This window comes from Nocardia alba NBRC 108234, from assembly GCF_001612665.1.
In the GTDB taxonomy this organism is placed as follows: domain Bacteria; phylum Actinomycetota; class Actinomycetes; order Mycobacteriales; family Mycobacteriaceae; genus Nocardia; species Nocardia alba.
This window is the reverse complement of sequence record NZ_BDAX01000013.1, coordinates 1-178,602: the sequence shown is the minus strand read 5'-3', so window position 1 is coordinate 178,602 and position 178,602 is coordinate 1. Positions and strand designations below refer to the sequence as shown.

At 68.3% G+C, this 178,602-nt stretch carries 164 protein-coding genes; 80 read left to right on the top strand and 84 right to left on the bottom strand.

All coding sequences use genetic code 11. The features are described from left to right. The 4 genes from NA12_RS15910 to NA12_RS15895 form a co-directional block, all read right to left on the bottom strand. The coding region (locus NA12_RS15910; protein WP_157106394.1) for an ABC transporter ATP-binding protein at positions 1 to 1,682 on the bottom strand (1,682 nt) is incomplete at its 3' end. Next, positions 1,682 to 2,467: an ABC transporter permease subunit gene (locus NA12_RS15905; protein ID WP_067450943.1), complete on the bottom strand. Its 786-nt coding sequence runs from the start codon at positions 2,465 to 2,467 to the stop codon at positions 1,682 to 1,684. The genes NA12_RS15905 and NA12_RS15910, both read right to left, overlap by 1 nt. After that, positions 2,464 to 3,426 carry an ATP-binding cassette domain-containing protein gene (locus tag NA12_RS15900; RefSeq protein WP_243654715.1) on the bottom strand — a complete coding sequence of 321 codons (963 nt, stop codon included), beginning with the start codon at positions 3,424 to 3,426 and terminating at the stop codon, positions 2,464 to 2,466. The genes NA12_RS15905 and NA12_RS15900 overlap by 4 nt, the downstream gene beginning before the upstream one ends. Further along, positions 3,423 to 4,142, bottom strand: coding sequence for a hypothetical protein (locus NA12_RS15895; RefSeq protein ID WP_067451011.1), 720 nt, complete (start codon positions 4,140 to 4,142; stop codon positions 3,423 to 3,425). Before NA12_RS15895 ends, NA12_RS15900 begins: the two co-directional genes overlap by 4 nt. 174 nt (positions 4,143 to 4,316) lie before the next feature. On the opposite strand from NA12_RS15895, the gene NA12_RS15890 reads away from it, so the two are divergent. Together NA12_RS15890 and NA12_RS15885 are read left to right on the top strand one after the other, a co-directional pair. Further along, entirely contained in the window at positions 4,317 to 5,111 is a 795-nt protein-coding gene (locus NA12_RS15890) for an enoyl-CoA hydratase/isomerase family protein (protein ID WP_067450939.1), read from the top strand. A 79-nt stretch (positions 5,112 to 5,190) separates the two neighbouring features. Next, positions 5,191 to 6,420: a class I adenylate-forming enzyme family protein gene (locus tag NA12_RS15885; protein ID WP_067450936.1), complete on the top strand. Its 1,230-nt coding sequence runs from the start codon at positions 5,191 to 5,193 to the stop codon at positions 6,418 to 6,420. 14 nt (positions 6,421 to 6,434) lie between these two features. On the opposite strand, the gene NA12_RS15880 is transcribed toward NA12_RS15885, so the two are convergent. After that, complete coding sequence (locus NA12_RS15880; protein ID WP_067450934.1) at positions 6,435 to 7,178, bottom strand: tyrosine-protein phosphatase; 744 nt, start codon at positions 7,176 to 7,178, stop codon at positions 6,435 to 6,437. 314 nt (positions 7,179 to 7,492) lie between these two features. Between NA12_RS15880 and NA12_RS15875 the strand changes: the two genes are divergently transcribed. After that, the gene (locus tag NA12_RS15875; protein ID WP_255284086.1) at positions 7,493 to 8,029 is read left to right on the top strand and encodes a TetR family transcriptional regulator; all 537 of its coding nucleotides are present in this window, start codon (positions 7,493 to 7,495) and stop codon (positions 8,027 to 8,029) included. 47 nt (positions 8,030 to 8,076) lie between these two features. Then, on the top strand, positions 8,077 to 9,255 hold the full coding sequence (locus NA12_RS15870) for an alanine racemase (RefSeq protein WP_067450931.1): 1,179 nt from the start codon (positions 8,077 to 8,079) through the stop codon (positions 9,253 to 9,255). A gap of 8 nt (positions 9,256 to 9,263) precedes the next feature. Here NA12_RS15870 and NA12_RS15865 read toward each other — a convergent pair whose 3' ends face one another. Together NA12_RS15865 and NA12_RS15860 are read right to left on the bottom strand one after the other, a co-directional pair. Beyond that, on the bottom strand, positions 9,264 to 9,884 hold the full coding sequence (locus NA12_RS15865; RefSeq protein WP_067450928.1) for a phosphoribosyltransferase: 621 nt from the start codon (positions 9,882 to 9,884) through the stop codon (positions 9,264 to 9,266). Positions 9,885 to 9,895: 11 nt separating this feature from the next. Further along, positions 9,896 to 10,753 carry a carbon-nitrogen hydrolase family protein gene (locus NA12_RS15860; RefSeq protein WP_067450925.1) on the bottom strand — a complete coding sequence of 286 codons (858 nt, stop codon included), beginning with the start codon at positions 10,751 to 10,753 and terminating at the stop codon, positions 9,896 to 9,898. A 62-nt stretch (positions 10,754 to 10,815) separates the two neighbouring features. Between NA12_RS15860 and NA12_RS15855 the strand changes: the two genes are divergently transcribed. Both NA12_RS15855 and NA12_RS34640 read left to right on the top strand, forming a co-directional pair. After that, complete coding sequence (locus tag NA12_RS15855; protein WP_067450922.1) at positions 10,816 to 12,618, top strand: DEAD/DEAH box helicase; 1,803 nt, start codon at positions 10,816 to 10,818, stop codon at positions 12,616 to 12,618. Positions 12,619 to 12,749: 131 nt separating this feature from the next. Then, positions 12,750 to 16,526 (top strand): bifunctional RecB family nuclease/DEAD/DEAH box helicase, encoded by a 3,777-nt coding sequence (locus tag NA12_RS34640; protein ID WP_243654821.1) that lies wholly within the window; start codon positions 12,750 to 12,752, stop codon positions 16,524 to 16,526. A gap of 12 nt (positions 16,527 to 16,538) precedes the next feature. Here NA12_RS34640 and NA12_RS15845 read toward each other — a convergent pair whose 3' ends face one another. From NA12_RS15845 to NA12_RS15830, 4 genes are read right to left on the bottom strand one after another with little or no spacing between them, the layout of a single operon-like run. Next, the gene (locus NA12_RS15845) at positions 16,539 to 17,243 is read right to left on the bottom strand and encodes an ESX secretion-associated protein EspG (protein WP_067450916.1); all 705 of its coding nucleotides are present in this window, start codon (positions 17,241 to 17,243) and stop codon (positions 16,539 to 16,541) included. Further along, positions 17,240 to 18,562 carry a WXG100 family type VII secretion target gene (locus tag NA12_RS15840; protein ID WP_067450913.1) on the bottom strand — a complete coding sequence of 441 codons (1,323 nt, stop codon included), beginning with the start codon at positions 18,560 to 18,562 and terminating at the stop codon, positions 17,240 to 17,242. The genes NA12_RS15845 and NA12_RS15840 overlap by 4 nt, the downstream gene beginning before the upstream one ends. Then, the gene (locus tag NA12_RS15835; protein WP_243654714.1) at positions 18,549 to 18,947 is read right to left on the bottom strand and encodes a hypothetical protein; all 399 of its coding nucleotides are present in this window, start codon (positions 18,945 to 18,947) and stop codon (positions 18,549 to 18,551) included. The genes NA12_RS15840 and NA12_RS15835 overlap by 14 nt, the downstream gene beginning before the upstream one ends. 18 nt (positions 18,948 to 18,965) lie before the next feature. Then, entirely contained in the window at positions 18,966 to 19,571 is a 606-nt protein-coding gene (locus NA12_RS15830; RefSeq protein ID WP_067450910.1) for an alpha/beta hydrolase, read from the bottom strand. 211 nt (positions 19,572 to 19,782) lie between these two features. Between NA12_RS15830 and NA12_RS15825 the strand changes: the two genes are divergently transcribed. Further along, positions 19,783 to 20,646 carry an SMP-30/gluconolactonase/LRE family protein gene (locus NA12_RS15825; RefSeq protein WP_132369679.1) on the top strand — a complete coding sequence of 288 codons (864 nt, stop codon included), beginning with the start codon at positions 19,783 to 19,785 and terminating at the stop codon, positions 20,644 to 20,646. Positions 20,647 to 20,785: 139 nt separating this feature from the next. Here NA12_RS15825 and NA12_RS15820 read toward each other — a convergent pair whose 3' ends face one another. Continuing rightward, positions 20,786 to 21,595 carry a hypothetical protein gene (locus NA12_RS15820; protein ID WP_067450904.1) on the bottom strand — a complete coding sequence of 270 codons (810 nt, stop codon included), beginning with the start codon at positions 21,593 to 21,595 and terminating at the stop codon, positions 20,786 to 20,788. Between the two features lie 197 nt (positions 21,596 to 21,792). Between NA12_RS15820 and NA12_RS15815 the strand changes: the two genes are divergently transcribed. Together NA12_RS15815 and NA12_RS15810 are read left to right on the top strand one after the other, a co-directional pair. Next, positions 21,793 to 22,965 (top strand): acyl-CoA dehydrogenase family protein, encoded by a 1,173-nt coding sequence (locus NA12_RS15815; protein WP_067450901.1) that lies wholly within the window; start codon positions 21,793 to 21,795, stop codon positions 22,963 to 22,965. Between the two features lie 9 nt (positions 22,966 to 22,974). Then, positions 22,975 to 24,102 (top strand): acyl-CoA dehydrogenase family protein, encoded by a 1,128-nt coding sequence (locus NA12_RS15810; RefSeq protein ID WP_067450898.1) that lies wholly within the window; start codon positions 22,975 to 22,977, stop codon positions 24,100 to 24,102. Positions 24,103 to 24,153: 51 nt separating this feature from the next. On the opposite strand, the gene NA12_RS15805 is transcribed toward NA12_RS15810, so the two are convergent. Next, on the bottom strand, positions 24,154 to 24,777 hold the full coding sequence (locus NA12_RS15805; RefSeq protein WP_132369678.1) for a hypothetical protein: 624 nt from the start codon (positions 24,775 to 24,777) through the stop codon (positions 24,154 to 24,156). A gap of 258 nt (positions 24,778 to 25,035) precedes the next feature. Here NA12_RS15805 and NA12_RS15800 point away from each other — a divergent pair, with 258 nt between their 5' ends. Continuing rightward, the gene (locus NA12_RS15800; protein ID WP_067450892.1) at positions 25,036 to 25,314 is read left to right on the top strand and encodes a hypothetical protein; all 279 of its coding nucleotides are present in this window, start codon (positions 25,036 to 25,038) and stop codon (positions 25,312 to 25,314) included. Positions 25,315 to 25,367: 53 nt separating this feature from the next. Further along, a complete protein-coding gene (locus NA12_RS15795) occupies positions 25,368 to 26,270 on the top strand; it encodes a GNAT family N-acetyltransferase (RefSeq protein WP_067450889.1) in 903 nt (300 codons plus the stop codon). Here NA12_RS15795 and NA12_RS15790 read toward each other — a convergent pair. From NA12_RS15790 to NA12_RS15780, 3 genes are all read right to left on the bottom strand, one after another. Next, positions 26,215 to 28,164, bottom strand: a complete 1,950-nt coding sequence (locus NA12_RS15790; protein ID WP_307188351.1) for a serine/threonine-protein kinase — start codon at positions 28,162 to 28,164, stop codon at positions 26,215 to 26,217. The genes NA12_RS15795 and NA12_RS15790 overlap by 56 nt on opposite strands. Continuing rightward, positions 28,140 to 29,918: a serine/threonine-protein kinase gene (locus NA12_RS15785; protein WP_067450886.1), complete on the bottom strand. Its 1,779-nt coding sequence runs from the start codon at positions 29,916 to 29,918 to the stop codon at positions 28,140 to 28,142. The genes NA12_RS15790 and NA12_RS15785 overlap by 25 nt, the downstream gene beginning before the upstream one ends. Before the next feature lie 137 nt (positions 29,919 to 30,055). Then, entirely contained in the window at positions 30,056 to 31,252 is a 1,197-nt protein-coding gene (locus NA12_RS15780) for a serine/threonine-protein kinase (protein ID WP_084472795.1), read from the bottom strand. A gap of 120 nt (positions 31,253 to 31,372) precedes the next feature. Here NA12_RS15780 and NA12_RS15775 point away from each other — a divergent pair, with 120 nt between their 5' ends. From NA12_RS15775 to NA12_RS15750, 6 genes are all read left to right on the top strand, one after another. After that, the gene (locus tag NA12_RS15775) at positions 31,373 to 32,143 is read left to right on the top strand and encodes a deoxyribonuclease IV (protein WP_067450883.1); all 771 of its coding nucleotides are present in this window, start codon (positions 31,373 to 31,375) and stop codon (positions 32,141 to 32,143) included. 102 nt (positions 32,144 to 32,245) lie between these two features. Next, complete coding sequence (locus tag NA12_RS15770) at positions 32,246 to 33,175, top strand: TauD/TfdA dioxygenase family protein (protein ID WP_067450881.1); 930 nt, start codon at positions 32,246 to 32,248, stop codon at positions 33,173 to 33,175. Positions 33,176 to 33,231: 56 nt separating this feature from the next. Next, complete coding sequence (locus NA12_RS15765; RefSeq protein ID WP_067450878.1) at positions 33,232 to 34,443, top strand: CaiB/BaiF CoA transferase family protein; 1,212 nt, start codon at positions 33,232 to 33,234, stop codon at positions 34,441 to 34,443. A 163-nt stretch (positions 34,444 to 34,606) separates the two neighbouring features. Continuing rightward, entirely contained in the window at positions 34,607 to 35,521 is a 915-nt protein-coding gene (locus tag NA12_RS15760) for a hydroxymethylglutaryl-CoA lyase-like TIM-barrel protein (RefSeq protein WP_067450874.1), read from the top strand. Between the two features lie 74 nt (positions 35,522 to 35,595). Then, entirely contained in the window at positions 35,596 to 36,372 is a 777-nt protein-coding gene (locus tag NA12_RS15755; protein WP_243654713.1) for an ABC transporter ATP-binding protein, read from the top strand. After that, on the top strand, positions 36,369 to 38,900 hold the full coding sequence (locus tag NA12_RS15750; RefSeq protein ID WP_067450868.1) for an ABC transporter permease: 2,532 nt from the start codon (positions 36,369 to 36,371) through the stop codon (positions 38,898 to 38,900). Before NA12_RS15755 ends, NA12_RS15750 begins: the two co-directional genes overlap by 4 nt. A gap of 93 nt (positions 38,901 to 38,993) precedes the next feature. On the opposite strand, the gene NA12_RS34420 is transcribed toward NA12_RS15750, so the two are convergent. The 5 genes from NA12_RS34420 to NA12_RS15725 all read right to left on the bottom strand — a co-directional run bounded on the left by NA12_RS34420 (position 38,994) and on the right by NA12_RS15725 (position 49,366). Further along, complete coding sequence (locus NA12_RS34420; RefSeq protein ID WP_207905558.1) at positions 38,994 to 41,324, bottom strand: ADP-ribosylglycohydrolase family protein; 2,331 nt, start codon at positions 41,322 to 41,324, stop codon at positions 38,994 to 38,996. A gap of 121 nt (positions 41,325 to 41,445) precedes the next feature. Next, positions 41,446 to 42,609: a VWA domain-containing protein gene (locus NA12_RS15740; RefSeq protein WP_067450864.1), complete on the bottom strand. Its 1,164-nt coding sequence runs from the start codon at positions 42,607 to 42,609 to the stop codon at positions 41,446 to 41,448. Between the two features lie 184 nt (positions 42,610 to 42,793). Beyond that, a complete protein-coding gene (locus NA12_RS15735; protein WP_243654712.1) occupies positions 42,794 to 45,229 on the bottom strand; it encodes a DUF5682 family protein in 2,436 nt (811 codons plus the stop codon). A gap of 49 nt (positions 45,230 to 45,278) precedes the next feature. Further along, positions 45,279 to 46,379 (bottom strand): ATP-binding protein, encoded by a 1,101-nt coding sequence (locus NA12_RS15730; protein WP_067450861.1) that lies wholly within the window; start codon positions 46,377 to 46,379, stop codon positions 45,279 to 45,281. Beyond that, positions 46,376 to 49,366 carry an SWIM zinc finger family protein gene (locus NA12_RS15725; protein WP_067450858.1) on the bottom strand — a complete coding sequence of 997 codons (2,991 nt, stop codon included), beginning with the start codon at positions 49,364 to 49,366 and terminating at the stop codon, positions 46,376 to 46,378. The genes NA12_RS15730 and NA12_RS15725 overlap by 4 nt, the downstream gene beginning before the upstream one ends. A gap of 394 nt (positions 49,367 to 49,760) precedes the next feature. Between NA12_RS15725 and NA12_RS15720 the strand changes: the two genes are divergently transcribed. From NA12_RS15720 to NA12_RS15705, 4 genes are all read left to right on the top strand, one after another. Continuing rightward, on the top strand, positions 49,761 to 52,271 hold the full coding sequence (locus NA12_RS15720; protein WP_067450855.1) for an AAA family ATPase: 2,511 nt from the start codon (positions 49,761 to 49,763) through the stop codon (positions 52,269 to 52,271). Next, positions 52,268 to 52,693 carry a hypothetical protein gene (locus NA12_RS15715; RefSeq protein ID WP_067450852.1) on the top strand — a complete coding sequence of 142 codons (426 nt, stop codon included), beginning with the start codon at positions 52,268 to 52,270 and terminating at the stop codon, positions 52,691 to 52,693. Before NA12_RS15720 ends, NA12_RS15715 begins: the two co-directional genes overlap by 4 nt. A 70-nt stretch (positions 52,694 to 52,763) precedes the next feature. Further along, on the top strand, positions 52,764 to 53,153 hold the full coding sequence (locus tag NA12_RS15710; RefSeq protein ID WP_067450994.1) for a YchJ family protein: 390 nt from the start codon (positions 52,764 to 52,766) through the stop codon (positions 53,151 to 53,153). 17 nt (positions 53,154 to 53,170) lie between these two features. Then, positions 53,171 to 53,446, top strand: a complete 276-nt coding sequence (locus NA12_RS15705; protein WP_132369677.1) for an Rdx family protein — start codon at positions 53,171 to 53,173, stop codon at positions 53,444 to 53,446. Positions 53,447 to 53,461: 15 nt separating this feature from the next. Here NA12_RS15705 and NA12_RS15700 read toward each other — a convergent pair whose 3' ends face one another. Further along, a complete protein-coding gene (locus NA12_RS15700) occupies positions 53,462 to 53,683 on the bottom strand; it encodes an FmdB family zinc ribbon protein (protein WP_067450849.1) in 222 nt (73 codons plus the stop codon). Positions 53,684 to 53,789: 106 nt separating this feature from the next. On the opposite strand from NA12_RS15700, the gene NA12_RS15695 reads away from it, so the two are divergent. The 7 genes from NA12_RS15695 (at position 53,790) to NA12_RS15665 (ending at position 64,664) form a co-directional block, all read left to right on the top strand. After that, positions 53,790 to 54,917 (top strand): ROK family transcriptional regulator, encoded by a 1,128-nt coding sequence (locus NA12_RS15695; RefSeq protein ID WP_165914751.1) that lies wholly within the window; start codon positions 53,790 to 53,792, stop codon positions 54,915 to 54,917. 172 nt (positions 54,918 to 55,089) lie between these two features. Then, entirely contained in the window at positions 55,090 to 56,133 is a 1,044-nt protein-coding gene (locus NA12_RS15690; RefSeq protein WP_243654711.1) for an ABC transporter substrate-binding protein, read from the top strand. Continuing rightward, positions 56,130 to 56,981 carry an ABC transporter permease gene (locus NA12_RS15685; RefSeq protein ID WP_067450840.1) on the top strand — a complete coding sequence of 284 codons (852 nt, stop codon included), beginning with the start codon at positions 56,130 to 56,132 and terminating at the stop codon, positions 56,979 to 56,981. The genes NA12_RS15690 and NA12_RS15685 overlap by 4 nt, the downstream gene beginning before the upstream one ends. Next, positions 56,957 to 57,697, top strand: coding sequence for an ABC transporter ATP-binding protein (locus NA12_RS15680; RefSeq protein WP_067450837.1), 741 nt, complete (start codon positions 56,957 to 56,959; stop codon positions 57,695 to 57,697). Before NA12_RS15685 ends, NA12_RS15680 begins: the two co-directional genes overlap by 25 nt. Before the next feature lie 12 nt (positions 57,698 to 57,709). Continuing rightward, positions 57,710 to 59,053 carry an LLM class flavin-dependent oxidoreductase gene (locus NA12_RS15675; RefSeq protein WP_067450834.1) on the top strand — a complete coding sequence of 448 codons (1,344 nt, stop codon included), beginning with the start codon at positions 57,710 to 57,712 and terminating at the stop codon, positions 59,051 to 59,053. Continuing rightward, positions 59,050 to 62,796 carry an ABC transporter ATP-binding protein gene (locus NA12_RS15670; protein WP_067450831.1) on the top strand — a complete coding sequence of 1,249 codons (3,747 nt, stop codon included), beginning with the start codon at positions 59,050 to 59,052 and terminating at the stop codon, positions 62,794 to 62,796. Before NA12_RS15675 ends, NA12_RS15670 begins: the two co-directional genes overlap by 4 nt. Positions 62,797 to 63,086: 290 nt before the next feature. Further along, positions 63,087 to 64,664: a carboxylesterase/lipase family protein gene (locus tag NA12_RS15665; protein WP_067450827.1), complete on the top strand. Its 1,578-nt coding sequence runs from the start codon at positions 63,087 to 63,089 to the stop codon at positions 64,662 to 64,664. Between the two features lie 58 nt (positions 64,665 to 64,722). Here the strand turns inward: NA12_RS15665 and manB are convergent, their stop codons facing one another. The 3 genes from manB to rfbD form a co-directional block, all read right to left on the bottom strand. After that, the gene (gene manB, locus NA12_RS15660; protein WP_067450824.1) at positions 64,723 to 65,802 is read right to left on the bottom strand and encodes a mannose-1-phosphate guanylyltransferase; all 1,080 of its coding nucleotides are present in this window, start codon (positions 65,800 to 65,802) and stop codon (positions 64,723 to 64,725) included. 111 nt (positions 65,803 to 65,913) lie between these two features. Beyond that, positions 65,914 to 66,816 (bottom strand): glycosyltransferase family 2 protein, encoded by a 903-nt coding sequence (locus NA12_RS15655; protein ID WP_067450819.1) that lies wholly within the window; start codon positions 66,814 to 66,816, stop codon positions 65,914 to 65,916. A gap of 11 nt (positions 66,817 to 66,827) precedes the next feature. Further along, positions 66,828 to 67,679 carry a dTDP-4-dehydrorhamnose reductase gene (gene rfbD, locus NA12_RS15650; RefSeq protein ID WP_067450814.1) on the bottom strand — a complete coding sequence of 284 codons (852 nt, stop codon included), beginning with the start codon at positions 67,677 to 67,679 and terminating at the stop codon, positions 66,828 to 66,830. A gap of 225 nt (positions 67,680 to 67,904) precedes the next feature. Between rfbD and NA12_RS15645 the strand changes: the two genes are divergently transcribed. The 3 genes from NA12_RS15645 (at position 67,905) to NA12_RS15635 (ending at position 71,476) form a co-directional block, all read left to right on the top strand. Beyond that, positions 67,905 to 69,323, top strand: coding sequence for an LCP family protein (locus NA12_RS15645; protein ID WP_067450811.1), 1,419 nt, complete (start codon positions 67,905 to 67,907; stop codon positions 69,321 to 69,323). 3 nt (positions 69,324 to 69,326) lie between these two features. Beyond that, complete coding sequence (locus NA12_RS15640; RefSeq protein ID WP_067450809.1) at positions 69,327 to 70,040, top strand: TIGR03089 family protein; 714 nt, start codon at positions 69,327 to 69,329, stop codon at positions 70,038 to 70,040. Between the two features lie 104 nt (positions 70,041 to 70,144). Continuing rightward, positions 70,145 to 71,476 carry a cytochrome P450 gene (locus NA12_RS15635; protein ID WP_067450988.1) on the top strand — a complete coding sequence of 444 codons (1,332 nt, stop codon included), beginning with the start codon at positions 70,145 to 70,147 and terminating at the stop codon, positions 71,474 to 71,476. A 56-nt stretch (positions 71,477 to 71,532) separates the two neighbouring features. Here NA12_RS15635 and NA12_RS15630 read toward each other — a convergent pair whose 3' ends face one another. The 3 genes from NA12_RS15630 to NA12_RS15620 all read right to left on the bottom strand — a co-directional run bounded on the left by NA12_RS15630 (position 71,533) and on the right by NA12_RS15620 (position 74,381). Continuing rightward, positions 71,533 to 72,231: a response regulator gene (locus NA12_RS15630; protein WP_067450806.1), complete on the bottom strand. Its 699-nt coding sequence runs from the start codon at positions 72,229 to 72,231 to the stop codon at positions 71,533 to 71,535. Next, entirely contained in the window at positions 72,228 to 73,715 is a 1,488-nt protein-coding gene (locus NA12_RS15625) for an ATP-binding protein (RefSeq protein WP_243654819.1), read from the bottom strand. The genes NA12_RS15630 and NA12_RS15625 overlap by 4 nt, the downstream gene beginning before the upstream one ends. A gap of 249 nt (positions 73,716 to 73,964) precedes the next feature. Beyond that, positions 73,965 to 74,381 carry a DUF4267 domain-containing protein gene (locus NA12_RS15620; protein ID WP_067450803.1) on the bottom strand — a complete coding sequence of 139 codons (417 nt, stop codon included), beginning with the start codon at positions 74,379 to 74,381 and terminating at the stop codon, positions 73,965 to 73,967. A 109-nt stretch (positions 74,382 to 74,490) separates the two neighbouring features. On the opposite strand from NA12_RS15620, the gene NA12_RS15615 reads away from it, so the two are divergent. Continuing rightward, positions 74,491 to 75,078 (top strand): TetR/AcrR family transcriptional regulator, encoded by a 588-nt coding sequence (locus NA12_RS15615; RefSeq protein WP_067450801.1) that lies wholly within the window; start codon positions 74,491 to 74,493, stop codon positions 75,076 to 75,078. Positions 75,079 to 75,319: 241 nt separating this feature from the next. Then, positions 75,320 to 76,789, top strand: a complete 1,470-nt coding sequence (locus tag NA12_RS15610; RefSeq protein WP_067450798.1) for a phytoene desaturase family protein — start codon at positions 75,320 to 75,322, stop codon at positions 76,787 to 76,789. Here the strand turns inward: NA12_RS15610 and NA12_RS15605 are convergent. The 8 genes from NA12_RS15605 to NA12_RS15570 form a co-directional block, all read right to left on the bottom strand. Next, positions 76,780 to 77,733 (bottom strand): cation diffusion facilitator family transporter, encoded by a 954-nt coding sequence (locus NA12_RS15605; RefSeq protein ID WP_067450795.1) that lies wholly within the window; start codon positions 77,731 to 77,733, stop codon positions 76,780 to 76,782. The genes NA12_RS15610 and NA12_RS15605 overlap by 10 nt on opposite strands. A gap of 300 nt (positions 77,734 to 78,033) precedes the next feature. Further along, complete coding sequence (locus NA12_RS15600; protein WP_067450791.1) at positions 78,034 to 78,948, bottom strand: cation diffusion facilitator family transporter; 915 nt, start codon at positions 78,946 to 78,948, stop codon at positions 78,034 to 78,036. A 129-nt stretch (positions 78,949 to 79,077) separates the two neighbouring features. Continuing rightward, positions 79,078 to 80,295 (bottom strand): mannose-6-phosphate isomerase, class I, encoded by a 1,218-nt coding sequence (manA, locus tag NA12_RS15595; RefSeq protein ID WP_067450788.1) that lies wholly within the window; start codon positions 80,293 to 80,295, stop codon positions 79,078 to 79,080. After that, positions 80,295 to 81,515, bottom strand: coding sequence for an amino acid adenylation domain-containing protein (locus NA12_RS15590; protein ID WP_067450785.1), 1,221 nt, complete (start codon positions 81,513 to 81,515; stop codon positions 80,295 to 80,297). Before NA12_RS15590 ends, manA begins: the two co-directional genes overlap by 1 nt. Before the next feature lie 151 nt (positions 81,516 to 81,666). Next, the gene (locus tag NA12_RS15585; protein ID WP_067450781.1) at positions 81,667 to 83,046 is read right to left on the bottom strand and encodes a phosphomannomutase/phosphoglucomutase; all 1,380 of its coding nucleotides are present in this window, start codon (positions 83,044 to 83,046) and stop codon (positions 81,667 to 81,669) included. 52 nt (positions 83,047 to 83,098) lie between these two features. After that, a complete protein-coding gene (locus NA12_RS15580; RefSeq protein WP_132369676.1) occupies positions 83,099 to 83,485 on the bottom strand; it encodes a DUF3499 domain-containing protein in 387 nt (128 codons plus the stop codon). 343 nt (positions 83,486 to 83,828) lie between these two features. Further along, on the bottom strand, positions 83,829 to 84,311 hold the full coding sequence (locus tag NA12_RS15575) for a metallopeptidase family protein (RefSeq protein ID WP_194826429.1): 483 nt from the start codon (positions 84,309 to 84,311) through the stop codon (positions 83,829 to 83,831). 119 nt (positions 84,312 to 84,430) lie between these two features. Further along, positions 84,431 to 84,664 carry a WhiB family transcriptional regulator gene (locus NA12_RS15570; RefSeq protein ID WP_133733920.1) on the bottom strand — a complete coding sequence of 78 codons (234 nt, stop codon included), beginning with the start codon at positions 84,662 to 84,664 and terminating at the stop codon, positions 84,431 to 84,433. 539 nt (positions 84,665 to 85,203) lie between these two features. Between NA12_RS15570 and cofD the strand changes: the two genes are divergently transcribed. The 15 genes from cofD to hpf all read left to right on the top strand — a co-directional run bounded on the left by cofD (position 85,204) and on the right by hpf (position 100,181). Further along, positions 85,204 to 86,190 (top strand): 2-phospho-L-lactate transferase, encoded by a 987-nt coding sequence (cofD, locus tag NA12_RS15565; protein ID WP_067450773.1) that lies wholly within the window; start codon positions 85,204 to 85,206, stop codon positions 86,188 to 86,190. Then, positions 86,187 to 87,557, top strand: a complete 1,371-nt coding sequence (locus NA12_RS15560) for a coenzyme F420-0:L-glutamate ligase (protein ID WP_067450770.1) — start codon at positions 86,187 to 86,189, stop codon at positions 87,555 to 87,557. The genes cofD and NA12_RS15560 overlap by 4 nt, the downstream gene beginning before the upstream one ends. Beyond that, positions 87,554 to 88,087 (top strand): NUDIX hydrolase, encoded by a 534-nt coding sequence (locus NA12_RS15555; protein WP_067450767.1) that lies wholly within the window; start codon positions 87,554 to 87,556, stop codon positions 88,085 to 88,087. Before NA12_RS15560 ends, NA12_RS15555 begins: the two co-directional genes overlap by 4 nt. A gap of 200 nt (positions 88,088 to 88,287) precedes the next feature. Next, positions 88,288 to 89,523, top strand: coding sequence for an alkane 1-monooxygenase (locus NA12_RS15550; RefSeq protein ID WP_207905579.1), 1,236 nt, complete (start codon positions 88,288 to 88,290; stop codon positions 89,521 to 89,523). Continuing rightward, positions 89,520 to 89,693, top strand: a complete 174-nt coding sequence (locus NA12_RS15545; RefSeq protein WP_067450761.1) for a rubredoxin — start codon at positions 89,520 to 89,522, stop codon at positions 89,691 to 89,693. The genes NA12_RS15550 and NA12_RS15545 overlap by 4 nt, the downstream gene beginning before the upstream one ends. After that, entirely contained in the window at positions 89,690 to 89,872 is a 183-nt protein-coding gene (locus tag NA12_RS15540) for a rubredoxin (RefSeq protein ID WP_067450758.1), read from the top strand. The genes NA12_RS15545 and NA12_RS15540 overlap by 4 nt, the downstream gene beginning before the upstream one ends. Then, positions 89,869 to 90,528, top strand: coding sequence for a TetR/AcrR family transcriptional regulator (locus NA12_RS15535; RefSeq protein WP_067450755.1), 660 nt, complete (start codon positions 89,869 to 89,871; stop codon positions 90,526 to 90,528). Before NA12_RS15540 ends, NA12_RS15535 begins: the two co-directional genes overlap by 4 nt. Positions 90,529 to 90,659: 131 nt before the next feature. Next, positions 90,660 to 91,817 carry an alkane 1-monooxygenase gene (locus NA12_RS15530; protein ID WP_067450752.1) on the top strand — a complete coding sequence of 386 codons (1,158 nt, stop codon included), beginning with the start codon at positions 90,660 to 90,662 and terminating at the stop codon, positions 91,815 to 91,817. 58 nt (positions 91,818 to 91,875) lie between these two features. Beyond that, a complete protein-coding gene (ahcY, locus tag NA12_RS15525) occupies positions 91,876 to 93,360 on the top strand; it encodes an adenosylhomocysteinase (protein WP_067450749.1) in 1,485 nt (494 codons plus the stop codon). Between the two features lie 106 nt (positions 93,361 to 93,466). Beyond that, complete coding sequence (locus NA12_RS15520; RefSeq protein ID WP_067450746.1) at positions 93,467 to 94,114, top strand: dTMP kinase; 648 nt, start codon at positions 93,467 to 93,469, stop codon at positions 94,112 to 94,114. A gap of 77 nt (positions 94,115 to 94,191) precedes the next feature. Next, the gene (mtrA, locus tag NA12_RS15515) at positions 94,192 to 94,869 is read left to right on the top strand and encodes an MtrAB system response regulator MtrA (protein ID WP_056813049.1); all 678 of its coding nucleotides are present in this window, start codon (positions 94,192 to 94,194) and stop codon (positions 94,867 to 94,869) included. 70 nt (positions 94,870 to 94,939) lie between these two features. After that, positions 94,940 to 96,805 carry an MtrAB system histidine kinase MtrB gene (mtrB, locus tag NA12_RS15510; protein ID WP_243654818.1) on the top strand — a complete coding sequence of 622 codons (1,866 nt, stop codon included), beginning with the start codon at positions 94,940 to 94,942 and terminating at the stop codon, positions 96,803 to 96,805. Then, positions 96,802 to 98,619 (top strand): MtrAB system accessory lipoprotein LpqB, encoded by a 1,818-nt coding sequence (lpqB, locus tag NA12_RS15505; RefSeq protein ID WP_067450742.1) that lies wholly within the window; start codon positions 96,802 to 96,804, stop codon positions 98,617 to 98,619. The genes mtrB and lpqB overlap by 4 nt, the downstream gene beginning before the upstream one ends. Positions 98,620 to 98,652: 33 nt before the next feature. Then, positions 98,653 to 99,297: a ComF family protein gene (locus NA12_RS15500; protein ID WP_067450740.1), complete on the top strand. Its 645-nt coding sequence runs from the start codon at positions 98,653 to 98,655 to the stop codon at positions 99,295 to 99,297. 254 nt (positions 99,298 to 99,551) lie between these two features. Continuing rightward, the gene (hpf, locus tag NA12_RS15495; protein ID WP_132369772.1) at positions 99,552 to 100,181 is read left to right on the top strand and encodes a ribosome hibernation-promoting factor, HPF/YfiA family; all 630 of its coding nucleotides are present in this window, start codon (positions 99,552 to 99,554) and stop codon (positions 100,179 to 100,181) included. A gap of 47 nt (positions 100,182 to 100,228) precedes the next feature. Here the strand turns inward: hpf and bluB are convergent, their stop codons facing one another. From bluB to NA12_RS15465, 6 genes are all read right to left on the bottom strand, one after another. Then, complete coding sequence (gene bluB / locus NA12_RS15490; protein ID WP_067450734.1) at positions 100,229 to 100,870, bottom strand: 5,6-dimethylbenzimidazole synthase; 642 nt, start codon at positions 100,868 to 100,870, stop codon at positions 100,229 to 100,231. 14 nt (positions 100,871 to 100,884) lie between these two features. Beyond that, positions 100,885 to 102,129 (bottom strand): fatty acid desaturase family protein, encoded by a 1,245-nt coding sequence (locus NA12_RS15485; RefSeq protein ID WP_067450731.1) that lies wholly within the window; start codon positions 102,127 to 102,129, stop codon positions 100,885 to 100,887. Between the two features lie 97 nt (positions 102,130 to 102,226). After that, positions 102,227 to 103,627, bottom strand: coding sequence for a fatty acid desaturase family protein (locus NA12_RS15480; RefSeq protein WP_067450728.1), 1,401 nt, complete (start codon positions 103,625 to 103,627; stop codon positions 102,227 to 102,229). Positions 103,628 to 103,766: 139 nt separating this feature from the next. Then, a complete protein-coding gene (locus tag NA12_RS15475; protein ID WP_371856000.1) occupies positions 103,767 to 104,924 on the bottom strand; it encodes a ferredoxin reductase in 1,158 nt (385 codons plus the stop codon). A 100-nt stretch (positions 104,925 to 105,024) separates the two neighbouring features. Then, positions 105,025 to 105,567 (bottom strand): DUF6912 family protein, encoded by a 543-nt coding sequence (locus NA12_RS15470; RefSeq protein WP_067450982.1) that lies wholly within the window; start codon positions 105,565 to 105,567, stop codon positions 105,025 to 105,027. 10 nt (positions 105,568 to 105,577) lie between these two features. Beyond that, the gene (locus NA12_RS15465; protein ID WP_067450722.1) at positions 105,578 to 106,990 is read right to left on the bottom strand and encodes a WS/DGAT/MGAT family O-acyltransferase; all 1,413 of its coding nucleotides are present in this window, start codon (positions 106,988 to 106,990) and stop codon (positions 105,578 to 105,580) included. 226 nt (positions 106,991 to 107,216) lie between these two features. Between NA12_RS15465 and secA the strand changes: the two genes are divergently transcribed. The 3 genes from secA (at position 107,217) to NA12_RS15450 (ending at position 110,815) form a co-directional block, all read left to right on the top strand. Further along, entirely contained in the window at positions 107,217 to 110,015 is a 2,799-nt protein-coding gene (secA, locus tag NA12_RS15460) for a preprotein translocase subunit SecA (protein ID WP_084472791.1), read from the top strand. Positions 110,016 to 110,132: 117 nt separating this feature from the next. Continuing rightward, complete coding sequence (locus NA12_RS15455; protein WP_067450717.1) at positions 110,133 to 110,399, top strand: hypothetical protein; 267 nt, start codon at positions 110,133 to 110,135, stop codon at positions 110,397 to 110,399. Between the two features lie 2 nt (positions 110,400 to 110,401). Then, entirely contained in the window at positions 110,402 to 110,815 is a 414-nt protein-coding gene (locus tag NA12_RS15450; RefSeq protein WP_243654710.1) for a type II toxin-antitoxin system VapC family toxin, read from the top strand. 25 nt (positions 110,816 to 110,840) lie between these two features. Here NA12_RS15450 and NA12_RS15445 read toward each other — a convergent pair whose 3' ends face one another. Together NA12_RS15445 and NA12_RS15440 are read right to left on the bottom strand one after the other, a co-directional pair. Next, positions 110,841 to 111,164, bottom strand: coding sequence for a hypothetical protein (locus tag NA12_RS15445; RefSeq protein WP_056813020.1), 324 nt, complete (start codon positions 111,162 to 111,164; stop codon positions 110,841 to 110,843). Further along, entirely contained in the window at positions 111,161 to 111,439 is a 279-nt protein-coding gene (locus tag NA12_RS15440) for a hypothetical protein (RefSeq protein WP_067450710.1), read from the bottom strand. The genes NA12_RS15445 and NA12_RS15440 overlap by 4 nt, the downstream gene beginning before the upstream one ends. Before the next feature lie 132 nt (positions 111,440 to 111,571). On the opposite strand from NA12_RS15440, the gene NA12_RS15435 reads away from it, so the two are divergent. Continuing rightward, positions 111,572 to 112,852: a phthiocerol/phthiodiolone dimycocerosyl transferase family protein gene (locus NA12_RS15435; protein ID WP_067450707.1), complete on the top strand. Its 1,281-nt coding sequence runs from the start codon at positions 111,572 to 111,574 to the stop codon at positions 112,850 to 112,852. A gap of 90 nt (positions 112,853 to 112,942) precedes the next feature. Here the strand turns inward: NA12_RS15435 and NA12_RS15430 are convergent, their stop codons facing one another. The 6 genes from NA12_RS15430 to NA12_RS15405 all read right to left on the bottom strand — a co-directional run bounded on the left by NA12_RS15430 (position 112,943) and on the right by NA12_RS15405 (position 118,601). Further along, entirely contained in the window at positions 112,943 to 114,493 is a 1,551-nt protein-coding gene (locus NA12_RS15430) for a class I adenylate-forming enzyme family protein (protein WP_243654709.1), read from the bottom strand. After that, on the bottom strand, positions 114,490 to 115,242 hold the full coding sequence (locus NA12_RS15425) for a glycosyltransferase (protein WP_067450704.1): 753 nt from the start codon (positions 115,240 to 115,242) through the stop codon (positions 114,490 to 114,492). The genes NA12_RS15430 and NA12_RS15425 overlap by 4 nt, the downstream gene beginning before the upstream one ends. Then, positions 115,239 to 116,258: an NAD-dependent epimerase/dehydratase family protein gene (locus NA12_RS15420; protein ID WP_067450701.1), complete on the bottom strand. Its 1,020-nt coding sequence runs from the start codon at positions 116,256 to 116,258 to the stop codon at positions 115,239 to 115,241. Before NA12_RS15420 ends, NA12_RS15425 begins: the two co-directional genes overlap by 4 nt. A gap of 118 nt (positions 116,259 to 116,376) precedes the next feature. Further along, entirely contained in the window at positions 116,377 to 116,703 is a 327-nt protein-coding gene (locus tag NA12_RS15415; protein WP_243654708.1) for a hypothetical protein, read from the bottom strand. Then, positions 116,700 to 117,566, bottom strand: a complete 867-nt coding sequence (locus tag NA12_RS15410) for a hypothetical protein (protein ID WP_067450698.1) — start codon at positions 117,564 to 117,566, stop codon at positions 116,700 to 116,702. The genes NA12_RS15415 and NA12_RS15410 overlap by 4 nt, the downstream gene beginning before the upstream one ends. Before the next feature lie 6 nt (positions 117,567 to 117,572). After that, complete coding sequence (locus NA12_RS15405; protein ID WP_067450695.1) at positions 117,573 to 118,601, bottom strand: 3-oxoacyl-ACP synthase III family protein; 1,029 nt, start codon at positions 118,599 to 118,601, stop codon at positions 117,573 to 117,575. A gap of 110 nt (positions 118,602 to 118,711) precedes the next feature. Here NA12_RS15405 and NA12_RS15400 point away from each other — a divergent pair, with 110 nt between their 5' ends. Continuing rightward, entirely contained in the window at positions 118,712 to 119,923 is a 1,212-nt protein-coding gene (locus NA12_RS15400; RefSeq protein WP_067450692.1) for a cytochrome P450, read from the top strand. A gap of 47 nt (positions 119,924 to 119,970) precedes the next feature. Here the strand turns inward: NA12_RS15400 and NA12_RS15395 are convergent, their stop codons facing one another. The 7 genes from NA12_RS15395 to NA12_RS15365 all read right to left on the bottom strand — a co-directional run bounded on the left by NA12_RS15395 (position 119,971) and on the right by NA12_RS15365 (position 127,438). Then, positions 119,971 to 120,690: a DUF8020 domain-containing protein gene (locus NA12_RS15395; RefSeq protein WP_067450689.1), complete on the bottom strand. Its 720-nt coding sequence runs from the start codon at positions 120,688 to 120,690 to the stop codon at positions 119,971 to 119,973. 212 nt (positions 120,691 to 120,902) lie between these two features. Beyond that, entirely contained in the window at positions 120,903 to 122,300 is a 1,398-nt protein-coding gene (gene dprE1, locus NA12_RS15390) for a decaprenylphosphoryl-beta-D-ribose oxidase (RefSeq protein WP_067450686.1), read from the bottom strand. Between the two features lie 52 nt (positions 122,301 to 122,352). Then, positions 122,353 to 122,994: an ABC transporter ATP-binding protein gene (locus tag NA12_RS15385; protein WP_084472790.1), complete on the bottom strand. Its 642-nt coding sequence runs from the start codon at positions 122,992 to 122,994 to the stop codon at positions 122,353 to 122,355. Beyond that, a complete protein-coding gene (locus NA12_RS15380) occupies positions 122,994 to 124,019 on the bottom strand; it encodes an ATP-binding cassette domain-containing protein (RefSeq protein ID WP_084472789.1) in 1,026 nt (341 codons plus the stop codon). The genes NA12_RS15385 and NA12_RS15380 overlap by 1 nt, the downstream gene beginning before the upstream one ends. Next, positions 124,016 to 124,870: an ABC transporter permease gene (locus NA12_RS15375; protein ID WP_067450680.1), complete on the bottom strand. Its 855-nt coding sequence runs from the start codon at positions 124,868 to 124,870 to the stop codon at positions 124,016 to 124,018. Before NA12_RS15375 ends, NA12_RS15380 begins: the two co-directional genes overlap by 4 nt. After that, positions 124,863 to 125,894 (bottom strand): ABC transporter permease, encoded by a 1,032-nt coding sequence (locus NA12_RS15370; RefSeq protein ID WP_067450676.1) that lies wholly within the window; start codon positions 125,892 to 125,894, stop codon positions 124,863 to 124,865. Before NA12_RS15370 ends, NA12_RS15375 begins: the two co-directional genes overlap by 8 nt. After that, a complete protein-coding gene (locus tag NA12_RS15365) occupies positions 125,855 to 127,438 on the bottom strand; it encodes an ABC transporter substrate-binding protein (protein WP_067450673.1) in 1,584 nt (527 codons plus the stop codon). Before NA12_RS15365 ends, NA12_RS15370 begins: the two co-directional genes overlap by 40 nt. A gap of 93 nt (positions 127,439 to 127,531) precedes the next feature. Here NA12_RS15365 and NA12_RS15360 point away from each other — a divergent pair, with 93 nt between their 5' ends. Continuing rightward, complete coding sequence (locus tag NA12_RS15360) at positions 127,532 to 127,864, top strand: ArsR/SmtB family transcription factor (RefSeq protein WP_067450670.1); 333 nt, start codon at positions 127,532 to 127,534, stop codon at positions 127,862 to 127,864. Positions 127,865 to 127,868: 4 nt separating this feature from the next. Here the strand turns inward: NA12_RS15360 and NA12_RS15355 are convergent, their stop codons facing one another. The 3 genes from NA12_RS15355 to NA12_RS15345 all read right to left on the bottom strand — a co-directional run bounded on the left by NA12_RS15355 (position 127,869) and on the right by NA12_RS15345 (position 129,314). Further along, a complete protein-coding gene (locus NA12_RS15355) occupies positions 127,869 to 128,315 on the bottom strand; it encodes a hypothetical protein (protein ID WP_067450667.1) in 447 nt (148 codons plus the stop codon). Positions 128,316 to 128,389: 74 nt separating this feature from the next. Then, the gene (locus NA12_RS15350; protein WP_067450664.1) at positions 128,390 to 128,848 is read right to left on the bottom strand and encodes a MarR family winged helix-turn-helix transcriptional regulator; all 459 of its coding nucleotides are present in this window, start codon (positions 128,846 to 128,848) and stop codon (positions 128,390 to 128,392) included. A 148-nt stretch (positions 128,849 to 128,996) separates the two neighbouring features. Continuing rightward, positions 128,997 to 129,314 carry a hypothetical protein gene (locus NA12_RS15345; protein WP_067450971.1) on the bottom strand — a complete coding sequence of 106 codons (318 nt, stop codon included), beginning with the start codon at positions 129,312 to 129,314 and terminating at the stop codon, positions 128,997 to 128,999. Between the two features lie 208 nt (positions 129,315 to 129,522). Here NA12_RS15345 and NA12_RS15340 point away from each other — a divergent pair, with 208 nt between their 5' ends. After that, positions 129,523 to 130,371 carry an Ig-like domain-containing protein gene (locus NA12_RS15340; protein ID WP_255284085.1) on the top strand — a complete coding sequence of 283 codons (849 nt, stop codon included), beginning with the start codon at positions 129,523 to 129,525 and terminating at the stop codon, positions 130,369 to 130,371. Between the two features lie 24 nt (positions 130,372 to 130,395). Here the strand turns inward: NA12_RS15340 and rsgA are convergent, their stop codons facing one another. Both rsgA and aroA read right to left on the bottom strand, forming a co-directional pair. Beyond that, positions 130,396 to 131,421, bottom strand: a complete 1,026-nt coding sequence (rsgA, locus tag NA12_RS15335) for a ribosome small subunit-dependent GTPase A (RefSeq protein WP_371856001.1) — start codon at positions 131,419 to 131,421, stop codon at positions 130,396 to 130,398. After that, complete coding sequence (gene aroA, locus NA12_RS15330) at positions 131,397 to 132,689, bottom strand: 3-phosphoshikimate 1-carboxyvinyltransferase (protein ID WP_132369674.1); 1,293 nt, start codon at positions 132,687 to 132,689, stop codon at positions 131,397 to 131,399. Before aroA ends, rsgA begins: the two co-directional genes overlap by 25 nt. Positions 132,690 to 132,800: 111 nt before the next feature. On the opposite strand from aroA, the gene NA12_RS15325 reads away from it, so the two are divergent. After that, the gene (locus NA12_RS15325; RefSeq protein WP_067450961.1) at positions 132,801 to 133,568 is read left to right on the top strand and encodes an SOS response-associated peptidase; all 768 of its coding nucleotides are present in this window, start codon (positions 132,801 to 132,803) and stop codon (positions 133,566 to 133,568) included. Beyond that, positions 133,565 to 134,794 (top strand): enterobactin transporter EntS, encoded by a 1,230-nt coding sequence (entS, locus tag NA12_RS15320; RefSeq protein ID WP_067450658.1) that lies wholly within the window; start codon positions 133,565 to 133,567, stop codon positions 134,792 to 134,794. Before NA12_RS15325 ends, entS begins: the two co-directional genes overlap by 4 nt. Here entS and NA12_RS15315 read toward each other — a convergent pair. The 6 genes from NA12_RS15315 to ybaK form a co-directional block, all read right to left on the bottom strand. Next, positions 134,791 to 135,774 carry an ABC transporter substrate-binding protein gene (locus NA12_RS15315; protein ID WP_067450656.1) on the bottom strand — a complete coding sequence of 328 codons (984 nt, stop codon included), beginning with the start codon at positions 135,772 to 135,774 and terminating at the stop codon, positions 134,791 to 134,793. The two genes, entS and NA12_RS15315, sit on opposite strands and share 4 nt — an antisense overlap. Positions 135,775 to 135,803: 29 nt before the next feature. Continuing rightward, positions 135,804 to 136,619 (bottom strand): ABC transporter ATP-binding protein, encoded by an 816-nt coding sequence (locus tag NA12_RS15310; RefSeq protein WP_067450653.1) that lies wholly within the window; start codon positions 136,617 to 136,619, stop codon positions 135,804 to 135,806. Continuing rightward, positions 136,616 to 137,704, bottom strand: coding sequence for a FecCD family ABC transporter permease (locus NA12_RS15305; RefSeq protein ID WP_067450649.1), 1,089 nt, complete (start codon positions 137,702 to 137,704; stop codon positions 136,616 to 136,618). The genes NA12_RS15310 and NA12_RS15305 overlap by 4 nt, the downstream gene beginning before the upstream one ends. Beyond that, the gene (locus NA12_RS15300; RefSeq protein WP_084472787.1) at positions 137,698 to 138,717 is read right to left on the bottom strand and encodes a FecCD family ABC transporter permease; all 1,020 of its coding nucleotides are present in this window, start codon (positions 138,715 to 138,717) and stop codon (positions 137,698 to 137,700) included. The genes NA12_RS15305 and NA12_RS15300 overlap by 7 nt, the downstream gene beginning before the upstream one ends. A gap of 184 nt (positions 138,718 to 138,901) precedes the next feature. Beyond that, positions 138,902 to 139,204, bottom strand: coding sequence for a hypothetical protein (locus NA12_RS15295; RefSeq protein WP_067450630.1), 303 nt, complete (start codon positions 139,202 to 139,204; stop codon positions 138,902 to 138,904). A gap of 87 nt (positions 139,205 to 139,291) precedes the next feature. Further along, on the bottom strand, positions 139,292 to 139,768 hold the full coding sequence (gene ybaK, locus NA12_RS15290; RefSeq protein ID WP_067450627.1) for a Cys-tRNA(Pro) deacylase: 477 nt from the start codon (positions 139,766 to 139,768) through the stop codon (positions 139,292 to 139,294). Positions 139,769 to 140,011: 243 nt separating this feature from the next. Here ybaK and NA12_RS15285 point away from each other — a divergent pair, with 243 nt between their 5' ends. Together NA12_RS15285 and rsrA are read left to right on the top strand one after the other, a co-directional pair. Further along, positions 140,012 to 140,647 carry a sigma-70 family RNA polymerase sigma factor gene (locus NA12_RS15285; RefSeq protein WP_165914750.1) on the top strand — a complete coding sequence of 212 codons (636 nt, stop codon included), beginning with the start codon at positions 140,012 to 140,014 and terminating at the stop codon, positions 140,645 to 140,647. Between the two features lie 20 nt (positions 140,648 to 140,667). Continuing rightward, positions 140,668 to 140,925 carry a mycothiol system anti-sigma-R factor gene (gene rsrA / locus NA12_RS15280; protein WP_067450959.1) on the top strand — a complete coding sequence of 86 codons (258 nt, stop codon included), beginning with the start codon at positions 140,668 to 140,670 and terminating at the stop codon, positions 140,923 to 140,925. A gap of 80 nt (positions 140,926 to 141,005) precedes the next feature. On the opposite strand, the gene NA12_RS35060 is transcribed toward rsrA, so the two are convergent. Next, the gene (locus NA12_RS35060; protein WP_022597109.1) at positions 141,006 to 141,080 is read right to left on the bottom strand and encodes a 50S ribosomal protein bL37; all 75 of its coding nucleotides are present in this window, start codon (positions 141,078 to 141,080) and stop codon (positions 141,006 to 141,008) included. Between the two features lie 85 nt (positions 141,081 to 141,165). Between NA12_RS35060 and NA12_RS15275 the strand changes: the two genes are divergently transcribed. After that, the gene (locus NA12_RS15275) at positions 141,166 to 141,381 is read left to right on the top strand and encodes a biotin/lipoyl-binding carrier protein (RefSeq protein WP_067450621.1); all 216 of its coding nucleotides are present in this window, start codon (positions 141,166 to 141,168) and stop codon (positions 141,379 to 141,381) included. Between the two features lie 31 nt (positions 141,382 to 141,412). After that, positions 141,413 to 142,927, top strand: coding sequence for a sensor histidine kinase (locus NA12_RS15270; protein ID WP_067450618.1), 1,515 nt, complete (start codon positions 141,413 to 141,415; stop codon positions 142,925 to 142,927). A gap of 134 nt (positions 142,928 to 143,061) precedes the next feature. Here the strand turns inward: NA12_RS15270 and NA12_RS15265 are convergent, their stop codons facing one another. Then, on the bottom strand, positions 143,062 to 143,316 hold the full coding sequence (locus NA12_RS15265) for a WhiB family transcriptional regulator (RefSeq protein WP_022567051.1): 255 nt from the start codon (positions 143,314 to 143,316) through the stop codon (positions 143,062 to 143,064). A 251-nt stretch (positions 143,317 to 143,567) separates the two neighbouring features. Beyond that, positions 143,568 to 144,512 (bottom strand): diacylglycerol/lipid kinase family protein, encoded by a 945-nt coding sequence (locus NA12_RS15260; protein ID WP_067450614.1) that lies wholly within the window; start codon positions 144,510 to 144,512, stop codon positions 143,568 to 143,570. 147 nt (positions 144,513 to 144,659) lie between these two features. On the opposite strand from NA12_RS15260, the gene NA12_RS15255 reads away from it, so the two are divergent. After that, positions 144,660 to 145,058, top strand: a complete 399-nt coding sequence (locus tag NA12_RS15255) for a hypothetical protein (RefSeq protein WP_067450956.1) — start codon at positions 144,660 to 144,662, stop codon at positions 145,056 to 145,058. A 1-nt stretch (position 145,059) separates the two neighbouring features. Here NA12_RS15255 and NA12_RS15250 read toward each other — a convergent pair whose 3' ends face one another. Genes NA12_RS15250 through NA12_RS15230 form a run of 5 tightly spaced genes read right to left on the bottom strand, consistent with a single transcriptional unit; the run spans position 145,060 to position 149,875 of the window. Continuing rightward, positions 145,060 to 145,737 carry an endonuclease V gene (locus NA12_RS15250; RefSeq protein WP_067450611.1) on the bottom strand — a complete coding sequence of 226 codons (678 nt, stop codon included), beginning with the start codon at positions 145,735 to 145,737 and terminating at the stop codon, positions 145,060 to 145,062. 3 nt (positions 145,738 to 145,740) lie between these two features. Further along, the gene (locus NA12_RS15245) at positions 145,741 to 146,226 is read right to left on the bottom strand and encodes a GNAT family N-acetyltransferase (RefSeq protein ID WP_067450608.1); all 486 of its coding nucleotides are present in this window, start codon (positions 146,224 to 146,226) and stop codon (positions 145,741 to 145,743) included. Then, on the bottom strand, positions 146,223 to 146,840 hold the full coding sequence (locus NA12_RS15240) for an acid phosphatase (RefSeq protein ID WP_067450606.1): 618 nt from the start codon (positions 146,838 to 146,840) through the stop codon (positions 146,223 to 146,225). The genes NA12_RS15245 and NA12_RS15240 overlap by 4 nt, the downstream gene beginning before the upstream one ends. A 23-nt stretch (positions 146,841 to 146,863) precedes the next feature. Then, positions 146,864 to 148,099 carry an Rv3212 family protein gene (locus NA12_RS15235; RefSeq protein ID WP_067450603.1) on the bottom strand — a complete coding sequence of 412 codons (1,236 nt, stop codon included), beginning with the start codon at positions 148,097 to 148,099 and terminating at the stop codon, positions 146,864 to 146,866. 48 nt (positions 148,100 to 148,147) lie between these two features. After that, positions 148,148 to 149,875: a DEAD/DEAH box helicase gene (locus NA12_RS15230; protein ID WP_067450600.1), complete on the bottom strand. Its 1,728-nt coding sequence runs from the start codon at positions 149,873 to 149,875 to the stop codon at positions 148,148 to 148,150. 487 nt (positions 149,876 to 150,362) lie between these two features. On the opposite strand from NA12_RS15230, the gene NA12_RS15225 reads away from it, so the two are divergent. Together NA12_RS15225 and NA12_RS15220 are read left to right on the top strand one after the other, a co-directional pair. Further along, positions 150,363 to 151,409 (top strand): alpha/beta fold hydrolase, encoded by a 1,047-nt coding sequence (locus tag NA12_RS15225; RefSeq protein WP_067450597.1) that lies wholly within the window; start codon positions 150,363 to 150,365, stop codon positions 151,407 to 151,409. A 28-nt stretch (positions 151,410 to 151,437) separates the two neighbouring features. After that, positions 151,438 to 152,127: a ferritin-like fold-containing protein gene (locus NA12_RS15220; RefSeq protein ID WP_067450594.1), complete on the top strand. Its 690-nt coding sequence runs from the start codon at positions 151,438 to 151,440 to the stop codon at positions 152,125 to 152,127. Between the two features lies 1 nt (position 152,128). On the opposite strand, the gene NA12_RS15215 is transcribed toward NA12_RS15220, so the two are convergent. Beyond that, complete coding sequence (locus tag NA12_RS15215; protein ID WP_067450591.1) at positions 152,129 to 153,001, bottom strand: helix-turn-helix transcriptional regulator; 873 nt, start codon at positions 152,999 to 153,001, stop codon at positions 152,129 to 152,131. A gap of 100 nt (positions 153,002 to 153,101) precedes the next feature. On the opposite strand from NA12_RS15215, the gene NA12_RS15210 reads away from it, so the two are divergent. Together NA12_RS15210 and NA12_RS15205 are read left to right on the top strand one after the other, a co-directional pair. After that, the gene (locus NA12_RS15210; protein WP_067450588.1) at positions 153,102 to 153,635 is read left to right on the top strand and encodes a YceI family protein; all 534 of its coding nucleotides are present in this window, start codon (positions 153,102 to 153,104) and stop codon (positions 153,633 to 153,635) included. A 108-nt stretch (positions 153,636 to 153,743) separates the two neighbouring features. Then, positions 153,744 to 153,971: a DUF3107 domain-containing protein gene (locus NA12_RS15205; RefSeq protein ID WP_067450585.1), complete on the top strand. Its 228-nt coding sequence runs from the start codon at positions 153,744 to 153,746 to the stop codon at positions 153,969 to 153,971. A gap of 56 nt (positions 153,972 to 154,027) precedes the next feature. On the opposite strand, the gene fasR is transcribed toward NA12_RS15205, so the two are convergent. Continuing rightward, on the bottom strand, positions 154,028 to 154,711 hold the full coding sequence (gene fasR, locus NA12_RS15200; RefSeq protein WP_056812916.1) for an HTH-type transcriptional activator FasR: 684 nt from the start codon (positions 154,709 to 154,711) through the stop codon (positions 154,028 to 154,030). A 194-nt stretch (positions 154,712 to 154,905) separates the two neighbouring features. On the opposite strand from fasR, the gene NA12_RS15195 reads away from it, so the two are divergent. The 8 genes from NA12_RS15195 (at position 154,906) to NA12_RS15160 (ending at position 163,944) form a co-directional block, all read left to right on the top strand. Then, positions 154,906 to 155,994 (top strand): DUF3152 domain-containing protein, encoded by a 1,089-nt coding sequence (locus tag NA12_RS15195; RefSeq protein WP_371855999.1) that lies wholly within the window; start codon positions 154,906 to 154,908, stop codon positions 155,992 to 155,994. Positions 155,995 to 156,072: 78 nt separating this feature from the next. Next, positions 156,073 to 157,296, top strand: a complete 1,224-nt coding sequence (gene moeZ, locus NA12_RS15190; protein ID WP_174551094.1) for an adenylyltransferase/sulfurtransferase MoeZ — start codon at positions 156,073 to 156,075, stop codon at positions 157,294 to 157,296. A gap of 112 nt (positions 157,297 to 157,408) precedes the next feature. After that, positions 157,409 to 158,260: a TIGR02569 family protein gene (locus NA12_RS15185; RefSeq protein ID WP_067450582.1), complete on the top strand. Its 852-nt coding sequence runs from the start codon at positions 157,409 to 157,411 to the stop codon at positions 158,258 to 158,260. 131 nt (positions 158,261 to 158,391) lie between these two features. Then, a complete protein-coding gene (locus NA12_RS15180; RefSeq protein ID WP_067450579.1) occupies positions 158,392 to 158,874 on the top strand; it encodes a GNAT family N-acetyltransferase in 483 nt (160 codons plus the stop codon). A gap of 224 nt (positions 158,875 to 159,098) precedes the next feature. Continuing rightward, entirely contained in the window at positions 159,099 to 160,940 is a 1,842-nt protein-coding gene (locus NA12_RS15175) for an SCO2524 family protein (protein WP_067450577.1), read from the top strand. Between the two features lie 4 nt (positions 160,941 to 160,944). Further along, entirely contained in the window at positions 160,945 to 161,907 is a 963-nt protein-coding gene (locus tag NA12_RS15170) for an SCO2523 family variant P-loop protein (protein WP_067450574.1), read from the top strand. Between the two features lie 3 nt (positions 161,908 to 161,910). Beyond that, positions 161,911 to 162,966 (top strand): SCO2522 family protein, encoded by a 1,056-nt coding sequence (locus tag NA12_RS15165; RefSeq protein ID WP_255284084.1) that lies wholly within the window; start codon positions 161,911 to 161,913, stop codon positions 162,964 to 162,966. Between the two features lie 9 nt (positions 162,967 to 162,975). Continuing rightward, entirely contained in the window at positions 162,976 to 163,944 is a 969-nt protein-coding gene (locus NA12_RS15160) for an SCO2521 family protein (protein ID WP_067450569.1), read from the top strand. Positions 163,945 to 163,949: 5 nt separating this feature from the next. On the opposite strand, the gene NA12_RS15155 is transcribed toward NA12_RS15160, so the two are convergent. The 6 genes from NA12_RS15155 to NA12_RS15130 all read right to left on the bottom strand — a co-directional run bounded on the left by NA12_RS15155 (position 163,950) and on the right by NA12_RS15130 (position 170,018). Next, positions 163,950 to 164,804: a hypothetical protein gene (locus tag NA12_RS15155; RefSeq protein WP_132369673.1), complete on the bottom strand. Its 855-nt coding sequence runs from the start codon at positions 164,802 to 164,804 to the stop codon at positions 163,950 to 163,952. A 27-nt stretch (positions 164,805 to 164,831) separates the two neighbouring features. After that, positions 164,832 to 165,371: a GNAT family N-acetyltransferase gene (locus tag NA12_RS15150; RefSeq protein WP_165914749.1), complete on the bottom strand. Its 540-nt coding sequence runs from the start codon at positions 165,369 to 165,371 to the stop codon at positions 164,832 to 164,834. A 302-nt stretch (positions 165,372 to 165,673) separates the two neighbouring features. Further along, a complete protein-coding gene (locus NA12_RS15145) occupies positions 165,674 to 166,858 on the bottom strand; it encodes a PrsW family intramembrane metalloprotease (RefSeq protein ID WP_067450561.1) in 1,185 nt (394 codons plus the stop codon). Beyond that, entirely contained in the window at positions 166,855 to 167,517 is a 663-nt protein-coding gene (locus tag NA12_RS15140) for a hypothetical protein (RefSeq protein WP_067450558.1), read from the bottom strand. The genes NA12_RS15145 and NA12_RS15140 overlap by 4 nt, the downstream gene beginning before the upstream one ends. Positions 167,518 to 167,655: 138 nt before the next feature. Beyond that, positions 167,656 to 169,140, bottom strand: coding sequence for an MFS transporter (locus tag NA12_RS15135; protein ID WP_067450555.1), 1,485 nt, complete (start codon positions 169,138 to 169,140; stop codon positions 167,656 to 167,658). 206 nt (positions 169,141 to 169,346) lie between these two features. Next, positions 169,347 to 170,018, bottom strand: coding sequence for a FadR/GntR family transcriptional regulator (locus tag NA12_RS15130; RefSeq protein WP_067450552.1), 672 nt, complete (start codon positions 170,016 to 170,018; stop codon positions 169,347 to 169,349). Positions 170,019 to 170,368: 350 nt separating this feature from the next. Between NA12_RS15130 and NA12_RS15125 the strand changes: the two genes are divergently transcribed. The 6 genes from NA12_RS15125 to NA12_RS15100 all read left to right on the top strand — a co-directional run bounded on the left by NA12_RS15125 (position 170,369) and on the right by NA12_RS15100 (position 178,289). Next, positions 170,369 to 171,514 carry an MFS transporter gene (locus NA12_RS15125; protein WP_084472799.1) on the top strand — a complete coding sequence of 382 codons (1,146 nt, stop codon included), beginning with the start codon at positions 170,369 to 170,371 and terminating at the stop codon, positions 171,512 to 171,514. 324 nt (positions 171,515 to 171,838) lie between these two features. Continuing rightward, positions 171,839 to 173,293, top strand: coding sequence for an MFS transporter (locus NA12_RS15120; protein WP_084472798.1), 1,455 nt, complete (start codon positions 171,839 to 171,841; stop codon positions 173,291 to 173,293). Between the two features lie 30 nt (positions 173,294 to 173,323). Then, a complete protein-coding gene (gene nirB, locus NA12_RS15115; RefSeq protein WP_067450546.1) occupies positions 173,324 to 175,873 on the top strand; it encodes a nitrite reductase large subunit NirB in 2,550 nt (849 codons plus the stop codon). A 63-nt stretch (positions 175,874 to 175,936) separates the two neighbouring features. Beyond that, the gene (gene nirD / locus NA12_RS15110) at positions 175,937 to 176,317 is read left to right on the top strand and encodes a nitrite reductase small subunit NirD (RefSeq protein WP_067450542.1); all 381 of its coding nucleotides are present in this window, start codon (positions 175,937 to 175,939) and stop codon (positions 176,315 to 176,317) included. Then, positions 176,314 to 177,558, top strand: coding sequence for a uroporphyrinogen-III synthase (locus tag NA12_RS15105; RefSeq protein ID WP_067450539.1), 1,245 nt, complete (start codon positions 176,314 to 176,316; stop codon positions 177,556 to 177,558). The genes nirD and NA12_RS15105 overlap by 4 nt, the downstream gene beginning before the upstream one ends. Beyond that, the gene (locus tag NA12_RS15100; RefSeq protein ID WP_443093717.1) at positions 177,555 to 178,289 is read left to right on the top strand and encodes a sirohydrochlorin chelatase; all 735 of its coding nucleotides are present in this window, start codon (positions 177,555 to 177,557) and stop codon (positions 178,287 to 178,289) included. Before NA12_RS15105 ends, NA12_RS15100 begins: the two co-directional genes overlap by 4 nt. Positions 178,290 to 178,602 lie beyond the last annotated feature (313 nt).

The following is a 178,602-nucleotide window of genomic DNA, read 5'->3' as shown; positions in this document are numbered from 1 at the left end:
GTCGGCGCCACCGCGCCGGTGGGCGCGGGCAGCCGGATGACGCGGTCGGCCTGGGCCAGCGTCGATTCGCGGTGCGCCAGGATCAGCGTGGTCCGCCCGCCCGGATCGGGCAGCCGCCGGAAGATCTCGGCTTCGGTGACGGCGTCCACGGCGGAGGTGGCGTCGTCGAGCACCAGCACGCGGGGTCGGGTGAGCAGCACCCGAGCCAGGGCGATGCGCTGGCGTTGGCCACCGGACAGTGTCAGCCCGCGTTCGCCGATGACGGTGTCGTAGCCCTGCGGCAAGGCGGCGATGAAGTCGTCCGCGGCGGCGGCCGTCGCGGCGGCGGCGATCTCGGCGTCGGTGGCGTCGGGTCTGCCGAGCGCGATATTGGCGGCGATGGTGTCGGAGAACAGGAACGGATCGTCGAAGACGACGCCCACCGCCCCGCGCAGCTCCTCGGCGCGCAGTTCGGCCAGGTCGACGCGGGTGCCATCGGCGCCGACGAGGTTGATGCGGCCCGTCTCGGGGGCGTAGAAACGGGGGAGTAGCAGCGAGAGCGTGGACTTGCCCGAGCCCGCCGGGCCGATCACCGCGACCGTCTCGCCGGGTCGCACGGTGAGATCGAGCTCCCGCAAAACCGGTCGATCGGGCTCGAAACCGAAACTGACAGCATCGAATTCGATGCCGAGCGGGCCCGGTGGCAGCTCGGTGGGGTCGTCCGGATCGACCAGTACCGGGGCCGCGTCGATCACCCCGAAGACTCGATCGACGGCGGCCTTGGTGAGCTGACCCATGATCACCACCGAGGTGATCGTGCGGGCCGAGGACGTCATGGTGGCGAGGTAGGCGGTGAACGCGAGGAAGGTGCCGATGCCGATCGCGCCGTGCGAGGCGAGCACCCCGCCCACGATGATCACCGCGACCAGCCCGGCTTGTGGCAGCGCCGACACGACCGGCGCGAACCTGGCGTTGATTCGCGCGGCGCGCATCCGCTCGGCGAACAACAGCCTGCCGTGGTCCTCGAGGACGTCGACCATCCGGGATTCCTGCCCGAACCCCTTCACCACCCGGACCCCGGTCACCGTCTGCTCGACATGTTCGGCCAGGTCGGCCGCGCGCTGCTGGGCCGACCAGGTCGCCGCGTAGAGCCGGGGCCGCATCCGCAACACGATCACCGCCATCGCGGGCGCGACCAACAGCGCGGCCAGCGCCAGCGGCGGGCTCAACCACACCATCACCACCGCCGACAGCACGAACTGCAGCACCGCCAGGCCCGACCACGGCACCATCGCCAGCAGGCCCTGCACCAGCTGTAGATCGGTGATGGACCGCGACACCACCTGTCCGGTGCGGATCGTGTCCTGACCCGCGCCGTCGAGTCGCTGGAGGGCGGCGAGCAGTGAGATCCGCAGACTGTGTTGCGCCTCCAGCGACAGCTTGCCCGCCCAGAGCCTGCGCGCGAACGTGACGAAGAACCGGGTCACGGCCAGCGCGGCGAGCGTGACGGCGGCGCTGCCGATCACCGCGGTGTCGCCCACCTGCGCGGCGTCGACCGCGCGTTTGGTGGCCAGCGGTGCGGCGATCGCGACGGCCGCACCCGCCAGCACAGAGACCGCGATGCCCGCCAGCAGCCGGGGATGTTCCAGACACAGGCGCCAGAGCCTGCGAATCCAGCCCGACGAACCCGCGCTCGCGGGCACTACAGGTCTCGGTTGCGCAGGTCCCACCACCCCGCGGCGCCGACCGCTGCGGTCCACAGCAGCAGTACCACCAGTGCCGCCGGGGTCGGCGCGAAGACCTCGGCCTCGTCGAACGAGCCGGCGCTCACCCCGGCCACCGTCGCCGAGACGGGCAGTAGCGCCGCGATTCCACCCGCTCCGAAACCCTTGGCCACCACCCAGATCAGTGGCTCGAGCGCGAACGCCCACCCCAGCACCAACCACACCGCGCCGCTGAAGGTGCGCAGCAGCAGCCCGATGCCCGCGCCGAGCACTGCCCAGCACATGGCAACCAGCAGACCGGCGGCGAGCACCTCGATCAAGCGCCAGCCGAATTCGAATTTCCCGCGCGCCGCGACGAGCAGCACCAGCAAGCTCACCAGCTCGGCGGCCAGCGCGACAACGAAGGCGACAGCGGCGGTGGCGAGGTATTTCGCGATGACCAACCGGTCGCGATCGGGTGCGAACAGCACGCTCAGCGCCATGGTCCGGTGCCGGTACTCACCGCCGGTGGCGGCGATGCCGACCAGCGCGGCGACCACGAAGACCGCGATCATCGCGAGGTAGAGCCCCACCGTGGCGGCGCCGGTGGCGGGCTGACCCTTCGGATCGGCCGGCCCGGACATGATCGCGGTGATCAGCGTTCCGACCAGCGCCAGCGCGATGGGCGCGGCCAGCAGCAACCGGGTCTGGCGCAGCGCGACGATCTTGCGCGCCTCGGTGTCGATACCGGGAACGAGATCGGCGGGCAGCACGGAGGTGGTCATCGGGGCATCCCATACGAGGTCGGCGCCGGGGCGTACGCGGCGGGATTCGGCGTGGGCACGGTGTGCCGGTGACGGCGGGGTTTGGTGAGCGAGGCGAGCACCCGATCGGGATGGATGGGATCGGCCACGATGCTGCCGAGCCGGACCTGCGCGAGCTCGGCGATGGAACGAATGGTCGCCTCGTCGGCCTCGGCGACGGCCAGGCGGCCGTCGGGGCGCATGACGGCATCGGTGAATCCCCGCCCCGCCAGCGCGGTCGCCAGCGCGATGGACGGCGACGCGGCGACGACGAGCCGGTCGGGATGGCCGCGGCGCAGCTTGGCCGGGGTGCCCTGCCAGACGACCGTGCCTTCGCTGAGCACCACCAGTTGATCGGCGCTCGCCACCACATCGGCCAGCGCGGCCGAACTCACCAGCGCGGTGCCGCCCCGGTTCACGTGGCGGCGCAGCAGCTCGTGCAGCCAGCCGCGTTCGATGCCGTTGGCACCCGCGAACAGATCGTCGAGCACCAGCAGCGGGGGATCGGCCAGCAGCGCCATCGCCAAGGCCAGCCGGGTCTGCTGGCCCGGATGTAGCTGGGCCACTACGGTTTCCGCGACAGCGGCGAGTCCGGTCTCGTCCAGCACCGCCGCCACCCGGCGCCTGGACGCGCCCGCGACCGGCGCGTAACACCGCAGCTGATCACGCACGGTCCTGGCCGGATGTAGTCCCCGCGGATTCAGGACCGCCCCGACCGCGGCGGGTCCATGGTGCACGCCGTCGATGGTGCCGGTGCTCGGCTGACCGAGCCCGAGCACCATCCGCAGCACCGTCGACTTGCCCGCCCCGGCGGGACCGACGAGCGCGGTGACCGACCCGGTCGGCACCGCGAAGTCGATCTCGTGGACCGCGCTCACCGCGCCGAATTGTTTGCCGACGCCACGCATCAGCACGGCGTCACCGCCGCGGCCGTCGCTCACTTCTTGTTCACCTTGCGGGTGCCGATCGCGGGCAGCGGATCGGCGTCGATCACGTTGTGCAGCGGGGTGAGCCACCGCGCGGGCGCGGGCCCGAAGGCCTTGTGCGCGTTCTCGATGGTGACCTTGCCCAGTGCCCGGTTACCCGCGCCACCGATGGCGGCGCCGATGCCGGCGGGCAGCACCTTGCCCATCATCAGCGCGGCGCGCTTGGTGATGAAGCGCTTCATGAACTGTTGCAGCAGTTTGCTGTTGATCCCGCCGAGGCCGGGAACCTTGCCCGCCAGCGCGCCGGCCCAATTCTTCGACTGGGTGCTCAGCCCCTTCTGCACGATCGCCATCCCGGCGTCACCGAGTACGACCGCGAGCACCAGCGCGCGCCGGGCTTCCTTGTCCGCGGGCTCGATGCCGTGCACCGCGGCCTGCGCGAGGGTGAACAGGGCCGACGCCTCCATGAAGAACACGGTCTCGGCGCTCACGGCCCCGAGCGCGGTGAGCGTGCCGATGCCCGGCACCGCCGCGGTGGCGCCGACCGCGGCGCCGCTACCGGTGACGGCGAGCAGATACTGCTTCTCGAGCCGTGTCACGATCTGGGCCGGGCTCTCCCCGGGATGACGTTCACGCAGGAACTCGACATAGCGGCGTACGGCCGGCGCCTGTAGCTTCGAACCGGTGTCGAGCACATCGACCACGGCTTTTTCGATCGCGTTCTTGAACACGGCGTCGTCCTCCTCTTCGCCCCAACGAGTCGAACTGTAGGGCACTTCCGTACCTCAGAGCTCATCATGCCAACGAGTACCGACAGCCCACGGTTCCGTGACGTGGGTGACCGTTTCCAACCGGTCGGTCCGACTAACTCCGTCGGCCGGAGGCCGGGGTTCTACGCTGACCCGATGAGCGAAACCCAGCCAACCCGACTCATCCGCGAGTTCACCGAAGCCGGTGCCGAGTTCGCGACGATCACCCTCGACCACCCGCCGCTGAACCTGTTCGACCGCGCACTCATCGCGTCGCTGATCGCCGATATCGCCGCGGTGCGCGATGTGGCGCCGCGCGCGCTGCTGATCAGGGCCGAAGGCAAGGTCGTCTCGGGTGGAGTCGACGTGAACATCTTCGACGGCCGCACCGTCGAGGAGGGCGCGCAGCTGTGGCGCGAGCTGTTCGAGCAGATCATCCACCCGCTGGAAGCGCTGCCGTGCCCGGTGGTGTTCGCCGCGCACGGGCTCACCCTGACCGCCGCCTTCGAGATCTCGCTGGCCTGCGACATCATCCTGGCCGCGCCGAAGGCGAAGTTCGGGCTGGTGGAGACGGTGGTTGGCCTCACGCCGTCGATGGGCGGGCCGCAGCGACTCGCCGAGCGGGCCGGGTCGGGTCGCGCCCGCGAGTTCGTGATGACCGGCGACCTGTACCCCGCCGCGACGATGGCCGAGTGGGGAGTGGTCAACGCGATCCACGAGGACCTGGAGACCGAGGCCCGCGCGCTGGTCACCCGGCTGGCAGACGGCCCGACCCGCGCGCACGCCGCGACCAAGCGGATCATCGAGGCATGGCGTTCCGGCGGTGTGGCACACGCGGATTCGGTGACGCCGGAGGTCTCGGGCGAGTTGTTCGACACCGCGGATCTGCGCGGCGCGGTCCGCAGTTTCCTCGATATCGGACCGGGTAAGGCGACCTATCGCGGCGAATGAGCCCGCCGAGTGCCTGACAGCGGTGTGATCCACGTCATATAGTCACGGGTGCGGTGAGTATCGACGTACGGAGGTCCGGATGGGTCATGGCGAGCACGAACCGGGCGCGGACGTCTTCGAGTTCCCCGCTGTCGGCGCGGCGACGCAGCTGCGGCGGGGCGCCGACGGCGTGCTGCGCTACGGCGACCTCAGTCCGGCCCTCACCGAGCTGCTGGACCTGCGGGTGCACTCGTTCGCGAACCGGGAGGCGGTCGTCGAGGTCGGCGGGCCTACGCTGACCTACCGCGAACTCTGGCACAGCGCCTCGCGGATCGCGGGTGGTCTGCAGGGCCACGGCATCGGTTACGGCGATCGGGTCGCCGTGCACATGCCGACCAGCGCACGGTGGGTGCGGGCGTTTCTCGGCGCGTTGCTCTCGGGCGCGGTGCCGGTGCTGGTACCCGAAGCCCTGCCCGCCGCGATCGCCGAACGCGTGATCGCCGACAGCAGAGCCGATTTCGTGCTCGGCCCCGACGGGCCGCTGCCCGACAGCACCGCCTTCATCGACGACGGCGCGGCACTGGATGATCCGGCGCTGCTCTGCTACACCGGCGTCCGCCGGTCCATGCCGACGGGCGTGGAGCTGTCCAACGAGAACCTGCTGTCGGCGGTGTCGTCGGTGGTCGGCGCGCTCGGCCTGCCCGCCGACGGGTTGCGCAACCTGGTGTTGCTGCCGCTGGCCCATGCCAGCGGATGCGTCGACCAGTTGCTGCCCACCTTCGCGGTGGGCGGCACCGTTGTGCTCGCGCCCGGTGCCCGATGTCTGGCCGACGTGCTGGTACGCGAGCGGATCGACACCGTGTCCGGCACGCCGCGGATCTTCGCCGCGCTGGTCCCCGAACTCGGCGCCCGGCGCGCCGGGGCGGGTGTGCGCCGGATCAGCAAGGCCTGTCACCGCTCCGAACGCGCCGCCGCGGCGGCCCCCGTCGCGCTCACCACCGCGCTGCGGGGGCTGTTCCCCGCGGCCAACCAGTGGTCGGTCTGGGGAGCGACCGAAACCAGCGGAATCGGCCTGATGGTCGACGACACCGAGCTCGCCGACGCCGGATCCACCCTCGGATTCGCCTTCGGCGGAACCGAATTGGCGTTGGCGGGCCCGCGAGCACGCGCCGGGCACGGCGAATTGCTGTGCCGCGGGCCGAATGTCAGCCGCCGATACTGGAACAACCCCGATGCATCGGCGGCGCGCTTCAGCGGAAGCTGGTTCCACACCGGCGATTTCGTGAGCATCGATGCCGACGGTCTGGTGCGGGTGGACCAGGGCGGCTGATCCCGGGGTTGCGATCAGATCAGGCGGGCCCGCAGCGCCGCGCGCAGATCGCCGGTGAGGCCGACCGTGGCGAGGTAGTTCTCGATGCCGCCGTGGGTCTCGCGCATGCCTGCGTCGGCGGTGCGCAGGTATTCCTCGCGGACGCCGAGTAGGTCGTCGGAGAGCGCGTCGCCGTTGCCGATCTTCGGCTCCAGCAGCCTGCGCAGCGGTTCGACCGCGGCGTTGCTGGCGAGGAAGTCGGCGTAGACGTCCTCCTCGGTGACGCCGACCGCGCGCAGCACGGTGGCGACGGCCCAGCCGGTGCGGTCCTTGCCCGCGGCGCAGTGCACCAGGACGGCGCCGTCGCCGCGCACGATCGAACCGGCCAGCTCGGCGATCGCGGTGTGGGCTTCGGGCAGCGTCGGGAAGGCGCGGTAGACCTCGATCATGTGGGCGAACGCCGAGACGGTCGTGGCCTCGTGCGGCGGCGCCTCCTCCATCCGCGAATCGAACGGCGTCACGTGCAGGCGCACGTCGCTGGGCAGGGTGTCGTGGCCGATGTGGTCGATCTCGACGATGCCGCGCAGGTCGTGCACATCGGTGACCCGCAATTCACGCAGGGTGTCGTGCCCCTTGTCGTCCAGTCCGCTCAGTTGAGCGGATCGCAGCAGGACGCCGGGGCGAACTGTGGTGCCGTCGGCGGTGCGAAGGCCGCCCACATCGCGGAAATTGAAGGTGCCGCTGAGCGCGAACTGGTCGGCAGGAGGAGAGAGAGTCACCTGACCAGGTTATCGGCGACTCCGCCGTCGCCGCGCTGAGTTCGCCGATCGGTCACCGGATGTGTCGCGCCCGTTTCGGCAGGTGGCACTGTGTTGTCGCCCACACCCGACGGGGCTGACCAGCGCAGACTTGTACGCTTGACCAGGTGCGCGGATTATGGCACGGGGGTGCTGGATATCGACGAATGCGACAAATTGAGGCCGTATGGTCGGTTTTACAAAAGGTCGCATTCGGATAACAAAACAATCTTTCAGTCTGAAAAGGATGGCTGAACCAGTTCGTGAATCCTGAAAACCTTCTAAGATCGAGCTCGGTGACCACCAAGCTCGCATCGCCGCGGGCAGCGATATTTGTTGCCGAGGAGTCGTCGTTGAGCGCCAGCCGTGAACTAACTGAAATTTCGCTACGGCCCGCCGTATGTGATGCCGTCGAACAAGCCGCCGCCAGTTGTGACGCCGGTGGCGTGCGCGCGCTGCGGGTGTTCCTGCATGCCGGGCTCAGCACCTACTGGCCGTTGATCAAGGCCGCCCCGACCAAGCGCATAGCCGCCTACGAGGCCGCGTTGCAGACCCTGCGGCTGCGATGGGCGCCCAGTGGTGACACCATCGGCGACCCGACCGCCGTCGCGATGTTCCGCGAGATGGACGACGAGGCCGCCGACTTCCTCGGGTTGTGCGCGCGGCTGTCGGGCACGCAGTGGCTGGAGCCGGTCGACTCGGTGGCGGGCTATCTCGTCTCGGTGTTCCACGGCGCGGTGTTGCGCTGGCTCGCCGACGGCAACGACGAGACGATCCTCGTGGTGATCGACGACCTGGTCGGCTGCCTGACTCTCAAGGCCGTCGAAAGCTGACCCCCACGGTACTGGACGACTGACCAAATAGGTGGTTCAGTAGTCGTGTGACCTCGACGAAATCGTTGCCCGTACTGCACGCGGCGACCGCGGAGCTCGACCCGCCGCTGGCCGCCGTCGACCTGACCGCGCTCGACCGCAACGCCGCCGACCTGGTCCGGCGCGCGAACGGCATCGCGGTCCGGGTCGCCAGCAAGTCCGTGCGCTGCCGGGCCGTGCTCGAGCGCGTGCTCGGCGACGGGCTGACCGCCCGCGACGGCTTCGCCGGAATCATGGCGTACTCGTTGCGCGAGGCCATCTGGCTGGCCCGCCTCGGCGCCCGTGACGTGCTGCTCGGGTACCCGACCCTCGACCGCGCCGCGCTGGCCGAACTGGCCGCCGCCCCCGCCCTGCGCGCGGCGATCACGCTGATGATCGACGATGTCGCCCAGCTCGAACTCACCCGCGCGGCGCTGGGCACCGACCTGGCCCACCCCCGTATCTGCCTCGACGTGGACGCCGCCCTGCGCATCGGCCCGCTGCATCTGGGCGCGCGCCGCTCGCCGGTGCGCAGCCCCGAGGAGGCCGCCGATCTGGCCGCCGAAGCGCTGCGGCGCGGGTTCGATGTGGTCGGCGTGATGACCTACGAGTCGCAGATCGCCGGCCTGCCCGACAGCAACCCCGCGGTTCGCGTGGTCAAGCGCCTGTCCGCGCTCGAGATCGGGCGTCGACGCTCCAGGGTGCTCGCCGCGGTCCGCGCGGTGACCGGCCCGCTCGAGATCGTCAACAGCGGCGGCACCGGTTCGATCGAAGTCTCGATCACCGATCCGGAGGTCACCGAGGTGACCGCCGGTTCCGGCCTCTACGTACCGACCCTGTTCGACCACTACCGCTCGTTCACCCCCCGCCCCGCGCTGTTCTTCGCCACCCCGGTCCTGCGCAAACCCGCCCCGACCATCGCGACCGTCTTCGCGGGCGGCTACATCGCCTCGGGCCCCGCGGGGCCCAGCCGCGTCCCCGCGCCGGTGTGGCCCACCGGACTGAAGCTGCTCGGCTCCGAGGGCGCAGGCGAGGTACAGACGCCGCTGGCCGGTGGCGCGGAACTCGAGATCGGCGATCGCGTCTGGTTCCGGCATGCCAAGGCCGGCGAACTGTGCGAACGCTTCGCCGAGATCCATCTGGTCGACGAGGCGGGCACCCGCACGACGGTTCCCACCTATCGTGGCGAAGGCCAGTGCTTCGGCTGACGGCCGCCTCAGCGCAGTAGTTCGATGACCTCGTCATCGTCGAGCTGATGAAAGTCGCTGTACGCCATGCCGACTCCGCCGAGGTCCGCGGGCGTCCACGGGCAGACGAACTCGTCACACTCGCGCTCGACCCGGCGCGCGGCCTCGGGTGAGGACACCGGCACAGCCACCACCAACCGATCGGGCCGCTGGGCGCGCGCCACCCGGCACGCGGCCACCACCGTGGCGCCGGTCGCTATCCCGTCGTCGACGATCACCACCACGCGCCGCGCCAGGGGAATCGGTGCGCCCACCCGCAGAATCGCCTGCCGACGGCGGAGCTCGGCCCGCTCGGCCAGCTCCACCTCGTCGAACGCCTCGGCGCTCACCCCGCTGTGGTCGATGACATCACGGTTGAGCACCAGCAATCCGCTCTCCCCGAGCGCCCCCATCGCCAGCTCCGGCTGCCACGGCAGCCCCAGCTTTCGCACCAGCAGCACATCGAGTTCCCCACCGATCGCCGTGCTCACCGCCGCCGCCACCGGCACACCTCCGCGCGGCAACCCGAGCACCAGCGGGCGGGTAGCCCGCAGGTGTTCCAGGGCCGTGCCGAGGGCGCGGCCCGCCGCCGTGCGATCCGGGTACACCATCGCCTCGAACGCTACTCCGCTCCCGACCCCGCGGAAATGGTGAAGCGGCGCAGCGAGAGACTGGGATTGGCGGTGCGCACCCGGCTCAGATGCGCGGTGTCGACCGTGGCCGTGGCCACGCCGGGTTCGTCGCCGAGCTGGGTCAGCACCGTGCCCGCCGGGTCGACGATCATCGACGAGCCCGCGCCGTAGGGGGCGCACTGATCGGCGGCCGCCACGTACACCGTGTTCTCGATGGCCCGCGCCCGCAACAACGTCGTCCACTGGTCGACTTTGGCCGGTCCCGGAATCCACTGCGCAGGCAGCAGTAACACGTGCGCGCCCGCCGCCGCGACACGCCGACACCCTTCCGGAAATCGCAGATCGAAACAGGTCTGCATGCCGAATATCACACCGTCGACGGTGAATGTCGCAGGCGCGACGAGCGGGCCGGCTTCCACCACATCCGATTCCAGATGTCCGAACGCGTCGTACAGGTGCACCTTGCGATACACCGCGATCCGCGCGCCGTCGGGCCCGTGCGCGACGAGAGTGTTGCTGATTCGGGTCGCCCGCGGTGACGGCAACTCCACCACACCGGCGACCAGGAATACGTTGAATTCGGCCGCGAGCGCCGCGAGTCCACTGGTGAACGGACCGTCGAGCGGTTGCGCGATCGCCACCACTCGCTCGTCGAGACGAGTGACAGCGAACATCGAGTACTCCGGCGCGAGCACCACGCGAGCACCCGCCTCGGCCGCCGTGCGCACGTGTTCGCGCAGGGTCGACAGGTTGGTTTCGGGGTCGGTTCCCGCGGCGAATTGGACCACCGAGATCCCCATCGTCACCGGCTGAAGTTCCTGATGTGTCGACCCGTCGCGCAGTTGCATAGGTCTCACCGTATTCACCTGGTGGTTGGGACAGCTACCGCCAGGCAGTAAACTCGTGGTCAATGAGTACAAATGAGGTCGACAGCGTTCCTGCCGACGACGACAGGAACGACAACGGCCCGACTTTCGCCGATCTCGGGATCGATGACCGCGTGCTGCGGGCCATCGCCGATGTGGGCTACGAGTCGCCGTCCCCGATTCAGGCGGCGACGATTCCCCCGCTGCTCTCCGGCGCCGACGTGGTCGGCCTGGCCCAGACCGGTACGGGCAAAACCGCGGCATTCGCGATCCCGATCCTGATGAACCTGGATACCGCGCAGAAGAAGCCGAGCGCCCTGGTGCTCGCGCCGACTCGTGAGCTCGCGATCCAGGTCGCCGAGGCGTTCGGCAAATACTCCTCGCACATCCCGGGTCTGCACGTGCTGCCGATCTACGGCGGACAGAGCTACGGCGTCCAGTTGTCCGGTCTGCGTCGTGGCGCGCACGTCGTGGTCGGTACGCCCGGCCGGGTGATCGACCACCTGGAGAAGGGCACGCTCGACCTGACCGAGCTGCGCTACCTGGTGCTCGACGAGGCCGACGAGATGCTCAAGATGGGCTTCCAGGAAGACGTCGAGCGGATCCTGCGCGACACCCCCAAGGACAAGCAGGTCGCGCTGTTCTCGGCCACCATGCCGGGCGTGATCCGCAAGATCTCCAAGCAGTACCTCAACGATCCGGTCGAGATCACGGTCAAGTCCAAGTCGCAGACCAACACCAACATCACCCAGCGGTATGTGCAGGTGTCGCATCAGCGCAAGCTCGACGCCCTGACGCGCGTGCTCGAGGTCGAGGCCTTCGAGGCGATGATCATCTTCGTGCGCACCAAGCAGGCCACCGAGGAGCTGGCCGAGAAGCTGCGTTCGCGCGGGTTCTCCGCGGCGGCGATCAACGGCGACATCGCGCAGAACCAGCGTGAGCGCACCATCGGGCAGCTCAAGTCGGGCTCGATCGACATCCTGGTCGCGACCGACGTCGCCGCGCGCGGACTCGATGTGGATCGCATCTCCCATGTCGTGAACTACGACATCCCGCACGACACCGAGTCGTATGTGCACCGCATCGGCCGTACCGGTCGCGCCGGTCGCTCGGGCCAGGCACTGCTGTTCGTCGCCCCGCGCGAGCGGCACCTGCTCAAGTCGATCGAGCGGGCGACCAAGAGCGCGCTCACCGAGATGCAGCTGCCCTCGGTCGACGACGTCAACGCGACCCGCGCCGCCAAGTTCGGTGACTCGATCACCGAGAACCTGTCCTCGGACAACATCGCGCTGTTCCGCAAGCTGATCGAGGACTACGAGGCCGAGCACAACACCCCGCTGGCCGATATCGCCGCGGCGTTGGCCGTGGGCGGCTACGACGGCGACAACTTCTTCATGGCGCCCGAGCCGGAGCCCGCCCCGCGTCGCGAGCGTGACTACGACCGCGACCGTGAGCGCGCACCGCGCCGCTACGACGACGAGGACCGCGCCCCGCGTCCGCCGTCGTTCAACCGGGAGAACGGCGAGGAACTCGCCACCTACCGGATCAGCGTCGGCAAGCGGCACCGCGTGGTGCCCGGCGCGATCGTCGGCGCCATCGCCAACGAGGGCGGCCTGCGCCGCAGCGACTTCGGTCACATCAGTATCCGGCCCGACTACAGCCTCGTCGAGCTGCCTGCCAACCTGCCCAACGAAACGCTGGAAGCCTTGCGGCGCACCAGGATCAGCGGCGTGCTGATCCAGCTGACGCCCGACCAGGGCGCTCCGGCACAGCGATTGAACGCTCGTGGCCCGCGCCGCGACCGCGAGGCACGTCCGCGCACCGAACGGCGTAAGCCGCGCACCTAGTCCCACTCGGTGCGCCGGGGGCCGAGGTCAGGCGCGTTCGGCTGGCCGTGGGTAGTGCCCTGGTCGCCCGCGACGCTGGTTAAGGTGTTGGGCGTCGGGTGTGCGTGAACACAGGAGGGCCGCGCTTGTTCGTGTCCGGTGATCGGGTGGTCGGTGCCGTCGGCGATCTCGCGCGCGCGGCGAACTGTGAGTTCGCGGTGCTGCGCGGCATCGACGCCGCCCTCGGCAATCTGCCCGGGGTTCCCGACACGACGGCTCCGCTGGTGCGCACGGCCGAACCCCGCGCCGAACTGCTCGCTCATTTCGGTGACCGGCTGGTCCGAGTCCCGTCGCCCGAGGTGGTCGGCACGGATTCGGCTGCCCGGATCGCCGCGCTGACCCGCGCCGCCGAGCACACCGGGCGAGCGCTGAGCTCCGGGGCCGAGGCGATCTTCGGCGCGGTGTTCTTCGACGGTCGATTCGCCTGCGGGGCAGACCTTCTGGTCCGCGGTCGCGCCGCGTACACCGTGCACACCGCTCTCGGTGAGAATTCGGTGGGGGTGCCCGGTACGCCGCATCGTGGCAACGTGTCGTCACGGTCGTATCGCGAGGACGACGCGATGTCGACAGGTCCGGCGGGATCGCCGCAGGGGCCCGGCGATACTGCGGCGAACGAGGAGTTCACCGACTTCGCCGGCGGAATCGTCGCGGCGACCCCCGCCGACAGCCGGGTGCTGCGCCGCGAATTGGCCGCGGGCCGCACGCCTTTCGAGCGGATCGCGGCGTCGGTGCAGGCGGTGAAGGTCGATCCGGCCCGCGAATCGCTGAGTGCCCGACTGGGATTCGCGGCATGCGCGCTGGCACTCGCCGACGCGGGCGTCGATGCCGATCCCTCGGCGTATCTGTGGACAGCCGAGGGTGTGCGGCGCGAGTCGAGCGTGGAACTGGCGCCGGTGTATTCGGCGCGGCGGGCTCGCGTGGAGCACATCATCGAGGACAAGCTGGCCGAACTGCTGCCGGTCCAGTGGGGTGACCCGCGATATCTGGCCTGTGGGCGGTGCCCGACTTGCCGTGCCGCGGCGGCGAACGCGCGAGACCTGTTGCTGGTCGCGGGGATCCGGCCCACCCAGCGGGCCAGGCTGCGGGAGTCGGGCGTGCTCACGATCGACCGTCTCGCCACCACCGATACCCCTGTCCCCGGCCTCGCTCCGCGCACGCTGGCGGCCCTGCGCAGCCAGGCCGATATCCAACTCGTCCGCGAACGCACCGGCCGCCCGGCCTTCGCGCTGCGCGATGCCACCGCGCTCGGCGCCCTGCCTGCCCCGCGTCCCGGCGACCTCGCCCTGATCATCGATCTGGATCGGCACGGCGCCATCACCGGCCTCGAACTCGCCGACGCCGCCGGTATCGTCTTCCGGCCGGTCCTAGCGGATATCGCAGCGCCGAACAGCATCCGGCCGAGTGCATCGTTCGGTCCGAGGGACACCAACGCCGTGGTCTTCGGGCCCGGCGGAGTGGAACCCGCGAACGCGGCGGGCTATCCCAGCGCCGATCCGGCCGAGGCGGACACGATCTCGTTCGGGCGCATAGTCATCGGCGCCGACCCGGCCATCGGCGATGCCGCGACGGAGGTGCAGGCCGACCCACACCCCGTCGGTATCGACGCGGCGCCGCGCGGCCCGCTCGGCGGCGTGCGCGCGGGTTCGCCGACGCAGGACGGGGGAGTGCTGGAGGAGCTGCTGGAGATCATCACCGATCACCGGGCGGTGGATCCGAATGTGCGTGTGTACCACTACGGCTCGGATATTCGCACGGCACTGCTCGATGGGGCCGGTCGGCTCGGGACCGGCGCCGAGCTGCTGGATGAGCTGTTGGCCGAAGGCGCGCTGGTCGACCTGGCGCCGATCGTGCGCACCGCACTGCTGATCGGCGAACAGTCCTACGACGCAGCGGGACTCGCCGCGTTGCTGCCGAACGCGCCCGGACGGGCGGCGACGGTGCTCGGTATCCGCGACTGGCTGCTCGACCGCGCGGCCGACGCGGGGATCGCGGTGCCGGGCACCCGGTTCGCTGTGGCGGAATCCGATGTGCCGCCCTCGCTGCACCCCGGCTCGGTGGAAGCGGCGCTGAGCGAGTTCGCCGCGGACGCGCACGGCGATGCCGCTCGCGCCGCGGCCCTGACGGCCGCGGTCCTCGGCTATCACCGGCGTGAGCGGCAGCCGCGCTGGTGGGCCCATATCGATCGGCTGGGCCATCCGGTCGGCGATTGGGCCGACGCGCCGGGCGTGCTCGTCGTCGAATGGGGCACTGTCGACACCAAATGGCATCGCACACCGCAGCTTCCGATGATGCGCCGCTACCTCACGCTCACCGGCAGGTTGGGCACGGGCGCCACGCTCACCCCGGGCACCCAGATGGTCACCATCTACGACGGCGCCGCCGCGGCGGGCATGACCCAGACGCTCGGCCGCCGTGCCACCGCCACCGCCACCGTGCTCGGATGCGCCGTCGACCCGAACTTCGACGACACCGTCCGCCTGGAAGAGCTGCTCCCGGCGGGCTGCCCGCCCTACGACGACCTGCCCGCCGCGATCGCCCCCGGCCCGCCCGACGGGGAGGCCGAGGTCGAGGCCGCGCTGGAGTACACCGCCCAGGATCTGCTGATGAACCTGCCGTGGGTGCCGGAGAACGCGGTCTACGATGTGCTGCTGCGGCGCGCGCCCCGGTTGCGCGATGCGATGGCGTTGCCACAGCCCCACGACGACCTCGGCGCCGTCCTCGCGCACGCGGTGGGGGCGCTGGACGCCTCGTATCTGGCCGTGCACGGGCCGCCCGGCACCGGCAAGACCGGCATCACCGGGCGCGCGCTCGAGCGGCTCGTCACCCGCCACAAATGGCGGATCGGGGTGGTGGCGCAGTCACACGCGGTGATCGAGCGGATCTTCGACGCGGTCGTGGAAGCCGGTCTGCTCCCCGAACTCGTGGCGAAGAAGGACGTCGCCTCGGTCGGTCCGGAATGGTCGGCGATCGAGGCCGCCCGGTATCCGCGCTTTCTCGACAACGCCGTCAACGGGTGCGTGATCGGCGGCACCGCAGCGGATTTCGTCGACGAACGCCTGATCGCGCCCGGCGCCCTCGACCTGCTGGTGATCGCCGACGCGGGCGAATGCTCGCTGGCCGACACCGTCGCGGTCGCGGTGAGCGCGCGCAATCTACTGCTGATCGGCGATCCGGTGCCGGCTCGGGCGCAGGCGAAACACCCAGAACCCGTGCAGGTCTCGGCCCTGGAATGGCTGTGTGAGGGCGCGGCGACCCTGCCCGTCGAACGCGGCTACTTCCTCGACCGGACCTGGCGCATGCACCCCGCGATCTGCGAGCCCGTATCCGCCTGCTGCTACGACGGGCGACTACGCGCGGACGAGGTGGTCACGCTGACCAGGGATCTGGCGGGTATCGCGCCCGGGGTGAGTACGGTGCTCGTCGAACATCGCGGCAGCGCTACCGAATCCGACGCGGAGGCGCGCGAAGTGGTGCGCCGGGTGCGGATTCTGCTCGGCGAGACGTGGACCTCGGACGGGGGAACCCGCAAACTCCACCCGCACGACATCTTCGTGGTCACGCCCTATGCCGCGCAGGTGGCGCGCATTCGAACGCTGCTCGCTCGCGCCAAGATCGAGGATGTGCTGGTGGGCACTCCTGATCGGTTCCGGGGGCGAGAGGCCGCGGTGGTGCTGCTGTCGATGACCACGTCCACCCCTGCCGACGCGCCGTTCGGAATGCGGCCGTTGTTGTCGCGCACTGTTATTCACGCGACGCTGTGTCGGGCTATGTGGAAGGCGATCGTTATTCGCTCTCCGCTGCTCACCGAGTATCTTCCTGAGACTGCGGAGGAATTGGCTGATCTGGTGGGGTTTCTTCAGTTGGGGTAGGTGGGGGAGGGTTCAGGCGCTGCGGAGTAGGCGGCGTAGCCATTCGACGGTGGAGTCGGGGGTGGCGGGGGTGATGTCTATGTGGCGGCTGGCATGGACCAGGTAGCGGCCGTCGTCGGGAATGTCTATCCAGGACAGGACGCCCGCGGGGGTGGGGTCGGTGCCTGCCGCGACGAGGATCTGGCCGATGCCGGTGCGGGGGCGTTGGAGGAGTCTGCGGATGCGGGCGGCGTCGGACGGGCCCGCTACGGGGGCGGTCACCAGGTCGCGGCTGTCTTCCTCGACTCGGGTCGCCGGTGCCGTGATGCGGGGGGTCAGGCCGGGGCGTTGGGCGGGTAGTCGGGAGAATATCTGGGCGGCAAGACGTTTGGTGCTACCTACCTGGACGTGTACTGGGCCGCCGCGGTCGGCGGCTGTCCCTGGTTCCTGCACCGCGAGAACGGCGACGTCGGCGGTGACCGCGCCGAGCATCCGTACCGGTGCGGGCGCGTGGCCGCAGACCTCGACCCGGATCTCCGGTTTCGCCAGGACCCGCAGGGCGGCAGCGAGGTCGGCGTCGAGGGTGCGGGCGCACCAGGCGTCGAGCGCGGGGCGCTGGGCGGCCTGCTCGACGGTGTCGCGCGCGGACGCGCGGACGGCGAGCGGATAGGGGATCCGGTCGCCGTCGGTGCGCGCCCAGGTCAGCGCGAACTGGTCCGGGGTGAAATGCCAGTTCACTCCCGTTCGGTCCACTCGCCGAGCACGGCGGGACTGGTCGGCTCCATCTTCCCGATCAGCGCGTTCACCTCGTCGGCGGGTTCGAGATAGGTCGGCTCGTCCTCGAGGAACCGCAGGAAATCGTCCTCCTCGTCCTCGTCCTGCTCCACCGGCGCGGCGGGCCGCGGACCGCCGGATGGCCGTGCCTGATCGGCGGCGGCGATCGCCCCGCCCATCATGCCGCCGATCGCGCCCGCACCCATCCCGGTCGCGGCCTCGCCACCGGACACCGAGGAGTCGCGTTCGTGGCGGACCTCGCTCGCCGCCTCGGTGTCGGTATCGCCGGGCGCCGTGTTCGCCGCGTGGGTCTGGTCTGTCGGCGGTGTCACACCGACAGCTGCGGATCGGGCGGAGGCCGCGCGGCGAGTGCGGGCGCCTACCGGCATCGCGCCGAGAGCGGCCGTGGTCGACGTCGGCGGGGTGCTCGCCCGGCCCGCGTCGGCAGGCGGCCGGTTCGGGGTTGTCGTCGCGGCTGCCGACACAGTCGTGGGCGTCGGCCCGTTCGCCGCCGCACCGGGGGTCGCGGCGGTCGCGCTGGTCGGGAGCCCGCCGTTGCCGGCCGAGGTTGTGCTCGCAGTGCTGACGACCGGCGAGGATCCGGCGGCCGTCGTGGCGGCGGTGACGGTCTCCGCTGTCGCAGTCGAGGCGACGACGGCGGGCGTCTGCGCGACGCCGACCGAGGACACGGTGCCCGATGGCGTTACCGTGGCGGCAGTCGCTGTCTCGGTGGCGATTCCGGTGAAGGCGGGCACACCGGAGCCGGTCGGCAGAAAGGCGCCGGCGTAGATCGTCTCCATCGACCGCACCGCGTCGAGGCGGGCGTTCTCGGCCTCGCGGGTGATCGTGGCATTGTTCGCGGCCTGCTCGGAGTCGAGCAGCGCGGCAGTCGGATCAGGCTGCGTCCCATCGGGTTCCGCGATGGCGGCGCGCAGGGACTCGGCGGCATCACCGGCCTGGCACAGCCGCACGCCGACCGCGGTCAGGACATCGGCGATGCGCCGACCAGCCTGTTCGAAGTCGCGTACGGCATCGCTGGCCTGCTGAGCGGCCGCACCGCGCCAGCCGTCGGCGATGGCTGCCCGGATCTCACCGTGCGCGATCTCGACACCGTCGCCGAGACCGGTGGCGGTGGTGAGGAAGGTCTCGCCCGCGCCTGCCAGCGCAGCGGGGTCGAGTTGCCTTACCGCGCTGTGGATCTCGGTATGGGACAGGTGGTCGAAGACTTCGACGACGGAAACGTAGTCCGCGTCGGTGCGGCCGGAGATGCTACGCAACGCCATCACCGGGTACCTCGATCGCGGCGACCACGCCCGCCAGCGCCTGGTCGGCCTCGTGGAAGCTCGCGCCGGCGGCGCGGAACACGGCGGCCAAGTCGCGCGCGGTACTCGCGTAGGCGCGCAGTTCGTCGAGTGCCGCGGTGGCCTTCGACTCGAAACCGGTGCGCAGGGCGCCACCCGAGTCGAGGCCGCCGAAACCGGGGATGACAGCGGTCCGGCTCAGCGCCAGCACCTGGGCGTCGACTTCATCGGCCAGCCGTTCGTAGCGCAGCGCGCAGCGTTCGGGCGCGCCGTCGGCGACGAGCACCCCGTCGATCCACAGCCCGCCCTCGTCGACAGCTTGGCCGAGTGCCGCCGTATTCGGCAGCCCCGTTCGATTCGGTTGCACCGGTTCCCCCTTCGTCGTTCATCGCACCGCGGTGAGTACCCATTGCGCGATATCGGCCGCCACACGCAGCTGCACCGGTTCGTGCAACAGGTCGTGTCCCGCGTCGGCGTACTCGCGCAAATCTACCGATCGGTGCCGTGCTGTCCATAGCCGGATTACATCGATGGGCGCCCTTCGGTCGTCGACGCCGTGCACCGCGAGCAGCGACAGACCGGGCGCGGGCGCGCTGTCGGCGACGCGGCGCGGCGTCCCGCACAGGATGAGTCCGGCCAGGTCGACGGAGTTTTCCCGGGCGAGGTGCGCGGCGGTCGCGGCGCCGAGGGAGTGACCCATCAGCACCGGCGGGTCCGGGTGATCGGCGCGAACGAGTTCGAGAAAACCGCGCGCGTCGGCGGTGAGTTCGTCGATGGTGCCCGGCGCGTCGGGATCGCCCTCGCTCAGTCCCTGCCCCGCGGTGTCCAGGGTCCACAGCTCGATTCCGGTGGGGCGCAACGCCGCGGCGAAGCGGTGATAGTGCCCGCTGTGCTGACCGGTACCCGGCAGTAACGCCAGCCTCGCCGCGGGTCGGTCGACGGACCAACACCGGCAGTGCAACCGTCCACGCTCGCTGTCGAAATAGGGCACCCGTCGATTATCGCTGTTGGACCGGTCGAATTGTGATGGGAGACAGCACTAGTACGGGGTGGTCCGAGATGGGAACCGCAGGTGATGTGGGCTGCACATGTGGGCCCGCAGCCGTTAGACTTCGCGCGTCGAGCTGGGTCAACAGAGTCGAGGGTTACAGATGTTGTCGTTCCGTCGTTGCGTCGTCCGTGTTGTGGTCGGTGCGGCTGTCGTGAGCAGCGCCTCGCTCGGTTCCGGCGCCGTCGTTGGCGCCGCGCCACTGTCTTCGTGCGGACAGGCGCGCCAGGATGTCGCGATCAGCTCGAGTGTGCCGCTGCTGGACTGGTCGGAGAACTTCGGCATCGACGCTCAGGGTGATCTATGGGTATCGCGGGTGATGCGCGGGGAGGTGCAGCGCTACGACCGCGAGGGGCGCCTGACCGCCACGGTGGCCGTGCCATCGCCCGGCGCCGTGCGGCTCGGTCCCGACGGGCTGCTCTACGTGGTCACCGGTAACTCGCCGCTGGCCGGTTCGGGCGGCATCGTCCGCTTCGACCCGGCGGCCGCGAACCCGAACCCCGTCGCGTTCGCCATCGGCTTCCCGCAGCCCAACGGCGCCGCGTTCGACGCCGACGGCTATCTCTATGTGACCACCGCGAACGGCCTGCACCGCCTGCGCCGCGACGGCAGCGAGGACATGGACTGGTGGACGGCCGTCAGCGTCGATGGGCCCAATGGTGTCGCGGTGTCGGGTGACTCGGTCTATGTCACCGCGAACTTCGTCGGTGCCGGTGGCCCTGTCGGTCGGGTGCTGCGACTCTCGCGGACCCATCCAGGCGCCGCGACGACCCTCGCCGATCTGACCTCGGTCGGTACGCTGCCCGATTTCGTCGACGACCTGGTCGTGCGCGATGGCGTCCTGTACGTCACGACGCTGGCCGGGCACCTCGTCCGCGTCGACCCGAACACCGGCGCCGCCTGCACCATCGTCTCCACCCAACCGCTCACCGCCGTCGTCGCCGACCCGGCCGACCCCTCGGCTCTGCTCGCGGGCTCCGAGGAGGGCACGGTCCTGCGCATCCGCCCGGTCGGCTGATGTAACCGTCGGGTGGGCTGGTCATCCGCTGACCGAAACAGGGCTGCCGCGGCGTCGCCTCGGGTGCGCAATAGCCGGTACACGCGGATCCATTGTCCGGTCGGCGAATTCGTCTGCCGACCGTCGCGATCGCGCGGCCTCAGCCGCCGACGTTGGTCGCGGCGGGCGGGGTCGGGGTCGGCGGTGCGGGAACAGGGGCGGGCTGCGGTGTTTCGACCGGAGCGGGCGCCGGAGCGTTCGACGTCGGCGCGCTGGAGGAGGATTCCCCCTGGCCCGGGCTCACGGCCCGTGGTTCGGGAGCCGGCGGGGCCGCGGGGGCTTCGGGGAGCACCACCGGCAGCTCGGGCACGACGAACGTGCCGACGGTCGGGGTCATCACGCAGCGCGCGCCCGCGTAGTCGATGGTGCCCCACATGGAGGCCACGACGGTGCCCGCACCGCTGTGCACGGTCTTCGACAGCGACGGCAGATTGAACTCGGTCTGGTCGTCGAGGCCGACGATGCCGCTCTGACCGTTGTTGACGTTGACCCACGCGACGCTCAGACCCGAGGCCAACGGAACGCCCGTGTGGCGTGGGCTCGCGCTGAACCGCACATCGCCCGGCGTCAGGCTGGACGCGGTGCGCGGGCCCGGACCTTCGAACGACGCCGCGGCGATGATCGTGGTGATCGGGCCGTTGCTGCCGCAGCCGAACGTGGGGGCCGCGTAGGTGAAGGGCGTGAACTGCGTCGAGATGGCACGCAGCGCGTCGCCGCCGACGAGGCCGGTGAAGTTCGCGATCGCCGCCACGCCCGCGTTCGACTCGGCGTCGTCGCCGGCGAGGTGGGTGAGGTGGCCGATCGCGTCCTCGATGGGGGTCGCGACCGCGCTCGGGGCCAACAGGGCCAGCGCGCCGATACTCGCCGCGGTGACGACCGCTGCTCTACCTGCGATGGATCTGCCGTTCACCCGTGGCTCCTCGATGGATGCTCGCCGCCGGATAGTCCGGCTCGTCTGGCAACGTACCAGGTCGCGGCACGGGTCGCTGCGTCACCGACGCCGGGGTGAGCGCCGGTGGGACGCCTATCGCGGGCGCGATGGTCGACACCGAGGATTACCGAAGGGTAGGTTTCTCTGCAACGGCTACGAGTGACTGGGAGACCCGTATGAAGTTAGCCCTGTCCCCGGAAGAGATCGCTTTCCGCGACGAGCTCCGGCATTTCTACGTGACCGAGATCCCGGCCGACATCCGCGACCGGGTCAAGCACGGCCAGGACCTGTCCCGCGAGGACATCGTCACCGCGAACAAGATCCTCAACGACAACGGTCTCTGCGTGCCGAACTGGCCGACTGCCTGGGGCGGCAAGGACTGGACCCCGATGCAGCGCCACATCTGGCTCGACGAGATGCAGCTGGCCTCGGTGCCGGAGCCGCTCACGTTCAACGCCTCGATGGTCGGTCCGGTGATCGCCCAGTTCGGTTCCGAGGAACTCAAACAGCGCTTCCTGCCGCCCACCGCCGCGCTCGACATCTGGTGGTGCCAGGGCTTCTCCGAACCCGACGCGGGTTCGGACCTCGCGTCGCTGCGCACCACGGCGGTGCGCGACGGCGACTCCTACATCGTGAACGGTCAGAAGATCTGGACCACGCTCGGCCAGTACGCCGACTGGATCTTCTGCCTCGTGCGCACGGACCCGACCGCGCCGAAGAAGCAGGCAGGCATCTCCTTCCTGCTCTTCGATGTGAAATCGCCCGGTGTCACCATGCGCCCGATCAAGCTGATCGACGGCAGCTATGAGGTCAACGAGGTGTTCTTCGAGAATGTCCGGGTGCCCGCCGATCAGCTCGTCGGCGAGGAGAACCAGGGCTGGACCTACGCCAAGTATCTGCTCGGCAACGAACGCACCTCCATCACCGGCGTCGGCAAGACCAAGGTCAAGCTCGGTCTCGCGAAGGACTACGCGCGCGCGACCAGGACCGGGCGCGGCACGCTGCTCGACGATCCGGTGTTCGCGGCGCGGGTGGCCGAGCTGGAGAACGAACTGCTCGCCCTGGAACTCACCCAGCTGCGCGTGGTCTCCAACTCCGTTGAGGGCAAGCCCAATCCGGCCTCCTCGGTGCTCAAGCTCAAGGGCACGGAATTGCAGCAGGCCGCCACCGAACTGCTGCTCGATATCGCCGGCGCCGACGCGCTGGCGGTAGACGCCGACGACATCGCCTCGCCCGCGTGGGCCCAGCACACCGGCCCCGGCTACCTGAACTACCGCAAGGTGACCATCTACGGAGGCTCGAGCGAGGTCCAGCGCTCGATCATTTCCTCCACGATCCTCGGATTGTGAGGCGCTGACATGGAACTCGCACTGACCGAAGAACAGACGATGTTGCGTGACACGGTGCGCGAACTGCTGCACCGGTTCTACGACGGCGAAGCCCTCACCAAGAGCGGTGACACCGACCCCGGCTGGAATCGCACGGTCTGGAAGCAACTCGCCGACCTCGGGGTACTCGGGCTGACCATTCCCGAAGAGGACGGTGGCGTCGGCGCGGGCCCGGTCGAGGCGATGCTGGTGCAGGAGGAGCTCGGTCGCGCGCTGGCGCCGGAACCGGTACTCGACTCGGTGGTGATCCCGGCTGAACTACTGCGCCTGGCAGGCAGTGCCGAGCAGCGCCAACGGCTGCTGCCCGCGCTGTCGGAGGGCACCCGTCTGCTCGCCTTCGCGCACACCGAGCCCGGTCTGCGGTGGCCGTCGACCGAGCTCGCCACCACCGCCGTGGCCGAAGGCGACAAGTACGCGCTGACCGGCGTGAAGAATCCGGTGCTGCGCGGTGACGTGGCCGACGAGGTGATCGTCAGCGCGGCACTGCCCGACGGCGGAACCGGACTGTTCCTGGTCGACCCGGAACAGGATGGCGTGCGACGACGGTCCTATCGCACCTTCGACGGCCGTCGCGCCGCGCAGTTCGACTTCGACAACGCCACGGGCGAACTGCTCGGCGACACCACCGACGCCGCCGAGAAGATCGCCCTGACCCAGGGCTACGCCCAGGCGGCGCTGTGCGCGGAGTCGGTCGGGGCGATGGAGGTCGCGCTCACGCTCACCACCGAATATCTCAAGACCCGCAAGCAGTTCGGGGTCACGCTGTCGAAGTTCCAGGTGCTCACCCAGCGGGCGGCGGACTGCTACGTCTCGCTGGAGCTGGCCCGCAGCATGAGCCTCTATGCCACGGCGGCGCTGGCCGACGGCGGCAACGATCCGGTGATCGGGTCACGGGCGCGGTTGCAGGTGGGTAGATCGGCCGAACACATCGGCCAGGAGGCGATCCAGATGCACGGCGGCATCGGCGTCACCGCGGAGTACCCGGTGAGCCACTACGTGGCCCGGCTGACAGCGATCGGGCAGACGCTCGGTGGGGCGCTGGAACACCGGCGCGAGCTGGCCGATCGGATCGGCGAGTACGACCTGATCGAGCTCTAGCTTTTACGGCGATGGTGCGTGCCCGGGGTGCGGGTGCGCACCATCGTTGTGTCAGCCCGCTGCGGTTGCGGGGGCCGGGGTTTCGGTCGTCGTCGCCTCGGTCGTCGTCGCAGTGGTCGGGGTGGCGCCGGTGTCGGCCGGAACGACGGTTGTCGGCGCGTGGTCGAAGACGTGGGTCGGCGGATAGTCGTCGGACGCTTCGTCGTCGCCGACGCGGGGCGGGGTGACGGTGCGGGTCGGGTTCTGCCGAGTGGGGAGCTGCGGTCGGGTGGTCGTCGGCTCGTCTTCGGTGGTCGTCGGCGGACGCGGCGCTGTCTCGGCGGGCCGGGATTCCGTCGTCAACTCGGCGGGGCCGGGCTCGGGAGCCGGTTCGCCTTCGCGCGGCGGCGTCTCCGACGGCGAGGTCTCGGTGGAACTGAGGCTGAACGGTTTCCGCGGCGACATGTACGGCGCGATCCGCCAACTGGGCGACGGCGGGATCGGGATGTGCACCGTCGTCGAGGTGGAGTTGTCGGTCGACCGTGCGGGTGCCGCAGCCAGGTCGGCGCTCAACGGTGGTGCCGGCACGTAGACGTCCTGCTGCCCGACACCGCACGCACCGATGATGATCAGTCCGAGCGACACCGCGCCAACAGCGACTGCCGGACCTACTAACTTGGCCCTGCTGTTATCCATCGCCCTGTTACTCCTCGTCGGCTTCGAGATCGCCTCACAGTAGTTCAGGTAGCGCGAAAGAGCGCATTTTAAATGCTAGTGGTCCAGATATCGGATTGATTAATTCGGCGTGTCGTGGGGACGTGTCGCGCACGTTCGACGTCGCCGAGTCGTAGCGTATGTGAGCAAAGTTACGCATGAGACGTCCGGCAACGTTTACCCCTGACGCGCGATATCGCGCGGCGCAAGTATCCGATCGGCGTCATCGAGGAGAATCTCATGGGAGCACTCTCGACACCCCGGCTGGAAACCGCGGCGGCGAACACCGATTCGGCCGCCGACGGGCAACTTTCGTCGACACCGCCGGGCAACCGCACGCTCACGGTGGTCGCGCGGATCATGGGCTGGGTGTTCTTCGTCGGCGGTCTCGTCGGAGCAGGCCTCGGGATCGCGGGCCTGCACGTGGAGATCACCGTCGCCGGGCTGATCCTGGCCTGTACTGCAGGACTCATTCTATTGAAACTGCGCACCGATCGGGACGTGCCCGAAACAACCTGAGATACCTCATAATTCGAATGCGGTCGCGGGTGTGAAGACTTACCGTTCGACCCGTGCGCATCGAAATCACCAGTGACGCTGCCCGGTTCATGCATGACGTGCGACCGTTGCTTCGCCGTGATCCGTTGCGGCACACGGTCATCGCCACCGTTCTGGTCAACACGGTCAACGGCAGGTCCGGACTGCCCACGCTGTTCCTGAGCGTTCGCGACGACGCCGATCAGGTCGTCGGCATCGCACAGTGCACCGACGGCGCCGCCTACCTCGGTGAGCTACCCGCGCACAGTATTTCGGCCGTTGTCGACGCCTTCGCCACGCACGCGATCGCGCTGCGCAGTGTCGAGGGCGGGCATGCCGATGCCGTCGCCTTCGCGACACGATGGTCGGAGACCACCGGCGGCACCTACCGCCGTCGGCACTCGGCCAGGCTGTTTCGCCTCGACACCCTGCGGGTCCCCGCCGCCCCCGGAGCGCCCCGGCAGGCCACTGTCGACGACGTGGACACCTGCATCGCGATGATCGAGGAGTTCCGCGTGGAGACCGACGGGCCGCGCCGCTTGGACGAGGCGACGGTGCGCAGGCGAGTCGAGGCCGCGAGCACGTGGTTGTGGGAGCACGACGGCTTGCCGGTCACCCTGGTCGCACGCCAGCCCGCCGTTCTCGGCTGGGCCAGGATCGGCCCGGTCTACACGCCACCGCTGTTCCGGGCCAACGGCTTCGCGAGCGCGCTCACGGCGACGGTCGCCGGTCGAATTCGCGCGGAGGGCGCCGACGCCTGCCTGTTCACGGACCTGGCCAATCCGACCTCGAACAAGATCTATCAGCGCATCGGCTTCGAGCCGGTGCGCGACTTCGTGCACTACACACTGAGCGGCGCGGGCGTCGACCAGGCGAACACGCCTAGACCAGTGGGGCGGCGCGCCACCAATCCAGCATCTGGGCCTCGTCGGCGATGAAACCGCGGCTGTACATGAGCATGGCGCCGCGGGCCGGGTCGCTGTCGAAGCGGGTGACCATGCGCGGTGATCGCGGCTGGCTGCCGTGCAGGACGAAGTTCGTGTAGGAATGGCCGGTATGGGTCGTGGGGCGCGCGTCGTTGGCGGGCAGACCCGAAATCGCCTGCGCGGCCGAGTCCGCGGAGGGGTAGAGGAAGAACTCGTAGGTGGCCTTGTTGCCGCCACCGAAGCAATGCCACATCACCGACCAGTCGCCCATGTCCGCGTCGTCGGCGTCGCGGCTCGCGCTCGCGCGGTCGTAGGCGAAGCAGCCCGCGTTGCCCAAACCCGAACCGGCGTGGACCAGGTTGCTCGTCGAGGTGGCGGGCAGCATGCTGGGGAACTCGTTGCTGAGCTTGACCGCGTTGGCGCCGACGACCTGTCGATCGGTCGTCGGACGCGTGGTCGTCGTCGGGCGCTGGTAGGCGGAGGTCGGCGCGTCGACCGATGATGGTGCGACCGTGGAGGTTTCGAGACCGGGCGTGCCCGACGCTCCGGTGTCGCCGTTGTCGCCGAAGGACATCAGCAGAATCCAGCCGAGGAAGACCACGATGGCGATCATCGCGAGCCAGGCGATCGGCGACGCTTGCCAGCGCGAGTTCCGCTTCTTGCCCAGGTACTCCTCGGCGACCGACGAACGCCCGCCCGTCTGCCGGGAACCCCCGGCGTCGCGCGGACGCTGCGCGAGGGCGTTCGGGGCGCTCGCGGGTGCCCCGTTCGACCACGAAGGACCGGACTGCGCGGCCCCCGATCGGCCATCCGGCCATCCCTGGCCGGAGCTCGCTCCCCACTGCGCGCCGTAACCCGCGGGCGTGGGTTGTTGTCCCGCCGCGGCCCACGGCTGATCGGCGCCGGTCGTGCCAGGCCATGGCGACCCACCGCCGAACGAATTCGGGTTGGTGTGGCCGGCGATCGGGTAGCCGGCACCGGGGGTATACGGCGAGTTCACCGGGTAGGTCCTGGTCGGACCCGAGACGTGGGCCTGCGGCGGGGGAGCGTGACCGCTCAGGGCGTGGAGCGCGGCGGCGGCGAACTCGGCGCAGGTGGCGAAGCGTTCCTCGGGGCGCTTGGCCATGCCCCTGGCGATCACGGCGTCCAGTGCCGGGGTGATGCCCGAGTGCAGGGCGCTCGCGCGGGGTGGGGGTTGCTGGAGGTGGCCCTGGATCACCGCGACGGGATTGGTGGCGTCGAAGGGGGTGGATCCGGTGAGTAGGCGAAAGAGCGTGCAGGCCAGCGAATACTGATCGGCTCGGCCATCGAGGGTGATGCCGGAGAGTTGCTCGGGGGAGGCGAAAGCCAGGGTGGCGGTGAAGGTTCCGGTTTGGGTCAGCTTCGCCGCGTTGTCGTCGTGCAGGCGGGCGATGCCGAAGTCGGTGAGGTAGACGCGTTCGGTGCCGTCGACCGGTTCGATCAGGATGTTGGCGGGTTTCACGTCGCGGTGCAGCACGCCCCGACTGTGCGCGAAGTCCAGTGCCGCGGCGGTTTCGGCGACGATGCGGACCGCGCGCGCCGGGTCGACAGGTGCGGGCAGCGACGACGCGTCGGCGCCGTCGATGTAGCGCATCGAGATCCACAGCTGGTCGTTCTCGACGCCCCGGTCGTACACGGTGACGATGTTCGGGTGCTCGAGCTGCGCCACGAGATCGGCCTCGCGTTCGAACCTGGCCTTGATCTCGCTGTCGAAGAACAGCTCTCGGTTCAGCAGCTTCATCGCGGTGCGCCGGGGTAGCCGCGGATGGCGCGCCAGATACACCGAGCCCATGCCGCCACGGCCCAGCAGTCGTTCGATCGTGTATCCGGCGAAAACGCCGCCCTCGTCATACATCGCGGTCAGTTCAGCGGTGCCGAGCGCCACCAACGCAGCACCTCGTCGGCGGTGCCGTAGCCGTCGGTGTACATCAGGAACTGGGAGCGGGCGGGATTGCCGGTGAAACTCGTGATGATCTTGTTCCCGTTGTCGGTGTACTTGTAGTTGGTGTGCTGCTTGCCGCCGTTGCTGTCGGTGGACTTGGTGTTGGTCGGCAGGCCGTCGAGCACCGCCTTGACGTCGGCGGCCGAGTCGAAGGCGTAGATCCGGTAGAACGGGTCGTCGCTGTCGCCGCCGCCGAAGCAGCTCCACAGGTGCACCCAGGCGCCGAAATCCGGTTCGCCTTCCGCGGGCGACGGCGGATTGGTGTTGTCGGTCTCCCAGCAGGTGGCGCCGTTGTATCCGGTGGAGTCGTCGACCGTGGCCGGCACGATCCGGCCGAACTCGGCGCTGATGGCGTCGGCGCTCGGGGTGATGTGGGGGCCCGCCGACGTGGTCGTGCGATCGCCGCCCGCGTCATCGCCGCTGGCCGCGACACCGATGGCGATCAGCAACACGATCACCAGGATCACCGCGACGACGATGCCGATGATCAGCCCGGTATTCGACTTCGACGGTGGTCGCTGTGGATACTGGGCGAAACCGCCGGCCTGTGGCCGCGGCGCGGACTGGTACTGCGGACGCGACTGCTGGGTGTACGGCTGGGAAGTGCCGGTGGGCGACTGGGTCATCGGTCGCTGGGCGCCCATCGGACTGCCGGTCTGGTGGCCCTGTGCCGTCCCCATCGGGCCACCGGTCATCGGTCCCTGTGCCGTACCGAGCTGGCCGCCGGTGATCGGGCCGTGGGTGGCGACGGGATACGGCAGGCCGGTCTGCGGGATCGCGCCACCCGTCGTCGGCCGTCCGGCGATCGGCAGCGACCCACCGGTGCCCGGTCGCGGACCGACGATCGGCAACGCGGGCGCGCTGGGGCTGTTCAATGCCTCGATCGCGGCCTCGGCGAAATCCGAACAGGAGTCGAACCGGTCATCGGGCCGCTTGGCCATCGCCTTGGCCAGCACCCGGTCGAGCGCGTAGGAGAGTCCGGGCCGGACAGTGCTCAACGTGGGCGGCGGCTGCTGGAGGTGGCCCTGGATCACCGCGGCGGGGTTGGTCGCCGCGAACGGTCCGGAACCGGTGAACAGCCAGAACAGCGTGCAGGCCAGGGAATACTGGTCGGACCGGTGATCGAGCGCGGCGCCGGTGAGCTGTTCTGGGGAGGCGTAGGCCAGCGTCGCCGTGAAGGTGCCCGTCTGGGTGAGGTTGCCGGTGTCGTCGCGCAAGCGGGCGATGCCGAAGTCGGTGAGGTAGACGCGTTCGCCACGGCCCGCGCCCGAGCGGGCGAGCAGGATATTGGCGGGCTTCACGTCGCGGTGCAGCACGCCCATGCCGTGCGCGTAATCCAGCGCGTCGGCGGTTTCCTTCACGATCTGCAGCGCGCGAGCGGGCGGCAGCGTCTGCGGATCCACCGATGCCGCGTCGACGCCGTCGATGAACTGCATGGAGATCCACAGCTGTTCGTCGTCGTGCCCGCGGTCGTAGACGGTGACGATGTTCGGATGGTCGAGGCGCGACACGAGATCGGCCTCCCGCTCGAACCGCGCCCGCACCTCGGCGTCGAAGAACATCTCGCGATTGAGCAACTTCAGCGCCGTCATGCGCGGTAGCCGAGGATGCTTGGCTAGATAGACCGAACCCATGCCACCGCGGCCGAGCTGCCGTTCGATGACGTAGCCGGCGAAGACATCTCCGTTGGCCAGCATGTCTGCTCCACTTCCCGCCGGGCGCCGGGACCCACCAGCGCACGCGCGTACAGCATAAAAGCCGCGGCCGAGGTTGCCCGCCACGGGAAAATCAACGAAACCTTAGCAGTCGGCGACGGCGCCGACGCCTCGCACGATCACGGCGGACGCCGCTGCTGAGGTGGCACGATATAGCCGGGATGGTTACGGCCACCAGGGAAATCGATGGTGCCGGGGCGAGTGGATCCGCGTCGCGGCGGCGGAATGGTCGGACCGCCCGCCGACGGCCGCGGCGCATGGGGATGCGGCTGCGCGGGCGTGGTCGGCTGCACGTGTGGGTGCGGCTGCGCGGGCGTGGTCGGCCGCACCTGAGGGTGTGGCTGCGCGGGGGTGGTCGGCGGGGGCGCGTTCCGGTAGGGCTGCGCCGGGGTGTGACGGCCCGGCGCCTGCGGGTAGGACTCGCGAGCACGAAGCACCACGCCCGCCGCGGTGTACTGCTGCTGCTGATGCCACGGACCCGGCGCCGCGAACAGCGCCGCTCTGGCCGCGTGCGCGAACTCGGCGCAGCTGGCGAAACGGGACTCGACGCGCTTGGCGGTGGCCCTGGCCAGTACGGCGTCCAGGGTCGCGGGCAGGTCGGGGCGCAGGCTGCGCAACGGCGGGATGGGCTTGCTCAGGTGCGCCTGGATCACCGCCCCTGGGCTCGGCCCGGGGAAGGGCACCGAGCCGGTGAGCATCCAGAACAGTGTGCAGGCGAGCGAGTACTGATCGCAGCGATGATCCAGGGGCGCGCCCGCCAGATGCTCGGGCGCCGCATAGGCCAGGGTCGCGGTGATCGTGCCCGCCGAAGTCAGGGTGGTCTCGCTGTCGCGCACCGCCGCGATGCCGAAGTCGGTGAGCACCACGCGTTCCGGGCGCCCGATCGGTGGCTTGGCGAGCAGGATGTTCGCCGGTTTCACATCGCGGTGCAGCACTCCGCTCGCGTGCGCGAAATCCAGCGCGGTGGCGGTCTCGGCGACGATCTGCACCGCCCGGCCCGGTGTCAGCACGTTCACGTCGGCGGTCGCGACATCGGTGCCCGCCACGAACTGCATGGAGATCCACAGCTGATCGTCGTCGGTGCCGCGGTCGTAGACATTGACGATATTGGGGTGCTCGAGCTGGGCCACCAGATCGGCTTCGCGTTCGAAGCGCAGCCGGATCTCCTCGTCGGCAGACAGCTCGCGGCTGAGCAGTTTCAGCGCGGTGAGCCGGGGCAGCCGTGGGTGTCGGGCCAGGTAGACCACGCCCATTCCACCCTGGCCGAGCACACGCCGGATCGTGTATCCGGCGAACACGTCGCCTTTGCGCAGCACGCGAAGTCACCCCCTCCAGGGCAGAGCACCCGTTTGAAATTCTACCGATGTATCTCCCGAACCCACCGCCGCGCAACATCGCGGGCGAAGTTGTCGGTGCCTGATATTAGGGTGGCGGCTATGCGCATTGGAGCACACGTTCGCGACGAGAGCGATCCGATCGGCTTCGGCGAGAAGCTCGGCGCCGAGGTCGTGCAGTTGTTCGTGGTCGATCCGCAGAGCTGGGACAAACCCCAGCCCCACCCCAAGGCCGCCGAGATCCTGGCGAGTCCGATCGAAGTGGTCGTGCACTCGTCCTATCAGATCAATGTGGCGAGTCTGAACAACCGGTTGCGGATGCCCTCGCGCAACGCGGTGGCCCAGCAGGCGAAGGCCGCGGCCGAGCTCGGCGCGTTCGGCCTGGTCGTGCACGGGGGACACGTGCGCTCCGACGCCGAGCTCGACACCGGAATCGACAACTGGCGCAAGCTGTTCGAACGTCAGCAGGACAAGGGCGGGTTCGCCGTGCCGATCCTGATCGAGAACACCGCCGGTGGCAACCACGCGATGGCCCGGCGCTTCGATTCGATCGCGCGACTGTGGGACGCGGTCGGCGACTACGACGCGGGCTTCTGCCTGGACACCTGCCACGCGTGGGCGGGTGGTGAGGAACTGGTCGGGGTGGTCGAGCGGATCAAGGCCATCACCGGGCGCATCGACCTCGTGCACCTGAACTCCTCGCGCGACGAATTCGATTCCGGCGCCGACCGGCACGCCAACTTCGCCGACGGCACCATCGACCCGCAACTGCTGGCCGAGGTCTGCCGCACGGCCGGTGCGCCCGTCATCCTGGAAACCCCGGTCGACGGGGTCGCCGAGGACCTGGCCTACCTGCGGGAGCATCTCGGCTGACGCCGTTGGGATCACCGCGACGCAAACCCTGTCTGTCGAACCGGATTCACGGTGTGCTTGATGCGTACCAACCGATCGAGAACGACAGTGAAGGTGATCCCAATGCCGGTCGACCACGCCCTCCCCACCACCCTGACGGTGACCAAACTCGGCGCTCACATCGGCGCCCAGATCGATGGTGTCCGGCTCGGTGGCGATCTGGACGCGGCGACCGTGGCGAAGATCCGGCGCGCGCTCAACGAGCACAAGGTGATCTTCTTCCGCGGTCAGGACCACCTCACCGAGGACGGCCAGTACGAATTCGCCGAACTGCTCGGCAGCCCGACCACCCCGCATCCCACGGTGAAGTCGGCCGGTGTGAAAAGCCTGGCCATCGACTCCGAGCGCAGCCGCGCCAACTCCTGGCACACCGACGTGACATTCGTAGACCGCGTGCCGAAGGCATCGATCCTGCGCGCCGAGCACCTACCCTCCTACGGCGGCTCGACCACCTGGGCGTCCACGGTCGCGGCCTACAACTCGCTGCCCGCGCCGCTCAAGGCACTGGCCGAGAACCTGCGCGCGGTGCACACCAACCTCTACGACTACGTCGGAGCGGTCGACAAGGTGCGTCCGTCGCAGGTCGAGTACTCGGCAGAATTCCAGTCCGATGTGTACGAGACCGAGCACCCCGTGGTGCGGGTGCACCCGGAAACCGGCGAGCGGGCGCTGCTGCTCGGGCACTTCGTGAAGCAGTTCGTGGGGATTCCGACCCGCGAGTCCGACCAGCTGTTCCGGTTGTTCCAGGATCGGGTCATCCGGTTGGAGAACACGACGCGCTGGAACTGGGCTGACGGTGATGTGGCTATCTGGGACAACCGGGCCACTCAGCATTACGCGATCGACGATTACGACGATCAGCCGCGGCGGTTGACCCGGATCACTCTGGCCGGTGACATTCCGGTCGGTGTCGATGGGCGCGCCAGCACGGTGTTGAAGGGGAATGCCGAGGAGTACTCGGTGATCGAGGAAGTGGAGTTGCTCGCCAGTTGAGAGGTGGTGCGCGGTGTGGCTGAGGGGTGTGGGAGGCCGCCCGCCATACTGGGCGCATGAGTATTCGGCCGTTGGACGGTGTGCGCGTCCTGGAACTCGGTAATTATGTTGCCGCGCCCACTGCCGGACGTATTCTGGGCGACTTCGGCGCCGAGGTGATCAAGGTGGAGCGCCCTGGTACGGGCGACGAATTGCGCAATTGGCGGTTGTACGGCGGCGATACCTCGATGCTGTATCGCACGGTCAATCGCAACAAGAAGTCGATCGTGCTGGATCTGCGGACCGAGGCGGGGCGGGCGATCGTGCTCGACCTGGTGAAGCAGTGCGATGTGCTGCTGGAGAACTTCCGGCCGGGAATGCTGGAGAAGTGGGGGCTGGGACCCGAGGCGCTCGAGGAAGCGAACCCGAAGCTGGTGATCACGCGGATCTCGGCGTACGGCCAGACCGGTCCGATGGCCGCGCGGCCGGGATTTGCCGCGGTCGCGGAGGCGGTCGGTGGGCTGCGTGAGCTGGTGGGCGATCCCGATCGGCCGCCGGTGCGCACGGGGGTGTCGATCGGTGACTCGATCGCGGGCATCTACGCGGCGTTCGGGACCGTGATGGCACTGTTCCAGCGGGAACGGGTCACCGGCCCGGTGCCGCAGGCGGAGCGGATCATCGATGTCGCGCTCAACGAGTCGATCCTGTCGGTGATGGAATCGTTGATCCCCGACCATCTCGCCTACGGCATCACTCGGGAACGGGTCGGCGGCCGGATGGAAGGCATCGCGCCGTCCAACGCCTATCCGACCAGCGACGGTTACTCGATCATCATCGGTGGCAACGGCGACGCCATCTTCCAGCGGTACATGCGGGTGATCGGCCGCCCTGACCTCGCCGACGATCCAGAACTCGCCGACAACGCGGGCCGCTGGCGCAACCGCGAACGCCTCGACGCCTCGATCGCGCAGTGGTCGAGCAAGCACACCCGTGCGCACGCGCTGAAAGTGCTCGACGACGCGGCCATCCCGTGCGGCCCGATCTACACCGCCGCCGACATCGTGGCCGACGAGCAGTACCGCGCACGCAATATGATCCAGATGTTCCCGGTCGACGTGGGCGAGGCCGAACCCAAACAGGTGGGTTTCGGTGGCATCGTCCCGGTGATCGGGGACGCATCGCTGCCGATCCGCAATGTCGGCCCCGACCTCGGCGAGCACACCAGAGAAGTGCTCGGCGGGCTGCTCGGGATGAGTGAAGATCAGATCGACGCGTTGGAGGCACTGTGACGAGGCGAGTACACGGCAGGCGCCGCCCGCCGGTGCGCAACAAGTGGGAGCCGCGCGGTCCGGGTCATGTGCGTCCGACGGTCCACCCCACCCCGGCCAGCGTGGGCGACAAACCGTGCGGTGGCGTGATGTGCGTGCCCGCGCGGGAACCGGAGCAGCGGCGGTGAGCGCACCGCTGTTGCGTGATGTGACGCTGCGCGACGGTTTGCAGCTCACCGGCAAGGTGCTGCCCGTCGAACAGAAGATCGATGTGGTGCGCAAGTTGCTTGCCGTGGGAGTGCCCGCGCTGGAGATCGGGTCGATGGCGCGGCCCGATCTGGTGGCGCCGATGGCCAATTCGCTCGAGTTGATCGCGGCGCTCACCCCGGATGAACTGGCGAAATGCTGGGTCTGGGTCGCTACCCCGCGCCATGTCGAGAAGGCCGCCGCGGCGGGCGCGCGCAATTTCCAGTACTGCTTCTCGGTGTCCGACGCGCACAACAGGGCCAATATCGGCCGCGATACCGAGACCTCGGTGGCGGCCATGCCCGACGCGATCCGGCTCGCCCACGAGGCGGGCGGCGAGATCCAGCTGTGCCTGGCCACCGCGTTCACCTGTCCTTTCGACGGTCCCGTCGATCCCGACCGGGTGCTCGCCATCGCGAACGACCCGCGCACCGACGGCGCCGCCGATATCGTCCTGGCCGATACGCTCGGCCAGGCCCACCCCGGTCAGGTGCGTGCCCTGGTCACCGCGGTGCGCGAGACCACCGTGCCGCGCCGCATCGTTTTCCACGGTCACGACACCTGGGGCATGGGCGTGGCCAATACGCTCGCGGCCGTCGCCGCGGGCGCGAGCATGGTCGACGGTGCGCTCGGTGGCCTCGGTGGCTGCCCCTTCGCGCCTGGTGCCAGCGGCAATACCGCGTCCGAGGACATCCTCTTCGCCACCAGACCCGACTGGTTCACCCCGGCCTCGCTGGCCGACCTGGTCGGACTCACCGAGCAACTTCTCACCGATCTGGGCGAACCCAACCGCTCCCGCGCGCTGGAAGGCGCGCGATCGGAGGCCGAGGCCTTCGAATGGGTCGTTCGCTGAGAGGTCGGTAAGACCTGCGGTATCGGGGGGATCCCGGATGGCGCGGTTTTCCGTCGACCGCCAGACTGGACGACATGACTTCGCACGCCATGGGGACCGAGGCCGTCGACGCGGCGGCCGCCACCGACATCGCGGCCGCCGCGCTCGATCTGGTGAAGCTCTACGGATCGGGAGATACACAGGTCAAGGCATTGGACGGGGTATCGGCTGACTTCGCGAAGGGCGAATTCACCGCGATCATGGGCCCGTCGGGTTCGGGTAAATCGACGCTGATGCACTGCCTGGCCGGGCTCGACAGCGCCAGCACAGGCGAGGTACGCATCGGCGACACCGCGCTCACCGGCCTGTCCGACAAGCAGATGACGGCGCTGCGCCGCGACCGGATCGGGTTCGTCTTCCAGGCGTTCAACCTGGTCCCGACGCTCACCGCGCTCGAGAACATCACCCTTCCGCTCGATATCGCGGGTCGCAAGGCCGATCAGGAATGGCTCGAGACCGTCGTCAAGCGCCTCGGTCTCGGCGACCGCCTCGACCACCGGCCCTCGGAGCTGTCCGGTGGCCAGCAGCAGCGGGTGGCGTGTGCGCGTGCGCTGGTGGGCAAGCCGGAGATCATCTTCGGTGACGAGCCGACCGGCAACCTGGACTCGCACTCCTCGGGTGAGGTGCTCTCGATTCTGCGTGCCTCGGTCGACGAATTCGGCCAGACCGTCGTGATCGTGACCCACGACCCGCGCGCGGCCGCCTACGCCGACCGCGTCGTGTTCCTCGCCGACGGTCGCATCGTCGACGAGCTGCGTGACCCGACCCAGGATTCGATCCTCGACCGGATGAAGGCGCTGGAAACCCGATGAGCTCACCGATGCGCAGGGTCGCCCTGCGCAACCTCGCCGCGCATAAGGTGCGCCTGGCATTGACCCTGTTGTCGGTGGTGCTCGGCACCGCCTTCATCTCCGGATCGTTCGTCTTCACCGATACCTTGCAGCGCACCTTCGACGGCATTTTCGAAGGCCAGGCGCAGGGCGTGGACGTGCGTGTCGGCCCCTCGGCCCGCCAGGCACAGGGCGTGCCGACCAATATCGTCGACGCGCTGGCCAAGACTCCCGGCGTCGCCAGGGTCGCGCCCGCCGTGAACGGTCCGGTCGTGCTGCTAGAGCCCGATGGCAAGAAAGCCGTGCAGACCGGTGGCGCACCGAGTTTCGGCCTGTCCTATCTGCCGCCGGACAAGGCTGTCGAGGACCCGGAGAAGTTCGTGGCGGGCGCCCCGCCCACCCAGCCGAACGAGATCGCGCTCAATGTCGGCGGCGCCGAGAAGGCCGGGCTGAAGGTCGGCGACAAGACCAAGGTGCTGATTCCGTCCAGGGGCAACCCGTTCGAGGTGACGCTGTCGGGCATCTACGAGATGCCGGGCGCCGAGGGCGGCGGTGTGGTCGCGGTGATGTTCACCGAACCGCAGGGCCGCAAGTTGTTCACCGACGGCACGCACGTCGCCTACGCCGATATCGCCGCGGCGCCCGGTGTCTCGGCCGATGAGCTGCGCGACCAGCTCGCCGCGGGCCTGCCCAACTTCAAGGTGCAGAACTCCGACGAGGTCCGCGAGGACATGAAGAAGGAGGTCTCCGAGGCGCTCACCTTCATCAACTACTTCCTGCTCGCCTTCGGCGCGATCGCGCTGATCGTCGGCACGTTCATCATCTACAACACCTTCTCGATGATCGTGGCCCAGCGTTTGCGCGAACTCGCGTTGCTCCGCGCGATCGGGGCGAGTCGTCAGCAGGTCGGGCGGTCGGTCGTCTCCGAGGCGATCGTGATCGGGCTGATCGGTAGTGCGCTCGGGTTGGCCGCGGGTATCGGGTTGGCGTACGGGTTGTCGGCGTTGCTCAACGCGTTCGATCTCGGGCTGCCGACCGGGTCGCTGACCGTGCTGCCGCGTACCGCGATCGTCGCGTTGCTCGTCGGTCTGATCGTCACCGTGGCCAGTGCCTACGCTCCCGCTCGCCGGGCCGCGAAGGTGCCGCCGGTGGAGGCGATGCGTTCGGAATTCGCCAGTACGGGTGATTCGTTGCGGTTGCGCACGATCATCGGCGCGGTGATGGCCGTCGCCGGTGGCGTGCTCGTGTACGTGGGTGCGCAGGGCACCGGCAAGGGCTCGGCGGTGACGGTCGGGGTCGGCGCGCTCGGGCTCATTCTGGCGGTGCTGCTGGCGGCGCCCGCGTTGTCGCGGCCGATGGTGCTCGTGCTCGGGGTGCTCACCAGGCCGTTCGGTGCGATCGGGCAGATGGCGCGCAACAACGCCACGCGTAACCCGCGACGCACCGCCGCCACCGCGTTCGCGCTCACCCTGGGTCTGATGCTGGTTTCGGCGATCGGCATTCTCGGCGCTTCGGCGAAGACGAGTGTCGCGGTGCTCATCGACAAGGGCGTGAAGGCGGAGTACGTGCTCGCCGGTCCGCAGATGATCGGTGCGCCGATCGGTGCGGTCGACGCCGTGCGCACCGACGTTCCCGGCATCAGCGATGTCACCGGGATCAGGCTCGTCACGTTCAAGGTCGGCGACGAGCAGATCGGCGCCACCTCACCGGACGGTCCGATCGATCCGGTGATGGACGTCGACATGATCAGCGGCACCACCACGATTCCCGTCGGCGGTGCGATCGTCGACGAGACCGAGGCGAGCGATCGTGGGTGGAAACTCGGCGACAAGGTCACCATCACCAGCCTCGACAATCGGCAGCTCGAACTCACGATCGGCGGCGTCTACGCCGATACGCCGCTGCTCGGCCCCATGGTGGTCGATCCGGGTATCTACGAGCAACTGATGCCGCAGAGTCTGCGTACCAATGTGTACGTGCTGGTGAAAGCCGTGCCGGGTACCGATCTCACCGCGATGCGGGCGAATCTGGAGAAGGCCACCGAACCGTTCGTGGTGGTGCAGGTGCAGGACCACGAACAGTTCAAGGGCGCGCAGGGCAAGCAGATCAACACCCTGCTCGCCATCCTCTACGGGCTGCTGGCGTTGGCGGTGGTGATCGCGGTGCTCGGCATCATCAACACCCTGGCACTGTCGGTGGTGGAGCGTCGGCGCGAGATCGGCATGCTGCGCGCGGTCGGCACCCAGCGTGCGCAGGTACGTCGCACGATCTACCTGGAGTCCATGCTGATCGCCATCTTCGGCGCGATCGTCGGGTTGGTGCTCGGCATCGCGCTCGGTGTCGGATTCCTGCGCACGCTGCGTGACATGGGGATCGACCAGATCACCATTCCGTGGTCGCAGCTGGTGTTCGTGCTGGTGGCTTCCGGTGTGGTCGGTGTGCTGGCCGCGGTGTGGCCGGGTGTGCGGGCCGCGCGGACACCGCCGTTGGCGGCAATCGCGGATCTGTAGGCGGTACAGGGATTCTCGACCCCCGGTGAATATTCACCGGGGGTCGAACTGTGGCGGGCGGTCGAAGTGCGCCGCACCCACGCCGAGGATCGATCAATCCGACGGTGACCGGCCCGGGTAGCGGTTCCACCAGTCGCTGGGCGGAACTCCGAAGGAATCGCTGGGCGGAGCAAGGCCGAATTCGGTGCAGTATCCGTCGGCCAGGAGTTCGAGGATCGGACGAGCGTCGACACTGCGCGCCCAGGTCCGGGGGAGCGCGGGGTGGCCGTAGCGGGCGCCGAGCAGGCTGCCCGCGATCGAGCCGGTGGCATCGCTGTCGCCGGAGTGGTTGACCGAGAGGAGGAGTCCGGTGCGGACGATGTCGTGGTGCGAGCCGCCCAGGCCCGCCGCGGCGAGGGTGGCGAAGACCGCGATCGACAGTGCCTCGGGGCCGATCCATCCCTGGCCGAGCGATTCGACGTCCTCGGCTGTGGGATAACGTCGTTCGCGCTCGATCCGGGCCGCCAACCGGTGCGCGGCATTGAGGGCCGCCGAGGTTTCCTCGTGCTCGGGATAGTTCGCCAGCTCGGCCCGTGCGCGCGAGAGCGCGGTGGCCATATCGGCGCCGCGCGTGAGCTGATAGACCAACGCGGACAGGGTGCCCGCGGGCAGCCAACCGCTGGGGTGGCCGTGGGTGAGCGCGGCGGCGTCGCAGCCCAATTCGAAGACCGCGTCGGTGGCGGCCCCGGAGCGGTCCGCGGCGTAGCCGAACCCACAGGGGGCGGCGCGCATCACCGCGCCGCTGCCCTTGGAGTGATTGATGGGCTGTTCGCGCGTCCCGAGCGGTTCGGTCGGCGCTCGCCGCTGCGCCGCCTGCCGCAGCGCCGTGTAGACCGGAATGGCCACGCCACGTTGCTCGGTGAGCGCGGGATAGCCGCTGAGTGAGCTGTACAAGGCGAACGGTTGCTCGGGGATCTCGGCGACCTGCCCGCGCAGCCACACGAGCAGACCCTGCTGGAGCAGGCCCATCGTCGCCCCGCCGATGCCCTTCGCCCTGGCTCGCACCGAGCCCCGGATCAACGCCTCGACGGTGAACGCGGTCAGCTGGGTCTCTTCGGAGATGCGAAGGGGATCCGTATCGGTCACGCCCGCCGGGCCGTATTCGGCGCGAATACGTTGCAGGGAAAGGGTTTCCACCGGGGCGCCGAGGGCGTCGCCGATCGCGCCGCCGAGCAGGCATCCGCGCACGCGCTGCGTCCACTCCGATGCGGCGCTCGCTGTGCGCGCGGCTTTGCCCGGCTCGCCATGGCGAACCATGGAGCGCCACTGGTCTCGCGAGTTGGGGTGCGCTGCCTCCGTGTTGCGAGTCGCCCCCGGCGCTCGCGCTTCCGATTCGGGTGGGTGGCGCACAGCTGTTGTGTCGTGCCGTCGGGCGGCACTGCGTCGACTCGAGCTGTCGCGCGGTTCGGTTTCGGAACTGGTGCCCGGCGCGAGCGCGACGAATGGTGTCGCGATCGAGTGTGATTCGGCGCTGGCGGGTTGGGAGGTGGTTCGTGGGAGCGCGGGGTGGCCAGTGAGGATCGAGGCGCCGGCGGAGTGCGATGAGTGGCCCAGCGCCTGCGTGAGCGCGGCGGCGAAGTCGGCACAGGTGGGGAAGCGATGGGCGCGATCTTTGGCCATGGCCTTGGACAGGACCGTGTCGACCGCGTGGGTGAGTCCGGTGCGACGGGTGCTGGCGGCGGGAGGCGGGGCGTTGAGGTGGCCGAGCATGACGGTGGCGGGGTTGGGGGCGTCGAAGGGGCCGGTGCCGGTGAGGAGCCGGAAGACCGTGCAGGCCAGGGAGTATTGATCGCCGCGCCCGTCCAGCGGTGCGCTGCTGAGTTGTTCGGGGGAGGCGTAGGCGATGGTGGCGGTGAACTGGCCGGTGCGGGTGAGGCCGCCGGTGTCGTCGAGGAGTTTGGCGATGCCGAAGTCGGTGAGGATCACGCGTTCGTCGAAGCCCGCGCCGACCCCCGAGGTGCGCGACAGCAGAATGTTGGCCGGCTTCACGTCTCGGTGCAGGACGCCCATGCGGTGTGCGTAATCGAGGGCGCTCGCGGTCTGGGTGACGATCTGGGCGATTCGTTCTGTCCCGAGCTGCTGCGCCGGCACCGCTGAGGCATCGACGCCGTCCACGAACTGCATAGCGATCCAGAGACTTTGTTCGTCGATGCCTCGGTCGTAGACGGTGATGATGTTCGGGTGGTCGAGCTGGGCCACCAGGTCGGCTTCGCGTTCGAATCTGGCCCGGATCTCGACGTCGGCGAACAGGTCACGATGCATCAACTTCAACGCGATCAGGCGTGGCAGCCTGCGGTCCCTGGCCGCGTACACCGCCCCCATCCCGCCGCGCCCCAGCTCACGCTCGATGACGAAACCGGCGAACACCGCCCCGCGCCGCAACATCGCCTCACCCCGTTCACCGAACCCGATCGTCGGTAGCCTAGTTGGCTCAGGCGCGACACGCCCCTGAGCTTCCGGCGGAAGTACCGCGACTTCTCGCAACGAACGCGGCGGCCCCGGCCGGTCACACCGCCGGGGCGTGAGTGTCGGCCCAGCGGGTGATGTCGCCGCGGTCGAGGGCGGTGGCGAGCAGGTCCGGGAATTTGTCGGGGGTACAGGCGAAGGCGGGAATGCCGAGGGCCGCGAGTGCTGCCGCGTTGTCGTGATCGTAGGCGGGTGCGCCCTCGTCGGACAGCGCGAGCAGCACGACCACCTGGACGCCGGCCTCTTTCATGGCGTTGCAGCGGCGCAGCATCTCGTTGCGCACGCCGCCTTCGTAGAGGTCGGAGATCAGCACGAACAGGCTGTCGGTGGGCCGGGTGATCAGCGTCTGCGAGTAGGCGATGGCGCGATTGATGTCGGTGCCGCCGCCGAGTTGCGTGCCGAACAGGACGTCGACCGGGTCGCTGAGTTGCTCGGTGAGATCGACGATCTCGGTGTCGAACACGACCAGTGAGGTCTTCAGCGATCGCATGGACGCGAGCACGGCGCCGAACACCGAGGCGTAGACGACGCTGGCCGCCATCGAGCCGGATTGGTCGATGGCCAGCACCACATCGCGCTGGATCGACTGCGACTTGCGCCCGTAGCCGACGAGCCGCTCGGGCACGATGGTGCGGTGTTCGGGCAGGTAGTTGGCGAGATTCTTGCGGATGGTCCGGTTGAAATCGATGTCGCGCAGTTTCGGGCGATGGGTGCGAGCGGCCCGGTTGATGGCACCCGAGACCGCGGCCACGGTCTTGGCGGCGATGCGCTGCTCGATCTCGCGCACCACCTTCTCGACCACCATCCGCGCGGTGGCCTTGGTGGTTTCGGGCATCACCCGGTTGAGGCCGAGCAGGGTACCGACCAGGTGCACATCGGGCTCGACCGATTCGAGCAGCTCGGGCTCCAGCAGCAGTTGGGTGAGGTTGAGCCGGTCCACGGCGTCGCGCTGCATCACCTCGACCACGGTCGCGGGAAAGTAGGTGCGGATGTCGCCGAGCCAGCGCGCCACCCGGGGCGCCGAACCACCCAGTCCGCCGGATCTTTTCGTCGACCCGCCTGCTTCACCGGTGTTGTAGAGGGCCGACAGTGCCTGGTCCATCGCCTGGTCGGCGCCGGAGTTCAGTCCGCCGAGCTGTTCCTCGGCGGCTGCTCCCAGCACGAGACGCCAACGGCGCGAATGGGTTTCGTCGGGTTCGGTCATCGGTGCTCCTGATGGTCGAGCGGGCGAGCTGGACGCGGGGTCGAGTGAGTGTCGGGCGCGGCCACCGTGACGATCGCCCCGCACGCGAATCGCGGTGGGTGATCCTGGCGCGGCGGCGACCGGTGGATCCGATATCGCGCACGGCCCGGCCGTTGGCTCGGTGTCGAACGTCTGCGGCGGCGGGTCACCCAGCGGCCCCCAGGATGGCGGTCGCCGCGCGCAGCGCCAGTTGCCCGCGGATCGGATCGATCTCGGGGTGGCCGACGGAGGTGGCCGGCGCTGAGCCGGTGTCGCGCAGGGCCTGGCTGATGGCCCGGCGTTCGCCGGATTCGAAGGAGCCGAAGGTGCGGCGCAGCAGCGGCAGGGTGGCGACGAACTGGTCTTCGTTGAGGTCGCGTAGCCATTCGTCGATGCGGCGCAACAGCTCTCGGTCGTGGACCAGGAGTAGGCCGCGACCGCCGAGGAACCCGTCGATCCAGGCGGCCTTGGCGGCGGGGGTGTTGCCGACCGACAGCGCGGCGGCCAGTCGACGGGCGGAATCGGCGTCGTCGATCCGCTCGGCGTCGCACAGCAGACGTACCGCGCGGCCGCCGATCGCGCCGTGCACATCGTCGCGGTCGGCGATGCGTTGCAGGGTGGCCAGCCATTCGGTGCTGGTGTGCTCGTCGTCGCGGGTGCTGATGGCGGTGTGCGCGGCGTCGATCTGGGTGCGCAGAGCCTGTGCGGCATCGATGTCGAGGCCGGTGACGGCGCCGGGCAGGCCCGCGCAGATCCGCACCAGTAGTCCGTCGGCGACGTGGGCGAGGGCCTTGGTGTCGGTGCCGCGGACATCGCCGTAGCGCAGCGTGCGGGTCAGGCCGGGGAGGGCGCCGAGCAGATGGGTCACGTCGTGATCGAGCGCGGCGGCGGCCTCGAGCCTGGTGATCAATCCCTCGGTGGCGCCGCCGAGGTCGGCCAGCAGGGCCGTTTCCAGCGCGTCGGCGAGCGCGGTGACGGTGATGTCGTCGCGGCTCGCGGTGTCGAGGATCTTCGTCTCGGCGGCGGTGCGCAGGGTCGTTCCCCATACGGCCGCTTCGACGATGCGAACTTCGAACTCCGGTTCCCAGCGCAAGGTCCAGGTCTCGCGGAAGGTGCCGGTGCTGCGCACCTCGCCGGTGGTCGGCGTGCCCCAGCCGATGCCGAGCAGGCGCAGTCGATGTAGCAGGTGGGAGCGTTCGACGTCGCGTTCCTTGCGCAGGTCGAGGTCGATATTGCGGGCGAGCGCTTCCGGCTTGAGCCGCAAGGTCTTACAGCGCGCTCGCAGATCGGCCGCAAGGGGGACGGTCGGGGTGTCCTCCGGGACACCGCCGAGCGTCTCGCCGACGATGAGTTCATCGACGACGAGGCGCAGCATGGTCTCGTCGCCACCGCACATCACCGACCGCACCGCCTCGGTGACCTCGGACAATCCCGGCAGCGGCCTGCCCCGCAACGCCGCGAGCGTGTCCGCCAGCCGCACCGCCTCGATGATGTGCGCACTCGACACCGGCAGATCGTGCGAGCGCAGCACCCCGGCGACCTTGGTCAGCCAGCGCGCCACCGGCCGTTGAGTCTCGGTGAACAGATGGTGGTACCAGCCCGGCGAGGTAACGCCCGCGCCGTAACCCGACCCTGCCGCCAGCCGCGAATGCGTCCACGGCACCCAGGTCAAGGCGGCCTTCGTCTTCGGTAGTCCCTTGAGCAGCCGCGTATCCGGCGCGGCGGGGCCGAGCGGCTCGACCAGCGCCGGTGCGTGCCAGGCGCCACACACCACCGCCAACCGCTTCGCGCCGCCCTTGAGCACCTGCCGCATCACCTGCCGCATATGCGCTTCGCGGACCAGGGTGTGCTGGTCGACGATCAGCGGTGCGGCCGGAGTTGCCGCCTCGGGTGGCGTGGTCTCGCTCGCCGAACCCGGAGCGTCCTCGCGCAGGGCTGCCATCGCTTCGGTGATGGCGTCGAAAGCCGCACTGTCCGGCACGGATTCGACAATGGCGTCCCACCAGCGTTCGGCGTCGTCGTAGCCGGCGGCCGAGGCGAGGGCGGCCAGCGGGTCGGAGCCGCCGCCGCGGGCATCGTCGTCGGCGGCGAGCACGTGCGCGGCGGGCAGGTCGCAGAAGCGGACGGGGACGGCGTGGTCGACGCCGTAGCGCATGGCCTGCCACTCGGGGGAGAACACGGCGAAGGGCCAGAATGCCGCGCGCGCGGGCGAATCCGGAACGTAGGCGAGCAACGCGACCGGTGGCGTCATCGTGTCGGCGGCGACGAATCCGACGAGCGGATCAGCGTCGGCGGGACCTTCGATGAGGATGGCGTCGGGCGCGAACTCCTCGAGCGCGTGGCGCAGCGAGCGGGCCGACCCGGGCCCGTGGTGGCGGATGCCGAACACCCGTGTCACCGCTGCCGCGCCGACCGAGGAATCGCTCGCACCCGGGTTCGTGTCGCCGGCCGAATCCACAGCGGCTGCCGCGTTCGTGGTCACCTCCAGTGGCCGGGCGCTATCGCCCTCGCCCGGTTCCGAGCCGGAGCTCGCGCGGATAACGGCATCGTCCGGTGTGGTCGCACCGTTCGCCGGATGGATGACCTTGTCGCGTTGACTCATCGAAATCCCCATGTGTGGTGTGTGTTCGGTCCTCCCCTTCGCTCGGTTCTCAGCCGGCGATTTCGCGGCAGGCCCGGTAGAAGTCGGCCCAATCCGGGCGCTCCCGGACCACGGCCTCGAGGTACTCGGTCCAGACCACGGTGTCGGCCACCGGGTCCTTGATCACCGAGCCGAGGACGGCGCCCGCGATATCGGAGGCGCGCAGGACACCGTCGCCGAAGTGGGCGGACAGGGCAAGGCCGTTGGTGATCACCGAGATCGCCTCGGCGGTGGACAGCGTGCCCGAGGGCGATTTGAGCTTGGTACGGCCGTCGGCGGTGATGCCGGAGCGCAGTTCGCGGAAGACCCGCACCACCCGGCGGACTTCCTCCGCGGCGGCCGGAACGGTCGGCAATTCCAGTGCGGCGCCGAGCTGTTCGACGCGACGACTCACGATGGCGACCTCGGAATCCTCGTCGGCGGGTAGCGGCAGCACCACGGTGTTGAAGCGTCGCCGCAGCGCCGAGGACAGATCGTTCACGCCGCGATCGCGATCGTTGGCGGTGGCGATGACATTGAAACCCTTGGCCGCCTGCACTTCCGCACCGAGTTCGGGCACCGGCAGGGTCTTCTCGGACAGGATGGTGATCAGCGCGTCCTGCACATCGGAGGGGATACGGGTGAGCTCCTCGATGCGGGCGATCGCCCCGGTGCGCATCGCGGTCATCACCGGTGACGCCACCAGCGCGGCGTCGCTGGGCCCCTCGGCGAGCAGGCGGGCGTAGTTCCAGCCGTAGCGGATGGCTTCCTCGGCGGTACCGGAGGTGCCCTGCACGAGCAGCGTGGACTCGCCGCTGATGGCCGCCGAAAGATGTTCCGATACCCAGGTTTTCGCGGTGCCCGGCACACCGAGCAGCAACAGCGCGCGGTCGGTGGCGAGGGTGGCCACCGCCACCTCCATCAGCCGGCGCGGGCCGACATATTTGGGGGTGATCACGGTGCCGTCGTCGAGGGTGCCGCCGAGGATGTAGGTGACCACGGCCCACGGCGACAGCTGCCAGGACGGCGGGCGCACCCGATCGTCGACGCGACCGAGAGCGGCCAGCTCATCGGCGAAGGCCTGTTCGGCGTGGGGACGCAGCAGGGTGGTGGCGGGTTCGGTGGTGGTCAACGCAGCTCCTCGAGCATGGTGGCACGATCGGTGAGATCGTGGGCGAGTCGGTGGAATGCCTGTTGCCAGGCGGGATCGTCGGTGCTGTCGGCGAGCGCGCCGACGCGCGTCGCGAGTTCGGCGGGCAGGTGGACGCCGGCGGCGGTGAGCAGCGCCCGGTCGGTGTACACGCCCGCGCTGGCGTGCGGCTGCCGCGCGGTGGTGCGGGCGCGTTCGCCGAGCAGGCGCAGCACGTGGTCGGCGACGGGTTCCGGCCACGGGTGATCGAGGCCGGGCAGGATCGCGTGTAGTTCGTTGAGCTGGTGGGCGTCGAGATCGAGCACGTGCTCGATCCGGTCGGCGGCATCGAGCAGGGTGAACAGTTCGCGCCGCCGCAGGACCGCCTGCTCGGTCGGCGTGGCGTGGGCGAACAGCGCACGGGCCCAGGCGGTGTCGTGTTGAGCGAGCGTGGCATCGACCCAGCCGTCCACGATTGCCTTGGCATAGCGAGGTGGCAGCGACAGAGTGAGGGCGGTGGTGGCGGTGTTCTCGGCGGTGGCACGCACGATCGGGCCCCACGCGGTGAGCGGCGTGGCGGCGATCGCCTGGTGCAGGGTGGTGATCGTGGAATCAGGGGTGTCCCAGCGCAGCTTCGCTTGATCGGTCGCGTCGGTGATGCCGTCGCGGCGGGTGCGCGCGTCGAGTTCCGTGGGCACCCGCACCTCGACGACGCCGTCGGCCTCCACTCGGATCCACGACCCGACCAGCGCTGCCATCCGCCGCCCGAAAGCGGCGTCCGGGAGCTTGTTCAGCAGCGTCGTCGCGGTGCGCCGGACGTCGCCGCGCCGGTCGTCGAGCGCCCGCTCCAGCAGCGCTTCGTCTGCTGCGCTGAGCCCGTCGGCGAGCAGCCCGAGCAGCTCCGCCTTGACCGGCCCTGACTCCTTCGGCCACGCCGCGGTCAACACGGCCGAGGCCGCGGCCGGATCGGCCCGGCGAGTGCGGGCGAACCAGTCCTTTCGCTCGCCGGAAGTGCCGAACAACCAGATGTCGTGCGCTTTCGGCTCCGCACCGGAGCTCGGGTCGGCAGTCGTGCCCGACTCGGCGTTCCGGGACGTGGTCGCGTCGGTGCCCATGTCGGCGACGCTCGCCGACGGCCGCCTGTTCTCGGCGGCCCGATCCGTCAGCGAGGTCGTGGCGTCGGCGGGGAACTCGTCGACCAGTTTCGCCCAGGCCGGGTTTCGGGCCGCGAGCCAGCGTCCGCGGCGGCCCGCCATGCGTAGCAGCGGTGCTCGCAGTGTGATGTCGGCGGCAGCGGAGAGCGCCTGGACACACAGCACATCGGGCAGGCGGAAGTCGAAAGGGGTCGCGGCGGTGAACCATTCGGTCAGGAACGGGGACTTGTCCGTGAGGAGTCTGCTGAGGCGGTCGGCGGCGGGGCGCGGGAGCAGCGGACGCGGATCATCGACGGCGGGTTCGGGTTTCGCCGCCGTATGCGGGAGTTGTCCGCCACGCAGATACAGGTCTTGCAGCGCGGCGGTGTGGAGCAGCCGGGTGGCCGGTTCGCCCGCGTGCTGCGGGACGGCGGCGGCGACCGCGGCGTCGAGCTGGACACCGTCGGCGGTGCGCCGTGCCGTGCCGAGCAGTGCCACCGAGACGAGATCAGCCAACGCGGGGGTCGGGGTGATCTCGGTGGGGAACTCGGTTTCCAGCTCGTTCACCGCACCGGCGCACAACACCGAGACGGGGTCGAAGCCGTCGGCTCGCCACTCGCCGCACACCGTCACCGGGTGACCACCCGCCACCGCGATCAGCCGCCACGGACGCACGCCCGCGGGCAGCGATAGCGCGGTGCCGTCGGCCGCGACGAGCTGCCAGCCGTTCTCGTCGAGCACCGGTACGACGTCGGTGAGCAGCGCGGGCCAGGCGCGCAGCCACGGATCCTCGCTCACTGCGCCCGCGTAGGCGGTCAGCGCGTCGTCGATCGTGGTACCGCCGACCGCGGGGACGGTGGTGAAGGGTTCGGGTGCGCCGTGCCGGGTGCCCCACTGCGCGCGCAGCGAGGCCGCACCGGGGTAGTAGTGCAGGTCGGCGTCCACCTCGTTGCCGGGTGCGGGCACCTCGCCGGTGAAATTCGGGGTGGCGAAGGAATGTTCGAGGAGCAGTGCCCACCGGCCACTGGCACGACCGCGCAGCCAGGTGCGACGGGTGTGCAACCGATCCTGCTCGCTCACCCGCATGCCGAGTACCAGCCAGCGGTCCCGCACGGCGGGCTCGGCGAGCACCGACTCGGCCGAGGTCGGGTAGCCGATATGGGTGCGAATGCCCGCCCGCAGCGGCTCGGGAAGGGCATCGAGGCGGCGATGGGCCAGCACCAACAGGTGCAGGCGGGCGTACTCGCGCACCAGCAGTTCGGGCCAGTGTTCGGTGGTGACGACCGCGGTGGGCAGTCGGCGCAGGGTCTCGGCGATGCGGGGCGCCTGGGCATCGACCATCCGTGCCGCGATCGCCTCGTAGGCGGCGTAGGAACGGTCGGTCTGGGCCAGCCCGGTTCGGATCTGGTCGGTGAGCCACACCTCCAGTTCGGTGAGCCCGGCGGCCACCCTGGCACGGCGCTGCTCGACGGTGGCCTGTGACGGCGTGCTGGCGGCCTTGGCTTTCGGTGGCGCGGCGGCCTTCGCGGCCCGACCCGCCAGCCACTCGGCCGCGAAGTCGGCGGGGGCGTCGCGTGCGGGGGTCTGGCCGCTCGACCACGTGAGCAACAGCGAGAGCGTGTGCTTGCACGGGAACTTGCGGCTCGGACACGAGCACTTGTACGCGGGCCCGTCGAGGTCGACGATCGCCTGATACGGCTTGGCGCCACTGCCCTGGCACAGTCCCCACACCGCGTTGCCGGCGGCGCCGGTCTCGCGCCAGCGACCAGCCAGCTTGCGTGCGGCAGCCAGCGAGCTCGCATCGGGCGCGAGTGCGCGGACCTGGTCCTCGGTCCACGGCGTGCGTTGCTCGGTCATCGGTTCCCCCGTTCTCGTGTTCGCCGAATATCTACCGCAACCCACCGACAACTAGCGGACCACAGCGGTGACGCCCGTGGAAAAGGTTGATGCCGAGGCAATTTCAGGCTCTACCACTTGCCATGGTTCACGATCTCTGACATTCTGATCTGTTCGGCGCTGCCCGGACCGCCCGCGCTGCTCGACGCAGCGTAACGCGGGTGTGAACACCCTCATCGAGCTGCCCGCCGGGGTGGGCGAGGGGTGGACATCGAGGGCCCGCCGTGGCGCCGCGATGGCCATTCCACTCCCGCGGGCAGATTCGCTGGGGCCCTGCGCATCCCCTGGGCAAACATCCGGCGATCGGGTAGCGTTTCGACCAGGATCGCCGCGTTGCGCGCCGACGCAAAGGGGGATGTCGCAAGTGTGCTCGGATCGGATCGCCGAGGTGGTCGCGCGCGAGCTGGCCGCCGACCCGGCAGTGGAGGAACGGGTCGCCGACTGTGTGCTCGCCGCGCTCACCGCTGTCGACGGTGACTCGACCGCTTCGGAATCCGGCGACACCGGCGTCTTCCTGCGGTCGATCACCGTGCAGGGCTTTCGGGGTATCGGACCCGCGGCGACACTGCGGCTGAATCCGGGACCCGGCCTCACCCTGGTGGTCGGTCGCAACGGTAGTGGGAAGTCGAGTTTCGCCGAGGCCGCCGAATTCGCGCTCACCGGTGGGAATCGACGCTGGGACGGTCGCTCGACCGCGTGGCGGGAGGGCTGGCGCAACCTGCACGAACCCGACGCCGCCCGGATCGACCTCGAACTACTCACCGCGGGCGAGGAGCCCGCGCTCTCGGTCGTCACCAGCTGGGATCCGAGTGCCGACCTGGCCGACGCGCGGTGGACCGAGCGGCGTGGAGACGAACCAGCCGCCTCGGTCGACCCGAGCGTACGGCGCAGGCGCCTCGATCTGTACCGGCCGTTCCTGTCCTACAGCGAACTCGGCGCGCTCGTCGACGGCAAACCGAGCGACCTCTTCGACGCGCTGCATCGTCTGCTCGGACTCGACGAGCTGGCCGCCGCGGCCGAGCAGATCCGCTTGCGCAAGCTCGAACTCGAACGCGCCGTAAAGGATTCACGCCAGTCTCGCGCCGACCTGCTGGTCGAGCTGGCCGAGGCCGACGACGAACGCGCCCGTGCCGTGGCCGACCTGCTCCGCACACCGGATCCCGATCTCGACGCGGTGGCGGGCGCGGTGGCCGGTTCGGTTCTCGGCGTCGACGGACCGGAGGGTCTGCGCGCGGTCCTGCGGCTGTCCCTGCCCGACCTCGCGCCGGTCGCCGCCGCCGCCACGCGACTGGCCGAGGCGGCCGCGAATGTGGCGCGCCACGCGACGGTCGATTCCGAGGCCGATCTGCGGGTGCTCGAATTGCTCACGCGGGCACGCGAACACGTCACGGCGTCGGGCTCGTGCCCCTGTCCGGTCTGTGGCCGTGACGAGCTGGATGCCGACTGGCTCACGGCGGCCGATGCCGAAATAGCGCACCGCACTGTGGAACTCGCGTCCCTTCGAGCGGCCACGGTGGAGTTCGACGCGGCGCTGGCGGCCGTCCGCGACCTGCCCGCGGATCTGCCGGTCGAGCTCGGTTCGGCGATCGCACCCGCTCCCACGGCGCCGACCTTCGATCCGGCGGGTGGTCGGACGGATGCGCCCGCCCGCTACGGCGCCTCGGACTCGTTGCGTGCCCAGCGCGCAGTCGTCGGACAGCTCTGGTCGGAGTGGGCCGCGCTCGCGAGCGCCGACTACGAAGGTCCGTTCCCGGATCGTCTGCGCGAGATCCATGCCGACCTCGCCGCGGAGCTCGCCGCACTGCAACGGGATACGCGCATCGAGCTGGATCGCCTCGACACGGTGTGGTCGCCGCTGGTCCCGCGCGTGCTCGCCTGGCTCGACCCCGCCCGCGCCGTCGCCGACCACGCGAGCGAGCTGCGGGTGGTGAAGAAGGCGGCCGACTGGCTCAAGGCCGCGACGGCGACGATTCGCGGCGAGCGGATGCGGCCGCTGGAAACCACGGCGCGCTGGGTGTGGAGCACCCTGCGACAGCAGAGCAATGTGGAGCTCGGGGCGATTCGGTTGCAGGGCAGCGCGGGCACGGCGCGGCGGGTGCTGCTCGATGTGACCGTCGACGAGGTGGACGGCGCGGCACTCGGCGTGATGAGCCAGGGCGAGCTGCACGCGCTCGGGCTGTCGCTGTTCCTGCCGCGAGCCACGGTGGCGCACAGCCCTTTCCGATTCGTGATGATCGACGACCCGGTGCAGGCGATGGACCCAGCGAAGGTCGACGGGCTGGCCATGGTGCTCGCCGAGGTGGCGGCGACGCGACAGGTGGTGGTGTTCACCCACGACGAGCGCCTCGCCGAGGCGGTGCGGCGCATGCAACTCGACGCCACCGTGCTGGAGGTGCAGCGTCGCGAGCGGTCGATCGTCGAGGTGCGGGTGACCGGCGATCCGGTTCGCCGCTACCTCGACGACGCCCGATCCCTGCTCCGCACACCGCAATTGCCCGCAGCCATCGCCGACGAACTCGTCGCGACCTGCTGTCGTTCGGCGATCGAGGCGGCCGGGCTGGCGAAGGCCCGCCACGAACTGCTGGCGTCCGGTCTCGCGCACGGGGAGGTGGAGCGGCGCGTGCGCAACGCCCACACCACCCGCGCCATGATCACCCTCGCGATCATGGGCGTCGGCGCCCGTGTGGACGACCTGAACAAGCACCTCAGCACGGTCGGCGGACGCTGGCTCGTCGGCGTCCTGCGTGACGCCACCGCGGGCGCGCATGTGCCGATCGACCGCCCGATGCGTGAATTGATCGGTGACACCGAACGATTCATCACCTGGCTGCGAGCCCACGAGCCGAACACGGCGGTGCGGTCGTGAATCGCCGTGGCAGGCGTGCTCGCCCCGCCTACAGCCCGCGGCCCTCGGTGGCGCAGCGGCTGGAAGCGGCCGAGAACCTGCTGGACGGCTCGGTGTCGGACGCCGGCGGGGTGTGGTCGCGGGCGGTGGCGTGGATCCTGCGGTTGGCGCTCGAGCAGGCGGTGGACCAGCTGTGGGCGCAGGTGGCGCCGGAATTGATGCGGTGTCCGATGCGGGCTCAACTGCTCGCGTTGCGGGTGTACGCGGGGCCCGATACCGCCGGTCAGGTCGGTGCCTTGTGGGCGGCGCTGTCGCGGGCGGCGCATCATCTGGACTACGAGATGGCGCCGAGTGTCACCGATCTGCGGCGGTGGCGGAATCAGACCGCCGACCTGGCGCGGGCCTTGGAGCTCGCCGCGCTCGCGCGCCAGCCGATCGGGTGATCGGCGCGCGGCGGCAGACCGGAACCGGGGTGCGCCGGGTGGCGAGTGGTGATTGCGGCAGGATGACGGGATGGGTGAAGTGAAGGCGTGTCCGTGCCGACGTGGTGAGCCGTTCGACAGCTGTTGTGGCCCGATTCTGTCCGGAGAGAAGGCCGCGCCCACCGCGGAGACGTTGATGCGGTCCCGCTACACCGCCTATGTCGTCGGCGACGCGGACTACCTGCTGCGTTCGTGGCACCCGAGCACTCGCCCCGCCCAGCTCGAACTCGAACGGGATCAGCGGTGGTTGTTCCTCGAGATCGTGGGCACGCAGCGGGGCGGCCCGTTCGACGACAACGGCACCGTGGAGTTCATCGCCCACTACAAGCTCGACGGTGCCAGGGACGCCATGCACGAGCTGAGTACCTTCGTGCGGGTCGACGGGGCCTGGGTCTACCTCGACGGGACGTTCCAGGCCTGAACCGCGATACTGCTCACGTGCCCCGCATCGCGATCGAATACTGCACCCAATGCCGCTGGCTGCTCCGCGCGAGCTGGATGGCGCAGGAACTGCTGACCACGTTCGCCACCGAACTCGGCGAAGTGGCGCTGGTTCCCGGCCAGGGCGGCATCTTCCGCATCACCCTGGACGGCGAACAACTGTGGGAACGGAAGGCGGACGGGGGTTTTCCCGATATCGCCGTGCTCAAGCAGCGCGTGCGCGACCGGATCGCCCCCGATCGCGATCTCGGCCACGTCGACCGCCGCGACTGACGACCGGGCGGCGGGTCAGCAGCAGCCGCCACCGCCGCAGCAACCGCCGCCCGCCGCACGTGGCGCGGGGGTGGGTGCGGGCGCGGAGCCGCGTCCCACCGCCGCGAAGGTGGTGAGCAGTTTGACGGTGTCGTCGTGGCCGGCCGGGCACGTCGCCGGATCCGAGGATTGCGCCATCGGCCGGTTGACGTCGAACGTGTCGCCGCAGGAGCGACACCGGAAGCTGTAGTTCGGCATCGGCCCAGTGTAAGGGCCGATGCTTGCGATCACGGTGCGTCGAACGCTTCGCTGTGGCCGCCGCGCTCCGTACGGTGAGCGAACGGCGGTGATGGCGAGGTGGCGCATGGCGAACAGTAGCGCGGGGGCGGTATTGCGGGCGGTGCTCGACCTCGGGTCGGCACCGCGCAGCGTGGTGGCCAGGCATGCCGGGGTGTCACCCGCCACGGTCACCTGGCAGAGCCGGGCGCTGGTCGAGGCGGGACTGCTCGTCGAACTGCCCGAGTCGCCCGGCCCGGGCGGCGTTGGCAGGCCGCACAGTCCGATCGCGTTGGACGCTGCCGGCAATGTGGTGATCGCGGTGCATATCGCGGCGGTGCAGATCACCGTCGCGGTGGTCGATATCGCCGGGTCGGTGCTGCACAGGGAGCAGGTGCCCCATCGCACCCACGCCCCGTACGACATCCTCGACGCCGTGGTGGACCGCGTGCGCGCGGTCGGGGCGAACCTCGCCGATCAGGTGCGCATCCGCGGTCTCGGGGTGGCGATCGGCGGGCGTGTCGACGCCGCCACGGGTTCGGTCGTCGAACACTCCTACCTGCGCTGGCGTGACGTGCCGGTGCGCGAATACCTCAGCGCCCGAACCGGGTTGCCGGTCAGCGTGGACAGTCACACCCGCGCGACGGTGCACGCCGAACAGCTCTACGGCCGACTACGCGGCTCGGCGAGTTCGATCGTGCTGTTCGTCGGCAATGTGATCGATGCCGCCATCGCCGTGCACGGCCGCGTCAACTGCGGGCCGCATTTCGGGGCGGGCTCGATCGCCCGATTGCTCGGCACCACCAACAGATTCGCGCTGGAGGCACTCGGGGACCACGCGTTGCTGGCGCGCGCCGAGACGGTCGGCCGGTTCGACGGTTTCCCCGCGGTGGTGGCGGCGGCCGCGGCGGGCGGCCCGCAACGCGAGTACTTCATCGAGCGCGCCAGGGTGATGGGTGAGGTCGCCGCGGCGCTGATCGATCTGATCGACCCGGAAGCGTTGGTGCTGATCGACCGTGGCCTGATCACGGTGCCCGGCGTGCGCGAAGCCTACGACGAGGCGGTGCGCGCCCACTCGACCATCGGCGCCGATCCGGGCGAGGTGATCTTCGCGTCGACGTTCCCCGGGCAGGTGCTGGTGATGGCGGCCGCCGGCGTGGTGTTGCAGGAATTGTTCAGTGATCCGCTGAGCACGGTTGTCGCGCAGGCAGTTTGATTCGTGGTTATTTTAAGACAGTCGAATATTGACCGGAACCGGCGACACCCGCGACAGTTGACACTATGAACAAAATGCAGTCCGGCGTCGCCCGGGCCACGTCGGATGTGCTGTGTTGTCGCGGTGAGAATTCCGTCGCCGACAATTCTTCGATCATCTCCGGGAAATCACCTTGCGTAAAAATATTCGACGAATAGCACTTCTCGCCGCGGCGGCCTCTTTGCTGGCGGTCTCCTGCGCCACCAGCGACGAGAACGGCGCCGCGCTGACGGGGCCGCTGCCCACCCAGGTCCCCGCCGGGGTCTCGCTCGCGGTCGCGGCCAATACCGCCAAGGTGGCGCTGACCGCGTCGGGAGAGCTGAACAAGCTCTCGTTCACGGTGTCGTCGTGGCCGGCGGTGCAGGCCGGGCCCGATGTCATCCAGGCCTTCCGCGGCGGCTCGGTGGACCTGGCCACCAATGCGGGCATTCCGCCGATCCACGCGCACGCCAGCGGCCTCGACGCGAAGATCGTCGGCGTCAAGGTGCGCACGACCCCGCTGTACAAGCTGGCCACCGCCCCCGGATCGCGCTTCACCAGCCTCGACGGGCTGCGCGGGAAGAAGATCGGCTTCTCCCCGGGTCAGGCGCAGGGTTTGGTGGTGTTGCGCACGCTGAAGGCGGCCGGTATCCGCACCGACGAGGTGCAGCTCGTGGAGCTGCCGAGCACGAAGTTCCTCACCGCCCTGCAGGCCAAGGAGATCGACGTCGCCCCGTTCGGCGAACCGACCCTGACCAAGTACCTCGACAAGTATCGCGTCGACGGCGCCACCGCGATCGACACTCCCGCAGTCGACGCGCTGACCGTGCTGTGGGCGCCGACCTCGGTGTTGCGCGACGACAGCAAAGCCGCCGCCGTCGCCGAATTCGTGAAATTCTGGGCCCGCGGCGAGGTGTGGGCCTGGGAACATCCCACGGAATGGATCGACGCGTACTACGTCAAGGATCAGACGGTCTCGGTCGAAGATGGCAAACGCATTGTCGCCACGACGGAAAAGCCGTATTTCCCGGAGAATTGGAACGAGGCGATCTCCTGGGAACAGGAGACGATCGATCTGGTGACCAAGGCCGGTTTCTTCGGTAATTCCTTCCCCGCCGCCGAACTGTTCGACCGCCGATTCGAGAAGATCGCGTTCGACGCGGTGTCGGCGACGTACCGGACCAAGGGGCAGCAATGACAATCGCCCTGCCTCGCACCACGATTCCGGTCACGAAAACGATCGATGACGGTTTCGTCGAACGACGCACCCTGCGCCGGCTCGGCCTGCGCAAGGCCGTCCCCGCCGCTCGCCTGCTCGGCGTGCTCCTGGTGGTCGCGGCCTGGGCCGCGGGCTCCCTGCTCGAACTGATCGACCCGCGCAAACTGTCGGCCCCGTGGACCGTCCTGCAGACCGGATGGGAGTTGCTGGTCGACGGCCCGCTGCTGGCCAACCTGGGGGTGTCGCTGCAACGCGTACTGATCGGCATGGTCGTCGGTGTACTCATCGGCACCACGCTCGCCGTGATCGCCGGCCTGTCCCGGTGGGGCGAATCGCTCATCGACGGCCCGGTCCAGATCAAGCGGGCCATTCCCACCCTCGGCCTGATTCCGCTGATGATCCTGTGGCTCGGTATCGGCGAGGAATTCAAGCTCGTGCTCATCACCCTCGGCGTGGTCGTGCACATGTACATCCAGACTCACGCCTCGCTCACCACGATCGACCAGAAGCTGGTGGAACTGTCGGAGGTACAGGGGGTTTCGCGCGCGGAGTTCATTCGCAGCGTGGTGCTGCCCGGATCGTTGCCGGGCTTCTTCCTCGGGCTGCGAATGTCGGTCACCAGTGCTTGGCTGGTCCTGATCGTGGTCGAGACGGTCAACGCCATCGACGGTCTCGGCAAGATGATGTCGAACGCGCAGAACTACGGACAGGCCGACGTGATCCTGGTCGGCCTGGTCGTCTACGCCATCTTCGGCTTGGCTTCGGATTCGGCGATCCGGCTGGTGGAACGGAGGGTGCTGTCATGGCGACGCACTATCGCGGGGTGAGCGAGCCCGAGGTCACCGGGGTGGAGGTTCGTTCGCTGACGCGCAAATTCGGTGACCGCACGGTGCTGGATTCGATCGATCTGACCATCGCGCCCGGACAGTTCGTCGCCCTGCTCGGACGCAGCGGCTCGGGCAAGAGCACGCTGCTGCGGGCACTGGCCGGCCTCGATTACGACGTCGACGGTGCGGGCACGCTGCGGATACCGGCGAAAACCTCGGTGGTGTTCCAGGATTCGCGGCTGCTGCCCTGGCAGCGGGTGTTGCCCAATGTGCTCTACGGACAGCCGAGATCGCGCCGCGCCGCGGGCGAGCGGGTACTCGCGGAAGTCGGCCTCGCCGGCCGCGAACGCGCCTGGCCGAGGGAGCTCTCCGGTGGTGAACAGCAACGGGTCTCGCTGGCTCGCTCGTTGGTCGGTGAACCCGATCTGCTCCTGGCCGACGAACCCTTCGGCGCGCTCGACGCGCTCACCCGGATCAAGATGCACGCCCTGCTGCGGGACCTGATCAGCAGGCATCGCCCGACCGTCCTGCTGGTCACCCACGATGTCGATGAGGCTGTGGCACTGGCCGACCGGGTGATCGTGCTCGATGACGGCCGCCTCTCGCTCGACATTCCGGTCGAGCTGAGCGGCGAGCGCGATCCGAGCCTGCCCGCGTTCGGGCGCATTCGTCACACCCTGCTCACCGCACTCGGCGTCGCCGAACGCGCGGCCTGAAAGGCGCTTCACATGTCGAAACACTTGCACCTCAACGCCTTCCTGATGTCGGTCGGCCACCACGAAGCGGCGTGGCGGTTGCCGGAGAGCGATCCGCACGCCCACACCGACATCAACTACTACGTCCGGCTCGCGCAGACCGCCGAGCGCGGCAAGCTCGACTCGATCTTCTTCGCCGACAGCCCGGTGCTGATGGGCGACCCCGGCCGCAGGCCGAGCGGCAAGCTGGAGCCGACCGTGATCCTGACCGCGGTCGCCGTGCAGACCAGCCGGATCGGTCTCATCGCCACGGCCTCTACCAGCTACAACGATCCCTTCAACCTCGCCCGCCGGTTCGCGTCGGTGGACTGGGCGAGCAACGGCAGGGCGGGCTGGAACATCGTCACCACCGCCGGCGCCGACGCGGCCCGCAACTTCGGTCTCGACGACACCCCCGACCACCGGCTGCGCTACGAGAAGGCCGCCGAATTCGTCGACGTGGCAACGAAACTGTGGGACAGCTGGGACGACGACGCCGTGCTGGCCGACAAGGAACTCGGCATCCACACCGATGCCTCGAAGGTGCGCAAGATCCTGCACCACGGCGAGCACTTCCGGGTGGACGGCCCGCTGAACCTGCCGCGTTCCCCGCAGGGATATCCGCTGCTGGTACAGGCCGGATCGTCGGAGGACGGCAAGGAATTCGCCGCCCGCTACGCCGAGGCCGTGTTCACCGCGCAGCAGACCCTCGACGACGCCAAGGCCTTCTACACCGATCTCAAGGCCCGCACCGTCGCCGCCGGTCGTGACCCGCAGAGCATCAAGATCCTGCCCGGCATCGTCCCGATCATCGGCGACACCGAGGAGCAGGCCCGCGAGCTCGACGAGGAACTGGCCCGGCTGATCTCGCCCGAGTACGCGCGCAAGCAACTCGCCGAGCGATTCAAGCTGCCCGTCGACGAGCTCGACCTGGACAGCGAACTGCCCGAGGACCTGCCCACCGAGGACGACATCGAGGGCGCGAAGAGCCGCTTCACGCTGATCGTGAATCTGGCCCGGCGCGAACGACTCACCCTGCGCGAGCTGATCGCCCGGCTCGGCGGCGGACGCGGGCACCGCACCTTCGCGGGCACCGCGGTGCAGGTGGCCGACGCCATCGAGGACTGGTTCCGCCAGGGCGCCGCCGACGGCTTCAACATCATGCCCGCGGTGCTGCCCTCCGGCCTGGAACGCTTCGTCGACGAGGTGGTCCCGATCCTGCAGGAGCGCGGCCTGTTCCGCACCGAGTACACCGAGACCACGCTGCGCGGCCACTACGGTCTCGCGCGGCCGGCGAACCAGTTCGACGACGCGGACGCGCTCGTGGCCGCCCGATGAGATCGGATTGGATTCGCTACCTGACCCGTCGCTGTCTCGAGCACCGGCGGCTGGTGATCATCAGCTACACCGGTGCGCTGGCGGCGGCGCTGCTCACCGCGGCGCTGCCGCTGGTGGTGCGGCATGTGGTCGACACCCTCAGCACCACCGCGGCCTCGGTGCTGCCGTGGGTGGTGCTGTTGCTGGTGATCGGGGCCGCACGGTTCGGATCGTCGTACGCGCGCCGGGTGGCCTCCTCGGAGCTGTCGCTGGGCGTGCAACACGACCTGCGTCGTGATCTGTTCGCCGCGCTGCTGCGGCTCAACGGGCGCGAGCAGGCGCAGTTGCGCACCGGGCAGGTGGTGAGCAGGGCGATCACCGATGTCACGTTGATCCAGATGTTCCTGCAGCTCATCCCCATGATCATGGGCAATGTGGCGCTGCTGCTCGCGGTACTGGTGCTGATGGCTGTGATGTCGCCCGCGCTCACCGTGATCGCGCTGGTAGTACTGCCGGGGCTGTGGATCGTCACCCGGCGCAGCCAGCGCCAGCTGTTCCCCGCGAACTGGGACGCGCAGGCGCGGGCCGCCGAAGTGGCGATGCAGGTCGAGGCCGCCGTGGCCGGCGTGCGGGTGGTGAAGGGGTTCGGGCAGGAGTCCTACGAGCTGGACCAGCTGGGCGCGCGGGCGCGGGTGCTGTACCGGTCGCGGCTGCGGGTCGCCCGGATCACCAGCCGGTTCACCCCGGTCGTGCAGGCGGTACCCGCGGCGGGGCAGGCACTGATCCTGGTCGTCGGCGGGTTGCTCGCGCTGCGTCAAGCCATCACGCTCGGCACGTTTCTCGCGTTCATGACCTATCTGGCCGCGTTCGTCGGACCGGTGCGGCAGTTCTCGATGCTGCTGACAGTGAGTCAGCAGGGCAAGGCGTCGTTGGACCGGGTGCGCGAGGTGATCGAAGCGCCCGACGACGCCGACGCGGCGCCTCGTGCGGCGGGGACGCGAGGCGCCGCGCAGGCCGAAGTCGTCGCGCCACCGTCGATCGAATTCGACTCGGTCGCTTTCGGTTTCGACGACACCGCCATCCTCGACGGTCTCGATCTGCGGATCGGTTCCGGCGAGACGGTCGCCATCGCGGGCGGAGCGGGCAGCGGCAAGACGATTCTGGTGTCGCTGTTGCCCGCGCTGCTCGAACCCGATTCGGGCACGGTGCTCTTCGACGGCGTCGACCTGCGCGAGCTGCCCGACCCACGCGCTCAGGTGGCGATGGTCTTCGAGGACACGCACCTGATGGCCGACACGATCCGCGCCAATGTCGCCTACGGCAGACCCGACGCGAGCGACGAACAGGTCCGGCACGCGCTGTACCTGGCGGCGGCGGACGAGTTCGTCGCCGCCCTGCCGCAGGGCCTCGACACCACCATCGGCGAACGCGGACAACGACTCTCGGGTGGTCAGCGCCAGCGCATCGCGCTCGCGCGAGCCCTGCTCACCGAGGCGCCGGTCCTGGTGCTCGACGACGCCACCTCCGCCATCGACGCCCAGGTGGAGGAGCAGATCTACCAGCGAATCGGCGCCGAGCTGCGCAAGCGCACGACCATCGTGGTCGCGCATCGGATCTCGACGCTGGCACTTGCCGACCGGGTGGCGGTTCTCGACGGCGGTCGCGTCGCCGAACTGGGCACCCTGCGCGAACTACAGCAATCGGGTGAGCTGTTCCGCGCCCTGTTCACCCCGCCCGCGGTCGCCGGTATCGGCGCCGACCCGCAGTACGACACCGCCCGGGCCGCCACCGAAGAGCTCTGGGTGGCACCGGAAGTCGACTCCGACGACGACCGCACGATGGAACACCTGGCCAAGGCGTTCGCGCGGCGGTCGGCGGGCGCGCCCGCGGGCCCCGGCGCCGGCGTGGGCGGGGGCATGATGGCGAGCGCGCCGCCCAGCGGCGATATCGCCGCCCTGCTCGACCGCCTGCCGCCGGTCACCGGCGAGCCCGAGGTCGACCCGTCGTTCTCGCACACCCCCGACACCGCGTTCTCCCTGCCGCGACTGCTTCGCCCCTTTACCTGGCCGCTGCTCGCCGGGCTCGGCCTGGTCGGCCTCGATGCCATCGCCCAGGTACTGATCCCGTTCCTGGTGCGCTACGGCATCGACCACGGGGTGCTGGCCGGTGCGCGCGACGTGGTGATCGGCGCGGCCGCGCTGGCGATCGTTGTCGTGGTGGTGGACTGGGCGATCAGCGTCGCTCAGGTGCGAGTCACCGGGCGGGTCGGCGAACGGCTGCTCTACGGGTTGCGCGTGAAGACCTTCGCCCACCTGCAACGCCTCGGCCTGCAGTACTACGAGCGCGAGCTCGGCGGCCGGATCATGACCAGGATGACCACCGATGTGGACGGGCTCTCGGCGTTTCTGCAGACCGGGCTGGCCACCGCGCTCACCAGCACGGTCACCATCGCGGGCGTGGTCGCCGCGCTGCTGGTGATCGACGCCGGGCTCGCCGTGGTCGTGCTCGTGCTGCTGCCGGTGCTCGGCGTGGCGACTGTGGCCTTCCGGCGCGCGTCGGTGCCCGCGTACAACCTGGCCAGGGAACGCGTGAGCGCGGTCAACGCGTACCTGCAGGAGAACGTCGACAACATCACCGTCACCCAGGCGTTCCGTCGGGAGGCGGTGAACCAGACCGAGTTCGAGAGCAGGTCGTGGGCCTACCGCGACGCGCGGCTGCGCTCGCAGGTGCTGATGGCGGTGTTCTTCCCGTGCATCGAACTGATGTCGGTGATCGCGACGGCTGCGGTGCTCGCGGTCGGCGTGCACCAGGTTCGCGACGACGTGCTCACCGCGGGCACACTCATCGCGTTCCTGCTCTACATCGAGTTGCTGTTCGCCCCGATCCAGCAGCTCTCGCAGGTGTTCGACAGCTATCAGCAGGCGGTGGTCGGTGTCGATCGCATCGGCGACCTGCTGCGCACCCCCGTCGACACGCCGGAGGCCGTCGACCCGCTCCCGGTGACCCGCCTCGACGGCGCGATCGAACTGCGCTCGGTGAGTTTCGGGTACTCGTCGCGGACCCGCACCGTGCTCGACGGGCTGGACCTGCGGATCGAGCCGGGACAGAAGGTCGCCCTGGTCGGTGAGACCGGCGCGGGCAAATCGACCCTGGTCAAGCTGCTCGCCAGGTACTACGACCCGACCGAGGGCGCGGTCCTCGTCGACGGCGTCGACATCCGTCGGTTCCGGCTGCGCGATTTCCGCAAACGACTCGGCGTCGTCCCGCAGGAGCCGTTCCTGTTCGGTGACACCGTGCGCGAGGCCATCGCCTACGGCAACCCCGACGCCGAGCCCGCCGAGATCGAGTGGGCCGCCAGGGCCGTCGGGGCGCACGAGATGATCGCGGCGCTCGAGCACGGCTACTACCAGCCGATCGGTGCGCACGGGCGCAGTCTGTCGGCCGGGCAGCGTCAGCTGCTGGCGCTGGCCAGGGCGCAGCTCGTCGACCCGGACATCCTCATCCTGGACGAGGCCACCGCGTCGCTGGACCTGGCCACCGAGGCGCGGGTACGTGCGGCGGTGGACGTGCTGACCGCGGGCCGCACCACGATCGTCGTCGCGCACCGGCTCGCCACCGCCGCCGACGCCGATCTCATCGCGGTGGTCGGCGCGGGCAAGCTCGTGCAGGTCGGCGCGCACGCCGAGCTGGTGGCCGTCGACGGGCCGTACCGGCGCCTGTGGGCCGCCTACGTCGGCGACGAGGCGCAGCACATTTCCAGCTAATCGAGTGGGTGCGGCTGCTGTCCGGTGGGCTCCGGCCGGCGGCCGACCTCGCCCTTCCCGCCGGGCGGACCGGGTCGGCCTGCGGTCGAACCCACGTGTCACAACCGCCCGGTATCGCGCGGAACGACGCCGTCGCGTGTATCGCGGAGTAACTGTTACCTGTGGAAATGGCGCGGGGGGAGCGCGTTCGGGTGCCGCGCACGTACTCTCTTAGGTAGTCACCAGGTGCTTCGACCAGCGGGAGCAAACACACAGGTACCCGTGTGGTCGGGCCGGCTAGGAGGTGTGTGATGAGCATTCAGCCCGATTTCGACCCGGACGCGCGGGCCCACGATGCCGACCCACTGGCGGAGACCGAGTACGGCACAGTCGGCGGAACCTGGGATGGACCGGTCGCCGTGTGGCGCAGCATTCCCTACGCGGCCGCTCCCGCTGGGCCCGCCCGCTTCGCGAAACCCGAACCCCCGAAGCCGTGGGACGGTGTGCGCGACTGCGTGGTCTTCGGCGATATCGCGCCCCAGGCCATGGGCGCGATGGTGCCGGTGGATTCCGATCTGCAGATGGGTGAGGACTGCCTGTGGGTCAATGTCTGGTCGCCACGGCCGCAACCGAGCGATGACCCGCCGCGCCCGGTCATGGTCTGGGTGCACGGCGGCGCCTACTGCCTCGGCACCGCCGCCCAGACCATCTACGACGGGCGCAAGCTGGCCGAGGCGGGCGACGTGGTGGTCGTCTCGGTGAACTACCGGATCGGAGTGCTCGGTTTCCTCGATCTGTCCTCGCTCGGTGGGCAGTTCACCGCGAACCTCGGCCTGCACGATCAGCTCGCCGCGCTCACGTGGGTGCGCGACAATATCGCCGCGTTCGGTGGCGATCCGGGCAACGTGACCCTCTTCGGTGAGTCCTCGGGCGCGGGCTGCGTGACCGCGCTGCTCACCGCACCAGCGGCGGCCGGACTGTTCCACAAGGCGATCGCGCAGAGTCCGCCCGCGACAACGGTTTTCGGGCAGGAGCGGGCCGCCGTCGTCGGGCAGCGATACCTGGAACTGCTCGAACTCGGGCCGGGTCAGGTGAATCGGTTGCTGGAGTTGCCGATCGAACAGCTCGTCGAGATCGGTTCCGTGCTGTTGGACGAGGTGCCCATCAAGGAACCGGGCAGGCTCGCCGCGGCGCCGGTGGTGGACGGAGATCTGCTGCCCGGCTACCCGATCGACCGATTCCAGCAGGGGCTTTCGCATCGGGTGCCGTTGCTGATCGGGACCAATCGCGATGAGGCGTCGCTGTTCCGGGTGCTGCGCTCACCGATCATGCCGGTGACGCCCGACGCGGTGAACGCGATGCTGCGCGACGTCGCCGCCTCGCATCCGGAGATGCCGCCCGAGCGGATCGCCGAGATCACCTCGGCCTACCCGGATCTCACCAAAACCCGTGGCGCGCTGGCGATGTCGACCGACGCGGCCTTCCGGATGCCCGCGGCCTGGGTCGCCGAGGGGCACGCCCAGCATTCACCGACCTGGATGTACCGCTTCGACTACGCCACCCCGATGCTGAAGGCTGCCAGGGTCGGTGCCGGTCACGCCACCGAATTGCCGTATGTCTTCGGCAATTTCGGCACCCTGAACCACGACCCCACCTTCTGGCTCGGCGGGCGGAAGGCCTCGCTCGCGGTATCGGGCCGCATGCAGCGCCGCTGGCTGGCCTTCGCCGAACACAGTGTCCCCGCCGCCATCGACGGCTCCAAACACTGGCCCCACTACCGCCCCACCGACCGCACCACCCTGCTCATCGACACCATCGATCGCATCGTGGACAACCCCGACGCCGACCTGCACACCGCCTGGGGCGACCAAGCCGTCGGTTTCAGCTAGCCGCGTTCGACGCCGGGCCACCGGCCGAGGGATCGGTGGTGACCCGGCGTCGCGCGGATCAGACGTCGGTGGAGAAGCGGATGCCGCCGTCGGGGATGACCACGCCGGGCCACACGCGGGCGCCGCGCAGGAGTTCGCAGCGGGCGCCGACATGGGCGCCGTCGCCGATCACACCATCGCGAACCAGCGCGCGGGGGCCGATGCGGGCCCCGAAGCCGATGATGGAGCGTTCCACGGTCGCGCCCGCCTCGACCACCGCGCCGTCGAAGATCACCGCGCCGTCCAGTCGCGCACCCGCGCCGATCTCCGCGCCGCGCCCGACCACGGTCCCACCGATGAGCAACGCGCCCGGCGCCACGCCCGCGCCGGGGTGCACGAGGGACTCGCCACGCTGGCCGGGCAGGGCCGGGGAGGGCGCGATCCCGCGGACCAGGTCCGCCGAGCCGCGGACGAAGTCCTCCGGGGTGCCCATATCGCGCCAGTAGGAGGCGTCGACATGGCCCTGCACGCGCGCGCCCTCGGCCAGCAGCGCGGGGAAGACCTCCCGTTCCACCGAGACCGGGCGACCCGTGGGGATCTTCTCGATGTACTCGCGGCGGAACACGTAGCAACCCGCGTTGATCTGGTCGGTCGGCGGATCCTGGGTCTTCTCCAGGAACGCGGTGACGCGACCGGTCTCGTCGGTCGGCACACAACCGAAGGCACGCGGGTCGCTGACGCGAACCAGATGCAGGGTGACATCGGCGTTGGTCGACTCGTGGGTGTCGAGGATCGCACCGAGGTCGGTGCCGCCGAGCACGTCGCCGTTGAACACCATCACGTTGTCCGCGCGCAGCTTGGGCAGCACATTGCGGATGCCGCCGCCGGTGCCCAGCGGCTCGGTCTCGGTCACGTACTCCAGGTCCAGGCCCAGTTCGGCGCCGTCACCGAAGTGCTCCTCGAAGACCTCGGCCTTGAACGACGTGCCGAGCACCACATGGGTGATCCCGGCCTCGGCGATCCTGGCCAGCAGGTGGGTCAGGAACGGCAGCCCGGCCGTCGGCAGCATGGGCTTGGGCGCCGAGAGGGTGAGCGGCCGCAACCGCGTGCCCTGTCCGCCGACGAGGATGACCGCGTCGGTGCCTGCATTGCCTGCCATCGAGTTTCCCCTGTTCACAGTGATACCGCGCCCATTCAGGCGCTGTGTCCAACTTGCCTGCCTCGGCGCCCTACGTGGTTACGCAGGCTGCCGCCTCCGGGCGCTGACGATTCAGGCAGTTCGCGCTTGCTCGCGCAGCGCCGATCGAACCGCAATCCTGGAGCGAATCGCAAGTCCGGCCCGCAACGCGACCCGCAAGGGCGCCTGCCACCAGTGCGGATGCCGGTCCGCCTGGAAACGGTAGGCACTGGCGTGGTGGGCGGGCAGCATCAATTCGGGATGCTTGCCCGCGGCGTGACCCTTGGCGTGGGTCACCTCGGCGTCCGGGACGAACACATTGTGCCAGCCCGCCTTGCCCATGCGGTCACCGAAGTCCACGTCCTCCATGTACATGAAGTAGCGCGAGTCGAAACCGTCGATGGTGTCGAAGGCGGCGCGGCGCACCAGCAGGCACGAGCCCGACAGCCAGCCGACCACCCGCTCGGAGATCTGCTCGTTCTCCTGGCGGTAGCGCACCGACCAGGGGTTCTTCGGCCAGACCGAGCCCAGAATCGCGTGCCCGGCGCCGTCGGCGAGCCCGGGGACCCGGCGCGCGGACGGGTAGATGCTGCCGTCGGGCTCACGAACCATCGGCCCGATCGCGCCCGCCCGAGGCCAGCGCGCGGCGGCTTCGAGCATCTTGTCGATGGAGTCGACGCCCCAGCGGATGTCCGGATTGGCCAGGATGACGAACTCGATGGACGGATCGATCTCGGCGACGGCCCGGTTGATGGCGCCGCCGTAGCCGATATTGCCGCCGGTGTGCAGCAGCGTCACGTGCGAGTTGGCGTCGGCGACGAGTTCGGGGACCCCGTCGGTCGAGCCGTTGTCGGCCAGGATCACCTGCGGCTTCTCGCTGGTGGCGTCGGCCAGGGTGGTGATGAAGTGCTCGAGGTGCTCACCCGGTGAATAGGTCACCGTGACCACGGCAAGGCCGGCGGTGGCTGGAGAATCGGCTGCGTCTGCTGCGTTCACGACTGCGCAGCCTAGTCGGACAATCGGCGCAGTGTGTCGGTGAGTGCGATACGCCAGGGGCGGAGCGGGGTGAGGCCCGCCGCGTCCCATACCGCGGGTGACAGCACCGAATACGCCGGGCGCGGTGCGGGTCTGGGGAATTCGCTGGACGCGCACGGCAGCACCCGGGCTGGATCGGCCCCCAGGTCGGTGAAAACCGCCGCGGCGAGGTCGAACCAGGTGGCGGTGCCGGAATTGGTGGCGTGCAGCACAGCGGGTGCGTCGGGTCGGGTGCTCAGTTCCAGCAGCGCGGCAGCGAGGTCGGCGGCGCTGGTGGGGGAGCCGAGCTGGTCGTTCACCACGGTGACGGTGTCGCGTTCGGCCTCCAGCCTGCGCATGGTCGCGACGAAATCCCCCTCGACACCGCCGTACACCCAGGCGGTGCGCACGACATGGCCACCCAGCTCGCGCACGGCCCGCTCACCGGCGAGCTTGGACTGTCCGTAGACCGAGGTCGGTCCGGTCGGGTCGCCGGGCTCATACGGCGTCGTCGCGGTCCCGGGGAAGACGTAGTCGGTGGACACGTGGATCAGCCGCGCGCCCGCCGCCGAGCAGGCGGCGGCGAGAACCGCCGGTCCGGTCGCGTTGGCGGCGAAGGCGGCCTCGACCTCGGTTTCGGCGGCGTCCACCGCGGTGTAGGCCGCGCAGTTGATCACCACGGCGCCGGGCGAGAGGACGGCGTCGACGGCGGCGCGGTCGGTGATGTCGAGATCGGCCCGCCCGAAGCCGCGCGCATCGGGTGCCAGACGCAGGATCCGTAGCCCCAGCAGACCGCGCGCGCCAGTGATGATTAGGTGAGCGGGAGCGGGGAATTCGGCATTCACGCGGCCAGTCTGGCACGCCGGGGCACACGCGGTTGGGCGCCGGTGTGGTAACTGTTGGTTAGCCTGTGGAGGCCGGTGTCCATGGACGAGCCCGGGCTAACGACAAGGCGGTGTCTGCCGGGGGTGCGGCGGTCCGGGCGCGGAGTTCGTCGAGAGGATGCACGAGTGCGAGAGTCGACAAGGCCGGTCAGCGCGTCTGCGGGGACCTTCGGTCCGGCGAAACTGATGGCGGCGATCTCGGCCGTGCTGGTACTGACACTCACCGGATTCGCCTGGCGCAGTGTCGACAACCTGATCGCCAATATTGACCGGATCGGTGACCTCGGTCTCGGCGGTGGCCGCGATGGCGCCGTCGACATCCTGCTCGTCGGCGTCGACAGCCGCACCGACGCGCACGGCAACCCACTCACCACCGCCGAACGCGCGATGCTGCACGCCGGCGACGAGGTGGGCACCAATACCGACACCATCGTGTTGATCCGGGTGCCCAACGACGGCCGCTCGGCCACCGCGATCTCCATCCCGCGCGACTCCTATGTCGAGGTCGCAGGCCAGGGCAAGGCCAAGATCAATTCCGCGTACGGCTCGACCAAGGAGGCGCAACGCGCCGAACTGCTCGCCGACGGCAAGTCCGAGGCCGAGGCCGAACGCGAGTCGACCAAGGCGGGCCGACAGGCGCTGATCAAATCGGTGGCGACCCTGACCGGCATCACCGTCGACCATTACGCCGAGGTGAGCCTGCTCGGCTTCGTGCTGCTCACCGACTCGGTCGGTGGCGTCGAGGTGTGCCTGAATCAGGCGGTGGACGAACCGATGTCGGGCGCGGACTTCCCGGCCGGGCGTCAGCGTCTCGACGGCCAGGAGGCATTGAGCTTCGTGCGCCAGCGCCACGATCTCGAACGCGGTGACATCGACCGGATCGTGCGCCAGCAGGTGTTCATGGCGCAATTGGTCGGCCAGCTGCTCACCGCCAAGACCCTCGCCAATCCGAGCAAGCTCAGCGAGATCAGCGAGGCGGTGGGGCGCACCGTCGTGCTCGACGAGGACTGGGACGTGCTGGCCTTTCTGCAACAACTCAAGGATCTGTCCGGCGGCAAGGTGGAATTCGAGACCATCCCGGTCTCCGACCTCAACAGCATGACCTCGGCCGGTGAGTCGGTGGTGAAGGTCGATCCGAGAACGGTGCAGAGGTTCGTCGCCGGGCTGGTGGGGGAGCAGACCGACGACGGCGACACCGCGCCGAAGATCGACGCCTCGACCGTGACGGTGAACGTGCTCAACGCCGGCGGCGCCACCGGACTCGCGGGCAAGGTGTCCACAGCCCTGACGGGCAAGGGATTCCAGGAAGGTACGGTCGGCAACTACACCGGCGGGAGCGTGAGCTCGAGTCGCGTGCTGGCCGCCGACGCCGACGACCCGAAGGCGGCGGCGGTCGCGCAGGTGCTGGGTGGTCTGACGGTGGTCGCCGACCGAACAGTGTCGGCGAATACAGTGAGCGTGGTACTGGCGAGCGACTATTCTGGTCCCGGCTCGGCCGCGGCAGGCATGTTCGATTTCGACGCGACTTCCTCGGCGACCGCGACACCGATACCGCCAGCCCCGCCGATCGACGCAGGCCAGAACGGACCGAAATGTGTGAATTGACCCATGCGTGAGCCGAATTCGACACTGACCGACGCCCTCCTCGACCCCATCCTCGAACGTGACCCCGCCGGACCGCGCGTTACCTGGTACGACGACGCCACCGGTGCGCGGATCGAACTGTCCGGCCTGACGCTGGCCAACTGGGCAGCCAAGACCGCGAACCTGATCCGCGACGAATTCGCCCTCACCCCCGGCGCCAGGGTCGCGGTGTTGTTGCCCGCGCACTGGCAGACCGCCGCGGTCCTGCTCGGCTGCTGGTGGGCCGGAACCGAAGTGGTTCTCACCCCCGACGCCGACGCCGACCTCGCACTGGTGACGCCCGACCGGCTCGACGACGCCGACGGTGTCGACGAGGTGGCGGTGCTGTCGCTGGATGCCATGGGAACGCCGGTGCGCGAGCTGCCGGTCGGCGTCACCGACTTCGCGACCGCGGTGCGGGTGCACGGTGATCAGTTCCTGCCCGGTGGGTTCCGGGCCGCGCTCGACGGGCTCCCGGTGTCGGAAGTGCTCACGATGGCACGGAAATCCGCTGCGCTGCAAGGCTTTTCCGCCGGAGACCGGGTGCTGTCGAGTACGCCGTGGGAGACGGTGACCGAGCTGATCGACGGGTTCGTCGCGGTGTTGTTCGCCGGGGCCTCGCTGGTCCAGGTCGTCAATCCCGATCCGGCCGGCGTCGACCATCGGGTGGTCACCGAGAAGGTGACCGTCCGGCGCTGAACTCCTACCCAGGTATAGGTTCGGGTCCACCTCGGGGACGTGTCGTGCGTCATAGTCGGTCCGTACTGTGGAAGTAGGACTTCGGCAGAGCGGCAGAGGTGGCGATGAGCGCGAAATACTGGGTTCGATGGTCGGCCGAGCACGGGGCGCCGCGGGCGGTCCTGCGGTGGCAGGTGCGCCGCGGGGACCCGTTCGCGACCTTGCTCAGCGGTCATCAGGGCTTGCACGATCCGTATCCGCTGATCGATGAACTGCGCGGTCGCGGCGGCGGCGTGATCAAGACGCCGGTGTCCTTGGCAACGTTCGATCACGCCCAGGTCAGAGCGATTCTGCGTGACCCCAGGTTCGGCGTGCGACCCGCGATCGACGCGGAACTGCTCGCCCCGTGGCGCAAGCTCGCCGAGCGGGTCACCGTGCCACCCAACCCGGTGGAGCCGCCGTCGATGCTGGTCCTCGACCCGCCGGAACACACCCGGATGCGCAAGCCGGTGGCATCGGCGTTCACCCCGCGCGCGATCGCCCGTTTGCGCGAGCGCGTGGAGGTGGTCACCGCCGAACTGCTCGCGGCGATGCCCGCGCACGGATCGGTCGATCTGATCACCGACTTCGCGGCCAGGGTGCCGATCGCGATCATCGCCGACATGCTCGGCTTCCCGCCCGCCGACCGCGAGAGGTTCCTGCACTGGGGCGACAAGGTGACGCCGCTGCTCGATATCGGTACCTCGTGGCGGACGTACCGGGCCGCGATGTCGGCGATCGAGGACATGGACGCCTACCTGGCCGACCACATCGCCACCCTGCGGCGGGCACCGGGCGAGGACATCCTGTCCACCTTGGTGAGTTCGGGCGATCTGAGTCTGCGAGAACTGCAGGCGGGCGCGAGTCTGCTGATGGGCGCCGGTTTCGAGACGACGGTCAATCTGATCGGCAACGCGGTCGCCGCGCTGTCGGCCCATCCCGACCAGCTCGCTCTCGCGCAGCAGGACCACGAACGCTGGCCCGATGTGGTGGAGGAGACGCTGCGGTTCGATCCCCCCGTCCAGACCACCGCGCGGCAGACACTCGAGGACGTCGACCTCGACGGCGTGCGAGTGCGGGCGAACCGCACGATCATCCTGTCGCTGGCCGGAGCCAACCGCGACCCGGCGGTCTTCCCCGACCCCCACCGCTTCGACATCGACCGCCGCAATGCCAAGGACCACGTGGCATTCAGCAGCGGCGTCCACTCCTGTCTCGGCGCGAGCCTGGCCAGGATGGAAGCGGTGCACGCCCTGCGCGCGCTCTACACCCGCTACCCGAACCTGCGGCTACGCGGTGAACCCGTCCGCCGAAACCTGTTCACGCTGCACGGTTTCGAGCACATGCCGGTCGACCTGGGTCCGGTCGCGCGAATCTCGGCCCCCGACGACCTCGCGGGTGCGTCCCGTCCGGCCTGAGCCTTGCTCCGGCCCGATGTCGCGTCTTCCCGCGCTGGTCGAGCCCTCGTGCGCTGCTATGTGCTCGCGCGCCAGCGGTAGCGGGTCTTCGGGCGACCGGCGCGGCCGTAATCGGCGCGGCGCTCGGCCAATCCGTCGTCGGCGAGCTTCTCGAGATACCGCCACGCCGTGATCCGCGAAACACCAACGGCCGCGGCGGCATCGGTGGCGGTGATCCCGGATTCGGCCGAGCGCACCGCCCGCGATACCTCTTCGAGGGTGTGCTGCACAACGCCTTTCGGGGCGCCGGCCTTCTGATCGGCGGTGCGTAGCGCGCCGAGCGCGCGGTCGATGTCGTACTGCGACAGTGCCGCCTCGCCGGCGGGCAGCGCGGTGTCGAAATCGCGGTAGCGCTCCAGCTTCTCGCGGAACGCGGCGAAGGTGAACGGCTTGAGCAGGTACAGCACCACACCGTGCGCCACCGCGCTGCGCACCATGTTCAGCTCGCGTGCCGAGGTGATCGCGATGACGTCGGGGCGCGGCTGGAGTCCGTTGAGCGCGGCGGCCACATCGAGCCCGCTGATATCGGGCAGCCCGATGTCCATCAGCACCAGGTGGAACGGATTGTTGTCGGCGATCGCCTCGGCCGCCGCCCGCAGCGCGTCGCGTCCGGTGTGGACGACCGCACCCGTGACGAAACCGTCGAGCCGTTCGAGATAGGCCCGATGTGCCTGGGCGATCAACGGCTCGTCCTCGACGATCAGGACGCGGATCATGGGGTCTCCCTCAGCGGAATGCGAACGATGACCGCGCTGTGTGGTGCGGCCGTGGTGGTGATGGTGCCGCGATGTCGATCGACGAGGCGGTGCACCAGCGCGAGGCCGAGGCCCGCGTGGTCGGATTTCGTGGTGTAGCCGCGTTCGGCGGCTCGCGAGAACATCTGGGCCGACATGCCGGGTCCGCTGTCGGCTACCCGGACCCACAGCGCGCCGTCACGATGACACACCGACACCTCGACGCGCTTGTCGACGGTGCCCGCCGCCGCGTCGATCGCGTTGTCGATCAGGTTGCCCGCCAGGGTGACGGTCTCGTGCGCCGAGAGCGGATCGGTGGAGTCCAGCGCGGTGTCCTCGCTGATCGCCAGGCTCACGCCACGCTCGGCGGCCTGGTCGACCTTGCCGAGCAGCAGGGCAGCCAGCGCCGCGTCGCCGACGGCGGCCAGCAGCCGGTCGATCAGCACCTGCGAGAGCTGTAGCTCGGCGGTAGCGAAGGCCACCGCTTCGTCAGGGCGGCCCAGCTCGACCATCGTCACCACGGTGTGCAGCCGGTTGGCCGCCTCGTGCGCCTGGGCGCGCAGCGATTCGGCGAAGTTGCGCACCGAATCGAGCTCGCCGAGCACCGCGCGCAGTTCGGTGTGGTCGCGGATGGTGAGCACGGTGCCGATCTCACGGCCCTCCCAGCTCACCAGATCCTGGTTGACCAGCAGGACACGATCGGTGGTCACGTGGGTCTCGTCGCGCACCACGCCCCCGCTCATCTGTTGCAGTGAGATCGGCAGGTCGGCGCGCAGGACCGGACCGTCGGGCAGGTCGAGCAGGGTGCGGGCCTGATCGTTGACGACCTCCGCGGCCTCGGTCTGGTCACCGAACACCACCAGGCCCTCATGGACGGAGTGCAGCACCGCGTCGTGGTGTTCGTAGAGTGCGCGCAGTTCGTCGGGGGCCAGACCGTGGGTCTGGCGGCGCAGCCTACGGCTGATCAGGAACGATGACAGCGCGGCCAGCGCCAGACCCACCGCGGCCACGCCGAGGATCAGCGGCAGCTGGGAGGCGACCTGGGTACTGATCTTGGCCCGGGTGACGCCGGCCGCGACCAGCGCGACCACGCGGCCGTTGTCATAGACCGGGGTGACCGCGCGGATCGAGGGGCCCATGGTGCCGGTGAAGGTCTCGGTGAGGGTCTGGCCCGCCAGCGCGCCGTCGATGCTGCCGACGAACGGCTTGCCGATCAGGTCGGGGTTGGTGTGGGTATAGCGGGTGCGGTCGGGCGCCATCACGACGATGAAGTCCATGCCGGTGGCGGCCCTGATCCGCTCGGTGGTCGGTTGCAGCAGTCCGCTCGGATAGGGCGAACTCACCGCGGCCAGGGTCGACGGCGACCGCGCCACAGTCACCGAGACGTCTCTGACCTGCATTTCCGCGGCCAGATCATGGTCGCGCCTGGCATCGAGCACGGCCAGGATCGTGCCGACGGCGATCATCAGCGCCAGCACCACCAGCTGCCATACGAAGGCTTGCCCCGCGAGCGACAGTCGTCCTCGTCGCACCTCTTGCCTCCGAACTCAGATCTCTCGAACGTCTTGCCCAACCACCGCAGTGCGGAAACGCGACCATACCCCCCGTCGGCCAGGTGGGTGGCCCGCCCGACGTGCGGTGAGACAGGCCGAAAGCCCCCGCGACAAGAAATCGCGGGGGCTTTCGGTGACTGCGGTGAAGCGGACGCTGGTGGTTCACGCCACGACGAGCCGGCGATCGGCTGCGCTCGCCGGACGTTCGCGGATCAGCAGCACGCCGGCGAGCGCGACGAGTACGGCGGTGAAGCCGTGCACACCCAACGCGGTGGCGGTGGAGCCGTGCCAGCTCAGGACGGTGGCCATGTCGCCGAACGGCGTGAGCGAGGTGGCGAGCATGGCGACGCCCAGCGCGAAGCGCTGCTCGGTGGCCAACAGGCCGAGGATCACCAGGCCGCTCACCACGTCACGGACACCCTTGAGGTTCAGGAAGGCCACCGCGTCGCCCTCTGGCACGGCGGGGAGGCCGAAGCCCGCGGCTGTCGCCTCCGGCACGATCAGGTAGTTGATGCCGACGTAGATGATGAAGAGCCCGCCGAGCAGGGAGAGTGCGGTGGCGATGCGTGAGGTGATCATGAGGTGCTCCTGAACTTTGACTCTTGCTCTGAAATCTAGCGTCGCTAGGTGCTGTGAAAACGATAGCCTGGGTCTCGCTATCTTGTCTAGCGTTGCTAGAATATCGAGCATGAGCACCCAGCAGCGCAAGGAACGCGAACGTGCCGAACGGCACCAGCGGATCATCGACACCGCGCGCGAAATGGCCGAAGCGGACGGCTGGGACGCGGTCACCATTCGCAAACTGGCCGATCGCATCGAATACAGCCAGCCCGTGCTCTACAGCCACTTCGCGAACAAGGCGGCCATCGTCGGCGCCGTGGCCCTGCAGGGCTGTGTCGAGCTCGCCGAACAACTCCGGCTGGCCCGCGAGGCGGCGACCACCCATTCCGAGGTGATCGCCAATGTCGCGCGCGCCTATCTCGACTTCGCCACCGCCAACCCCGCCCGTTACGACGCCATCTTCCAGCAGAAGACCGACCTCGACTTCGGCCTCGACGCGCCACAACCGCTGCGCGATGCCTTCGCCGGCCTCGAGGCGATGTTCTCCCCGTACTCCGAGGGCGATGACCTCGGTGCCCGTACCGAGGTCGCGTGGGCTTCCCTGCACGGCCTCGCCACCCTCGACCGCAACGGCCGATTGCGCCCCGAACTGCGCGAACGACGCATCACCCTGCTGGTCGACGGAACGAGCGAAGCGGCGGTCGAGTCGAGCTGAGCCGTACCGACGCGGGTGAATCGCCGCGCGAAATCAACCCCCACGACGCCTGGAAGAACGTGGCGGACAAGCGCTGCGCCTGCGGTCAGATGGTGCGGCGTGGTAGATCCCGGCGCGGTGCGGTGCTTTCGTGCGTCGAACCTTCCGGGTGACCGAGCGCACTGCGACAGGCTCGCCGCCCCGCGTAGGTTGGAGGCAACGACGCAGATCGGCAGAGCGCGGCGAGGGCGAAGGGACGCGGATGGCGGAAGTCGTAGTAGTGGGTTCGGGGCCGAACGGTCTTGCCGCGGCGGTGATCGCCGCCCGCGCCGGGTTGTCGGTGCGGGTCCTCGAAGCGCAGGAGCAGGCGGGCGGCGGATCGCGCACGGCCGAGCTGACGCTGCCCGGATTCCAGCACGACATCTGCGCGGGCGCGCATCCGATGGCGTTGGCGTCACCGTTCTTTCGCGCGTTCGACCTCGCGGCACACGGCGTCGAGCTGCTCACCCCGACCGTCTCCTACGCGCATCCCCTCGACGGCGGCGTCGCCGGATTGGCGTGGCGCAACCTCGAATCCACCGTCGCCGACCTCGGTCACGACGGTCGCGCGTGGCGCGCGCTGTTCGCACCGCTCGTCGAGCACTGGCCCGATGTCGTCGAGCTGGCCATGTCGGACCTACGGCACCCGCCGCTGCGCGTTCGCACCGGCCTCGCGTTCGCGATCCGCCTGCTCGAACAGGCATCCCCACTGTCGGACAACCGTTTCCGCGATGACGTCGCGCCCGCGATGATCAGCGGCGTGGCCGCTCACGCCATCACCTCACCACGCGCCTTTCCCGCCGTCGGCGCGGCGCTGCTGCTCGGTACGCTCGCGCACGCGGGCGGCTGGGTGATCCCGCGCGGGGGGAGCCAGGCGATCCCGAACGCGATGATCGCCGAAATCGAACGCCTCGGCGGCGAGGTACGCACCGGACACCGCGTCGACGATTTCGCCGAACTCGCTACCGCCCGCGCGGTGCTGTTCGACACCTCGCCCGCCGAACTCCAACGCATCGCCGGTGACCGGCTGCCGTCGCGCTACCGCGACAGCCTCGGGCGTTTCCGGTACGGCAACGCCGCCTGCAAGGTCGACTTCGCGCTGTCGGGACCGGTGCCGTGGGCCGCGCCGGGCGCCGACCTGGCGGGCACCCTGCACCTGGTCGGCACCAGGGCACAAGCCATGCACGCCGAACATCAGGTCGCCACCGGCACTTTCGCCGACCGGCCGTACGTGCTGGCCATCCAGCCGGGCGTGGTCGACCCCACCCGGGCGCCCGAGGGGCAGCACACCTTCTACACCTACGCCCACGTCCCCAACGGCACCGATCGCGATATCAGCGACCAGGTGATCGATCAGGTCGAACGCTTCGCGCCCGGTTTCCGCGACCTGATCCTGGCGAAACACGTGACACCGGCGGCCTTCATGCCCGCGCACAACGCCAACTACGTCGGCGGCGATATCTCGGCGGGCGCGATGACCACCCGACAGACCCTGTTCCGTCCGCTCGCTCGCTGGAATCCCTACTCCACCCCGATTCCGGGTACCTACCTGTGTTCGTCATCGACCCCGCCGGGCCCCGGCGTCCACGGGATGCCGGGTCTGCACGCGGCACATCACCTGCTGCGCACCAGATTCGGCATCGTCACCCACCCGCTCGACCTGTTGCGCGGCGCGGCGCCCGCCTACCGGTAGGGCTTGCTCGGCGCATCGTGCGTCTTGTCGGGCTCGAACACATCGGGCTCGAGGTAGATCGTGCACGTGTTCGGCACGGCGAGGTGAATGCGGTCGTCCGCGGCGTCGATCACCTGCGCTACCTGCGCGATATCCAACCCGGCGTGCAGCGCGATCCTGGCGTTGATCAACAGATCCTGCGGCCCGAGGTACTGGGTCTGCATCCCGATCACGCGTTCGATCCGCGGATCGGCCAGCAGCGCCGCGCGAATCGCGGTGTCGTCCTTGGTCGTCGCGCCCTCGCCGATCAGCAGACTCTTCGTCTCCACGATCAGGATCACCGCGTTCACGCCGAGCAGGATGCCGATGAACAGCGTGCCGACACCGTCCCACACCGCGTTCCCGGTGAGCACGGTCAGACTCACCCCGGCCAGGGCGAACAGCAGGCCGATGATCGCGCCCGCGTCCTCGAGCAGCACCACGGGCAGTTCGGGGTTACGGGTGTGGCGGATGAAATGCCACCACGAATTCTGGCCCTTCAACGGCGCCGACTGCTTGCGCGCGGTACGGAAACTGGCGCTCTCCAGTACCAGCGACACCCCGAGAATCGCGATCGCGACCCAGGCCGACGCGAGCTCCTCCGGGAACCGGATCTTGTGGATCGCCTCGTTGATCGCGAACAGCGACCCCATCACGAACAGGACCAGCGCGACGACGAACGAATAGAAGTACCGATTACGCGAATACCCGAAGGGGTGCAGCGTGTCCGGAGGCTGGTCGGCCCGGTTGCGCCCGACCAGCAGCAGCGCCTCGTTGCCGGTATCGGCCACCGAGTGCACCGCCTCGGCCAGCATCGACGACGAACCGGTGATGAACGCGCCGACGAACTTCGCGACCATGATCCCCGCGTTCGCCCCGAGCGCGGCGAGGATCGCGATCTTGCTGTCTCCACCTTGCTCGGCCATACCGAAACGCTACCGCCACCACGAGCCGCTCCCGACCCCCACGTTCTCGGCGCGCCTCCGCCTCTGGACTGAGCGGAGGGCGCGACGAAGGAGTACCCGGAGGGAGGGAAGAGGTGGAGTCAAGCGCCGAGAACCGCGGCGCCGACCGCTGCATAACTCTGTGCTCTCGGCGCGCCTCCGCCTCTGGACTGAGTGGAGGGTGCGACGAAGGAGTGCCCGGAGGGAGGGAAGAGGTGGAGTCAAGCGCCGAGAACCGCGGCGCCAGCCGCACAACAACACCGAGAACCGCGGCGCCAGCCGCTAGATAACTCTGTACAGGTCGGGTTCGAGGTAGATCAGGCTGGCGGGGGGGACCGCTGCGCGCACGCGCAGCTCGGCCGCGTCGATGGCCGCGGCGACAGCGGCGATGTCCAGGTTCGGCGCGAGCGCGACCTTGGCGGCGACCAGCAATTCGTCCGGGCCCAGGTATTGGGTCTTGAGGTGGATCACCGAGGTGATCTCGGTGCCGTCGACCAGGTTCTCGCGGATCGCACGGCCCTGTTCGGGGGTGGCGCCCTCACCGATGAGCAGGCTCTTCATCTCGATGATCAGCACGATCGCGATGACGCCGAGCAGGATGCCGATGCACAGGGTGCCGATGCCGTCGAAGATCGGGTCGTCGGTGACCATGGTGAGCCCGACGCCGCCGAGGGCGAGCACCAGACCGATCAGCGCGCCGGTGTCTTCCAGCAGCACCACCGGCAGCTCGGGGCTGCGCGAATTGCGGATGAACTGCCACCAGCTCGCGTTGCCCTTGAGCGGCTTGGATTCACCCACGGCGGTGAGGAAGCTGTAGGTCTCCAGGCCGATCGCGATCACCAGGATCACGATCGCGACGATCGGCTGACTCAGCTCCTCGGGATGCTGGATCTTGTGGATGCCCTCGTAGACCGCGAACACCGAACCGAGGGTGAACAGCACCAGCGCCACGACGAACGAGTAGAAGTAGCGATTGCGGCCGTACCCGAACTGGTGCAGCTCGTCGGCGTCCTTGGCGGCGGCGCGCTGCCCGAACAGCAGCAGGCCCTGGTTCGAGGTGTCGGCGACCGAGTGCACGCCTTCGGCCATCATCGACGCCGACCCCGTGATGAACGCGCCGACGAACTTGGCCACCGCGATTCCCGCATTGGCCGTCAACGCCGCGAGGATCGCCTTCTTGCCACCACCAGCCGACATACCGGCCCGCCCTTCTGCTCACTGAACCACGACTCGCCACAGCCTAATCGGAGGCTCGGGCGAAGCGGTCATCAGTCTGTCGCGCACGGCCGCGGCGAAGTCACCTGCTCGGAAGGTGGCGGGCCGGGTTCAGGTGTCGCCGACGCAGGCGCTGAACAGCTGGGCGGGACCACGCAGCGCGCGGGCTTTGAGGTCGCTGTCGGCGGCGGAAATCCAGGCCGCGCTGCCACGTTCGACGATGAGTGTGTGCCCGTTCTCGGAGAGCTCGACCGTGCCCGCGGTGCACAGCACGATGCCCGGCCCGGCGTCGGCGAGGACGACCGGTTCGTCGTCGGTGCCGAGGTCGAAGCGGCACAGGGCGAATTCCGGTGCGGGCGTCTGGTATCGGATACCGCCGTCGCCGCTGGGTTCGGGTTCGATCACCGGCAGGTCGATCGGCTCGAAGTCCAGTACCCGCAGCAGTTCGGGCACGTCGACGTGCTTGGGGGTGAGCCCGCCACGCAACACGTTGTCGGAATTTGCCATGATCTCCACGCCGACCCCGCGCAGGTAGGCGTGCAGGTTGCCGGCCGAGAGGAACAGCGCCTGGCCCGGCTCCAGGGTCAGCCGGTTGAGCAGGAGCGCCGCGAGGACACCGGCGTCGCCGGGGTAGGCCTCCGCGAGTTCGAGCGCGGTGCGCACCTCGGCGGTGAACTCCCGCGCGCCTTTGCTCGACAGGTAGCTCACACACCCCTCGAGCACCGTGGGCAGCAGCTTCGACAACACAGCGGGCGGCAGCGTGATCCAGGTGGTGAACAGGGTGCGCAGCCCGGCCGAATCAGGTTGGGCGGCAAGCAGTTCGGCGTAGATATTGAGGCCGGGCACATCCAGCGCGCGCAACAGCTCGACGGTGCGGTGTGGATCGCGGAATCCGGCCAGCGCCTCGAAACGTTCCAGCGCGACAACGAGTTCGGGCTTGTGGCTGTCGTCGCGATAGTTGCGCAGCGGCGAATCCAGTGCCACGCCGGTGCGGTTCTCGCGTTCGAAACCGGCCCGGGCCTGCGCCGAACTCGGGTGCGCCTGCAGCGACAGTGGTTCCTCGGCGGCGAGGATTTTCAGCAGAAACGGCAGCCTGGGGCCGAAAGTGTCCGCCACCGCGCCCAATTCGCGCACCGGGTCGGCGATCAGTACGTCGAGCAGCGAGCGGGTGCCCGATTCGGTGCGCACGTGCGCGGGATCGGCCGGGTGCGCGCCGAACCAGAGTTCGGCTTCGGGATGGGCCGATGGCACCGGCCGTCCGCACAGCTGAGCGAGCGCGGTGCGCGACCCCCATGCGTAAGAGCGCAGCGCACCAACGAGTTCCTGCACTAGTAGCGTCCCCCGTCGTATCGATCAGGTTCGGGCCCGGCGCCGTCGCGCCCACCGGTGAGCCGAAGGTAGGCCGCGGCCATGTCCAGCCGCAGCGCGAGCACGGCGAGCTGCTCGAGTTCGCTGCCGTGCCCGCCCCCCGCGGCGGAGTCGGCGGCGGTTCGTTCGATCGCGGGCGCGGCGCCGGGGTCGGCGAGCTGGGATTGCAGCACGTCGACATCGGCGTGGACCAGATCGGCGTCGACCAGGCCCGCGCCCGCGCCGTCGAAGACCGCGAGCTTGCGCCGCGCGGCAGCCTGATCGGGATGCACACTCAGGGCCAGCACCCGGACCCGGTCCACCGGTGCCGGTCCGTCGAGTTCCTCGTCATGGAACAGCGGATCGAAGCCGGGGGCGGTGGCGCCGGTGCTCGCGCCGAGTCGACCGACCGCGGCGACAGCGTCGGCGAGATCGGCGGCCGAGGCCAATCGACCCGCGGACTGCAGCAGCACCTCGGCCCCGTGACCGGCCAGTTCGACCGCCGCGGGGGAGTCGCCCGCGAGGACGACGCCCACCCCGTGCATCCGCGCGGCGAGGGTCTTCGCCGGGTTGTGGAACACCTCGTTGGTCGGGCCGTCGCGCAGCGCTTCGGCGTCGAGCATGTCGGCCAGTGCGGTGAGATCGGGCGTGGCCGGGCCGCTGCGCTGGGCGTCGACACCGCGCAGCACCGCGATACCGACCGCGAGGAAACGCAGCAGCCGATTGTGGTCGAGGACGGGCACCCTCGGTTCGAGCACGATCGCTCGGCCGGCGGCGACCGCGCGCAACGGACCCTCGTTGGGGGCGGCGACCACCACCTCGGCGCTGCGGCGCAGGGCGCGGTCCACGGCGTCGATCAACCGTGGGTCGCCCGCGTCGTCGCCGGCCACCAGGACCACGTCCAGCGGGCCGACCCACGGTGGCAGTGCGGTGACGGGCACGATCGGCAGCCCGGCCCGGTCGCCGAGCGTGGCGACGAGCAGCCCGGCCGCGCGCGTGGCGCGACCCGATCCCGTGACCAGCACCAGGCTGCGCGGGCGCAGGTCGGAGAGCCGTTCGATGAGCGAGGTCTCGGCGACCGCCGCCGCGGTGGCCCGCACCTGGGCGCCGCCGGAGGCCGCCGAACGCAGGGCGCCGCCGGTGTCGGCGGCTGCCAGCGACTCGGCATCGTCGAGGTCGAATACCGGTGTTCCAGCGATCATCGCCGAATCCACCTCCCCTCATCGCGCGGCGTCGTCTGTGACTCCACTATTCCAGCCGGGCACCGGCAATGCTCGTAATCCGCCGTCGCCGAATACCGGACCGCCGAATGCCGGGCATGTGATTCCACGGGTACTGGTTTCATCTTCCCAGTCAGGCGCGGACGATGCTCAGGATCTCGGTTACGAGTGCGTCTACATCGTCGCGCGATCCGGCCTCGACATTGAGTCGAAGTAGCGGTTCGGTATTCGATGCGCGCAGGTTGAACCACGCGTGGCCGCCCAGGTCGACGGTGACGCCGTCCATGCGGTCCACCGACTCGGTCCGGTCGGCGAACGCGGCGAGCACGGCGGCGGTGCGGTCGGCGGCATCGGCGACGGTCGAGTTGATCTCGCCCGAGGCCGCGTACACGTCGTAGGCGGCCATGAGGTCGGAGACCGTCCGCTCGCCCTCGCCGAGCGCGGCCAGCACGTGCAGCGCGGCCAGCATGCCCGAGTCGGCGCCCCAGAAATCGCGGAAGTAGTAGTGCGCCGAGTGCTCGCCGCCGAACACCGCGCCGGTCGAGGCCATCTCCTGCTTGATGAACGAGTGTCCGACCCGTGTGCGCACCGGCTTGCCGCCCAGCTCCTCGACCAGTTCGGGGACCGCGCGCGAGGTGATCAGGTTGTGGATGACGGTCGCGCCCGGCTCCTTGGCCAGCTCGCGCTGCGCCACGAGCGCCGTGATCGCCGAGGGGGACACGGGCTCGCCGCGCTCGTCGACGACGAAGCAGCGGTCGGCGTCGCCGTCGAAGGCCAGACCGATGTCGGCGCCGCTGGAGCGCACCAGCGCCTGCAGGTCGACGAGGTTCTTCGGATCGAGCGGGTTGGCCTCGTGGTTGGGGAACGAGCCGTCGAGTTCGAAGTACAGCGGCACGATCGTGACCGGGGCGAGAGCGCCGAGGACGGCGGGCACGGTGTGGCCGCCCATGCCGTTGCCCGCGTCGACCGCGATGGTGAGTGGGCGGATCTCGTCGAGATTCACCAGTTCGCGCAGGTAGTTCGCGTAATCGGCGAGCAGATCGGTGCTGGTCGCGGTGCCGGGCGCGCCGTCGTAGGCGGGCACGCCGCCGGTGACCTCCGCGGCGATGGTCGCCAGGCCGGTGTCCTGGCCGACGGGCAGTGCGTTCGCGCGGCACAGCTTGATGCCGTTGTACTCGGCGGGGTTGTGGCTGGCGGTGAACATGGCGCCGGGACAGCCGAGCTTGCCCGAGGCGAAGTAGAGCTGGTCGGTGGAGGCCAGGCCGATGTGCACCACATCGAGACCCTGGGCCCGCACGCCATGGGCGAACGCCTCGGACAGCGCGGGGGAGGACGCCCGCATGTCGTGGCCGATCACGACGCGGGTGGCGCCTTCGCCGCGCATCAGGCGCGCGAAGGAAGCGCCGACATCGCCGACGAACGCCTCGTCGATCTGTTCGCCCACCAGCCCGCGGACGTCATAAGCCTTGATCACGGCATTCACGAGTTCGCCAGAGCGCGCGAGGGTCGTCATGCGGCTAACCCTAGCGGGCTGCACCGACTCTTCGGGATCCTGGCCGGACTAGCTACGGATCGGGCAGAACACGGAGATGGCCGCGACGGCCGGTCCGTGCGGTGCGGGGGGCCGCGGGGGCGTTGTCGCGGTAGCCCGGCTGGTCGGCTTCGGCGGCGGGGCGGCGGCGCAGGCCCGCTTCGCGCACGGCTTCGGCCAGGGCGGTGAGATCGTCGTCGTCCGGGGTGCTCGAGGAGAAGCCGCCTTCGTGGCGGACCAGTTCCCAGCCCTTGGGCGCGGTGATCCGGCAGGCGTGCGTTTCGCAGAGATCCCATGAGTGCGGTTCGGCGACGGTGGCCAGGGGGCCGACGACGGCGGTCGAGTCGGAGTACACATACGTCAGCGTCGCTACAGCCGGGTTCTTGCAGCCGGGTCGGCAGCAACGACGCAGAGGGATCACGACGTCGAGATTAGCCCTCTACGGCCCGAAAGTGGATACGGACACGCCCTAAGTAACAGGGCAGAGGTTCACGGGATGGGCACAGTCGCGCAACGTTTGTCGGTCTTGCGCATTGCGGCGGCCAAGGCGGCGGTTTCGCCGGATGGTCGTTGTCGCGCAGCGTCGTTGGTCTTGTGCGCACGGCCGCAGCGTAGGCGGCGGTTTCGCTGGATGGTTGTTGTCGCGCAGCGTCGTTGGTCTTGTGCGCACGGCCGCAGCGTAGGCGGAGGTTTCGCTGGATGGTTGTTGTCGCGCAGCGTCGTTGGTCTTGTGCGCACGGCCGCAGCGTAGGCGGAGGTTTCGCCTACTCGGGTTCGGGGTCGATCAGATCGGGGTCGACGCCGAGGTAGGTCGCGATCTGCTGGACGAGTACCTCGCGCAGCAACTCGACCAGGTCGTCGGGGTCGGCGGCCCGCAATTCCAGCGGTTTGCGGAACAACACCACTCTGGCGCGGGTGGCCGCACCGTGTCGGTCGACGCCCGCGGGGATCAGCCGCGACAGCGGCACCGGCCCGTCGGCGACCACCTCATCCGGCCAGGTGACCGAATCAGGATGCAGCGGACGGATTTTCGGAACATCGTCGACGGCGATGTCGAGCTTGGTGAGGCGATCGTGCCAGCGGGTGTCGAGTGGGGCGAACGCTTCGAGCACCAGCCGATCGAATTTCTGGCCCCTGGTGCGCCACGCGGGCACGGTCGGCGGGAGCATGGGGCCACGGACTCCGCGGCCGCGGCGGGTGACCGAACGGGCGGTGGGTGCCGGGGAATGACGCCGGGAACGTGCCATGGGTCTTTCACCTCTCGCCTGCACCGTGAGCTGGAAGGGCGTTCGCCCGGAGACACCGACGTACTGCGCCTGCGTGGCTCCGGGCCAGGCCTGGAGAGAGTCTACTTTCGAACAGCCACTTAACCGATTCCGCGCTTCAGCCTGCGACGCTCTCGTTCCGAGAGACCGCCCCAGATGCCGAAGCGTTCATCATGTGCCAGTGCGTATTCCAGGCACTGGTCACGTACTTCGCAGCCCAAGCAGATCCGCTTTGCCTCACGCGTCGAGCCGCCCTTCTCGGGGAAGAACGCCTCGGGGTCGGTCTGCGCGCAGAGGGCACGTTCCTGCCACTGCTCTTCGATCGACTCGAACATTTCGTCGAAGCCCGTCACGACCAGACTCAGCCGGGGAGCCGCGACTTCGCTTTCCACGTCCGGTTCCTGCCAGCTCATGTCAGCGCAGACAGCGTGAGCTGCGCCTGCTGTGGAATCGGTCGGTGAGACCAGATCTTCGGTCATCGTTCCGCCTCCTCACTATGTGTTAGCGCAGAATGATTCTTTCCGTCGGTCCGATGAGATTTCCGACGGCCCAACACCGCGATGTAGTCTCGCGGGCTTCCCCGAGCCTGCCTTCCGGCGTCCACTGCGCTGTGTGTGCGCGTTGTGTCCGTTTCGGCGAGTTGAAACCTTCTCGCAAACGCCCCCGCGCTATGCCCTCTCGCGGTGACCGGAATGACATGTCTGTGATTAGACACGCCGCACTTGCCGGTGGTCAACCCGCCGTCACCCTTCCGTTACACTCCGCACCCGCCTTTCGTGTTGATCTTGTTATGCGTTGTGGCAAATTCTCAGCAACTTCGTTGTAATTCGGCGCGGAATCAACCGGCAATCGCCACTCACTAGGCTGTGACCCTGTGACTGCACAACACGCGGCGCGCGAGCCCAAGATCGCCGTTCTCGTCGGCGGTGTCGGCGGTGCCCGGTTCCTCCAGGGCGTCCGGCACCTGCTGCCCGAAGCCGACATCTCGGCCATCGTCAACGTCGGCGACGACGTCTGGATGCATGGCCTTCGCATCTGCCCCGACCTCGATACCTGCATGTACACCCTCGGCGGTGGCATCGATACCGAACGTGGCTGGGGTCACGCGGACGAAACCTGGCATGCGAAAGAGGAGCTGGCGAAATACAACGCCCAGCCCGATTGGTTCGGTCTGGGCGATCGCGATATCGCCACCCACCTCATTCGCACCGAAATGCTGCGCGCCGGATATCCGCTGTCCGCGGTCACCGAAGCGCTGTGTAATCGGTGGCAGCCAGGGGTGAAGCTGATTCCGGCTACCGACGATCGCTGTGAAACCCATGTGGTGGTCAGCGACCCCGACAATGCTGGCGAACGTCGCGCGATCCACTTTCAGGAATGGTGGGTGCGCTACCGCGCGGCGCTGCCGACGCACGGATTCGCCTCGATCGGGGCCGAGCAAGCCACGCCGGCACCGAATGTGACCGAGATCATAAGCTCCGCTGACGCCGTATTGCTGGCGCCCTCGAACCCCGTGGTGAGCATCGGCGCGATCCTCTCGGTGCCCGGGATCAGGGGCACGCTACGCACCAGCGAAGCCAAGGTGATCGGCCTCTCGCCGGTGATCGACGGAAAGCCGTTGCGCGGCATGGCCGATGAATGTCTGACCGCGATCGGCGTCGAGTCCACGGCGGAGGCGATCGGCCGCCACTACGGCGCCCGTTCGACCACCGGCATTCTCGACGGGTGGCTGGTGCACTCCACCGACTCCGCCGACGTTCCGGGCGTCGAGGTGCGCAGCGTGCCGCTGTTGATGAGCGACCCCGAGGCGACCGCTGAAATGGCGCGCGCCGCACTGGAACTGGCGGGTGTGAAGGCATGAGCGAGCAGCGCAACGGCACCGTCGGGGCATTGCCCGACCACGCCGCCGACGAGTTGCGGATCCTTCCGGTGACCGGCCTGCCCGAGTTCCGGCCCGGCGACGACATCGCCGAACATCTTGCGACGCAAGCGCCCTGGCTCGCCGACGGCGACATCATCGTGGTCACCAGCAAGATCGTGTCGAAGGCCGAGGGGCGCATCGTGGTGGCGCCGATCGACCCCGAGGAGCGTGACGCCGTTCGGCGCAGGCTCGTCGAGGACGAGGCTGTTCGGGTGCTGGCGCGCAAGGGTCGCACCCTCATCACCGAGAACCGGCTCGGCATCGTGCAGGCCGCCTCCGGTGTCGACGGTTCCAATGTGGCGCAGGGCGAATTGGTGCTGCTGCCTGTCGATCCCGACGGCAGCGCGAAGTCGCTGCGCACCGCGCTCGCGCAGCGGCTCGGCGTCGACGTGGCCGTCGTCATCACCGACACCATGGGCCGGGCCTGGCGCAACGGGCAGATCGACGCGGCCATCGGCGCGGCGGGGCTGCGCGTGCTGCACGATTACGACGGCGCCGTCGATGAGCAGGGCAACGAGCTGCACGTCACGCAGGTGGCCATCGCCGATGAACTCGCCGCGGCCGCGGATCTGGTCAAGGGCAAGCTCGGTGGGGTACCGGTGGCGGTCGTGCGTGGGCTGAGCACCGACGACGACGGGTCGACCGCCGCCACGCTGCTGCGCGGCGGCATCGACGACCTGTTCTGGCTCGGCACCGCCGAAGCCCTCGAACAGGGCCGCAAAGAAGCTGTGCCGCTGCGCCGTTCGGTGCGCGCGTTCACCGACGAGGCGGTGGACCCGGCCCGCATCCGCGCCGCCGTGGCGGTCGGCCTCACCGCGCCCGCGCCGCACCACACCCGCCCGGTGCGGTTCGTCTGGTTGCGCAAGGCGACGCTGCGGGCCCAGCTGCTCGATGCCATGGCCGAGAAGTGGAGCGAGGACCTCACCGCCGACGGGCTCGACGCCGAGCGCGTGCGGCGTCGAATCGCGCGTGGCCGCATCCTTTTCGACGCGCCGGAGGTGATCATCCCGTTCTGCGTGCCCGACGGCGCCCACGAGTACCCCGACGCTCGTCGCCGGGCCGCCGAGCAGACCATGTTCACGGTGGCCGTCGGCGCGGCGGTGCAGGGCCTGCTGGTGGCGTTGGCCGCCGACGGCCTCGGTAGCTGCTGGATCGGCTCGACCATCTTCGCGCCCGAGATCGTTCGCGAGGTGCTCGGGTTCGATGAGGACTGGATGCCGTTGGGTGCCATCGCGATCGGTCATCCGCGCGACGAGCCGGTCGCCCGCGCCGTCGGTGCGGTCGGTATGGGCCTGGTGGAACTGTGAGCGCGGAGTCGCTGCACGCCTCGGCGACCGAGCTGCTCACCGACTGGGAACCCGCGACCCGTGCGGATCACTCACTGCGCGAAGCGATTCTGGCCTTTCTCGGCGCCGCACCGCGCGGTTGCCTGCGCGAATTCGCGCCCGGCCACATCACCGCGTCGGCGATCGTGCTGTCCCACGATCGTCGCGACATCCTGCTCACCCTGCACCCGCGGGTCGGTCGCTGGATCCAGCTGGGTGGGCATTGCGAACCCGAGGACAAGACCGTGCAGGACGCGGCGCTGCGGGAGGCGACAGAGGAATCCGGCATCCCCGACCTGCTTCTCACGTCGGGTCTGTACGGTGCGCAGGCGCACCCGATCACCTGCTCACTCGGCGTGCCGACGCGGCATCTCGACCTGCTCTTCGAGATCGTGGCGCCCCCCGGCGCGGTACCGATCCGCAGCGCTGAATCGACCGATCTACGGTGGTGGCCGATCGACGGGCTACCACCCGGCGCCGACGTACTCCTTCCGGTCAGAGGCCAAATGTAAAGGCCCCTGAAAAGGTCACTGACCTGTAACGATGGCGACCGTGCTCAGTTCGGGCACGGTCGCCATCCGCATTCTCGGACCACTTTTGCTTTACAAATTGGCTGATTTGTCTAGACAGCGGACGCATCCGGACATATCGTCTGTAACAGAGAGTTACGCACATCACACCTGTGAGATGTGCCTCGGAACTGGAGACGATGATGTCGACTGATGCCAACGCGTCCGAGCAGCGGGTCGCACCGCCGCCGTGGCGAGATTCCAAGCGATATTTGTGGCTGTGGGGCCTGTTCGCCCCCACCGGCCTGTTCACGATCGCGATCCCCCTGATCTGGGGCCTCAACCAGCTCGGCTGGCATCGCCTCGCCGAAGTACCGTTCTGGCTCGGTCCGGTGCTGGTCTATCTCGTGATCCCGGTAGCCGACCTGTTCTTCGGCCCGGACGGCAACAACCCGCCCGACGAGGTGATGGAGTACCTGGAGAACGACAAGTACTACCGCTACCTCACCTACCTGTACCTGCCGTTCCAGTACGCGTCGCTGGTCTTCGCCTGCTACATCATCTCCGCGCCGAACCTGCACTGGCTCGGCTTCCCCGGTGGTGCCAACGTGGTCGACAAGATCGGTATCGCGATCAGCGTGGGCATGATCGGCGGCATCGGCATCAACACCGCGCACGAACTCGGGCACAAGAAGGTCGACCTGGAGCGCTGGCTCGCGCGCATCGCGCTGGCGCAGTCGTTCTACGGGCACTTCTACATCGAGCACAACCGTGGCCATCACGTGCGGGTCGCCACTGCGGAGGATCCCGCGAGTTCGCGTATCGGTGAGTCCTTCTGGGCGTTCTGGCCGCGCACGGTCTGGGGCAGTCTGCGCTCGGCCTGGCATCTCGAGAAGGAGCGTCTGGGCCGACTCGACAAGAGTCCGTGGACGCTGCGCAACGACGTACTCAACGCCTGGGCGATGTCGGTGGTGTTGTGGCTGGGATTGATCGCGGTGTTCGGTATCGAGGTGCTGCCGTATCTGGTCCTGCAGGCCGTGGTCGGATTCAGCCTGCTCGAGTCGGTGAACTACCTCGAGCACTACGGCCTGGTGCGGCAGAAGACCGCGTCCGGCCGCTACGAACGACCGGCGCCCGAGCACAGCTGGAACAGCGACCACATCGTCACCAACATCTTCCTCTACCACCTGCAACGCCACAGCGACCATCACGCGTATCCGACCCGGCGTTACCAGACGCTGCGCAGCTGGGACGGCGCGCCGAACCTGCCGAGTGGCTACGCCAGCATGATCCTGATCGGCTACTTCCCGCCGATCTGGCGCAAAGTGATGGACAAGCGCGTACTCGCGCATTACGGCGGGGACATCACTCTCGCCAACATCGAACCCAAGCGCCGCGAGCGGGTGCTGGAGAAGTACGCGACCGAGGTCGGATCATGAGCGCTTACAGATGCCCGGTGTGTGAATTCGTCTTCGATGAAGCCAAAGGCGCGCCACGCGAAGGATTTCCGCCTGGCACACTGTGGGCGGCCGTTCCCGACGACTGGTGCTGTCCGGACTGCGGGGTGCGGGAGAAGATCGACTTCGAGGCGGTAGGAGAATCGGTGTGACCGACTACAAGCTGTACCAGTGCGCGCAGTGCGGTTTCGAGTACGACGAGGCCCAGGGCTGGCCCGACGACAACATCGCGCCCGGCACGCTCTGGGACGACATCGACGACGACTGGACCTGCCCGGACTGCGGTGCTCGCAAGTCCGACTTCTTCATGGTCGAGATCGAACGTTCGTGAGCGTCGCGGGTACCCCGCGCACCGGTCCGCGCATCCCGTACCAGGAGGCCGCGCGCGAACTACTGCGCAACTCGGTCCTGGACGGGATGCGCGAACTGCTCACCGAGCGTGACTGGTCGAAGGTCACGCTCGGCGATGTCGCGGCACGGGCCGGGGTGAGCAGACAGACGCTCTACAACGAGTTCGGGTCGCGCGCGGGGCTCTCGCAGGCCTACGCACTGCGCCTGGCCGACGACCTCGTCGACCATGTGCGCGAGGCGCTCGACGCGAATATCGGTGACGCGCGCGCCGCGATCCAGGTGGGGATGTCCGGATTCTTTCTTTCCGCCGCGGGCGACCCACTGGTCCGTTCGCTACTGAGCGGGGAGATGAAGCCGGATCTGTTGCGGTTGATCACCCTCGACGCGGCACCGCTGCTCGGCCACGCCACCGCGCGCCTGACCGAGGTGTTCGCGCACAGCTGGGTGAACGCGACCGACGCCGAGGCCGATGTGCTCGCGCACGCGCTGGTGCGGATCGCCCTGAGCTACATTCCGAACCCACCCATGCCCGAGCGCGACGCCCCGGCCGAGATGAGCGCATTGCTCAGTCCGTACGTCGAGGCAATCGTGCAGGTACGAGGGATGCGAATCTCATCCGGTGAAGTGGATCACTGAGAAATGTCACCAGTTCTGATTCGCTCCTGTGTAACCATCACCACGTTTGATGAGCTGCCGCTGTGTAACAGGCCTATTGTCTGTCAGTATTCACATCGGTCGTCGATTGGTCTTTTTGTAGCGGAGCGGGTGTGCAAACGGTTGGCAAACCGGGGGATTTTCGTGATCCCAAGCGGTATCTCTGGGCCTTAGGGCTGATCGCCCCGGCGAGCGCGCTGTTGCCCTCCCAGTTGGTATTCCATACCAAGGCGGAAGTCTTCTGGTGGATCGGGCCTGTCATCGTCCTGATCGCCATTCCGGTGCTGGACTGGATCGTGGGTGAAGACGGTAACAATCCCCGCGAGGAGGATTACGCCGCACTCTCCGCCGACCGGTACTACCGGTGGTGCACCTATCTGTTCCTGCCGATCCAGTTCGTCAGCCTCGCCGTGGCCTGTTTCATGTGGACGAGTCCCGAGCTGGCCCTGATCGACAAGCTCGGATTGGCCGCCACGGTGGGCTTCGTGAGCGGCATCGGGATCAACGCCGCCCACGAACTGGGACACCGGGTGGAGAGTGCCGAGAAATTGCTGTCGAAGATCGCGCTGTCCCAGTCGGGGTACGGGCACTTCTTCGTCGAGCACAATCGCGGACACCACGCCCGGGTCGCGACCCCGGAGGATCCGGCCAGCGCCCGGCTGGGGGAATCGCTGTGGGAGTTCTTGCCGCGCAGCGTGATCGGCGGATTCCGATCGGCCGTGCACCTCGAGCGCGCCCGCCTGCACCGGCAGGGCCGCGGCTGGTGGAGCGCCAGCAACAACATCCTGCAGGCCTGGGCGATGACCGCGGTGCTGTTCGGTTCGTTGACGCTGGCGTTCGGCCCGACGATTCTGCCGTGGCTGGCCATCCAGGGCGCGATCGGCATCGCGCTGCTCGAGACCGTCAACTATGTCGAGCACTACGGACTGCTGCGCGCGCGCAAAGCCAACGGCCGCTACGAACGATGCTCCCCGCGCGACAGCTGGAACTCCGACCGCCTGGTCACCAACATCTTCCTGTTCCATCTGCAGCGCCACAGCGACCACCACGCCAACCCGGGACGCCGCTACCAGACACTGCGCAGCAGCGAAGAAGCGCCGCAGCTGCCCGCCGGGTACGCCACCATGATCGTGCTCGCCGCCGTTCCGCCGCTGTGGCGCGCGGTGATGGACCCCAAAGTGGCGGCGCACTACGGCGGCGACCTGAGCCTGGCCAACGTCGCGCCCGCGAAGCCGCGACGGTTGCTGGCCCGGTACCGCGCCGCGGCCTGAGAGACCACCTCGACGGAGGAGGGGAACTCGCGCGGGCCCAAGCGGTAACCTAGCCAGCGTGACGACCTCAGAACTCCCCGCGCGCACAGAGCTCACCCCCGACGTCCGTAACGGCATCGACTACAAGGTGGCAGATCTCTCGCTGGCCGAATTCGGCCGCAAGGAGATCCGCCTCGCCGAGCACGAGATGCCGGGCCTGATGGCGCTGCGCCGTGAATACCACGACGTCCAGCCGCTGAAGGGCGCGCGAATCTCCGGATCGCTGCACATGACGGTCCAGACCGCCGTCCTGATCGAAACCCTCGTCGCTCTCGGCGCCGACGTGCGCTGGGCTTCCTGCAACATCTTCTCCACCCAGGATCACGCCGCCGCCGCGATCGTGGTCGGCCCCAACGGCACCGTCGACGAGCCCAAGGGCATCCCCGTGTTCGCCTGGAAGGGCGAGACGCTGGAGGAGTACTGGTGGGCCGCCGAGCAGATGCTCACCTGGCCCAACTCCCCGGCCAACATGATCCTCGACGACGGTGGCGACGCCACCATGCTCGTGCTGCGCGGTGCGCAGTTCGAGAAGGCAGGCGTGGTTCCGCCCGCCGACGCCGACCACTCGGCCGAGTACACGGTGTTCCTCGACCTGCTGCGCGAGAGCCTCGAGGCCGACAAGACCAAGTGGAGCGCCATCGCCGAGTCGGTCAAGGGCGTCACCGAGGAGACCACCACCGGCGTGCTGCGGCTGTACCAGTTCGCCGCCGCGGGTGAACTGGTGTTCCCGGCGATCAACGTCAACGACTCGGTCACCAAGTCCAAGTTCGACAACAAGTACGGCACCCGCCACTCGCTGATCGACGGCATCAACCGCGGCACCGACGTGCTCATCGGCGGCAAGAAGGTGCTGATCTGCGGTTACGGCGACGTCGGCAAGGGCTGCGCGGAGTCGCTCGCGGGCCAGGGCGCGCGCGTGCAGGTCACCGAGATCGACCCGATCAACGCGCTGCAGGCGCTGATGGACGGCTACGACGTGGTCACCGTCGAGCAGGCGATCGGCGACGCCGACATCGTCATCACCTCCACCGGCAACAAGGACATCATCACCCTCGACCACATGAAGGCGATGAAGGATCACTCGATCCTGGGCAACATCGGCCACTTCGACAACGAGATCGATATCGCGGCGCTGGAGCGTTCGGGCGCGACCCGGATCAACATCAAGCCGCAGGTCGACGAGTGGACCTTCCAGGAGACCGGCAAGGCGATCGTCCTGCTGTCCGAAGGTCGTCTGCTGAACCTGGGCAACGCCACCGGCCACCCCTCGTTCGTCATGTCCAACAGCTTCTCCAACCAGGTCATCGCCCAGATCGAGCTGTGGACGAAGCCGGAAGAGTACGACAACGAGGTCTACCGCCTGCCCAAGCACCTCGACGAGAAGGTCGCCAAGATCCACGTCGAAGCCCTCGGTGGCACCCTGACCAGGCTCACCAAGGACCAGGCCGAATACATCAACGTGGACGTGGAAGGCCCGTACAAGCCGGACCACTACCGCTACTGAGTTCTGTCGGCCACGGTGGCCCGTCGACCTTCGGTCGGCGGGCCACCGTCGTCAGCTCGCCCGACCGGCCCGGAGTTCTGGGGGCTGTGCGGGTAGCCTGCTGCGCATGGGCGTGCTGATTGCGGTCGAGGGGCTCGATGGTGCCGGTAAACGGACCTTGATCGAGGGGCTGATCGCTGAATTGTCCGCGAAGGGCTTGCGAGCGGACAGTCTGGCCTTTCCGCAGTACGGGCATTCGATCCACGCCGATCTCGCGGCGGAAGCACTGCGCGGCGGGAACGGCGACCTGGCCGGGTCGATCAACGGCATGGCGATCATGTTCGCGCTCGACCGGGCCGCGGCGCGCGCGGAACTGCTGGATCTTCTCGGCGGCAACGACATCGTGATCCTGGACCGGTGGGTGGCGTCCAACGCCGCCTATTCGGCCGCGCGGGGGCACCAGGACGCCGACGGTGAAATCGTCTCGTGGGTGGGCGATCTGGAATTCGGCAGGCTCGAACTGCCGCCGCCGGATCTCACCGTGCTGCTCGACGTGTCCACCGAGGTGGCGGCCGAACGGGCCCGTCGCCGAGGCGAACTCGACGACACGCGCGCCCTCGATGCCTACGAACGGGACGGCGGTCTGCAACGGCGCACCGGCGAGGTCTATCGTGAACTCGCCGACCGCGACTGGTTCGGCCGGTGGTGGACATACCGATCCGATGACGATAGGCCTGCGCTACTCACCCTCTGCTCGGAAATCTTTTCCGGATAAGGTTGGATACGCGACGGGTTCGCACCATTAATGGCGTGGCGGCCCGATCCTGGCCTGGGAGATGACAACATAGGACTATGAAGCCCAAGATTCTGGTCGTCGACGACGATATGGCACTCGCTGAGATGCTGACCATCGTCTTGCGCGGGGAAGGGTTCGACCCGCATGTGGTGGGCGACGGCACACAGGCCCTGTCAGCGGTGCGGGAGATCCGCCCCGATCTGGTACTGCTCGACCTGATGCTGCCCGGCATGAACGGCATCGACGTATGCCGGGTGCTGCGGGCCGATTCCGGCGTTCCGATCGTCATGCTCACCGCCAAGACCGATACGGTCGATGTGGTCCTCGGCCTGGAGTCCGGCGCCGACGATTACATCGTCAAACCGTTCAAGCCCAAGGAACTCGTCGCCCGGGTGCGAGCGCGTCTGCGCCGCACCGAGGATGAGCCCGCCGAGCTGCTCTCGATCGCCGATATCGTCATCGACGTGCCCGCGCACAAGGTGACCCGCGGCCCCGGGCAGATCTCGCTCACCCCACTGGAGTTCGACCTGCTGGTCGCGCTCGCGCGCAAGCCACGTCAGGTGTTCACCCGCGAGGTGTTGCTCGAACAGGTGTGGGGCTATCGGCACGCCGCGGACACCCGTCTGGTGAACGTGCACGTGCAGCGACTGCGCGCCAAGGTCGAGAAGGATCCGGAGAACCCGGAGATCGTGCTGACCGTACGCGGTGTCGGTTACAAGGCCGGACCGCCGTGATCGATCACTGCGGGGCGCCGCTGTGACCACTGGTCCAGTGGCGCAGCTGCGGCGATGGGTGAGCCCGATCATGGCCTGGTTCCAGGCCGTCGGGACCGCACTCGGCCACCTGTGGCGCCGATCGCTGCAGCTGCGAGTCATCGTCTCGACATTGACCCTGTCGCTCATCGTGATCACGATCCTCGGGGTCGTACTCACCGGTCAGATCACCGACCGTCTCCTCGAAGCCAAGATCAACGCGGCTGTCGAGGAGATGGATCGTGCCCGCAGCACGATCGAGAACAAGATGTCCGGCGTACCGTCGAGCAACAGCCAGGATCAGCAACTCGCCGACGCGCGCGCCGCGCTGTCCAGCCGGGGCGGCACCGGGCAGTCCAGCGGCGCCGCGGGCAGTTTCGACTCGGCGCTGGCGATGGTCGGTGGCACGCCGCCACACGAGATCGCGGCCGGACCGCTCGCCGAGGTGCCGCAGGAGCTGCGCCGATTCGTCCAGCGCAACCAGGTCTCCTACCAGTTCACCACCGTCTCCGACCCTGACGGCTATCGAGGGCGCGCGCTGATCATCGGCAGCCCGAGCGCCGAGGTGGCGACCCTGGAGATCTACCTGATCTTCCCGCTGGCCAGCGAGGAATCGAGCCTGTCGCTGATGCGCGGCACGATGCTCATCGGTGGCGTCGTGCTGCTGGTGTTGCTCGCCGCGATCACCGCGCTGGTGACCAGGCAGGTGGTGCTGCCGATCCGGTCGGCGGCACGGATCGCGGGCCGATTCGCCGACGGCCGACTCAAAGAACGCATGCTGGTGCGCGGCGAGGACGACATGGCGCGCCTGGCGCAGGCGTTCAACGAGATGGCCGAGAGCCTGTCGAACCAGATCACCCAGCTCGAGGAGTTCGGCAATCTGCAGCGCCGTTTCACCTCCGATGTCAGTCACGAACTGCGCACCCCGCTCACCACGGTGCGCATGGCCGCCGACCTCATCCACGGCTCCAGCGACGAGCTCGATCCGGCCCTCGCGCGCAGCTCCGAGTTGCTGGTCAACGAACTCGACCGATTCGAGGGCCTGCTCAACGACCTGCTCGAGATCTCCCGCCACGACGCGGGCGTGGCCGAATTGCAGATCGAATCGCTGGATGTGCGGATGTGCGCGCGTGCCGCGATCTCCACGGTGCGCCACCTGGCCCGCGACGCCGAGATCGAGGTCGTGATCGACCTGCCGGAGGAACCGGTGGTCGCCGAGGTCGACCCGCGTCGCGTCGAGCGCGTGCTGCGCAACCTGCTCGCCAACGCGATCGACCACTCCGAGGGCAAGCCGGTGCTGATCCGCATGCGCGGTGACGCCGAGGCCAACGCCGTCGCGACCGTGGTGCGCGATCAGGGCGTCGGGCTGCGGCCCGGTGAGGAAAAGCTGGTGTTCAACCGGTTCTGGCGCTCCGACCCCTCGCGGGTGCGCCGCTCCGGCGGCACCGGACTCGGCTTGTCGATCAGTGTCGAGGACGCCAATCTGCACGAGGGCAGGCTGGAGGCCTGGGGCGATCCCGGTGTCGGGGCGAGCTTCCGGCTGCTGCTGCCGATGGTGCGCGGTCGCAAACTCGGCCAGAGCCCGCTCGCCCTGGAACCGATGCTGCGCAAGGTCCCCGCGTTGCCGGAAGCCGAGCTGGAGCCGACGAACATCGAGGCCGAACCCGCCGAGCCGGCCGGATCCGAGTCGGCCACGGTCGAGGAGACGGGAACGGAGCCGATCGCGGCGGAGTCGACGGAGACCGCATCGTCGATTACCGAACCGGCGGGTGTCGAACCGCGCGACAACGTGTCAGCGCAGGAGCACGGCATCGAATCGCCCTCGGCGGGCGCGCGTCCAGAGACCAACGGACGCGACGCTGCCGAGCTCGATGTCGACGAGTCGACATCCACCGAGACCAGAGACAGGAAGTCATGACTAGTGCGCGTGGTGATCGTCGGGATCGGCACGGCGCCGCACTGGTCGCGGCGGTGCTGGCCGGGCTGATGCTGCTCACCGGGTGCGCCAGCCTGCCGGAGTCCTCCGCGCCGCAGGCGCTCGGCACGATCAACCGCGCCCCGACCTCGCAGGGCCCGACCCCGCCGATCTCGGGTCGCGACCCCGACCTGTTGCTCGGCGATTTCCTCACCGCCAGCGCCGACCCCACCGACCGGCACGCCGCGGCCCGCCAGTACATGGCGCCCGAGACGGCGGCAAGCTGGAACGACGAGGCGAGCACCACCATCGTCGACGACCGCCCCGACACCCTGCGCGAGTCGCGGTCGGGCGACAAGGCCAGCTATGTGCTGCGGGCCCGCAAGGTCGGCGAGCTCGCCGGCGACGGCGGCTATCGCGCCGTCGAGGGCACTCTCGAGAACAAGATCGAGATGAGCAAGATCGACGGCGAGTGGCGGATCACCGAGCTGCCGCCGGGCGTGGTGATGGACAACGACGCGTTCGTCAAGTCCTACCACCACTACGTCCTGAACTACATCGACCCGGGCAGTTCGCTGTTGGTCCCGGATCCGCGCTGGATCTCGGTGCCGCGTGCCCAGCTCACCGAGCGACTGATCGGCATGCTCGCCGAGGGACCGCAGGCCGCGATCGCCCCGGTGGTGCGCAACCAGTTGGCGCAGCCGGTCTCGCTGCGCGGTCCGATCACCAAGGCCAACAACGAGCCGGGCGACGTCGGCATCGGCATCGGTGGGGTGCGCATCGACTTCGCGGGCATCGGCGCACTCGGCCCGCGCGACCGCGAACTGCTCGCCGCGCAGGTGGTGCTCACCCTGGCCGGCGCCGACATCCTCGGTCCCTACGTGCTGCTCGCCGATGGCAAGCCGCTCGACGACCGGTACGCGGCCAACGGCTGGTCGGTCGCCGACGTCGACCAGTACAGCGCCTCGGCGCCCGGCCAGAACCGGATCGGCTTACACGCCCTGCGTAACGGCACCCTGGTCCAGGTCACTCCGGACGGGATCGTCACGCCGAGTGGTTCCTTCGGTGAGGCGACCAATCTGCAGTCCGTCGGCATCTCCGCCGACGGCCAGTTCGTCGCGGCGGTCGCCGACTCCGGCAAACCGCTGCCAGAACCCGCCCGCACGCTGCTGATCGGCAACTATGGCGCCAAGGCGTTCGCGGTCGCCGAGGGCGCCACCATCGCCCGTCCCTCCTGGACCAGCGACGGCGGCGCCGCGTGGACGGTGATCGACGGCGACCGGGTCGTCCGGGCGGTCACCGATCGCGCCACCGGCAATGTCACCACCGAGGATGTCGACATCAGCGCCCTGTTCGACGGCGCGGGCGCCCCACGGGCGCCGATCAACGAGGTGGTGGTCTCGCGCACCGGCGTGCGCGCGGCGCTGATCGCCGATGGCAAGGTCTATGTCGCGGTGGTCGTACGCCGTCCCGACGGCAAATACGCGCTCACCTCACCGCTGCCGCTCGCGCTCGGCTTGAGCTCGCGCGCGGTGTCGTTGAGCTGGGTCACCGGTGACACGGTCATGGTAGCGAGGGAGGGCAACGTCGATCCGGTGTTCACCGTCTCCATCGACGGCTCCCAGTTCAGCCCCGTAACCTCGCAGAACCTGACCCCACCGGTGCGGGTGGTAACAGCGGCCCCGGCCACGCAGTACGTGGGCGATTCCCGGGCCGTCCTACAGCTACAGACCGCCGATCCGACACGTAACGATCGTTTCTGGCGCGAGGTGCCCGGATTGACCGGAGAACGCGTTGTGCCGGTGCTGCCGAGCTGAGGATGTCGGTACCCGCTGCCATGCTCTTTCGCTATGCGGACACTGCTGGATCTGATCCTGCCCGACCGGTGCGGCGGCTGTGGTGCGCTGGGCGAAGGGTGGTGCGCCGAGTGCGCGGACGCGTTGAGCCGCGATCCCGTGCGGGTGCGGCCGCGCGCTGATCCGGGCGTTCCGTGCTGGGCGCTCGGCCCCTACGCCGGGGTGGGCAAGCGGGCGGTCCTGGCGGCCAAGGAACACAACCGGCGCGACCTCGCCGCCCCGCTCGGGCTGGCGCTGGCCCACGCATTGTCCCGCCTGCGCGCCCCCGATCGCCCGCTTCTGCTCGTGCCCGCGCCGACCAGAACCGCGGCCGCGCGGCGTCGCGGTGGTGACCCGGTGGCCCGTTCGACCGAGGTCGCGGCCCGGTGGCTGATCGATTGCCGGAGCGCGACGATGCTGGGGATGGGACGCGGTGTCCGTGATTCGGTGGGCTTGACGACGCATGAGCGTTCACACAATCTTCGCGGCCGGATCATGACTGTCGGCGATCCGGACAAATGGGTCGCTATCGCTGCGAAAGCCCAGGTGGTTCTGGTCGACGACGTGCTCACCACTGGCGCCACGGTCAGCGAATCGTCACGAGTTCTTAGCCGGATCGGCATAGTTCCGTGCGCCGTTTTGGTGACCTGCGCGGCTTGACTGAGGAAAGTTCGCGTGAACAGTGGCGGACTTGCCGATGGCGGACTAGCGTCGCGATCACACACCGAACCGCGAGTCTGGGAGGTGGTGCCGCGGATACAGGTGCCGGGCGATTCCCGATCGGCACAGCTCAATCCCGCCGCCCTTCGTTTTTGTTGTGCGGCCATATCCGGGAGGTACGCGTGACGACTTCTTCACGGGCATCAGTGCAAGATGCTGAACCCACGGCACTCCACAACGGTGCCACCGAGACGATCGATGTAGAGACCCCGAACGCCGAAGTGGTGGTCTCCGGTCGCAACGTCGAAATCCCTGACCACTATCGAATCTACGTGGCGGAGAAGCTGTCTCGGTTAGAGCGCTTCGACCCGTCGATCTTCCTCTTCGATGTGGAACTGTTCCACGAACGCAACCGTCGTCAACGCAAGGCATGCCAGCGTGTGGAGATCACCGCGCGTGGCCGAGGACCGATCGTGCGCGCCGAGGCGTGCGCCGACAGCTTCTATGCCGCGCTCGAATCGGCCACTCAGAAGATCGAGAGCAGACTGCGCCGCACCAAGGACAAGCGGCGCGTCGTGCACTACGGCGACAAGACGCCGGTCTCGGTCGCGCAGGCCACTGCCACACTGGTCGACGATTCGCTGTTCGCACCGCCGGACGGTTCCGCTGCCCACGACCACGACGAGGCGGTCGACGAGGCAGGCCCCGGCCACATCGTGCGCACCAAGGTGCACACCGCGACACCGATGTCGGTGGACGACGCCCTCTATCAGATGGAATTGGTCGGCCACGACTTCTTCCTCTTCCATGACAAGGAGACCGACCGCCCGTCGGTGGTCTACCGCAGACACGCCTTCGACTACGGCCTGATCAAGCTGGCCTAGAACCGCGATCGATCCGGGCACTCGCCGAGCGGGTGTCCGGATCTTGTTCAGCCGCCGAAGGTCTCGTGATGCACGGCCTCGGTCAGTGATCGTCCGGACCGCCATCCGAACCGTTCCAGGTCCGGCACCTGCTGGAATTTCTCGACCGGACCCACACACAGCCAGGCCACCGGCTTGATCCCCGCGGGCAGGCCGACGAGTTCGCGCAGGTATTCCGGATCGTAGAACGACACCCAACCCACCCCCACCTGTTCGGCGGTCGCGGCCAGCCACAGGTTCTGAATCGCCAGCACGGTGGAGTACACGCCCGTCTCCGGCACGCTCGCCCGACCGAGCACCTGTGGTCCGCCGCGCGAATCATCATGTGTGACAACCACACCCGTGCCGCTCTCGACGATCCCGTCGATCTTGATCGGCGCGAAGGTCGTCGCGCGCTCGGCAGGCAGCGACGCACCGAACTCGACCCGCTTGTCCGCCACATGGTCGGCGAAACGGCGCAGGGTCCGCGGCGTACGGACCACCACGAAGTCCCACGGCTGCGAGTTCCCGACGCTGGGCGCGCGATGCGCGGCGTCGAGAATCCGCAGGAGGGTGTCGTCGTCGACGAGCTCGCCGGTGAACTCGGCGCGCACGTCACGACGCAGACGGATCGCGTCGTAGACGCTCAGATCGGCACTCACGCCGACCATACAACCGCAGCCGGTCAGGCCACCGACCGGCGGGCCAGCTTGCGACCGGCGGCCAGCGCGGTGCGCAGTCCCTGGCGACGCCCGGTCACCGGGTCGATCGAGGGGGTGGTGTTGCCGGCGAACAGGCGCTCGGATTTGGTCTCCGGCGCGTTGTCGGAGGTGTGGCGCAGGTACTTGTTCGGCAGCGACAGCTTGAGGATGGTGCGCCACGACTTGAAGTACTGCACCGGCAGCGAACCGGTGGTGTAGGGCAGGTCGTACTTCTCGGCCAGCTCACGCACCCGCACCGCGATGGCGGCATAGCGGTTGCTCGGCAGGTCGGGGAACAGGTGGTGCTCGATCTGGTGGCTGAGGTTGCCGCTCATGAAGTGCAGCAGCGGTCCGCCGCTGATGTTGGCGCTGCCCAGCATCTGGCGCAGGTACCACTCGCCCTTGGTCTCGCCCTCGATATCGGCCTTGGTGAACTTCTCGGCGCCGTCGGGGAAGTGGCCGCAGAAGATGATCGCGTTGGTCCACACATTGCGCATCACATTGGCGGCGATATTGGCGGTGAGCGTGGTGAGGAACGCCGGGCCGGTGAGCAGCGGGAACACCACATAGTCCTTGGCGGCCTGCTTACCGATCTTCTTGAGCACCATCGTGCGGTCGGCCTCGAACTGCTTCCACTCGGGCGAGTCCTTGGCCCACTTCTTCTTGGCGACCTTGCCCAGCTCGAGGTGCTGGATCGCGACGCCGTACTCGAACAGCGTCTGCAGCAGCAGGTTGTAGATGGGATTGCCCAGGTAGAACGGCATCCAGCGCTGGTCGCGGGTGACGCGCAGCAGGCCGTAGCCGATGTCGTCGTCCATGCCGAGCACATTGGTGTACTTGTGGTGCAGGAAGTTGTGGGTGATCTTCCAATGCGCCGAGGGGCCCGCGTTGTCCCATTCCCACGAGGTGGAGTGGATTTCCGGATCGTTCATCCAGTCCCACTGCCCGTGCATGACGTTGTGCCCGATCTCCATGTTCTCGATGATCTTGGCGGAGCCGAGCAGGGCGACACCGGCCAGCCAGGCCGGGGGCAGGAAACTGGCGAACAGCACCGCGCGGCCGCTGATCTCCAGCGCGCGTTGCAGCCGGATGACGTTGCGGATATATCGCGCGTCCGCCGCTCCGCGCGAAGATTCGATTTCTCGGCGGATCGCGTCGAACTCCGCGCCTAGAGCTTCGACATCCGCTGCGGTGAGGTGCGCGTATTCCTTGACATCCGAGATCGCCATGGCGGCTACAGTACCGTAAGTTACGAGAGCGTAGGTTGGCGAATTTGCGGACGAAATGTGTGATAAGTCCTATTGCGGAATCGGAATGCAAATGTTATCAGGCATGGCGCGCCATGCGGCGAGCCGCCTTGTCCCGCAGTACACCCCGTTCGCGCACGGCGCGTTCGCCCAGTGCCCGCTTGGCTTCGCGCAGCGCCAGCTTCTCCTGCCGTGCGCGCGCCTTGAGCGCAGTCTTCGCTTCGCGCAGCACTTCCTTCTCGTGACGCGCCTTGATCTCGAGCGCGACCTTCGCATCGTGCAGCGCCGAGCGCAGCCCGAAGCGCTTACCGGTCTCGGGGTCGACCCGCAGGCTGTCGGGCAGGGAGATGCCGGCGAATTTGCGCTCTGATGAGGTCTCGGGCGCGTCGTCGGCGGTGCGCTTGAGGAAGCGGTCCGGCAATGCCAGCTTGTGGATGGTGCGGAAGGCCAGCAGGTACTGCTTGCCCAGCGATCCGGTGGTGTAGGGCAGGTCGTACTTGTCGCACAGTTCACGCACCCGCACCGCGACCTCGGAATACCGGTTGCTCGGCAGGTCGGGGAACAGGTGATGCTCGATCTGGTAGCAGAGATTGCCGCTCATGAAGGCCATCACGGGACCGGCCTTGAAGTTGGCGCTGCCCAGCATCTGCCGCAGATACCACTCGCCCTGGGTTTCCCCGTCGAGCTGCTCGGCGGTGAACTTCTGCGCGCCGTCGGGGAAGTGGCCGCAGAAGATCACGGCGTAGGCCCACAGGTTGCGTACCAGATTGGCGGTGGCGTTGGCCTTGAGCGTCGACTTCCACGCGGGCCCGGTCAGCGCCGGGTACAGCACGAAATCCTTGGCGACCTGCCGACTGGCCTTGCGCCAGAACTCGATGTCGTAGGAGGAGGTCATCGTCGGCCCCTCGATCCCGGCGAGCTCCTTCTCGATGCCGAGATCGTGCAGGGCGATGCCCCATTCGAAGGTGGCTGCCAGGAGCAGATTGGCGGCGGGCTGGGCCAGGTGCAGGGGGCGCCACGCCTCGTCGCGGGTCATCCGCAGGATGCCGAACCCGAGGTCCTCGTCCTTGCCGAGCACATTGGTGTAGGTGTGGTGCGAGTAGTTGTGCGCGCGCCGCCACTGCGCCGATGGGCCCGTCTGGTCCCACTCCCAGGTGGTGGAGTGGATCTCGGGATCGTTCATCCAATCCCATTGGCCGTGGCTCACATTGTGGCCGAGCTCCATGTTCTCGATGATCTTGGCGACCGAGAGCATCGCGGTGCCGCCCAGCCACGCCCAGCGATTACGGCTGCCGAACAACACCGCGCGCCCAGCGACCTCGAGGGCTCGCTGGGCGGCGATGGTGCGGCGGATGTAGCGGGCGTCGCGTTCACCACGCGACGTCTCCACCGACCGGCGGATCGAATCGAGTTCTTTCCCCAGTGTCTCGATGTCGGCCGCCGTCAAATGGGCGAAGGCCTGGATATCGGTGATAGCCACCGGGGGTCCTCCTGTGAGTGTCCTAGGTCGCGCCCAGTCGGAATGATGGAAGTCAGGGGCCTCAACGATTGCCGTTGGTCACGGGTCTATGACCGACGCATAACTTCGAGGGTACCTGTTCGTCCTGTCGGCGAGCTGCCTAGATGTCGAGTGTGCAATCGCCCGCCGCGGCGGAGATGCAGGTTTGCACCTTGTCGCCGGGCTGGCGTTCGTCGCCGTTGCGCAGGTCGCGGGCGTGTCCGGCGGACAGCGTCACCACACAGGTCTGGCAGATGCCCATCCGGCAGCCGAAGGGCAATTGCACGCCGACGGACTCACCGGCTTCGAGCAGGCTGGTGGCGCCGTCGACGGTGAGGGTGCGCCCGGTGGTGCCGAAGGTGACGGTGCCGCCCTCGCCGATCGCGGAGCGTTCCACCTCGAAGCGTTCGACGTGCAGCTTGTCGGCCACACCCGCGTTCTTCCAATGGGTTTCGATCGCGTCGAGCATCGGGGCGGGTCCGCAGGCCCAGGTCTCGCGTTCGCGCCAGTCGGGGTAGAGCTCGTCCAGGCTGGCCAGGGAGAACAGGCCATGCGCGTCGGTGAGTTGCAGATGGGAGACGAAGCTCGGGTGCTTGTCGTGCAGGGCGCGCAGTTCGGCGCCGAACATCACGTCGGCGTCGGTGGGCGAGGAATGGACATGGACCACATCGTGGACGCCGTCGCGCCGGTCCATCGTGCGCAGCATCGACATGACCGGGGTGATCCCGCTGCCCGCGGTGAGGAACAGCACCTTCGCCGGCGGCGGTTCCGGCAGGACGAACCCACCCTGAGGCGCGGCAAGTCGCACGATGGTGCCCGCGGCCACCCCGTTGACAAGGTGGCTGGACAACTTGCCCTCGGGCATCGCCTTCACCGCGATGGAGATGAGCCGCTTGCCGCCCTCGCCGGTCCAGTCCGGCGGGCAGGTCAGGGAGTAGGAACGCCAGTTCCAGCGGCCGTCGATCAGGATGCCGATGCCGATGTACTGCCCGGGGCGGTACTTGAAATCGAAGCCCCAGCCCGGCTTGATCACCAGGGTCGCCGAGTCGGCGGTCTCCTTCTGGACCTCGACGATGCGTCCGCGTAGTTCACGCGCCGACCACAGGGGGTTGGCCAGATGCAGATAGTCGTCGGGCAGTAGGGGAGTGGTGACCCGGGCTACCGCGCCGCGCAAGACGTTCAGCTTGCCGCCGCGGTCGGCGACCTGCGCCGCCGGTGCTTCGAGCCATTCCCGGAACTTGTCGATGACCATGCTGTGCGATTTCTCCCTGTTGTGCATTCGGTCCACCGTGGGGTAGTCCGCTCGCAGCCAGGTTACGGCATCGTAGGTTCAGCGCCAGTTGTGAACAGTGGGTAACCCCGGCACGTGCCGCCGCGAATTACAACAGCTCGAGCAGGAACGGCAGTTCTTGTGGCGCGTACCAGGCAAGCTGGTGGTCCTCGGCGTCACCGAGCACGAACTCCGCGTCGGTATCGCCGAGGTCGGCGGCGTCGATGACGTCCACCGCCTTGGCCACCTGCGGCTCGGCCTCGGCCAGATCCACATGCACCGCCGCGACCTGCTTGAACGTCACCGCCCCCGCCAGCTTCACCACGGCGTCGTCGAGATCGGGCCGCAGTTTCGCCCCTGGCACATCGGCCGCGATCACGGCGCGCCGATACACCGGGCCGCCGGGAGCGGTCGCGCCCGCGGCGTCGTCGTCGAGATCGTCGGGCTCGTCGCGTTCGGCGGCGATCAACCGCATCGAGGCCCGCGCGGCCTCCTGCATCGCCACTTCGGCGAGCTCCTCGTCGTCGCCCGCGGCGTACGCCTCGCGCAGGGCGGGCGTCACGGCGAACGCGGTCGCGCCGAGTGGAAGCAGCTGCTGCTCGTCGACGAGCTGGCGCAGCAGTGCGATCGTCGCCGGGATGTAGACGCGCATCGTGTCGTTCTCAGAGACAGGCACCGAGCAACTCCTCCATCGATTCGTGCACCGATGCCGCGAGGACATCGATATCGGGCATGGCGTCGCGGTCGGCGTTGAGTCCGTAGAAGACCTGACCGTCGTACGAGGTGAGTCCGAAACTCAACGTCTGATTGCGCAGCAGCGGCGAGACCGGATACATCTCCAGCATGCGCGCCCCGCCGATGTACATCGCGGTCTGTGGTCCCGGCGCGTTGGTGATCACCAGATTGAAACTGTTGTCGGCGAAGGTACTCGCCGCTCGCACGCTCATCGCGTGCAGGCTCGCGGGCGCGAATCCGGCCAGGTGGACGAGCGTGCGCGCCCGCACCCCGCGGCGCTGCCTGCCCGCCGCTTCGGTGGCGTGCGAGATGTGGGACAGCCGCATCGTCGGATTCGGTTCGCCCACCGGCAGATCGATGAGGAACGAGGACACCTCGCTGGCCGGGGTCAGCTGATTGTCACCGTCGACATAGACCGACATCGGCACCACCGCGCGCAGATTCGTCGACTCGATCAGTGCCTCGTTGCGTGAGAGCAACCAGTTGCGCAACGCGCCGGTGACCACCGCCAGCACCGTGTCGTTGATCGAGCAGTCGAAATGCCCGCGGATCGTGCGGTAGTCCTGCAGGTTCGTTCGCACCACGTCGAATCGGCGGCTGCGCGAGGTGCGGGCGTTGAGCGGGCTGTCCGGCGCCGCGCTCGAGGTGGCCGCGCGCACGACGTTGGCGGCGGCCTGCACCGCCATCCGCGTGCCGCGCACCACGCCGAACGCGTTCGATCCCGCGTCGCGCATCACGCTGTAGGCCTCGCGTGGTTGCGCGGCCAGCTGCGATACCGCCCCGGCGAGCAGTTCCACATCGGTGGGTTCACGTGGCGCGTGCCACGCGTCGTCGGCCAGTTCGCGCGGCAGCGGGGAGTTGTCGAGGATCACGTGCCCGATCTCGAGGGCGGTGTCACCGTCGACGAGCGCCGAGTGCGATTTGGTGAACACCGCGGCGCGCCCGTCGGCGAGGCCCTCGATCAGATACATCTCCCACAGTGGTCGGCCCTGGTCCAGCGGTCGGGACGCGAGCCGGGCGACGAGCTCGTAGAGCTGGCTGTCGCTGCCGGGACTCGGCAGCGCGGAGCGCCGGATGTGATAGCTGATGTCGAAACGACTGTCCTCGACCCAGACGGGCCTGCCCATGGCGAGCGGGATCTCGCGCACCTTGCGGCGATAGCGCGGCACCATCGGCAGCCGGGATTCGACCAGGTCGACGAGGCGTTCGTAGTCGAGGATCTGGCCCGAGGTATCGGGGGCGGAGTTGTTCAGGATCGCGAGTGAGCCGATGTGGATCGGGTTGCTGCTCGATTCGAGCCGGTAGAACGACGCGTCCTGCGGCGTCAATCTCGTGATCACGCGCTCCGAAGCTCCTTCCGGTGCCTATCGCGCTGATCGGGCACGCGCTACATCGTACGTCACGGCAGGTGAATCGCAGTGCCGGGCAATGAGGCTCGCCGGGCGTCGTGACCTGGGGCGATGACTGCGCCGGTACATCGGGCACGGGTCCGCGCCGCCGGGTACGGTGGTCTGCGGACTACCATCGCCGTTGAACACAACTCCGACCAGAGGACTGACGAGACCCGTGCCTGCGCTGACACTGACGAGGTTGCTACGGATTGGTGAAGGTCGCATGGTCAAGCGGCTCTCGAACCTCGCCGATGAGGTCATCGCGTACGGCGACGAGATCGAGACGCTCACCGACGACGAGCTGCGCGCCAAGACCGACGAGTTCCGCCAGCGCTACGCCGAGGGGGAAACCCTCGACGACCTGCTGCTCGAGGCCTTCGCCGTGGCGCGTGAGGCATCGTGGCGGGTGTTGAACCAGAAGCACTACAAGGTCCAGATCATGGGCGGCGCCTCGCTGCACCTGGGCAATATCTCGGAGATGAAGACCGGTGAGGGCAAGACGCTCACCTGTGTGCTGCCCGCGTATCTGAACGCGATCTCCGGCGACGGCGTGCACGTCGTCACGGTCAACGACTACCTCGCCAAGCGTGACTCCGAGTGGATGGGCCGGGTGCACCGCTTCCTCGGCTTCGAGGTCGGCGTGATTCTGGGCGGCATGACGCCCGCCGAGCGCCGCGTGGCCTACGCCGCCGACATCACCTACGGCACGAACAACGAGTTCGGCTTCGATTACCTGCGCGACAACATGACTCACTCCCTGGACGATCTCGTCCAGCGCGGTCACAACTTCGCCGTGGTCGACGAGGTCGACTCGATCCTCATCGACGAGGCCCGCACCCCGCTGATCATCTCGGGCCCGGCCGACGCCTCGTCGAAGTGGTACGCCGAGTTCGCGCGCATCGCCCCGCTGCTGAAGAAGGATGTCCACTACGAAGTCGACATCAAGAAGCGCACCATCGGTGTGCACGAGCAGGGCGTGGAGTTCGTCGAGGACCAGCTCGGCATCGACAACCTCTACGAGGCCGCGAACTCGCCCCTGGTGAGCTACCTGAACAACGCCATCAAGGCCAAGGAGCTCTACCAGCGCGACAAGGACTACATCGTCCGCGACGGTGAGGTGATCATCGTCGACGAGTTCACCGGTCGTATCCTGGTCGGCCGCCGCTACAACGAGGGCATGCACCAGGCGATCGAGGCCAAGGAGAAGGTCGAGATCCAGCCGGAGAACCAGACGCTGGCCACGATCACCCTGCAGAACTACTTCCGCCTCTACACCCGGCTCTCCGGCATGACCGGTACCGCCGAGACCGAGGCCGCCGAGCTGCACTCGATCTACAGCCTCGGCGTGGTCCCGATCCCGACGAACAAGCCGATGGTCCGCAAGGACCAGGCCGACCTGATCTACAAGTCGGAAGAGGCCAAATTCGCCGCCGTCGTCGACGATGTCACCGAGCGGCACGAGAAGGGCCAGCCGGTCCTGATCGGTACCACCAGTGTCGAGCGCTCGGAGTACCTGTCCAAGCAGTTCACCAAACGCGGTGTGGCGCACTCGGTGCTGAACGCGAAGTTCCACGAGCAGGAAGCCCAGATCATCGCAGAGGCCGGTCGACCCGGTGCGGTCACCGTGGCCACCAACATGGCCGGTCGTGGTACCGACATCGTGCTCGGCGGCAACGCCGACATCATCGCCGACATCCTGCTGCGCAAGCAGGGCCTCGACCCGGTGAACACCCCCGACGAGTACGAGGCCTCCTGGCACTCCGCGCTCGAGCAGGTGAAGAAGCAGACCGAGGAGGATGCCGAGACGGTCCGCGAGGCGGGCGGTCTGTATGTGCTCGGCACCGAGCGCCACGAGTCGCGTCGTATCGACAACCAGCTGCGTGGTCGTTCGGGCCGGCAGGGCGACCCGGGCGAGTCCCGCTTCTACCTGTCGCTGGGCGACGAGCTGATGCGCCGCTTCAACGGCGCCGCGCTCGAGTCGATCATGACCCGGCTGAACCTGCCCGACGATGTGCCGATCGAGGCGAAGATGGTCTCCAAGGCCATCAAGAGCGCGCAGACCCAGGTCGAGCAGCAGAACTTCGAGATCCGCAAGAACGTGCTGAAGTACGACGAGGTCATGAACCAGCAGCGCACCGTCATCTACGGCGAGCGCAACCAGATCCTGCGTGGCGAGGACATGGAGGGTCAGGTGCAGAACATGATCACCGACGTGACCACCGCCTATGTCGACGGCGCCACCGCCGAGGGCTATATCGAGGACTGGGATCTGGACAAGCTCTGGACCGCCCTCAAGACGCTCTACCCGGTGACCCTGGATCACAAGGAACTCACCGGCGAGACCGCCACCGGTGAAGCGGGCGAACTCACCCGCGACGAGCTCCGCGAAACCCTCCTCGAAGACGCGCACAACGCCTACGAGAAGCGTGAACAGGAGATCGACGGCCTCGCGGGCGAAGGCGCGATGCGCAACCTGGAACGTCAGGTCCTGCTCTCGGTCCTCGACCGCAAGTGGCGTGAACACCTCTACGAGATGGATTACCTCAAGGAGGGCATCGGCCTGCGCGCCATGGCCCAGCGTGACCCGCTGGTCGAGTACCAGCGTGAGGGCTTCGACATGTTCGCCGCCATGCTGGAAGGCCTGAAGGAGGAGTCGGTCGGCTTCCTGTTCAACCTCCAGGTGGAGGTCCAGCAGCCCCAGCCCGAAGGCGTCTCGATCGACAAGAACCTGCGTTCCCCGGTCGGCGCCCGCCCCCAGGACACCCCCGTGGAAAACCAGGCCCCGCCTGCCCTGCGCGCCAAGGGCATCACCGACCAGGCCCCCCGTGCCATGAACTACTCGGGCCCCGCCGAGGACGGCCACGCCGAATCCCATTCCGACGCACAGGAATACGGCGGCGGCCAGCAGTCCGGCACCCGTCGCGAACGCCGCGAGGCCGCCCGCACCGACTCCAAGGGCAAGCGCCGCCGCTAACAGTCTCGAGGGATGATCGAAGGCTCTCACGACGTGCTTCGTGAGAGCCTTCTCATCTCGAGGGCGGGAAACCTTCATTGGTTCTCTGCGGACCGCAGTGCATGTACTATTGCATGCATGGTTGCCTTGCAGATCCGCGACGTTCCAGAGCCGCTGCGCGATCAGTTGGTCGCGTTGGCGCAGCGACGAGGGCAGTCGCTGCAGGCGTTCCTCTTCGATCTGGTCCGCGACGAGGCCCGCCGCGCGGACAATATCGCGGTGCTCAAGCAGTTCAGCCCCGCGACGTGGGATATCGCGTTCACCGCACAGGAAGTGGTGGTAGCGCTGGATGCTGAACGCGCCGAGCGGGATTCGGCACTGGATGGTCCGGAGGTCGACGAGTGATCGTGGTCGATGCTTCGGTCTTCGCCCACGCTCTACTGAATCCCGCCCCGCTCGGTGACAGCTGTCGCGCTGCCCTGGAAGCCGACAACCGCTGGATCGCCCCCCAGCACTGGACTGTCGAGGTCCTGTCGGTGATCCGCCGCTTCACCCGCGCGGGCACCATCGGCACCGAGCAAGCGACACGAGCGGTACTCGCCCTGGAGAAACTCGACCCCGAAGTCCCGGTGACCTGCGTTCTCGTCGCCAGGATTTGGGAACTGCGCGACGATCTGACGGCCTACGACGCCGCGTACGTGGCGGCGGCCGAATCCTACGGCTGCGACCTGCTCACCACCGATGCGCGATTGGCGAACGCACCGGGGATCACCTGCACGGTGCGCATCTTGCGAGCTCCGGCAGGAAGCTCGCCGCGATAGAACTTCCCTGGCCTGAACGGCGGAGTCAGCTCGCGCGGTGGATGGGGTGGACTCGGGAGAGGGCGCGTTTGGCTTCGGCGAGGGAAATCATCTGGTCTTCGTCGTCGATGTCGGCGACGGCCGCTTCAGCCCATTCTCGCAGGAGGGTGGAGACGCCGACCCGACGTTCGTCGGCGAGGGATTTCAGGCGACTGTGCAGCCCGAGGGGGAGGCGGATCGACGTGGTCACCATGATGTCTTCGTTGACGGGAAGGCGTGGTGGGGCGTCGGTGGGCTCGTCGGAGAAGCTCAGCCGATCCATGAAGTCGGCGAGTTCTTCTTTGCTGGACGGAAGTCCCTGCTCGCTCATGATCGGGTCTCTCTTTCCCACTGCTCGAATTGCGCCAGTTCCTCGACGCGCATCGTGCGTGCGCCGATGATCACCCACGTCCAGTCCTCCCGTTGTCGCATCACCACGATCAACGGACGGCCCGCAGTGGTGCGCCCCCACACCGTCAGGACGGTCACCTGGCCGTCGAAGGCCGGGCGTGGCCACCGTCGTGACGCTGCGAGGACCTGCCGAACCTCGCTGGGTTCGATGCCGATCAGGTGAGCAATCGCCCAATCAGGCCACTCGAAACCCATAAGTCCATAATACGCACGTAGTACCGCAGGCGGAAGGGCCTATAACGCCAGATCGCCCTGGACCGGTTGCCGACACGTTCCTTCTCCGCTGTCGGCGCACGAGAGTGGTCGTTCACGCCGTACGCTCGGGCAATGGGCAACGAGGTCGCGCGGCCGCTGTCGGCGGCGGAGCGATGGTTCTGGCTCGTCGACCAGTTGTCGCCGGCGAATTGCGTGGTCCGATTGCGGGTGCAGGGCCCGATCGGGCCCTATCGTCTCGAAGCGGCGAGCGACGCGCTGGTCGCGGAATTTCCGCTGCTGCGGACAACGGTTGTCGACGGCCCGCGGTTCGCCCTGTCCGCCGACCCGCACCTACCGGTCCTGCACCGCATCGTCGAAGACCCCGACGAATGGCGCGCGGTCTTCGACGAGCAGTTGGCCGAACCCATCGACCTCGCGACGGCACCCGGGCGTCTCATCGATTTGTGTTGGCGGCCGGGTACTTCGGAGGAATACCACGACCTGATCCTCGTGTTGTCCCACGTCCTGCTCGACGGCCGTTCGATGACGTCGCTGGGCTGGCGACTTCTCGCCTACGCCTTCGGGTCCGTCCCGCCCACCGTCTCCCGCCCGCCGATCCCGGCACCCGACGACCTCATCCCACCCGCGCACACCCGCCTGCTGCGCTGCCTGCGCACCAACATCACCGGCCAGCTCACCGCCATGGCCCGCCGCCCGGCCTGTCTGCCCGGTACCCCGCCGCCGCTCCCGATCCGCCGCACCCGCACCGTGATTCGCACGATCGAGGGCGCCGACCTTGCTGACCTGCGCGCCCGTTGTCGCGAGCACGACGTCACCGTCAACGCCGCGCTGGTCGCGGCGCTGGCGAATGCCCTCGGTGAACTCGCCCCTCGATCCGCCGGCGTCGCGGGCATCGGCATTCCGGTTGACGTGCGCTCCCGCCTCGACCCACCCCCGGCCGACGACGAGCCCGGGATGTTCACCGCGGTGGTTCCCACGTTCGTCCCCTACGGTCCGGCGCACTCGCTCTGGGACGCGGCGCGCGAGGCGAAAACCCAACTGGCCCGACGGCTGCGGAACAACAGTGACCTGACCGCCCTCGCCGCGATCCGGTACGGCTGCCCCCGATCCCTCGAATCCGGCAGGCGCACCATCGAACTCATCGACCGTCGGGCCCCGTGGAACGTCACCTTGAGCAACCTGGGTCGGCTCGACCCACCGGAAACCCCTGACGCTCTTCGTATCTCAGCGGTGACCGTGGCGGGCACCAATTCGTGCGCCAGCGCCCTGACCGTAGCGGTCGCCACCTTCGACACCACGATGTCGATCACCTTCTGCTATGTCGATGCCATGCTCGCACCGGAGCGAATCGAATCCCTCGCCGACCGCACCATCGGATCCGTCATCGGTTGAGCTGCTCGCGCGTTCCTTCCGGTGTGGCAGGCGCTGGTCCGGTCGTCGGCCCGGGAGGTAACGCGCAGTCCGCGTGGTGATTCGGCGTGCCTACGCGAGCAACCCGCGCACCAGTTCGCGCAGCGCGGCCCGGTCCGGTTTGTTGGTTCGTCCGCTGACCGGAATGCGGTCCACCGCCACGATGTCGTCGGGCACGGCGGTGGTGTCGATGAGCTGCGGCAGCTGTGCGCGCAGGCGCGCCACGACGTCCCCGGACGCCGGATCGGTGACGACGGCGAGCACGATCCGCTCATCGCCGATCTCATCCGGCAGGCCGACCATGATCGCCTCACGCACGCCGTCGACGGCGGTGATCACCGGTTCGTACAGGCCGGGGTAGATGTTGGTCTTGCCCCTGATCATCATGTCCTTCTTGCGTCCGGTGAGGACCAGTTCACCGCCGTCCCAGCGGGCGAGGTCGCCGGTCGCGATCTCGGTCAGTGGCCCCGCGCCGAGGTAGCCACGGCACAGATTCGGCCCGGACAGCACGAGTTCCCCGTCGTCGGCGATTCGCGCCCGCACCCCCCGCACCGGAGCGCCGAGCAGGTCCCCGTCGTGCGCGAGTTTGGCGGCGCCGGTCGCGACCGCGACCGGCAGGATCTCCGTCATCCCGTAGATCGCGAGAAATTCGGTGCCGGGCAGGGATTTCCGGGCTCGACGAAGAAGTGCGGAGGTGACCGGCGCGCCGCCGAGCGCCACCTGACGCAGCTGCGGTGGGGCGGCGAGCTCGCCGGCTTCGATGGCGTCGAGCGCGACCGCGAGATCGGCCGGGGTGTAGAACACGTGCGTCGCGCTGCGCAGATTCCGCGTGAACCGGACGGGATCGATATGGGTCCCGAACCGGGGGTAGCGCGGCATCGCCCACCGGGCCCCCGCCATCAACGCGGGCAGCCCCATCATGAGCTGCTCGGTGTGCAGGAAGGCGCCGGGCGCGAGGCTGGTCTTGCCCCCCATCGCGGACAGTCCCGCGCTCAGCGAAGCGCGGGTGTGCACCACGGCTTTCGGTTCGTCGGTGGTGCCGGAGGTGAACACGATCAACGCCGCCGCGTCGGGGTCCGCGGCGGGCAAGGCGGTCTCGCGGGCGTCACCGGTGAACCGCCGCAACGGAATCGACCCGAACGGCGTACCGGGCAGCCACACTCCGCTGTGGATATGGCGAACCTCGAGCGCGCCGAACCGGGGTAGTCGCAACCCTCGTCCGCGCCCGAGCCCGGCGAGCGGACCACTCACCGCGTAGAGCAGCGATTCTGTTGCCGCCCAGGCGGGTTCGACCAGTCCGACCCGCTTGGCGAAGAGCTCGGGCCCGACGCCGGGATCGACGAACACGATCGTCCCGCCCGCCGCGATCACCCCGAAGATCAGCAGCACCGACGACACGCTGGGCCGGATCGAGAACAGCATTCGATCACCCGGTGCGAACCCCGCCTCGCCGAGATTGTGTGCCACCCTGCCGACGGAATCCACCAGCTCCCGATAGGTGAGCGCGCGCTTGCCGACCGTGCCGAGCGCCGAGGCGTCCGGAATCCGTTCGGCCTGCACGACCAGCCGTGCGAGAAAGTCGGTCACCGCGCCGGCACTGCCGTCGGAGTCGACCGCGTTCACCGGATATCGACCACGTCGGGCCGATACCGATGATCGGCGTACCAGGCCAGCGTCTTGCGGATACCCCAGGCGCGCACCCGCCGGTTCGAGCCGAGCACTCGCACGTCCCGGCGCAGACCGTAGTCGGTGGTGATCGTGCGCACCGCGTTGACCAGCGCCCGATCCTCGTGCAAATCCTCGATCGCGGTGCGCGGGAATCCGCCTGCGGCGACATACAATTCGGCGGTGATGGCCATATTGCACCCCGGTGTCATCACGTAGGGGCCGAGATACTTCGGATCCCGATTCCCCGAGCGCACCTTGCCGAACGTCGAGGCCACTTCCAGCGCGACCCGAATGATCGTGCGGTCGATCCAGGACACGCCCTCGTCGGTCCGCGGAATGAGCTGACCGCTGACCAATCGCAGTCCGGATTCGAACCCGGCCTTGATCCGCTGTGTCCAGTCGGGAGCGGGCAGGCAGTCGGCATCGGTGCGCGCGAGGTGGGTGGCGCCCTGGGCGATCGCGTAGCGCATCCCGGTATCGGCGGCGGCGCCGGTGCCCTTCTGCTGCTCGTCGATCACCACGATGCGCGGGCGCGGATGAGCGGCGGCGAAACTCGTGACCACGTCGACGGTGCGGTCGGTGGAGTTGTTGTCGACCACGACCACCGTGAAATCGGTATCCCGCTGCGCTGCGATGGCATTCAGGGTGCCGGCGATGCCGCGTTCCTCGTCGAAGGCGGGGATCACCACCCACAGATCACTCACGCGTCCTCCAGCAGCCGATCCAGCCCACCGACCTGGTCGACCCAGTGGTGGAAATTGTCCAGGCCGGTCGCGAACGGCACCGCCGGTTGATAGCCCAGTTCCCGCGACGCTCGCGAGATGTCATAGGTCGCCGACCGGGTGACCAGCGCCACCGCGTATCGCGACAGGGGAGGAGTCCGCCGCCGCGCGAGCGCCGGTATCCGCCAAAGTGTTTCGATCGTCGCCAAGGCCGCGTCGAGCACCGGCGCGGGCACCGTCACGCTCGGTCCGGACAGGGAGAACCGTGCCGCTACCGCGTCCAGGGTCGACCACACCGATACCGGCTCGGCGTCGGCGATGAAATACGCGCGCCCACCGACCTTCTCGGCTGTCAGCGCGCGAGCGACGGCGTCGACGAGATGGTCGATGTAGCACAGCGAAGCCCGAACGTCGCGTCCGCCGGACAGATCGGGTAACCGTCCCGCCCGCAGTTTCGCGAGCAGCTGCACGATCGGCCCGTGCCGGTCGCCGGGCCCCCACACCGCCCGCGGTCGCAACGAACACGTGGTGAACTCCGGGGTATCGGCGGCCAGCACCAATTGCTCTGCGACAGCTTTGGTTTCGCAATAGCTGTTCAGAAATCGCGCGGGGTAGGGCACGGTCTCGTCGATTCCGACCTGGTCCCCGCCGTCGGGCGCCATCAACGCGCTCGGACTGCCGATGAACACGAACCGCGCCACCCCGGCCGCGATGGCCTCCTGGACCAGCCGATCGGTTCCCGCCACGTTCACCGCGAAGAACTCGGCGGGCCGCCCGAACTCGCCGAGCAGGGCTGCCGCGTGCACCACGGCACGTACGCCGGTCAGCGCGCGCGCCAGCGACCCGGCATCACCGAGATCGGCTACCGCCACGTCGACACCCGTCGGCGCCGCCGCCGGATCCCGGACCATCGCCCGAACCGCGACCCCGCGCGCCACCAACCCGCGCACGACCGCTCCACCGACGAACCCCGTCGCACCGGTCACCAGCACAGTCATCGCGCCACGCTACAACGACGACGCGACCGCGAGCCGTCCCCGGGCAGCTCCGCCGCGCCGAGTACCTGTGCGCCGAGCCGGGCACCGGTGGCCACGCCACCTGTGCCCGGCGCCTCGGTCACCGGCGACCCTCGCCCAGCGTCTTCCACCAGGTGGCCCCGAGCAGCATGGTCATCACCGCCGCGCGGCGGCCCGAGATTCCCCGTTGCGCGGCGACCTTGCGGGCGGCCGGAATCTGCGCGGCATGCACCCCGACGCTCAGGACCGCATCGATCCAGAAGACCACCCGCAACCACCGGGCACGGAAGGGCCGCACCACGCCGACGATCAGGAACAGCCAGCCGAGCACCGGAATCGAGCGCAGCGCCAGCACCGCTGCGGGGTTGGTCGCCGGGACCGCACTACCGGCCGACGCGTAATGGTGGCCGTTTCGTGCTGCGTTCACCGCACACCGATCCCTCGATAGGTCACTGCCGCCGCGGTGGGTCCACCATCGGCGGCGACGAACAGCAACGGCCGCTCGGTCAGTCCCGCGTCGCGCGCCGCCACGAACGCGGCGGTCAACGCGGAAGTGTGTGCGTCCGAGTCGAAGTCGTCGGTCACCACCGCGCCGACGCCGAGCTGTGCGGCCAGTTCACCGGCGAAGTCGGCCGTCGGTTTGCCGCACAGCAGGACCACCCCGGCGGGGTCGATATCGTCGGCCGCCAACGCCTCTCGCGCCGCGATCGCGGCGTGTTCGACGAGTTCGGCTGTCCCGGAATGTAATTCCACCGTCAGCGCGGATCGACCCTGCGCTCCCATCTCGGACAACCTGACGTAGCCCTGCGGGTCGGGCAGTACCTCGCCCGCGCTCACATGGACGCCGCCGAAACCCGCGGCGTCGGCGGAATTCTCGAGCACGAACGCTGCTCCGACCGGCTCGAACGCGAATTCCGCATCGGCACGCCCCGACGGATGCGCGTCGCCCGACACGACAACCACATGCCCGGCGGGTAGATCCGCCAGCAGCGACGCGGCCACCCCCACCGCGTTCACCACCCCGCAGGCGCCGTTCATCAGGTCGAACGACAAACACGGCACGTCACCACGCCGATAGTCCAATCCGATGCCCGCCGCCTGTTGGATCAGCGCCGCGATGGCGGGCTCCACGAGGTTGGCATCGCGATAGACGCCCACATTGATCAGTGCGTCGACCTGCTCCGGCAGGCACCCGGCTCCCGCCAGCGCGTCTTGCGCGGCCGATGCCGCCTGTCCTACCGAGCTGACTCCGCCGCTGCGCGTCACGGCCGAAGAAATGATGATTCCCATACTGTCCTATACCCGCAGATCGCCGATTGTCACCGACAAGAATCCGGCGACCACCCCGGAAGCCGCCGGCACGAGCAGAACTTTCGACCCCGGTGCGATCAGGCCCTGTCGCAGCGCGTCGTGCAGCACCACGAAATGGGAGGTCGACGCGGTATTGCCGTATCTGTCCAGTACCGCAAGGCCCGGCGGCATCGCCGCGTCGAACTCGCGTTCGGCGATCTTGTTGATCAAGTCCACCGCGGGGCCGCTGAATTGGTGATGGATCAGGTAGTCGTAACCCTCCGCGGCGAAGCTGGAACCGCGGGCGGCCAGGAACTCCAGCTGCCGCGAGGTCCACAGCAGGTACCGCGACTCGTTGTGCATCGACCGATTGTCGGTATAGAGCGCGACTCCCGGCCCCTGATCGCTGGGCATGCCGAGGCACAGTTTCGCGAAAGCGGCGCTGGTATTGAGCTCCACGTAGTCGAGTCCCGGCCCGTCGGTGCCGTCGAGCACCACGGCCGCACCGGCGTCGCCGACGGTGAGCGAGGCGAACTGCGGGTCGTACTTCTGCGAGATCTCCCGCACCGCGGTATCGGCGATGGGCGTGATGCATTCCCCCGACACCACCATGCCGCGACGCACCGCGCCGGATCGAATCATCCTGTCCAGCACCAGGACTCCGGTCAGCATCCCGGCGCACGCGTTGGACACGTCGAAGTGGATCGCCCGCGTCGCGCCGAGCGCGGTGCGCAGCATCAGCGCGAACGACGGTTCCAGGCAGAAGTCCTCGCCGCGGGTCCGGGTGATCGAGCAGGAGATGATCACGTCCAGGTCGGCGGGCGCATAGCGCGAATTGTCCAGTGCGCTGCGGGCGGCGGCGAGGGCGATGGTGAACGAGTCCTCGGCTTCGCCGCGCACCCTTCGCGCCCTGACCCCGCTGACCTTCTCCAGATCCAGCGGCGCGTCGACGGCAAGCTGTGCCAGCAACTGCGCCGTGGTCACTTCTCTGGTCGGCAGATACGCGCCGACGGCTTCGATTGTCGAACTCAGCATGCTTGTTCACTTCCGGATCGCGCGTGACGCGCAGACCACCACCAGCGCATCTCGTCGATCCTAGCCACAGACCTTCACTATTCGGGCCTGCTCGATTAGATTCTGCCGGGGTGTGGAGTTCCGCCCGACGCCATGAACTAACCCTACTCGCCGCCGGTCAACCCTGGCTGCCCGGATTATTGCTGCTCGGACGGTTCGCGCGCCCGATCCGCAAGGTTCCCGAACTCGGCTGGTTCGTCGCCGATCCGCTGGTGGCCCGCCAGATCTACAACGACAGTACGCATTTCAGCATCGTGTCCGAGGGCGCGGCCGGGCACTGGTGGGCGCAGGTCATCGGCGACTGGGTCGAGGATCTGTTCGAAGGTCCCGGCCATACCGACCTGCGGACCAAGGTGCGCGACCTGTTCACCCTCGCCCACACCGACGCGCTGGTCGAGCGCGTGATCGGCCCCGACCTGCGTGACCTGCGGGAACGCCTCGCGGCGGGGGAGACCGTCGATATCGCCGCCCGCGCGCAGATCCTGGTCGGCCGCAGCGTTTCCGACCTGGTCGGTATGCGCCCCGAGGACATCGCCGCGGCCATCGGCGGCGACTACACCGACGACCAGGACGCGCTGTTCCTTCGCCTGTTCCATCACGTCGAGGAACTGGTCAACCTGGGTTTCGGCACCATGGCCTCGACCACGCTCGATCCCGTCGCGCTGGCCCGCGCCCGGGAGCTGGCGACCCAACTCGCCGTCAACGTCCCTGACGCCTACGCCCGCGCCGATCCGGACACCACCCTCGGCCGCTGCCGCGAACTCGGTCTCGACGTCGAGCACGCGGGCGGTTTGGCGATCCTGATGGCTGTGGCGGGTACCGACACCCTCGCCAGCGCCATGACCAGAATGGTCGCGATCATGCACGACACCGGCCAGCACCGCGCCCTGCTCGCCGCGCCCGGCCGTCTCCCCGACGCGGTCCGCGAGACCCTGCGGGTGACGAGCCCGGCCTACCTGGTCGGCCGTTCGGTCACCGCGGACGTCCGCGTCGCCGACCGTGACCTGCGCGCGGGCGAGCACGTGAAGATCCTCACCTGGACCATCAACAATGCCGCGGGTGAGTTCCGCGTCGACCGGGACTACAACCCCGAAACTCGCCAGCTCTGGTTCGGTGGCGGCCGCCACCTGTGCCTCGGCGCGCAACTTGTCCACTCCGAACTCACCGCGCTCCTCGAGGCCTTGACCGCCGCCGGGCGCCCGTGGGAGATCGTCGAACGGCGCTACCGCCGCAAGGTTTTCATTCCCACCTACGAGAAGCTGCGCATCCGCCTCGCGCGCTGAAGCCCACGAAGGCCCCGTCCATCCGGACGGGGCCGACGCGGCGAGGATTACTGGTTCTCGGGGGCGTTGATCCGGTTGTTGAAGCCGATGCCGATGGCGATCGCGGCGGGGACGCCGGTGAGCACCAGGCCGGCGGCCGCACCCAGCGGGATGCCCACGGCGGCACCGGCGAGGCAGCCGGCGAGGCCGGTGGTGCCGCCGAGGGCGAGCACCGGGATGCCGAGGATCAGGCCGCCGGCGGCGCCGATGGCGCAGCCCGCGCCGCCACCGATGAGGGTGCCGACGAGGGTGCCGATGGAGGTGATGATGCCGAGCTGGGTGGCGGCGGCGCCGACGGCGTCGTCGAAGGCGTCCTGTCGGACGACGTCCTTGAGCATGGTCGACGGGCGGGCCGAGGCCACGTCGGTGTGCGGGGTCAGGAGGGCGCGGGTGCCGTCGATGGCGGCGTCGATCGGGTACTCGAGGTCGTCGAGGGTGTAGGCCAGCGGCATCGCGGCGACGATATTGCCCTGGCCGTCGCGCACCTGGAACTGGTTGTTCGCGGTGGTGAGCGAGCCCGCGTCGGTCTCGACGACGACCGCGTTGCCCTCGATGCCGGTCTTCCAGTTGATGCCGGGCAGCACCTGGTTGACACCCTGGTTCACACCGTCGAGGAAGGCCGGGACAGGCGCGGGAGCGGGCGCCGGAGCGGCGTGCGACGTGCCGGTGGCAACGCCGAGCGCGGCAATGACGAGTGCGGAGGTCGCGGCAACCTTGCTGAAGTTCATGAATGCAGTCTTTCCCTCAATGGCGATGCCCCCTGGGGAGCGCAGGCCCTCGATCGAGCACCCATGATCAAGTGTCCAATTCTTTGTTGCTGAAATGTAACTTGATATGCCGAAAGGGTTCAAAACGGACAGTGATGTGCGTCATTGCCGGTGAATTCGATTAGTGGTGAACGACTTTCACCATCCATCGAACCACCGTGATCTGGAGCACATCAATGACGAAGTCCGGTCACCAGCCGCAACCGCCGTGCGAGGTCGGAGGCGAACACCCGTTCCGGGTCGACTCGATCCCTGACCCGACGCCATTCGTCGAGTCGTGGATACATCGTCGCGATCATCTCCGGTGTGGTCCGTGATTCCTTCGCGAAATACAGGCGTCCACCGGCCGCCCGCACCCTGTCGTCGAGGTCCACACAGAACCGGTCGAGGCCGCTGGTCAGCGCGAAATCCAAGCTCAGCATGTATCCGGGATGCGGCCACGACAGCGGTGCCGGATTACTCGCACCCATGCGCTTGAAGACGTTGAGGAACGAGTGATGCCCCGACTCGGCGATGGTCCGCACCGCGTCGGCGAGCTGACGCTCGGCACCGAACGGCATCGAGAACTGATACTGCAAGAACCCGCGCTTGCCGTACGCCCGATTCCATTCGCCGAGCAGATCGAGCGGGTGATAGAACTGCGTCAGATTCTGAATACGCCCTCTGGCCCGCCGGGGAAACAGGCGATGAGCGGCCTCGGCGGCAATGCGGGTGGTCACCGAATTGACCATCCCGTTCGGAAAGATATCGGGCACGGTGAACAATTGCGGCGCATCGAAATTCAGGGGTTTGCTGCGTAGCCGCGGCGGCAACTGATCGAGGGTGGCCAGCGAGCCTCTGCTGAATCCGGCCCGCCCGAGTTTCGCTCCGGTGGAAATGGTGTCCGGCACCGCCATCGAGTAGTCGTACCCGTCGTCGGAGCCGCCGGTGAGCAGCTCCATCGTCTCGTCGAGATCGCGGGTGCGGTCGTTGTCGACGAGGAAATACGCGGTCTCGGTGTGCTTGCACCGAACTCGTGCGCCGACGATGATGCCGGTGAGTCCCATCCCGCCGACCGTCGCCCAGAACAGGTCCGCGTCGGGCCCCTCCGGCGTCAGGGTGCGCACCGACCCGTCGGCGGTCAGCAGCCGCATCGACACCACATGATTGCCGAAGCTGCCCTGCGAATGATGGTTCTTGCCATGGATATCCGCACCGATCGCGCCACCGACCGTCACCTGCCTGGTACCCGGCAACACCGGAACCCACAGCCCGAACGGCAGCGCCGCCCGCATGAGCGTGTCCAGGCTGATGCCCGCCTCGACCTCGACGATCCCGCTGTCGGGATCGATGCTGTGGATCCGGTCCAGCGCGGTCATGTCGACGACCAGACCGCCCGCGTTCTGCGCCGGATCCCCGTAACTGCGGCCGAGCCCGCGCGCGATCACCCCGCGCGGTCCCGCGGTTCGCACTCGTTCGGCGATCACCGCGAGGTCGCGAGTGCGCAGTACCTCGGCGACGGTAGGTGCGGTGCGGGCCCATCCGCTGAGGCTGCGGCACGTGCTGGTCGGCTTCGGTTGCGTGAATGTCACAGGGGCACACGCTAAAACCGGTTCCTGTGCGCAGCCTGAGGTATTCGTGCGGTTATTGGGGAGATGCTCGATGAGGGCTGAGGGTGCCTTCGCGCATTGTCTCGATGCGGGTGCAGGCGGCTTCGAGGAGGGGCTCGTCGTGGCTGATCAGCAGCACGCCGAGGTCGGCGCCCGCGCGGGTCATGACCAGGCGGACGATGGTGGCGGTGGTGGCGGCGTCGAGCATGGCGGTGGCCTCGTCGAGGATGAGGTAGCGGGGGTTCTGGGCGAGGGCACGGGCCAGGCAGGCGCGTTGGAGTTGGCCGTCGCTGAGGGCATGGGGGCGGCGGTCGAGAAGATCGGGAGTGAGACCGACGGCGCGAGCCAGCGCCGCGAGGTCGGGGACCGGCGCACGGCGGATGCGGGCGGGTTCGGCGATGATCCGGGCGAGGGTGAAGTGGGGATTCGTCGCGGCACGGGGGGATTGGAAGACCATGGCGATGGCGCCGCGAGCTCGGCGGGGTGGTTGTCCGTCGACGGTGACGGTGCCCGTGGTGGGCGTCAGCAGTCCGGCCATCGTACGGGCGAGCGTGGTCTTCCCCGATCCCGAGTCGCCGGTGATCCCGACGATCTCGCCGGGGGCGATCCGCAGGTCGATCCCGCGCAGCACACCTCGCGCGCCGTAGCCCGCGCTCAGGGAATCGGCGATCAGCATCAGGACCTCCGACTGCGAATCATGCGCGGCAGCCGCGCGATCAGCTGCGTCGGACCACCCGCGTAGGGGCAGTGCTCGGACAGGTTCGTCAGTTCTCGCGGGGGATGGGGCAGTGGGCGCAGGCCGCGTTCGGGCAGGGCGGCGAGCAGGTCGCGCGTGTAGTCGTGCCACGGATCATCGAGTACATCCGCGGCGGGGCCGACTTCCATCAGACGTGACGCGTACATGACCGCGACGGTGTCGGCGATGCCCGCGCGGATCAGATGCCCGAGATCGTGCGTGATCAGCAGAACCGCGGCGCCGCGGTCGGCGCACTCGCGCAACAGTTCGCCGATCTGGTCGGTGCGCGCGCGATCGAGCCCGGAGGTCGGTTCGTCGGCGATGATCACCTCAGGATCACCGGCCAGCGCCGCTGCCACGGCCGCCCGCTGGGCCATTCCGCCGGAGAGCTCGTGCGGGTACAGGTCGAGCGCGGCGGCGGACAGGCCTGCCCGCTCGACGAGCTCGACGGCCGTGTGCGCGGTGCCGAGCGCGCTGATCGTTTCGCTGAGCTGGGATCCGACGGTCCGCACCGGGGTGAAGTAGGTGCTCGGTGACTGGGGTATCAGGGCGATGTGGCGACCGCGATAGGGGCGGTGGTCGCGGAGGATATCCAGGGGTTCGACCGATGGGTGGGCCGAGCCCGCATCACCTGGCAGTAGGCGAACCGACCCGGTGATCACGGCTTCGGGCGGCAGTACCCCCATCACCGCACTCGCGACAATCGACTTCCCACAACCGGATTCGCCGACAAGCGCGGTGATCTCGCCCGCGGTGATATCGAGGGACACGTCGGTCACCGCGTGCACCACAGCATCGCGGCGCACCGGAATCCGCACGGTCAGCGCATCGAGGGACAGGCGGGCGCTTCGCTCGGAACCTTCCTCGCCGTTCACCCGACCGCCTCGGCCGTCGCGACGCGAGGTCGGCGGGCGCTTCTCGGTAGCGACGAGTTCGGGAGCGCTCGGAGAAACGGGCCGTGTCATCGCGCCATCCTCGACGGTTTCGGCGGGGCGAGCAGCCCGCGCAGTGACGATCCCGCGACAGCGACCGCCACCGTCGTGAGCACCAGCAATCCGGCGGGGAACACCAGCGTCCACCACCCGCCCAGCAGCAGCGATGTGCGTGCCTCTTCCAGGAGCGTGCCGAGGCTGGGTTCGTGCGGAGGGAGCCCGAACCCGAGGAACGACAGGGTCGACTCGTGCCAAATCGCGTGGGGCAGTAGCAAAACCACCGCGATCAGGGCCTGCGGTGCGACGGCGGGCAGCACGTGCCCGATCAGCAGGTGGGTGCGACTCGCCCCGGCGACCACCGCCGCCGACACGTATTCGCGTTCGCGCAGACTCAGGCTCTCCGCCCGCACGATCCGCGCCACCTGCACCCAGTGCGTGAGCCCGATCGACAACACCACCGCCAACGCGTTGCCCCGGAACAGTGCCACGATCACGATCCCGAGCAGCAGGTGCGGCAGCGCGTTGGCGGTATCGGCGAACCGCATCACCACCCGGTCCACCCACCCGCCCGCCAATGCCGACACCGCACCGACGAGCACTCCGATCACCGTCGACACCGCCGCCGCGCACGCCGCGACGATCAGCGAGGTCCGCAACGCCGCCGCGATCCGCACGAACAGCGACCGCCCGGCCGAGTCGGTCCCGAACCACCACTGCCCCGAAGGCGCCTGCCGCGCGTTCGCGAAATCGGTCAGCCGCTCGTCGACCCCGTCGACCCACGGCGCGATCACCGCGTACAGCGCGACCGCGACCAGCACCGCGAGCGCGAGGAACAACCGTCGCCGCGCGGCCTCGTGGGTGAGCTCGCGCCACCGCTCACCCATCGGCGCGCACTCGCGGATCGAGCAGCACCACCGCGACATCGGCGAGTAGCGATCCGAGCATCACCGCGCAGGTCGTGCCGACAGTCAGCACGGCCAACAGCGCCATGTCCAGATTCTTCGCCGACTGCACGAAAGCGCCCGCGATCCCCGGCCACGAGAAGATCTCCTCCACCAGCACCGCCCCGACCACGACCTCCGGCAAGCGCGCGCCGAGGATCGTCACGAACGGGGCCAGCGAGGTCGGCAGAATATGGCCGCGAGTGATCGTCGCGGTGTCGATGCCGCGCGTGGCGGCGCCGACCACGAAATCCTCACCACGATTGCCCGACACCGACTCCCGCACGGCCAGCAGTAACCACGGCACCTGTGAGACGGCCAACGCGGCGGCGGGGAGCACGAGATGGCGTGCCACCTGACCGAATCCGACCTGTGCCCCGGCATCGGTGAGCCCGGCGGGCGGCAACCAACCGAGTCCGACCGCGAACAAGCCGATCATGGCCAGCGACACCACGAACGGCGGCAGTCCCTGCATCACCACACACGACGCGGTGACCAACCGGTCGATCAACCCGCCACGACGCATGCCCGCCCAGACGCCCGCGCCCAGCGCGACGATGATCGCGACGCTCATCGCGACGAAGACCAGCAGCATAGTCCACGGAATCCGTTGGGCGAGAAGGGTATTCACCGGTTGAGCGAATCCGCGGGAAACGCCGAGATCGCCGCTGAACACCTCGCCGATCCAGCGTCCGTACAGCTGATACCACGAAGCGTCCAGCCCGAGTTGATCCGTGAGCATCGCCCGATCCGCCGCGCTCGTCGTCTCGTACCGAGCGCCGAGATAGCCCACCAGCGGGTCGAAGGGCGACACCGCCGCCGCGGCGAACAGCGCGGCCGACACCGCGGCGAGCACCGGAATCAACGCCGCCAATCGCCACCCCACCATCGCGGGCAGGCCGCGTCCGCGAACGCGGCTGCGCCCCATCAGCGGGTCCAGGTCTGTAGCGACCACCACGGTCCCCAGGTGACGCCGTGCGCGTGCGGCTCGAGAATCGGCCCCGACATCTTCCAGGACGAATCCTTCACCACATAGGTGTGATCGAGGTGCACCAGGAAGACGTAGCTCGGATCCTGGGCATACCGGCTCTGTACGTCCCGATACGCCGCGGCGCGCACCGCGGGATCCACACTGCGCCGCGCGATGTCGAGTCGCGCGTCGATCACGGGATCGGCGTGCCTGCTCGCGTTGTCGTACGGGCTGCCCGCGCTCGGGTCGAGCAGCGGTGAGTGCAGGGTGTTGTAGGCCTGGGTGTCGGGATCGTAGGGCTCGCTACCGCCGCCGAGCAGGATTCCCGCCTGCGCGATCCGCGGCTCGATCCGCTCCCAGGACAGCGCCTCGAGATCGACCTCGATGCCCACCCGCCGCGCATCGGAGGCGAAAGCCAGCGCGAGGTCGCGGCGCACCGTGTCGGTGGAGTTGTACATCACCGTGAATCGCGCGCGCACACCGTTTCTCGCGCGCACGCCATCGGAGCCCACCCGCCATCCCGCACCGTCGAGAACCTGCTCGGCACGCGCGCGATCGAAGGCGAAAGACACTGCCGGGTTGTGGGATTCGCCGTACACCGCGGCGAAGGGCGTGTAGGCCGGTCGGCCGTAGCCGCCGAGGATATTGTCGATCATCGCCTGACGGTCCACCGCGTGGTTCAGGGCCAGCCGCACGGCCGGGTCGCCGGCGACAGGATCGCCCTCGGGCATCGACACGCCGCGCCAATCCGCGGATATGTTGGACCGCACCGACATCCGCTGCCCGAACGTGGCAGCCAGCAGTGGCGGCAGCGAGGTGCCGTCGAGTTCGCCACCGGCCATGCGCTGTGCGCGGGTGTTGTCGTCGGGCACATAGAGCAACGTCAGCTTCTTGACCGAAGGCGCACCACCCCAATAGCTTTCGTTCGCCTCGAACACCGCCCGCGTCGGCTCCAGCGCCGTGAGCCGGTAGGGGCCGGTGCCGATCGGTGCGGTGTTGAGCGGTGATTCGGTCGCGGGACCCGGCGTCGCGAGGGCTTGGGACGGGGCGATCCCGATCAGCAGCTTGGTGGGGAACGCGGCATACGGATGACGCAGGGTGAACCGCACCGACAGCGGGTCGAGGGCCTCCACCCGGTCGATCATCGAGAACGACGACCGTGCCTGCGAGGCCGACGCCGGATCCAGAATCGCCCGGTAGGTGGCCACCACATCGGCGGCGTCGAACGCCGAACCATCGCTGAACCGGACCCCCGGGCGCAGCGGCACCGTCCAGGCCGTCGCGTCGGCGTCGGGCGTCGGCAATGCGGTGGCCAGAGCGGGTTCGAAACCGGGTAGGCCGGCGCCGCCGGCGAGCCGCAGTAGTCCGTCATAGACCTTGGCCTCGCCTGCCGCGCCGTACCCGGCGACCGGGTTGTATCCGCCCAGCTCATACGCGTCGGCGAGCACGAGCGAGTCGGTGGACCCGCTCTCGGGCGCTCCACAGGAGGTCAGCACGACCGCCAACGCGGCCCCTACAGCGAACAGCGGCCGAGTGCGCACCCATCATCCCAACATGTCTATCTGAACAGATGAACAGATATTAGCCGTGGGCGATGCCGTGCTGTCCACTCGGCGATTAAGCTGGGCGTCGTCATGGGAGAGCCACGCACGCTGCACGGGTCGCCGGTCGAACTCGGTCGTCGCGCGATCGACGACGTCGAGATCGCGCAATGGGCGCAGCGCTTCGACTTGCTCTCCGATCCCGGTCGCCTGGAAATCCTGCTGTGCCTGCACCGCTCACCCGGCATCAGTGTGGGTGAACTGGCCGCCGCGGTCGGCCGCAACGAGAACGCGATCTCCCAGGCGCTGCGCGTGCTGCGGCACGAGGGCTGTGTCGTCTCGAGCCGCGAGGGCCGGTCGGTCACCAACCGGCTCGCCGACCCGATCATCCACGAAATCCTGCACACCATCGGTGCCGGACACTGAGCCGTCAGGCGGCGGATCCGGGGCGGACGATCATGAGAACGACCACGGCCGTCCACAGCAGGTTGTAGATACCCGCGAGCATCGACAGCACCCGCAGGCGCTTGCCGTCGTCGGGCTCGTCCAGGGCTTCGCGCTGCATCGGCACTATCTGCACGGCCAGTAGCCCGCCAGCCACCGCGGTCGTCACCATCGCGGTGGTGATCCAGATTTCGTTCATCCGGCCCTGGATAGTGGCCAGCACGATGCCGATCACCGGCACGATGATCGCGAGTTTCGCGTAGTTCCCGGTGATCCGGTGCAGGGCGACCGCGACCGGGCGACTGCGCACCGACTCGGGGTCGGGCCCACCCGCGACCGGCGCGTATCGGGGAAAAAGACTGGTGGCGACCGCTGAGCCGCCGACGAAGACGATGCCCGCGAGCACATGCACGGACAACAAGACGTGTTCCACCTACCGACTCCCATCCAACCTTCAATGTGTTTGAAGCCTAGCTCGAGCTTCAGTGGCATTGAAGGTTGGCTTCGTCACGGTCCGGGTCGCGGGGGAGTCTCGCCGGCGAACGCGTCGACGATCGCCGCCCCGACCCGCCGCAGAATCGGATCCGATTCCGCGCCGAACAGCTGGGTGTCCACCCGCGTCACCGCTTTTCGCGCCTGGGCGAGCAGCTCCGCGCCCGCCTCGGTCAGCTCGATCGTCGACGCCGACCCTGCCCGCGCCGTCAGGTCCCGCACCAGCCCCGCCCCGACGAGACCCTTCACCGCGGCGTGCACACTCTGCACGCTCGTCCCCGACATTCGCGCCAACTCACTGAACGATGCCCCCGGCACCCCATTGATATGTCCGAGCAACCCCAGCCGGGCCACCGTCAGATCCAGCGCCCCCAGTTCCGCTCCCAGCGCCGCCTCTACCCGCCGCGACATCGTGATCACCAAAATGCTCGGGCTCATGGTCGGGGGTCCAGGACGTTCGTTCTCGGTGGTCACCCCCTCATTTTCCCGCACGAGACCCCGATCGTCGTGGTCGGCGGAGCCGAACCAACCCGTGCCCGCGAAATAGCCTCGGGCCCAGCGGGTTTACCGGGCCCGGGCGGACCCTGGCTCGCGGTTCCGGTGGTCGGTACCGCGTACTGGGCTAGGCGGGCATGGCGGGGAGGGTTCTCGTGTGGGTGAACTCGGGGGTGACGGTGATGATGTCGCAGGCGGCGACGATGCGGTGGGGCAGGTCGGTGCCGAGGTGGGTGAGGCTGGGGGTGACGATCGCGGCGGCTTCGGTGGTGATGACCACGTCGAGCAGGCGGCCGATCGGATCGGCGGTGCGGTCGCTGAACACGACGGTCTTGGTGAAGCGGTAACCCAGGCGCTCGGCTAGGGAACGGATCTGCGTTTCGTCCCAGGACTGGGCGACACCAGAGATGTCGCGGCGCAGGTATCCGATCGCCGGTGGCTTCATGGGGATGACGGTACCGGCGGACAGTGTCGTGGTTGTGAACGCGAGCGAACGCGAGTCGAATTCGAAATCTGAACGAGATCTATTTCGGATTTGGATCCGCCCGGGGACCATGGCGTGATCTACTGCTCGCCACTCGGACGAATCAGCGCTTCGACGACGTCGAAGGCGTCCGGCACACAGTTGGAGAAACATGATGGTGGACAGAAGAGTGCAGCGCTTGGCCGTGTTCGCCGCCGCGGCGGGACTGGCGATGACGGCGTTTCCCGGATCGGCCGTAGCCGCGCCGGGGACGATCACCTGGGACGACGGCAACAGCCGTTTCACCAGGACCGTATCGAACACCAACCCGGTGGTCGGCGACACGATCACCGTGACCACGAAGTTCGAGCGCACCGGCATCCCGGTGGAGTACATCTACTCGATCAAGGACCTGCACCCGGCGTGTCTGACGCCCGTGGCGGGCTCGGCGAAGATGTCGGGTAACGCCGTCTCGATCGACACGTCGTCCTCGGACTGGATCCGGGCCGAGTTCGGGATCACCAAATACCCGGTGTACCCGAACATCTCGCCGAAATCGCAGACCTTCGAGATCCAGTACACGGTCGGCGTGAACTGCGCCCGCGACACCCCGCTGCCCACCTCGATGCACTACGGCGGCTCGCTCGGCGACGGCACCTACCAGGCCAAGGGGCCTGCGGTCACGGTGTCGGCCGACGCCGTGTCCAGCACCACCATCACCGCGGTGTCGGGAGCGCAGGTCGGCAAGGCCGTCACGTTGGAGGCGAGTGTGACCCCGGCCGCGGCGGGCGGCACGGTCCAGTTCAAGGCGGGCGACAACGTGCTCGGCGACATCCCGGTCGGCGCGAACGGCAAGGCGAGCATCGTCTGGACGCCGGGCGCCCCCGGTTCGTACAGCATCGGCGCGGCCTTCTCCGGGCGTAGCGGAGTGGCGAGTTCGTCGAGCACCGCGACGGTGACCGTGGCCGAGGTGCCGACCGACGGTGGTGGCGACGGTGGCGGTGGCGGCGGGCTCAACACGGGATCGTTCAGCTTCTGAGTCAGCTCCGGCGCGGAACGGTCGCTACCACGCCTCATTGGCGATCAGGGCGGTCAGCAGCGTGCGAATCGCGGCCACCCGCCGTTCCGTGCCGGGCAGTTGATCGAGCGCGCATTCCGGATCGGCCGGCGGGCCGAGATGGGTACAGCCGCGCGGGCAGTCCTCGATGGCGCCGGCCAGGTCGGCGAACGAGGCGATCACATCATCGGGGGTGATGTGGGCCAGACCGAACGAACGCACGCCGGGGGTGTCGATCACCCACCCGCCCTCCGGCAGCGGTAGCGCCACCGACTGGGTGGAGGTGTGCTTGCCCTTGCCGACGCCGGACACCTCGCCCACCGCCCGATAGGCATCGGGCACAAGACGATTCACCATCGTCGACTTGCCGACGCCGGAATGTCCGATCAGTGCGGTGAGCCGGTCGTGCAAGATCTCGAGCACCGGCTCCATCGGATCGTCGATGCCCGCGTAGAGGATCGTGAGATCGAGACCCTCGAAGGCGGAAGCGAATTCGGACTCCGCGACGAGGTCGCGCTTGGTGAGCACCAGAATCGGTTCCAGCCCACCGGCATACGCGGCCACCATCGCCCGCTCGACGAAACCGGTGCGCGGCGGCGGATCGGCCAGCGCGACCACGATGAACAACTGCTGTGCGTTGGCGACGACGATGCGTTCGAACGGATCGGTGTCGTCGGCGGTGCGGCGCAGCACCGTGCCGCGCTCGCTCACCCGCACGATCCTGGCCAGGCTGTCGGGCTTGCCGGTCAGGTCGCCGACCACGTCCACCTGATCGCCGACGACGATCGGGGTGCGGCCGAGCTCGCGGGCGCGCATAGCGACGATGCGCCGGTCGGCGTCCCCGTCGAGCACGCATCCCCAGCGGCCGCGATCGACGGCCACCACCATGGCGGCCGCGGCGTCGGCGTGCTGTGGACGGGTCTTGGTGCGGGGACGCGACGACGCCTTACCCGGGCGCACCCGGACGTCGGATTCGTCGTAGCTGGCTGAGGATCGACCCTGGCGGCTCAGCGCGCCACTCCCTCGCCGGATAACGCGGGAGCCAACATCTGCTCCCACAGCGCGACGAAGGTCGGCAGGGTTTTGGCGGTGGTGCCGATGTCCTCGATCTCCACGCCGGGCACGCGCAGGCCGAGAATCGCACCGGCGGTGGCCATGCGGTGATCGGCGTAGGAGTGCCACCGACCGCCGTGCAGCGGGGTCGGCACGATCTCGAGGCCGTCCTCGGTCTCGGTGACATCGCCGCCGAGGCGATTGATCTCGGCGGAAAGTGCCGCCAGACGGTCTGTTTCGTGGCCGCGCAGATGGGCGATGCCACGCAGTCGCGACGGGGAATCGGCCAGTGCGGCCAGCGCGGCGACGGTGGGGGTGAGTTCGCCGACGTCGTGCAAATCGATGTCGATGCCCGCCAGGCGTTGCGGGCCGTGCACGGTGAGGACGCCGTCGAAGATGCGGGCCTCGGCGCCCATCCGGACGAGGATCTCGCGGATCACGTCACCGGGCTGGGTGGTGCCGCGCGGCCACATCGGGATGCTCACCTCGCCGCCGGTCACCGCGGCCGCCGCCAGGAACGAGGTGGCGTTGGACAGGTCGGGTTCGATATCCCAGTCGACCGCGCGGATCGGGCCCGGCGCCACGGTCCAGGTCTGCGCATTGCCGGAATCGGCGGGGGTCTGCACGGCCACATCGGCGCGGCGCAGCATCTCGACGGTCATCTCGATGTGCGGCATCGACGGCAGGGGCTTGCCGTCGTGGTGGACGGTGATGCCCTCGTCGAAGCGGGCGGCCGAGAGCAGCAGTCCGGACACGAACTGCGAGGAACCCGACGCGTCGATGGTGACGGTGCCACCGCGCAGCGCGCCGGTGCCGTGCACGACGAACGGCAGCGCGTCACCGTCGACATCGAGGCCGAGCTTGCGCAGGGCGTCGAGGATGGTGGTCAGCGGGCGCAACTTCGCCTGCTCGTCGCCGAAGAACGCGACATCGCCGGTGGCGAGGGCGGCGGCGGGCGGCAGGAATCGCATGATGGTGCCCGCGAGACCGCAGTCGACAGCGGCGCTGCGCAGGGGCGCGGGGGTGACCTCCAGGATTTCGGCGTCGCCGGTGATCTCGGTGCCGAGGGCGCGCAGGGCTCCGATCATCAGATCGGTGTCGCGGCTGCGCAGCGCACCGGTGAGCGTCGAGGGCCCATCGGCCAGTGCGGCCAGGATGAGCGCACGGTTGGTGATGGACTTCGATCCGGGCAGGGTCACGGTCGCGTGGACGGGGACCTCGATATGGGGCGCAGGCCAGAAACTCACGTCCCCATCTTCGCTTATGTGCGGTTCGGACGCACCGGTGGTGCGCTTTTCGGCGTGGGGTGGCGTCGTGGGCGAGGCGTGCTGTCGGTCCCCGCGCGTATGTTGACCACTATGTGTGGACGATATGCGACGACCACGAATCCGGGCCGACTGGCGGCCGAGTTGGACGCCGTCGACGAGACGGGGCTCGACGAGCCGGACGCCGCCGTCAGCTACAACGTCGCGCCGACCACCCAGGTGCTCACCGTCGTGGAGCGCCACGCGCACGGCGAACCCGACGACGACCCGCGTCTGCGGATCCGGCGGATGCGCTGGGGCCTGATCCCGCACTGGACCAAGGCGGCCGAACCCGGCGTACCCGCCAAGGGCAAGCCACTGTTCAACGCGCGCGCCGACAAGGCCACCACCGCGCCCTCGTTCCGTGATTCAGCGAAGCACAAGCGTTGTCTGGTGCCGATGGACGGCTGGTACGAGTGGCTGGTCGAGCCGTCACCGACCGGCAAGGGCAAGGCAGTGAAGCGGCCGTTCTACATGTCGCACAGCGACGGCTCGCTGCTCTATATGGCCGGACTGTGGTCGGTCTGGCGCGATCGCGGCCTGCCCGATGCCGAGCCGCTCATGTCGTGCACGATCCTGACCACCGACGCGAGCGGCGAACTGGCCGACATCCACGACCGGATGCCGTTGCCGATGCCGCGCGAGCACTGGGACGCCTGGCTGGACCCGGATCACCCGGCGCCCGGCGAGCTGCTCCAGCCGCCCTCGCCGGCGGAGGTGGCGACGATCGTGGCGCGCCCGGTTTCCACACTGGTCAACAACGTGCGCAACAACGGGCCCGAACTCCTCGTGTCCGACGGGACCAGCGACATCGCGCGGTGAGCGCGCGCAGGTTCGCGATCGATCTGACGCCGCTACGAACCAGTCCCGCGTTCGGCACGCTGTTCCTCGCTCGCACGATCTCGGTGTTCGGCATCGGATTCCTGGTGGTGGCCCTGCCGATCCAGGTCTATCGACTCACCGGGTCGACCGCGCAGGTCGCCGCGGTCGCGACCGTCATCGGGATCTCCGCTTTCCTCGGCACGCTGGCCGGCGGGACCGCGGCCGACCACTACGACCGGCGGACGGTCATCGTCGCCTCGCGCGCGGCCGCGACCCTCGGGTTCGCGTTGCTCGCGGTGAACGCCATGCTGCCCGAGCCGCGCCTGTGGCTGATTCTCGTCTGCGCCGTGATCGACGGACTGACCGGCGGCATCTCCGAGACCGCGCTGGTCGCCGCCATGCCCAATCTGATCCCGTCCGACAAACTGGCCGCGGGCGCGGCGCTGATGGCGCTGACGGCCGATCTCGGCTCGATGGCCGCACCCGCGCTGGCCGGGCTGCTCATCGCCTGGCTCGGGGTCGCCGCCAACTTCTGGCTGGCCGCCGGTGCGAGCCTGGTGACGACCGTGCTCATCGCCCGGCTCGGCCCGATGATCGTCGAGCGTGGGCACACCGAATCACCGCTGCGGGCCGTGCTGTCGGGATTGCGCTTCGTGGCCGGGCACCGGATCGTCGGCGCGACGCTGCTGATCGGCTGCGTGACCATGTTGATGTCGGGGTGGACGGTGCTCGTCCCGGAATATGTGAGCGAGGTACTGCACGGCGGCGAGGCGACCGCGGGCCTGTTGTTCGCCGCGCCCGCGGTCGGCGCGGTGCTCGGATCGCTCACCTCGGGCTGGACCGGGTCGATCCGTCGGGGCGGACAGGTGATCTTCGTGTCCACCCTGGTCTGCGCGGCCGGGATTCTCGGGGCAGGCCTGGTCGGCGTCACCGTGGTGGTCTTCGCGGGTCTGGCCGCGCACGGTGCGGGCCGGGTGGTCAGCGATATCGCGCGATTCGCGGTGGTGCAGGCCCGGACACCCGACGAGTTCCGTGGTCGGGTGTCGGGCCTGTGGACCGCGCAGCTCACCATCGCCCTGTCGGCGGGCGCGGTGGTGGCCGGTCTGGTGTCGAGCGCCGTGCCCACCCGCGAGGTCTTCCTGGTCTACGGCGCGGGCGGCTGCGCGCTGACCGTCCTCGGCTGGTGTGGGCTCGCCACACTGCGAAGGGTGGGCAGCACCGACTAACCCGTCGCGGCGATCCTGGCCAGCTGCGGGGTGATCCGCTCCAGCGCGAAGCGCAGCGATGTCGGGGTACCCGCCGACAGCGCCTGCACGGTCGGATCGTTCTCCGGCAGTTTCACGGCCCGACCGTCTCGAACCACGGCCAGCGAATTGATCAGGGTGTCGTTCTCCAGGTCGGCGAACGGCAACCCGATGGTCGTGAAGAGCGCGGTCTGCGCGTCGAGATCGCCCACCCGTTCCACCGGGACCTGCGCGAAGAACCCGGAACTCTGCAACCGGGTGACGGGGGGATTGGGCACGAACCCGAGTTCGGCGAAGAAGTCGAAGCGCGCGTCGCCCGGCAGGTAGGCGCCGTACGCGGTGCCGAACTTGGCGCTGTAGACGAAGGTCTTGTTCGCGAATTCCGGGTGCTCGCGCTCGACGGTCTCCTGCGCGGTCGTGGTCTCGGCGATGATCTTGTCCGCCTCGGCGCGTTTGCCGAGGGCCGCGCCGATGATCTCGGCCTGTGTCCGCCAGTTCACCGCGTAGTCGGCGGTGCCGTCGGGCGCGGTGACGACCGGCGCGATCTTGCGCAGATTGTCGATGACCGCGCTGTCGGCCTCGGCGCGCACGTCGAGGATCAGGTCGGGATCGAGTTCCTCGATCTGCTGCATATTGAACTCACCGGCGCTCTGCGCGGAGATCAGCTCGGGCGTAGCGCCCCCGAATGCCGCCGCATCCCACTCGCCGACGCCCTTGGTGGCCGCGCCGAAACCCATCCAGTCGTAGATGGCCACCGGCGCCACGCCCAGCTCCGCCGCGACCGCGCCGTCGGACCAGCCCAGCGCCACCACTCGCGGCTGATCGGGCAGCGAGTAACCGGGCGAGCCGTCGGGGTCGTTGAACACCTCGTGGGTGTCGTTGTCGGATTTCACGCAGGCGGTCGAGGCCAGGATCATGCTCGCCAGCACCGCGACGGCCACGCTGAGACGTCGTGTCGACATGGTTCTCCTTCTCGGTCGAGTCCGGATGGTCACACGCTGTCGATGCGGACAGCATCCGCTGCCAGCGGAACCACCAGTGGTGTTCCGGTCTGTGGATCATCGATCACCTGCGCGTACACGCCGAAGACCTGTTCGACCAGCTCGGCGGTGATGATCTCGGCGGGCGGACCGACAGCCACGATCTCGCCGCCGCGCATGGCGATGATGTGGGACGCGTAGCGAGCCGCCTGATTGAGATCGTGCAGCACCGCGACGAGGGTGGTGCCCCGCCGATTGAGGCCGACGCACAGCTCGAGCACTTCGATCTGATGCCCGAGGTCGAGATAGGTGGTCGGTTCGTCGAGCAGCAGGATCGGCGTCTGCTGGGCCAGTGCCATCGCGATCCACACCCGCTGGCGCTGCCCGCCCGACAGCGCCTCCACCGGCCGGGTCGACAACTCGGTGAGCCGGGTGACTTCCAGCGCCACATCGACCGCGCGCTGGTCCTCGTCGGTCCACTGCCGAAACATCTTCTGATAGGGAAAGCGGCCACGCGAGACCAGATCGATGATGGTGATCCCCTCCGGGGCGATCGACTGCTGCGGTAGCAGCCCCACCTCGCGGGCGAATTCCTTGCCGCCGTACCCGGCCACCTCCTTGCCGTCGAGCAGCACCGCGCCGTGCTGCGGTCGCAGCAGCCGCGACAGCGCCCGCAGCAGCGTCGACTTCCCGCACGCGTTGGGTCCGACGATGACGGTGAACGACCCGTCCGGCACCACGACGTCGAGGTCGGCGATGACGGTGCGCTCGCCGTACCCGACCCGCAGACCGGCGCCGGTGAGCCGGGCCTCGAAATTGCTTGTCACGGCCGTGCCTTTCGGGACTGGGCGAGCAACAGGAACAGCAGATACACACCGCCGAGCGAGGTGGTGACCACCCCGACCGGGAGCATGGTCTGCGGCGCGAGGATCGTGCGCGCCACCGCCTCGCTGGAGACCAACAGGGTGGCGCCGACCGCCGCCGAGGTGACCAGCGGAATGCCGGCGCTCGGGGTGATCCGTGCCGCGACCTGCGGCGCGACCAGCGCGACGAAGGCGATCGGCCCGACGACCGCGGTGGTCGCGGCCGCGAAACCGACGCCGACCACCAGCAGGATCACCTGGGTGCGCGCGGTGTCGACGCCCTTGCTCGCGGCCGAGTCGGTACCGAGCTCGAACATCCGCATCCGTGGCGCCACCACGATCAGCGCGGGCACGAGCACGGCCAGTGTCACGAACACCGGAACGGTGTCGGCCATCGTGAGATCGCGCAGATTGCCCATGCCCCACGCGGCCGCCACCCCGGCGTTCTGTACATCGGAGGTGGCGATGAGATAGCCGTTGAACGACAACAGCATCGCCGAGACGCCGATCCCGACGATGATGAACCGGAAATCGGCGGTTCCGCCGCGCATCCCGAGGAAATACACGACGAGCGCGGTGAGTAGACACCCCAGCAGCGCACCGATCGTGGCGCCGCCCGAGCCGAGTCCGAGCACCAGCATCGCCACCAGCGCGCCGGTGTTGGCGCCGGTGGTGAACCCGATGATGTCCGGGCTGCCCAGCGGATTGCGGGTGATGGTCTGAAAGATCGCGCCGGACAGCGCCAGTGAGGCCCCGCCGAGAATCGCGGTGACGACGACCGGCAGCCAGGTCGCGACGTGATTGGCGGGCGCACCGCTGACACGACCGGCCAATACCTCGATGACCTGCATGAACCCGAGGCCCGGTGCGCGGGTGGTGCTCGCGCCGAGCGACCACACCCCGACCACCGCGGTCACCACCAGCAGCGCGCCGGTGATCGCCACCGAGACGATGTCGACGCGCAGACTCAGCCCGATCGCGGGCACCCGCAGAAACCGCACCCGGCGGGGCCAGCGGGCGGCCGCCGGGGCATCGGTGGTGGTCACCATTGCGCTCCTTTCGCCCGGCTCGCCAGCCAGATCAGTACCGGCGCGCCGAGGAACGCGGTCACCATCCCGACCGGCAGTTCGCTGGAGGTGGCGACCCGGGCGATGAGATCGGAGCCGACCAGCACGATCGGCCCGACCACCAGACACAGCGGAATCATCCAGCGATGGTCGGGCCCGACGACCATCCGGACCGCGTGCGGCACCATCAGACCGACGAACGTGATCGGCCCCACCGCCGCGGTGGCCGCGCCGCAGAGCATCGTCACCACCACGAAGCCGACCGCGCGCACCGCGGTGACCGGCACACCGAGCGCGTTGGCCCGGTCGTCACCGAGGGCGAGCGCGTTCAGATAGCCCGACAGCGCGAGCGCGCCGACCGACCCGATCAGCACCAGTAACCACGTGGCCGACAGCTGCGGCCACCCGCGCCCGTCGAGCGTGCCGATCAGCAGTCCACGGATCGCGTCGAAAGTGCGGGGATGAATCATGGTGAGCCCGAACGCGAGTCCGCTGAGCATCGACGCGATCGCGACGCCGGTGAGGACGAGTTTGGCCGGGCTCGCCCCGCCGATGCCCCGCGAGCCGACGAAATACACCAGCACCGACGCGACGAACGCGCCGCCGAGCGACCACCAGAGGTAGTCGGTGCCCGCGGCGCCGACCAGGACCGAACCGAGCACCATCGCGAAGTACGCACCGGCGTTCACGCCGAGGATGCCGGGGTCGGCCAACGGGTTACGGGTGAGTCCCTGCATCACCGCGCCCGCGACACCGAGGGCGGCGCCGACCAGGGCCGCCAGCAGGGTGCGGGGGATACGCTGTTCTCGGATCACGCCGAGCGTGGTCGGCCCGCCCTCGTTGAACAGGGCGCGCCAGGCGTCGTCGACCGTGAAGTCGCCGCTGCCGACGAACAGTCCACCGGCCAGCAGGATGATCAGCGCCGCGACCAGCGTCAACAGCACGGCGGTGCGCGACAGTGGTGTCCGCTGTGCGGTCACGGTGGCTCGGGACACAGCGGCTATTCCTCGCTTCGCGGCACTGGCGCGGTGGCCGGGAACGTTGCTGCCACCGCTCGAAGTTAGTTTAGCCTCAGATTAGCTACGGTGGTGGAGCCACGCTGTGGGCGAGGAACTCCGAGCGCGACGCGGCCGGGCGTGGACGTCGTGTGGGCGCCCCCGCCCGGCCGCGTACGAGTCGTCAGAGCTTGCAGGGCACCGAATCGGTGGCGATGTTCAACCCGCACTTGATGATTCCGGTGATCAGATCGATCACCTCGGTGGCGACCCCACCGCCGAGCTTCTCGGCCTTCTCGGCCCGCTCGTCGGTTTCGGGTGCGGTCTTCGGCGAATTCTTGGGGGTGGTGCCCTGACCGTTGAGCGGGTAGTCACCCGGTTCGGCGTGGGACGGCGGAACCACCTGCGGGACGGCGGCGGCGGTCGGGGCGAAGGCGAGGGCTCCGACGGTGATCATCAGAGCGGCGATCGTCGAACGAGCGGACATTTTCGCATCACATCCTCGGGTCGAATCAGTCGTACCGGGCGCAGAATGCGTCGAGTTTATTCGGAGCGAAGCGCCGATCGGATTGCCTCAGCTGGTGATCGGGGCGGTGACGGCCGCGCAGGCGCGCACCAGATCCGCGGGCGCCAACTCGATTTCGAGCCCGCGCTTGCCCGCGCTGCACAGCACCCGATCCCAGTCGAGCGCGGACGCGTCGACAACAGTGGGCAACCTCTTGCGCTGACCCAGCGGCGAAACCCCGCCCAGCACATAGCCGGTGGTGCGCTCGGCCTTGGTCTTGTCGGCCATGTTCGCCTTCGACGCGCCGAGCGCGGCGGCCGCCGCCTTCAACGACAGCCGCGCCGGCACCGGCAGCACGGCCACCGCGAGCGCACCGGATGAGAGTTCGATCACCAGTGTCTTGAAGATCTGCGCGGCCCGCACTCCCAGTGCGTCGCCGAGCGCGTCGACGGCCTCGTCGCCATAGGACTCCGCCCGCGGATCGTGGGAATAGGAATGCACACGGTGCGCGATACCGCTGAGGGCTTTGATCGCGGGAGTCGACATAAGCGGTCACCCTAATCGCGACCACGCCCGGTCCGGCAACCACATTTGCGCCGGTGCGGGAACACGAATGCGGGGGTGCATGTTGCACACAGGTGACAAGCCAACGCGGCCCGCCGACGACGTGAAGGAGAGATAGTGACACTGCTGCTGGAGGAGCGTCCTGTCCTGTCACGGGGTGCGCGATTGCCTCTCGATTCCGTCGTGCCGGTAGATTCGGCTACTACGGCGATCGAAGGGATTGGTGTGACGAGCGACGACGACGTGGTGTCCGACGGTGCGTCCGGCACGGAAGTCGACGAAGCCGAGCTGGCGGCCCGGTTCGAGCGCGACGCGCTGCCGATGATCGACCAGCTCTACGGCGCCGCCCTGCGCATGACCAGGAACCCGGCCGATGCCGAGGACCTGGTGCAGGAGACGTTCGTGAAGGCGTTCCAGGGGTTCAAGTCCTTCCGGGAGGGCACCAATCTGCGTGCCTGGCTGTACCGGATCCTGACCAACACCTACATCAACTCCTACCGCAAGAAACAGCGTCAGCCCGCGCAGTACCCGACCGACGAGATCACCGACTGGCAGCTGGCGGCCACCGCCGAGCACTCCTCGGTGGGCCTGCGCTCGGCCGAGGTGGAGGCGTTGGACGCGCTGCCCGACGACGAGATCAAGTCCGCGCTCCAGCAGTTGCCGGAGGAATTCCGGATGGCGGTGTACTACGCCGATGTCGAAGGGTTCCCGTACAAGGAAATCGCCGACATCATGGGCACCCCCATCGGTACGGTGATGTCTCGGCTGCACCGCGGACGCAAGCAGCTCAAGGGCCTGCTCGCCGATGTGGCGCGCGAACGTGGATTCGACCGTGGGGAACGCCAGGAGGTAGTCAAGTGAGTGACGATCCCGATCTCGACATGGACTGCACCGCGGTCCTCGCGGATGTGTGGCTCATGCTCGACAACGAGTGCGATCAGGCCACCCGCCAGCGCCTGCAGGAGCACATGGACCACTGCAGCCCGTGCATCGAGGCCTACGGCATCGAGGAGAAGATCAAGGGTCTGCTCAGCCGCAAATGCGGTGGCGAGCACGCTCCCGAAGGTCTGCGCGACCGGCTGAAGTTCGAGATCCACCGGAGCATCACGGTGACCAGGATCGAGACCACCGAAGGCTGATCCCACCCCGCATACGGAAACAGCACGCTCTCAGAAGCTTCTGAGAGCGTGCTGTTGTCGTCTGTGCGCAGCGGCACGACTCAAGCGTTAGGACGCTTGCCGTGGTTCGCGGCGTTGCCCTTGCGGCTGCGCTTCTTACGTCCACGCTTACCCATGGGAGCTCCCTTCTATGTCTGGTCGAAAGCCATTGTTTCATGTGTGGTTGGCTGTAGCTTCGGCGGATACGAACGAAGGGGTGCCATGCCTGAAGAAGTGCGCGCGGAGATGGTCTCGACCGTGCTCGCCGTCGAGGTCGCTGTGGGTGAACACGTCAGGGTCGACCAGACGCTGGTGCTGCTCGAATCGATGAAGATGGAGATCCCGGTGCTCACCGAGGTCGAGGGCGACATCACCTCGGTCGATGTCAGCCCGGGTCAGGTCCTGCAGGCGGGCGACCTCATCGCCACCATCGCGTAACTCACCCGAGCGACGAAGCGGTAGATCCAGCGTGGCAACACTGAGCGAGCTCCTGGCCGAACACACCGACCTTCCCGGCATCGCCGTGGACCATCTGCAACGGGTGGTGGGCGATTGGCAGTTGCTCGCCGACCTCTCGTTCTCCGATCTGCTGCTGTGGGTGGGCGCGGGCCCGGTCACCGACGGTGCCGATGTGGTGTGCGTGGCCCAGATCCGGCCGACGACCGCGCCGACCGTGCATCTGGACGACAAGGTCGACACCACCGCCTCGCGCGCCGACTTCCCCCAGGTCTTCGATGCCCTGCTCAGCGGGAACACCGTGCGCACCGACACCGAGGTCGAGGTGAGCGGGGTCTATCACCCGAGCCCGGCGCACGCGGTGCGCGAAGCCATTCCGGTGCGCTGCGGCGACGATGTGATCGCCGTGCTCAGCCGCGATTCCGACCTGGCGCGCTCGCGGGTCCGCAGTTTCCTCGAGACGGCCTACGTCTCGTGCGCCGACGATCTGTGCCAGATGATCGCCGACGGCAGCTTCCCGACACCCGAGGATCGCGCGGCGACGCACTCCAGCCCGCGCGCGGGCGACGGTTTCATTCGCCTCGATACCGAGGGCATCGTCGTCTACGCGAGTCCGAACGCGCTCTCGGCCTACCACCGGATGGGGATGCAGGCCGACCTCGTCGGCCAGGATCTCGCGGTGACCACCCGTTCCCTGATCACCGACCCCTTCGACGCCCAGGAGGTGGTGGCCGATATCCAGGCCGCGCTGGCCGGTCGAACCGGCCGTCGGATGGAGGTCGAGGCACGCGGGGCGACGGTGTTGTTGCGCACATTGGTGCTGCGTCCGGGCGGGCGACTGGCAGGCCCGGCGGTGCTGGTGCGCGATGTCACCGAGGTGAAGCGGCGCGATCGCGCGCTGCTGAGCAAGGACGCCACGATCCGTGAGATCCACCACCGGGTGAAGAACAATCTGCAGACCGTGGCGGCGCTGTTGCGGTTGCAGGCCCGCCGCACCGAGAACCCGGAAGCACAAGTGGCGCTGACGGAATCGGTGCGCCGGGTCACCTCTATCGCCTCGGTGCACGAGATGCTGTCGATGTCGGTGGACGAGGAAGTCGACCTCGACGAGGTCATCGACCGGTTGCTGCCGATCATGGCGGATGTGGCCACGGTGCACACCGCGCGGATCAAGGTGCGCCGCGCGGGTTCACTCGGGGTGTTCTCCGCCGAACGGGCGACGCCGCTGGTGATGGTGCTGACCGAACTGGTGCAGAACGCGATCGAGCACGCCTTCGACGCGGGCGAGAACGGTACCGTGACGATTCGCTCGGAACGTTCGGCGCGCTGGCTCGATGTGATCATCTCCGACGACGGCCGCGGCCTGCCCTCGGGGTTCAGCCTGGAAGGTTCCGACCGGTTGGGTTTGCAGATCGTGCGCACCCTGGTGACCTCGGAACTGGGCGGCTCGATCGGTTTGCATCCGGGTGCCGATGTGGGCACCGACGCGGTGTTGCGGGTTCCGCTCGGACGTCGTTCCGGGCGCTGAACCTCACGAAAAGCCTGAACCTCACGAAAAGCTCAGGTGGGCAACAATAAACCCGGCACCGTGAAGGTGCCGGGTTCTCACACATGCGTTACCGGACCGGGGCTGGTGGCCCGGCAACGCCAGGTCCGTCGATGTCAGACGGAGGTACGCGTACGGGTGCGCGCGTTGCGCCGCTTGAGCGCGCGACGCTCGTCTTCGCTCATTCCACCCCACACGCCGGCATCCTGTCCGGACTTGAGGGCCCATGACAGGCAATCGGCCGTGACGGGGCAGCGGGCGCAGACCAGCTTGGCATCGGCAATCTGCGCGAGCGCAGGACCACTGTTACCCACCGGGAAGAACAGTTCGGGGTCCTCATCGCGACAGATGGCCTTGTGGCGCCAGTCCATTCCTCTGCTCCTTTGCGAGGGCGCCACAAAGGGCGCCTGTAGTTAGTGGATCGTTCACTTGTGCGACTCGAATGTTTCCGCACAGTTGCTTGTGAATGCTTTCACGATCACCGTAGATGTCAATAGGTCTCCGGCGCACCGTGGGGGAGATCACGCTCTAGGTACCCGCTAGGGGAACCTGCCCGGTCCTTTGTACTCGCGTCCGCGGGTTTTCGCAGCGCAACCAGGAGATTTTTCTCGCCGCCCGAAGATCAGGACGGCTTGGGCGCCACCACGTCCAGCACGCCGGGGACAGATGTGAAATGCACCATCTTGCGTTTTCCGATGAAGTCGCCATCGATTTGCAGGCCGATCTCGCGGCCCGTCTCGATGCGCACCGACGGTACGTCATCGGCCCGGAAAAGCATGGGCGACTTGGGGTTTCCGTTCTCGGCCAGCAACTGCCGGGCAAGCAGCAGAGTGCGGGCCACACTCATCGACTTCACCGCGAACACGCCGAGGCCCGATTCGAAGGTCGTGGTGGGATTCGTGCGAATCGGACGCTCCTCGAGATAGGTCCACGGACTCGAATTCGTGACGAAGGCGTAATAGACCTCCTCGACCGGATCCCGTCCCGTGACCTCGACGGTGACGCTCGGATCCTGACCCCGAGCCCGGAAGAACTGCCGCACCGTGGTGGCGAGGTAGCGGGTGGGCGTCGCCTTGCGGCCCTTGGCGCGCGCGGTGTCGATCGACTCGCACACATCGGCGTCGAGACCGACGCCGGCGCTGAAGGTGAACCAGCGGTCGTCGGCCAGGCCGAGCCCGATCCGGCGGTCGGCGTCGCGCGCCAGCAGATCGATGAGCTGGTTGGTCGCCGTCACCGGATCGGCGCGGATGCCGAGCGCGCGGGCGAAGACGTTCGCCGAGCCGCCGGGGATGATCCCGAGACGTGGGCGCCACACCTGATCGTCGTCGACCTGGGGCACCGGCAGGAATCCGTTGATGGTCTCGTTGACCGTCCCATCGCCACCGTGCACGACGATCAGGTCCATTTCCTGGGTCGATGCCCACTGGGCCAGTTCGGCCGCGTGGCCGCGATGCTGGGTGTGCGCAACGGTCAGCTGTGTGCGGCTCTCCAAGGCGTGCGCGAGCAGATCCCGGGTGGCCGGGGTCGTCGAGGTGGCATTGGGATTGACAATGAGCAGCGTCCGCACAGTGCCGAGGGTAGTGCGCGCGAGCGAACACCCGGCGCGCGCCGGGGCGCCACGACGCTTCGTCGTAGGCTGGGGCGCGTGGCAGAGCAGGACGTGACAGACGGTGACCAGCGCGAGAGCGGCGACCAGGTGTCCACCGGTATCCCGATGACGGTGCGGGTGGCCGGTGGGCTGGTCTCGCTGGAGGGACTGGCCGGGTTGGTGACCGCGATCGTGCTGATCGTGCGGGCGCTCACCGGACACGACCAGTCGGCGGCCAGCGGGGTCGGCACCGCGATCTGGTTCGGGGTGCTGTTCGGTGGCGTGCTCGCCGCGGGGATCGGGCTGCTGCGTGGCAAACGCTGGGGACGGGCGATCGCGGTCATCGCGAACGTCCTGCTGCTGCCGGTGGCCTGGTCGTTGCTGACCGACTCGCATCAGCCGCTGTGGGGGAGTTTGCTCGGGGTGGTCGCGGTCGCCGGATTGGCCGCGCTGTTCGCGCCGGCCACCAGTCGCTTCATGGCTCAGGACTACGGCGAGATCCCCGCCGACGACGAGCGTCCGTAGCTCAGGCCTGTGCCGCGCGCAGCGCTTCGCGGCACAGGTGGTCGGCCCTGCGGGTGGTCTCGGGTTGCCGGAAACCCCGCGTGAGGGCCAGTACCCGGTCGCAGGCGGTGTCGAGGTCGATCCGGTGACCGACCGAGACGAACAGTGGCTTCACCTCGTCGCGAGTGCGCAGTGCCCGCCCGACGATCTCGCCGTCGATCGTCACGTCGGCGGTGTCACCGCGGCGCGGCCCGGGCTCGCGGTATTCGCCCCACACCGATTTGGCCACCCCGATAGTCGGAATTCCGGTGAGCAGTCCGACGTGACACGCTAATCCGAAGCGCCGCGGATGCGCGGAACCCTGCGCATCGCACACGAGTAGATCCGGTGTGGTGGTGAGCTTTTCCAATGCGGCGACGGTCGCGGGCAGTTCCCGGAACGCGAGTAGTCCCGGAACATAAGGGAATTCCGAAACTCCGTGTGCGACGGACGATTCGACTGTTTCCATGGTGGCGATGTCGATAATCACGGCGGCCGTCGCGACAGTGCCGTCTTCGGCATACGCCGAATCAATTCCGGCCGCTGTCGAAAATCGCGGCGGCGCGGGATTCTCGGCGGAGACCGAAGGGCGCAGGGCGTTCTGGAGGGCGATCGCCTCCTCGGGGGTCCGTGGCCAATCGTGGGGCAGCGCGATGCGCACGGTTCAGCTCACGGTGGCGGCCAGGGCCGCCAGTTCGGCGCCGGCGAGTCGATAGCCGATCCACTCGTCCTGCGGTGCGGCACCGAGCGATCGGTAGAACTCGATCGACGGCGTGTTCCAGGTGAGCACCGACCACGACACCCGGCTGTAGCCGTGTTCGACCGCCTCGGCGGCCAGCGCCGCGATCAGAGCGCGCCCCAGCCCCGTACCTCGGGTCTCGGGTCGCACGTACAGGTCCTCGAGGTAGATGCCGTGCACGCCGTCCCACGTGGAGTAGTTCAGGAACCAGATGGCGCAGCCGACCACCTCGCCATCGCGCTCGGCGACATGGGCGAACAGCGCGGGCGCGGGCCCGAACAGCGCGGCCCGCAACTGCTCCGAGGTGAGCGTGCACTCGGCGGGTGCCTTCTCGTACTCGGCCAGGTCGTGGACGAGCCCGACCATCGCGGTGACGTCGGCGGGGGTTGCGCGGCGAACGAGGTCGCTCATCGTTGCACTCCTACGATCGGCTCGGTGCGGGTCGTCAGGTTGTGGCCCCAGATGGAGCGGGCGTCGTGATCGAAGCCGAGCACGCTCACCGCACCGGTCGACATCGCGAACCGACGGCCCTCGCGCACCGCGAACTCCGCCCAGCGCGCGATCAGCACCCGCGAGAAGTGCCCGTGCCCGACCAGGACCACGTCCCGTCGCGCCAACGCCGACTCGGCCCGGGCCAGCACCCGATCGGCCCGCACACCCACCTGCTCGGCCGTCTCGCCGCCGGGGACGGGCGCGGTCCACACCGTCCAGCCGGGGACGGTCTCGCGGATCTGCGTGGTCGTGATGCCCTCGTACTCGCCGTAGTTCCACTCGACCAGGTCGTCGTCGACCTCGATCGGCGACAGCCCGGCCAGCTCGGCGGTGTGCCGAGCCCGCAGCCGCGGACTGGTGAGACAGAGCGGATCGCGCAGGTCGAGGGATTTCAGCACCAGCCCGGCCGCGACGGCCTGAGCCTGTCCCAGCTCGGTCAGCGGCAAGTCGGTGACGCTGGTGTGCCTGCGCTGACTCGACCACTCGGTTTCGCCGTGGCGCAGCAGGACCAGGCGGGTATCGGGGGTGGACATGGGTCCATCATGGCAGTGCGGGCTCAGCCCAGCGCGTAGAGCTGTCCGCCACGTCGCTCGAAGACCGTGTTGCCCAGGACGGCGGTGGAGATGGTGTCGCCGCCGTAGTCGGTGCGCGCGATCGGGATCCGGGCGACGGTCGAGCCGTTGCCGCTGTCCACCGCGAGCTGCCCGTCGGCGACCGGAACCAGCAGTCTGCCTGCCATCAGGGCGGGGGTACCGAGCGCGTCGCGCACCGTCCACACCGGCTGTAGTGTGCTCGAGCTCAACGCGATCAGGCTGTTGCCGGTGAAGACGTAGATGGCCGAACCGAGCCGGGTCACCGTGGCGCGTTCCTCCCACGGGGCCGCGAGCGGGTAGGTCGCGATCTCGTTGCCGGTGCCGTCGTGCACGGCGATCCGGGCGGGCAGTCCGAGGCCGGTGGCGGTGGGTTCGGTCGGGGGATAGTAGACGGCGATCTTGTTGTCCGACACCGCGATCACCCGCGACTCCGGCGCGTCGGCACCCGGCGCGGTGAGCGCCCGTGAACCGTATTCCTCGGGGTCGGTCGATTCCTTCGGGGCCGGATTGAGCACGGTCAGCCGGGCGGTCGCGTCACCCGGACAGCGCTCGAGCACCGCCAGCCGCGAGGAACTCGACGCGGCCGAGCGCAGCGTACATCCGCTGCGCGGCTGGGTATTCGGGTTCACCGGGGCATCGACGTAGCCGTACTCGAGGGTGCGCACCAGATCCGAACGCCACATCTCCAACCGGTTCGCGCCGAGCGCCAGCAGGTAGGTGCCGTCGCCGCTGACCCGGATCTCATCGTCCATGTAGCTGCTGCGCGCGACCCGGCGCTCACCGGAATCGGCCTCCAGCATCACCGACTGGCTACACCCGCGCTGATCACGGTAGGTGGCGATCACGGTCCCGAACTGCGACTCGACCCCGCACAGCGGCATGTCCCGGCGATACCACCACAGCTGATTACCGGTGAGCGGATCGCGCCCACTCACGGTGCCGTGGTCGCCGGTCACCACCACATTGCCCGATGTGAGCGCCCGCCGACTCGACTCGTCGGCGGCATGCCACTGCTCGCGCAGGGTGGTGGGCAGCTGGGTGGCCGCGGTGACGGTGGGAACAGGGGACGTCGCGGTGACGGAATCGGTTCCGGTGGCATCGGCGCGCGCCCAGACGACGAACGCCGCCACTACGAGAGTGACGGCGATCGCGATTGCTACGAAGATGTCGGCGCGCGTCCGCCGTTCGGGTGCGAGCACGAAGGCGACCTTAGCCGATCGGTTCTGCTGGGTGGAGCTGCCGTCGGGTCAGGCGTCTACGGTGGTCGCTACTTCAGGCGCGCCGGCTTCCGCGGGCTTGCGCCGGCGTCGTCGACGGGCGGGCTTGGCTACGTCGTCGCCCTCGGCAGTGCCCGATTCAGGCGCATCGGCGTCGTCGGCCGTGGTCGACTCGGCGGCGCTCGCTTCGCCTGCTTCGGCGGGCTTGCGGCGACGGCGCCGACGGCGGGCGGGCTTGTCTGCGTCGGCCGTTTCGTCGACGTTGTCCGTCGACTCGATCGTGCCCGCCGATTCGGTGGTGCTCGACTCGGTGGTGGCGGTCGACCCGGTGCCCTCGACGTCGGTCCTGCCGCCGCGGGTGCGGCGACGGCTGCGCGAGGACTTGGGACGCTCGGTGCGCTCCTCGACCACCGCGTCATCGTCACGGGTGGGGGCCGCGGGCTTGCGGATCACGCCGGTGATGCCCTCGGGGATGCCGAGGTCGCTGTAGAGGTGGGGGGAGCGGGAGTAGGTTTCGGCGGGGTCGGCCATGTTCAGGCCGAGTGCCTTGTTGATCGACTCCCAGCGGTGTAGCTCGTCCCAGTCGATCAGGGTGATCGCGACGCCGGTGCGGCCCGCGCGGCCGGTGCGGCCGATCCGGTGCACGTAGGTCTTCTCGTCCTCGGGGCACTGGTAGTTGATGACGTGGGTGACGTCGTCGATGTCGATGCCGCGCGCGGCGACATCGGTGGCGACGAGCACGTCGATGGTGCCCTTGCGGAACTTCGTCAGCGCCTTCTCGCGGGCGATCTGACCGAGGTCGCCGTGCACGGCGCCGACATTGAAACCACGCTCGGCGAGATCGTCGGCCACCTTCTGGGCGGTGCGTTTGGTGCGGGTGAAGATCATCGTCGCGCCGCGGGACTCGGCCTGCAGCACGCGCGCGACCAGCTCCGCCTTGTCCATCGCGTGCGCCCGGTAGACGAACTGCGCGGTGCGATCGTGCACCGCGGAGTCGTTGGCCAGTTCGGCGCGGATGTGCGTCGGCCTGGTCAGGAAGGTGCGGGCGAGGGTGATGATCGGGCCGGGCATGGTGGCCGAGAACAGCATCGTCTGACGCTTGTCGGGCACCATCGACAGGATGCGCTCGATATCGGGCAGGAAGCCCAGGTCGAGCATCTCGTCGGCTTCGTCGAGGACGAGCACGCCGATCTTGCCGAGGATCAGGTGGTTCTGGTTCGCCAGGTCGAGCAGGCGACCGGGGGTGCCGACGACCACGTCGACACCGTCGCGCAGGGCGGCGATCTGGGTGTCGTAGGGGCGGCCACCGTAGATGGCGGCGACCTTCAGCGAACCCTGGTGGTTGGTCAGGTACTTGCTCGCGTTCTCCAGGTCCTTGGTGACCTGGATGCACAGCTCTCGCGTCGGCACGATCACCAGTGCGCGCGGGGTGCCGTCGAGCGGGGTGGTGCCGGAGTCGGCGGTGGCCACGCGGTGCAGCAGCGGCACTCCGAAACCGAAGGTCTTGCCCATGCCGGTGCGGGCCTGGCCGATGAGATCCTCGCCGGCCAGAGCCAGCGGCAGGGTCAGTTCCTGAATCGCGAAGGTGCGTTCGATCCCGATCTCACCGAGTGCGCGCACGATTTCCTCGCGCACGCCCAATTCGGCGAAACTCGGTGGGATGTGGGTGTTGTCCAGCTCGGCCGTCAGGAGTGTGTCGGCCACACCGGGTTCCTGTTCGACAGTGATCTTGCTCAGTGTTCGTGCCTTCCTCGTCATTGCATCTCGCACGCACGAGGTGGGGCGGGCCGGTCGGCCCGCGACGACCACATACCCGCCTGTGATATTCACCGGGCCGGCGCCGGATAACCATCGCCGACCAGGCGTAATGCGTGGTCGTCGAGACGGTGTCATCGGCGCGGCGCTGCGGTGATGCGGATTCGTTGCGCGCACATTTTCTTCGACATTGCTGTCCGGACAACGCCGCTGTCCGCCCGCGCTGTGCGCCGGTGGATTGCCACGCCGCGGAGTATCTCCGGGCGTCGAAACTAGCGTTGTCCACGGCGATTGTAGCGTGATAATCTGCCGAATCCGAATTTCGACGTGGTGGAAAGCCACGTGAATATAGGCGGGTAATCGGATTACCTCAGCATGAGTGATGTGCCGCAGCGCAATTCAGGGGCGCCGGATTTCGCGCGTGTCCGCGGGTGTAATCGAGCTCACTGGTACCGGCGGTACCGTGTGTGAGACATTTCTAGTCGTGAGAATGAGCGACACCGTCACCACTGCTGCGCGCAACGCGTGGGCGTTGAGCTTCGGCGCGGGCATCGAGCCGGTCGACCCGACGCCCTCGACCGTGCTGTGGGACGAGCCGCACCGACTGCTGCGTCGATATGATACCGAATTCCACTCTGCCGCAAGCGATTCCGCGGTGTTGCTGGTGCCGCCACTGGCCGCGCCCGCCACCTGCTTCGACCTGCGCCGCGATCAGAGCCTGGCCCGCTATCTGGTGGAGACCGGCCGCGCGCCCTACCTGGTCGACTACGGCGAGATCTCCTTCGCCGATCGCCGGATGGGCTTCGAGGACTGGGTCACCGACATCCTGCCCGAGGCGATCCTGCGCGTGAGCGCCGACCGCGGCGGTGCGCCGGTGGACCTGATCGGCTGGTCGCTCGGCGGCATGCTCTCGCTGCTCACCGCGGCGGCGAACCAGGAGTTGCCGATTCGCTCGGTCACCGGGGTCGGCCCGCCGCTCGACTACGACAAGATGCTCGGCGTTCCGCAGGTGCGCGCTGTCGCCGACCTCACGGGCGGCTGGGGGGCAAGCACGCTCGTCCGGGTCGCGGGCGGTATCCCGGCGCCGCTGACCAAACTGGCCTACCGGCTCGCCGCCTACGACCGTGAGCTGGCGCGTCCGAGGTTCATCGCGGGCAATATCACCAACACCGCGAACCTGGCGAAGATGGAATCCATCGACCGTTTCCAGGCCGCTATGCCGGGCTACCCCGGCCGCTTCTCCAACCAGCTGTGGGGCCGGATGATGCTGGCCAACGACATCGGCAACGGCAAACTCGAACTGCGCGACCGGACCGTCCGACTCGCCGACGTGCGCGTGCCCGTCTTGCTGATCGGCGGCAAGTCCGACGTGATCACCCCCAAGGCCGCCGTCGAGGCGGGTTTGCGCACGCTGTCGGGCTCGCCCTCGGTCACCTACGAGGTTGTCGCGGGCAGCCACCTCGGCATTCTCACCGGACCGCAGGCCCGCGAAACCACCTGGGCACACCTCGACAAATTCCTGGCCGAGCGCGACTGACCACCGATCGCGACTATTGTTGACGGTCATGGGAGCCCAGACCTCTAGCGCGCCGGAATTCTTCTCGACCGAACCGCTCGCCGCGGACCACGCGGGGGTGACGGAGCTGTTCGCGGTCCTCGCCTACGGCGAGCTGTCCGCGTTCTACCGGCTGGCCGAAGAGGCGAAGCAGGCGCCGTCGCTGCGCGGCCGGATCGGCGTCGCCAAGATGGCCGCCGCCGAGCTCGCGCACTTCGAGACCCTGGAAGCGGCGCTCACCGAGCGCGGCGCCGACGCCGAAGCCGCCATGGCGCAGTACCAGGGCGCGCTGGACTCCTACCACTCCTCCACCGACCCGTCGACCTGGCTCGAGTCGATGGTGAAGTTCTACGTCGCCGACGGCCTGGCCGCCGACTTCTACACCGAGATCGCGGGCGCGCTGCCCGCCGAGGTCGCCGATGTGGTGCGCGATGTCCTCGCCGAGACCGGCCACTCGCAGTTCGTGGTCGACGAGGTCCGCAGCGCGGTGGCGGCCAGTCGTTCCGAACGCGACCGCCTCACACTGTGGGGACGCAGGCTGCTCGGCGAGGCGATCACGCAGGCGCAGTTCGTGATGGCCCAGCGCGACGAACTGGCCGAACTGGTCCTCGCGGCCACCGGCGATCTCAACGGCATCGCGACCCTGTTCGACCGCATGCAGCAGCGGCACGCGGCCCGCATGGCGGAACTGGGCCTGTAGGTCACCCGCCTACCACGCGTTGCTGAACCAGGCGTAGTTCCGGTGTGCGGGCGACGCTTTCGCGTGGCAGCCAGACGACGACCTGCTGGTCGCGGTCGGCGGACAGTGTCTGCACCGTGTAGGTGAGAGTGCCTCGGGCGGGGTGTTCGAAGCCGAGGAGAGTGGGGATGTCCTCGGTCAGGCGGTGGGGTTGCCAGCGGCGGGCGAATTCGGGTTCCTCGCACAGGGTGGTGACGACGCCCGCGATGCGTTCGTCGTCGGGGCGGCGCAGGCGTGTTCTGACGAGCTGGTCGGCGAGGTGGTCGGCGAACTGGGGCCAATCGGTGACCGTGGTGCGTGCCAGGGGATGGCGGAACGCCCAGACGGCGAGGTTGACCGTGTCCGCGTTGTCGAGCAGGCCGAGCGGGCTGACCAGGTCTGCCCACGCGCTGTTCCAGGCCAGCACGTTGGCCCTGGGCCCGAGCGCGAACGCCGGGGTCGGGGAGAGCGCGTCGAGCACGCCGCGAAGCGTGGCGGGCACCTGATCGAGCTCGGGGTCGAAGGCGGTGCTGGGGCACCGTGATTCGCTGCCGGTGGTCAGTGCGAGCCAACCGAAATGGGCTCGCTCGGTGTCGTTGAACCGCAGCGCGGTGCCGAGCGCGTCGATGACGGCCATCGACGGGTTGGTATCGCGGCCCTGTTCGAGTCGCGCCAGATAGTCCGCGCTCACCCCCGCGAGCACCGCGACCTCCTCCCGGCGCAGGCCGGGGGTGCGCCGCCTGCCGCCGCCGGGCAGGCCCACGTCTTCCGGGCGCAATTCGGCGCGACGGGCGATGAGCAGCTGCGCGAACGCCGACCTGGCACCGGGATGATCCGAGCTATCTGCGCCAACCATGTCTCGATCCTGCCTGGTCGTGGATATTTCAGCCACGCCCTGCGGGGACCAGGATAACCGCGGTCTGGTTAACGGACCGCAGTCCGGTGAGGGTGGAGGCATGACTTCCCCGACACAGACCCAGCAGTTGAAGACCGGATCCTGGGCCCTCGACGCCGCCCACTCCTCGGTCGCGTTCACCATTCGCCACCTCGGAATCGCCAAGGTGCGCGGTGGCTTCACCCGCTTCGAGACCGAGTTCGTCGTCGACGAAGCGGGCGCGGCCACCCTCGGCGCCACCATCGAACTCGATTCCTTCGATACCAGCAATGCCGACCGCGACGCCCATATCCGCCAGGCCGACTTCCTCGATGTCGCCAACCGCCCGACCCTGAGTTTCCGTTCCACCCAGCCGGTTCGGGTCGCCGAGACCTTCACCGTCACCGGCGAGGCCACCCTCGGCGCGATCACCCAACCGCTGACCCTCGACGTCGAATGGGGCGGCCTCGCCGACTTCCCCGACGGCACCCGGCACGCGGGCTTCTCCGCCACCGGCGCCATCAAGCGCACCGACTTCGGCGTCGGCGTCGCCATGCCGGGCATGCTGTCGGACACCGTGAAGATCGAACTGGAGATCCAATTGATCGAGCCGTGAGTTCGAATTCAGCCGTCGGCGGAAGTCGCGGGCAGGCCGAACAAGCGTCGGCGGACTGCATTAGCCTGGAACCCGACAACACAGGACTCTTACGTTCGGAGGTTGGCCGTGGAGGTCAAGATCGGTATCTCGGATAGCCCGCGAGAGCTCGTCATCAACAGTGCGCAGAGCCCTGACGAGATCGAGGCGCTGGTGTCCGATGCGCTGAGCGGCTCCGCCGGCGTCGTGTCGCTCACCGACGAGAAGGGCCGCAAGTTCCTGATCCAGGCCGCGAAGGTCGCCTACGTGGAGATCGGTTCCCCCGCCGTCGGCCGGGTCGGTTTCGCCACGATCTGAGCTGAGAACACAAAAATGCCCCGCCATCCGATGGCGGGGCATTTCTCGTTGTGAGCTCAGAGGTCCTGGGAGTAGGCCCGCTGGGCGGCGGTGAGCGGCACGTGCTTGAGGCCACCCCACGCCAGCGACACGGTGGTGTCGACGGCTTCGTCCTTGGGGACCGGTCGGTCGGCCTCGAGCCAGTAGCGGGCCGAGAACTGGCTCGCGCCGACGAGGCCGACGGCGAGAATCCGGGCACGATACGGATCCAGACCCGAGTCGTGGGCGACCAGGTCGAAGACCGCGTCGACACAGGCCTCGGTGGCCTGCTCGACCCGGCGCTGTACCTGGGGTTCGCTGGTGAGGTCGGATTCGAAGACGAGGCGGAAGCCCTGCATCTCGTTGTCGACGAAGTCGAAGTACGCGGCGACCGCGGCCCGCACGCGCTGCTTGTTGTCGGTGGTGGAGCGCAGCGCCTGGCGCACGCTCGACACCAGGATGTCGACATAGTTCTGGAGCACCGCCAGATACAGCTCCAGCTTGCTGGCGAAGTGCTGGTACAGCACCGGCTTACTGACTCCGGCTACCTGGGAGATCTCGTCCATGCCCGCCGCGTGGTAGCCGCGCTGGACGAAGACCTCGCTGGCGGCGAGCAGCAACTGCTGGCGGCGCTCGTCACGAGGCAGGCGGGTACCGCGCTTGGCCGGGACCGTCTCCGGCACCGATCGGCGCGAGGGCATGCGGTCCACGAGGTCAGTCATCTCGGCTCTCTATAGTCGATTCCCGATCCATCGGGTGTGCGGGTCGGGGTATCAGGAACGATACTCGCACGGTGTTCGCCCTGCGTCTCGCCCTGGAAATGTAGTACCAGTCCGCGGAGTTCGCCGGGCCGTAACCGGGCGAACTCCTCCGGCCGCCCGTACGGCGGGTATGCCCACTGTGAGAATCTGGTGGGGTGACCGATCGGACGGATGACCATGCCGACGGCGGGCGCGATGTCGCTCGCTCCACGCAACCCGCCGAGTCCGGTGCCGTCATGTCGACGCCGGAGGGGCGGGAGTTGCAGGTCTACGATCCGCTCGCGGTCGATCAGCCCGCCGACCGCTCCCGCCAGCCGCTGAGTGCCAGCTGGGATCCCACCGACGATGGCACCGGTCTCCCACCCAGCCCCCAGCCCGCGGCGAAGAAGCGGCGCGGGCTCGGTCGCTTCGTCACCGCGTACGGGTGGCGTGCGTACGCGTTGCCGGTGCTGCTCGCCATCACGGTGCTGGTCGTCGTCGACGCGGTGCGCACCGGACCGCTCCCGCCGCCGAGTACTCCCGGCTTCGGCGCGCTGAGCCCCAAGGTGGCGCAGTCCGGCATCATCGGCGCGCCCCCCGGCGACGGGAAGTTCCCCGCCGATCTGCCGCTGGGCGCGCTGCCGGAGGGCGGCGAGTACGTCGAGCGCGCGGCAGGCACCTGGCATGTGGTGCCGGGCACCACCGCCCAGGTCGGCGCGGGCACCGAGCGCGTGTTCCGCTACACCGTCGAAGTCGAGGACGGCATCGACACCGCGCCGTTCGGTGGCGACGCCGCCGTGGCGAAGATGGTGGAGACCACCCTGGCCAACCCGAAGAGCTGGACCAACGACCCCAAGTTCGGTTTCCAGCGCGTCGACGCGGGCCCGGCCGACTTCCGCCTCTCGCTCACCTCTCGCCAAACCACACGCGCCGCTTGCGGATTCGAGATTCCGATCGACTCGTCGTGCTACAACGCCGACCTCGACCGGGTCGTGCTGTCGGAGGTCCGCTGGGTCCGCGGCGCGCTGGCCTTCGACGGCGACATCGGCTCCTACCGGCAGTACCAGATCAACCACGAGGTCGGTCACGCCATCGGCTATCACGGTCATCAGCCGTGCGAGACCGACGGTGGCCTCGCCCCGATCATGATGCAGCAGACCTTCGGTACCAGGAACAACGACATCGCCCAACTCGACCCCCACGGCGTGGTCCCCGCCGACGGCAAGACCTGCCGTTTCAACCCGTGGCCGTACCCGCGCGGATAGTGGCCTCGCTCATGCGAGAGCATGGACGGGGAAGAACAGCACGGCAGGTCTTGTTGTAGTCAGCACAGCGGCCACCGGATGCACGGCCGCGCCCGCCGCCACAGATACAGGAGTTCTCACGTGTCTCTTCATGGGACGTTGCCGCCGCTCATCGAGCCGGCCGCGGAACTGACCAAAGACGAAATCGCGCGCTACAGCAGGCACCTGATCATTCCCGATCTCGGTGTCGACGGTCAGAAGCGATTGAAGAACGCCAAGGTTCTCGTGATCGGCGCGGGCGGCCTCGGCTCGCCCGCCCTGCTCTATCTGGCCGCCGCCGGTGTCGGCACGCTCGGCATCGTCGAGTTCGACGAGGTCGACGCCTCCAACCTGCAGCGCCAGATCATCCACGGTGAATCCGATATCGGCCGACCCAAGGCCGACAGCGCCCGCGATTCCATCCTGGAGATCAATTCCGGGATCGACGTGCGGCTGCACAAGATCCGCCTCGAGCCGGAGAACGCGGTCGAGCTGTTCGCCGAATACGACCTGATCGTCGACGGCACCGACAACTTCGCCACCCGCTACCTCGTCAACGACGCCGCTGTCCTCGCGGGCAAGCCCTACGTGTGGGGCTCGATCTACCGCTTCGAGGGCCAGGTCTCGGTGTTCTGGGAGGACGCACCGGACGGGCGCGGCATCAACTACCGCGACCTGTACCCGGAGGCCCCGCCGCCGGGCATGGTCCCGTCCTGCGCCGAAGGCGGCGTACTGGGCGTGCTGTGCGCGTCGATCGGATCGGTGATGGTGACCGAGGCGATCAAGCTGATCACCGGCATCGGTGAGACGCTGCTCGGCCGTCTGATGGTCTACGACGCGCTGGACATGAACTACCGCACCATCAAGCTGCGTCGCGATCCGCAGCGCGAGCCGATCACCGAACTGATCGATTACGACGCGTTCTGCGGTGTGGTGTCGGAGGAAGGCACCGCCGCCGCGGCCGGGTCGACCATCACCGCCGCCGAGCTCAAGGAGCTGCTCGACGCCGACAAGGTCGAGCTGATCGACGTGCGCGAGCCGGTGGAGTGGGACATCGTCCACATCGCGGGCGCGACCTTGATCCCCAAGGACCGCATCCTGTCCGGCGAGGCGCTGTCGGAACTGCCCCAGCACAAGCCGATCGTGCTGCACTGCAAGACCGGCATCCGCTCCGCGGAGGCGCTGGCCGCGTTGAAGCGCGCCGGTTTCGCCGACGCGACGCATCTGCAGGGCGGCGTGGTGGCCTGGGCCAAGCAGGTCGACCCGTCGCTACCGGTCTACTGACCCGATAGCCACCGGTTTGCGACCTCGCCGTGTATTGCGGTGAGGTCGCAAAGTGGACTATCACAGCGTGCCTTGGGTCGAGTCCGGTGATCGCGGGGTTACGGTACGGCCCGTGACCTCAGTCGAACCTCCCGAACATGTGCGAGCCACATTCGGGCTTCGCGAAGTGACGCCGGTTTCCCTCGGGGACTGGGACGGTGGCTGGCGCATGGGTGACGTGGTACTCAGCCCCGTCGCCGATCATGCCCGAGCCGCGTGGTCGGCGAAAGTGCGCGAACACCTCGCGGTCGACGGGCTGCGGGTGGCCCGCCCCGTCCGCGCCACCGACGGTCGCTATGTTGTCTCGGGTTGGCGCGCCGACACCTACGTGGACGGCGCCCCCGAACCCCGCCACGACGAAGTCGTGTCGGTCTCACTGCGTCTACACAAGGCGACAGCGGAACTGGACCGCCCCCGCTTCCTGGTCCAGCCGCCAGTCGCCCCCTGGGTGGACGTGGACGTCTTCGTCGCCGCCGACCGCGCCGCCTGGGAATCGGTCCCGCTGCGCAGCCTGCGCGCGGGCGGGGTCCCCATCGCCGTCACCGCCGACGGCCAGCGTTCGCTCGAACTGATCGGCCAGCTGGCCACCTTGCGCAAACCCGTGCGCGGCCCCGACCAACTCGTCCACGGCGACCTCTTCGGCACCGTCCTGTTCACCGGCGCCCACACCCCCGGCCTCACCGACATCACCCCCTACTGGCGCCCCGCCACCTGGGCCGCCGGGGTAGTCGTCGTCGACGCACTGGCCTGGGGCGGCGGCGACGACGGTCTCCTCGACCGCTGGGCCACCCTGCCCGAATGGCCCCAGATGCTGTTACGCGCCTTGATGTTCCGCTTGGCGGTCCATGCTCTACACCCCCGCTCCACTCCAGAGGCTTTCCCTGGTTTGGCGCGTACCGCGGATATGGTTCGGTTGACGCTGTAGGGCGCGTGGCCCTGACTCGGGCGGGTATCGGCAATCAGGTGTCGAGTACAGCTGGTTTTCGATGTTGACGATCAAGCGTGACGTCTACGCTCGATCGCAGGAGTCGTTGTGCGCGAACGCGAGGGGATCGGATGACCACCGACGCGGAAACAGTGTTGTATCGGGAACCGACACGGGCAGACTTGCCCGACATTCAGATGATCGATAGCGCGGCCTTCCGCGACAGGTATCCGCTCTTCGTCCTGCGCCAGTTGCTGGTGGCGGACAGTTCTCGCTGCGTCGTCGCTGTCGAACCCGGTGACGACGAGGACAGGCTGGTCGGGTACGCGCTGACAATGATGGGTGAAGGCTCGAGAGCATGGCTGATCAGCTTGGCAGTCTCGCCTGATCGGCGCGGCCGCGGTTATGGGCGTGGTCTGCTGGACCGGAGCGTCTCGACGTGCCGTCGAAAAGGGGACGCGGACGAGGTCTGCTTGACCGTCGACCCGCGCAATCTCGCTGCCTATTCGCTGTTCAGCGATTTCGGTTTCGTTCTGTATGACCACGAGGAACGGTATTTCGGCGACAACGAGCCGCGTGACGTGCTGGCCTACAAGCTACTTTCGCTCAGATGACCCGATACCGGTCGACGACCCATGTGGTGGATCCAGGCCTGGTCCGGTTGGTGCTGTAAGGGTGAATCGCCCGCTTCGTCCAGGTTAAGGGGTGCTCAATCATGTTGAGACCCAACGCTTCTTGGGTCCGCTCATGCTAATCTCAACGAGCATAGCCGCTCTGAGTCCTGCGCCGGACCTTGCCGGACTGCGCGGCCCATCACGAGCGGTGAGGATGACTGCGGGTGCGTATCCAGCCCAGACAGCAGATTCTGGATATCTGGCGTTCACTGATATCGACCTGCTACGTCGATGGAAAATGGCAATGGGACGGCATACTCGGCGCCAATTCGATCAGCGACTCCGAACAGTTGCTGTGCCTGCTGTACCCGGCTACTGAGATCTCGAGCTTTGCCCTCGACCGTCCCGAGTCGATGGCGGGTGACGTCACAGAGACCTTGAGTGAGCTCGGGCAACCGGCCCGGATCGGCTTGACTGTATTCGGACTGCTCGAGGAGTACCTCGAGCGGAACACCGGTCCCGATGGTCGGCCGAGTTTCGATGCGGGCAGCTACCTGCGGTCAGCCAACGGGCACGATCCGACACCTAGCCAGCGCGCTATCGAGGTGGTTGACAGTTTCTCGATGTCGGTGACGCTGTGCCTGGCCGGGATCGGTTTCGCGCGTGTGTACGCCCAGTCCGCGCGCGGTCGCAGCGACCTGACCAAACGCATCACCGCGCTGAGCGAAGGGTTGAGTACCCGACTCACCGCGGCGATGATCGGACTTATCCGAAGTTTCGTCGTCAATACCGCGGAACCCAAATCGCCCGTCGGTCGGTCGATGCTCGCCATGCTCAATCAGACGGGGCAGCCCGACTCTGTGGTGGTGGAATCGGTTCGCCGCAGTCTCGACCGTGTTCGTGATCGACTCCGCACCGATGTCACCCTGGGTCGGACAAAGCACACCGACCTCGAGGACAACGACTTGTTGTTCGAATGTGGGTGGAGCTGGGGGATTGTCGAGGACGCTGATCCGGTCAAATTCGTCGACCAGACCTACGACCAGGTCCGTGGTATCGCGGATCCACGCCCCTACCTGTATTTCACCGTGGTCGCGCTCGACGGCATCAACGACGTCTTCTCACAACGCACCCGAGAGCTCGACTTGCTCAATGATGAGCAGCTTCGGCTCGCCGAAGCATTGCGGCTGCGCTGGGATCTGACGCAGCGGTATTGGGCCACGGTCGCCCGATTCGGTTCCGGCCGTTGGCCATTGGAGGACATTCCGTGGCGGACCTCCGATGGCGAGGAGTCCGACTATTACAGTCTGGTCGTTTCTTCGGTCCTCATCCAGGAACTTGTCGCCCGCACCGCCTCCGACGACGATCTCACCCGTGCGGTCGGTATCTTCGACGAATTGTCGCGCCGTAGCCGGATCACCCGCCGGACGACCAAGGATGACCCGGCAATCGGCCTACACACGCCCGGCGTGCGAATGTTGTTGCGCGGCAGTGAGAAAGTCGACGGTGGCGGGCCCGAACTCGCGTGGTTCGTTTCCGATTTCGCACCGGTGCTCCTCAAACGCATCATGCAGGCGGCCCGGCTCTCGGGCAATATCGCGGCCCGCGACCAGTTGATGGAATTGGCGAAGGAGATCATGGATCACCTCAACGACCGTGCCATCGCCGACGGTGACGCGAGCGGTCTGTGGGACAATCCCGCTGCGGTATTCGGTGGCCCGCAGGAGGATCGGCCGTCCTGGTATCTCACCGAACGCATGGTGGAATGCCTGGTCGCGGCCGAACGGACTTATCGTGAAGCACCGTTGCGTTCTCCGGCAATGGTCAGTCGAGCGGTCGAACTACTCAACGAAGCCGAGCATCTGCTGAATCAGGCGATGCTGGATGTGAGCGCGACCGACAACTCGGCGAAGCGCACGTCCCTGGAGGGAGTCGAGGAGAAACTGGACCGTGCGCGCAGACTGGTCAGTATCCAACCGGGCACCTCGTTCACGCTCGCCTCGGACGCGCTGACCGCGCTCGATGGACTGGCTGTATCCCGTAACGACGCGAGAAGGATCCCCTGAGCCCATGATCGTGTTCGCCACCTCCGACAAGGGCGGAACTGGACGCTCGGTCACCAGTTGTAATCTGGCGTATCGACTGGCCATGCGAGGATTGAATACCGCTTATGTCGACTATGATTTCGGTTCGCCGACCGCGGGTGCCGTGTTCGAGATCAGCGCGGTCGAACGCGGGGCCCGGGCCGGCCAGGGCGTGCACAGCTACCTGAAAGGCAATATCCCCGATATATCACGGGTCGACGTGCGGGCGGCCACCGATCGAGACAAATTGCGTTCACAGCGATCGCGTGGCGGGAAGCTTTTTCTCTATCCCGGCGAGGAAGGCGGCGGCGAGGCGATGGCCGGCGACGACCAGAGCGTGGTGCAGCGCTGCGTCGATCTGCTGCTCGACCTGGACAACAAGTTCAAGGTGGTGATCGTCGATCTGAGCTCGGGCAGATCGGTCGCCATGCGTGTCGCCCTCGAAGCGACAGCCCCTCGGGTCATGCCGGGTAGGCAGGTGCACTGGTTGGTCTTTCACCGCTGGACCAGGCAGCACATTATGGCGGCGAACAGCTTGGTCCATGGTTTTCGTGGCCTCATCGAACAGGGGATCGAGGGAAAGCAGCCCCTGTATACCCAGGCGGAACTACTGAGCCGACTGCGTTATGTCCGAACCGCCGTTCCTGTGCCTGGTGACTCATCCAAAACCGGCGATGGTCGACAAGCCGCGTGGTTGATCGAGCAGAATGACATGCTGCGTTCACTGGCGGCGACCAACAAACTGGGTGATGACATGGTCCTCGGCAGCACCCCGGTCGAGCCGGTATTGCAGTGGCGCGAGCAGATAATTCTCGACTCCGATGTCAACGCCGGGTTCGCGAACCAGGCTACCGCTGACGCGTTCACCGACTTGGCGAAGAAGCTCGTCGACGAGGAAACCTGGGTGCCGGTCGGACACCGCAGAACTTCCGATGCGGAAGGGGTGTGATCCGTGAGTTCACCGTTTCGGGAGGCAACCGCATCGACACGCGTGGAACGAGTCTCGATGTCGCATGTCTCCATTGAGATCGGACATTTCTCGATGGAGGAACTCGCCAATGGCGAGGCCAGGATCGCCGCGCAGTTACGCCGGGTGGCGCCGCTGGTCCGCGTTTTCGCCGACAACGCGCGGGCGGAATTCGCCGAGGCTGCCGGCGGACACTCGGATGTGCGGGTGAGTACCTGCTTCCTCGTCGACGACTATTTTCGAGGCGATACCGATCCGCGGGTGATCCTGCCCAAATTTCTCCGCTTGGTAGAGCAAGCTGGAATTCAACTCGACTACGTCGGCCGGGAATCGGGCTGCGCGCGCGTTCCGCTCCGCGACAACAGTTCCTCGCCTATCGAGCTGGCACGGGTGGTGGCCGATATGGTGGTCGCAGCACCGTTGGAGAACTACAACGGCCGTCGTCCGCCGACCTCGGAACTGGGCTGGCTCAGCAACGGCCGGCGCTCCAGCGACGACGAGCCTTCCTACGCGACCGACCTCCGTGCCTACGTGCCGCCGAAAGAGCATGCCGCGCGCAATCATTCGGTCTTCCTCGACGTGGAGATGTGGAGCCGCAAGCCCGGGGACGAGGAGATTTTCTGGTCGTGCCCGTTTCTCGCGTCGGTCTGGCAATTGTTGAGGCTCGGGATGGTGCGCTATATCGGCCAGCCGGTTGCCGAACCGGTCAAAATCATTGACTGGGCGGCCGAGAACGCGTTGCCCGACCGGTGGGATCTGTTGCCGACGGTGATGCAGGTGCGTGAGAAAGCGGCGCCATTCGCGGCGTTCCAGTCGCTGTCGATTCTGCCGAAACGGTATCTGGGGATCGAGCATTCGGTGCAGCAGATTCTCGACCATGTCAATATCGAGTCGGGCGTCCATGACGTGTACGAGCTGTTGGCGCGGCAGAACAATATCGATGTGACCCGTAATCTCAGCGATCGGCTCGCCCATTATTTCTTGCCCACCTACAAAACCCCACCGGAGCCTGACCCGGCGGTACTATCTCCCGGACGATAGGATTCGCTGATGCATGTCAGCGGGCCCGCGCAGACGATCCTCGGCGAGGTACGAACGAGCCTGCTGCCGGAGTCGGCCGCGCTCAGTCGCGGCTCGGCCGCGGAGTTGGTGACATTGGCGCACGGTAAACCGGTGCGGTCGAGGGAACGGCCGGTGAGCTGGGCACAATCCCCTGTCATCGCCGAGGGCATCGATTGCCGACTCGCGGTTTCGTCGCGCAAGGCTCCGCGGGTAGTCGGTGCGGTAGCCGCGCGTGCGACGGTTGTCGGCGGTCGGGTCCTGCAGAGCACAGCGCAGTGCTCGGTGGTCGGCGCTCCGATCAATCGTCGTCAGTCGTGGGAGTACTACATGGGCCGGGTCGGCGTGGCCGAGGTCGTGACCCGCCTGACTCCCGACCTCGACAGTGACATAGCACTCAACTTCCTCGCGCCCACCAACCCGGAAGTAGAGACCTTCGATCCGGGTGCGATCGCCGCTCGGGTGACCACCCGGGTCCGCCGCAATCCGATGCTCGATCAACGTCCACCGCTGCAGACCGAGTCAACACGACTGCGGTGGTCGGCGCGGGTAGTCGCAGGTAGTGATCCGTCGGTGACCATGACACTGTGCGACAACGAATTGCGAACCGCCGCTGTCGTGGTCGGCGACACGGACCTGTTGTCCGGGGTCGCGGACTTCTGTGAAGATCTGGCCAGACACGACTGGCTGTTGACCGTGCTGACCGAGGTGATCGACGAGGCGGAGATGTCCCAGTTCTCGCACACGCCGGTGGAACAGGTGATCAGCCCGATGCTCGAACATCTGGTGCGCCTGTGGATGCCGAGCAAGGGGACCCCACGGCGGTTACGTGGACTGTGGACGGCGTTGCAGTACGACCCCGGGTTCGATCAGCAGTGGAAGGCTCAGGTCGATCATTTGCGCGACCGGCTTTCCGTCGCGACGCTGACCGCGCTGAAGCGTTCGCACCAGTCGTGGTGAATGCATCAGAGACGGAACAGTTTTCGAACGAGGAGCGCGAAGAAGACTGAGGTAGAGACGATTCCGGCGTATGCCTCGGTCGCCAACACCACCTTGGTGACCGCTCCGACCTCCGCGACATCGCCGAGTCCGAGCGGATTGAGAAAGCTCACAGTGCCCAAATAGAGGCAATCCGCGACGCTGACCCCAGTTTTCGCGGTGGCGACGATGACCAGGCTGAACCCCAAGATTTCCACCGCCAACCAGACGAGTAGCCGAAAAGGTCGGTATCCGTAGCCGCACAATGTATCCGACGTTCGACCCAATGCCCGGGTGACCAGGGAGTTCGCCGCCAGAGTCCGCGCCTTGGCTTGGGCGAGGCCGCACCTGTCCTGGCCGCGCACATCCTCGTTGATCGAGTACAGGTGTGCTGCCTGGTCGAAGGCGAAGGCGGCGTGGGCGGGAAGTCGGGCATGGAGTAGCCGGGTGCCCAGGTTCTCGTAGACATCGGCCAACAGCGAGTTCTGGGTGTGCGACAGCCGTAGTGGGCCCCGGAACTCGACTTCGGCGGCCAGGAGCGCGGACAGGATGGTCGAACGGGTCAATTCGGCGCCCGCTGTAAGACTCGTCGCCTCGGCGTCGTCGTAGAGATGAGCGAAGACCAGACTGTCGCCGGCGCGATTGGTGCTCGGTGGGAGGTAGGTGAGCAGGACCTGTTCGACGTGATGGTGCAGATCATCGATCAGATCGGAATCATCTCTTCCGCCGATTTCGCGTTGGAATTCGGCGATTTCGGTGGCGTACACGGCGGCGTGCCGACGGATCAGATTGCTTTTGGAGGAAACGAAATCACTGAGCTTGGGTCTTAGGTTGTCGGTCACCGGTTCCCCTGATCATTTGTCGCGGCCCTACTCACCCGGCGGTAGGTGCTCACCTTTGCTCCACCGTCGATCGTTCGGGTCGACCGGCCACCGTGTGTCGGCGGTAATCTGTTTGACCCGGAGTTGCCGGGGTTCGCCGGCGCCGAAGTATTCGGGGTCGTACCCGACCCAGGTGAAGCCCGATTCCTTGTACAGCGAGATCGCGTGGGTATTCGACGGGTGCACCGTGATGGACACGGAGACGACATCGCCGATCCGGCATTCGGTGAGCGCGCGTTCGAGCAGCGAACGGCCGAGTCCGCGGCCCTGATGGTGGGTCGACACCGCCATCCCGATCAGCCAGGCCTTGCGATCCGGGCCGACCGCGAGGAGCGCGTAGCCACACAGGACGCCACCGTGGTCGGCGACGATCCAGCGCGATCCGTGGACGTCGAAAAGCTGGCGCAGGACGAAATACGGGTAGGCGAGCGGGGCGAGTTCGCGAGCTTCCAGCTCGGCGATCGCGGAAAGGTCATCGACGACAGCGGACCTCAAGCGTGGCTTCGCCGACTTGTTCGAGATATCCAATCCCGCCCCACCTCCGCTGCCCCGCCGCACGGCCCTACCTCCAGAGTAGAGGCACTCCAGGCCGCGATGCCACAAACTGCGGTAGGCCGAATATCGAAAGTGCTTGTAGCACAGTGTTGTAGCGCGGTCTCGGATATCGGGCTACAGCAGACGGTGGGGATAGGAATTGCCTCGGGCGTTCTAGATCCAGCAGCGGTGAGGATCGAAGTTCGGCGAGGTACCTGGCACAGACCGAGGCGAGATCGAGAGTGCGGTCGGGTGGAGCGGCGAAATAGCCGGTGGCCGGTATCGCGTTGTCGGGCCTACTCCGGGATGGGTGGGCGTCCGTCGCGGAGCCGGGCCACCTCGGCGCGCGCGAAGTCCACCCGAGGTGTGTGCGCGCCGTGATCGGCGGCGAGGGCATCGGCCAGGTCCGCGACCGCGTCCAGCACGAATCCGTGCCGGGTCCGCGCCTTACGGTCCGCACCGGTGCGCCGAAATGCCCTTCGCTGCTTGGCATTTCCGCACGCGGCGGCGCACTCGGCTGCGGTTACGGTGTCGGCGGCTACCTCCGGTGCGAGAATCGCGGCCAGGAATTCGCGTTCGCGCGCGATGGTGAGCCGGAACGCCAGCACCGCGACGACCAGCGCGGCCGCCATGAGAAGTGCGATGATGCCGATCGCGGCGAGGTTGTTGCCGCCGCTGAAATTGCCCTGCGCATCCCATAATCCGTGCAGCAGCATCGCTGTCGCCATCAGGAGCAATCCGAGCCCCGCGCGACGCGGCTGTGCGGGCCTGCCGAGCAGATACACCAACCCCGCGCAGAAGATCGCGGTGTAGACCATGTGGCCGGTGGCGCCGGTCACCACCCGCACGACCACTGTTCCGAGCGAGGCATCGACCTGATTGGCACCGAACTGGGACGCACCGGAGTTCAGGCCGTAGGAGATGTCCTCGAGGATCTCGAAGCCGAGGCCGAGGAACGCGCCGAGGACCAATCCGTCGAAGGCGGTGCGCACCAGCCGTGGTGCCAGCGCGATCAGCAGCAGTAGTCCGAAACCCTTGGCGGTCTCCTCGGTGAACGGCGCGGCCAGCGCCGGACCCCAGTCCTGGGCCCAGGCGTAGCCGAAAAGCTTGCCGTAGATGCCGATCAGGGCGGTATTGGCGTAGGACGCCATCGCCCACGTCGCGGCGAAACCACCCCAGCCGAACGCGACCACGAGCAATTTCACCGGCTGACGGGCATAGCGGTCCAGATGCTGGGTGAACCACCAGAAGATCGCACCGTAGACCCCGAAGACCACCGCGCTGACCAGGATCGCCCGGCTGTAGGCGCCGTAGGTACGTCCGATCATGGCCGCGAACAGCAGCGCGCCGGACCCGACGAGTACCAGATAGACCCAGAACGCGAGGTTGCGCGGCTGGTAGAAGGTGAACGAGCGGCCCCAGCCGGAATTCTCGATGGCCCCGAGCCTGGCGTCGGCGAGCTCGGCGGAGGACGTGGTCATGACGACGCCTTTCCGGTGTGGGCGAGGGTGGCGATCATCGCGCCGACATCGGTGAGGATGTCCTGACCGACCTGCTCCGGGCCGACCGCGATGATCTCGGCACCGGTCCCGTCGACGACGAACGCGGCCAGCACGCCGTCCATCTGGGGTGCCGCGTATCTGGTCATGACGCCGGACTCGCCGCTGAGGGTGGTGACCGCCACCGGATCCCCGGTCGCGGTGAGCGCGCTTCCCAATCGCCGCTGGGTCTGTTCGATCTGATCGAGCAGAGCCGCCGAGTCACCGGCGAATGTGCCGGTCCGCACGGTGAATTGGGTGCCGCCGCGGGTCAGTACGGCGGAGTCGGGGTAGCCCTGACCGGACGGTTCGTCGCCGACGAGTTCGCCCTGCTCCAGCGACCAGCCGGCATCCGCGGTGAAGGTGAACCCGCCCTTCAGGGCGATCACGTCACCGGCGGTGGTGACGTTCGTGACCGGGATGGCATCGTCGATCCGCGGCAGCACGACACCTTGCAGAAACGCCAGTGCGAGCACTATCAGCGCGGGCAGCAGGGTGCGCCGATCCATGCCCCACCAGCGGCGATCCACCGGTACCCACCGATCGCCCGGATCGAAAACCTCTGCCGAGGACACAGCTTCGGCTTGTGCGGGTGTTCCCATTCGCGCCTCCGTTCCGGATTCGCCACACGATAGCTGGAAACCTGTCGACGGGCGCGGCGGACGACGATGTCGGTCACACAGCGGAAAGCCACGTTCGGGTGGGAACCGAACGTGGCTTTCCGGGAGGGAGCGAATGGATCAGACGCTGGCGTAGGCCAGGGAGGGGACCTTGTCGGTGGCGAAGGAAGTGCGCAGGTAGCACCACCAGGTGACGGCGGCCATCACCAGGAAGACGGCGGCGTAGGCCCAGAAGGCGGGGGCCATGGTCTTGAGGTGGACGTTGGACAGGCGAAGGGCCTGCTGGACGACGAAGCCGCCCGCGGCGCCGACCGCGCCGATGACACCGATCGCGGCACCGGCTTGACGCTTGGCGGAGATGGCCGCCTCGGTCAGGTCCATGCCGTGCTCGGAGGCGTACTTCTTGGCGGTGGCGTTGAAGATCGACGGGATCATCCGGTAGGTGGAGCCGTTGCCGATACCGGCCAGGATGAACAGGGCCAGGAAGGCGGTCAGGTAGAGCGGGAAGCTCTTCAGGTCCACCGCGAGAACGATGAACGCCACCGCGATCGACATACCACCGAAGACGAACACCGTGATCTTGGCGCCGCCGCCGACCTTGTCGGCGACCCAGCCGCCGAACGGACGGCTGAACGAACCGACCAAGGCGCCGAGGAAGGCGAGGTTACCGAGGGTGGTGATCCAGCCGATCTTGGCCAGGTCGGGGAAGGTGGCCTTGATCAGGGTCGGGAAGGCGAAGGAGAAGCCGATGAACGAACCGAAGGTGCCGATGTAGAGGAAGGCCATGATCCAGGTGTGCCGGTTGGTCAGGGCCAGCTTGTAGGACTTGCCATCGGACTTCGCCTCGGTGAGCGAGTCCATGAAGTACAGCGCGCCGACCACGGCGACCGCGATGAACGGCAGCCAGAACAGCACGGCCAGGGTGATGCCGAAGCGGTAGCCCGCGGCGTCCTTGGCCATGATGTGGGTGCCGAGGGTGATCAACAGCGGCACGATCAGCTGGGTCTGCGCGACGCCGAGGTTGCCGCCCGCGGCGTTGAGGCCGAGCGCGGCGCCCTTCTTGCCCTCGGGGAAGAAGAAGGAGATGTTGGCCATCGACGACGAGAAGTTACCGCCACCGACACCGGCCAGCGAGGCCAGCACGATGAACACCCACATCGGGGTACTCGGCTGGTTGACGAAGTACAGGATGCCCAGGGTGGGGATGAACAGCATCGCCGCGCTGAACGCGGTGAAGGCCCGGCCGCCGAACTTCGGGACGGCGAAGGTGTAGGGCACGCGAAGAGCGGCGCCGACCAGGGTCGGGATGGAGGTCAACAGCAGCGCGTTGCTGACCGCGGTCGGGTTGGCCTTGCCGAGACCGGCCAGGAACTCGAAGCCTGCCGAACCCATCGCGGTGACGATGGAGCCCCAGATCACCCAGATGCTGAAGCCGAGGTTCTCGGCGAAGACCGAGAACCAGAGGTTCTTGCGAGCGGTCTGCTTGCCGCCGGCTTCCCAGAACGCCGGATTGTCGGGGTTCCACTGGGTCAGCCAGCGGCCCTTCTTCTGATATTCGAAGGACGGGGATTCCGTCTCCTGGCCGGTGGCGGCGATCGCGGTCATCGGCTTCCTCTCGATCGGGCTCGATAGATCCGCATCGGCTCGTGGGCGTTCGATGCGTATCTTGCGGGGTCGAGATAAAGGTAGGAGCCGGTTGTTGCGTGGTAATGGCCTCAGGTGACGTTCCGGGGAACTCGGGCTCACCGCGCTGATTCGTTGCTGGTGACAGCCCGGTTACCTGGATTCAGCAAACCGAATCCATTGCCGTGTCAGCGATTCGGATATTCGGCGATGAGCGAGCCGAGGAAGCAGTTGGCCGTCCGCACGGCGCGCTCGGCGTCACCGTCGATGATGGCCTGCACGAGCTCGGCGTGCTCGGTGTCGTACGCGTCATCGGATTTCGCGGTCCGCGCGTGGATCACCTGCTCGATGATCGGCAGCAGCGAATCGTAGAACTCCAGGTATACCGCGTTGTGGCTGGCGACGACGATCGCGCGGTGCAACTCCACGTCGGCGGCGATGGCCACCGGATCGGCTTCGGCCCAGTTCCGGTCGCTGCGTTCGGCGAGCAGGCGTTGGAGCGTGGCGATATCGGCGTCGTCGCGGCGCCGCGCGGCCAGGCCTGCGGCGGTGGTGTCCAGGGCCTGGCGCAGTTCGAGGATGTCGCGTTCGTGCGCGTCGGCGAAGTACTTGCCCAGGGTGCCGCCGACCTCGGAGGTGGCGATCACATAGGTGCCCGAGCCCTGGCGGCGTTCGAGCATGCCCGCGTGCACGAGAGCCTGGACGGCTTCGCGCACGGTGTTGCGGCCGGTCCCGGTGAGCTCGGTGAGTTCGGGTTCGGTGGGTATCCGTTGGCCCACGGGCCAACGGCCGGAACGGATCTCGGCCCGAAGCTGTTCGGTGACCTGGGCGATGAGGCTGGTACGCCGGACGGGTTGCACGCCAGCAAGGCTACTGGGCTGTTCCGCTTGCCCGCCTCCCCGTGACTCTTGGCCGGACTTGGGGGCGGGGAGATTTGCGTTGGCGGCCAGACGGGGATGTGGCGTGGTCGGCCCGTTCCCGGTGAGTTACCCATGTTCTTGCGGGTGGACATCGGTCACAGTTGCTTGGCATAGTCATCGGGTCATCCTATGATTTCTTGGTGCCGCCGCTTCGTGACTTCCAGCCTGCTTCCGGTGCCGAGTCGACCCTTGTGGACGATCGGCGCGACGTTGTCGTCTCCGTTGACGCCGCGGAGATCACCAAGCGGTCGTTGATCGAAGGACGCCTGCTCGTGCTGGCGGCCATCATCATGTCGGCGCTGACCCTGCGCGCCGCCGTCACCGCGTTCAGCCCGCTGGCCGAGACGATCGGTGCCCAGATCGGATACGGGGCGGGGATCGTCGGGGTGTTCGGCATGTTGCCGACCGCGATGTTCGGTGTCGCCGGGCTGGTCGCGCCGCTGCTCGTGCGCCGGTTCGGGCTCGAACGGACCGTGTTCGTGGCGATGCTGCTGGCCGGTGCCGGGTCACTGGTGCGGGTGTTCGCCGGCGGGACCGGTGAACTGCTGGCGTTCTCCGGGGTGGCGCTGCTCGGCATGGGTATCGGCAATGTGGTGATTCCGCCGCTGGTGAAGCGTTATTTCGGTGATCATCTGGCCGCTATCAGCTCGCTCTACATCGTGATGGTGCAGCTCAGTACCGTGGTCCCGGCGTTCATCGCGGTGCCGGTCGCGCAGGCGCACGGCTGGCGGATCTCGATGGGGGTGTGGGCCATGGTCGGCTTCGCCGCCGCGATCCCGTGGCTGGTCGTGCTGCGCGATCGGCGCGGTCGCGACAGCGTCGACAGCACCGCGCTGCCTGCCCGAGCGGCCTCGACCGGCAAGGTCTGGCGTTCGCCGGTGGCATGGGGGATGGCGGGCATGTTCGGCATGACCTCGCTGACCACCTACGCGATGTTCACCTGGCTGCCCAAGATCCTGTCCGACGCGGGCGCGAGCGCCGGGTTCGGCGGCAGCATGGTCGGCTTGTTCGCGCTGATCGGACTGATTCCCGCGTTGGGCGCGCCCACCGTTGTCTCGCGGATGCCCAACCCGTTCCCGGTCGTCGTCGGCGCCATGGTGCTGTTCGCGACCGCTTTCGTCGGGCTGCTCGTGGCGCCGATGCACGCCACCGTGCTGTGGGTGGTGCTGCTGGGCCTCGGCCCGTCCACCTTCCCGATGGCGCTGACGCTGATCAACCTGCGCACCCGCACGCCCCAGGGCTCGGCGGCGCTGTCGGGGTTCACGCAGGGCGTCGGGTACGCGATCGCCTGCCTCGGCCCGCTGCTGTTCGGCCTGCTGCACACCTGGAGCGGCGGCTGGCTCGCCCCGTTCGCCATGCTGTTCGTCGCGCTCGGTGTTCTGCTCGCGGGCGCGTGGCAAGCGTGCAAACCGCGCATGCTCGAGGATTCCTGGTAGCCGCCGACCGCTTTCGCGGGTAATTCGCGCCGGAACTGGCGGCGAAATTCTCACCGCTGGTCGCCGACCGAAGTGCGGTGCGCGTGACTGTGGCTTAAAGTCGATGAGAAGAGGCGCAGCTCACACCCTCACGGGCGTTTCCACGGACTTCTCGCCGCTTCCTTACGTACGGAAATCGTTGCGACACATGCCGGAAACAAAAGGGCTGATCTCACCTCCCTGAGCGGGGGAAGGTGAGAAACCGTTGATTCAAGCGACATTTCCCGCAGCATTTCGGCAATACCCATTTCCTACCGTTGGGCCATCGCACTTTTGGGAGGCCCAATCTTGAGCACGCTGAAGCGGAACCACGACATCGACAACTGGGATGCCGAGGATGTCGCGGCCTGGGAGGCCGGTGGCAAGGACGTCGCCAAGCGCAATCTGATCTGGTCGGTCTTCGCCGAGCACGTCGGGTTCTCGGTGTGGTCGATCTGGTCGGTCATGGTGCTGTTCATGCCCACCGACAAGTTCGGCATCGATCCGGCGGGGAAGTTCTTCCTCGTCGCCATGCCGACACTGGTCGGCGGGTTCCTGCGGATCCCCTACACCGTGGCCACCGCTCGTTTCGGCGGCCGCAACTGGACGATCTTCAGCGCGCTGCTGCTGGTGGTTCCGCTGCTGCTGACGCTGTACTTCGTCACCCAGCCGGGCACCTCGTACACGACCTTCCTGATCGTGGCCGCGTTCGCTGGTGTCGGTGGCGGCAACTTCGCCTCGTCGATGACCAACATCAACGCTTTCTACCCGCAGCGGCTCAAGGGCTGGGCGCTGGGCCTGAACGCCGGTGGCGGCAACATCGGTGTCCCGGTGATCCAGCTGCTCGGTCTGCTGGTGCTGGTCACCCTCGGCGGTGACTACGCCTACCTCATCTGCGCGATCTACCTGGTCCTCGTCGGTATCACCGCGGTCGGCGCCGCGCTGTACATGGACAACCTGACCAACCAGCAGGCCGACCTGTCCTACATGGGCAAGGCCCTGCGGGTGCCGCAGTCGTGGGCGATCGCGTTCCTCTACATCGGCACCTTCGGTTCGTTCATCGGCTACAGCTTCGCCTTCGGCCAGATCCTGCAGATCAGCTTCAAGGCCGGCGGCGACACCGCCGCCCAGGCCGCGATCCACGCCGCCTCGATCGCGTTCATCGGCCCGCTGCTCGGTTCGCTGGCCCGCCCCTACGGCGGCAAGATGGCCGACCGGATCGGCGGCAGCAGGGTCGCGCTCGGCACCTTCGGCGCCATGATGGCCGCCGCGCTGATCGTGATCGCCGCCTCGACGATGGCCGACCGCAACAACGGGGTCGCCTCCGGCGCCACCATGACCATCCTGGTCGTCGGCTTCATCGCCCTGTTCGTCCTGTCCGGTTTCGGCAACGGTGCCGTCACCAAGATCATTCCGTCGGTGTTCGAGGCCAAGTCCAAGAGCCTGCCGCTGTCGCGGACCGAGCAGGCCGCTTGGTCGCAGAACACCGGCGGCGCCCTGATCGGCTTCGTCGGCGCGATCGGCTCCCTGGGTGGCGTCGGAATCAACATGGTGCTGCGCAGCTCCTACTCCAGCACCGCATCGGCCACCACCGCGTTCTGGGTCTTCCTGGCCTTCTACGTGCTCTGCGCCGCCGTTACCTGGACGGTGTTCCTGCGCCGTCCGCGCCTTACCTCCGACGCCGCTGTCGTAGTCGAGGCCGAGTCCCTGGTCCTCGAGGCCGAATCCCACGCTTCGTCGGCCAATACGTCGGCTCGCTGACAACCGACCACTACCAAGGAGGTCACTCTCATGAACAGCACTCGTAAAACAGCGGTCGTGGTCGGCCACGGCATGGTCGGACACCGTTTCGTCGAAGCCCTTCGCTCGCGTGACGAGGCAGGCCAGTGGCAGGTCATCATCCTGTCGGAGGAGAAGCTGCCCGCCTACGACCGCGTCGGCCTGTCCTACTACGTCGGTAACTGGAACGCCGACGACCTGGCCCTGCCCGGCAACATGTACGACGGCGACGACCTGGTCGACCTGCGGCTGGGTCAGCGCGGCGAGTCCATCGACCTCGCGGCCAAGACCGTCACCAGCACCAGCGGCGACGTCATCGCCTACGACGCGCTGGTCATGGCGACCGGTTCCTACCCGTTCGTGCCGCCGGTGCCCGGCCACGATCTGCCCGAGTGCTTCGTCTACCGCACCATCGACGACCTCGACGGCATCCGCGCCGCCGCCGAAGCCGCCGGTCCCGGCGCGCACGGCGTGGTCGTCGGCGGTGGTCTGCTCGGTCTGGAGGCGGCCAACGCGCTGCGCCTGCTGGGCATGACCCCGCATGTCATCGAGTACAACGGTCGCCTGATGCCCGCCCAGGTCGATGCCGGTGGTGGCGCGATCCTGGAGAAGCTCGTCACCGATATCGGCCTCAATGTGCACACCGGGGTCGGTACCGCCAAGATCGTCGGGATCGAGGAGGAGGGTGCTGACAAGGTCACCGTGCACCTGTCCGACGAGTCCGAGATCAAGGCGTCGCTGGTGGTGTTCTCCGCCGGTGTCCGCCCGCAGGACGCCCTCGCCAAGGCCTCAGGGCTCGAGACCGGGGCCCGCGGCGGCATCCTGACCGACCTCACCCTGCAGACCTCGGACCCCAGCGTCTACGCGATCGGTGAATGCGCCGCGATCGAGGGCGTCTGCTACGGCCTGGTCGCCCCCGGTTACACCACCGCCGAGATCGTCGCCGACCGCCTGCTCGGCGGCGGGGGCGAGTTCCCCGGTGCCGATATGTCCACCAAGCTGAAGCTGATGGGCGTCGACGTGGCGTCCTTCGGTGACGCGCACGGTACCACCGAGGGCGCCCTCGAGGTCGTGCTGCACGATGCCGCCAAGGGCACCTACGCCAAGCTCGTCGTCTCCGATGACGCCCAGACCCTGCTCGGCGGCATCCTGGTCGGTGACGCCAGCCAGTACGCGGCCCTGCGCCCGCTGGTCGGTCGCCCGCTGCCCGCCGACGCCGCCGCGCTGATCTCCCCGGCCGGTGCCGAACTCGGCGCCGACTCGCTGCCCGACGACGCCCAGATCTGTTCCTGCAACAACGTCAGCAAGGGCGCCATCTGCGGCGCGATCGCCGAGGGCGCCTGCGACATCCCCGGCGTCAAGAGCTGCACCAACGCGGGTACCTCCTGCGGTGGCTGTGTGCCGATGATCAAGAAGCTGCTCGAGCAGTCCGGTGTGGCGCTGTCGAAGTCGCTGTGTGAGCACTTCACCCAGTCGCGTGCCGAGCTGTACGACGTGGTCGCCGTCACCGGCATCCGCACCTTCTCCGAGCTGATCGCCAAGCACGGCAAGGGCTCGGGCTGCGATATCTGCAAGCCGACCGTCGCCTCGATTCTCGCCTCGACCTCGAGCGAGCACATCCTCGAGGGCGAGCAGGCCGCGCTGCAGGACACCAACGACCACTTCCTGGCCAACCTGCAGAAGAACGGCACCTACTCGGTCGTCCCCCGGATGCCCGGTGGTGAGGTGACCGCCGACCAGCTGATCGTGATCGGCGAGGTCGCCAAGGAGTTCGGTCTCTACGTCAAGGTCACCGGTGGTCAGCGCATCGACCTGTTCGGTGCCCGCGTGGAGCAGCTGCCGCTGATCTGGAAGCGCCTGGTCGACGTCGGCATGGAGTCCGGCCACGCCTACGGCAAGTCGCTGCGCACGGTGAAGAGCTGCGTCGGTTCCACCTGGTGCCGCTACGGCCAGCAGGACTCGGTCGGCATGGCCGTGTTGCTGGAGAAGCGCTACCGCGGCCTTCGCTCGCCGCACAAGATCAAGCTGGCCGTCTCGGGTTGCGCGCGCGAGTGCGCCGAGGCCCGCGGCAAGGATGTCGGCGTGATCGCCACCGAGCACGGCTGGAACCTCTACGTCGGCGGCAACGGTGGCCTCACCCCCAAGCACGCGGTGCTGCTGGCGGGCGACCTCGACGACGAGACCCTGATCAGCTACATCGACCGCTACCTGATGTTCTACATCCGCACCGCCGACCGCCTGCAGCGCACCGCGCCGTGGCAGGAGGCCCTCGAAGGCGGCTTCGACTACCTCAAGGCCGTCGTCTGTGACGACAGCCTCGGTATCGCCGCCGACCTCGAGGCCGCCATGGCCAAGCACGTCGACGGCTACAAGGACGAGTGGGCGGCCGTGCTCGAGGACGAGAACAAGCTCTCGCGCTTCGTCTCCTTCGTCAATGCCCCTGACGAAGCCGACCCGACCATTTCGTTCGACGACAGCGGAGAACGCAAGGTACCAGTGCTCCTCGGTTTGCCCGGCATGCCTGTCGGTGTTGCTTCGAACACAGCACCGGCCGGGAAATAAGTACTTAACGCTGCGGAAACAGGACGCCTGTACCAATAGGTAAGGCGTTCGGAGGAGGAACCGATGACCGTGATCGACACACCCACCATCACCACTGAGACCGTGACCTGGACCCAGGCTTGCAGGCTCGATTTCCTGATCCCGGGGCGCGGCGTGGCTGTCCTGTTGAAGGGCGGCCGTCAGGCGGCTCTGTTCCTGCTCACCGACGGCACGCTGGCCGCCGTCGGGAACATCGATCCGTTCGGCCGGGCCGCGGTGATGTCGCGCGGCATCGTCGGTGATCGCGGCGGGGTCCCCGTCGTAGCGTCGCCGCTGCTCAAGCAGGCCTTCTCGCTGATCGACGGCCGTTGTCTGGACGACGAGTCCCAGTCCCTGCCGGTGTACGCCGTTCAACTCGACGGCGGCGTCGTCGCGGTCTCGAACGAGCCGGTGCAGACCCCATGACCTCTCCCATCGACACCGGCCCCTGCCTTGCCGGCTTCACCATCGGCGTCACCGCGGCCCGGCGCGCCGAGGAATTCAGCACCCTGCTCACCCGCAAGGGCGCGGCTGTCGTGTCCGCTCCTGCCATCCGGATCATCCCGCTGGCCGATGACACCGAGCTCGAGCGGGTCACCGAACTGCTGATCGCCGATCCGCCGCAGATCACCGTTGCCACCACCGGCATCGGCTTCCGCGGCTGGATGGAAGCGGCCGAAGGCTGGGGCCTGGCCGAGGTCCTGCGCGACACCCTCGCCGCCACCCGGATGCTGGCCCGCGGCCCCAAGGCCAAGGGCGCGATCCGGGCCGCCGAACTGCGTGAGGAATGGTCGCCTGCCTCGGAGTCCTCGGCCGAGGTGCTCGACCATCTGCTGGCCGAGGGCGTCGAAGGCGTCCGCATCGCGGTGCAGCTGCACGGCGCGACCACCGAATGGGAGCCGGTTCCCGACTTCTGTGAGGTGCTGCGCTGCGCGGGCGCCGACGTGGTCCCGGTCCCGGTGTATCGCTGGGAGCCGCCGGCCGACCGAGGGCCGATGGACAACATGATCGAGTCGATCATCTCCGGCAGCCTGGACTGCGTCACCTTCACCAGTGCGCCCGCCGTGGCGTCGATGTTGATGCGCGCCAAGGAAACCGGGCTCCTGGAATCGGTGCTGCACGCGTTCCGCGGTCGGGTGCTCGCGGCCTGTGTCGGGCCGATCACCGCGGCCCCGCTGGAAGAACTCGGCGTGCCGACGACAATGCCGGGCCGTGCTCGCCTCGGTGCGCTGGCTCGCCATGTGGCCGAAGAACTTCCGCGCCGCGCCAGCCGCATCTACGCGGCCGGGCATCTGGTGAGCGTGCGTGGCGGATGTGTTGTCGTCGACGGTGAGGTGCGCCAGCTCGCGCCCGCCCCGATGGCGCTGATGCGTTCGCTGGCTCGTCAGCCGGGTCGGGTCGTCTCGCGTGAAGACCTGCTGGCCGCGCTGCCCGGCGGCGGTGACGACACCCACGCGGTGGAGACCGCGATCGCGCGACTGCGGGCTGGTCTCGGGACTCCCAAGGCGATTCAGACTGTGGTGAAGCGCGGGTACCGGCTGGCGCTGGACGCCGCCGACTGCTCCGATACACCGCCCGCGCGGGCGGCTGTTCAAGCACCGCATGCTGCGGGCATCGGAACACCCGCCCGTTCGCCCCGGCCCGCCCAAGCGATCGGGGTCTGGTGAGCACGGGGCAGCCGGGCGATCCGGCTCTGGTACTGGTCGCGCACGGAACCCGCAGTGCGCGCGGGGTGGAGATGATCGCCGCGCTGGCCGATGCGGTGGCGGTCGAGCTCGGGGTCGCGGTGTCCTCGGCGCCCAACACCGGGCTGCGGACCGCTTTCGTGGACGTGCTCGGGCCTTCGCCGTCGGAGGTACTGCGCGATCTCGACGGGCCCGCTGTGGTCGTACCGGCCTTTCTCGCCTCCGGATATCACGTGTATCAAGACGTTCCGCGTGAGGTGGCCGAGAGTGGGCACTGCGCTGTGGCCGTGACCGAGGCGATGGGGCCGGATCCGGCGTTGACCAGGATCATGGCGGTTCGGTTGCGGGCTGCCGGGTGGCAGGCGGGCGACGCGGTTGTCTTCGCCGCGGCGGGGTCTTCGGATTCTCGTGCGCGGCAGGATGTTCGGCGTGCGGCGGGGATGCTGGCCGAGCAGCTGGGTGCGCCGGTGAAGATCGCCTATGTGGCTACGGGGGCGCCTCGGGTGCCCGAAGTCGTTGCCGCGCTGCGTGAGTCGGGGGCGGAGCGGGTGTTCATCGCTTCGTATCTGTTGGCGCACGGGCTTTTTCATCAGCGGCTGCATGATGCGGGGGCTGATGGGGTGGCTGAGCCGATCGGGGTGCATCCGGGGGTTGTTCGGTTGATTGTTGATCGGTATCGGAGTGCTGCTCGGGGGTTGGTGGGGGCTCGCTGATTGTTGGCGGGTGGTGAGTTCGGGGTGGTGGTGGAAGACGGTGTTCGCGGTTTCGGCTGCTGGTCCTGGCGGTCGATGTTGAAGGTGCTCGGTTTGGATGCTGGGGTCGCGGTGCTGGTGGATGGCATCTCGATGGCGGCTGGGGCGGGCGGGTCGGCTGGGTTGATATCGGCGCATCCGACTCGTGTGCGGGGGAGTCGGGCTATCCCGAACGGTGACGCGCGGTATTTGCCGAAGGTGGGTTGGGCTTCGGCTGTGGGGTTGGTTGTGGGTGGCTCTGAGCTCGGGGTTTGGTAGTCCCAGGTCGGTATAC

Coding starts and splice junctions, on each gene's coding strand:
- NA12_RS15905 (WP_067450943.1), bottom strand. CDS start 2,467: ATGACCACCTCCGTGCTGCCCGCCGATCTCGTTCCCGGTATCGACACC.
- NA12_RS15890 (WP_067450939.1), top strand. CDS start 4,317: ATGAGCGAAACCCAGCCAACCCGACTCATCCGCGAGTTCACCGAAGCC.
- NA12_RS15885 (WP_067450936.1), top strand. CDS start 5,191: ATGGGTCATGGCGAGCACGAACCGGGCGCGGACGTCTTCGAGTTCCCC.
- NA12_RS15865 (WP_067450928.1), bottom strand. CDS start 9,884: ATGGTGTACCCGGATCGCACGGCGGCGGGCCGCGCCCTCGGCACGGCC.
- NA12_RS15860 (WP_067450925.1), bottom strand. CDS start 10,753: ATGCAACTGCGCGACGGGTCGACACATCAGGAACTTCAGCCGGTGACG.
- NA12_RS15855 (WP_067450922.1), top strand. CDS start 10,816: ATGAGTACAAATGAGGTCGACAGCGTTCCTGCCGACGACGACAGGAAC.
- NA12_RS15840 (WP_067450913.1), bottom strand. CDS start 18,562: ATGGCGTTGCGTAGCATCTCCGGCCGCACCGACGCGGACTACGTTTCC.
- NA12_RS15815 (WP_067450901.1), top strand. CDS start 21,793: ATGAAGTTAGCCCTGTCCCCGGAAGAGATCGCTTTCCGCGACGAGCTC.
- NA12_RS15810 (WP_067450898.1), top strand. CDS start 22,975: ATGGAACTCGCACTGACCGAAGAACAGACGATGTTGCGTGACACGGTG.
- NA12_RS15805 (WP_132369678.1), bottom strand. CDS start 24,777: ATGGATAACAGCAGGGCCAAGTTAGTAGGTCCGGCAGTCGCTGTTGGC.
- NA12_RS15800 (WP_067450892.1), top strand. CDS start 25,036: ATGGGAGCACTCTCGACACCCCGGCTGGAAACCGCGGCGGCGAACACC.
- NA12_RS15785 (WP_067450886.1), bottom strand. CDS start 29,918: ATGCTGGCCAACGGAGATGTCTTCGCCGGCTACGTCATCGAACGGCAG.
- NA12_RS15775 (WP_067450883.1), top strand. CDS start 31,373: ATGCGCATTGGAGCACACGTTCGCGACGAGAGCGATCCGATCGGCTTC.
- NA12_RS15770 (WP_067450881.1), top strand. CDS start 32,246: ATGCCGGTCGACCACGCCCTCCCCACCACCCTGACGGTGACCAAACTC.
- NA12_RS15765 (WP_067450878.1), top strand. CDS start 33,232: ATGAGTATTCGGCCGTTGGACGGTGTGCGCGTCCTGGAACTCGGTAAT.
- NA12_RS15755 (WP_243654713.1), top strand. CDS start 35,596: ATGACTTCGCACGCCATGGGGACCGAGGCCGTCGACGCGGCGGCCGCC.
- NA12_RS15750 (WP_067450868.1), top strand. CDS start 36,369: ATGAGCTCACCGATGCGCAGGGTCGCCCTGCGCAACCTCGCCGCGCAT.
- NA12_RS34420 (WP_207905558.1), bottom strand. CDS start 41,324: ATGTTGCGGCGCGGGGCGGTGTTCGCCGGTTTCGTCATCGAGCGTGAG.
- NA12_RS15740 (WP_067450864.1), bottom strand. CDS start 42,609: ATGACCGAACCCGACGAAACCCATTCGCGCCGTTGGCGTCTCGTGCTG.
- NA12_RS15735 (WP_243654712.1), bottom strand. CDS start 45,229: ATGAGTCAACGCGACAAGGTCATCCATCCGGCGAACGGTGCGACCACA.
- NA12_RS15725 (WP_067450858.1), bottom strand. CDS start 49,366: ATGACCGAGCAACGCACGCCGTGGACCGAGGACCAGGTCCGCGCACTC.
- NA12_RS15720 (WP_067450855.1), top strand. CDS start 49,761: ATGTCGCAAGTGTGCTCGGATCGGATCGCCGAGGTGGTCGCGCGCGAG.
- NA12_RS15710 (WP_067450994.1), top strand. CDS start 52,764: ATGGGTGAAGTGAAGGCGTGTCCGTGCCGACGTGGTGAGCCGTTCGAC.
- NA12_RS15700 (WP_067450849.1), bottom strand. CDS start 53,683: ATGCCGAACTACAGCTTCCGGTGTCGCTCCTGCGGCGACACGTTCGAC.
- NA12_RS15695 (WP_165914751.1), top strand. CDS start 53,790: ATGGCGAACAGTAGCGCGGGGGCGGTATTGCGGGCGGTGCTCGACCTC.
- NA12_RS15685 (WP_067450840.1), top strand. CDS start 56,130: ATGACAATCGCCCTGCCTCGCACCACGATTCCGGTCACGAAAACGATC.
- NA12_RS15680 (WP_067450837.1), top strand. CDS start 56,957: ATGGCGACGCACTATCGCGGGGTGAGCGAGCCCGAGGTCACCGGGGTG.
- NA12_RS15675 (WP_067450834.1), top strand. CDS start 57,710: ATGTCGAAACACTTGCACCTCAACGCCTTCCTGATGTCGGTCGGCCAC.
- NA12_RS15670 (WP_067450831.1), top strand. CDS start 59,050: ATGAGATCGGATTGGATTCGCTACCTGACCCGTCGCTGTCTCGAGCAC.
- NA12_RS15665 (WP_067450827.1), top strand. CDS start 63,087: ATGAGCATTCAGCCCGATTTCGACCCGGACGCGCGGGCCCACGATGCC.
- manB (WP_067450824.1), bottom strand. CDS start 65,802: ATGGCAGGCAATGCAGGCACCGACGCGGTCATCCTCGTCGGCGGACAG.
- NA12_RS15645 (WP_067450811.1), top strand. CDS start 67,905: ATGGCGGCGATCTCGGCCGTGCTGGTACTGACACTCACCGGATTCGCC.
- NA12_RS15640 (WP_067450809.1), top strand. CDS start 69,327: ATGCGTGAGCCGAATTCGACACTGACCGACGCCCTCCTCGACCCCATC.
- NA12_RS15635 (WP_067450988.1), top strand. CDS start 70,145: ATGAGCGCGAAATACTGGGTTCGATGGTCGGCCGAGCACGGGGCGCCG.
- NA12_RS15630 (WP_067450806.1), bottom strand. CDS start 72,231: ATGATCCGCGTCCTGATCGTCGAGGACGAGCCGTTGATCGCCCAGGCA.
- NA12_RS15625 (WP_243654819.1), bottom strand. CDS start 73,715: ATGATCGCCGTCGGCACGATCCTGGCCGTGCTCGATGCCAGGCGCGAC.
- NA12_RS15620 (WP_067450803.1), bottom strand. CDS start 74,381: ATGATCACCTCACGCATCGCCACCGCACTCTCCCTGCTCGGCGGGCTC.
- NA12_RS15615 (WP_067450801.1), top strand. CDS start 74,491: ATGAGCACCCAGCAGCGCAAGGAACGCGAACGTGCCGAACGGCACCAG.
- NA12_RS15610 (WP_067450798.1), top strand. CDS start 75,320: ATGGCGGAAGTCGTAGTAGTGGGTTCGGGGCCGAACGGTCTTGCCGCG.
- NA12_RS15605 (WP_067450795.1), bottom strand. CDS start 77,733: ATGGCCGAGCAAGGTGGAGACAGCAAGATCGCGATCCTCGCCGCGCTC.
- NA12_RS15600 (WP_067450791.1), bottom strand. CDS start 78,948: ATGTCGGCTGGTGGTGGCAAGAAGGCGATCCTCGCGGCGTTGACGGCC.
- NA12_RS15590 (WP_067450785.1), bottom strand. CDS start 81,515: ATGATCGCTGGAACACCGGTATTCGACCTCGACGATGCCGAGTCGCTG.
- NA12_RS15585 (WP_067450781.1), bottom strand. CDS start 83,046: ATGACGACCCTCGCGCGCTCTGGCGAACTCGTGAATGCCGTGATCAAG.
- NA12_RS15575 (WP_194826429.1), bottom strand. CDS start 84,311: ATGGCACGTTCCCGGCGTCATTCCCCGGCACCCACCGCCCGTTCGGTC.
- NA12_RS15570 (WP_133733920.1), bottom strand. CDS start 84,664: ATGTTCGAGTCGATCGAAGAGCAGTGGCAGGAACGTGCCCTCTGCGCG.
- NA12_RS15560 (WP_067450770.1), top strand. CDS start 86,187: ATGAGCGAGCAGCGCAACGGCACCGTCGGGGCATTGCCCGACCACGCC.
- NA12_RS15550 (WP_207905579.1), top strand. CDS start 88,288: ATGTCGACTGATGCCAACGCGTCCGAGCAGCGGGTCGCACCGCCGCCG.
- NA12_RS15545 (WP_067450761.1), top strand. CDS start 89,520: ATGAGCGCTTACAGATGCCCGGTGTGTGAATTCGTCTTCGATGAAGCC.
- NA12_RS15520 (WP_067450746.1), top strand. CDS start 93,467: ATGGGCGTGCTGATTGCGGTCGAGGGGCTCGATGGTGCCGGTAAACGG.
- mtrA (WP_056813049.1), top strand. CDS start 94,192: ATGAAGCCCAAGATTCTGGTCGTCGACGACGATATGGCACTCGCTGAG.
- mtrB (WP_243654818.1), top strand. CDS start 94,940: ATGGCCTGGTTCCAGGCCGTCGGGACCGCACTCGGCCACCTGTGGCGC.
- lpqB (WP_067450742.1), top strand. CDS start 96,802: ATGACTAGTGCGCGTGGTGATCGTCGGGATCGGCACGGCGCCGCACTG.
- NA12_RS15500 (WP_067450740.1), top strand. CDS start 98,653: ATGCGGACACTGCTGGATCTGATCCTGCCCGACCGGTGCGGCGGCTGT.
- bluB (WP_067450734.1), bottom strand. CDS start 100,870: ATGGTCGGCGTGAGTGCCGATCTGAGCGTCTACGACGCGATCCGTCTG.
- NA12_RS15485 (WP_067450731.1), bottom strand. CDS start 102,129: ATGGCGATCTCGGATGTCAAGGAATACGCGCACCTCACCGCAGCGGAT.
- NA12_RS15475 (WP_371856000.1), bottom strand. CDS start 104,924: ATGCACAACAGGGAGAAATCGCACAGCATGGTCATCGACAAGTTCCGG.
- NA12_RS15470 (WP_067450982.1), bottom strand. CDS start 105,567: ATGCGCGTCTACATCCCGGCGACGATCGCACTGCTGCGCCAGCTCGTC.
- NA12_RS15455 (WP_067450717.1), top strand. CDS start 110,133: ATGGTTGCCTTGCAGATCCGCGACGTTCCAGAGCCGCTGCGCGATCAG.
- NA12_RS15445 (WP_056813020.1), bottom strand. CDS start 111,164: ATGAGCGAGCAGGGACTTCCGTCCAGCAAAGAAGAACTCGCCGACTTC.
- NA12_RS15440 (WP_067450710.1), bottom strand. CDS start 111,439: ATGGGTTTCGAGTGGCCTGATTGGGCGATTGCTCACCTGATCGGCATC.
- NA12_RS15435 (WP_067450707.1), top strand. CDS start 111,572: ATGGGCAACGAGGTCGCGCGGCCGCTGTCGGCGGCGGAGCGATGGTTC.
- NA12_RS15420 (WP_067450701.1), bottom strand. CDS start 116,258: ATGACTGTGCTGGTGACCGGTGCGACGGGGTTCGTCGGTGGAGCGGTC.
- NA12_RS15410 (WP_067450698.1), bottom strand. CDS start 117,566: ATGGGAATCATCATTTCTTCGGCCGTGACGCGCAGCGGCGGAGTCAGC.
- NA12_RS15405 (WP_067450695.1), bottom strand. CDS start 118,601: ATGCTGAGTTCGACAATCGAAGCCGTCGGCGCGTATCTGCCGACCAGA.
- NA12_RS15395 (WP_067450689.1), bottom strand. CDS start 120,690: ATGAACTTCAGCAAGGTTGCCGCGACCTCCGCACTCGTCATTGCCGCG.
- NA12_RS15385 (WP_084472790.1), bottom strand. CDS start 122,994: ATGCTGATCGCCGATTCCCTGAGCGCGGGCTACGGCGCGCGAGGTGTG.
- NA12_RS15380 (WP_084472789.1), bottom strand. CDS start 124,019: ATGACACGGCCCGTTTCTCCGAGCGCTCCCGAACTCGTCGCTACCGAG.
- NA12_RS15375 (WP_067450680.1), bottom strand. CDS start 124,870: ATGGGTGAGCGGTGGCGCGAGCTCACCCACGAGGCCGCGCGGCGACGG.
- NA12_RS15360 (WP_067450670.1), top strand. CDS start 127,532: ATGGGAGAGCCACGCACGCTGCACGGGTCGCCGGTCGAACTCGGTCGT.
- NA12_RS15345 (WP_067450971.1), bottom strand. CDS start 129,314: ATGAAGCCACCGGCGATCGGATACCTGCGCCGCGACATCTCTGGTGTC.
- NA12_RS15325 (WP_067450961.1), top strand. CDS start 132,801: ATGTGTGGACGATATGCGACGACCACGAATCCGGGCCGACTGGCGGCC.
- NA12_RS15315 (WP_067450656.1), bottom strand. CDS start 135,774: ATGTCGACACGACGTCTCAGCGTGGCCGTCGCGGTGCTGGCGAGCATG.
- NA12_RS15305 (WP_067450649.1), bottom strand. CDS start 137,704: ATGGTGACCACCACCGATGCCCCGGCGGCCGCCCGCTGGCCCCGCCGG.
- NA12_RS15295 (WP_067450630.1), bottom strand. CDS start 139,204: ATGTCCGCTCGTTCGACGATCGCCGCTCTGATGATCACCGTCGGAGCC.
- ybaK (WP_067450627.1), bottom strand. CDS start 139,768: ATGTCGACTCCCGCGATCAAAGCCCTCAGCGGTATCGCGCACCGTGTG.
- rsrA (WP_067450959.1), top strand. CDS start 140,668: ATGGACTGCACCGCGGTCCTCGCGGATGTGTGGCTCATGCTCGACAAC.
- NA12_RS15275 (WP_067450621.1), top strand. CDS start 141,166: ATGCCTGAAGAAGTGCGCGCGGAGATGGTCTCGACCGTGCTCGCCGTC.
- NA12_RS15265 (WP_022567051.1), bottom strand. CDS start 143,316: ATGGACTGGCGCCACAAGGCCATCTGTCGCGATGAGGACCCCGAACTG.
- NA12_RS15255 (WP_067450956.1), top strand. CDS start 144,660: ATGACGGTGCGGGTGGCCGGTGGGCTGGTCTCGCTGGAGGGACTGGCC.
- NA12_RS15245 (WP_067450608.1), bottom strand. CDS start 146,226: ATGAGCGACCTCGTTCGCCGCGCAACCCCCGCCGACGTCACCGCGATG.
- NA12_RS15240 (WP_067450606.1), bottom strand. CDS start 146,840: ATGTCCACCCCCGATACCCGCCTGGTCCTGCTGCGCCACGGCGAAACC.
- NA12_RS15230 (WP_067450600.1), bottom strand. CDS start 149,875: ATGACGAGGAAGGCACGAACACTGAGCAAGATCACTGTCGAACAGGAA.
- NA12_RS15225 (WP_067450597.1), top strand. CDS start 150,363: ATGAGCGACACCGTCACCACTGCTGCGCGCAACGCGTGGGCGTTGAGC.
- NA12_RS15220 (WP_067450594.1), top strand. CDS start 151,438: ATGGGAGCCCAGACCTCTAGCGCGCCGGAATTCTTCTCGACCGAACCG.
- NA12_RS15215 (WP_067450591.1), bottom strand. CDS start 153,001: ATGGTTGGCGCAGATAGCTCGGATCATCCCGGTGCCAGGTCGGCGTTC.
- NA12_RS15210 (WP_067450588.1), top strand. CDS start 153,102: ATGACTTCCCCGACACAGACCCAGCAGTTGAAGACCGGATCCTGGGCC.
- fasR (WP_056812916.1), bottom strand. CDS start 154,711: ATGACTGACCTCGTGGACCGCATGCCCTCGCGCCGATCGGTGCCGGAG.
- moeZ (WP_174551094.1), top strand. CDS start 156,073: ATGCACGGCCGCGCCCGCCGCCACAGATACAGGAGTTCTCACGTGTCT.
- NA12_RS15180 (WP_067450579.1), top strand. CDS start 158,392: ATGACCACCGACGCGGAAACAGTGTTGTATCGGGAACCGACACGGGCA.
- NA12_RS15170 (WP_067450574.1), top strand. CDS start 160,945: ATGATCGTGTTCGCCACCTCCGACAAGGGCGGAACTGGACGCTCGGTC.
- NA12_RS15160 (WP_067450569.1), top strand. CDS start 162,976: ATGCATGTCAGCGGGCCCGCGCAGACGATCCTCGGCGAGGTACGAACG.
- NA12_RS15145 (WP_067450561.1), bottom strand. CDS start 166,858: ATGACCACGTCCTCCGCCGAGCTCGCCGACGCCAGGCTCGGGGCCATC.
- NA12_RS15140 (WP_067450558.1), bottom strand. CDS start 167,517: ATGGGAACACCCGCACAAGCCGAAGCTGTGTCCTCGGCAGAGGTTTTC.
- NA12_RS15135 (WP_067450555.1), bottom strand. CDS start 169,140: ATGACCGCGATCGCCGCCACCGGCCAGGAGACGGAATCCCCGTCCTTC.
- NA12_RS15125 (WP_084472799.1), top strand. CDS start 170,369: ATGTCGGCGCTGACCCTGCGCGCCGCCGTCACCGCGTTCAGCCCGCTG.
- nirB (WP_067450546.1), top strand. CDS start 173,324: ATGAACAGCACTCGTAAAACAGCGGTCGTGGTCGGCCACGGCATGGTC.
- nirD (WP_067450542.1), top strand. CDS start 175,937: ATGACCGTGATCGACACACCCACCATCACCACTGAGACCGTGACCTGG.
- NA12_RS15105 (WP_067450539.1), top strand. CDS start 176,314: ATGACCTCTCCCATCGACACCGGCCCCTGCCTTGCCGGCTTCACCATC.